The following is a 230686-nucleotide window of genomic DNA, read 5'->3' on the forward strand; positions in this document are numbered from 1 at the left end:
TGCTCCACCCGCGCCAATCGGCGTAAAACCCACTCGGACTCTAAACGCCGCTGGATGAAACTTCAGTGGCAGGTCACGGTGGGCTTGCTCCGGCTCGTCGTCTCCGGGTGCGCGTGCCGGCGCGACGCGGCGTCCGCGTCTGAGATAGCTCTTGACGTGTTGGCGAAGCTTCTCCGCGGTCTCTTTTTCGAGACGGACTTTTCTTCAATCGCTCCATCTTCTCGCGTTTGGAGTCGAGACGGCGCGGCAAGAACAGAGTGTGTGCGGGGTGGTGGGCACGCGCCGTCTGATGGCGGCGCTTCGCCCACCCTACGCAGCTTTCAGTTTTGCGCGATCGGGTCGCGCGTCGTAGGGAGCCGCGGCCGGCCTGCACCGGCGACTCCGGTCATTCCAGTTCGATCGGCTGATAGGTGCCGGTCCCGTCGAGCACCGTGCCCCAGATCTTGTGCGAGGCCTGGTGTTCGGCCGTGCCGAAACTGAGCCGGGCGCCGAGACCGAGATCGATGTTGCGCATCGATTCGAGCGTATCGATCAACCGCTCGGTGTTGAGCTCTTGACCGGCGTTCTTCAGGGCTTGAATCAGGATGCTCGCCTCGATGTAACCCTCGAGCGAGGTGTAGTCTGCCGGCTCGCCGGGGAAATGTTTCGCCAGCGCGGCCTTGTAGTCGAGCACAAGGCTCGAATAGCCGGAGACGGCGGGCACGGCCTGGGTCACGATGACCCCCGTTGCGTATTGCGGACCGAGCAGCGTGAGTTCGTTGGCCAATGCCGAGGCGCCGACGGCAGACACGTTGACGAAGACCGCGCCGGGAAGCGCGTCATGGGCCTTTTCGATGAACTTCGCTGCCGCGCGGGAGGTCGCGACCATGATGACGGCGCGGACGGGCACCTTCTGCGCCTTGAGCTGGTTGATCGCGGGCTCCACATCCACCGTGTTGCGGGTGTAGTTGACGCGCAGGATCGCGGCGTCGTTGAGGCCAAGGGCGCGATACGCCTTGGCCACGCCGGCAAACCCGGCATCGCCGAAGGAATCGTCCTGCGCGAACAGCGCAATCTGGCGCGGCGGCACCCGGCGCAGCTTCACCAGGTAGCGCACCAGCGCATCGGCCTCTTCCGCATAGCTCGGACGATAGTTGAAGACATAGCGGTCCGGCGGATCGTGGCGCGTGACGTTGGCCCCGGTGTAGGGGCTGAAGAACAGCACCCGGCGCTCGAGTGAATAGGGGATCGCGACGGCCGCCGTAGCGGTCCCGAAATTACCGATGAAGCCGAACACCTGCTCCTTCTCGTAGAGCTGTTTCATGGCGTCGAGCGTGCGGTTCGGATCATAGTCGTCGTTGGCGACGGCGAGCTTGAGCATGCGCCCATTGACGCCGCCGGCCTCGTTGGCGCGGTTGAAGGCGGCTTCGATGCCGACTTTGAGCAGGCGACCGGATTCCTTGTTGGCGCCTGACAGTGGCACGACGCTCCCGAACGTGATCTCGCGGTCCGTGACGCCGCGAACCGCCTGAGCAGGGTTCGCGCTCGTCGCGCCGGCTGCAGCGGCGGAGCGCGGTCCGGTCGCGGCGTCCGGCAACGCGCCGGCGGTCGCGATCGGCGCCCCAATCGATCGTTCGAGGTCTGCGAGCTGCAGCTCGGCGCGCCGGCAGTCCTGACGCCCGTTCGCCACCGCCTGGCGACCGTCAGCGATGGAGCGATCGAACAGCCGCGTGGTCTCATCGCGATCGGCCTGGCTGTTCGACGCGTCGCGAATGACGGCCTGGAACTTGCCAATGACGGCTTGGATACGGGGACGGGAGATGTCGCTGCAGGCGAGGGCCGACCCGACGACGGGACCGACCTTGCCGCTGAGGTCACGCACCGCGGCGAGATTGTCACCGGGCGCGGCATGGAGCGGGGTGGCGACCAAGAGGGCGAGCGTGATCGCAGAACGATGTGCAAACCATCTGGTGTGGTTCACGAGCGCGTTGCGGGGCCGGAAGTCGAGGAAGGTCATCATGACAGGGATTCAAACTCGTTGAGATTTGTTGGTCTTGGCAATTCGTTGAGTAGGCTTTGTTGCGGGCCTGTCAGGCCGCGCGGACCGATTGCAGGAAGCGGCTCACCTCGCGCTTCAGCCGGTTGCTGTCTGTCGACAGGCCCTGGGCCGCTTCCAGCACCTGGGTCGAGGCCGAGCCGGTCTCGGTGGCGCCGCGCTGGACGTCGGTGATGTTGACGGAGACCTGCTGGGTGCCGTGCGCAGCCTGCTGGACGTTGCGCGAAATCTCCTTGGTCGCGGCATTCTGCTCCTCGACCGCGGCGGCAATGGTGGAAGAGACTTCCGACAGCCGCTCGATGCTGCCGGAGATCAGCCTGATCGCCTGCACCGACTCCTGCGTCGCGGTCTGGATGCCGGCCACCTGCTGGCCGATCTCGTCGGTGGCCTTGGCCGTCTGCTCGGCCAGCGCCTTCACCTCGGCGGCCACCACGGCGAAGCCGCGTCCGGCCTCGCCGGCGCGCGCGGCCTCGATGGTGGCGTTCAGCGCCAGCAGATTGGTCTGTCCGGCGATGCTGTTGATCAGCTCGACGACGTCACCGATGCGGCTCGCCGCGCGCGAGAGTTCGCCCACCCGCTCGTTGGTCCGCTTCGCCTGCTCGACGGCTTCATTGGCCATGCGCGCCGATTCATGCACCTGACGGCCGATCTCGGTGACCGAGGAGGTCATCTCCTCGGTGGCGGAGGCGACGGACTGCACGTTGGTGGAGGCTTCCTCGGAGGCGGCCGCGACCGCGGTCGCGAGCTCGCCGGCGCGCACCGCCGTCTTGCTCAGCGTGTCCGCCGACACTTCCAGCTTGGACGAGGCCGACGAGACCGTCTCGACGATCTCGCCGATGGCGCCCTCGAAGTCGTCGGCCAACTTGTACATATCGGCCTTGCGGCGGGCCAGCGCGCGCTGCTCGGCTTCCTTCTGCTCCGCCTCCAGCGCGTGACGTGCGACCGCATTGCTCTTGAACACCTCGACGGCGCCGGCCATCTCGCCGACTTCATCGCCGCGTCCGACCCCGGGCACCTCGACGTCGAGATCGCCGCCGGCGAGGCTCTTCATCACCGCAGTCATCCGATGCAACGGTCCGGTGATGCCGCGTCCGACCAGTGTCGACACCACCAGCAGGATCAGAAGCACAAGGCCGGCCGCCATCAAGGACTGCCGGGTCGAAGCCCAGGTCTGTGCCGAGAGATCGTCGATGTAGACGCCGGTGCCGACCAGCCAATTCCAGGGCGCGAAGCCCGCGACATGAGTGAGTTTGGGCTGCGGCGCCTCGGAGCCCGGCTTCGGCCAGTCGTAATTGACGAAGCCGCGGCCATGCTGCCGCACCACATCGATCATCTCCATGAACAGCTTCTTGCCGTTCGGATCCTTCATGTCAGAGACGTCCTGGCCGACCAGCTTGGTCGAGATCGGATGCATCAGCATCCGCGCGCTCATGTCGGTGACGAAGAAGTACTCGTTGCCGCCGTAGCGTAGCTGCGAGGCGCGCTCCAGCGCCCGCTTCTGCGCATCGGCGACCGAGATCGTCCCCCTTTGCGCGGCGTCATACTCCTCGGCAAAAATGCCGAGGGCAAGCTCGGTGAGATGCTGAAGCTCAAGCTGCTTCTGCTGCTTGAGGCTGGCTGCGAGCTCGCTGGAATTGAAGGCGGCAAGGCCGATCAGGCCGATGAAGCTCAGGCCGATCAACGCGTAGAGCTTGATGCCGATCGTCAGTTTGAGGCGGACGGGTAGTGCAGATGACATAGCAGTCTCCACGGGCGCATCGGTGAGGCGCTGGGAGAGCGGTCGCACGGGGATACCCTGGTGCACACGCAAGCAGCCCAACAGCCATTGCGTGGAACCCTATGGAACCAGATGCTAATTGTTATTAATGCGAGGCCCGTGCAAATACGGAGCGACAGTCGGAAGGCGACCGTTACTCAGTCAAATCGGTAACCTGCTCTGGCTGGGACATGCGACATGTCGTCCCATGCCCTGCAAACCGAACCAGGAAGCGTCCATTGCCCGTGGAGGTCAGCCTTGTGTCAGTTGCTCGCAAGCGTGACCCTAGCTCCAAGTTCTTTAACATAAGTTACGTGCTGGCGCGGACCATCGGGCGCGATCCCACGGGCTGCTGTGAATGAAACTCAGGGGCAGAACAGGGGCAGGCCGGTCGCGCGGTGGACGGTCAATAGCGACCGCCACTGCGTTCCTGTTGCTTGATCCAGTCCGACAATGTCCTGGGTGGTGATCCCCGCTCCTGACGCGATGGTTTCGAGTTTGCAGTGAGTTTGCTCCGGCTCGTTGTTTCCGCGTGCGCGCGCCGGCGCGTCGCAGCGTCCGCGTCTGAGACAGCTCTTGACGTGTTGGCGAGCTTCTCTGCGGCCTCTTTTTCGAGTCGGAGTTTTTTCAGTCGCTCCATCTTCTCGCGTTCGGGATCGATGGGTGCAGGCGGGAGGTCTCTCTGGCGGGCCGCCTCGGCTGAGATCAGCTGTCCGATGATCGCACCTTCGCCGAGCGCCTTGCAGGCTTCCAGCCGATGCAGGCCCTCGACCAGAACGAAGTGGTCCTTTTCACGGCGGACGAGAATGGCCTCGCGTTGTCCGACCTCCAGAATGCTCTCGGCCAGTTCTTCAACGATCTCGGGTTTGAGCGCGTGCCGCATCTTCTCGGGAACGCGAATCTTATCGATGGGGAAGCTTTGCGATTCGGACACAGGTGATGCTCCCTCAATCTATGCTGCGCGGTGATCGCGCCCGACCCAATGGACCGGCCGAATGTGCAACGGATCCCAAATCCGGAACGAGGCCTCGCGGAGGATGAAGACACGGGTCATGCGCGTCTACAATAGGGACATGACGCGCCGGACCGCAAGCGTGTCTTGCGGCGGATCACGCTGCGCTGATTCGTCCTGCGGGCTCAGCGGTCTATGTCATCGTCTCTCTTGTGTGGATAATACTTCTTCTTCCCCAAAAGCTCGTAAAACACTGTCCCGTGGATTCCAATCACGTGCGGCTTCTCGAGCCGGCGCGCCCAGACGTTTCGCATCATCGCGCCAAGCTGATCATCTCCGACCCGTTCGATAGCGTCTTCAATAAACTCGATATCCTGACCCGGGACAGGAAACAAAACCCTGAACTCCTCGTCTGTCACCGCGAAGACGTCGTATGCGCAGTTGTCCGCTCCATCGATGACTTGTATGTTTTTCATTTCGAAAGCTCCGAACTCTTATGTTGGCGCCGTCAGGGGCAATGGCCCTGCACTCGTGTTTTATAACTGATGATCTTAATGACCGATAAGCGCACAAGGTCCCGCCGGGACAGCCATCCACCGCCGTCCGACCAGCGCGAACGCATCGCACGGGCGGCGCTGGCGCTGTTCACGACGCAAGGGTTTCACGGCTCCAACACCCGCGAGATTGCCGACCGGGCCGGCGTTTCCTCCGCCGCGATCTACACTTTTTATCCCAGCAAGGAAGCGATCTTTGGCGAGCTCGCGCAGCAGTACCGCGCACGGCTCGACCACTTCATCGACGCCACGGTCAGACGGCTCAAGGACCCTCTCTCGAAACGCGATTTGCGGGCGTTCGCGTCGGCGATCTGGACCAAGATGCAGGACGAGCCGGAGATTCTGCTGCTGGTCCTGATCGACGTGATCGAATTCAAATTCCAGCATTTCCAGGGCGCATTCGACAATCTCCCGGCGCGGATGCGGGCGATGGTCGGGACGGCTTTGACGGCGGCGGAGCGCCGGCCGGGATGGCGCGGACACGATCCGGCGTTCGTGCTGGCGGCCGTCTATCACTACTTCTTCCACTTCGCCCTGATCGAAAAGCATATGCGCGGCAACCAGCATCTGGGCGTCAGCAACGAGCTGGCGATCAAGCGCTTTGTCGATCTGCTGTACGGCGGGTTGTGGTCGCGGCTCGCCGGCATCGATGGCGCTGTGTCGCGCCAGGCTGGAGACACGCGCGTGCAGCCGCAACTGCTCGAGGAGGCGGCGCGGGATCGGATCGAGTTCATCCGGCTGCTCTGCGGCCGGCTATGGCATTCGCCGCCGACCATGTCCGCCCAATCGGGCCGCAAAGGCAAGGACGACGCCAAGCACAAGGGCAGGGACCGGATCAAGGTGCCGATGCTGTTCCTGCCACAGATCGCTCCCGACCGGCCCGATGACAATCAGCTGGCGATCGAGGCCGCGGCGCTCGCGCTCTTCACCACCCAGGGCTTCCACGGCACCAACATTCGCGACATCGCCGACAGAGCCGGCGTCTCGCAGGGGGCGATCTACACTTATTATCCCAAGAAGGAGAAGATCTTCGAGAGCCTGGTCCGCAACTACCAGGCCTGCATGCTCGCCTTCACGCGTCAGGTCATCACGCTGATCGAGGATCCGTTCTCGCGCAGTGACCTGCGGCTGCTCGCCACCGCAGTGCGATCCATCGTCTATGACGAGGCCGCGTTCCTTTTGCTGATGTTCATCGACGTCATCGAGTTCAAGAACCGGCATTTCGCCGCGCTGTTTCATGACATCCCGGCCCAGTTCCGCTATCTGCTGGGTCCCGTGCTCGACCGCGCGAAGCGCCGCCCTGGATGGTGCGGACAGGACCCGGCCTTCGTGCTGGCGACGATCTATCTGTTCTTCTACAATTATTTCGTGATCGAGCGGCACATGCTGGGCAACCAGCATCTCGGCCTGCCGGAGCCGGAGGCGATCGAGCGCCTCATCGACGTGCTGTCGACCGGACTGTGGAGCCATGATCCTGATGCCGCGTAGATTTTCCGCATAGTTCGCCGCGTCGCCTGCCGCATCGACGGCACCTATTCGTTGCAGCGCCGCAAAGCCGCGAACCCGCCTGCATGATGAATTTATGAAGGCCGCCGGTGTTCGCGCCTGCGAGTCAAAAACCAAGTGATCATTTTTGTGAGTGACTGATCAAACTCGGCCTGCTATGTCTGGTTGTGGGGCGGAAACTTGCTTCAACATCATCGAGACCAGGGTCCTGCCCCGAAACAAAAAAATGGGTGAGGGAGATCAAGGTCATGACACAGTCTTTGCGGCCGCTGATCGGCGCGACGCGACGGGCCCTTGCGCTGGCGATCGCAACATCGAGCGTGCTGCTGGGGGCGCCGTTGTTGGTGAGTTCCGCCGGCGCCGCGTCACCGCCGAATTTCATCACATTCGAAAGCGGGCAGGTCCGGCCACTGGCGACATCGCCCGATGGCAGCACGCTGTTCGCGGTCAATACGCCGAACGGGACCCTGGAGGCGTACCAGATCGGCGTGGGCGCACTGACACAGACCGCTCATGTCCCGGTCGGCCTGGAGCCGGTCGCGGTCGCCGCCCGCAGCGACACCGAGGTCTGGGTCGTGAACCATTTGTCGGACAGCATCAGCATCGTCTCGCTGCAAGGCACTCCCCACGTGGTGCGCACCTTGCTCGTCGGCGACGAGCCGCGTGACATCGTCTTTGCCGGGCGCAAAGGCCTGGCCTTCATCACCACCGCGCACCGCGGCCAGCAGCGGACCGATCCGTCGATCGCCAGCGTTCCCGGGGCCGGCGACCCGCAGCTCACCACGCCGGGCGTCCCTCGTGCCGACGTCTGGGTGTTTGATCCCAACAATCTCGGCGCCACGATGGGAGGAACGCCGGTCCGGATCATGAGCTTCTTCACCGACACGCCGCGCGCGCTCGCGGTCAGTCCGGACGGCAATACGGTCTATGTCGCGGGTTTCGAGACCGGCAACCAGACCACGGCGATCAATGAGGGGCGCATCTGCGACGGCTTCAATCCCAGGCAGGGCTGTCTGCTGATCGACCTCTCGATCAGCCCCGGCGGCAACCTCGGCCCGGCGGCGGACACGTCAGGCGAGCCGGCGCCAAAAGTGTCGGAGATCGTCAAGTTCAACAACACGACCGGTCATTGGCAGGACGAGCTCAACCGGGTCTGGGACAACTCGGTGCGTTTCAGCCTGCCGGACACCGACGTGTTTGCCATCGATGCCAATGCGCTGACCCAGACCGGCGCCGTGGCCCATGTCGGCACCACTCTGTTCAACATGGTCGCCAATCCGGTCAGCGGTCATCTCTATGTCTCGAACACCGAATCAGAGAACCAGGTTCGCTTCGAAGATCCGACGCGGAGCGCCGGACACGCCGTGACCGGTCACCTCGCGGAGTCCCGCATCACCGTGGTCTCCGGTCAGTCGGTTACACCAGTTCATCTCAACAGCCACATCAACTACGGCCTGCTGCCGGGAGATTCGGGCTTTGACCCCAGTCAGGCACAGCACAGCCTGGCGACGCCGACCGGCATGACGGTCTCGGCCGATGGACGCACGCTCTACGTGGCCGCGTTCGGCTCCAGCAAGATCGGCGTGCTCGACACCGCCGCACTGGAGAGCAACAGCCTTGACCCGACGATCGCGAGCGCCAGCTACATCTCGCTGAGCGGCGGCGGACCGAGCGGCGTCGTGCTGGACCAGAGCCGCAACCAGCTCTACGCCCTGACCCGCTTCGACAACGCGGTGAAGATCGTCAATCTCGGGTCGCGCGGCGAGGTCGCGAGCGTTGCCATGACCAATCCCGAGCCGGCCTCGGTGGTCCAGGGCCGGCCGATGCTGTACGATGCCCGCCCGTTCGGAAGCAACGGCGAGGCGTCGTGCTCGAGCTGTCATACCTTCGGCGACAAGGACGAACTCGCCTGGGATCTCGGCAATCCCAGCGGCAAGGTGACGTCGAACCCGATCCCGGTCAATCTCGGCGACCAGCTCTCGATCGACCTCGGCAAGCTGCTATTCGGCGTGACCACGCCGCTCAACGGCACCAACGCCGTCAACGTGTTCCATCCGATGAAGGGGCCGATGACCACGCAGACCCTGCGTGGGCTTGCGCACGCGGGGGCGATGCATTGGCGTGGCGACCGCGCCAATGGTGTGTTTGGCGTCAATGCGACCGATGAGAACCTGTCCTTCAACAACTTCCAGGTCGCATTCCAGGGACTGCTGGGGACGGCCAATGCGCCGACCGCGGCGCAGATGCAGGCCTTCACCAACTTCGCGCTGCAGGTCCAATTGCCGCCCAATCCGGTGCGCAATCTGGACAATTCGCTGACAGCAGCGCAAAGCCGCGGGGCGGCTTTCTACAGCGGCCAGCGTCCCGCCGACGGCCTCGACGTGCCTGGCCTCGGCAAGGTGCTGGGCCTGTCCGCCTTCACCTGCAACGGCTGCCACGCGCTCGATCCGTCGAAAGGCCAGTTCGGCACCAGCACCAATGCGAGCTTCGAAGGCATCGACCAGATCTTCAAGATCCCGCACCTGCGCAACATGTACACCAAGGTCGGCATGTTCGGCATGCCGGCGGTCTACTTCTTCAACGGACGCGACACCGGCAATATGGGGCCGCAGATCCGCGGCTTCGGCTTCACCAATGAGGGCTCGGTCGACACCATCTTCAGCTTCTTCAATGCGCTGGTGTTCAATCCGACGCTCAACAGCGGCTTTCCGCTGGTCAATCCCGACGCCACGCGGCGCGATGTGGAGCAATATGTGCTGGCGTTCGACAGCGATCTCGCTCCCATCGTCGGACAGCAGGTGACGCTGAACAACGTCAACCTCGCCACCGCCGCGGCCCGCGTCACCTTGCTCGAGCAGCGCGCCGGGGCACAGTTCACCTCGCTGGCGCTGGGCGGCCAGGTGACCGAGTGCGACCTGGTGGCGAGCGTCGTCGCGAACGGAGCCGTCGTGAACTATCTGTATGCCCCGGCGTCACAGACCTTCACGACAGCCAGTGGGAGTTCATTGACAGACGCCGCGCTGCGCGCGGCGGCCGCCACGCCGGGCAGGGAAGTGACCTTCACCTGCCTGCCGCCCGGCTCCGGCCCCCGCGTCGTTGCCACTCAGGTCACTCAGTAGTCGCTCCCACGATCCGGCCTCACGCGCTTATGCAGCGCGTGAGGCACGGGGCCCGCCGAATGATCGGTGACCCTGCTCATGAGGCGCCCGAGAGTTGCGCAGACGAAAGTCGCTCATGTCGCCGAGCTGTCGTGCTATGTTGGGCACTGGTGACAGGAGGAGCTCCTCATGCCGAATTGCAAAATGACGAATTGCAAAGTCGTTGCCGCGCTGGTGGGGTTTGGCTTGGCCTTGCCCGGCATTGCACTGGCACAGGATGCGCCGCTCGAGGAACAGCTCGTCAACCAGATGAACAAGGTATTCGGGGTCCATGCCGGGTTCCGCGCCAATCATGCCAAGGGCGTTGTGGTCGAGGGACATTTCAAGGCATCTCCGGACGCCGCCGGCTTGAGCCGGGCGGTCTTGTTCGGCGGCACTGAGGTTCCGGTGACGGTGCGCTTTTCGGACTCCACGGGCGTGCCGAATTTGCCTGACGGCTCCGACGACGCCAATCCGCACGGCATGGCGGTGAAGTTTCATCTGCCCGACGGCAGCGACACGGACATCGTGATCAATTCGCTCAAGTTCTTCCCGGTGTCGACCGGCGAGGAGTTTCGCGACCTGCTGGTGGCGATTGCGGAGAGCCCGCCTGATGCGGCCAAGCCGACGAAAGTCGAGCAGTTCTTTGCGAGCCACCCCACCGTCCCGGCCGCCCTCGGCACCGTCGCCACGCCGGACAGCTTTGCCGACGAGGCCTATTTCGGCATCAATGCGTTCGTCTTCGTCAATAAGGCGGGCGAGCGGCAGGCCATCCGTTATCAGATGGTGCCCGACAAGGTGGTGCATCTGGACAAGGCTGAGGCTGCGAAGCGGGCACCGGACTTCCTGATGCAGGAGCTGCCGGCACGGTTGAAGCAGGGGCCGGTGACGTTTCACTTCAAGGCCCAGCTCGCTGCGGCCGGCGACTCCACCAAGGATCCGGCCAAGCCCTGGCCCGACGACCGCAAGCTGGTCGAGCTCGGCGTGCTGACGATCGACAAGGCCTTGCCTGATAGCGACGAGGCGCAGAAGAAGCTCTTGTTCCTGCCGGGGCAGCTCACCGACGGGATCGAGGAGTCCGATGATCCGATGATCGACGTCCGGAACGGCGCTTACGCCGTGTCGTTTTCCCGGCGCAATCCCTGATCATCGCCGCATTTTGCGCACCTGCCGCCTGGGCGAAGCGCACTGATGAACCGCATTAATAAAGTGCGCGAATGGAACCCGTCGTGTGACATATTGGTCGCACTTGCCGGCGGTGTCACGCCACGAACTCGCGATTGCCCCACTCTCGACGCATTCCGCCGTGCATGGTCACGGTATCGGGGAGGGGCTGGGGCCATGTCCAACCTCGAGGAGATGTTGCGTGAAGACATTCGTGATTGCCGCGGGCGCCCTGCTCGCGCTGGCAACCGTGGCGCATGCTGCGGACCTGCCGCACCCTCAGCCGGTTTATGAGCAAGCCGCCGTCGGCAAGATGCCGATCGGGAAAGCTCCGATTGGCAAGTCCCCCATCGGCAAAGCGCCGATCGGCAAAGGCCCGGTTGTCGCCGGCCCCGTGGTTCGCCGCGCTTACTGAGCCCGGCCAGTCTTCTGGCCCACTATCATCTATCTTGGGGCGTGCTTGCCATGCAGCGTTCGTGCTTGGTCGGAATATCCATTGCAGCACTGCTGCTGTCTTGCGGCGTGCAGACAGCGTCTGCACGGCCTGTGCACGCCCCAAGCCGACATGAGGCCAAAGCGGGTGCGCCTGAACGGCGCGCGCGCGAGGCCAAAGGACCTTATTATGTCGACTTCAGAGCGCGCACTGCCGCGAGCTGGGGCCACGCCTTCGTCTGGTACGGCAAGACCAGCGAGCGGGCGGTCGATGTGGCGGGGCTCACGCCGGCCGGCGACACGCTAGCCTACATGATCGGCTATTTCACCTTCGTGCCGTCCGAGACCGGCGCCAGCTATGGCGATCTCGACCCGGACTATCTGACCGCGAGCTACCGTGTCTACCTGAACGAAGCCGACGCCAAGAGAGTGTTCGCCTACATCAAGAAACTGCAGGCGGACTCGCCGGTGTGGAACGCCGAGACGGCGAATTGCACGTCGTTCATCGGCAGCATCGCGGAATTCATGGGTCTGAAGACCCCGGTCCGCTGGACACGTCCCGAGGACTACGTCAACCAGCTTCGCGACATGAATGGCGGCCGCCAGATCGTCCGCCTGGCGGCGGAGCAATAGCCCGTCGTAACGGTGCCGCTCGTCGCCTGGACCATGATCCGGAAAGGTGCGCAGCGGTTCTCCCTCGCCACAAACGCGGAACGCGTTTGCGCGGAGATCGTGCTTAAGACAAGAACTTGTAGCGTTATGGTGATCAAACCTGATCCCATCGTGCTGTAGGTGACTGGGGCAAGCCAAAGCCGCCGACGCCAGGCGCGGGCCGGCTAGAGCAAGCCAATCTCGACCGCATCCATACCTTCTACTAAGGCCGACGCGTCCAGCCCGTGCTCATCGAGAGCAGGGCGGGCGAGTCGCAGGCGCTTGTGGAGTCCTCGCCGTCGCTGGGCCCTCGTGCTCCATAGCGGCGAGGATGCGCGACAGCGTGCGACGCGCCGCGGACGCCGGCAGACAACCTGACAGCTCGCGCGCTTGAGCCGCTCTCCAACATGCTGCTGCGCTGGACGTCGAAGGCGCTGGCCGCGGGTGCGCCAACCGCCGTCGAGAACTTGCCTGATTGCGACGGAGCAGGACTCCGCCGCAGACCCGCGCGATGTTTGTCATCGTGAAGCAGCTCGGCCAAACGAATGCACCATCTTCGCCGTACTCTGATCACAAGCCGCGCGACCGCGCGGCGAGGGTGCGTCGCGATCACGGCATAATGCAGTTGGAGAGGCTCGCTGGCGCGAGCTTACGCTGGCCGCGGCCCGATGCGTCAGCCGCGACTCATCCTTCGCATTCTTGCCGGATGAATGCCGAGGCGGGCCGTCGTCAGCGCGCAGCGAGATGGTTCGTGTCGTCGATGTCTATGTGCGTCGCAACGCGTTGAGCAAGTCACAAAGACCTCGCATCGAGATCTCAACTCAGACAGCCCTCGGCGTACCTGACTCGCGACACCGGTTTACATCTCCGATCTGTCGCAGTCGATATGTCTTCTACCTGAAGATGTATGGCTCGCGTGCGAGCCGGTCGTCGCATCCGGTGTTGGCCTTTTTTTGAAGCCTCCAACGTCGCACTACTTTCAGGATACGTCTGCGAAAGTTACGCGTTAGCTGACGGATGCGTCGTCAACGTCCATTGCAGCAGAGAGTGCGAACTACTTCCTTCCGTCAGGACTCTGCAGCTCCAATGCAACACTCACAACCGAATGTTGTTGCGTCAGCCTCGTCAAATCGCATCCCACGCGTTTGACATTTTTCGAATTAGTTCGCGACATAATCTGACGCTCCTGATGCGTTCGTCGTTTCGTGCGGCACGTGTTCAGGAGTTGTGAGTTCGATGCGTCGCGTAGTTTGCGTGTGCCTGTGCCTATCTTCTTTCGCTGCGAGTACCAACCAAGTATGGGCGACCGATCTCGCCCTGCCTCCCCCACTTCCCCCGCCGTCGACCAGCGTCTTCGCCTACAGGTGGAGCGGCTGTCATGCCGGCGTCAACGTCGGCTATGGATGGTCACGCCAGCAGCAGACATTGAGTCAAAGCGGCAATACCAATGTTGCGTCGGCTCAGCAGCCGGCCACCACCAACGCGGCTGGCGGGTCGACCCAGCAAACCACGCCGCCGCCGACCAATCAGAACGGGAACGGTGGTGGATGGAAGCCGCCCTATCACCACCATGGTCACGGCCAGCCCGGTGATCATGACGGGTGGAACGACGGCAAGCATCACGACCACGACAAATACCCGGACCATAAGTGGTCGCACTACGATCAGCACGATGGCCACGACCATGATGCTGGCTACGGTTGGCCACAGGTGGGTTCAAACTACGACCACAACAAGCACGCCGACCATGACTGGCCGTGGCATGGTCAGCAACACGCCTACGACAAGGACTCGTACAAGGACTTGGGCTACGGCTGGCCACACATCGGGCAATACGGCGACCATGACAAGTCAGGCGGTCACGACTGGCAGCAGCAGCACGCGGATGGCGCGTATGACAGGTCGACGTGGCTGCGGCAGGACGGGCACGACGCACATGGCGGCTACGGCTGGCCGCAAACGCGACAATATGCCGACTACGACAAGTCGGGCAGCTCCAGCTGGCAACAGCAGCCGGCCTATGACAAGCACGACAGGGACGACTGGCAGAAGGACGGCTGGCAGAAAGACAAGTGGCCCAAAGACGAATGGGCAAAAGATCAGTGGCCGAAGCACGATCACGGCGGACACGCCTGGCAGCCTGTTCCTCCGAACAAGCCCGGATGGCCGCAGAACAATCCTCCGCCGAACAACAATGGCGGAGGGCAGGCGCAGCAGCCGAACCCGCCTCCCGCCCAGGGCAACGCTGTTGGCGCGGCGGCGGTCCAGCCGTTGCTGCTGCAAACACCGGTGACGACCTCCAGCGATGGCGATGACGTGATCGGCGGCTTGCAACTCGGCTGCGACTACCAGATGGATCGCTTCGTCGTCGGCATCCAGGCGATGGCGGATTTTGCCAAGATCAACTCGTTCAGCTCCATCCCCCAGGTGCCGCAGCTCGCGACCAGCACGACGGCGAACAACCTCTACACGGCCACGGTGCGGGCGGGCTATCTCGTGACTCCCGCGATCCTGGCCTATCTCAAGGGCGGTGCGGCATGGACGCGAACGAGCGTCGCGGTCGTCAACAACGGCTCCGGCCAATCGGCGACTGCGTCGTTTGATCGTACCGGGTGGACGGTCGGAGCCGGCGTCGAATGGATGTTCGACCGGCACTGGTCGGCATTCGCCGAATATGACTATGCGGATTTCGGCCGTGTGACGGGTCCGCTGACGGGCGCGGCCGCGCTCGCCGGAGGTCCGAACGTCGTCAGCCTGAAATCGCAGATGCATACGGTTCTGGTGGGCGTCAACTACAAGTTCGATCTGCTCGCGTTATCCGGCAGGTAGGGGGCGGACGGCTTCAAACTCTTGCCAGCAACACGAGGCCGCCTGGTTGACCCAGGCGGCCATCGCTGTCTGATGCGTCCATGTGCCGATGGGTCGACGAGTTCCTAGAGCAGCGTATTCGGAATGCCGATCGACTCGGCGGTGGAGCCGTGCGGTGATAGAGTGGCGACGTTGTCCCCTGTTTCGATCCGGATCACCATGCCCCTCTGGACCTGTTCCCAATGCGGCGCGCAGTTCCCCGATACGGCCGCGCCACCCGACGCCTGCCTGATCTGCGAGGACGAGCGGCAATTCGTGAACTGGAGTGGTCAGAGCTTCCTCAGTCGTGAGGAGATGTTGCGGAGTCACCGGCTGATCTGGCGCGACGATCTCGGCGTCCCCGGCTTGCAGATCGAGCCCCGTTTCGCGATCGGCCAGCGCGCATTGCTGCTGTGCGAGAGCGACGGCTGCGTGATGTGGGATTGCGTGCCGCTCGCGACCGACGCGGCGATCGCCCATGTGCGCTCGCTCGGCGGATTGAAGGCGATCGCGGTCTCGCATCCGCATTTCTATGGCGCGGTCGCCGATTGGAGCGAGGCCTTTGCCGGCGCGCCGATCTATCTTCATGGTGACGATCGTGCCTTTGTCACCCGGCCGTCCCCCTCGATCGTGGCGTGGTCGGGCGACTGCATTCAGCTCTCCCCCGACATTGTCCTGTACCGTACCGGCGGTCATTTCCCGGGAGCCACGGTGCTGCACTGGAAGACCGGCGCCGATGGACGAGGCGCGTTGTTCGTCGGGGACATCGCGATGGTGGCGATGGATCGGCGCCACGTCAGCTTCATGTATTCCTATCCGAACTATGTCCCGCTGGGGACCGCCGCGGTCCGCCGCATCGCCGACGTGGTTGCTCCGCTCGCCTTCGATCGCATCTACGGCGCGTGGTGGGACCGCAATATCGCCGCGGCCGCGAAGCCCAAGTTCGATCACTCGGTGCGGCGCCATTTCGCTGCCATCGCCTGACGTCCAAGCGGGTGTTAGTTCGTATCGTGGCCTCGGCCGCTCACGCGCGTTCGATCGTGTTCAAATGAATTTGCCGGTTTTTCCCGAAGTCTGGAACTGCTGACAGCTTGGCCTGTTTGTGCTGAGACCTGAGCAAAGGAAGTCTCCAGATGGGCGTCATGCATCAACTGGCCAATGCGTCGCTCGCAGCGATCTTTGCGATCGGGATGATCGTCGCCGCACAGCGTTTCATTGAATACCGCTCTGCGCGTGCATTCGAGTTGGCCCCGATCACGACGGTTGCCCTTACGCCGCCTTGAGCGGCGCACGATAAAAAAAGCTCCGGCGCATGTGGGTCTGCGCCGGAGCAACGGGAACGTGATTGTGTCTTGAAGCGAATGGATAACGCGGCACCCGGCCTGTGGTTCCTGTTCTTCCCGAATCTATTGCCAGCTTTTCCCGACTTTTTCCCTTCGCGTCGGAACGCGTCCCGGCACAGTCGCGAAGGTGTTGCAGCCGCGCCTTGGAGCGATCGCCGGCAGTTTGCGCGGCTTTCATGGGATCTCAAGGAATCCTTGACCCGCATCCGACGCGTTGCTCGCGACAAGAAAGCGTTAGCTGCAACCTGAGGGCTTTTGTGGAGCACTTGCGATCGAAGGAAGAATGATATCAGCGTGGGCGCGAGCCGGCTTTGGCCCCGGCGACCTGCTGTTGGCTTGAGCGGGCACGCGCTCGTCGCTGTCATCACCGTCGCCCTGTGTCCAGCGCCGTGATCGGCGTCGCGCGATCGCGCATGACGCGGTTGCACTGATGATGGAGCGCATTTCCTTGCCGCGCTCATCAGGTCGCGTCATGAAGTCGGCAGGACCGGATGGGTGGTGCAACGGATGCGGACATGATGCTCGCCATCAAGCTTGCGGTGACCCCGCTGATGATGTTGGCGATTTCGCTCGCCGCACGGCAATGGGGGACGTTCATCGGCGGCCTGCTGTCGGGCTTGCCGCTGACCTCCGGGCCGATCTCGGTGTATCTCGCGGTCGAGCAGGGAACGGATTTCGCACAGCGTGCGGCGATCGCCTCACTGGCGGGGTTGGCGGCCGTGCTGAGCGGCTATGTTGCTTACGCGGTGCTGACGCGCGTCAGCAGCCTCGCATCGGCCTGCGTGCTCAGCCTTGTCGTGTTCTGTGCTGCGGCCTGGGTCTTGCTCGAGCTGCAGTCGCCGGCCCTGGCGGTCGCCGTCGTCCTGGTCATGGTCGCCATTCTGCTGCGGCTCACCAAGGAGGAGGTCGGGGCGCCGCGGGCCGCGGATGGAGGTCCGGCGATCAGCCTGTCGGTGCGGCTTCTCACCGCGGCCGCGATGGTGCTGTTGACGACGAGCTTCGCGCGCATCCTCGGGCCCGACATCTCGGGTGTCGTGTCGCTGATTCCGGTGATCGCCTGGCCGCTCACTTTGTTCGCGCATCTCGAGGGCGGCCGCGACAATGCGCTGCGGGTGGTCAGGGGCAATGCCATCGGCGCGGTCGGCGTCGTCTCGTTCTATCTGGTCGTGGCGCAGCTGATCCTCCCCTATGGTCCGCTCGCCGCCTTCTCGGCCGCAACCGTTGCGGCCGTGCTGGCCGCCTTCGGCGTCGTGCTTCTGTTGCGGCCGCGCAGAGTCCGCGTGCTGTGATAGGTTGGCGGGATCGCCGCCGCAACCCTCTCAGTCGTTGGGCGTGCGCAGCGGAAGCGTTGCGGGCACGGGCGTCTCCACGACGATCTCCCGCGGATCGCCGCGCATGGCGATCACGGCGATGAGCCCGAGGCCGACCCCGATCATGACGTAGAAGATCGGCGCCAGCGGCGAGCCGGTCAGCGCGATCAGCCATGTCACGAAGAACTGCGCGAAGCCGCCGAAGATCAGCACCGCCACGTTGTTGACGATGGAGAGCGAGGTGGAGCGGATGCGCACCGGGAACAGCTCGACCAGCGTGGTGCAATAGACGCCGAGGAAGAAGGCGCCGAAGCATCCGATCACGATCTGGCAGACCAGCAGCTTGCCGATCGAGGGCGCCGCGATCACCCAGGCATAGAGTGGGTAGAGCAGCACGAAATAACCGATCAGCGACACCAGGAGCAGCGGCTTGCGCGGATAGCGGTCGGACACGGCGCCGGCGAGTGGCACGACGACGATCATCACCACCGCGGCGATCAGCTGTACCAGATAGCTCTGCATCAAGGGCAGCTTCAGCACCTCCTTGGCGTAGGTCACCGTGTAGCCGAAGGTGATGTAGAACGAGACGGCGCTCGCGACCACCATGCCCATGCCGATGAGATAATTGCGCCCCGGATATCTCAGCGCGGCCGCAAATCCCTCTCGGTGTGTTGCGGCCCTGATGCGGGACGACGCCTCCGGCTCGATGATCTTGGCGCGCATCACGAACAGGATCGGCACGATGGCGAGGCCGACGATGAAAGGAATGCGCCAGGCGCCGGCATTGAGCTGCTCCGGCGTGAACACCAGGGTGATGCCGGCGCCGAGTGTGGCGCCGAGCGCGTTGGCGATCAGCTGGCCGCCGATCTGCCAGGAGCCGAACAGACCGGTGCGGCCGGGCGGCGCGGCCTCGATCAAATAGGCGGTCGAGGTGCCGAACTCGCCGCCGACCGAGAAGCCCTGCAGCAGCCGCGCGATCAGCACGATGAACGGCGCGGCGAGGCCGGCCGTGGCATAGGTCGGTGTCAGCGCCAACAGCGCAACCGACAGCGCCATCAGCGCCATGCCGAGCGTCATCGCGGCCTTGCGTCCCTTGATATCGCCGAAATAGCCGAGCACCAGTCCGCCGACCGGCCGCATGAAGAAGCCGGTGCCGAACAGCGCGGTGGTCAACAGCAGCGCGTTGATCTCGCTGCCGGGCACCTTGGGATCGACCGGGAAGAACAGGGTCTTGATCACAGGCGTCATCAGCGCGAACACCGTGAAGTCGTACCATTCCATCGCATTGCCGGCGATGGCCGCAACGATGGCCGTTTTGTTGGTCGTCTGCATGGGCGCGTGCCTGTTCGGTTCGGGGTCAGGTTGAAGCGTCGAGCGCGGCCGGCTGCGGCGCGGACGGGGCATCGGCATCGCGCCATTCGTGGCCGAGGATCTCCGGCGTTGCGAAGGCCTTCAGGTTCTCGAAATGCCGCTCGCGATCATCAACAAACAGCCGCCGCACGATGCCGCGGGCCAGCCGGTCGGCGCCTTCGCTGATGGCGGGAATGTCGCCGGAGAGCTTGCCGTGGCTGAGCGTTGCCGGATAGTTGAAACAGTGCAGGCGCGACAGCGCGGGGCAGGCGCCGGGCACTTTCTCCAGGAATTCGAAAGCCTCGCCGAGATCGGGCGAGGTCTCGAGCTCTGCGTTCTCCATCCCCTTCGGGCTCGGAAAGCGGTCGCGCCAGAAGCGGATGTGAGGCGCGAATTCGGCGAGCTCAGGCCGCAGCGCAAGGTCGACCTTGAAGCCGGTGCCGAAGATGAGGAAGTCGATCTCGTAGCGCCCCTTCGGCGTGGTGACCACGACATGATCATCGATTTCGGTGAGATCGGTGATCGGGCTCGCCAGGTGAAAATGCGCCTGCGGAAACGCCGATACACGCAGCACCGAGGGGCGTGGCGGCGGTGTCTGCGCGTTCAATGTGTGATCGAGGAAACGCCATTTCCATTCGTCGGGCAGGCCGGCAAAGCCGTGCACCACGCCCTGGCTGCCGATGCCGGTGAACTTGTTGATGCGCGGAATGTCGCCCCGGCGGATGAACAGATCGAGCCGCGCAGCACCGGCCTCGAGCGCCACTGCCGCATTGTCCATCGCGGAGGCGCCGGCGCCGACCACGGCGACGCGCTTGCCTGCAAGCCGCGCGAAATCGATCATGTCGGCAGTGTGGGCCCAGAAACGGGGATCGATCCGCGCAGCGATTTCCGGCACGTAGGGACCGCCGAGACCGTCGCGCCCGGTGGCGAGCACGATGTGACGGGCAAGGATCTGCCGCGTCGCACCGGCCTCGCTGATGTCGAGCGCCAGCAGGTCATCGCCGCGCGGCTGAATTCCCGCAACGGCAACCTCGTTGCGGACCGGCAGATTGAGCACCTTGCGGTACCAGGTCAGATAATCCATCCACAGCGTGCGCCGCGCGCGGTCGAGCGTCCGCCAGGCTTCGCGCCCGTATTGCGCCTCGTAGAAGGCGCGGAAGGTGAGCGCCGGCAGGCCCATCGCCGGGCCGGTCAGTTCCTTCGGCGACCGCAGTGTGAGCATGCGGGCATAGGTGACCCACGGTCCTTCCTGGCCGGCCTTGGCACGGTCCAGCACGACATGATTGTCGACGCCGAGACGCGTGAGCATCGCAGAGGCCACGAGGCCGGCCATGCCGCCGCCGACGATCACGACGTCGGTCACGTCCTGCCCATCGACCACGCGACGCGGCACCCATGATTTGGCGGGCCACTCGAGCCAGGCGAGGTCCTGGCGCAGGCGGGCTTCCAGTGCGGCGAGGCCCGCGGCGTCGGGGGACATCATCGTCATCGGTCGGCTCTCTCGAATTGATCGGTGTCGTCGGTCGCCTCGGTGAAGGCGACGCTGCCCTCGTGCAGCCGCGCGCCGGGCATCAAGCTCACGGCCGCGCGTAGCGCGGCGTTGAGCGCGGTAAGGGTCGGGGTGAGTTCGCGTCCGGCCGGCGAAATCGCCGCGAACAGGAACGGGATCTCGACGTCGAGCCGCCGCGTCACGACGCCGGCCATCTCGAGGCTTGCGGTCGCAACCGGCTCGACGATGGCGACGCCGAGCGACTGCTTGGCCATGGCGACCGCGGTCAGCGAGGCGTTGGTCTCGATCATTTCCTGCGGCCTGACGCCGGCGCGCTCCAGCGCGTCCTCGACCCGACGCCGCAGCCGATAGGGATTGGCCATGGTCAGGAGCCTGCGGCCGGCGAGATCCTTGAGCCGGATCACCTTCTTCTTGGCGAGCGGGTGATCGGCGGCCAGACACGCCACGCACGGCACTTCGCAGACCCACTGCACGTCGAGGCCAGGATGCTGGATCGGCAGGCTGGCCAAGCCGAAATCGACCGACTGCGACAGCACGGACTGCGCGACATTCTCCGCCGAGAGCGACTGCACGTGGACATGGCCCGGCAGTAGGTCGCCATTGATGGCGGCGAGCGCGACCGGGACGATTCCTGCAGCGAGTGCCGGGATCGCGGCCAGACTGAGCACGGGCAGGGCGCCGGCGCCGATCGCTGCGGCGCGTTCGCGGACATGCTTCAGCCCAAGCAGGAGCCGCTCGACCTCGGCATGGAACAGCACGCCCTTCTGCGTCGGCGTGATCCGCGGGCCGTTGCGCGAGAACAAGAGATAGCCGACATCGGCCTCCAAATCCTGGATCTGCCGCGTCACCACGGGCTGCGAGCGTCCCAGCAGCTTCGCGGCGGCCGTGATGCTGCCGGCGGACATTACCGCGGCAAAGGCTTCGAGCAGCCGGATGTCGATCACGTCATCATGCATTCCAGGCATTATGCACCCGCATTGATTTGCTTGAAGCATAAAGTTTAGCCGGCCCCTGCCGGATCATTCATCAGAAGAATGACAGATAAGTCTTGATGCGAAAATTGTATTATGGTCCCTTGCGGCTCATGTCGACACCCCTTTCCGCCTTGCACCAAGCTGCCGCCGGACCGAGCTTCCGCCGCGGCTGGGCCGACGATGCGGTAGCTGCGATCGAAGCCGACCAGTGCCGCACCGCGGACACGCATCTGATCCGGCTGATCGTGCCGGCGCTTAAGGGCATCGACATCTATCTGAAGGACGAGTCGACCCATCCGACCGGCAGCCTGAAGCATCGGTTGGCGCGCTCGCTGTTTCTCTATGCGCTCTGCAACGGCCATATCCGCGAGGGGGCGCCGGTGGTCGAGGCGTCGTCCGGCTCGACCGCGGTGTCGGAGGCTTATTTCGCGCAGATGATCGGGGTGCCGTTCTACGCGGTGATGCCGCGCACCACCTCGGCCGAGAAGATCGCCGCGATCGCGCATTATGGCGGCAACTGCCACCTGATCGACGATGGGCGCGCGCTCTACGCCGAGGCCGCCGCGCTCGCCGACCGCCTCGGCGGCCACTACATGGACCAGTTCACCTTCGCCGAGCGCGCGACCGACTGGCGCGGCAACAACAACATCGCCGAATCGATCTTCAACCAGCTCGCCGGCGAGCGACACCCGGTGCCGGAGTGGATCGTGATGGGCGCCGGCACCGGCGGCACCTCGGCAACAATCGGGCGCTATCTGCGCTACCGCCGCTATCCGACCCGGCTGTGTGTCGCCGATGTCGAGCATTCGGCCTTCTTCGATGCCTTCTGCAGCGGCGACTGCGCACGGGTGTGCGAGCGGCCGTCGCTGATCGAAGGTGTGGGGCGGCCGCGCTGCGAACCGTCCTTCGTGCCGGGCGTGGTCGATCGCATGATGAAGGTGCCGGATGCGGCCTCGATCGCGGCGATGAACGTGCTGACGCGGCGGCTGCCGCGCGCGGTCGGCGGCTCGACCGGGACCAACTTCCTGCCGCTATGCCGGCTTGCGGCGGAGATGCACCGCGCCGGCCAGACCGGATCACTGGTGACGCTGATCTGCGATTCCGGCGAGCGCTATCGCCAGAGCTACTACGAGCCGGGTTGGCTGGCGGGGCGCGGGCTGGATCCCGCGCCTTACGAAGCTGCGCTGACAGCCTTTCTGCAGACGGGCGCGCCGCTGACCATCTCGGTGCAGGATGCGGACAATCCCTGTCATTCGCGAGGAGACGTATGACCACGCTGATCGAAAAGCTTGCCGGCGTGCCGCCGGATTCCAAGCTCGGGGCGGCGCTCAAGGTGCGCGCCGAGGTGCTGCGCCTGAGCGAGGCGGCGCATGATGCCGTGCTGGTGCCGCGCGAGCCCGGTGGTCTGAGCCACGCGCTGCGGGCGGCGCTGGCGTCGCGGATGTGCCGTCATCTGGGCAATGCTGCGCTGGTTGCGCATTACGACGGCTACCTCGCGCATGGCGGGGATGCCGAGGTCGCGCCGCTCGCGCTTCCCGGCGGCTCAATCGGCGATCCGCGGCAGGACGCGATGGCCCGTCACGCCGACATGCTGACGCTGGCACCGCGCGAGGCGACGCGCGGCGACATCGAGGCGTTGAAAGCCGCCGGCGTGAGCGAGCCAGATATCGTCCGGCTCTCCGAACTCGCCGCTTTCGTGAACTACCAGCTGCGCGTGATCGCCGGCTTGATGCTGTTGAAGGAGGTCGAGGGGCGATGAAAAAGCCGGTTCACGAATTCACGGCTGACGTTCCCGAATGGTCGCCTTACGTGACCCCGGTCGATTTCGAGACGGCCACGCCGGAGCAGCGCGCGGCCATGAAGATCACGCCGTCCAACAAGGGCGTCTCGGCCTACGTTCTGACGCTGGCGCACGATCCGGAATCGCTCGATGTTCGTTCGCCGCTGTTCAACCTGATCATGTACGGCAAGGACGGCCTTGTCTCCGCGGAGCGCGAGCTCGGCGCGACCGCCGCGTCCGTCGTCAACCGCTGCATCTATTGCACGGCGGTGCACACCTCGCGCTTCCTCAATCTGACCAAGCGCACCGACGTGGTCGACGCGATCTTTGCCGACGAGCGCAACGCCAGGCTCGAGCCGCGCCACCAGGCGCTGTTCGACTTCGCCGCCAAGCTGTCGACGACGCCGATCGAGGCCGGCGCCGACGATGCCGCCAAGTTGAAGGAGGTCGGGCTCGGCGAGCTGGAACAGCTCGATCTCGTGCTGTCGGCCGCGATCTTCGGCTGGGCCAACCGGCTGATGCACACGCTCGGCGAACCGCTGGCCTGACCGGGCCGGTGTCCTGATGCGAACCGCACTGCGCTGTCGCGGCAATTTGCGCCGCACGGCTTGCCGCCCGGTTCTGGCCGGCGCGGGCTATTTCTTCCAGAGCGAGACCGCAGCCTTCAGGATCGTGTCGCCATAGCCGTCGGCGAAGTCGCGCACCGCGAGCCGGATGCCTTCCACCGAAAAGCCGCTGCGCCACAGTGCGGGATCCTCGACGATCTTCTGTTTCCAGAACAGGAAGGCGTGATCGAAACTGTCCTGGCTGTTGTAACGCGACATATCGACGACCAGCACCAGCTTGTCCGGAACGCCACGCGTGTTCGACGGCGACCAGCCGATCAGGAACGGGCCCTCTTCGCCGAAGGTCGCGCCCTGCTTCCCGGCATCGGCGATCGCGGAGTCGCCGCCAAACAGGTCGTAATGGTCGATCGCGAAATTGCAGTCATCTTTGACGGCCTCCGCCGCGGCCGGGTTGTCCAGCGGCCAGATCGTCAGCATCTGGTCGCTGACGGCAACGCTGCTCGGGATCAACGCTTGCGGTGGGATCGAGGCGACGAAGGAGGTGCAGGCCATCAGCAGGCGGCTGCGGGTCGCGGGCGTCGGCCGTGCGCGGAACGCGACCACGCCATAGGCTCCGATCGACGGCGGCGGAATATCGGCGCTGCGCAGATAGGCGCGCACCGGGACCAGGTGCCCAACGTCGGTCAGCGTGCCCGTGCTATGTGATGCACCGCCCCCGGCGTCGAACGGCAGCAGATGGCCGATCGCGCCGCCGGTTGTTGCTTGTGGCAATGGCGGAGGGCGATACTCGTGCTCGAAACGCGACCTCAACTCTGAGTCCCGCTTCGCCCTGTCTGCGGGGCTTGAGGGAGAGACGCGCTTCACACATGTGCCGGAGATCTCCTCCTCGTCGGGCGCGCAGGTCAGCGCCTGGCCGGGGCGCGGCACCGCCAGAAGCAGCAGAAGCGCGCAGCCGAGGACCGATGGTGCGATTCTGCCCATTAGCCGCGCCCTTTGGTTTTGCGGCGGCCGGCGTCAAGCTGTCCGGCGCGCGGCGCCGGTCCCGAAGCAAGCAATGCGGCAAGCCGGATGAACAGGGCGCCGAACGCGTTGACGACCAGAACCACGCAGACCACGACGAAGGTGGTGCCGCCTGCGGTGACCGGCTGTAACCAGGCGACCGCCGCGATCGCAAAGGCAATTCCGACTACCGAAAGAATGGTATGCTGCTGCAAGACACCCATTGCACTTGTCCGGCAATTGTCGCGCGCGGCCGCCACGAAGGCACGCGACGTGACATCGAAAGGGCGCCGGCGATGCAGCATTCGCGCCGCATCGGGCTCAATAAATCGCTGAAATCGAAAGGATACTAAACCGAGGGATGTGGTGAAGACAAGACAGCAGCACGCCGTCCGCCGGCCTGCGCGCTGAAGCAGATCGAGCTGCTTCAGCGGAGCTCGCGCGGTCGGTCGCGATTCGTCTGCAGGGCCAGCCGGCCGAAGCAGGCGTCGCGACGAGCCGCTGCTCTGATGCCGCTCCTGTCGAGAAACAATGCTCTCACACCACAAGCGCGGCAGCGAGCACGAGTCCGCAAAAATAAGTGAAGAACGCGCCCGCGAAGCGCAGCGGGTTGGCCCGGTTGAGCGGGCCACCCCACAACAGCCCTGCCACGATCAGGAAGCGTGCGGCGGTGGCGATCACGATCACGGTGTTGATCCAGGCCGGCGCGCCATGCGCGGCGTACCACAGGAACATTGCCGCGAAGAACGGCGCATATTCCGCGGTATTGCCATGCGCCCGTACGGCGCGGTGGATCGGGTCGGTCGGCCCGGTGTCGTGGCCGATGCCCTTGGCGTGGCGCCGCCGTGCGATCGAAACGTTGAGGCCCAGTCCGAACAGCAGCAGGCCGAGCAATGCGGTGCAGGTCGTGGCGATGGTCACGGTCAAATCCCCCAATCTGACAGATAAGTCTGACAGACAACGGGAGAGATAGCAGGATCGCACGCAGACTCGCTAGCGGCCGCTCAATCCACGAACCTGATACCGCGCGCCTCGCGCCCCAGTGCGGTGAGCACCGCAATCACGATCGCGACCACAGCGGCCACGCCGGCGAGTGCGAACGCATAGTTGCCGCCGTAGTGCGCCGCGATACCGGCCTGCAGCGGCGCGTTCACCGAGGCGATGAGATTGCCGAGCTGATAGACGAAGCCGGGGAAGGTGCCGCGGGCGTCAGATGGCGACAGCTCGTTCAGATGCACCGGGATCACGCCCCAGGCGCCTTGCACCATGAACTGCATCAGGAAGGCGCCGGTCGCGAGCAGCGCGATGCTGCCGCCATAGGCCCAGAGCGGAATGACGGGCAGCGACAGGATGGCCGCGATGACGATGCAGCGGCGCCGGCCATACCGCTCAGACAGTACGCCGAACAGCAATCCGCCGCAGATGGCGCCGAGATTGTAGATGATCGCGACCAGGCTGACCTCATGCGCCGAAAGCTTGTGCTGCAGCTCGAGGAAGGTCGGGTAGATGTCCTGGGTGCCGTGGCTGAAGAAATTGAACGCGGTCATCAGCACCACGGCATAGAGGCCGAGGCGCCAGTGCTGGCGCAGCAGCTGCAGCATATCCGGGCGCTTCGCGGCGCGGCTTCGCTCGAAAACGGGGGATTCCGGAACGTTGCGACGGATGTAGAACACGAGCAGCGCCGGAATCACGCCGACCATGAACATGCCGCGCCAGCCGATCACGGAGAAGAGGAGGCCGTAGACGATCGAGGCCAGAAAGTAGCCAGTCGGATAGCCGGACTGCAAAAGGCCGGACACGAACCCCCGTGCGTGCGGCGGGATCGATTCCATCGCGAGCGAGGCGCCCACGCCCCATTCGCCGCCCATTGCGATGCCGTAGAGCGCCCGCAGCACGAGCAGCGCGGTCAGGCTTGGCGCGAAGCCGGAGGCAAATTCGAGGATCGAATAGAGCAGCACGTTGACCATCAAGGCCGGCCGGCGACCCCAGCGGTCGGCGGCGCGGCCGAACAGCAGCGCTCCGATCGGCCGCATCGCGAGCGTCAGCAGGATGGCAAAGCTGACGTCGGCGACCTCGGTGTGAAATTCGGCCGCAATGTCCTTGAGCACGAAGACGAGCAGAAAGAAGTCGAACGCGTCGAGCGTCCAGCCCAGAAAGCTGGCCGCGACGACGTGCTTCTGTTCGCCGGTCCAGCCGGCCAGCGGCCCAGCGACGTCGGATGCGGGAACGTTGTCGGCGATCGTCCGCATTCGGCGGCAGTCCTTGTCGTCGTGGCGCGACAATCATTTTGCGGCGCTGCGGCGCCCACGGGCCGCGTGCCAGGCGCCGCCATCATTGGCGCGCGCCTGACGCCTGTGCGCCGTCATTGGCATTCAAGGCTGCGTCGCACGCAGCTCGATCGTCACCGGCGCGGCGGTGCGCTTGGTGGCCGGCTCGGCCGGCAGCTGCAGCACGCGGGCGCGCTGGCCGGTGGCGAGATCGGTGACCTTGACGATCCGGCCGTTGGCGAATTCCAGCGCGTCGTGATGTTCGGTCGGCTTGTTGGTGTCGACCTTGCGGAAACGGGCCAGCTGCGCGCCGACCTTGCGGCGGAAGAACAGGCCCTTGATGCGGACGTCGTCCTCGAAGGCGAGCTCGGTACCCGGACGCAGGCACACCGCGGTCAAAGGATCTTCTTTGCTGCAGAAGCCGCGGGTCTCGGTGCCTGGGAAGCGGCAGGAGACCAGCACGTCCGAAATTTCGGCATCGCGGGACGAAACGGTATGCAAGCTGTAGTCACACATGGGGAGAAGCTCCTAATGCCACCAGCACTAAAGGCCGCAACGGCAGACATTGAGAGTTGTTCCATGTAGAGTGATGCTTTCAGGCTGGCCACCACTCCCGCCGCCGGCGGCGGCGGAAGCGGTATGGATGCGCCCTCAGGTCAGGTGCGCCGCTTCCTCGGCGTCGACCTCGTCATCGGCCGCGCCCCAGTGCGAGGCGTCCTTGATGGTCGGATCGATCAACTCGCCGCGGGCGAGCGCCAAGGGGGACTTCCAATAGAGCGCGATGTTGTGGAACGGGTCGCTCAGCACCTTGAGCGCCCAGATCAGCCCGGTCGCGGCGTCCTTGATCGCGAACAGCTGGATCACCCGGAACAGGCCACCGCCGATCCCGACGGCGAGCCAGAGCAGGCCGACATGACGGACGAAGTCCATCCGGCTGGTGGGCTCGGCGAACAGGCCGAACAGGGTCGGGAAGACGAACAGCATGACCGGGACCATGCCCCACACCAGCAGCAGCACGATCTTGCGCTTCTGGTTGTAGCCGACCTTGACGGCTTCCTTGTACTCGTTGGTCACGTCGTTGACCGCGTCGTAGCCGTTCGGCTCGAAGAAGAAATGACCGGTCTGCCGTGTCAGCATCGCGAGCCATCCGAGCAGTCCGGCCATCGCCGGATCCTTGAACAGGAGCGCGTAGGTGACCAGGAAGATCACGGCGCTGATCAGGTGCAGCGTCTGATTGATCCGGCTCTGATGATAGTAGCGGTAGTCGTCGAAGCGTTGCGTCTGCAGGGTCTTGTTGAAGCTCGCCATGCGAATCCCCGTGCCGTTGTGGAGTGCGGCGCGAGGCGTAAGCCGCTTCAGTGAAGCTTGCGTGACATTATGATGTTGTCACAATGAAACCGGCGGCATGAAGTTATTTGTTGCATATGCAACGAATTGGCGCGTAGGGCAGGGGCGGGCCATCGGATAAAATGCCCGGAGGCGCTGAGATCAGTCATTGATCCATGTCAAAGAGCTGCGAGAAATCGGGCTGCCCCTCTCGAAAATCGGCTGCGGCTTGCGGGGCCGGCTTCCGACTGAGCGGACAGGGTGATTGTGTGGGCGGATCAGATCGGGCCTGAGGTTCTTCCCGCGATGCGAAGCATCGTCCGCAGACGCGCAAGTTCCTTCTGCACTGTTCGCGGCCCGCCTCGCTGTCGCTCAGCTGGTTGGGGGCGGGGCCATCGCTAATGGCTGAAAACAGGCTGGCGCAGTTTTCTTCACGGCCATCGTTCGAGACGCCCGTCTACCGCGGGCTCCTCGGGATCACGGCATTTTCGCAGTCAGATCGAAGGCCCGCATGGTGAGGACGCGGCGAAGCCGCGCGTCTCCGGACGATGCTCCGCATCGCTGGGAGGCCCGGCCTCCTTGAGGCCATATGCGATCGGCCTGGGCTGTGCGGGAGACATCGTCCCGCCTGCATGGGTGGGGTCCCAAGGCTTGATCTCGATGGTTGTCGCGCTATATCGACGGCACCTTCCAATCCATGGGCAGACGCATGACGATGACCGACACCGCCGCCGTGTCCCACCGCTTTCAAGCCGAGGTTTCCGAGCTGCTGCACCTGATGGTGCACTCGGTCTATTCCGAGACCGAGATCTTTCTGCGCGAGCTGATTTCCAACGCCTCCGACGCCTGCGACAAGCTGCGCTACGAGGGAATCGCGAAGCCCGAGCTGATCGGCGACGGCGAGGCCCCGAAGATCCGCATCATCCCGAACAAGGCCGCCGACACCCTGACCGTCGCCGACACCGGCATCGGCATGGACAAGGAGGAGCTGGTCGAGCATCTCGGCACCATCGCCCGCTCCGGAACCAAGGCATTCGTCTCACGGCTCGCCGAGGCCAAGGACGGCGCCGGGCTGATCGGACAGTTCGGCGTCGGCTTCTATTCGGCCTTCATGGTTGCAGACCGCATCGTCGTGATCAGCCGTCGCGCCGGAACCGACGAGGTGTGGACCTGGACGTCGTCGGGGGGCGCCGGGTTCGAGATCGCGCCGGCCTCCGAGGAGGATGCCAAGCGCGTGACCCGCGGCACCGAGATCGTGCTGCATCTCAAGGAGGACGCGAAGAAATATCTCGAGGCCCATGAGATCGAGCGGATCGTCACCGCCTATTCCGATAACATCCAGTTTCCCATTCTGCTCGTGCCCGAGGAGGGCGAGCCGCGCCAGATCAATTCGGCCAGCGCGCTCTGGCAGCGCTCGAAATCCGAGCTGACCGCCGAGGACTACAAGCAGGCCTACAAGTCGATCGCGAACGCGTTCGACGAGCCCGCGATGACCTTGCATTATCGCGCCGAAGGCCGCTATTCCTACGCCGTTCTGCTGTTTGCGCCCTCGACCAAGCCGTTCGACCTGTTCGAGCCGGCGCGCAAGGGCAAGGTGAAACTGTATGTGCGGCGCGTCTTCATCACCGACGATGCCGATCTGCTGCCGGCCTACCTGCGCTTCATCCGCGGCGTGATCGACAGCGAGGATCTGCCGCTCAACATCTCCCGCGAGATGCTGCAGAACAACCCGCAGCTGGCGCAGATCCGCAAGGCCGTGACAGGGCGGGTGATCAGCGAGCTGGAGCAACTTGCTGAGAAGGACGCCGACAATTTCGACAAGATCTGGGACGCGTTCGGCGCCGTCATCAAGGAAGGGCTCTATGAGGACTACGAGCGTCGCGACAAGCTGCTGGCGCTGTCACGCTTCACGACCACCACGGGCGAGCGGCGTTCGCTGAAGCAATATGTCGCCGACTTCAAGCCGAACCAGACCGAGATCTATTTCCTGGTCGGCGACAGCGTCGAGCGGCTGAAGTCCAATCCCCGGCTGGAGGCAGCCAACGCGCGCGGCATCGAGGTGCTGCTGTTGACCGACCCGGTCGATGCCTTCTGGACCTCGTCGCGGCTCGACTATGACGGCAAGCCGCTGAAGTCGCTGAGCCAGGGCGACATCGATTTCGACCTGATTCCGGTCACGGAGGAGAAGGCCGAGGACGAGGCCAAGCCTGCCGCTAATGAGGCCGAGACCATCGCGCTGATCAAGGCGAGCCTCGGCGATCGCGTCACCGATGTGAAGGTCTCGACCCGGCTGACCACGAGCGCCTCGTGCCTCGTTGCCGGCAGTCATGGCCCGGACCGCGAGCTGGAGCGCATCCTGTCGCAGCAGGCGCGCGGCGCGCGGTCGAAGCCGATCCTCGAGATCAATCTGCGCCATCCGCTGGTGGTGGCGCTTGCCAACGCTGCCGCCGACAAGGCCAAGGTCGACGACATGGCGTTCCTGCTGCTGGAGCAGGCCCAGATTCTCGACGGCGAATTGCCGGAGGACCCTGCGGCGTTTGCAGCGCGGCTCAACCGGCTGGTGGTCCAGGGAGTGGCCGGCTAATCGGTCTTGTGGACATCCAGCAGCGCGACGATGTCGCGCCAGCGGGCGATCTCCGCGGTGAACAATGCGCCGTATTCCTGGGCGTTGCCCGAAAGCGGAATCGCCCCGAGCTCGGCATAGTGCCGGCGGATGGCAGGATCGGCCAGCGCCGCGTTGATCTCGCCGTTCAGGAGGTCGACGATCGGCTGTGCCGTGCCGCGCGGGACAGCCACGCCGTAGAAGCCGGACACATCGAAGCCCGGCAACACGTCGGCGATCGGCGGCAGGTCGGGCGTCGCGCTTGATCGGTCCTGGGTGGTCACCGCCAGGGCGCGGACCTGGCGAGCTTGCAGCATCTCCAGGGCGGAGGCCGTGTTGTCGAAGGCGGCGTGAACATGGCCCGAGGCGACGTCGACCAAAGCGGGAGTCGAGCCGCGATAGTGGACCACGGTCCACTTGATACCAGCCTTGCTGCGAAACAGTTCGGCCGCCAGGTGCTGGACGGTGCCGGCGCCTGCGGTCGTCACGCTGAGCTTGCCTGGGTTGGCCCTGGCATAGGCCAGAAACTCCGCCATGTTGTGCACGGGCAGGTCGTTGTTGACCAGCAGCAACAGGGGCATCCGGGCCATGCCGGCGACCGGCGTGAGATCTTTGGTCACGTCGAACGGCAGCGACGGATCGAACGAGGCCCCGATGACATTGGCGGTCGACGTTGCCAGGATCGTGTAGCCGTCCGGCGCGGCCTCGATCACACTGCGGGTCGCGACGTTGCCGCCGGCGCCCGGCCGGTGTTGCAGCGCGAACGGCTGGCCGAGCCGCGCCGTCAGCCGCTCGCAAAGTCCCGTCGACAATTGGTCGGTCGCGCCACCCGGCGCGAAGGGGATGACCCAGGTGACCGGTCGGGACGGATAGGATTGCGCCCATGCCGCGACCGTGCGCGCGAGTGGACTCGCGGCCAATGCGGACCAGGCTGCAGAGCGCAGCCAGGCGCGTCTGGTCAGTGTAACATCCTTGACGGCTTCCGTTACCGATCCCTTGGGCATGCCAGCCTTCACATTGGCAGGTTTCGCCGATCTACATCCTACATGCGATTTTCCCTCAACTTCGTAAAAGACCCATATCGGATCATGAGTGGTGGACTCGGTCCGGATTAATCTTACTGAGTCACAACCGCGAGACGTAGCGTGCGTCACCTCCGTGCCGGGGCGATGCGACAGCATCGAGCGGTCGCGCGCATGGCGCACCTGAGAATCTCGAGATTCCGGGTTCAGCCCTCCGCACAAAATGGCTTTGCCATGTTGTCGCGCGGGCTGCCCGGGAATGACGGCGCGCGACCCGGTCAGATTAACCCTGCCGGTTAACGGCTACGCAGGCCGGACCGCTTATATGGAGCCGAGACAGGCGGTGGTCGGCAATGAATTCTGGGCTCTTGGATCGGTCGGCAGAGCGGCCGCGGCCGGGCGGAAAGCCCTCGGCGGCCAAGGTCTGGCTGAACGCGATCGAGCTGACTGCGCGCATCGAAGCGGAACCGGCCCGGCTGTTCGCCGACGTCATCGACGATTGGGCGCTCGCGGCGCCGGAGCGGCCGGCGCTGATCTCCGCGTGCGAGAGCTTCAGTTATCGCGAGCTTGCGACCCGCATTAACCAATATGCACGCTGGGCGCTCGCTGTCAGCATCGGGCCGGGCGAGACGGTCTGCCTGATGATGCCCAGCCGCCCGGACTACCTGGCGGCGTGGCTCGGCATCAGCCGCATCGGCGGCGTGGTCGCGTTGATCAATACCAACCTGGTCGGAGCATCGCTCGCGCATTGCATCGATGTGGCGAGCCCTAAGCATGTGATCGTCGCGGACGCGTTCGCCGCAGCCTATCAGGAGGCCGCACCGCTGCTCCGGGCCGCGCCAGACGTCTGGACCCATGGCAGCCGGCAGGATGCGACCGATATCACTGCTGCGCTCGCCCGGATCGAGGGCGGCGCGCTGTCTCCGGCCGAGCGGCGCGAGGTTACCATCAACGACCGCGCGCTCTTGATCTACACCTCCGGCACGACCGGCCTGCCGAAGGCCGCCAGCATCAGCCATCGCCGCATCCTCAATTGGGGCGGCTGGTTCGCCGGGTTGACCGGCGCGACGGCGGACGACCGGCTCTATGATTGCCTGCCGGTCTATCATTCCGTCGGCGGCATCGTCGCCCCCTGCAGCATGTTGCGCGCCGGGGCCAGTGCCGTGCTGGTCGAGAAGTTCTCGGCGCGAAACTTCTGGCCCGACATCGTTCGGCACGATTGCACGTTGTTCCAATATATCGGCGAGCTCTGCCGCTATCTGTTGAGGGCAGAGCCGTCGGAGCTCGATCGCGCGCATCGTCTGCGGCTCGCCTGCGGCAACGGGCTGCGCGGCGATGTCTGGGAGGCGTTTCAGGCACGCTTTGCGATCCCGCAGATCCTCGAATTCTACGCCGCGACCGAAGGCAATTTCTCGCTCTACAATGTCGAGGGCAAAGCGGGATCGATCGGCCGCGTGCCATCGCTGCTCGCGCATCGTTTCCCGGCTGCGATCGTCCGGATCGATCAACAGGCAGGCGGCGTCATGCGCGGCGCGGACGGGCATTGCGTGGCTTGTGCGCGCGGCGAAGTCGGCGAGGCGATCGGGCGCATCGGCACCGCCGATTCCGGCGGCGGCCGTTTCGAAGGCTACACCGACGCAGGCGAGACCGAGAACAAGATCCTGCGCAACGTCTTCGCGCACGGCGACGCCTGGTTTCGCACCGGCGACCTGATGCGGCAGGACGAGCAGGGCTTCTTCTATTTCGTCGACCGCGTCGGCGATACCTTCCGCTGGAAGGGCGAGAATGTCGCGACCGGCGAAGTCAATGCCGCGATCCTGCAATGTCCCGGCGTCGTCGAAGCTGCCACCTATGGCGTGGCCGTGCCGGGCGCGGATGGCCGCGCTGGAATGGCCGCGCTGGTGATCGATCAGCGGTTCGATCTCGCGGTCTTCGCGATCGAGCTGGCGCGCCGCCTGCCGGCCTACGCCCAGCCGGTCGCGTTGCGCATCACGACTTCGCTCGACGCGACCGAAACCTTCAAGCAGAAGAAGCAGCAATTGATGCAGGACGGGTTCGATCCCGGCATCGTGCGCGATCCGCTGTTTGTCAGAGACGCTGCGGCGGGAATTTACCATCCGCTCGACGCGCTCCTCTATGCGCGGATCGCTTCCGGCGCGATCCGGCTGTAGGCGAGCGGAATTTTACTCATACTGACCGCAATGCATTTACCAATGCGAGGAAAGATCGCGTCGGGCTCCGCCTTCTTTCACCTTTTCGTTTTATCATCCGCTGCAGCAATTTTAGTGAAAAGGCGGGTTCGTTCATGTCGGTACGGTTAAGGATCATCGCGGCGATGAAGCAGATTGCCGAGGAGCAGAAGGTCAAGCTGCCGCCGCTCGCCGATGATCTGACGCTCAACGAAATCGGCTTCGATTCGCTCGCCTTCGCGATCCTGGTGGCGCGCCTGGAGGACGATCTCGGCGTGGACCCGTTCACGCTCGCCGAAGATGCGGTGTTCCCGCATACCGTGGGCGATTTCATCAGGGCCTATGAGAATGTCCCCGCGTGAGGTCTTCGCGCTCCGCGACCATCTCGGTTCCGAACTGACGGGGCGCACGATCTCCGATCCGCGGCATCTGTTGCGGCTTTCCGATCTCACCGTTCAGAGTTGCCTCGCCGGCCGAAGCAATGAGCTTGATGGGCGTGCGGTGCTGCTCGCCACCGCCGGCCAGCTGCTCGCAGGCCTTGCGATGATCGAGATCGATGGCGTCGCACGGCGCATGCTGCTGTGCCCGTCCGACCTCAAGCCGGAGCACCTGGGAAGCGTGATCGCCGACGCCGAGATCGATACTGTCGTGACCGACCAGCCGGAGCGCTTTGCGGATTGCGGCGTTGACCGCGTGCTTGCAGTCGGGCTGCCGCGAAAGGTGGAGAGCCGCGGGCAAACGGCGCGCGCGACCGAATGGCTGATGCTGACCTCGGGCACGTCGGGCGTGCCGAAGATTGTCCGCCACACCCTCGAAGGCCTGTGCGGGGCGATCATCGGGGACAGTCCGGCGCCCGGCGCATCGCCGGTCTGGGCCACGTTCTACGATATCCGCCGCTATGGCGGCCTGCAGATCTTCTTGCGCGCGATCGTCGGCGGCGGCTCCATGGTGCTGTCCGATCCGGACGAGGTGCTGGCCGATCACGTGGCGCGGCTGAAGGCGCGCGGTGTCACCCACATGTCCGGCACGCCGTCGCATTGGCGCAAGCTGTTGATGAGCGGCGCGGCCAGCGGCTTTGCGCCGCGCTATGTGCGGCTGTCAGGCGAGATCGCCGACCAGGCCGTGCTCGATGGTCTCGCCCAAGCGTTTCCAAGCGCCACCATCGGCCACGCCTATGCCTCGACGGAAGCCGGCGTTGGCTTCGCCGTCAACGACGGCCGCGAAGGTTTTCCGGCTGATCTCCTCGGTGCAGGCGAAGGCATAGGGCGCGATGGGGTCGACATGAAGGTCGTCGACGGCTCGTTGCGCATCCGCTCCAAGCGTGCCGCGCATGCTTATGTCGGCCGCGACACCGCGGCTCTCACCGACGCGGGCGGCTTCGTCGATACCGGCGATATGGTCGAGCTGCGCGGTGACCGCTACTACTTCGTCGGCCGCCGCAACGGCATCATCAATGTCGGCGGCCTCAAGGTTCACCCCGAGGAGATCGAGGCGGTCATCAACCGCCATCCGGAGGTGCGGATGGCGCGGGCCAAATCGCGCAAGAGCCCGATCACCGGCGGCATTGTCGTCGCCGACGTGGTTCTGATCGAAGGCAGCGACGTCGCTCGCGCCAATGCGATTCGCGACGAGATCGTGGCCGCGTGCCGTGCCAGCCTGGCGCAGCACAAGGTGCCGGCGATGATCCGCTTCGTGCCGGCGCTCGATGTGACGGCGGCCGGCAAGCTGGCGCGTACCGATGCGTAATGTCCTGGTCACCGGCGGCAGTCGCGGCATCGGGCTTGCGATCGCGCGCCGCCTGGCGGGCGCCGGCTATGACGTCATCGCGGTGGCGCGCCGCGACAGCGCCGAGCTCAACGCCGCGATCGCCGAGTTCTGCGCCAGCAGTGGCGGCATTCATTTCCGCGCCTGCGATCTGAGCGCGGTCGAGGCGATCCCGGCCTTCGTCAAATCGGTCCGCGATGAGTTCGGTCCGATCCATGGCCTCGTCAACAATGCCGGTCTCGGGACCGAGGGCCTGCTGGCGACCATGCACAATTCCGAGATCGAGGCGCTGGTGCGGCTCAACGTGCTGGCTCCGATGATCCTGACGAAATATGTCGTGCGTCACATGATGGCGGCGGGCGAGGGGCGCATCGTCAATATCTCCTCGATCATCGCCGGCACCGGCTACAATGGCCTTTCGGTCTACGGGGCGACCAAGGCGGCCGCCAACGGCTTCACCCGCTCGCTGGCGCGCGAGGTCGGCAAGCTCGGCATCAACGTGAACGCGGTCGCGCCCGGCTTCATCGCAACTGAGTTGACGCAGAGCATGGACGACGAGCAGCGTGAGCGCATCGCCGGCCGCAGCGCGCTGCGTCGGCTTGCCGACGCCGAAGATGTCGCCGCGATGGTCGAATATCTGCTCGGTGAGGGCGGCCGTAACATCACCGGCACGGTGCTCACGGTCGACGCCGGCAATACCGCCTGACACAGCTGCGTCCGGTTCGCAGAAACCGCGTCTCAACCGTTGATTTCGGTCAAGCCTGAGGCGGCCTTCCGCGGCGATAGTCCCGGTATCTTTCATGGAACCTGCCGGTCATGGTCGAGCGCCTTCTGCGGTGGACACTCGTTGCAATCGCGGTCGCTGGGCTGGCCGCGGGCGGCATCGCTCACGCGTTGGGCCGCCCTGAGCTGGCCGATCTCGCATTCACGCTCGCAACGGTGCCGGTCATCGCGGGCCTGATCATATCGATCATCAAGGATGTTCTTGCCGGCCGGGTCGGCGTCGACGCCATCGCCCTGGTGTCGATGACTGCGGCGATCGTGCTGCGACAGCCGCTGGCCGGGGCCGTGGTGGCGTTGATGTATGCCGGCGGCAATGTGCTGGAGGACATTGCGGTCGCGCGCGCCGAACATGATCTGCGCGCGCTGGTCGACCGCGCCCCCCACGAGGCGCATCGCCGGACCGACGATCACATCGAGGATGTGCCGGTCGGCGATGTCGCAATCGGTGATCGCCTGATGGTGCGCGCCGGTGAGATCGTGCCGGTGGACGGCATCATCGAATCGGCCGCCGCCATCGTCGACGAATCGGCGCTCACCGGGGAGCCGATCCCGGTGACCAAGCCGCGCGGTACGGCGATCCTGTCCGGCTCATTGAACGCCGGCGAGACCTTCGACCTGTCGGTGACCGCGACCGCCGGCGAAAGCACCTATGCCGGCATCGTCAAGCTGGTGACAGCGGCACAGACCGCGAAGGCGCCGTTCGTGCGGATGGCGGATCGTTATGCGCTGATCTTCCTGCCCGTGAGCCTCGCGATTGCCGCCTTGGCCTGGTTCGCCTCGGGCGATCTGACCCGCAGCCTCGCGGTGCTTGTCGCAGCTACGCCATGCCCGTTGATTCTCGCGGCGCCCGTCGCTTTCATCGCCGGAGTGGCCCAGGCCGCGCGCCGCGGCATCCTGGTCAAGGGCGGCGGCAAGCTGGAGGCGCTCGCGCGTGCGCACACCGTGCTGTTCGACAAGACCGGGACGCTGACGGTCGGCGGCGCGCGCTTGTTGTCGGTCGAAGCCGCGCCCGGCGAAGATGCCGATGCCGTGCTATTGCTCGGCGCCTCGCTCGAGCAGGCCTCGCATCACGTGGTGGCGCATGCCATCGTGCAGGCAGGCCTCGCCCGCGGCTTCAGGCTGAAGGTGCCGGACCAGGTGCGGGAGACGCTGGGCTCGGGGCTCGACGGGCTCATCGAGGGCCGGCGCATCGGCGCGGGCTCCCGCGACCTGATCCTCGCCGGCGGAAGCGCTCCACCGTGGGCGGCCCGCGCGATCCGCCGCGCCTCCTGGCGTTCGGCGCTGATCGTCTTTGTCGCGGTCGAGCATCGGCCGGTCGGCGCGCTATTGCTCGCTGACGAACTGCGTGCCGATACACCACGCGCCATTCGCCTACTGCGCGAGGCCGGCGTCGCGCGGATGGTGATGGTGACCGGTGACCGCGCTGCTGCAGCGCAGGCGATCGGCGCGGCGCTCGACCTCGATGCCGTGCTCGCCGACCGCGTGCCGGCAGACAAGGTCGAGGCCGTCAGGACCGAACAGCGGCTGCATCCGACCATCATGGTCGGCGACGGCATCAATGATGCGCCGGCGCTCGCGGCCGCCGATGTCGGTATTGCGCTCGGCGCGCGCGGGGCCAGCGCTTCGTCGGAAGCCGCCGACGTCGTGATTCTCGCCGACCGGCTCGACCGGGTCGGCGAGGCGATCCTGATCGCCCAGCGCGCACGGCGCATCGCGCTGCAAAGCATCGTCATCGGGATGAGCCTGTCGTTGCTCGCGATGGGCGCGGCGGCGCTCGGCTGGCTGCGGCCGGTGCCGGCCGCGCTGATCCAGGAGGCGATCGACGTGGCCGTCATCCTCAATGCACTGCGAGCATTGTGGCCGGCCTATCGCGGTCGCACCTCGCATATCACGTTCGAGGTCGGGCGCGAGCTTCGCCACGACCACCAGGCGCTGATCCGCGGCCTCGACAGGTTGAGATCGATCGTCGATGCCCTTGACGACGCAACTGCCGAAGCGGCCGCGGTCCTGATCACCGAGGCCAATCGGCTGGTGCAGGACCAGGTGGTCGCGCACGAACGTGACGACGAAGGCGCAATCTATCCCAAGCTCGCGAGGTTGCTGCAGGAGAGCCATGGGCTTTCTGCCATGAGCCGCGCCCACCGTGAGATCCTGCATCTGGCCCGGCTTCTGGCGCGCATCGCCGACGACCTGCCGACCGAGAAGATCGACCGCTATCTGATCCGCGATGCCCAGCGCGTCGTCGAGGCGATCGAGACCCTGGTACGCATGCATACCGCGCAGGAGGACGACATCTACGAAGCGGTGGCCGAGCGCAGCGCGGCTTGAGGCCTGTATTGATCTAACGCAATACTGGCCGGCCGTTTGATGTCAAAATTTTTCTAGGAAAGCGCCGGAGAAAAGCTGAAGCTTGAGAAGCAAGAGTTTGGTGTTGGATATTTCGGTGGCTGCATGTCGTGGCCTGATAAAAACCTGACTCACGAGATTGATGCCAGAGCTTTCCTCGAAAGGACGAGCACCGGCGTCACGCTGGAGACTTATCTCAAGAATGAGAGGATATTCACGCAGGGCGACCCAGGCGATTCCATCGGGTACGTCCGGCGAGGCATGGTGAAGGCAACGATCCTGTCCGCAGTCGGCAAGGAGGCCATCGTCGGGATTTTTCAGCAGGGCCAATTCTTTGGCGAGGCTTGTCTAGCTGGAGCGAATGTCAGGACCGCGAATATCGTCGCGCTTGAGGACTGCGCGGTGACTTTGATCGCGCGTGACACGATGCTGTCACTGCTGCATATGGAGTCGGCATTTTCGGCGTTCTTCCTGTCTCATTTGATTTCCCGCAATGATCGCCTCGAAGGCGACCTGATCGACCAACTGTTGCATTCGACCGAGGAGAGGCTGGCACGGTTGCTCCTGCGACTGGCCGATCTTCGTGAGGGCAACGATAAGCCCGTCCCGGTGTCCCTGAGCCAGGAGACGCTAGCTGAGATGATCGGCACGACGCGATCGCGGGTCAGCACCTTCATGAACAAGTTTCGTGAGCGCGGCTTCATCAGCTACGACAGCCGCGGCCGGATCCAAGTCTATGCGACGCTCTTACTGTCGGTGCTGGGCAGCTGACCTGAAGTCAGTCGGCGTCGCCGCCAGCAGCTGCCGGCATTCGTTGATCGGTTCCCAAGAGCATACGAACGTCGGCGCGGGCCGTTAGTCGTCGCGCCGCATGACGAGTGTGGATGTGAGCACCGACTTCAGTCCAGGTCACTAAGGTAGGCGGCAACCGCCTTGATTTGCGCCTGCGTGAGATTGTGCGCGATCGGCGCCATGATGTCCGAATTGTCGGGCTTCGCCTTGTCCTGGCCGCGCTCTTTGCTCCAGTTTGTGAGTTTACTGATGATGTAATCATGAAGCTGGCCGGCGAGCCGCGGAAAGGCTTCGGCGCCTTTCGCATCTGCGCCATGGCAAGATGCGCAGGGCGGTACTTCCGCCGATGGGATTCCTTGTTCGTAGATGCGCTGTCCTTCTCCCGCGAGCTCTTTCGAGCCGCCGCCAAGCGGCTTCGGGTTGAGAGTCTGGAAACGTTCGGCGAGCGCCTTTTCCATCCCCGGGCTCAGTACATGCGCGACATTGAACATCACCGGATTGGTGCGACGGCGCTCGATGAAAGCTTGCAGCTGGTTGATCAAGTAGTCGGGCTGCTGCCCGGCCAGGCGGGGCATTGGAAACGCTCCGCGAAAGCCCTGTCCCGACAAGCCGTGGCAGGTTTTGCAGTAGCTGAGCTTGGCCTCTAACTCCGCCTTTGGAATCGCTCCTCTGCCACTATCCTCGGTGCGAGCGGAGGTGGCGAAACTGCCGATGACGATCGCCGCCAGCAATGCGCGTCCTAATGATCTCAAACTCATTCCAGGCCCCGGGAGCTGTCGTGATGAGCAAAGCGGAAGTCCGACAGCAGGCCTCCCAACCGGAGCCGTGCGGCCGTCTTGTTGCAGAAAGACATCACACGAAAGCATTTCTGTTCGCTGTTCTCTTTTGAACAGTCGCATTCAGTACCTCGCGGTTAGCTCACGGGAGGGGACATGTTTCGGTGCGTGCACGTGGAGCGTGTAGGATGGGGAGCGCGGCGCGAGTCTTACGGGGCCGAAGCGGGCGATATCGTCGGGCTTGCAGATGGCTTGCTGTCGGCGCAGCCGCGCTCGTTGCCGGACTGTTCATTATCGCCTTTGCGTCGCCGGTCCACGCGTTACCGAGCTTTGCGCGACAGACCGGTCAGCCCTGTGGCGCCTGCCATACCGATTTCCCGGCGTTGACGCCGTATGGTCGAAGGTTCAAGCTACTTGGCTACACGGCGGGCGGCGGACCGTTTAAGACCACACCTTTCTCCTCGAATGAGGCGCAGAGCGTCCGAGCGGAATACGACAGGCTGCGCGGCTACGCTGCGACGGCAACGCCGCAGCCTGCGCACGACGACAGCCAGACCTATGTTCCGCCGCTCTCCATGATGGCCATCGTTGGCTTCACCCACACGCAGGCGCCGCTTCCGCCGCCCACCGATCCGTACAGCCCGAACGACAACACCGTGTTGTCGCCCTTCAGCGTTTTCTGGGGCGGCGCCATTACCAGGGACATTGGGGCCTTCGCGCAGGTCACCTACAACGCCGTGCCGGCCGGCGGCTTTGGTGATCCTTTCGGGCACACATGGACGTGGGACAACACTGACGTGCGGTTTGCCCGCACGGCAAGCTTCGGGCCGCTCGATCTGGTTTACGGTATCACCGCTAACAACAATCCGACGGTCCAGGATCTCTGGAATACGACGCCGGCCTGGGGCTTTCCCTACGCGGCATCGACGCTTGCGAACACGCCGGCGACCAAGACCATGATTGAGGGCGCCTTCGCCGCGCATGTTGGCGGCGTCGGCGCTTACACGATGATCAACGACCTGCTCTATCTGGAGCTTACCGGCTATAAGACCCTTAGCTTCAGCCAGCAGAACGCGCTCGGCACCGACCCGTTCGGGGTCGGACAGATCGGTGGTATTGCGCCATATTGGCGCGTGGCGCTCGAGCCGCATTGGGGCCGGCATTCACTGATGGTCGGCACGTTCGGCATGTATTCCGAAGTCCATCCGTGGGTCGACACCAGCTTCGCGACCTGGTCGACTGCCGTGCAGCCGCTCACCGACAGGTTCACCGATCTCGGCTTCGATACCCAGTATCAGTATCAAGGCGACGACTACTGGCTGACCTTGCGTGGCAGCTATATCCGGGAATTCCAGCGGCTTGATGCAAGCTTTGCTTCGCTCGCGGCCGCCAATCCGACGAATCTCGTCAATAGTCTGAAGCTCCAGGCCTCGGTGGCGTTCGGCGGCGACAATCGGATCGTGCTGACCGGGCAATATTTCAACATCTGGGGCACGGCCGACCCCACGCTTTACGGGATCGATGCAACCACCGGCCTGGCACTGACACCGAACAGTGATGGCTGGACCGCCGAGATCGCCTACATCCCCTTCGGGCTCAGCAAGTCGCCGCTGTGGCCTTGGTTCAACGCCAGGATCGGACTGCAATACAACTACTACAACAAGTTCAACGGCACCACGGTCGGAGCCCACGACAACAATTCGCTATTCCTGCACGCCTGGTTTGCGATGTAAGGGGCCCGCAGTTCAAGGAGAACGTCCGATGAAAAGAGCCAGTCTCCCCAGCATCGCGGCGCTCGCCGCCGTTCTCGCAGGGCCCGCCGTCGCAGCCGATCTGCCGCTGAAAGAACCCGCGAGCTTCGCCGCGCGTTTCAACTGGACGAGCTGCTATCTCGGCGGGCATCTCGGTGGTGCTTTCGCCACCAAAGACATCACCGATCCTGTTCAGCTCGTGCAGGATCAGTTCGCGGGCGCGCCGGTCACGACGGGCGTTACAACGGTCAGCCCGACGCCAAGCGGCGTCCTGATCGGCGGCCAGATCGGCTGCGACTATCAGTTCAGCTCGTCGCTGGTCGTGGGAATCGAGGGCGCGGCCTCAGGGTCGACGATGAAGAGCACCTCGTCCGTTACTCTGCCGCTCGGCAATCCCGATACGGCCAGCGTGAAGGCGACGACCGACTTTCTGACGAGCTTGACGGCGCGTTTCGGCTATGCCGCGGACAATCTGTTATTCTATACCAAGGGCGGCGGGGCATTGGCCGGCGACAAATACGACGTCACGGGTTCGTTCGTCGGGGTTCCGTTCGCCTTCAGAGGCACCGAAAACCGCGTCGGCTGGACTGTCGGCGGTGGCGTGGATTGGGGCTTTGCGGACCATTGGTCGGCCAACGTCGAATACGACTACTATCGCTTCGGCCACGGCACGGTGACGATGTCGGATCCCGTGAACGTTCTGTCGGGACCTGTCGACGTCAAGCAGACGATCCACGTCGTCAAGGTGGGGCTGAATTTCCACATCTGGGGCGCGGGGCTGTGAGCTGCAGGGGCGAGCCAATCCGGCGTGCTGACGCAGAGGCGGATCAATGAGGGGCATTCGTCTGGGGCTGATCGGGGGAGCCACGATGCTGGTCGCGGCGGCCGTGGCCGCGGATCGCACGCAGGAGTCAGTTGCGCGCGGCGGCTTCGAAGCCAAGCTGCAATATTGCAAAACCTGCCATGGACTATCTGGCCAAGGCTATTACGGCTATTTTCCGATGCCGCGCCTCGCCGGCCAGCAGCCGCAATATATCGAGAACCAGCTTCGCGCCTTCCTCGAACGACGACGAACCAATCCGATCATGGCCAACGTGGCCCACGCGCTGAGCCCGTCGATGATATCGGCCTTGGCCGCGCACTTCCAGGCTCTCGACCCGAAGCCGCTCGGTGGCGCGCCGCGCGCATTGTCTGGCCTCGGCAAGCGGATCTATGAGGACGGGTTGCCGGAGAGCAACGTGCCGGCCTGCGCGGCCTGCCATGGCCTCGACGGCAGGGGGCACAGCGAGATTCCGCGCCTGGCCGGTCAGCTCTACGCCTATACGGTTGGCCAATTGTCCGGTTGGAGCAAAGCACGCGGACAAGGCACCGCGGTGGACACCTCGGCGGTTATGGCACCGACTGCGCACAATCTGACGCGGGCTCAGGTCGAAGCGGTGGCTGCTTATGTCAGTGAACTGCGATGAGGTTGCCATCACCACCGACGGCCCTGGCCGGCGACGTGAGGTGCAGACCTCAGGAGCGATCTGCGATGCGCGAAGGTACCGCACCATGAAACAGTCGAATCTTTGGCTCGCTCTGTTTCTGTTTGCGCTGTTTGCTCCGAGCGGTCCGGTGCGGGCCGGCGACAACGACGAGGTTCGCAATTGCACGTGGTGCCACGGTACATCAGGACAAGGCTATATGGTCGCGCCGAGGCTGGCCGGCCAGCGGCCACAATACATCGAAAGCCAGATCAGGGACTTCCACGATCATATTCGCGATGCGCCGTTCTCGAAGCAGTACATGTGGGGCGCCACAGCCGCGCTCCAGCCGGATCGGGCTCGCGCGCTGGCGCAATATTTTGCGACGATTGAGCCGAAGCCCGCCAATGACGGCAACCGCGCCTCCGCAGCGAGAGGACGAACGGTCTATATGGAAGGCATTCCGGAGGCCAATATCGTCGCCTGCTATGCCTGCCACGGGCCAAACGCGGAGGGCGTGCGCGATATTCCTCGGCTGGGTGGGCTTTCCTATGCCTATCTGAGATCGCGGCTCGAGCAGTGGGGGCAAGGCTACCATTCCACGCCAGGTTCACCGATGCCGGTGGTCGCGAGCCAATTGGGACCGGAGGAGATCGAGGCGCTGGCTTCCTACCTCAGCTTCGTCCGATAGGCCCGACTTGCGTGCCTTCGCCTGAGCGCAATCCGTCATGCGGATGATTACTTGATGGGCTTCGGCAGGTCGATCCGCTCCCTGGAGAATTCCGGGGGCCCTTCGATCAGGCGCCGAATCCGGCGTTCCCGCTCGTCTGCAGGCAGATCAGGATCGAGCATCCGGTCGACCTGCGCGACGGCGATCCGCTCGATCGCGTCGATCGCGTGTGGGTCGGGTATGGTCTCGTGTGGAGCGGTTGCTGGCGCAGCCGCCCGCAGGCCGATCTCCAGCAGCTGACGGATGGCATCGGCGCGCGTGATCTGATGCGCTTCGGCCCAGGCATCGATATCGGCGGTGAGCTCCTGCGACAGCCTCACCGCGCTGACGGCATCATGTCCCACCCGGACGGCAGGGCTGAGATCCTTTCTGGTATCGGACACGGGCGTCATCTGTCTGTTGCTCATGGCAGCCTAAATGGAGTTGATGGGGCAGGATTTGATTCCGATCAATGATGTCTGGCGGTCGCCATCGATGTCCGCCGCCTGCCGGGGCGAAGAGGTTGATCACGGTGGCCGGCGCGGCTAGGGAGTTGCCGCATCATCAAGAGTGAGACGGCAACAGGCCCCGCATGCGCTTCCTGCAAACCTTCCAGCTGTACGACTTCCTCGACACCCTGGTCAGCCTGTTCACGGCCTTCGTGCTCGGCACCTTGATCGGTGCGGAGCGGCAATATCGGCAGCGCAGCGCGGGCCTGCGCACCAACGTGCTGGTGGCGGTCGGGGCCGCGGCCTTTGTCGATATCGGCAACCGTCTCACCGGTGCGGAAGGCGCGGTGCGCGTCATCGCCTATGTGGTGTCCGGCATCGGTTTTCTCGGCGCCGGCGCGATCATGAAAGAGGGCCAGAATATCCGCGGCCTCAACACTGCGGCGACCTTGTGGGCCTCCGCCGCGGTCGGGGCCTGTGCCGGCGCGGACCTGATTGCGCAATCGGCGGCGCTGACGCTGTTCGTGTTGTCCGGCAACACGCTGCTGCGGCCACTGGTCAATGCCATCGATCGGATTCCGCTCACCGAAAAGCACTCGGAAGCCAATTACGAGATCGTTGTGAGCACCGACGCGTTGAGCGCAGCGGAAATCCGCGAGGCGCTCGAGGACCGGCTGGAGACCGCGAAATATCCGGTGCGGGAGACCGAGGTGGCCTATCGCTCCGAGGACAATGTCGAAATCACGGCGCTGCTGGTGCCGCTTGCGGTCGAACCGGGCGATCTCGACCGCGTCATCGCCGAGCTCGCCAAACTGCCGGGTGTGCGTCATGCGACCTGGAATGTCAGCGCGCTGGAATGACTGAGCGGTTGGATCGGGAATCAAATGCTGCTGCTATCGGGCAGCGGATTGCCGAGCTCGTCGGTCGGCACCAGCTGCTGGTTGAAGGCGGCGAAATAGGCCGCCCATTCCGGCTCGCCGACATCGACCAGGACCGCGCCATCCTGCCAGATGTCGTTGTGGTCGTTGGCATCGTTGCCGGCATGGTGGATATAGCCTCCGGTCGAGCCCTGGTTCATATGGACGTCGTGGATGCCGTTGCCATCGATGTAGAAGCGACCGAACACATAGACGTCGCGATTGTCCTGCTGTGCGCGTGACAGCAGCCGTTTCAACGAGGCCACCGGCTCGACGACGTCGGAGCCGTCCATCACATCGCTGTCGCGCCAGCGCCCGGTGTTGGTCAGGAGATCGCTGCGCAGGAAGTCGAGGGCGGGCAGGGCGCTCTGGCCGGTGAGATCATGGACGCCGCTTTCGCCGGCGGCGAGCGTCTGGATGATCGGGTGACGGAAGTCGAAGACCAGCTTGTATTTCAGGAGGTCGTCGGCGTCATTGGTGCCGACATTGATGGCGAAATCCCATTCCTCATCATCGATCAGCATGCCGACATGCAGGTGATACTGGATTTCGTGATGCTGCCGGCTGGATGTGAGGCGCGGCTCGGACGTGATCCTGGCCTTGGCAAATCCGTAAGCGAGCGTCACGACGCGATCCTCCGCCTTTGTCCGGCCCGGCGCGTCCTATTTGATGCAGCGGCCGACATCGCCGGACGCCGTCGGCGTCTCGTAGCCGCCCGGCGAAACCGGCTGGCCGTCGAACAAGACCGCCAGCTGGTTGGCAATGCCGAAGTCCGCGGCGCCTCGCCGCCGGTCATTGATCAGGCGCGCAATGTTCCATTCGTCGTGTGAACCATAGCTGAATGCGACCGACGCACGCAGGCCATAATAGTTGCGGAAGCCGGCCTTGGTCAGGCTGCCATTGGCGATCGCATCCTTGTATTTCGGGTTGGTCGCGATCTTGTCGTCGAACCACGCTTCCAGTCTTTCGAGGTCGGCGGTGCCGGTCAGCTCGAAATAGCGGGCAAAGTCGGTCGGGCCGGAGAAGTAGAAGAAGTCGAAGTCCTCGCCGAGGCCTTTCTGGCCTTCGAGGATCTGCGTCCACATGTACATGTAGTCGGCGCCGCTGGCGCCCTGCATGGCGTCGCTGCCTTCTTCGCCGGGATTGAGCAGATAGACGGTGCGCGCGCCGAAACGCTTGCCGACGTGCTCGGCGGTCGCTTTCGCCATGTCGGAATTGACGAGATAGGCGCCGCCGCCGGCCGGCGACAGCGGGACGCTGAGATAGCCGATGGCTTTGCCCTGGGCCCGGTTGTCCGCGATCAGCTGTCGTACCCGTGCCACATTGACAGTGATTGCATCGCGGTAGTCAGGATTGACGCAGTAGCAGATATCGAGCGCGGTACAGAGCGTCACGGGGGACGAGGCCGCGCGGGCCGGCGCGGGGTTCAGCAGCAGGATGGTGCCGGCGAGCACGAGCGCCGGGACGGCCCCCAACCTTTGTGCGCGGCGATAAGCCTTGACGAGACCGTTCATATTGCCACCTGGTTCGCCGTTGAGACGATCTCTGATGATACGTGCGGCGTATGACAATACAACCAAGGATTTTGCCAGGGCAGAGACCGAGATCGTCAATGCCCGCCGCGGGCATAAGCCTCGTAGATGGTGATGATGATCTCGAAGGCGATCAGGATCACGACGATGATCTCGAGCCGGAGCGAACGCTTGGTGTCGATGATGTCCGCGAGCGTGGTCGCGGTCTCCGCGATGACCGACAGCTTGCGGTTCAGTGACTCGGCGCGCTCGCTCAACTCATACTCGTCCTCGAGCCGCGCGTAGAGCCGCTCCAGGTCCGGACGGTCCCACAATACGTCGGGCTTCTCGCCGACAGCGACGCGTCCCGAGACGCGATGCTGCACCAGCAGCGCCTCGCCGAGCAGCTTCAGCATCGCCTTGCCGCCGCGCGAGCTGCGCCCCTGCACGGCGAGCTCGCGGGCAAACGGCTCGATCGTATCGAACACGTTGGCGACCTCGCGCTCGCCGCGGCCGAGCACCACGCTCTTGGCGAGCGCATCGGCGACGATCAGCAGCCGCTCCACGGAAAACTCCTTGACCACGATCGGGCCGCCCACCGATATCGGCTCGTCCGCCTCGCGCGCGACCTGGACCTTGGCGGTCTCCTCCTCGGGCGGATTGATCAGCCCGAACAGCCGCGAGCGCAAGCGCTCGAGAAACTCGGTCTCCTCTACCGCCGACATGCCGATGAAGACGACCACGCCATAGCGAAACACCACCGCAATGCCGTTCTCCCCGACGCGGACGGCGAGCGGCGTCGCATTCAGCACCTGCCCCTCGAAGCCCGCGGTGTTGATGCGGTCGGCGATCTGCAGCGCGCGGGCGGAGAGTTGCGGGACGGGCGGGGTCTGTGTCATCGCGTCAGCCTAGCAGGGCCGGGGGAGGATTTCGATGACGAGCACCCGCGACGAGGACCTGCGCAGTGTTCGGATCTGCTGTCGGGTGGTTTTGATTCAAATCCCCGTGCCTTGAACCCGCTTGACAGCGTCCGCCGTAGTTCCTCTTTGAGGACGCAATGGAGACGGATCATCCATCCATGTCGAACAAGAGCGCCGCCGATTTCTACGGCTCCATTCCGGTCTTCCGCGGCTTTGCCCGGTTGATGGAGCCGGCGCTGTACCGGTCGTTGCCGGACGATTGGACCGTCGGCGTGGCTGACATCGTCGATTCGACCACGGCGATCGCGGACAGGCGCTACAAGGCGGTCAACATGGCCGGGGCAGCGGTCATCGCGGCCGTGACCAACGGCCTGGAGGGGCGGGAATTCCCGTTCGTGTTCGGCGGCGACGGCGCGAGCTTCGCGGTGGGGCCGGACGATGTCGAGCGGGCGCGCGGCGCGCTGGCGGCGACCGCGAGCTGGGTACGCGAAGACCTGGGATTGGCCATGCGTGTGGCGCTGGTCCCGGTCGCAGCGATCCGCGCCCACGGCCTGGATGTGCGGGTGGCGCGTTACGGTCCTTCGGCGAATCTGTCCTACGCCATGTTCTCCGGCGGCGGCCTCGGCTGGGCGGAGACCGCGATGAAGCGCGGCGAATTCGCGGTGCAGGCCGCCCCGCCGGGCATCGAGCCTGATCTCTCCGGCCTGTCCTGCCGCTTCGAGGAGATCCCGTCTGCGCGCGGGCTCATCCTGTCGGTGCTGGTGCTGCCGGCGCAGGACGCCGATCCGCGCGAGTATCGCAAGGTGATCGAGGACATCATCACGCTGGTCGAGCACAGCCCCGATTCGGGCCGGCCGGTGCCGGCGGGCGGGCCGGCCTTGAAATGGCCGCCGCAGGGGCTGGATTATGAGGTCCGCGCATCGCGTGGCGGTCCGCTTTTCGCACGTCGCGTTCGCATCCTCGGGCGGACGCTGTTCGTCTATTTGATCATGCGCTTCGGCATCCGCATCGGCGGTTTCGAGCCGGCGCTCTATACGCAGCAGGTGGTGGAGAACTCCGACTTCCGCAAATATGACGACGCGTTGCGCATGATCCTCGACTGCACCGAGGAGCTGGCGCGGGCATTGAGCGCGCGGCTCACTGACGCCGCCTCACGCGGCATCGTGCGCCACGGGTTGCACCGGCAGGACGCCGCAATGATGACCTGCTTCACGCCCTCGGCGCTGCGTCCTGACCATGTGCATTTCATCGATGGCGCCCGCGGCGGCTATGCCTCGGCCGCGACCGCGCTGAAGGCAGCCACCGGCTGAGCGCGCCGATGGCGTGTGGGCTCATTTCGCCTTGCGTTTCGAACGGGGGACGATCAATCGGCCCCGCGCGCCCTTGCGATGCTCGCTGCGATGGCCGACGCGATCCTCCTGCGCGAACCGACGCTCTTTCGCCGGTGAACTGAACTGCTCCGTTACCTTGCCGTTCTTCCTGACGATGAGGTAGCCGCCCTTGGACATGCTGAACGGCTTCTTGAGCCGGCCGAGGTGATCGAACTTGGTGCCAGGCGGGTGTTTGCGCGGCTCGAACCAGGCCGGGTAGAGGAAGTTCGACATCTCGATGCCGTCGACCTTGAAGCGATCCTCCTCGACGGCATCGCTCAGCTCGTAGGCGTATTCGATCCCGTCAGCGCCATCGGCCCATATGTTGGCGAGCGGATCAATGACCATCTCGAACAGCTCATGGCATGCCGTCACGCTGACGGACTCGCTGGCGGCGAGCACCGTCCTGACGAAGATTTTCGACACGGGTTGACCGCCCTTGGTCAGCTTGTGATAGCCGAGCCTGCCGGCATCGTCGGTATCGTCGAGGAACACCAACTGCCAGTCGGAGGGCTTGGCCTTCTTGGTCGTGTAGAGCCTGACCGGAAAGCCCCATACGGGCAGGAAATGCGTATCATAGCATTTTTGCAGAGCCCGCGTGAGGGTGTCGAGCTCGACACCCAGGTCGGTCTTGGCCATGTTCATGCAGGCGACGGTCAACAGCCCGCTACGTCCTGTCCTGCCGGTCCGTGCTCCCTTCATTGCGGCCCCCTTCTAAAGCCCCATGATCATTGCTGCGGCGGCAGCGTAGTCGCGCTGTGCCTTGCCGTCATCCTCCTATTTCGCCCGCGTCCAGGTTTCGCCGCCGCAGAGCGCGCCGACGCAGCCTTCGACCTTGAGCGCGTCGGGATCAGCAACCGAGATGTGGCTGTCATAGCTTTGGCCGTCATCGGCATTGTAGATCTTGCCGGACCATCTGTTGGCGCCGTCCGGATGCATGCCGATGAAGAGCTGCAGGCCCATGATCGGTCGCCTGGCGAGTTCGCGATCCGGATTTTTGTCGTCGACCGCGGGCTTGGCGGTGCCGGGATCGATCGGCTGCTTCAGCCACACCACATTCCCGCACAGATTGGCGCCGCATTTGCCGACCTTGATCTTGGCGTCGCCTGCCTGCGTCAGCCAGGTCCCGGTCGGATCGTCTGCAGCCAGGGCCGGTTGCGCAACAATCATCAGCGCAGCGATCGAAAGACCCAGAACATTCAACTTGCCGGTCATGATACCCCCTGGAATTGAGACGGGTTCCATAACAGTAAATTGCGGCCATGCAACCGGCTGCGACTGTTTGTCCAAAGCCGCCTCATCACGATGAGGTGCGCGTCAACCTCACCGTGTCCAGGTCATTCGTCCGTCATGTCTCACCACGGCAGACCGCAGAGATCGAGCATGCCGCGCGTCGGCGCGTTGCGCTTGACGTCGTGAACGTAAGGTCCAATCGCGTCGAATCGCACGCGCCCCTTGTCTGGTTGCTCGGCATAGACGTCGCCGTCGAACGGCTTGAAGCCGCGCGCCATGTAGAACGGTGCACGATACGGCTCGCAGAACAGGATTGCGAAATTGACCGAGTCCTCGTGTCTGAAGGTCTGGATCGCGGCGTTGAGCGCGAGCGTCGCGAGCCCGCGATTGCGGACGTCCTCGCGCGTGATGACTCCGCCGATGCCGCCGGCATTCATCTTCTGGCCGTTCCAGGTGATCACGCGGCGGTAGAGCCCGACATGGCAGACGACATCGCCGGCCTCGTCCTGCACCACGACGCGGAGATCGGCATGGGCAAATTTGATACCGGCCCAGGGTAATGTTGCCACCACCTCAGGTGGCCAGACCGCGTTGTAAAGCGGCTCGACCAGCTTCCAGGAGGCGTCGCCATTGAGGACTTCGATCTCAATGCTCATCAAAGCGGCTCGTTTTTTCCAAAATCACAGTGTTTTACACTCTTGGAACCTTCTATAAGGAGGTCCCGTTAAATCCCGTCTTCCCACAAGTTGCGGAAACCACCCCCATGACCTTTACCCTTCCCCCGCTCCCTTACGACTATGAAGCCCTGGCGCCCTATATGTCGAAGGAGACGCTCGAATATCACCACGACAAGCATCACCAAGCCTATGTGACCAATGGCAACAATGCGATCAAGGGGACTGAATTCGAAGGGAAGTCCCTCGAGGAGATTGTGAAGGGCTCGTACGGCAAGAATGCCGCAGTCTTCAACAATGCTGGCCAGCACTACAACCACATCCACTTCTGGCAGTGGATGAAGAAGGATGGCGGCGGCAGCAAAGTGCCGGGTCGTCTGGAGAAGAAGATCAACGAGGATCTCGGCGGCTTCGAGAAATTCAAGGCCGATTTCGCCGCCGCCGGCGTCGGCCAGTTCGGCTCCGGCTGGTGCTGGCTCCAGGTCAAGAACGGCAAGCTCGAAATTTCCAAGACCCCGAACGGCGAGAATCCGCTGGTGCACGGCGCCACCCCGATCCTCGGCTGCGACGTCTGGGAGCACTCCTATTACATCGACTATCGCAACCGCCGTCCGGACTACCTGAAGGCGTTCGTCGAAAATCTCATCAACTGGGATTATGTCGACGAGCTGTTCGGCAAGACGGTCTGATCGGCGCACAGCGAACGAGTTGGAAAAGGGCGGCAGTCTTGCCGCCCTTTTTGCTGACAGAGAATTCCCGAAGAGAACAGTCCTTGTCACTGACGCGTGCGCGCGGCAAATTTTTTCTCGGTAGATCGCCTTTGATGGAGAAATTCGGCGTGGCCGGCGACGTGATGGAAATGAGGTTCAGGTGAAGCAGCTCATCGGATATGTGCTGGTGTTTCTCGGCGGTGGCGCAGGCGCCTCGTTGCGGCATGCGGTGAACATGGCAAGCGCCAAAGCGTTCGGCACCGCTTTTCCGTTCGGCACCTTCATCATCAACATCACGGGATCGATCGTGATGGGCCTGATCGCCGGTTATCTCGCGTTCAAGGGCGACGCCAGCCAGCACTGGCGATTGTTTTTGATGACCGGCATCCTTGGCGGCTACACCACGTTTTCTGCGTTTTCGCTCGACACGGCACTGCTCTATGAGCGCGGGGCGGTCGGCTTGGCGTCCCTCTATGTGGTCGGGTCCGTCGGTCTGTCGATCGCAGGCCTGTTCGCCGCGCTTGCCCTGGTCAGGTATCTCACCTGACGGCCGGCGTTTTTCCGGCCGCGCCGTCAGCTCCCGTGGACAGCGGCAATGTTATAATATAACATCCGCTAATGGTTTCACGCGATCTTCACGCCCACCCGCATCCGCACAGCCACGGGCCGGCAGCACCGCATCCGGCGCAGGCTGCGCCGTGGTCGATCCTGCGGATGCCGGTCGCAGCGCGCCTGGCCGCCGCCATGGCGGCCAGTGCCGGGCTATGGGTGATCGTCTGGCTGGCAATGCGCTGATGCCGATGACCGCGCCGCTGAAATTCCAGGATGTGACGCTCGGCTACGACCGCCATCCGGCCGTCCACCACCTCACGGGCGAGGTCGCTCCGGGCAGCCTGCTGGCCGTGGTCGGTCCCAACGGTGCCGGCAAGTCGACGCTGTTCCGCGGCCTCGTCGGCCTGCTCAAGCCGCTGGCCGGCAGCATCAGCACCGGCGGCCTGGACCGCCGCGGCATCGCCTATCTGCCGCAGGTCGCCGATATCGACCGCTCCTTCCCGATCTCCGTGTTCGATTTCGCCAGCACCGGGCTGTGGCGAACCGTTGGTCCGTTCGGCGGCATCGGCAAGGCGGCACGGAAGCTGATCGCGCAGGCCATCGCAGCCGTCGGCCTGACCGGCTTCGAGAACCGTAGCATCGGGACGCTCTCCGGCGGCCAGATGCAGCGCATGCTGTTCGCGCGCGTGCTGCTGCAGGATGCGCGCGTGATCGTGCTGGACGAGCCGTTCAACGCGATGGACGCCAGCACCTCCGCCGACCTGTTGCGGCTGGTCGAGCACTGGCACCAGGAGGGGCGCACGGTGGTGGCGGCGCTGCACGACCTCGACATGGTACGCGGGCATTTTCCGCAGACGCTGCTGCTGGCGCGGGAGCCGGTGGCCTGGGGCGCGACGGCCGAGGTGCTGAGCGCCGACAATCTCGCGCAGGCGCGACGGATGTGCGAGGCTTTCGACGAGACGGCCCGGACCTGCGTGCCCGACCAGCTTCCGTCGCGGGCGGCATGATGATTACGGACGTGCTGATCGCACCGTTTTCCGATTTCGCGTTCATGCGCCGCGCGCTTGCTGCTGTGATCGCGCTGTCGCTCGGCGCTGGCCCGATCGGCGTATTCCTGATGCTGCGCCGGATGAGCCTGATGGGCGACGCCATGGCGCATGCGATTCTGCCCGGTGCTGCGATCGGCTTTCTGCTCTCCGGCCTGAACCTGTTCGCGCTGACGGCCGGCGGCCTGGTGGCGGGCTTTGCGGTGGCGCTGCTCTCGGGGCTGGTGTCGCGCTCGACCGGGCTGAAGGAGGATGCCTCGCTGGCGACCTTCTATCTCGCTTCGCTCGCGATCGGCGTCACCATCGTCTCGGTGAAGGGCACCAACATCGACCTGCTGCACGTGCTGTTCGGCAACATCCTGGCCATGGACGATCCGACGCTGCTGATGGTGGCGACCAACGCGACGCTGACGCTCGTCGTGCTCGCGGTGATCTACCGCCCGCTGGTGATCGAGAGCGTCGATCCGCTGTTCCTGCGCACGGTGAGCCGGGCCGGCGCGCCGGCCCACCTGATCTTTCTCGGGCTGATCGTGGTCAATCTCGTCAACGGCTTCCAGGCGCTCGGCACCTTGCTCGCGGTCGGGCTGATGATCCTGCCTGCCGGCATCGCCCGGTTCTGGTCGCGCGACATCACGCCCATGATCTGCATCGCGGTGGCGGCCGCGATTTTGTCCGGCTATATCGGGTTGGTGCTGTCGTTCCAGACGCGCATTCCATCTGGCCCCGCGATCATCCTGGTCGCGGCGCTCATCTATCTCGGCTCGGTGCTGTTCGGACGCGTCGGCGGCGTGCTGCCGCAGCTGTTCCCGGGCCGCCACCTCGAGGCGTGATGCCGTCATGCGGAATGTCCACCTTATCCTGATTTTCGCGCTGCTTGGCCTTTGCTCGACGCCAGCGCGTGCGCAGACGCGCCTCAATGTGGTCGCGAGCTTCTCGATCCTCGGCGACTTCGTTCGTCAGGTCGGCGGCAATAAGGTCAATGTCATCACGCTGGTCGGGCCCGACAGCGACGTGCATGTCTATACGCCGACGCCGCATGATGCGAAGGATGTCGGCGAAGCCAAGCTGCTCGTCGTCAATGGGCTCGGGCTCGAGGGCTGGCTGCCGCGCCTCTTGCAGGCCTCCGCAGCCAAGGCCAAGATCGTCACCGCCACTGATGGCATCGCGGTGCGCAAGCGTGGCGCGGATGCCGATCCGCATGCCTGGCAGTCGGTCAAGAACGCGATGATCTATGTCAGGAACATCCGCGAGGCGCTCGTCGTCGCTGATCCTGCCGATGCGCCGATCTTCAAGGCCAATGCCGACCGTTACCTGACCGAGCTCGACGCCTTGGATCGCGAGGTGCGCGCGGAGGTCGACAAGATTCCGCCGGAGCGGCGCAAGGTGATCGCGACCCATGATGCGTTCGGCTATTTGGCCGACGCGTACGGGGTGCAATTCATCGCGCTGCTTGGGGTCTCCACCGAGACCGAGCCGAGCGCCCGCGACATGGCCGGGATCGTCGAGACCATCAAGCGCAACCGGATTCCGGCGGTGTTCCTGGAGAACTTCAATGATGACCGGTTGATCGATCGGATCGCCGCCGAGGCCGGGGCCACGATCGGCGGGACGCTGTATTCCGATGCTCTGAGCGAGGAAAACGGCCCCGCACCCACTTACATTGCCTTGGTCAGGCACAATATAAGGGCCCTGACCGGCGCGCTCGGCCGCGAGGCCCGATGAGTCAAGCCATCCCTATTGAATGCGAGCACTTTGCGGAGTGAGTATGTCTGACGTGACCTCCCAGAAAGTCCCCGTGACGGTGTTGACCGGCTATCTCGGCGCCGGCAAGACCACGCTTCTCAACCGCATCCTCTCCGAAGATCATGGCAAGAAGTACGCCGTCATCGTCAACGAGTTCGGCGAGATCGGCATCGACAACGACCTGATCGTCGGCGCCGACGAAGAAGTGTTCGAGATGAACAATGGCTGCATCTGCTGCACGGTGCGCGGCGACCTCGTGCGCATCATCGACGGCCTGATGCGCCGCAAGGGCAAGTTCGACGCCATCATCGTCGAGACCACGGGGCTTGCCGATCCGGCGCCGGTGGCGCAGACCTTCTTTGTCGACGAGGACGTGCAGAAGAATGCGCGGCTCGATGCCGTGGTCACGGTCGCCGACGCGAAATGGCTGGCCGACCGCCTGAAGGATGCGCCGGAAGCCAAGAACCAGATCGCGTTCGCCGATGTCATCGTGCTCAACAAGACCGATCTGGTGTCGAAGCCGGAGCTTGCCGAGGTCGAAGCGCGGATTCGCGGCATCAATCCCTACGCCCAGCTGCATCGCACCGAGCGTTGCCAGGTGGCGATTGCCGACGTGCTCGAGCGCGGCGCCTTCGATCTCGATCGCATTCTGGAGATCGAGCCTGATTTCCTCGAGGTGGACGATCACGACCACGATCATCACCACCATGATCATGACCACGGCCACCACCATCATCATGATCACGGGCTGAAGCACTATCACGACGAGGACATGCAGTCCCTGTCGCTGCGCACCGACAAGCCGCTCGATCCGACCAAGTTCATGCCGTGGCTGCAGCAGCTGGTGCAGACGGAAGGACCGAAGATCCTGCGCTCCAAGGGCATCCTGGCGTTCCAGGATGATGAGGATCGCTACGTCTTCCAGGGCGTCCATATGATGCTGGAGGGCGACCATCAGCGGAAGTGGAAGGAGGGCGAGCCGCGCGAGAGCCGGGTCGTCTTCATCGGTCGCGAACTGCCGGAAGCGGCCATTCGCGAGGGTTTTGAGCGCTGCATCGTGACCTGATGAGTTCGTTCGAGCCAGGCGGCGAGGCCGCATCCATTGTCTCCGTCACCGACCGGGTGAAGCCGGTCGCGCTCGGCATGGCCGTGAGCGCCGTGCATTATCTCGGCGACCGCGCCGTCTTTGTCGGCACCGAGGAGAGCGTCGCCTTCGTCGATCTCGAAGGCGCGGTCACCAAGGTCGAGGCAGTCGGCGGCGGGATCCTCTCCGCCGTTTCCGACGGCGCACGCATCGTCATCGGCAGCGACGACGGCAAGGTCGTTGGGGTCGACGGCAAGGGCGAGGTGGCTGTGCTGGCGACCGATCCGAAGCGGCGCTGGATCGACAATGTCGCCGTGCACGGTGAGGGCAGCGTGGCCTGGTCGGTCGGCAAGACCGCCTTCGTCCGCTCGCCCAAGGGCGAGGAGAAGTCGCTGGAGGTCCCCTCCACGGTCGGCGGCCTCGCCTTCGCGCCCAAGGGCCTGCGGCTCGCGATCGCCCATTACAACGGCGCGACCTTGTGGTTTCCCAATATGGCGGGCACGCCGGAGTTCCTGGCCTGGGCGGGCTCGCATCTCGCCGTCAGTTTCAGCCCGGACAACAAGTTCCTGGTCACCGCGATGCATGAGCCGGCGCTGCATGGCTGGCGTCTCGCCGACGGCAAGCACATGCGCATGACCGGATATCCGTCGCGGGTGAAGTCGATGGCCTGGGGCGGCGGCGGCAAGTTTCTCGCGACCTCCGGGGCCGACATGGTGATCATGTGGCCCTTCGTCGGCAAGGATGGCCCGATGGGCAAGGAGCCGGCGATGCTGGCGCCGCTGCAGGCCAAGGTGACGGCGGTGGCCTGCCATCCCAAGCAGGACATGCTCGCGGCCGGCTATGAGGACGGCACGGTGCTGATGGTGCGGATGCATGACGGAGCCGAGATCCTGGTGCGCCGCAACGGTACCCCACCGATCGTGGCGCTGGCCTGGAACGTCAACGGCACATGGCTCGCTTTCTCCGACGAAACCGGCGCAGCCGGGCTGTTGAAGGTCTGAGGCATCACGGCGCGGCTTCCATTGGGAACCGCGCCGACCGTCATTCGTTGGTTCCCGCAAGCAACTTGTGGGTGACCCATGGCCTCAGTGAACAGCAAACAGAGATTGCGCAGGGAGCTGCTGCTGGGTGTCGGCCTGCTTGTTGCCGGCGCCATCATGGCGGCCCTGTCGCTGACCCAGATCCACGCCAATCATCTCGATCAGATGGCGCAGGCGACGCCTTCAGCCTCGCCCGAGCCCTCCCCGACGCCGGCCGAATCGAAGCCGGGCGGCACACGGCCGACCACGCCGGCGCCCGAGCCTGCGCGGCCCGATCCTGCCGCCGTGAAGGAGGGCGCCAAGCCGGCCCTGCCGCCGGCCCCGGCCGAAAAGGTCGCCCCGCCAATCGAGAAGAAGTAGCTCCGATTTTCACCGTCATCCCCCGCGCAGGCGGGGGATCCAGTAAACACCAGCATCTCGATTCCCATGACCGCCGCGGCGTACTGGGTGCCCCGCCTTCGCGAAGGCGGGGCACGACGGCGAAGGGAATTTACCGCACCAGAATATTCCGAAACTGCCACGGATCGTTGGTGTCGATGTCCTCCGGGAACAGGCCGGGGCGGTCGGTGAGCGGGGTCCAGTCGGTGTAGAAGCCCTTCACCGGGCCGAGATACGGCGTCTGGATTTCGAGGCAGCGGCGGAAGTCCACCTCGTCGGCCTCGACGATGCCGGCGTTCGGGTTCTCCAGCGCCCACACCATGCCGGCGAGCACCGCTGACGACACCTGCAGGCCGGTCGCGTTCTGATAGGGCGCGAGCTTGCGCGTCTCCTCGATCGAGAGCTGCGAGCCGTACCAATAGGCATTCTTGGCATGGCCGTAGACCAGCACGCCGAGTTCGTCGATGCCGTCGACGATCTCGTGCTCGTCCAGGATGTGCCACTTCTCCTGCATCTTGCCGGTGGCGCCGAAGATCTCGTGCAGCGACAGCACCGCGTCATTGGCCGGGTGATAGGCGTAGTGGCAGGTCGGGCGGTACACCACCTTGTCGCCGTCGCGCACGGAGAAATAGTCGGCGATCGAGATCGACTCGTTGTGGGTCACCAGGAAGCCGTATTGCGCGCCGGGCGTCGGGCACCAGGAGCGCACGCGGGTGTTGGCGCCGGGCTGCAGCAAATAGATCGCTGCGCCGCAGCCGTCGGGATGGCAGCGGCCATTGTCCGGCATCCACTTTTCGTTGGTGCCCCAGCCGAGCTCCGCGGGCTGCATGCCTTCGGACACGAAGCCTTCGACCGACCAGGTGTTGACGAACACGTCCATCGGCTTCGGGTTCTTGGAGCGCTGGGTGTCGCGCTCGGCGATGTGGACGCCCTTGACGCCGAGCTTCTGCATCAGCTGGGCCCAGCCTTCGCGGCTCTTCGGCTCGTTGATCTCGGTGCCGGTATCGCGCGCGATGTTGAGCAGCGCCTGCTTGACGAACCAGGACACCATGCCGGGATTGGCGCCGCAGGTGGAGACCGCGGTGGTGCCGCCCGGGCTCTTGCGGCGTGCCGCCAGCAGGGTCTCGCGCAGCGCGTAGTTGGAGCGCTTCTCGACGTCCATCTTCTTGTCGAAATAGAAGCCGGCCCAGGGCTCGACCACGGTGTCGATATAGAGCGCGCCGACCTCGCGGCACATCGTCATGATATCGACCGAGGAGGTGTCGACCGACAGGTTGACGCAGAAGCCCTGGCCGCCGCCCTCGGTGAGCAGCGGCACCAGCAGCTCGCGGTAATTGTCGCGGGTCACGGCCTGCTGGATGAAGCGCACGCCGTGCTGCTTGGCGAGCTCGCCATTGTCATGCGGATCGATGATCACGAAGCGCTTCTTGTCATAATCGAAGTGCCGCTCGATCAAGGGCAGGGTGCCCTTGCCGATCGAGCCGAAGCCGATCATGACGATGGGGCCGGTGATCTTCGCGTGGATCTGCGAGCTCATGGGATGTGTTTCTCCGCGAAAGGTGCGTTGGATGGATAGATTCAGGCGGCGCGCCGCTTGGCCGTGACCTCGATCTCGACCTTCATCTCCGGCTTGAGCAGCGCCGAAACCACCACCAGCGTGGCGGCCGGGCGGATCTCACCCAGCACCTCGCCACAGACGGCGAAATGCGCATCCGCGTCAGCGACGTCGGTGAGGTAATAGGTCGCGCGGACGACGTCGGCCATGTCGAAGCCGGCCTCCTTCAGGGCCGCTGCGATGGTCTTGAAACAGTTGCGTGACTGGCTCGTGACATCGGCCGGCATCGTCATCGTGGTGTAATCATAGCCGGTGGTGCCCGCGACGAAGGCGAAGTCACCATCGACGACGGCGCGGCTGTAGCCCGCGGTCTTCTCGAACGGCGAGCCGGTGGAAATCAGGCGTCTGGCCATGAGGAACCTCTCGATCAATTTTGGCGGGGTTTAAGGGCTTTTGCTGCACCTGCGCAACCCCTCGGGCGGAGGTGGCGGAGTGCGGGCGGGATGATCGCTCAGTGGGCCCGCGTGACGTCGGGCGGGGCCGTTCCTGTCCCACTCCAGCGCCGGATGACGATGTCGCGGACGATCATCAGCGCAAGCAGGATCAGGACCAGCGTGGGCACCAGGGTCCGCCGCCGCTTCGGCTCCGCACTCGGCTGGCCTTCGACGCTCACGCCGCGCATGATATCAACGCCGCCTTGCGGCTGCGCCGCGTCTTGCGCTCTTCGGCCTTGCGCTCCCGCGCTCCGGTGGCGACGATCATGCCCCAGGCGCCGTCGAGTGCACCGGCGACGAGCTCGCAGCCGAGCAGCCGCGTCCGCTCGAACGGTCCCGGCAGCTCGAGCGCGGCGGTCTTCTCGGCCGAGAAGCCGAAGCGGGTATAATAGGGCGCATCGCCGAGCAGGATCACCGCGGCATGGCCGCGCGCGCTCGCAAGACCAAGCGCGGCCTCCATCAACGCGGCGCCGATGCCGAGGCCACGCGCGTCGTAATCGACGGCCAGTGGCCCCAGCATCAGCGCATCGCGCCCACCGGCGCTGACGTGCCACAACCGCACGGTCCCCACGAGGCGCCCGTCGCGAACCGCCGACAGGGCAAGGCCTGTGGCGGGCGCGCGTCCGTCGCGCAGGCGCTGGCAGGTGCGCTCATGGCGGTTGTCGCCAAAACAGGCATCCAGCAGGGCCTCGCGCGCCGGCACGTCGGAAGCGCGTTCCGCACGGATCGCGAACGGAGCGGCAGTCCGAACAGGCGCAGTCGGGTTGGACCGAAAAGCAGTCATGGCACGTCAGTCTCCGGCTTGCCGCGGCAGGCGATCGCCCGCGCGGAAGCGCGTCAGGTCAGGTCGGGAGTGTCGGGTTATCGCTCCCTCTCCCGCTTGCGGGGGAGGGTCGGGGTGGGAGTTCATCCCACCCGGCGCTCGGAACTGCGGGCGCTCAGATGTGGTAGGTCTTGAGCGGCGGGATGCCGTTGAAGGCCACCGACGAATAGGTCGACGTGTAGGCCCCGGTCCCTTCGATCATCACCTTGTCGCCGATCGAGAGCGTCACCGGCAGCGGATATGGCAGCTTCTCGTAGAGCACGTCGGCCGAATCGCAGGTCGGGCCGGCGAGCACGCAAGGCGTCATGTCCGCGCCGTCATGCGGCGTGCGGATCGCGTAGCGGATCGACTCGTCCATAGTCTCGGCGAGGCCGCCGAACTTGCCGATGTCGAGATAGACCCAGCGCAGCTCGTCCTCGTCGCTCTTCTTCGAGATCAGCACCACTTCCGACTCGATCACCCCCGCATTGCCGACCATGCCGCGGCCGGGCTCGATGATCGTCTCCGGAATCTGATTGCCGAAGTGCTTGCGCAGCGCACGGAAGATCGAGCGGCCGTACTGCACGACCGGCGGCACGTCCTTCAGGTACTTGGTCGGGAAGCCGCCGCCCATGTTGACCATGGTCAGGTTGATGCCGCGCTCGGCGCAGTCGCGGAACACGGTGGACGCCATGGCGAGCGCGCGGTCCCACGCCTTCACCTTGCGCTGCTGCGAGCCGACATGGAACGAAATGCCGCAGGGCTCCAGGCCCAGCCGCTTGGCGAGATCCAGCACCTCGACCGCCATTTCCGGGTCGCAGCCGAACTTGCGCGACAGCGGCCACTCGGCGCCGGCGCAATCATAGAGGATGCGGCAGAACACCTTGGCGCCGGGCGCGGCACGCGAGATTTTTTCGACTTCGGCAGCGCAGTCGACCGCGAACAGGCGAATGCCGAGCGCGTAGGCGCGCGCGATGTCGCGCTCCTTCTTGATCGTGTTGCCGTAGGAGATGCGGTCCGGTGTCGCACCGGCGGCCAGCGCCATCTCGATCTCGGCGACGGTCGCCGTGTCGAACGAGGAGCCGAGCGAGGCCAGCAGCGACAGCACTTCGGGCGCAGGGTTGGCCTTCACCGCATAGAACACGCGGCTGTCGGGCAGCGCCTTGGCGAAGCTGATGTAGTTGTCGCGCACGATCTCGAGGTCGACAACGAGACAGGGCTCGGTGTCCAGACCTTCCTCGCGGCGGTTGCGCAGGAATTCCCGAATACGTTCGGTCATAGCACCCTCCAAACGGCCTCCAGCGACGAGGCCCGTTCAAACGTTCTCGACGGCGGTGCTTTGGCGTTGCCACCCGATGGAAAGGCGACAAAACCTTGAACCGAAGCCGAATTGTGCTGCCGTGGATTGGTTGGGAGGGTTCCCGCCCGCACACCTGGCAATGAAGGACAAGCCTTTTCAGTAGCCCGCGCCGGCGTTGGACTGCCGGTAGAGACCAAAAAAGCCCGCTCCGTCGTTGCTTTAAGTCGCGTCCCCCGTTGAGAGCGGGGTGCGCCGGTTCGCCTCCGGCTGCCAGTCACGGTTGCAAGAGGTGAGGTCACCTTCAGCGGCATCTCTTGAGAGAGATGCTGGGCTTTCGGTTTGTGCTGATCTCGATCGGATGATCGCGATCCTAACAAAGCCGAGGGCCCCTCGATTCCTCATCCCTTGGCGGCTGTCCGGCCTCTTGTCCGGATACCTACCGACTGACACACGACCACAGGCACGTGCGAAATTGGGCAAGTTGGGAAATAAGCGTTTTGATTTTCGATCGCAAGATTTTTTTCAAACTTGCGCGCAATTTCCCTAACCATGTGCTTACGAGCACACATGGCGAGCTGAATGGGCGCGACAATCTGAACGGACGTTAAGCCAATCGAAAGATGTGTCGCGCGCGACGCCTTATGCAGCAGTGTTTTCGCTGCAGCTCAGGCGCGCTTCACGAACGGCTCGACGCGCTGCGCGCCGCGAATGAACGCCGCCATCACGAAGACGCCGAGCGCGAACAGCAAGGCCTGCAGCACGTGGGTGCCGGTGTCGCCGAGCCCGAACAGAATCGAAAGCGCCCAGCCGCCTGCGAAGGCTGCACCGAACACTTCGGCGCCGATCAGGATCGCAGCCGAGATCACGGTGATCACGCTGGTCCAGACGATCTGGCGGGAGGCGGTGGGCTGATTCTCTGCGCTCATGACGGGGTCCTTGTGAAGGGCGCAATCTCTCCGAAAAGCCACGTCGCATCAAGGGGAAATGACCGCAAAAATGCCGCCCGGCGTGGTAAGAAAGCGGGATTTGAGATCTCGGGAGAGGACGGATTTTGCCGATGTCAGACAGCACCGACGCCACTGCGACCAACCCGCTCCTGAACGCATGGGAGACGCCGCACCAGACGCCGCCGTTCCACGAGATCAAGCCGGAGCATTTCCTCCCCGCCTTCGAGCGCGCCTTCGCCGATCATGCCGCTGAGATCGTGGCGATCACCCATGATCCGGCCGAGCCCGACTTCGCCAACACGATCACGGCGCTGGAGCGGTCGGGCAAGCTGCTCTCCAAGGTCGCGGCCGTCTTCTACGACCTGGTCTCGGCGAATTCCAATCCGGAGATCCTGGAGCTCGACAAGGATGTCTCCCTGCGGATGGCGCGGCACTGGAACCCGATCCAGATGAACGCGGTGCTGTTCGGGCGCGTCGCGCAGCTGCACGAGAAGCGTAAGAGCCTGGAGCTGACGCCTGAGGAACTGCGGCTGCTGGAGCGCACCTATACGCGTTTCCGCCGCGCCGGCGCGGGCCTCTCCGAGGACGCCAAGACGCGGATGGCCGAGATCAACGAGCGGCTCGCCCAACTCGGCACCACCTTCAGCCATCATTTGCTCGGGGACGAGCAGGACTGGTTCCTGGAGCTTTCCGAGGACGACCGCGCCGGGCTGTCCGAGCAGTTCGTCGCGGCGGCCAAGACGGCGGCCGAGGAGCGCGGCATGCCCGGCAAGGCGATCGTGACGCTGTCGCGCTCGGCCGTCGAGCCGTTCCTGCAGAGTTCGGCCCGGCGCGACCTGCGCGAGAAGGTGTACAAAGCCTTCACCGCGCGCGGCGACAATGGCAACGCCAACGACAACAAGATGGTGATCGGCGAGATCCTCGCGCTTCGCGAGGAGGCGGCCAAGATCATGGATTTCCCGACCTACGCGGCCTATCGCCTGGAGGACTCCATGGCGAAGACGCCCGAGGCCGTGCGCGGCCTGTTGGAACGGGTCTGGAAGCCGGCGCGCGCCAAGGCGCTGGCCGACCGCGATGAGCTGCAGAAGCTGATCGCGGCGGAGGGCGGAAATTTCAAGCTCGAGGCCTGGGACTGGCGCTACTACGCCGAAAAGCTCCGGCAGGCCAAGGCCAATTTCGACGACGCTGCGATCAAGCCCTATCTGGCGCTCGACAACATGATCGCCGCGGCATTCGACGTGGCCACGCACCTGTTCGGCATCACCTTCGTCGAGCGCACCGACATTCCGGTCTGGCATCCGGACGTCCGGGTCTGGGAGGTCAGGGATGCCGCGGGCAAGCACAAGGCGCTGTTCTATGGCGACTACTTCGCCCGGTCCTCGAAGCGCTCCGGCGCCTGGATGACCTCGCTGCGCGACCAGCAGAAGCTTGACGGCGCGGTGGCGCCGTTGGTCATCAATGTCTGCAATTTTGCCAAGGGAGCGGACGGGCAACCGGCGCTGCTGTCGCCGATGGATGCGCGGACCCTGTTCCACGAGTTCGGCCACGGCCTGCATGGCATGCTGTCGAACGTGACCTATCCCTCGCTCTCGGGAACGGCCGTGTTCACCGATTTCGTCGAGCTGCCCTCGCAGCTCTATGAGCATTGGCAGGAGCGGCCCGAGGTGCTGCAGAAGTTCGCCCGTCATTACCAGACCGGGGAGCCGCTGCCCGAGGACCTGCTCAACCGCTTCATCGCGGCGCGCAAGTTCGGCCAGAGCTTCGCCACGGTCGAATTCGTCGCCTCGGCGCTGGTCGATCTCGAATTCCACACCCAGCCGGCCGCGGCAGCCCAGGATGTCGGCGCTTTCGAGCGTGCCGAGCTTGCCAAGATCGGCATGCCCGCGGAGATCGCGATGCGCCATCGGCCGACCCAGTTCGGCCATATCTTCTCCGGCGATCACTACGCCTCGGGCTACTACAGCTACATGTGGTCGGAGGTGATGGATGCCGACGCATTCGGCGCCTTCGAGGAGGCCGGGGACATTTTCGATCCGGCGGTCGCCAAGCGGCTCCACGATAACGTCTACGCCTCGGGCGGCTCGGTCGATCCGGAAGCTGCCTATGTCGCCTTCCGCGGCCGCGAGCCCGAGCCGGACGCGCTGCTGCGGCGCCGTGGCCTGCTCGAGGTGCCGAAGGCGGCGTGAGAGAGTGCGGACTGCTCGGCAGTGGCTCCGCTTAGCGGGTGCCGCGTGAACCGCTATCATCGCCCGGCTTGACCGGGCGATCCAGTATTCCAGAGACGGCAGTGATCAATCGAGAAGCCGCGGCGTACTGGATGCCCCGCCTGCGCGGGGCATGACACCGAATATGAGCTCGAACTTCAAATTACGGCGTTAGCCGCGGGGGTGCTCCGAGGCCTTGCCATGCGCCTGCGGCCGCAGCGTGCGTCCCAGTGCCATCAGCGGGAAATAGTGGCAATACATGCCATAGCGCAGCATGAAGGCGCGGGAGAGCTCCGGTCCCTGCATCAGCCGCTGTTGCAGCGACGGATCGGTGAGCTTGATGGTCTGGCCCACGCCATAGCCGGGGAAGCCGGTGCCGGTGAATTCCGGCTCGGCCCAGGTGCCGGCGGACTGATGCTCGATCAGCCACAGGCAGCCGCGCTCGATCGCCTCGCGATCCCCAGGGCGGTTGGCGGCGAGCAGCGCCATCAGCGCCCATGCGGTCTGTGAGGCCGTCGCGGTGCCGCGGCCGACCGCGCTGATGTCCATATAGGACGCACAGCTCTCGCCCCAGCCGCCATTGTCCTGCTGATGCGCGACCAGCCAGTCGCAGGCGCGCTGGATGTAGGGCTGGCTCATGTCTTCGCCGATGGCGGCGAGCGCCGGCAGCACGGCGCCGGTGCCGTAGACGTAGTTCACGCCCCAGCGGCCGAACCACGGCCCGCTCGGCTCCTGCTCGCGACGGATGTAGTCCAGCGCGCGGACCATGGTCGGATGGTTGCGTGACAGCCCGAGCTTGCCGAACGCCTCGATGACGTGAGCCGTGACGTCGACCGAGGGTGGATCGAGCGCCTCACCGAAGTCGCAGAACGGGATCTTGGTCAGGATCTGCTGGTTGTTGTCCTTGTCGAAGGCGCCCCAGCCGCCGCTTTGGCTCTGCATGCCGATCAGCCAGTCGACGCCAAGCTGGATCGCTTCGTCGATGCCCTTGGCCTGCCATTTCGGATCGTGGCGCAGCGGCGCCAGCGCGATCAGCGCCACCGCCGTGTCGTCCGTGTCCGGGTAATAATTGTTGGCATATTCGAAAGCCCAGCCACCCGGCTTGACATGCGGCAGCTTCACCGACCAGTCGCCGGGCACGCGCACCTGCCGCGCCAGCACCCAATTGACGGCCTTCTCGACGGCTTCCGGATAGTCGCCGATCACGCCGGCATCGTCGAACGCGAGCAAGGTCAGGATCGTGTCCCAGACCGGGCTGTTGGTGGCCTGGATGTAGGTCGCCTCTCCGATATCCACCCGCCAGCCCGGATCGTTGAGGGCGTCGAGACCCTTGGCGACGACCGGATGATTGATCGGATAGCCTTCGACGTAGAGCGCCATCAGCCCGTAGATCCAGGGCGGCTGGATACCGCCCCAGGCGCCGTCGAAATCCTGGTGGCGGATCATCCACTCCAGCACGCGGCTCATCGCCGCCGGACGCCACAGGCCGAGATTGAGCCGGTTGCCGAGGTTTTGCAGCGCATGCAGCACCTTGTCGGCGCCGCGGAAGAACTTGTCCCAGCCGCCGGCATCGGCCTTGACCGGCAGCTCGTAATCGAAGGCGCCGCGACCTTTCGGAAACAGCGCGTCCAGCCGGTTCTCCGCCGGCAGTGGCCGGCTTGGCCGTCGCGCCGAGAGGATCGCGATCGGCATCAGCGTGGCGCGCGCCCATTGCGCGAAATTGTAGATCGAGAACGGAAACCAAACCGGGAACCAGATCACCTCGGGTGGGATGTTCGGCACCTTCTCCCACGGCCACTCGCCGAGCAGTGCAAGCCAGTAGCGGGTGAAGACACGGACATTGCGCAAGCCACCCTTGGCCTCGATCCATTGGCGGGCGCGCTGCAGCGCCGGCTCGTCGTCGCTGTGGCCCAGCGAGCGGAGCGCCGCATAGGCCTCCACCGTCGCGTTGATGTCGCCGTTGGGCGCATTGAAATAGATCTGCCAGGAGCCGTCGGCGCGCTGCGTCTGCAGCAGCGCCTGGCCCATGCGCGGGCGCAGCGGATGGTCTTCCAGTCCCATGAACCACAGCGCGAGACACCATTGGGCTTCCATGCAGGCGTTGGATTCCGCCCGCCCGACCCAGTGCCCGTCCGGCTTCTGATGAGCGATCAGCCAGTCGGCGGCGGCCCGCACGGTCGAGTGCAGGGCGGTCTGGAAGTTATCGGGGGCGCTGGCTGTGGCGGCCAGCGTCTTGCCGTTCAACGTCATCACGAGTCCTTTGGCGTCCTTTCAGGGCGCGCCTGTCGCGGGTCCAAAATCCCGTTGCCGTATAGAAAATTTCGGCGGTGAATCCAATCAACTGACCGTGGCGGCGCGGATCAAAGCCGGAACGAAAATGGGCTGCCCGTGCGGCCAACCCCTCGCAGGCTGTGCGCGTCATTAACCGTGTTGGCAGCCGCTCGGTGTGATCCGCATCGCCGCGCTGAAATTCATGGCTCAGATCGGCAGATAGTTGCGCAGGAGCGGCAGGAAGAAGATCGCGACCGTGATCAGGAAGCCGAGTGCCCAGAGGATCGAGCGCAGCGCCGGACGGTTGCCGATATAGGTGAGCACATAGGCCGTGCGCACGATCAGAAACAGCATCGAGAGCTCGTTGATCAGATTCTGGGGTGCGGCGCGGAACTCGGCGAGCAGCACGGCGACGGCGAAGAATGGGAACGCCTCGATCCCGTTCTGGTGCGCGCCCAGTGCGCGCTCGCGGATGCCGCCCTGGTAAAACGCCGGGTCGCGCGGCCGTGCATTGTCATACCGGCCGGCGCTGATCCATTTCACCGGGGCGAGCGTTAATAGGTATAATATCACGCTGGCGAAAATGCAGAGTTCAGCAATCGTCATGGCTCCTCCGGCCTGATGACATCGTCACAATAGCCATTATCTAGACGGGGTTACCGCACCCCGCCAAGCCATCCGTCCAAGCCATCCGTCGTCCCGCCCGGATACCATGACTGCCGCCATCTCTCTCGACAAAGCAACACCGCTGTCTATCGCCAATCCGTCGCGCGTCGGCGTACTCCTGGTCAATCTCGGCACGCCCGATACCGCTGATGCCGCGGGCGTGCGGGTTTACTTGAAGGAATTCCTGTCCGATCCGCGTGTGATCGAGAACCAGGGCCTGTTGTGGAAGCTCATTCTCAACGGCATCATCCTCAACACGCGGCCGCGCCAGAAGGCGCGCGATTACCAGACGATCTGGAACACCGAGAAGAACGAATCGCCACTGAAGACGATCACCCGCGCCCAGAGCGAGAAGCTCGCCGCCAGCATCGCCGACAACGGCGGCCAGGTCGTGGTCGACTGGGCGATGCGCTACGGCAATCCGTCGATCAAGGGAGGCATCGATGCGCTGATGGAAAAGGGCTGCGACCGCATCCTGGTGGTGCCGCTCTATCCGCAATACTCAGCCGCGACCTCGGCCACCGTCTGCGACGAGGTTTTCCGCGTGCTGGCGAGCTTGCGCGCGCAGCCGACCCTGCGGGTGACGCCGCCTTACTACGACGACGATTTCTACATCGAGGCACTGGCGAGCGGAATCGAGAGCCACCTTGCCACCCTGCTGTTCAAGCCCGAGCTGATCGTGGCCTCCTTCCACGGCATGCCGAAGGAGTATGTCGACAAGGGCGATCCCTATCGCGAGCAGTCCGTCGCCACCACCGAGCTGCTGCGCAAGCGGCTCGGCCTGGACGAGCGCAGGCTCCTGCTGACCTTCCAGTCGCGCTTCGGCCGCGCCGAATGGCTGCAGCCCTATACCGACAAGACCATCGCGCAGCTCGCCAAGGATGGCGTGAAGCGCATTGCCGTGGTGATGCCGGGCTTCGCCGCCGACTGCCTGGAGACCCTGGAGGAGATCGCCGGCGAGAATGCCGAGATTTTCAAGCACAACGGCGGCGAAGCCTTTACTGCCGTTCCCTGCTTGAACGATAGCGAGCCGGGCATGGACGTGATCCGCCAACTGGTGCTGCGCGAGCTGCAGGGCTGGATTTAAAGGCCGGATCTGAAGAGGGCGGCGCTTGCAATTTGAAGCAAAGGTTTGTTGACGCGCCGCAGCCTTGATTGTGCGCCGCTTGTTAGGAACGCTCCTGCGTCCCGCAAGACCTTTTACCATACCACGCGACAAAAATAGTTCGCTGAACCGGCCTCGCCGCCACCAAGACAAATTCACGCGGCAATCCCTATCTCTTGGATGGCTGCGGAATCGTGCGAAAGCCCAAGCCTGCTGATCGGGTGTTTCGCCTTGGAGGGGTTATGAGTGGTTTCGACATTTTTGCGATTGCGCTGGTGCTGCTGGTCGTCCTCACGCTGTTTGCTGGCGTGAAGACGGTGCCGCAGGGTTATGACTGGACGGTCGAGCGGTTCGGCAAATACACCCGCACGCTGTCGCCGGGATTGAATATCATTGTGCCCTATTTCGACCGGATCGGGCGCAAGATGAACGTAATGGAGCAGGTGATCGAGATCCCCGAGCAGGAGGTGATCACCAAGGACAACGCCACTGTGACGGTGGATGGCGTCGCCTTCTTCCAGGTGTTCGATGCGGCGAAGGCGAGCTACGAGGTCGCCAGCCTCTCGCAATCCATCATCGTGCTGACCATGACCAACATCCGTTCGGTGATGGGCGCTATGGACCTCGACCAGGTGCTGTCGCATCGCGACGAGATCAACGAGCGGCTGTTGCGCGTGGTCGATGCTGCGGTCTCGCCCTGGGGCGTCAAGGTCAACCGCATCGAGATCAAGGATATCGTGCCGCCGGCCGACCTGGTCGAGGCGATGGGCCGGCAGATGAAGGCCGAGCGCGTCAAGCGCGCCGACATTCTGCAAGCGGAAGGCCAACGCCAGTCGGAGATCCTGCGCGCCGAAGGCGCCAAGCAGAGCCAGATCCTGCAGGCCGAGGGCCGTCGACAGTCTGCCTTCCTCGATGCGGAAGCGCGCGAGCGCGCCGCGCAGGCCGAGGCCAAGGCAACGCAGGTGGTGTCGGAAGCGATTGCCAAAGGCGACGTCGCCGCGCTCAACTACTTCATCGCCGACAAATACATCAAGGCGTTCGGCCAGCTCGCCGATGCCCCGAACCAGAAGGTGATCATGCTGCCGGTGGAGGCGATGGGCATGCTCGGCTCGCTTGCCGGCATCGGCGAGATCGCGAAGGCGACGTTCGGCGAAAGCGCGGCGTCGGCTACGGCGGCTGCGCGGCGAGGAGGCTCGGTGCCGCCGGCAGGCAGCACGCCGCCTTCGCCGCCGGTCCCGCCGCGGACGTGATGACAACGGAGGTCATGTCATGACCGAGATGTTTGTGACGCTGGGCACCTGGAACTGGCTGATCTTCGGCGTCATCCTGATGGCGCTGGAGCTGTTCGCACCAGGCGTCTTCCTGTTCTGGCTGGGCCTGGCTGCGCTGCTGGTCGGGCTGGCATCGTTCGCATTCACCCCAAGCTGGCAGCTGCAGATCCTGATGTTCGCGCTGTTTGCCGCCGCGGCCGTGCCGGTGTGGCGGCGGCTCGCCCGCAGCGCGGCGCGGCCGGCCGGCGACAATCCCTATCTCAACCGGCGCGCGGCCGCGCTAGTCGGCCGGGTGTTTACGTTGGAGAAGCCGATCGTCGACGGCTCCGGCACGGTGCGCATCGATGACACGGTGTGGCGGGTGGCCGGTCCTGATATCCCGGCCGGCAGCCGGGTGCGGATCGTGCAGGCCGATGGTGCCAACCTCACGGTGACCGCGGCGTAGACGCGAGGCGGCTTTGTAGGGTGGGCAAAGGCGCGTGTGTAACCTGTATCCGCCTTTGCTGCTGTGTGAGCTTCCGCGGATCAACCGTATGGCGCGACGCGCCGTGCCCACCATCCGAAGAAGATGTGCGATGGTGGGCACGCTTCGCTTTGCCACCCTACGGTCCTGAGTTCTAATTCTGCAGCCGCACGCCGAGCATCACCACCGTGCCGGATGAGCTTGCGCCGGCGACGTTGGAATCCAGCACGTCGTAGCGCAATGTGCCCCTGAGCCAGAGATTGCGCGTCATCTTGAAGACCAGGTTGCCCTCCGCCGAGTAGGTTTTGTCGCTGCGGCCAAAACCCTGATAGTCGAGCGTGCCGAAGGTGAACTTGCCGATTCCCGTCAGCCAGCGGCGGAAGTCGTGGTCGACCTCGACCGTGTAGGTCCGTACCAGCACTCCCGACGCGCCGGCGACCGTGGTCTCGGCCAACTGCGTATCAGAGAAGAATTTTGCCGTTGTGAGCGGCGTCGCCGACCACACCAGCGAGGCCGTCGTCAAAAAGCCCTCCAGCCGGTTCAGCCTGGGATCGACATAGTTGCGCGCGGCGTAGCCAATCGAGACCTCGCCTGTCAGCAGCCGGGTCAGCTCGAACGAGGTGCCGGCCTTGGCATAGCCGCCGGAGGAGTCGCGCTGATAGAAGGCGCGGTCATATCGCGTGTCATGGACGCGGTTGTCGCCTTCGACTTCCGCGAACGGCTTCACGCCCGGCGAGACTTCGTAGGAGACGCGACCGACCCCGCCATATTGGTTGAAGTTGCGATCGTCGTTCGATGTCATGCTGCCGTCGGTGAGCTTGCTCTGCTCGTAGCTGGTGCGATCGACCGTGGCGCCGGCCGAGAGTTGCAGGCGATTGAAGCGCTGGTCGACGCCGACCGTGGTGCCGAGCGTGGTGTAGACCGGATAGCGGGCGAGCCCGGCCTGGATGTTGGGGCTGCCGGGATTGTCGGTCGCGGCCCGCAGCCGCAGCTGCGCGCCGACCGAGGTGTCCCTGGTGACATCGAGCCGGCCATCGATATGGCCGGTGAAGTCCGGCCGGTCGAGATTGGTCGGCGCCGGGTTGACGCCGCCGTCGATGCTGGCCGGCAGCGAGCCGCCATAGCCGGTGAAGGATCCCCTGAGATCGGCGACCACGGCATGGCGGTCCCAGTCGGAGACGGCGAGAAACTCCGGCGCGACCACCCAGAACGGCATGCCGCGCGCATTTGCCAGCCGCGCGGGGTTGGTGTCATAGCCCGCGGAGATTTCCACGGCCGATTTGACCAGGAACGGCCCCACATAGTCGCCGACCGCGCCGAACGGATCATCCTCGATCTTCAGCCGCCTGCGCGGCGGCTGGCCTGGCACGCTGCCAGCCATCGCCGGCGGCAGCGGCGGCCTGTTGGCGGCCGCTGAGGGCGGCAGCGACGGGCGGAGCTCGCCCACGAGCTCGCCGGGGGGCGGCGTGCCCGGGCCCGGCGGCGGTTTGGGCCGCCGTTGCGCGGGATAGTATTTCGGCCTCTTGCGGGTGCGGTTCAGCGAATCATAGCCCGAGTCCGCCGCGCCGCTCGCCGCCGGCAGGCCGGCCAACGGCCCCTGGCTGACCCGTGATGCGGAGCCGCCGCCGGGGGGCGGCACGGCGCGCGCTGGATCCGGCGGGGCGGGCAGCTCCGTCGCGGCGGTGCGGCGGAGCGGGGAATCCTGCGGCAGCAGGAAGCCGTCAGGGACCGGACGAAGCACGTCCATGGTCTGGGCGGCAGCCGGCGAGGCCATGCTGGCGATAAGCAACAGGCCGGCGCCGGGGGCGCCGCGCCAGACCAAGCGCCTCCTGCGGCCGCTGTCAGGCCCCCAGCCCACGATCAAAATACCCCAACAAAACCATGTATTTGGCCGCGCAGCCCCACGCCGCCGGCAAACCCCGCAGTTAAGGGAGTAAAAACAAATATGGTTAATGGGCTGTTGATGGCGCTCCTGCCGCGCGACCCGTGGTAAAGACGTCAGCCTCATCTGTCTGTCGTGGAACGTGTGAATGCCGACATCGAAACCGCTGATCGAACCTGCCGCTGCCGCCGAGCACGCCGACATCCAGTCCGCGCTCCGTACCCTGGAAACCGGCAGCAACGGCATCGCCGCGATCTCAGCCGCATTGCGCGGCACGCTGGGGCCGGCGTTCACCGCGGCCACCACGCTGATCCGGCAGGCCAAGGGCCGCGCCATCCTGACCGGGCTCGGCAAGTCCGGCCATGTGGCGCGCAAGATCGCCGCCACCCTGGCTTCCACCGGCACGCCGGCGTTTTTCGTTCATGCCGCGGAAGCCGGCCACGGCGATCTCGGCATGATCACCCCCGACGACGTGATCATCGCGCTGTCCTGGTCCGGCGAGCAGCCGGAGATGAAGAACCTCGTCAACTATTCGAAGCGGTTCGCGATCCCGATGATCGCGGTGACATCCAATGCGGCCTCTTCGCTGGGGCAGGCGGCGCGGATCGTGCTGGAGCTGCCGAAGGTGCGCGAGGCCTGTCCGCACAATCTGGCGCCGACCACCTCGACCCTGATGCAGGCGGCGGTCGGCGACGCGCTCGCGATCGCGCTGCTGGAGGGACGCGGTTTCACGGCGCTCGAGTTCGCCAATTTCCATCCCGGCGGCAAGCTCGGGGCGATGCTCAAGCACATCTCCGACCTGATGCGTTCGGGCGACGCGGTGCCGTTGAAGCCGCTCGGCACGGTGATGACGGAGGCGCTGGTGGAGATGTCGGCCAAGGGGCTCGGCTGCGTCATCATCACCGATGCCGGCGGTCATGTCGTCGGCATCATCACCGACGGCGATCTCCGGCGGAAGATGCGGCCCGATTTGATGACATCGCTGGTCGACGACATCATGACGGCCTCGCCGCGCACCGTCCGCAGCGATGCGCTGGCCTCGGAAGCGCTGGAGATCCTCAACTCCGCCAAGATCACGACCCTGATCGTCACCGACGCCAACAAGCCGGTCGGAATCCTGCACATGCACGACCTGCTGCGCGCGGGGGTGGCTTGATCATTTCTCGCTCTCTTTTTCGAAGAGCGGAGTTCAAGACGATCAGTGAGGGAACCGCACCGCGTTTTCCTCCAGCGGCAGGTCGAGCGCCCTCGCGAGATACGACACCGTCCGATAGAACCCGCATAACAGGATGATCTCGAGGATCTGGTCCTCATCATAGTGACTTCTCAGCGCCGCGAACTCGGCTTCGCCGAGCGTTGACCGCTGGTGCAGCGCCTCGACAGCGGCGAGCAGTGCCCGCTCGGCTACCGACCAGCAGGCCGCCTTGCTGCCTTCGACGACGGTCGCGCGGATCTGCTCAGGCGAGAGCTTGGCGGCCGTGGCGAAGGTGCTGATGTGCACGCCCCATTCATATTCGCACCCGTTCAGGGCGCAGGTGCGGTCGATCACGATCTCGCGGTCGCGCAAGGGCAGGGGGCCACGGTCGAGCAGGCTGCCGCCGCGGAATTTGTCCCAGGCGCGGCTGTGGCCGGCCATGACGCGAAACAGCATCAAGGGCGGGGCGCCGCGCATGATCTGGTCGAACTGCATCTGGATGTCGGGCGGATAGGGTGACTGCAGCGGGGTGACGCGGGGCATGGCTTCGGCTCCTGCATTTTGCTACATTTATTGTAGCGATACGCTACGCTTTTTGTAGCACTTGGCAAGAACCGTTTCTGGAGCGAAAGGGAGAACATATGCCGGCGTCGCCGAAGTCGGGACCAGTCAAGTCAGTGGCCGCCAAGCCGGATCCGATGAGGCCGGAGCGAGCCAAGTCACCCGCGGTGCGCGGCTCGCGCTCGGGCCGGCCGATCATGGCGCTGCTCGACCTCTTGGGTCGACGCTGGTCGTTGCGCATCCTGTGGGAATTGCGTGAGGTGGCGCTGACCTCGCGCGCTCTGCGCGCAGCTTGCGACGAGGCTTCACCGACCGTCCTGCAGACCCGCCTTACCGAGCTGCGCAGCGCCGGCTTCATCGCGCTTGCTGATAACGGCTATGCGCTGACGCCGCTCGGCCGGGAGCTGTTGGAAAATTTCCTGCCGCTGCATCGCTTTGCGGAGCGCTGGAGCAGGAGGGCAGGGACATAAGCCTGCAGCTGAGGTGTGGGCAATGCGCACGCGAGGGAGCCAGAACGCGATGCCGCACGATCTGGAACCAGCCATCGCAGCGTGCTATGCGCCTTGAGGCAGAGACAAAGGGACGGCGATGTCCGAAGAATTCCACCTCGACAACTATCTCGCCCGCATTGGCTATCGCGGGCCGCTGAAGCCGGATCTGGCGACGCTTGCGGACCTGAAGGCGGCGCATCTGGACGCGATCGCCTTCGAGGCGCTTGATCCGCTGCTCGGCCGCCCCGTTCATCTCGACCTCGCCTCGGTGCAGCAGAAGCTCGTCGACGGCCGCCGCGGCGGCTATTGCTTCGAGCAGAATGCGCTGCTGCGGGCTGCGCTCGAAGCGATCGGTTTTGCGGTCACCAGCCTGTCCGGGCGCGTGCGCTGGCGGCTCGAGCCCGATGCTCCGCTCGGACCACGCACGCATATGCTGCTCAAGGTCAATCTCGCCGACGGTCCCTATCTGGTCGATGTCGGCTTCGGCTCCTGCCTGGTCGATACGCCGCTGAAGCTGCAGCCTGATATCGTGCAGCCGACCGCGATGGGCACGTTCAGGCTGACGCAGTCCGATGACGGCCTGTTCTGGCTGGCCGCGAAACAGCCCGCGGGCTGGCGCATGATGTATGTGTTCGATCTGCAGCCGCAGCTGCCGTCCGATTACGCGCTCGGCAACTGGTACACCTCGACCCATCCCAGCATGCCCTTCACGTCGATGGTGGTGATGGAGCGGTTGACGCGCGATCGGCGTTACAAGCTCGTCAACCGGCGGCTGGTCACCGAGGCACGCGACGGCGAGATGGTCTCGGAGCAGATGATCCAAACGCCGGACGAGCTCCGCGCTGTGATTGATGACACCTTTGGGGTGACGCTCCCGGCCTCGGCGGATGAGATCTGGCGGCGGATCGACGGGGAGCGGTGAGTTCGTGCCTGAGCGTGTGATGCCGCCACACACGCCCGTCATCTCCTCGTCGTATCCGCCGGGATTGAGCGCCGGCGCGCAGATTGCGATTCAACCATCTGTCGCGGCGCTGACCGGCACACGCATGCGTGTCGCGATGAACGCCCCCATGGCGTTGCGCTTGCGCAGTCGGCTGGAACCTGAATGATCTGTTCCACTCTTCCGACGACTCGGCGCGCGGACTTGCCGCGGCGCCGGAATGGCGATTGCCTGGAGATGGTTTGGAGATGTCGACCTTTGTCTCGCAGGCGACCGGCCTGCAGCCGGGATTATTGTGGTTGAATGTGATTTCCGAGACCGTGCTCGGCTGCGCGTCTTTTGCCATGGCGCTTGCAGTCACGATCTTCCTTTCGCGCCGGCACGGCGACATGTTGCGAATCTTTGTCAGCCTGTTGGGAGCCCTCGGCGTTTTCGCTGCGGTCGGCGCCGTGAGCTGCCTGCTTTCGATCGTCACGTTATGGGTGCCGGTAGATCATCTCGAAACAGCCGTCAGGATGGTGATGGCGCTCATTTCCCTCCCGATCGGGGCCGGGCTGCTGCTCGGATTGCCGCGGCTCCTGGTGATGTCAACGCGGGTCCAGTTGCAGCAGGCTTATGCGGCGCTGGAAGAGGAGACCCGGCAGCGCCGCAAGGCCGAGGCGATGGTGCAGCGTTTCCAGGAGATGGAGGCGAACGAGGCCCAGGTGCGCCAGGCGCAGAAGATGGAGGCGATCGGCCAGCTCACCGGCGGCGTCGCGCACGACTTCAACAACATCCTGACCGTGATCACCGGCTCGATCGAAATGCTCAGCGACGGCGTCAAGGATCGGCCGCTGCTCGCCCAGATCGCATCCATGATCGGTGCCGCCGCGGCGCGGGGCGCTGACCTCACCCGGCGCCTCCTGGCCTTCGCCCGTCAGCAGCCGCTGCAGCCGCGCAGCACGGATGTCAACGCCCTGATTGTCGACGTCGCGCGGCTGCTGCGTCCAACGCTCGGCGTGCAGATCGAGATCGAGGCGATGCTGGTGCACGATGTCGCCCCGGTGCTGATCGATGCGAGCCAGCTCTCGACCGCGATCCTCAATCTGGCGCTGAACGCGCGCGACGCGATGCCCAATGGCGGCAAGCTGACCCTGGAGACCAAGAACGTCGTGCTCGACAACGACTATGCTCGCCTGAACAACAATGAGGTCCAGCCCGGCAACTACGTCATGATCGCGGTCAGCGATACCGGAGAGGGCATCCCGGGCCCCTTGCTCGACAAGGTGTTCGAACCCTTCTTCACCACCAAGGGCCTCGGAAAGGGATCAGGGCTTGGCCTCAGCATGGTCTATGGCTTCGTCAAGCAGTCGAACGGGCACATCAAGATCTACAGCGAGGAGGGCCACGGCACGTCTGTGAAGCTCTATTTGCCGCAGGCCACCAGCGCGCCGGAGAGCGATGCGGATATGTCGGCAGCCGAATCGGGCGTTCGCGAGGACGACCATCACGAGGAGGTCATTCTGATCGTCGAGGATGACGTGCTGGTCCGCGAATATGTGATCAGGCAGATCGAGCGTTTTGGCTACCGCACGCTCACCGCCGGCAACGCCGCCGAGGCGCTCGCCATCATCGACGGTGGCGAGCCGATCGACCTCCTGTTCACCGACGTGATCATGCCCGGTGGCATGAACGGCCGTCAGCTCGCGACCGAAGCCCAGAAGCGGCGTTCGGGGCTCAAGGTGCTCTACACCTCCGGCTACACCGAGAATGCCATCGTGCATCACGGCCGGCTCGATGCGGGCGTGATGCTGTTGCCGAAGCCGTATCTCAGCTCCGATCTCGCCCGCGCCATCAGCGCGGCGCTGGCGGCGTGAGTGGAAGGGTGATCCGTAGGATGGGTAGAGCGAAGCGAAACCCATCGGACGTTCTGGGCGCGATGATGGGTATCGCTTCGCTCCACCCATCCTACGAGCTAGCTGAGCACAAATTCAGCCACACGATACGCGGTCATCACCCGCCCCCGGGTCTCGCCTTCGGCGAGCCCGAGGACGGGCTCCGGCGGGGTATCCAGTACGCCGTGGCCTCTCGATCCTGACCGCTGGCAGCTCGGAATACTCGATCACCCGCCTGCGCGGGTGATGACAGTTTGAGTTGCGGTGTGAGCGCGAACTATATCGCGAAAGGTCAGCGAAACAGTAGCTGCTAGCCTCGCCTCACCTCACCGCGGCAGATCGGTTTCGCCCATCAGGAACTTGTCGATCGCTTGCGCGCAGAGCCGGCCCTCGCGGATCGCCCATACCACCAGCGACTGGCCGCGGCGCATGTCGCCGGCCGAGAACACCTTCTGCACCGAGGTTTGATAGTCGGTCAGGTTGGCCTTGACGTTGCCGCGCGGATCGAGATCGACGCCGAGGCTCTTGAGCAGGCCCTCATGCACCGGATGGACGAAGCCCATCGCCAGCAGCACGAGGTCGGCTGACAGCTCGAACTCGGTGCCGGGGAGCGGCTTGAACTGGCCGTCGACGCGGACGCAGGTGAGCTTCTTCAGCGCGCCGTTCTCGCCCTCGAACTTCTGGGTCAGCACGGCGAATTCGCGCGCGGCGCCTTCGGCCTGGCTCGACGAGGTCCGCATCTTCAAGGGCCAGTTCGGCCAGGTGAGCGCCTTGTTCTCGCGCTCGGGCGGGGCGGGCATGATCTCGAGCTGGGTCACCGACAGCGCGCCCTGACGCAGCGAGGTGCCGATGCAATCGCTGCCGGTGTCGCCGCCGCCGATCACCACCACATGCTTGCCGCCCGCAAGAATGTCGGTCGCATTGACCGGCTCTTCGCTCACACGGCGGTTCTGCTGCGGCAGGAAGTCCATCGCGAAATGGATGCCGGACAGATCACGGCCGGGGATCGGCAAATCGCGCGGCGCCTCGGCGCCGCCGGTCAGCGCGACCGCGTCATGGTCCTTCAACAGCGTCTTGGCATCGAGGCCGCCATTGCTGCCGACATGAACGCCATAATGGAAGGTGATGCCTTCACCTTCCATCTGCGCGATGCGGCGGTCGATGATGCCCTTCTCCATCTTGAAGTCGGGAATGCCGTAACGCAGCAGGCCGCCGGCCTTGGCGTGCTTCTCATAGACGTGGACGTCGTGCCCGGCGCGCGCCAGCTGCTGCGCGCAGGCGAGCCCGGCCGGGCCAGCGCCTACGACCGCAACTTTCTTGCCGGTCTTGACCGCCGGCGGCTCGGGCTTGATCCAGCCCTGCTCGAAGGCCTTGTCGACGATGGCGCACTCGATCGTCTTGATGGTCACCGGGTTGTCGTCGATATTGAGCGTGCACGACGCTTCGCACGGCGCGGGACAGATGCGCCCGGTGAACTCGGGGAAATTGTTGGTCGAGTGCAGGTTGCGCGCGGCCTCTTCCCAATTGCCGTTGTAGACGAGGTCGTTCCAGTCCGGGATCTGGTTGTTGACCGGGCAGCCGGGCGCTCCCGGCGCGGCCGAGCCAGTGCCGTGGCAATAGGGGATGCCGCAATTCATGCAGCGCGCCGCCTGGTCGCGCAGCTCCCTCTCGGACAGCGGCACCACGAATTCCTGGAAGTGCTTCAGGCGGTCGGCAACCGGCGTGTACTTGCGATCGTGCCGCTCGATTTCGAGAAAACCTGTGACCTTGCCCATGAACCTACGACGTCCCTTTGTATCTGCGCATGGTCTGGTCCGAAAACCGGTCGCCACTTTTCGGGACCATGCGGTCTATCTCGGCCTCATGGTTCGAGACGGCGCTTTCGCGCCTCCTCACCATGAGGAATTAGCTCCGTGTTTCCCTTCATCCCCGGGGAGCGGCGCCTTCGCCGCGTCTCGGAGGGATGAGGCCCATCCATTTCCGTCCGTCATTCCGGGACGGCGCGTCAGTGCCGGACCCGGAATCTCGAAATTGTGGCGCGAGATTCCGGGTTCAGCCCTGCGGGCTGCCCCGGAATGACGCCAAGACATTAAGCCCCGATCGCGATCTTCGGCTCGGCGTCGGCGTTGGCCGCGAGCTCCTTCAGCGCGCGGCGGTATTCCACCGGCATCACCTTGCGGAACTTCGGCGCATAGTCCTTCCAGTTCGCCAGGATGTCAGCCGCGCGCGCCGAGCCCGTCGCCTTGGCGTGGCGCGAGATCAGGACATGCAGCCGCTCGACATCGGAGGCGAGCAGGTTCTTGAACACGTCGACCCGGCCATGCGCTTCGAGATCGCCCATCTGGTGATAGGTGTCCTCGGCGATCATCTCCTCCGACAGCACCGGCTCGAGATCGACCATCGCCATGTTGCAGAGCTTGTCGAAATCGCCGGCCTCGTCGAGCACATAGGCGACGCCGCCGGACATGCCGGCTGCGAAGTTGCGCCCGGTCTTGCCGAGCACGACCACGATGCCGCCGGTCATGTATTCGCAGCAATGGTCGCCCGCACCTTCGACGACGGCGAGCGCGCCGGAATTGCGCACAGCGAAGCGCTCGCCGGCGATGCCGCGGAAATAGCACTCGCCGGAGATCGCGCCATACATCACGGTGTTGCCGACGATGATCGATTCCTCCGGCACGATGCCGGAGACGCGCGGCGGCTTGACGATGATGCGGCCGCCGGACAGGCCCTTGCCGACATAGTCGTTGCCTTCGCCTTCGAGCTCGAAGGTGACGCCATGCGCAAGCCATGCGCCGAAGGCCTGGCCCGCGGTACCCATCAGGCTGACATGGATGGTGTCATGCGGCAGGCCGGCATGGCCGTAGATCTTGGCGACTGCACCGGAGAGCATGGCACCGGCCGAGCGGTCAGTGTTGTTGATCTCGGCCTCGATCTTCACCGGCGCGCCGCGGTCGAGGGCAGGGCCCGCTTGCGCGATCAGCTTGCGGTCGAGCACGGCTTCCAGATGATGGTTCTGCGCCTCGGAGCGGTAGATCTTCTGGCCCGGCTCCTCCTTCTGCTTCACGAACAGCTTGGAGAAGTCGAGACCCTTGGCCTTCCAATGCGCCACCAGCCGGGACTGGTCCAGCATCTGCACCTGACCGATCATCTCGTTGAAGCTGCGATAGCCGAGGCTGGCCATGATCTCGCGGACCTCTTCGGCCACGAAGAAGAAGTAGTTGATGACGTGCTCGGGCTGGCCGGTGAAGCGCTTGCGCAGCACCGGGTCCTGCGTGGCAACGCCGACCGGACAGGTGTTGAGGTGGCACTTGCGCATCATGATGCAGCCGGCCGCGATCAAGGGCGCCGTGGCGAAGCCGAACTCGTCGGCCCCGAGCAGCGCGCCGATGACGACGTCACGCCCGGTGCGGAAGCCGCCATCGACCTGGACCACGATGCGGCTGCGCAGCCGCTCGCGCACCAGGGTCTGGTGGGTTTCAGCGAGGCCGATCTCCCACGGCGAACCGGCATGCTTGATCGAGGTCAGCGGCGAGGCACCGGTGCCGCCCTCGAAGCCCGCGATGGTCACATGGTCGGCGCGCGCCTTGGCAACGCCGGCAGCGACCGTGCCGACGCCCACTTCTGAGACCAGCTTCACCGAGACCTGGCCGTCGGGATTGACGTTCTTCAGGTCGTAGATCAGCTGCGCCAAGTCTTCGATCGAATAGATGTCGTGATGCGGCGGCGGCGAGATCAGGCCGACGCCCGGCGTCGAATGCCGCACCTTGGCGATGGTGGCATCGACCTTGTGGCCGGGCAGCTGGCCGCCTTCGCCGGGCTTGGCACCCTGCGCCATCTTGATCTGCATCATGTCGGAGTTGACGAGATATTCCGTCGTCACGCCGAAGCGGCCGGAGGCCACCTGCTTGATCGCCGAGCGCATCGAATCGCCATTCGGCAGCGGCTTGAAGCGATCGGCTTCCTCGCCGCCTTCGCCGGTGTTCGATTTGCCGCCGATCCGGTTCATCGCGATCGCCAATGTCGTGTGCGCCTCGCGCGAGATCGAGCCGAACGACATCGCACCTGTGGCAAAGCGCCTGACGATGTCCTTGGCCGGCTCGACCTCGTCGAGCGGGACAGGCTTGCGCTTGTCGTCCTCGGCCGACTTGATCCGGAACAGGCCGCGCAGGGTGACGAGCCGCTCGGACTGCTCGTTGAGAATCTTGGCGAACGCCTGGTAACGCTCCCTGGAATTGCCGCGCACCGCATGCTGCAGGGTCGAGACCGACTCCGCGGTCCAGGCGTGGTCCTCGCCGCGGCTACGGAAGGCGTATTCGCCGCCGACATCGAGCGCGCTCTTGTAGACCAGCGCATCGCCGAACGCGTCGGTGTGACGCCGCGCAGTTTCCTCGGCGATTTCAGGCAGGCCGACGCCTTCGATACGGCTGTGCGTGCCGGCGAAGAACTTCTGCACGAACTCGCCCCGAAGGCCGACCGCGTCGAAGATCTGCGCGCCGCAATAGGACTGATAGGTCGAGATGCCCATCTTGGACATCACCTTGAGCAGGCCCTTGCCGATCGACTTGATGTAGCGCTTGACGACTTCGTAGTCGCTGAGCGCGCCGGGCAGGCGGTCCTTCAGCGCGACGATGGTCTCGAAGGCGAGATAGGGGTTGATCGCCTCGGCGCCGTAGCCGGCGAGGCACGCGAAGTGATGCACCTCGCGCGGCTCGCCCGATTCGACCACGAGGCCGACCGAGGTGCGCAGGCCGGTGCGGATCAGATGATGATGCACGGCGGCGCAGGCGAGCAGCGAGGGGATCGGAATCCGCTCGGCCGACACCATGCGGTCGGACAGGATGATGATGTTGACGCCCTCGCGGACGGCGGCTTCGGCGCGGCCGCAGAGATCGTCGAGCATCTGCTCGAAGCCGGCCGCGCCCAGGCTCGCATCGAAGGTGGTGTCGAGCGTGCGCGAGACGAAATGGCTGTCGGAGACTTCCGAGATCGAGCGGATCTTCTCGAGGTCGGCATCGGTCAGGATCGGCTGATGCACCTCGAGCCGCTTGGTCGAGGCGACGCCCTCGAGGTCAAACAGGTTCGGCCGGGGTCCGATGATCGAGACCAGGCTCATCACCAGCTCCTCGCGGATCGGGTCGATCGGCGGGTTGGTGACCTGGGCGAAGTTCTGCTTGAAATAGGTGAAGAGCAGCTTCGTCTTGTCCGACAGCGCCGAGATCGGCGTGTCGTTGCCCATCGAGCCCGTGGCCTCCTCGCCGGTCGCGGCCATCGGCGTCATCAGGATGTTGATGTCTTCCTGGGTGTAGCCGAACGCCTGCTGCCGATCCAAGAGCGGCAGGTTGGTGCGTGCGCCCTTGGTCGGCGCATCCGGCAGTTCCTCGACCTGGATCTGCGTGCGCGCCAACCACTCCTTATAGGGATGGCTCGCCGCGAGCTGCGCCTTGATCTCGTCGTCGGGAATGAGGCGGCCCTGTTCGAGGTCCACGAGCAGCATCTTGCCCGGCTGCAGCCGCCACTTGGTGACGATCTGGTCCTCCGGGATCTTCAAGACGCCCATCTCGGACGCCATCACGATGCGGTCGTCCTTGGTGACGAGATAGCGCGCCGGCCGCAAGCCGTTGCGGTCGAGCGTGGCGCCGATCTGGCGGCCGTCGGTGAAGGCGATCGCGGCCGGGCCGTCCCACGGCTCCATCAGCGCGGCGTGATACTCATAGAAGGCGCGGCGCTGTTCGCTCATCAGCGGATTGCCCGCCCACGCCTCGGGGATCATCATCATCACCGCGTGCGGCAGCGAGTAGCCGCCCTGCACCAGGAATTCCAGCGCGTTATCGAAGCAGGCGGTGTCGCTCTGGCCTTCATAGGAGATCGGCCAGAGCCGGCTGATGTCCTTGCCGAACAGCTCCGAGCTCACCGAGGCCTGGCGGGCGGCCATCCAGTTGACGTTGCCGCGCAGCGTGTTGATCTCGCCGTTATGGGCGATCATCCGGTAAGGATGCGCCAGCGACCAGGTCGGGAAGGTGTTGGTGGAGAAGCGCTGATGCACCAGCGCCAGCGCGCTCTCGAAGTCCGGCTCGTGCAGGTCAGCGTAGTACTTGCCGAGCTGGTCGGCCAGGAACATGCCCTTGTAGATCACGGTCCGGCATGACATCGAGCAGGTGTAGTAGCCCGACATGCCGCGGTCGCGGCGCTGATAGATCGCCTGCGAGATCGACTTGCGCAGGATGTAGAGCCGGCGCTCGAATTCGTCGTCGGTCTTGGCGGCGCCGTTGTGGCCGATGAACACCTGCATGTGCGTCGGCTCGGTCGGCTTCACGGTGACGCCGAGCGAGGAATTGTCGGTCGGCACCTCGCGCCAGCCGAGCAGCACCATGCCCTCGTCCTCGATCTGGTCGGCGATGATGCTCTTGATGACGTTGCGCCACGCGGTCTCGCGCGGCATGAACAGTGCGCCGATGGCGTATTCGCCCGGTGCGGGCAGCGTGAAGCCGAGCTCGGCCGCCTTGCGGGCGAAGAAGCCGTGCGGGATCTGGACCAGGATGCCGGCGCCGTCGCCGAAGCGCGGGTCGGCGCCGACGGCGCCGCGATGCTCGAGATTGCAGAGGATGCTGAGCGCGTCCGCCACGATCTGATGCGACTTCTGGCCCTTGATGTTGGCAATGAAGCCGACGCCGCAGGAATCCTTCTCCTGGGCGGGATCGTACAGGCCTTCGGCCTGCGGGCGCCAAGAATGGAGTTCCCTATGAAGTTCCCGCGCGGTATCGGCCGTTTTCACGCGGGATTCCGTCGCCAGCACTGCGCCTTCACTCTTCTCGTGCTCGAACATCGACCCGCTCATCATCCATCCCCTTTTTTTCGGTCAGGGCCCTGCCACCACCGTCCGGCGCACCTCGGGCGTCGCGCGGTCCCTCTCCGGAACCATCGCTCGTCCTCATCAGCGAGCCGCATTTTCAGAATTCAGGCGCGTGTCCGGGTGAAACGTCCCAGCGGACGGCCCGCACCTGTCATGTCACAGCGCCCTTCGGCGCCGCAATATCATTGCAAAGGTCATGGGCTCTTTGCAACGAAATTTGAGACAGCCATTCTGTCCTACCGCCGCACCATGTCAAATCTTAATTTATCATACAAGGGCCGCACTGTCCCGGGCGCTTGTGCTGGCCGGGTCCCCGCAGCGCGGCTTTTTCGCGGCTCGAACCGCAAATCTACTTTACCTTTTTGCGATCGGCCGCCCCGATCCCGCCCAAGCTCTGACCAAGGACCGCCAGAATCGAGGCCGAACGTTTGCGCCCCACACGTCAGGGAGCGCAAGGCTCCAGCCATGCGGGGGCATTCAGGAGCGTAAAGCCATGAAATTATTTGTTGGTGCCGTCTCGGCCGCCTTGATCGCGGCGGCGGCCGCGCAGGCCGAGCCGCTGGCGCCGTCCTACCGCGCGGTGTCAGATTTCGACGGCCCCTATGCGGACCAGCCGCTCCCGCCAGCGCCGGTTCCGCCGCCCGCGCCACGCTATGGCTATGGACCGGGCCCGGACTACGGCTACCAGCCCGAGGATCGTTATCCACCGCCGCGCCAATATCGGCCCGAGGGATATGCCCCCGATTATGGCTATGCCCCGGCGTTCCTGCCGGTGCATGAGGTCTACGCGATCCTGCGCGACCACGGCTTCTCGCCGTTGGGTGCGCCGCGACAGCGCGGCAATGTCTATGTCATCGCGGTGCTGGATCGCGACGGTGAGGACGGCAAGATCGTCATCGACGCGGTATCCGGGCGCATCGTTCGCTTCGTGCCAGCGTTCCAATGGGGCAATGAATATGAGCGGATGCGCTATGCGCCGCCACGAGGCCAGATCGACAATCTGCCACCGCCGACGGTGATCCGGGCCGACCCGCGGATTGTCCCGCCGGCGCCAGTTGAGCCGCGTCTGGCGAGCCGCGCCGCGCCTGCCCCGCTGCCGAGAGTGGCCGCCCCCGCGGTCCGGCCGGCCGCGCCGGCGCAGACTGCGGCGCTCAATCCGAGGCCTGCCGAGGCCAAGCCGGTCGAGAGCCGACCCGCGCCGCAGACCACCGCCACCATCGCCCAGCCGCAGCCGCCCGCAGCTGAGCAGAAGCCGGCGCCGCAGACCACGGCATCGGTCACGTCACAGAGGCCCGTCATCGAGCAGAAGCCTGCGCCGCAGGTCCTGCCGACGCAGGCCATGCCGCCGGTGCAGGCGCTGGAGTAGGGGGGCCGCCGGAGCTTCTGCCCTGCCTCTCACGCACAACACTGTCATCGCCCGGCTCGACCGGGCGATCCAGTATTGCAGAGACGTCAGAACTAAGATCGAGGGGCCTCGGCGTACTGGATGCCCCGCCCTCGCCTTCGCGGGGCATGACGATCTTATTGTTTGAGGCGATCCGAACACCTCGCAGGCTTGCGTATAGCTACTCCGCCCGCCCTGCCGCTTTCAGGATCAGGTCCGCGACCTCCTTCGGATGCGACACCAGCGACAGGTGGCCGGCATCGAGCTCGACTGTGGTTGCGTTGATGCGCTTGGCCAGGAAGCGCTCGAAATCCGGATCGATCGTCTTGTCCTGTTTCGACACTGCGTAGAAGGACGGCTTGTCGTGCCAGGCCGCGGCGGTGGTGCGGCTGGCGAAGATCGAAGCCGCCGTCGGCCATTGCACCGCATAGAGCTCCTTGGCCGTGGTCGCATCGACGCCGTTGGCGAAGTACTTCAGGAAAGCGTCCTCCGACAGCTTGGTCTCGCCGTCATGATTGACGATGCCGGCGCGCGCCGGCGGATTGGGATACTTGCCCGCCAGCGCCACGAAATCCTCGCCCGCATCCGGCGCCCGCGCGGCGATATAGACCAGCGCGCTGACTTTCGGATCGGTGCCGACCTCGCTGACGACAGTGCCGCCCCAGGAATGGCCGACCAGCACGGTCGGGCCGTCCTGCAAAGCCAGCGCACGGCGGGTGGCGGCGGCGGAGTCGTCCAGCGACGTCAGCGGATTTTGCACGGCGGTGACCTTCAGCCCCGCCGCCTGCAGATAGGGAATGACCTTGGCCCAGCTCGAGCCGTCGGCCCAGGCGCCGTGCACCAGCACGACATTGCTGGCTTTGACCGGCTCGGCGGGGGCGGCCGAGGCAGCAGTGCCGGCTGCGATCAGCGCCGCGGCGGCGAACGTGAGAGTGCGAACGAGGTTCATCGGTTTGCTCCGTGAGGGGATGAGAGAGGGACGGCTTGATCGCGATCACTCTCGTCATCGCCATGGAGCGGTGTGTCGTTACGGTGTCTCACGGCGACTTGATCGCAGTGCAGCAAATCCGACGCTGAGACCAAGGCAAACAAAAACGCCCCGGAGATCCGGGGCGTTTCGTATTCGAACGATGCGGTTCGCGTTGGCCTTACGCGGCGGCCTTGGCGGCGGAGCCCTCGATCACCGGCTGCTGCTGCGAGCCCTGCGCGCTGGTCGCGATCGGAATGCTGCGGGGCTTCTTGGCCTCCGGAATCTCGCGCTCGAGGTCGACATGGAGCAGGCCGTTCTCAAGGCTGGCGTTCTTGACCACCACATGGTCGGCGAGCTGGAAGGAGCGCTCGAAGGCGCGCGCGGCGATGCCGCGATAAAGCACTTCGCTCTTGGCCTTGCCGTTCTCGTTGGCGGCCTTGTCGCCCTTGATCGTCAGCGTGTTCTCCTTGGCGACGATCGCAAGATCATCCTTGCCGAAACCGGAGACGGCAACCGTAATGCGGTAGGCATTCTCGCCGGTGCGCTCGATGTTGTAGGGCGGATAGCCGGGGCTGCCGTCGGAGGTGGCCTGATCGAGCAGGCTGAAGAGACGGTCGAAGCCGACGGTGGAGCGATAGAAGGGGGTGAGATCGTAGGTACGCATGAAAGTCCTCCATTGAGCGACTGGTTCAATGACCCGCCCGCCATAGGGCCGGGCCGTTCGTGCAGCCTGATGTTTCGGAGGTCATCCGAAAGCACTGGTAGCGGCCTGCACGCTGCTGATATGGGTGGAACGCCGCGCCGTTCAAGCCGGCGCGATGTCCCTCTTTTTGCTGCTTCCCACTCTTGATTCCCTCCGGCTCTTACCTATTCGATCGCGCCTCATGACGCTCGTCTCGATTCCCGCCAACCCCGTCCCCGAAAACGTCGTCACCGGCACCATCAAGACTCCCGATGGCGCCGAGCTGCGCTTTGCGCGCTGGGCGCCATCGTCGGGCCGCAAGGGCACGGTCTGCATCTTCACCGGCCGCAGCGAGATGATCGAAAAGTACTTCGAGACGGTGCGGGATCTGCGCGACCGCGGCTTCGCGGTGGCGATCATCGACTGGCGGGGCCAAGGGCATTCGTCGCGACGCTTACGCGATCCGCGCAAGGGCTATGTGCGCTCCTTCACCGACTACGAGGTCGACGTCGAGACCTTCGTGCAGCAGGTGGTGCTGCCCGATTGTCCGCCGCCGCATTTTGCGCTGGCGCATTCGATGGGCGGCACGGTGCTGCTTAGGCTTGCGCATGCCGGCAAGCGCTGGTTCGACCGCGTGGTGCTGTCAGCGCCGATGATCGACCTGCCGGGACGGCGCACGTCGTTGCCGGCGCGGCTGTTGTTGAAGACGCTGCGCTTCGCCGGCCAGGGCGGCAGCTATGTGCCGGGCGGCGGCGACGCGATCGCAGGGCTGGAGCCGTTCGTCAGCAATCCCGTCACCTCCGATCCCGTGCGTTACGCCCGTAACGCGGCGATCCTGGAGGAGGACCCGACGCTCGGTATCGGATCGCCGACGGTGGCCTGGGCGGACGCCGCCTTCTCGGCCATGGTCACCTTCCGCGGCATGAATTACCCGTCCCAGATCCGTCAGCCGATCCTGATGCTCGCCGCCTCCAACGACACCGTGGTGTCGACCTCGGCGATCGAGGAGTTCGCCTATCATGTGCGCGCCGGCTCGCACCTCGTGATCGCGGGCGCCAAACATGAGATCCTGCAGGAGCAGGATCGCTATCGCAGCCAGTTCTGGGCCGCGTTCGATGCGTTCGTGCCGGGCACGCCGCTGTTTGGGTGAGGAGGCGTCACCGCTCTCTCGTCAGTGGACGCGAGCCCGCGCCCAGATCATGCCCCGCCGACGCCGCGGATGATGGTGCCGCGACCGGCACAGGTCGGGCATGGGGCATCGCCGATCCGGCCGCGGCCGTGGCAGTCGGGGCAGAGATCCTCGCCGGTGCCGGGCGTTCCCCGCGGCGCTTCGTCGCCGGGGTTGAGCTTGGCCTCGGAGGGTTGCACACGCGTCGTGTCTGCATTGTTCCCGGTCATGGCGTTTCTCCTTGTCGCAGACGTCAACGCCGCAGGCTTGCAGTGGTGCCAGGGGTTCGAGACCCCCGAACCATGGTTTCGGACAGCAAACAACAAAGCCGCCGGCGAGGCGGCGTGTGCGCCTCGCCAATGTTACAGTTCGTGGGGCGGGTCTGTTCCCGCCCTCATCGCGTCAGATGCGCTTCGGCAACGGCATGATTGAACATCGTGTTCAGCGCGGCCGTGATGTCGGCGGGCGTGTTCGCGGTGTAGAAGAATCCAGGTGAGGCGCAGTTCTGCAAGCTCGTGGGGATGTTGGGGATGTTGTTGTTGGCGTAGTCGTCCTCGTCGCCGGCGAAGGATGCATTCACGGGATTGATCTTCTGATACGGAATGTACAGCACCGAAATGATGATGCCGCGCTTCTTCAAGGGCGTGCAGGACGTGGCGGGATCGATGACGGTGGCGTGGTTGCTGCCCGACCAGGAGCCGTTAGGAACGCCCTTCACCTGCGGGTCCTGCGCGCCATCAGTCACCAGGAAGACGTAAGGTAGGGTATTGTTCGTCGCAGTGCCGTCGCCGACGCTGACGATGAGGTCGTTGATGCTGGACAATGCGGTGTCGATATGCGTGCCGCCCGACCCGAGATTGGCGTTGGTATTGGTGTCGAGCAGCGAGGCAAGATTGGCCGCAGCGTAGTTGATGCTGGAGGGATCGGTGGTCGATCCGTTGATGCTGCTGGTCAGGGGAAAATAGGAATAGAGATAGCGGATGAACGGATAAAGACCGATCCTGAACTGGTTGGAGATCTTCTGCGTGTTGTTCGCCGTCAGGAACAACTGATTGACCGCATAGCCCACCGCGTCGAGTCGCAGCTGGATGCACGCATCGGTGCCGTCGGTCGGGCAGTTCGCGACCGTCGACAGCTTGCTGTACAGTGAGTCGGGAAGGCCTGAAACGACCGAGGACGGCAGCTGCACCCCCATGGGATTGCTGCGATTGGTGGTGAGGAGCGCCTTGTAGCCGCTCTGGCTGACGCGTGAGATCGCGTAACCCAGGCAGTAGTTGTTGGTGGGATAGCCCTGGGTCCCCGAATCGGTGCACGCGCTGTTCTGCGGCGAGAAATGGCACGCGAGGGTGCAGCCGGTCGGATATTGCCGATAGTTGTCGGGGCTGATGGCCTGCATGCGCTGGGCTTCCTTGTCGGTGGAAGGCAGGCCCATCGATCCCGAGACATCCAGTGTCAGATAGAAGTCGAGATAGAGCGGCAAGGTGGTGGAGGATGACGAGCTGCCGCTCACGGTGAGGGTCTTATACCCGATCACGCTCAGGAAGGTCGTGGGCACGTTGGCCGTGAACGGCACCTGCGACGAGAGAGTGGCTCCGGTCTTGGTGACCGTGCTCTTTTTCGATACCAGGGTGAAGCCGGTCCCCGTGGCGGCGTTGCCGTTGAAGATGTTGTCCGCCTCGGTGGCGCCGGCGGAAACCGGGCCGTCTGACGTCATCGACATCGCGGCCAGGTAGCCTGCGGAATTGACGGCGATCGAGGCGATGCTCGCGGCATCCGCCGCCGATTGCAGCTTGATCTTGATGCGCATGGCCATCGAGTAGTCGGTCGCGCATCCGATCGCGATGAGGATCGGCAACAGCGCCATTGCGAAGATGACGGCAATATTGCCATTGGAATCGCGCCGGAAGCGAGCGATCAGCGCCATCGGGCGGTTCAGGGTTCGGCTGAAGCTCATGAAGCGACGCCCTCCAGGCGTTGATGCGCGATGTGCCGCATGGACGAATTTCGATATTTCGCGCAATGGTTGCGTCGCGCGCGAGTTCGCGACTGTTGACGATGAGGCATGGCTGGCAGGTCGATGCGATCGGCTTGTTATTTGATTGTTTGATCCGCTCCTGAGGCAGAGCGCAGTTCGTCAGCTCTCGTGCCGGTTCCGATGGGGCGCGCTTCGCAGCGAGTGGGCGCGGATCGAGACCAATGCGCGATCATCTGCACAGGAAGGGACCATCGCATTACCGCTCTTGAGAAACTGTTGATGCGAGCGTGCAGTCTCTATCTATCCCCCGCGTTCAAGTTGGCACATCAGGGACGCGGAGAGTGATAGTGCGGAGTCGCAATTGTGAGTTGTAATTAGTTCGATGGTCGGACGATCCGCGTGTCCCAGCGAGCGAAGTAGAAACGAATCCGGAATTTCATCCTACCCTATTGTGATGCACGTGAGGGTTGTGCGTTGTATTCTGCAACTTGCAAGCGCGCCGGTCAGGCCGTTTTGGTTCGGGACCGCCGCATCGCCGGCGAATGGCTCTTGGCGTGATCGACGAAGGCGCGGAGCTTCGGCATGATCTCGCGGTGCGCCGGATAATACAGGAAGACGCCCGGCGCGGTCGGCGCGAACGGCGCCAGCACCTGAACGAGCTTGCCCGCCCGCAACGGGTCGGCGGCAATCGGCTCGGGAAGCTGCGCCAACCCCACGCCTTCGATGGCTGCGCCAAGCACGGTGGAAAAATCGTTGGCGATGAGCGGCCCGGCGACGGCAATTTCGATCGCGCGGCCGTTGTCATTGAGCGTCCATGATCCGACTGCGCCGCTGGAGCGCCGCAGCCTGATGCAGCGGTGGTGACGCAAATCATCCGGGCGCTGGGGCCGTCGGTTGGCGCCGAAATAGGCCGGGCTGCCGGCCGTCACCAGGCGAAACGGCGGGGTGAGCCGCACGGCGACCATGTCAGCCGCGATGAACTGACCCATTCGGATGCCGGCGTCAAATCCCGCGGCCGCGAGATCGATCAGCTCCTCGCTCGTGGCAATCTCGACTTCGACCTCCGGATAGGCCTTGCAGAAGGACGCGATCAACGGCTGCAGCAGGACCGGTAGAACCGCGCGCGGCACCGACAGGCGCAACAGTCCGGCCGGCCGCCGTCCCAGGTCGCGCGCGGTCTCGCCGGCGGCGATGAGCTCTTCGAACGCCGGCTTGGCGCGGGACAGGAAACCTGCGCCGGCTTCGGTCAGCCCGACACTGCGGGTGGTGCGAATGAAGAGTGTTGCGCCGAGACGCGCCTCGAGCGCCCGGATGGCTTGGCTGATCGCCGATGGCGTGACCCCGAGCTCCGCCGCCGCTCTGCGAAAGTTGCGGTGTTTGGCCACGCCGAGGAACGCCTCGATGCCGTCGAGCGCACCCTGCCGGACTGTGAAGCTCTGCTTCATAACCCATCGACATTATCGCGGATAGTTGTCGAGGAAAAGCGAGCCTATGTCATGAGCTCTCACCGGCATCCGTGCCGAACTGGAGGACCGCCATGAACGATGCACTTGAGGGTGTCCGCAACCATTACCGGGCGACCGGCCTGACCGAGCGGCTGAAGGCGGCGCTCACCGCATTCGGCCCGGAGGACCAGCGTCTCGATCCCCGACAGCTCGCCGCGCTCGACCAGTTTCACACCATCGGGCTCGCCGCGACCGACGAACTCACCAAATTAGTTGGGATCACCGCCGACATGTCGGTTCTGGACGTCGGCTCGGGCGTCGGCGGCCCGGCCCGCTTCGTGGCCGCGACCCGCGGCTGCAAGGTGACCGGCGTCGACCTTAGTGAGCCGTTCGTGGAGGCCGCGCGCTACCTGACCGAGCGCACCGGACAGAGCGGTCAGGTGTCATTCCAGGTCGCAAGCGCCCTGGAGCTGCCCTTTGGCGACGGCGCGTTCGACGCCGTTCTCATGCAGCACGTCGCGATGAATATCGAAGACCGTGGACGGCTGTATCGCGAGATCCGGCGTGTGCTGAAGGCTGGCGGCAGGTTCGCCGTCTTCGACGTCGTGTCAAACGGCGCCGAGCCGCATTACCCCGTTCCCTGGGCGCGAACCGCGGCGACGAGCTTCCTGCTGACCGCTGCTGCGACGCGCGAGGCGATCGAACCGGCAGGCTTTCGAACGCTGGTCTGGCGCGACGATACCGAGACGGCAAAAGCCTGGGTCGCGCGACTGCGCGCCTCCGGCCCGCCGCCATCGCCCAATCTCGGCGTGGTGATGGGGCCGGATTTCGCCGAGCTTGCCGCCAATCTGGGACGAAATCTGCTGGAAGGCCGGCTCGGCATTCTGACCGCCGTGTTCGAAGCCGCGCCAGCGAGCGCATAAGAGGAGGGGACCATGTCACCGGAAGCCATTTTCCGCACCCACCTCGTTTTCGGTTATGTCGCGTGGCTGCTTTGCTTTGCCGCCTACATCTGGCCGCGCCTCAGATCGATGGACCATGTCGAGGCCCATCGTGCGATCGCGACATTGCACAGCTTCCGCTTTTTCGGGCTGGTCTTCATCCTGCCCGGCTATGTCGGGCCGCATCTTCCGACCGGCTTCGCGAGCTTCGCCGCGTACTGGGATTTCGCGACCGGGATCCTCGCCATGCTGGCGCTGCTCGCCGTCAGGATCCGTCCCTTGTTCTGGCTCTTGGTCGCGGCCTTCAACGTGGTCGGCATCATCGATCTCGTGGTCGACTACGCGCAGGCTGTCAGCATCGACCTTCCATCGATTGCGGGCGAACTGGGCGCCGCCTACGTGATCCCGGTCATCTACGTGCCGCTGCTGATGATCACGCACGTCACCGCCTTCTACCTGCTGTTCCGGCAGCTCAGGGCGACCCGGCTGGTTGCTCGCGGAGCGTCTGCATAACGGTCCGTCTCGGCACTCGGAACGTTGCAACCTGCTTGGTTTCGAGTGCACGAGACGAGTTGGCACGGGCGTAGGATTGCCCGTAGCTGATCACACCCAGCGTCGGACTCGCGCGAGATAGTCGTCATAGGTCGCGCCGAATTGGCGCCGCATCTTGGCTTCCTCGAAGGGGATGTGGACCCAATTGACAGTCAGGAAGACGGCAATCGGCGCAATAAACATCGGCCAGGAGCCGATCCATACGGCAATGCCGAGCGCAAGCGTGACGAGGCCCAGATACATCGGGTTGCGGGTGAACCGGTAGGGGCCGCGTGTGACGAGCGTGCGATTGGTCGGCGATGTCGGCTCGATCTCCGTGCCTTCACGCTGGAACAGGACGAAGGCCCAGACGGGCGGGATGAACGCCAGCGCCACCAGAGCCATTCCGAGCGGCGGAACGGGCATGCCGGGCACCATCGGCCAACCCAGCAGCCAACTCAGCGCCACACACAGAATGATAAAGATCAACGCCCAGATGGGCGGAGGGAGCTTGAGCATGGGCAAGCCAACCTCCATGAACGATCGTTTGATAGTAGCATTAAGCGAGCGGGCTGCCAGGCCGGGCGGAGCGAAATGCAGTGAACGATTTGGAGCTCGCCGAACTGTTTAAAAGACCGGGAGCGTAGAAGCAGCGGTTGCTGGCTGAATCGGGTGCTTTGCCCGACAGGCGAGCTCCGCTAAACCCTGTCCAGCCCTGCCGCGAAAAATATTCTTCTTTCGTATTTTCAGAAATCGTGTATTGATCGACGCCGTCCCGCTTCCTCCAGGAGGGGCGTATCGCGGTCGTCACGAACGTGGGCGGTGGGATGCGATGGGCGTATTGGGGTGTCGCGTGATCTCATCATGCGGACGAACAACCTTGATGCGCACGGTCAAGTCGTGTGGTTCCGACACCCCGACGCTGGTGTCACGCTGCGCGATGATGCCTTTGCATCACGCGGGTCATGGTGGCCAGAAAGCCCGGCGCACCAGGAAGAGCACGAAGCAGCCGTCAAACATCGCGCAGGGAATGCCGGATGTCTCGGCTGACCTGTGGTGACTGCCGCCTGCTTTCTTTGATGCAGGCGGGCCATGGGCTCGGCCAGAGTCCGGCATTCCCTGCGCCCTCCGACTTGGTCGAGGGCGGTGCATCAGCAAAGCTCGGGTGGATCATGCCGCGAGAGCGCGGACCTATGTTCCAAGGGCTGTTTGATAGTTGAATCGGACGTGAGCCGCGATACGTCATTGCGAGCGCGAGCGACTTGTCCGCCGAAGCCCAAGGGGCGAAGGCGGCAGCGATCCAGAACCTTGGCTGAGCTCTGGATTGCTTCGGCGCTGACGCGCCTCGCAATGACGGGATGCACAGTGGGCGTGGCAGGCGGGCTCCTACAGCGTCTTCAGATACTCGATCAGCTGCCAGCGCTCCTCCTCGCTGAAGCCGCGGCCGATCACCCCTTGGGGATAGTCGTGCGGGTCGCGCTCGGGTCCCTCGAAGGAATGGCCCAACACGCTGTTGCCCTTGATCGGTCCGTTGCCGTCGGCCGTCATGAACCGGGTCTGGCCGGTCTTGCACGAGGCCTCGCCGCCAGCGGGCACAGCAAAGCCGACCGTGACCGGATCGTAGTCGCGCGCGCCCTGGCAGAACGAGGTCGGCCGGTCGGCGGCCGGGCTCAGCATCCAATAGAGCGAGGGCACCGAACCGTTGTGCAGGTAAGGCGCGGTGGCCCAGACGCCGTTCAGCGGACGGGCGCGATAGACCGGCACCGGCGATGGATTTGGGCAGTTCTTGCGCGTGCCCCAGACGAGGCTCTGATCGACGCCGGGATGCTCCTCCATCCATTTGTCGCTGGCGCGCTGCACGACATCCATCAGGGCGAGCGCGTAGGATATGTCGGTGGTGGATGCGCCCGGCGGCAGGCCGCAGCCCTTCAGGTCCTTGGCCGGATCAAGCCCGAGGAAGCCCGGCACCTTCACCGTCCGCGTCCTCAGCACGCTGGCCTGGCCCGAGTCGGTCTTCATGTCGGCGACCGGCTTCTGCACCAGATGCACCACGCTGCCGGCCGTGTCCCAGGGACCGCCGTCGCGCCGCCAGAAGCTGAGCGCCTTGGTGTCGTCGTCGGTGTCGAAGCTGCGATCGTCGACCGGGCCGAGATGGCATTCGACGCAGATCTTGCCGTAGAGCCTGCGGCCGGCATCGACCTTGGCCTGATCGATCGTCCACGCCTTGTCGCCCGGGAACAGCTGGCCCGGCCATTTCGGCGAGGTCAAGCCGCGGAAGCGCGGCGGGTCGGTCGCGAACGGATCAGGCCCGTGCAGCATGTCCTCGATCTGAATCAGATTCTCGATCGCGATCGCGGAGCGGAACACCCGGTTCGACGGCTTGTCGGGCGAGAAATTGATCGCAGCAAATACGCCGAGCGCCTCGCCGGCGTTGCGGATCAAGGGCTGCGAGATCGAGGCATCATACTGCGCCCAGGAGAACCACGGCACGGTCCAGATCGGCGGGTAGCTGACCGGCGCGCTGATGGCCTCTTGATTGTCGAGATAGCCGGGCAGGCCGCTGACCGCCATGTCGAGATAGAACACCTGGTTGCCGATCCGGTTCAGCGCGTCGAGCCGGCCAAATCCTTCCTGCGTCTCGCTCTGGCCCTTGCTCTTGATCGTGTTCTGGTAGTTCTTGGCCTGCATGGTCAGCGCGAAATCGGTCGCGGCTTTCAGCCCTTTCTTCAGGGCATCGCGCTCGGAGGAGCTGGCGCCGGGACCGAGCACGCGCTCGGCGAAGCGGGAGAAGCGGCCGGGGACCCATTGCGTGAAGATCATCGCAAAGCCCATCGCCTCTTCGAGCTTGCGCAAGTCGACCGTGGCCGGGCCGCCGTCGAAGCGGATGCTGGTGCCCTTGTAGCGGATGCTGCCGGTGTGACAGGCCGCGCAGGTGAGGCCGATCTTGTCGGGCTCGGCGGCGCCGGTGGCCGGATCGACCGCGCCGCTCAGCCGTGCGAAGCCGACCGGCAGACCGTCGCGATTATCGGCCGGCGTCGGGGTCAAGCCCGGCTGGGGAGCAGGAGCCGGCGCGGCATTGGCGTCGGCCGCGGCGTCGAAGCCGTAAGCTTTCAGCGCGGCGGCGTCGCTGTCGGTCGTCTTCGGGCTGGAGATGAAGCCGAAGCGTTCGAGATAAGCGCTGTCGGACATCAGGCCGGGCGCGCCGGCGACGGACAAATAAGGCTGCTCCAGCGCCATGAACCATTTGTAGGGAACGGGGAATGTCGAAGTTCCCTGGGTAACGTGGTGAAACCATTGCCGGTCCTTGACAGTCCAGCCCTGATCGAGCCAGTGCGCCGCCTTTGGCGGCTCATAGGCCGGCAGCGCCGGCGGGACGAGTTGCGCGATCGGCTTCGGCAGGCTGTCGGCCAGCATCTGATCGACTTGGTCGGGAATCGCCAGCCAGGCCACGCCGAGCAGGAGAAGCAGCAGGACCAGCGCGGCGACGGTGGCGCGACCGAGCCGCCACAGCACGCCCGCAGGCCTCGGCTTGGTGATCAGCCGGGTCACGATCCGCTCCGGCAGCCGGCGCTCGACGAACAGCGTGCGGACCTCGGCGACGCTGAGGTAGCGCTTGTCGCCCTCACCCTTGCCCATCACACGGAGCAGCACCGGCCACTCGCCCTGCATCAGTATGGGGAAGTACCAGCGGGCATCAGCGCCGTCGCGGTCGACATTGGCGCGCATGAAGGTCTTGATCTGCGCCGCATTCAGCCCGCGCTCGGTGCCGCCGCAAGGATTGGGATAGTCGCTACCGAAGCAGGCGAAGCGGTCGATCTCATCCGGATGGACCTGGGCCGCGGCATCGAGAATGCGCGAGCCGCCACCATGCTTGTCGAGGGGGCCATTGCGCAGCTGATCGAGATCGGCGCCCGACCACAGGCTGCGCAACAGCCGCACGGGGCCAAGCCCGTTGGCGATCAGCGCAACGCCAAAGGTCTGCGCCCAGACGATTCGCCGGCGCAGGCCGGTCTCGCCGCTCGCCGCCTGGATCGTGCTGCAGATCTTCGGCAGCGGCACGGCGTGCCCGCCGACGAAGCCGCCGGTGACCAGCGCGCGCAGGAAGGGGCAGGGATTGTCGGGCGAAACGGGATTCTGTTCAGGCAGCGCGTCGTCGGCGGGGGCGCGGTCTGTGGGCATGCAGTCGCATCCTCAGGCAAAGTGGCGAGTGATGAAACGAATAGCGTGGACCGGAATGCGCGCGCGTGAACCATCCCACACGCGCAGAGGAATTCTCACAGCCTATGTCGATGATGGTGTAATCCGACTTCGTGTCAACCAAAAGTCGCAGGCCCGCGGACCTTCCGGATCAGGATTCCGCCAGGCGTTGCGTGACCGTCTCGACCAAGGTCAGCCTCACCGAGGGAATGCGCGCCTTCACCAGACCCTCGCGGTAGTGCGCAATGTCATCTGGATTTTTCCAGCGGATATTGCCCGCCAGCCGCTCCACCGTCAGCCACGGGTAGAGACCGAGCATGGCTGTGACGACCTCTTTGGCTTCGATCAACCGCCCGAGTTGCGCAAGGCTGGCGGCCCGGATCGCGAGACCCTGCAGGTGATTGGGGTTCTCGTAATAGGACTCGCGCCCCCAGGAGAGCGCTGCGTCATAATGCCCGAGCAGATAGTGGGTGAACGCGCTCAGCACGTTCCATTGGTAGCGCGGATCGCTGTTGCCGCGCTGGGCCGCGATCGAGAACTGCTCGACCGCGCGCTGATGCTCGCCGCTGACCATGTAGCAGGCGCCGAGCACGCCGCGGGCCCCCATGTCGTAGGGATTGAGCTCAACCGCCTTGTGCGCCGCCTCCATTCCGGTGTCATACCGGCCCTCCATCGCGTTGACGTAAGCCAGCAGCGAATAGGCGAAGGAGGAACGCGGGGCGAGCCGCACGCTGGTTTCGGCGAGCCGCAGCGCCTCGTCCCACAATTCGCGGGTGCTCCTGATCCAGCCGAAATGCACGCCCTGCAGCAGGATGGTGCCGAGATAGGTATGGGCGATCGCCAGTCCCGGGTCGAGCGCGATTGCTTCCCGGAACAGCGCGATCGACCGCTCGTAATCGGCTTTGGTCGGCTGATAGTAATGCGACAATCCGCGCAGGAAGCGGTCCCAGGCGGTGAGGTCGGTGCTCAGCGAACGGGTCGGGACCGCAGCCTCGGCGCGATAGATCTCGGGGATCAGCGCGGCGCACAGATTGGTGGTGATGTCGTCCTGCACGACGAAGACGTCGCCGATGTCCCGGTCATAGCGGCCGGCCCAGAGCTGCTCGCCGCTCTCGGGCGCAACCAGCTCGGCCGTCACCCGGATCTTGGCACCGGCGCGTCGCACGGTGCCCTGGATCAGGTAGGTTGCATCAGTTTCGCGCGCGATCAGGCGAGCGTTGAGACCGCCATTCTTGAAGCCGAAGGTCGAATTCCGGCTCAGGACCCGGAAGAACGATTGCAGCGACAGCGCGTGAATCAGGTCCTCGGCCAGGCCGTCCGAGAAGTAATCGTCGGCGGCGTCGCTCAGATTGACGAAGGGCAGCACGCCGACGATCGCGGTCCGGTACTGGGGTGGCAGCGCCGAGCCGGTTCGTGGCGCGTGGGACCTGTCGGAGTGGCCCGGCTCCCAGGCCCAGACATTGATGGTATCTTCGATGTTCTTGAAGCGGAAATTGCCGGCGTCCGCGAAGTTGACCGACAAATGCCGGCTCGCTTCCTGATAGACCTTGGCCGAGATGGCCACGCCGCCCGGGCGGGCGGCCGCTTCCAGCCGGACCGCAAGGTTAACGCCGTCGCCGAATACCTCGTCCTCATCGGCGATGATATCGCCCATATGGACGCCGAGGCGAAACAGCATGATCCGTTCCGCCGGCAGATGCGCGTTTCGTTCGGCCATCAGCCTCTGCAGCGCGACCGCTGCCTCGACGGCGCCGACCACGCTGGGGAATTCCAGCAGGAAACCGTCGCCGGTCTTCTTGATGATCCGGCCGCCGTGATTGAGGATGATGGGATGAATCGCGCCGCAATGCGCCTTGAACGCGGCATGCGTGCCGGCTTCGTCGGCCCCCATCATCCGCGAGTAGCCGGCTACGTCAGCGCAGACAATGGCAGCCAGCCGCCTTTCCATCGCACTCCTGCTCCCGCAACTGCCGATACCATGGCAGCGGCCGTTGAATCCAATCCTTTTGCAACTCACAATTCGTCTGAAATCTGCGCGATTGGTTCGCTACCTCCATGCCTTGAAGGAACCCGACATGCTGGGAATTCACGATTTTGGGCTGTTCATCCTGTCCGGCCTGCTGCTCAACGTCACGCCAGGTCCGGACACGGCCTATATCGTCGGCCGCAGCATGCAGATGGGCTGGCGGGGTGGGGCGCTGGCGGCGCTCGGCATCTGCACTGGCTGTCTGGTGCATGTCTTCGCCGCAGCGGTCGGGCTGTCGGCGCTGCTCGCGGCCTCCGCCACGGCGTTCCTGGCCGTGAAATGGCTGGGAGCGGCCTATTTGGCCTATATCGGAATCAGGCTGCTGCTCACACACCGGCAATCATCTGCGGAGGGCGTGAAGGTGGTCAGACCGGTGGTCCCGCTTCGGACGGTATTTCTACAGGGCGCGCTCACCAATGTGCTGAACCCCAAGGTGGCGCTGTTCTTCCTGGCCTTCCTGCCTCAATTCGTCGCAGCCGATGCCCCGCAAAAACCATTGGCCTTTCTGCTGCTCGGCGGAATTTTCATCGCCAACAGCACGATCTGGTGCCTCGGTGTCGCTGTCGTCGCGGCAAGGACGGCCAGGCGCGTCCAGAGCTCCTCGCAGGCGGTGGCTTGGCTCAACCGGGCGATCGGGGGACTGTTCGTCTATCTCGGCATTCGGATCGCGCTCTTGGAAGCACGATAGGACTACCAGGAGAGTTCCACGATCGCGCTGCCGGCGAGATAGAGCCCGAGCAGGACCATCGCGACCAGGAAGACGCGGCGGAAGGTTTCCGCCGGCATTTTCGATCGCGCGGCCTGGCCGACGAACATGCCGACGAAGGCGCAGGCCATCGCGACAGCGCCGGGCAGGGCGGTTGCGGTCGAGAGCAGGCCCGAGCTGGTCAAGTTGAAGGCGAGCGTAATGGTGGCGACCGTGAAGAACACGCCGAGCGCTTGCACCAGTTCGTCCTTCTGCAGCCCGATTGCCTGCATGTAGGGCACCGACGGAACCACCTGCACGCCGGTGGCGGCCGAGATCAGGCCGGTGACGAGGCCGACGATGCCGCCGACCCACTTCTCGTGGCGCGGCGCCACGCTGAAGGCGACCTTGAACAGGCCGAGCAGGGCGTAAATGACCAGCAAGGTGCCCAGGGCGATGTTGCCATAATGGGTCGAGGCATGGCTCAGCGCCGAGGCGTTCAGGCTGATGCCGACCGCGGTGCCCAGCATCAGCGGCCACAGACGTCGGGCGATGTCGCGCAGATAAGGGCCGACGAAGGTCTGCCAGATGTTGGTGATCACGGCCGGCACGATCACGATGGCAAGCGCACGTCCCGGCGGCATCGCGACCGCAAGCAGCCCGACCGAGACGGTCGGCAGGCCGAGCCCGAGCGCGCCCTTCACGAAGCCGGCGAGCGTTAGAGCGAATGCGATGAAGATCAGGATGGGATCGATCATGGCACTGAGATTGACCGATCGCGTTCGGCGGCACAATCTGGAGGTTACGGAGCAAGCCTTCGGCTGCTACGAAGGCTCTGGGAGCATGACAGGTGCGGTTTGATCTGGTTGATCTCAGGCTGTTCATCGCGGTGGCCGACGCGCACAGCATCACCGGCGGCGCCGATCGCGCGCATCTGGCGCTGGCCTCGGCCAGCGCGCGGATCAAGGGCCTGGAGGATTCGTTCGGCGTGCCGCTGTTCAAGCGTGGCCGCCGCGGGGTGGCGCTGACCACAGCCGGCGAGAGCCTGCTCGATCACGCCCGCATCATCATGCACAATGTCGAGACCATGCAGGGCGAGATGGTCCGCTTCGCCTCGGGGCTGCGCGCCAATGTCGAGCTGCTCGCCAACACGGTCGGCCTGGCCGAGCACTTGCCGCGGGCGCTGGCCGCCTTCCTGCGCGATCATCCCGATATCAGCGTCGACGTCGAGGAGCGCGAGAGCACCGATATCGCGGCTGCGATCGCGGCCGGCAGCGCCGATCTCGGCTTTGCCGCCGAACACGCGCTCCCAGACAATGTCGAGCGCTTCGTGTTCGGCGAGGACCGGCTGACCCTGGTCGCCGGCCGCCGCGGGCCGTTTGCAGGCCGGCGCCAGATCGACTTCGTCGAGACCGCGGGGCAGGATTTCGTCGGCCTGACCCAGGCCACCGCGCTGCAGGTCCATATCGGCAAGCATGCCGCGCGGCTCGGCATTCGCCAGCACTTTCGCGCACGCCTGCGCGATTTCGACGCGATCTGCCAGATGGTGGCCGCCGGCGTCGGCATCGCGGTGGTGCCGGAGGCCGCGGCCCGGCGCTGCGCGCGCACGATGCCGATCTCGGTGATGACGCTCCGGGACGGCTGGGCCAATCGCCGGCTCGTCATCTGCGCCCGCAGCTTCAAGGCGCTGCCGCGCCCTGCCAAGCTCCTGGTCGATCACCTGCGCAAGGCGGTGGGCTGATGGCTATGCGGCCTGGACGGTTGTCAGGAACTTGCCGACTTCGAGCTTCAGCCGGCTGCTTTCGTTGGCCAGCGATTGCGCGGCCGAGAGCACCTGGGTGGAGGCCGAGCCGGTCTCGGCGGCGCCGTGCTGCACCTCGGTGATGTTCGAGGAGACGCGATGGGTCCCTTCAGCGGTCTGCTGCACGTTGCGGGAGATCTCCTGGGTCGCAGCACCCTGTTGTTCGACGGCCGACGCGATCGTTGCGGCGATCTCCGAGAGCCGGCCGATGGTGCCGGAGATTTCCCTGATGACGTCGACCGATTCCTCGGTGGCGGCCTGGATGCCAGAAATCTGCCGGCCGATCTCCTCGGTAGCTTTCGCGGTCTGGTCCGCCAACGCCTTGACCTCCGAGGCGACCACCGCAAAGCCGCGGCCGGCTTCGCCGGCACGTGCCGCCTCGATCGTGGCGTTCAACGCCAACAGGTTCGTCTGGCCGGCAATGCTGCTGATGAGTTCGACGACATCGCCGATCCGGCTTGCCGCCTTCGACAATTCGCCGACGCGCTCGTTGGTGCGCTGGGCCTGGCCGACGGCATCGCCTGCGATCCGCGCCGATTCCTGCACCTGCCGACTGATCTCATTGACCGAAGAGGACAGCTGCTCGGTCGCCGAGGCCACCGACTGTGCGCTGGCGGCCGCTTCTTCCGAAGCCGACGCCACCGTCGTGGCGAGCGTCTGGCCGCGTTGCGCGGTTTGCGTGAGGGTCGCTGCGGAAGCTTCCAGCTCGGTGGAAGCCGAGGACACGGTCTCGACGATCTGCCCGATCGCCGCCTCGAAATCCTGGGCGAGCCGGTTCATGTCGGTTTTCCGCTGCTCGGCCTGGCGCTGTTCCAAGAGCGCCTGTTCGGCCCGCATCCGCTCGGTCTCGATCATGTTGGTCTTGAAGACTTCGACCGCGTCGGCCATGTCACCGACCTCGTCGCGCCGGCCGACGCCGGGAATGCGGATCGAGGCGTCACCTCGGGCAAGACGCGTCATTGCGCCGGCCATTGCCCGAATGGCCCTCGAGATGCCGCTGCCGATCAGGAAAGACACACCGCTGACGACGACGAGCGCAACGCCGAGCGTGATCAGCATCCAGCGTTTCACCGCTTCACCGGTCGCCACCTCGGCCGCCTGAGCGGCCGCATAGCGCTGGCCAACCGTCTCGCCGATCTCGGCAAGGATGGGCTCGATGTCCGCATAGGCCTGAGACATTGCCGCCGCATGGCGTGCCGTCTCCTGGGCGCCGTCAGCCCAGGCCAGGAAGTCGACCTGGTATTTGTCCAGCTTCTGGTCGATATCGGCCTTGACCGCAGGCGCGAGGTTGGCATTCGCCACGGCCTTGGAGAATTCGGCGGCCGCTTTCTTCAGCTCGCCGATGTATTTCGGGTCGCGCCGGAGCATGAAGTCCTTTTCATGACGGCGCAGCATCAGCATGCCGCTGGTCAGCCGCGGTTCGTCGGCTTCCTTCAGCTTGCTTTCGATGGCATGCACGGCGTTGCGCAGCGATCCGGACAACCCAAGCGTCTCGTTCAGGCCGAGCCGCACTTCCGCCTGTTCGACCGCTGCAAATTCTTGGTCGTAGTTTGCAAATCCCCTGGCAACTGCATCGACGTTTCCAACGAGCGTCGCATAGCCATTGGCGAGCATGACGCTTCGCAATTGCGCAAGCTCGCGCGTGATCGTCGCGCTCAGCTCCGCGTGACGCTTCGCGTAGCGCTCGTCACGACGAAGCTGGAAGTCCTTCTCAGCCCGGCGGGTCTGGAGCAGCTCATTGGCGAGCTTTTGGTTGATGTCGGCGATGGCGCGGGCGTGTTCGGCGGAGGCGCGCGAGTCTCGCTGCGAAGCCTCGCCAAGGAAGTAGATGGTACCGAAGGCGACTAATCCGAGCAGGCCGACCAAGGCGACGGCCATGACCTTATGGGTCAGGCGAAAAGCGAATGGGAGCATCTGTACGTTCCAAAAACGCCCTGGGGCAGGCGATTGCGCAAACAAAGACGAGAATGAATTTGCTTGCGCAAAGCCTAGGCAGCGCGCGGTCAATGCTCCGTTAACCGCACGCCACCGGGCATAGGTAGAACTTCGGAGTTCAATCGACTTTAAAAGTTCATCGGCAGGCGCCGGGTAAGAAAGTAGCGCGTCAGGCGGCCAGGATCTTCATTGCCGCCTCGTGCACGCGCTTGTCGCCGGCGGCGATGATGCGCCCGCCGGTCTGCGCTGGGCCCCCCTCCCAATTGGTGACGATACCACCAGCACCGTTGACGATCGGGATCAGGGCGGCAATGTCGTAGGGCTTGAGTTCGGTCTCAATCACGAGGTCGAGGTGCCCGGCCGCCAACATGCAGTAGGAGTAGCAGTCGCCGCCATAGCGCGACAGCCGGACCTGAGATTGGACCTGCTCGAAGCTGCCGCGGTCGGCATCGTTCATCAGCAAGGGGCTCGTCGTGTAGCAGACGGCTTCGCTCAGCGAGGCGCAGCGCCGCACCGACAGCCGGCGCTCGCCGATCGAATTCCGATAGGTCGCCGAGGCGTTGTCGCCCGAGAAGCGCTCGCCGATGAACGGCTGATGCATCATGCCGAACACCGGCATGCCCTTGTGCAACAGCGCGATCAGCGTGCCCCAGATCGGAAATCCGGCGATGAAGGATTTGGTCCCATCGATCGGGTCCAGCACCCAGACGTAGTCAGCCTCTTCCCGCTCATTGCCGAATTCCTCGCCGACGATGCCGTGCTGCGGGAAGTTGGCCTTGATCAGCCGTCGCATCACCGCCTCCGCCGCGCGATCGGCCTCGGTCACCGGATCGAAGTCGTGCCGGCTGCTCTTGTTGTCGATCGACAGCGAGGTGCGGAAGAACGGCAGGATGGTTTCGCCCGAGGCGGTGGCCAGGCGGCCGATAAAGGCGGAGAAATCGATGACCGTCACGACAGGTCCTTCAATGAGGGAATCGGCGGAACCAGTATCGCGATTTACAGCCTGGCGTCATTTGCCGCGAACCTTGAATCCAAAGCGATCCGCGAGTTCATGGGTCGGCACGCCAGAGTGCCTGCAGGTCTGAACAGGATTCGGTGCCCGAACGCGATCGTATCCCGGCATGGGTAGCCCAAATGCGGCGGTTGTGCACGGCTTACGGAACCCCGCTGGCACTCTGGACATGTCCTCTGCGCCAGCAGGCCAATCGCGCGCGATTTATTGGCGATCTGCCGCCTCACGAAACTGCGACCGAAAGCCGGTAGCGCTTTGGAGCTCATTCGGATTCTCTAATCAAGCAATTGAAATTACTGATAAATTGAGCTTTCTGAGGCCGCAGATGGCGCAACCCGGCCACTCATTTTTGCATGGGAAATGCCAGAAAAACCCTTGCGCTTTGTGCAGCGCGGCCGCATATTGTTGCGGTGCGGTAGCGCTTCGCGTTACCGCTGCCCTCCTTGGGCGTTTCCTCCCTAGACTTGGGCCGCTTGTCATCACAAGCGGCCCTTTTTTTGCGGCTGATGGTTTGGCGAGGCGGGGGGGCGCCTGCAGGCCAAACCAGCACGCGGGCGGCTTATTCCGCGGCGGCCGGAAAAGGTCCGAGATCGTCGAGCGGCACGGTCGCCAGGACGTCGGCGAGGACCGCGAGGTCCGAGGCGACCTGCGCGAAGCGGGGTCCGCGTTCGCGCCGCCGCTCATCCATATAGATGGCGCGGTTGAGCTCGATCTGCACCGCGTGCAGGCCGCTGGCCGGATTGCCGTAATGCTCGGTAATGAACCCGCCGGCATAGGGTTTGTTGCGGCCGACGGAGTAGCCGAGCCGGCCCAACACATCCTCGATCAGGTCGGGCAGCAGCGGCGCACAGCTGGTGCCGTAGCGGTCGCCGATCACCATGTCCGGCCGGCGCGGCTCATCGCGCGAAACGCCCACCGACGGCATCGAATGGCAATCGACGACGATGGCCGTGCCGAAATGCTGGTGCACGCGGTTGATCAGCCGTCGCAGCGCCCGATGATAGGGCTTGTACAGGGTCTCGATCCGCTGCAGGGCGTCATCGACGCTGAGCCGGTCGCGATAGATCTCCTGGCCGTCGCCGACCACGCGCGGGATGGTGCCGAGGCCTCCGGCGACCCGCATCGAGCGGGTGTTGGCAAAGCTCGGCAGCCTTCCAGCGAACATCCGCGGGTCGAGCTCATAGGGCTCGCGGTTCACATCGACGTAGCAGCGCGGGAAATGCACCCGCACGACCGGAAAGCCGCGGGCGACCAGATCCGCGATCAATTCGTCCATGAACGAATCTTCGGAGCGGCGCAATGTCGGCAGGTCGATCCGCGAGGCCCTCAGGAATTCGTCTGGATAGGCCGAGCCGGAGTGCGGCGAATTGAAGATGATCGGGGCCCGCCACATCGGCGGCTCCACGATCTCAAACGGCGGCAGTTCGCCAGTCAACTCCGTCATCCCTTAAGCGCCGTCTCTTGGAGCCGTCCCTTGGAGCAGTCCTTGATCATGTCACCGCCGCCGGACCTGCGCGGCCAACAGCCAGGCCCGGACAACGCGGACTCGCTCTTATGCGCAGACATTGTCGGTAATCCCAGCCGTTCTGCCAAGCCAAAAGCAAGGAAAAAGTTCAACGGCAGCTTGGAACAACTCCGAGATTGCGGCAAAACGTGTAGGCCGTAGATGTCACGATGCGGACGGCCCTGAAATTGCCTTGCCGATGTCGGATCAACGTTGGCAATCTTTCACCCGAAATTTACCGCAGCTCAGGCTTAGTGAGCCAAGCCGCTCCGTTTTCCACCGGGACCCCACGATCCTTCGCCATGCACAAGATTCTCCTCGCCGAAGACGATAACGACATGCGCCGCTTCTTGGTTAAGGCCTTGGAAAATGCCGGTTTCCAGGTCTCGCCGCATGACAACGGCATGTCGGCCTATCAGCGGCTGCGCGAGGAGCCGTTCGAGATGCTGCTCACCGACATCGTGATGCCGGAGATGGACGGCATCGAGCTCGCCCGCCGGGCCTCCGAGCTCGATCCCGACATCAAGATCATGTTCATCACCGGCTTTGCCGCGGTGGCGCTGAACTCCGATTCGGAGGCGCCGAAGAACGCCAAGGTGCTCTCCAAGCCGGTGCACCTCCGCGAGCTGGTGAGCGAAGTCAACAAGATGCTGGCGGCCTAGCCCGGAACTGGGGCCGCCCAAAACGGCGCTTATTTCCATTTTCGACACTCTGCGTCCTTGCCTGCCTGCGTGGGAGCCGATATAGGGACCCCCACCCGATTTGACGTTTTTGGTTCTAGGGCACGTAGCTCAGCGGGAGAGCACTACCTTGACATGGTAGGGGTCACAGGTTCGATCCCTGTCGTGCCCACCATCGGCAGCTTCTGCCGATGACCCAGCCTCGACGCATCCCATAGACTTCGAGATTGCTGACTTCGAGATCGCAGGCGCCGGTCGACGAGACGGCAGCTTGCGTTGTGCAGGCCTCCAGGCAGGCGGTCTCGGCGCGCTGTCCTCGCGTCGCGACCGCGAACAGGCGCCGGGATGACACCTGCGCTGCGGTGCGTCGATGTTCGGCCGCGGATTGGCCTGACGTCGCTGGCATGATCGGCGGACATGATTTAGCGGACGTGATTTAGCAGACCTGGGCTCGCTATCTCCCGGCGCGCCTGGCGCGTCCGAGCTGTGCTGAAGGACCGCCCTCGAAACACAGAGGGCACGGGGAATGCCGGGCGCTGGCCGCACCCATGGCCCGCCTGCAACGAAAAAAGCAGGCGGCAGTCACCACGGGCTCAGCCGGGACACCCGGCATTCCCCGCGCGATGGTTTTCACGGCTGCTTCGCGTTCTCCCCGGTGCGCCGGGCTTGTTGGCCACCGTATTGCGCATGATGCTTGCGCATCAGCGCGGCATCAGCGTCGGGATGCCAGGACCACGCGACTTGACCGTGCGCATCGCTGCTGTTCGTCGGCGTGAGGCAACCCACGCTGCAACATCGACACGCCCACCGCATCCCGCCTCAGCGTTCGTGACGACCGCGAAGCGCCCCTCTTAATCGAGACGGGACGGCGATAGACAAACATGATTTCGGAAAAAGAGAAACGGAAATTTTTCTGCTGGAAGGGCTGGACAGCGGGATGTGTTCGAACCGGCGCACGAAATGAGTTTTTCGGCGCATGCGGTTGGGGATGCCAATCATCCCGGCTTGCGCGCGACGAGCCTGCGCATCGCGCAACGACGCCGGCGATTTGCGCGGGAGCGATTTGCCCGTCGGGTCGCACGGGCTGATATCTGCGCTGGCGGCGCAGACGAGTTCTTGGCGCCCGGTTGTGACCCTTCAGCCGAAGTCTTCCGCACGACCGAAGTCGAGCGCCATATGTGATTCATCGAAGTATCGATCGCCGTATTTCGAGGCTTTCGGCTCCCTGCCAAATTCCAGGAAACCGACGCTCTCATAGAGCCTCCGGGTCGCTTGGTTGTCGCTGACGACGGTCAGCTGAATCAGTCCGACTTGCCCGCGCGCGACGTCCAGCAGCGCATTCACCAACAGCCGCGCGATCCCGAGCTGTCTCGCGCTTGGTCGAACGTACATGCCGAACATCCGGCCCTTGTGGACATTCTTCGGTCCTTGCTGGATAGCGAAGCCCACAGTCCCGACAAGCGCGCCGTCCTGAAACGCGCCCAGGACGTGTGTGTCCTCGAGCCGGGCCGCGAACCATGTCACGTCCAGGCTGTCCTCCAACTCGAACGTGCTCCCGATCAATTCCGGATTTGCTTTCAGCGCCTCCAAGCGAATGGCTTTGAAGGCCGCCGCATCGTCTGCCCTCAGGCGTCGGATTGTCGCATCAGTTGAGCTCGTCTCGGCCACCGCGACGTGAGCGGCCGGTGGACCGCGCTCGGGATGTTTATCTGGTCCTGGAGCGTAGTTTGATGATCGGGCGGTCGACAGCGAACGATCCGAAGCCTCGGTGATGAAGGGTTTTGGGATTCTTCTGGGTCGGGTCTCTCCAGGCCTTCAGGACCTCCAAAATAGAAAGATTGTAGTGCTTCACGAGCCGCATGTCCTTCACCGCGCATTCGAGGTTGCAAAAGCATTCCTTGATCAGGGGAGCGCTGACCTGGTCGGCGGGCAGGGGCGTCAATCCGAAGCACCGGAATTTATCGGCGTTCCGGCCGGAGCAGTTGCCCACTTTCACGACCTTATCCGCCGAGCCAATGGCCGGAATCGCGATGACGGCTTCACTTGTGGAACGAAGAGCGGCGAAACTGAAATTGGCTTCGCTGACGACGTAGGCGACCAGCGGAGGCTCAAATTCCATCATCATGTGCCATGACATGGTCATGACGTTTGGCCGGCCCTTGCTGGCCGTCGTCAGCAGGACGACGGGCGCAGGCTCCAGCATCTGGTAGACCTTGGAGAGATCGTCCGGCCGTACTGCCGTCGTGGGACGCGCACCTATCCGATGTGCTTCGGATAGCCAACCGTCTGAGCGAAAGTCACAAACTGGTCAGCGCCAAGGGTGCATGGCCTGAGCCGACGCTATTTGATTCACCGCTTGGCTCTCTCGCTTTGGCTCTCTCAAGGATGTTTTATTGAAAGACGCGCGGACTGCGCGCGGTGCTGCGCGGCTCCAGGTGCGCACTGGGTCGACCTCGACCCGGAAGCCCGGGCGACCCGCAAGGCCGAGAAGGCGGGATCTTCAAGGAATGTGCGCGGGCATAAGACCGCTGACCGGGTCCACGGCCGAATAGAAACAATCATCGTAAGGAATGTCGACGACAAAGACGTCGTTAGTTGACCAAAACTGCATCTTGTCGCGGCTGTTCCACAGCCTGCTGGGTCATCGAGAGATCCCTGAGCCAGGTCTCACCTCGGAACTTGCAGTACTGTTCCGCCCGCAGGCGATCCGCCAAGCGTCCCGCCGGAAGCACGACGTCGTCATATGTAACAACGGTGTCCTTGGTGATGCTCCGCTTCAACCGACATCCCCGCACCAGACCTTCCGGCAAATAACGACCCGCGCTCATCTCGTCAGCGTTTACGGCTTCCCCGTACGTCATGTACATGCCGTAATCGTCGAGCACTTCGCCAGCCCTGAGATCCTGCTTGGCGACGGCGCAGACTTCGACCACCGGACCCTCGAGCGGCCTGGTTGTGGGATCGCGAAACAGCACCGCGCGCGCAATCGCGTTCGGCGCTTCAAAATGCACGAGGTGATAGGGAATGAAGAACGAATAGAGTGGCCCCGGTCCCATTTTATAGAGATTTAGATAATGTTGCTGCCGGGGGTCGGGATGCTCGGCCAGGCAATACACCTTCGTCAGCGGCGTGCCCACCACGTAGTCGATGGCGCCGCCAAGGCTGCGCAATTCCTCGACATCATACAATTCGCCGATCTTGAGAACGTCCCCTTCGTACTTTAGGCCGCGCGACATGCCGCGCGCGCGCACCTTGAAGCCCGTCGCATTGGCAACGACGCTCTGCTCGAAGCTGATCTTGGTGCCGTCGGCAAAGCTGGTCACCATTGCGGCGTTCTGCCCCCAGCGCTCGGCAAAGCCCTGTTGCGTGGTGGGGGTGCGATAGGGGTCCTGCAGGCCCTTCACATTCCCCATCAGGCGCGGCGTAAGTCCGAGACCTTTGACCCAGCGGTAAAGGTTCATCTGTACGCCGGGCTCATCGCCCTCACAGCCAGTCAGGATCACGCCATGCTGGTCGGCATAGGTCTGAAGGATGGGGCCGATGGTGCCATCGAGCTCGGCATTCATCAACACGACGTCCTTCCCATGCCTGAAGGCCTCAAGCACGACATGGGCACCGTACTCGACGGAACCTGTGACGTCGACGAGCACGTCGACATACGGCGAGCGCGCGAGCAGCATCGGATCTGCGGTTGCCACGGGCCGAGCGCGCGCGCCGGCATTGTCGAACTTCAGCTGCGCGTCGGCCACGACAATGTCCTCGCAGCCGGCATATTTGAGCACCTCGACGGCTCTCTCGGGCCGCCGGTTCGATATGCCGACTACGCGCATGCCTGGTACGCTGTTGACAATCTGATTGGTAAGGCCTTGGCTCATGAAGCCGGCGCCGACGATGCCGACGCGGATCGGCCGATTCTGATCTGCACGCGCCTTCAGCGCCGTATCGACGATCCACATATCCGTCCTCCGCCGCCACACACCTCACCCGCAACCGAAAGCCTTCATCGGCAAAATCGTCATGCAGCTGCAGCGATATCGAGAGACATCCTGCGCTTCACGTCGTCTTCGACGTCATGCAACGGGCGAAACGCCCGATCTTTCGATGAGATCACCGAAACCGGCAGGGGCCATGTGAGACCTAACCGCGGGTCGTCGTGCAGGAGCCCGCCCTCGGCGCTGGGAGTATAGAACTCGCCGACCTGGTAGCTCGTATCCGTATCGTCGCGTAGCACTTGATAGCCGTGCGCAAAACGCTCCGGCACGTATAGCGCTGTCATGTTGTCCTCGTTGAGCTCGACGGAGATGTGCTCGAGGTAGGTCGGGCTCTCGGGCCGCAAGTCAACGATAATGTCGAAAATGGCTCCGCGCGTGCATCGCACCAGCTTGCTCTCGGCAGCCGGCGGATACTGGAAATGCATGCCGCGTAGTGTGCCCTTCTTCGTATTCGAAGCGATGTTGGCCTGCGCAATCACAGACCTTAGCCCATGATCGCGGAATTCGTTCTGGCAGAAGGCGCGCGAGAAGAACCCCCGTTCGTCCACCTTGCGGTCGAGATCGATGATGAAGGCGCCTTTGAGCTTTGTCTCGGTAAAGATCATTATTCGCCCTCGGCTTAACCATTGACAACAGCAAGCTCGTGATCGGCTTCACGCTCGGCCGCGGGCCGCCGCCGCAGATCGTCGGCGATGACGCCATCGGCAACCAATTTCCGGATCTGACCTATGCGCTGGTAACGTGCCCCCTCGAACTCCTCCAGCGTCAGCTTCGATTGTCGGAAAGCGTTGTAGAGCTGCGCGGCGCCCCGTCGAGCATCCCATTGCGGCTTGAAGCCGGGCAGGACGCGCGCGATCTTGTCAAAGTTCACACGGTAAGAGCGCGTGTCCGGGCTTGCGTCCGGAGCGAATTGAAGCTTGCAGCCGGGAACGGTGTCGGCGACGATCGCAGCGATATCGCGAATGCGGTAATTGTGTGCGGTCTGGCCGACATTGAACGCTTGATTTATGACCAGGTTCGCCGGCGCCTCCAGCGCTGCCACGAAAGCGCGCGAAATGTCTTCGATATGGACGATCGGCCGCCAGGGCGTTCCATCCGACTTCAAATAGATCAGACCCTTGGTGACCGCCCATGCCACCAAATTGTTGAGCACGATGTCGAAACGGATGCGTGGCGAGACGCCGTAGGCGGTTGCCGGACGCAGGTAGACCGGGCAGAACTCGTCATCGGCGAGCGGAGCGATATCGCGCTCCGACAGGACCTTGGATTCGCCATACGCGGTGACCGGGTTCAGCGCCCCGGTTTCATCGAGCATGGCCTCGCCGGCCTGTCCATAATTGCTGCACGACGACGCCATCAAGAACCGCCCGACGCCCGCCTCCTTGGCGAGTACGGCGAGGCGCACGCTGGCACGGTGATTTATCTCGTATGTCAGCTTGCGACGAAAAGTTCCCAGTGGGTCGTTCGACAAAGCGGCCAGATGGACAATGGCGTCGAGCCCTTCGAGATCATTGCGCGTGACGTCGCGGATATCTTTGCGGATAGTCGGCACCTTCAAGATGCTGCCCCCCGCCTCGAATGTACAATTCTCATAAAGATCGCTGTCGAGTCCGATCACGTCGTGGCCGGACGCCAGTAGCTTCGGGACCATAGCGGTCCCGATATAACCCAAATGTCCTGTGACCATTACACGCATGAGCCACCATCCTGTTCACTGCAGCACGAGCTTGCGCATGTGGAATGCTTCCGCGAATCCGTCCGGTGCCCGGCACTCCGCGCCCCGCAGCCGCGCCAAGCCGAGAAATGTCTGTGCGTCGAACCAGTCCTTCGAGCGTTGCGTTCCGAAATGCTCGCGAAGCAACGTCGCCTTCCGCTCTATGAGCACCTTGCTTGCCGGAATGAAGATGTTCGGCTGGCCTAGGTCCCCGTCCCATTTCGGGATCTCGTATTCCAGGATCATATGGTCGCGAAACGTGTTCCACGTCAGCATCGACACCTCGCGATGATCCTGATGCGCGTCATTGCGCGAGTGGCATAGGATCACATCCGGCGATACGCGCCGTTTCAGCCCCTCGAACCAAATCTTGATTTCGGCTCCCTGGTACGGGAAGAACCCGTCCTTGAACTCTGCCACCTCGATGACCGATTGGGCGGCGCCGGCCAGAAATGCCTTGGCCGATGCAAGCGCCTCGCCGGCACGTAGACCGCTGGCACTGAGCACCGCCCAATGCACGTCCAACCGCACGCCGTGCTCGATCCAGCCGAGGACCGTCGCACCCGCGCCGATCTCGATGTCGTCCGAATGAGCTCCGATACAAAGGACGGACAGACGCTCGCCCGAACCAGCAAGTTCGATGAGCTTCATCCTATCTTCCTTTTTGCATCAGCTGCAGCGCGGGAAGCCAAATTCCAATAGCGGAGCCAAGGCATCTTGCCTTTCTCGACGAGGTCCTCAAGGACCTGCTTGTCCTTCAGCGTATCCATCGGTCGCCAAAAGCCGTCGTGCCGGAAAGCCATGAGCTGGTCGGCTTCAATCAGGCGCCGAAATGGAGCCTCGACGAGTTCTTCGCCGTCACGCATGTAGTCGAATATTTCCTTGCGGAAAATGAAGAACCCCCCATTGATCCAGAGATTGGCATCCTGGCTGGCGCGGATGCGCTCGACTTTCCCGCTTGGCTGCATGTCGACCAGGTGCAGACTGAAGGACGGCCGTACCGCAATGAAGCAGGCGACCTTTCCGCTTGCACGAAACTCCTTGGTCATCTCGGTGAGATCGAGGTCGGAGAGGCCGTCGCTGTAGTTGGCAAGGAACATATCCTCGCCCGCAAGATGCTCTCGGACGGCCCACAGCCGTTCGCCTATATTGCGCCACATGCCCGTATCGATCATGGCGATGCGCCAGTCCTGCTGCCGGTCGCCAAGGATCTCGACCTGATTCCCGAAACCCGTGACGACGCAGTCGGCGTAGGTCTGCGGCTTGTAGTTCAGGAAATATTCCTTGATAACGTTTGCCTTGTAGCCAAGGCACAGGATGAAGTCGTTATGACCGAACTGGCCGTAGTAGTGCATCAGATGCCAAAGGATCGGTTTATCCCCGATCGGAATCATTGGCTTAGGAATGCTTTCGGACACGTCCCGAATACGCGTGCCGAGACCGCCACAGAATAGAACTGTCTTCATCTCCACGGCCTTTGTTTTGTTTGTCTGTCGGTTTTCGGATCGGCCTCCAATTGAACGTCATATTCCGGACCTGGTGCGCGTGAATTTGCAGCACGCGGTCGTCCTTGTCTCGCCGGAACACGCAAACTTGCTGGCTTCTGAAACTCGGACCCCCGTTAATGTCGTCCCATTCTTCAACTGAGCCGACGCAGGATAAAGACGCAGGATAGAGGTGAAGCCTGTTGGTGAGAGCGCACAGAGTCAACGACACGTATGGAGTACCCCTTGGAGGCCATCAAATCCTGCCGAGGGAAATGACGGGGCTTGGCGATTTATCCTGAAGTAGCCCCTTTGCCGCGCAGGCCTCGTCAAAAAGCGCTCCCCGCGGCCGTCTCCAATCAGATATTGGATCGACGATGAACACACCTCTCAAGTTCGATCAGGATAAGCGGCCCGATTTCCAGTTCGAGCGCTCGGACCATCGAGCCCACTATGACGATTTGACCGCCCAAGCACTGGCATCGATTGCACGGCACAAGGGGCTGATCATATCGATGGTCGCGTTCGTGCTCGCGCTCGCGTGCTTCATCATACCGATATTGCCGCGAAAGTATTCGGCGGAAGGTCTCATCTATCCAAATCTGTTCTCGCGTGAGCAAGGAAAACGTGATCAGGAGAAATTGGTGGCTCTGGCAAGCGTCGATGCCGCGGCCATCGTCACCGGCGAGGCACGTCTGATCCGTTCCGACGCCTTCCTGCGGGCGGTCGCAAAGCGTCTCGGACCGGAGGCGACCAAGTCCCCCTCATGGACGACGCAGAACCTGGATTGGGTTCGGGCCACGCTGCTGCCGGAAACCCGTAACCATTCGCCGTTCGACCGGAGGGTTGCGATGCTGCGCAACAAGGTCGCCGTGATGAATGATACGCGGTCATACCTCATCTCGATTTCGTTCACGGCCACGTCGCCTGACGAAGCTGCGCGGGTGGTCAACGCCTTCCTCGTCCAGTACCTCCGCGACAAGGCGATCCAGCGCGGGCTGGACCGGGTGGCCGGTGCCGACGCTGAGCTGCAGCAGCAACTGGCGGTCTACGGCGACAAGCATCCGAAGGCTTTGCATGCCGCGGCGGAACTTGATGCCGCGCGCGCCGCACTGGAGACGATGTTGAAGCCGCAAGAGGGTGATCAGAGCGAAATCGCCGGCGACCAAAGCGTCAGGCTGGCCGTGCCAAATCAAACACCGACAAGTCCCAACGGGTTTGCGATCCTTGGACTGTCGTTTTTCTCGGCCTTGCTGGCTGGCATTGCTTTGGCCATTCGACTCGACCGCAGGGAAGCTAGACGCACGACGGTCGTCTACCAGACGCAACCACAATAGCGCGGCCGTACTGATCCCGCGCGAGAGAGACTGTCGACAGCATTCCATGGGCGGCACCAAACTTCTCATCGAGAGAGCATCATGGACGCTCGTGGACCAGGGCGTGGTGAGCCTCGGCAATTTTCTGCTCAACGTGCTGCTCGCGCGCACGCTCAGCCAAGAGGAGTACGGGGAATTCGCACTGTTCCTCGGCGCCATCTTCATCCTGCGGAACATTGATTACTCGCTCATCTCCTATCCGCTGTCTGTACGCCTCTGTGTCGCCAGCGACGAGGAGCGCGCCAGCCTGCTGGGAAACACGATCCTGCTCGCCGCCACTCTGGCGGTGGTGCTGGTCGTGGTCATGGTGCTTGGAACCACGCTGCTAAAAGTCGACAATATCGTGTTGCCCGCTTGCCTCTGCTATTTGTGCTGGCAGGCGCAAGAGACATCGCGGCGATGCCTACTTGCCGACTTCCTCTATCGCGCCGCGGTAGCCGGAGACGGTATCGCCTTTGTTGGGCAGTCCGTGTTGATCGGGCTGCTGGCTTGGCTCGATGCCATCAGCCTTCCGGTGACGCTCTACATCATGTCGTTGACGTTCGGCGTCGGTGCCATCGTGCATGCGTCGAAGCTGCGATTTGCTTGGCCGGATGTTGCTGAAGCCCGGCGGTTGGCGCGCGACTATCTTTCGATCGGCAAGTGGTCTCTCATCAACTACTGGCTGGTGCTTGCCCGCTTTCAGCTCTTTCCCTGGGTGCTGGCCGCCGTTGCAGGCACCGCAGCCACCGCATCGCTTCAGGCCGGCCTGAACATCGCCAACATGATGAACCCCATCATCATGGGGATAGGCAATGCCATACCGCAAGTTGCCGCCCACGCGTACCGGACTGGAGGTGCGATCGGCGCTTCGCGCGCAGCCCTTGGCTACGTCCTCTTCGGCCTGGGCCCGATGCTGCTCATTTCTGCCGTGGCCGTTCTAATGCCTGAGCTGCTTCTGCGGATGGCCTATGGTTCGTCATCGCCGTATCTTGCCGTGGCCCCAGCCTTGCAACTCCTCGCTGTTGCCGGTGTGCTCGACTACGTCGCGGAAATGATCAGCAAGACGCTGCTCGGCGTTGAAGCCGGCAAGCTCGCCTCCTTGGTCAATGTCCTGGCCGTCGGCGCCGCTGCGGTGCTGGCCCTTGTGTTCATCGGCCAGCTCGGCGTGTTCGGGGCATGCCTCGCTCTCTTGATCGCCAATCTGGTGCGTGCGACCGGAGCCGTGATCGCAATCGTCTGGCTGATCGCCGACGAAAGATCACGTGCGCCGTCGCGCTCTGCCGTGGCGGTCAGTCCAGCTCCGATCGACAAGTCTCTCGGTGCTCCCGTAGAACAATGAACGATTGCAGCAATGCGCGACACGCAAGAAACATTGACGGACACATTCAAGACAGAATCCCGAAGCTCCCTGATCAACGGCGATCGATACCTCGCGTTCCTTGCGATCGTGTTGCTTGGCTACGCGGTGATGGGGAAAGGCTTCGCCTATCTCGGCTTCCCGCCGCTCTACGTAGGCGAGATCACGTTTCTCAGCGGAATCATCGTCTTTCTCAGGAGTGGCGCTTTTGTCGGCGCGGTGTCGACGTTGCCGGCCACCCTGCTGATCGCGCTGATGGCCTTGGTCCTTGTGCGCACGCTCCCGTTCGTTGGCCGGTACGGTTTCGATGCCCTGCGTGACAGCGCCATCGTCATTTACGGCGGTTTTGCCTTCATCACCATTGGTCTGTTGCTTGAGGATGCGCGCCGGATCAACGTCGTGCTGCGCTATTATGGGACCATGCTCACGAGCCTGCCTGCCATGTTCGTGGGGTTACTGCTCGCCAAATACTGGGGGGACGAGATTCCGATGCTGTACGGTCCGGTGCCGATCGTGGATATAGGTCCGAGCGCTGTCGGGACGCACTTGGCGGGCACCATGGTTTTCGTTTTGATCGGCTATCGCAGAGTCTCAGTCCTCTGGGCTGTTCTGTGGTTCGCCACGCTGGCCTTGGTCTGCGCGACCAATCGCGGCGCAACGCTTGCTGTCATCGTGCCGATTGCCATTGCGATGCTTGCACTCGGGCGGTACCGGCAGATGCTCGTGACCGTGGTGATGTCGATAGGCATATTCGCCGCTCTTCTCGCGCTCGAATCGACCTTCGGCGATTTCGAGGAAGCCAGGGATTCGATGGATCGTCCGGTCAGCGCGCACCAGATCGTCGAAAACGCCAAGAGCATCATCGGACAATCAGGCGAGCAAGCGGAAGGCACCAAACAATGGCGACTGAATTGGTGGGACGTCATCATCAATGATACTATCTACGGCCCCAATTTCTGGACCGGCCGAGGCTTCGGGATCAATCTCGCCGATGCCGACGGATTCTACGCAGGCGACCCACGCAATCCTCGTCCGCCAACGCGCAGCCCGCACAGCGCGCACATGACTCTGTTGGCCCGAGCCGGGATTCCCGGCCTGATGCTGTGGGCGCTCGTTCTCGTATCCTGGTTCGCGCTGATGATACGGGCAATACTATCGGCCCGTGCCCGCGGACAGGAGCGGTGGGTCGAACTGTTCATATTCATCGCCTGCTACACGCTAGCGATCCTCATCAATGCGTCGTTCGACGTCGTGCTGGAAGGTCCGATGCAGGGCATCTGGTTCTGGTGCCTTTTTGGCTTCGGCGTCGGCTCTGTGATGGTCTATCGCGCTCAGCCCTTCGCGGATTTTCGCCGATAGATGTGCGATGAACTTTAGACCACGGCGTCCGCTCTAGGCGACCTTCGGTCGCCCGTCACGCGTAGCCGTTAGCTGCCCGGCGCTTTCTGCTCAACCGATCCTCGGTTCGCCGGCGACGGCTGCAAGCCGCCGCCAAGTCATCATGCGTTCTGTCTGCTGGGTAAGATCGCGGCCGAACGGCGGCGGAGACTGCCCACAAATTTCGATTGGGATGGGCGCAATTGGGCGGCCGGTAGCCAATTGCAGCATGCGTTGGTGGTACCCCAAATGTTCGCCGCTAGATCACCAAAGGCCGTAGTGCAGTCAGAGCCGAACTGCCTCATCCTTCATCCAGGAGGCGTTCCGATGCACCGGGCCGTATCAGACTTGGCGGCCCAGAGTCGGCGGCACCCCTGAAGGCGCCGTGCTTATCGGTGATGTCGGTGACGGTACCTCTCAACAACACGGAAGACGTCCGCGCTGCTCTCCACCAGGGTAGCTCTAAGCAGCGGTCCGGATTTCGTGTTGATGGTGCTAGCCGGCGTGCGAATGGAACGGTGGATCATCGACAATCAAGACCGGAAGGCTCCTCGTGTGCGGCATCGCAGGCTTCCTTGATCCCGGCAGACAGCGCAGTCCCGAAGCGATGCGCCGAGATATCGTCGGCATGACGAACACCCTTGTGCACCGTGGACCCGACGACGGGGGGGCCTGGGTCGACCCGATCGCAGGAGTAGCGCTCGGAAATAGAAGGCTGGCGATTATCGACTTGTCACCCGAAGGCCATCAGCCCATGCACTCTGCATCGGGTCGGTTCGTGATCGCCTACAACGGTGAGATCTATAACTCCGTGGCGATCGCTCGCGGGCTGGAGTCGGCAGGTCTGGCGCCAGGCTGGCGCGGTCACTCGGACACCGAGGTGATGCTTGCGGCCATTGAAGCCTGGGGCCTCGACCGAGCGCTCGAGTCATTCAACGGAATGTTCGCGTTCGCGCTCTGGGATGCGCGCGAGCGGACGCTGTGCCTGGTGCGAGATCGACTGGGCGTTAAGCCTCTCTACTACGGCCGCCTCAACGGCGCACTCGTATTTGGTTCGGAATTGAAGGCGATCTCCGCCTATCCAGACGCAATGCTAACGATCGACCGCGACTGGCTGGATCGGTACTTGCGTGAGATACATCGGCGATCCGAGGACACCATCTACCACGGAGTTCGCGCTGTCTGCCCAGGAACGTATGTGACGTTCGACCAGAAATTGCAGGCGCATGAGCGCGTGTACTGGTCGGCAACCGACCAGGCCGAGATCGGATATCACGATCGCTTCTCCGGAAGCGAGGCCGAGGCCACCGAGAGATTGGACAACTTGTTGAGGGACGCGGTCCGTTTGCGCACTGTCAGCGATGTTCCGCTGGGAGTTCTGCTATCGGGCGGGATCGATTCCTCGACGATACTCGCGCTTCTCCAGCAGGAGAGCCCGAGGACGATCCGAAGCTTCTCGATCGGCTTCCCCGATCAGGGCCTCGATGAGGCGCCTGCCGCGCGCAAAATTGCCGCTCACATTGGCTCGGATCACACCGAACTCTACATGGCGCCGAACGACATCATCGAGCTCATCCCGTCGCTCGCTCGGCTGTCCGACCAACCACAATCCGATCCGTCCTATGTGTCCAATCACGTCGCCTACCGGCTTGCTGGACAGAGCGTGACCGTCACATTGTGCGGCGACGGAGGCGACGAGCTGTTCGCGGGCTACCACCGCCATCGATGGCTGCCAAGGGTGTGCCGGCAGCTCGGTTGGGTGCCAGTCGGGATTCGTAAGCAGATGGCGCAAGCGCTAACGGCGATCCCGCCGGCGACGTGGGACAAGGTCTTTGGCATGGTCGAGCCGGCGGTCCCCTCCCGGCTACGGGAGCGCACCCCCGGCGCCAAGCTCCACCGACTGGCACGTTGGATGGGCTCTGCCTCCGACGAAGAGATGTACCGCGTACTATCCACGCGCTGGGATCCCGGTGACCGCCTAGTCGTCGGCCACGATCTCGAACAACGGCGAACCGATGCTGCATTCGTTCAGCTGAACGGCAAATTCGGGATCTTGGAGCGGATGCTCGCTCATGAGCTGGTCACGACCTTCGTAGACACGCAGCTCAAGAAGGTCGATCGCGCGAGCATGGCCGTGAGCGTAGAGGCACGCGCGCCATTCATGGATTACCGCGTCGTCGAATTCGCGTTCACTCTGTCACCAGACCTGAAGGTGCGCGGCGAGACGGGCAAGTATATCCTTCGCCGAGTCCTCCATCGATACGTTCCCGAAGCATTGTATCAGCGACCTAAGATGGGTTTCCATCTGCCGTTGAGCACGTGGCTCAGAGGCCCTCTCAGAGATTGGGCAGAGGACCTATTACACCCAAGTTCCATTCGCCAGGAAGGGCTCCTGAACCCAGATCCGATCCGGGTGAAGTGGCAGGAACATCTCTCCGGCCAGCGGGATCGCGCTGACCATCTTTGGCCGGTGCTTATGCTCAGGTCTTGGCTTAAGCATCATCGCCCTGACGTCTCCACGATGCTTGAGGATCGGAGGCTGCTGGGTGTTTACTGACGCGAGATCCATCGCTGCGGACTCGATCCTGCGTGCCGACATCTGCATCATCGGCGCAGGGATTGCAGGGATCACGATCGCACGGGAATTCATCGGTCGGCCCGAGAGCGTCGTGGTTATCGAGGGAGGTGGCCTCGAATTCACAAAGTCCCTTCGCGACCTACCGACGGTGTTGCGACGACATACGCTAGGTGACCAAGCACTGGCTGGCGGGCGCAACGCTGGACAACCCTACTATCCACTCCGCTTCACAAGGGTACGCGCGTTTGGCGGCTCGTCGCGGGCATGGCACGAACATCGCGGCGTGCACGCTAGGCCGCTCGACGCGATCGATTTCGGGACACGCGACGGCTTGCCGGAGCATGGCTGGCCAATCGACAGGGAGGAGCTCGACCCCTTCTACGAACGGGCCCAACAGGTGTGCGCGTTGGGCCCGTTCGCCTATGACGCGAAGACATGGGAAGCGCAGGGTTACGGCGCTCCGCTTCCTCTGGACCCCAAGCTCGTCGAGTCGGTGATCTTCCAGTTTGGCAAGCGCAGCAGATTCGATCGATACGAGCATGACTTCGCACGGGCTGAGAACGTCAGCATCTTGCTCCACGCAGCCGCCGTGCACCTCGCCGACAGTGGCGGGCGCTTGGTCCGGGCGGACTGCGCGACCTTGTCAGGCAACCGATTCGGCGTCCGCGCGCGGACGTTCGTCGTCGCTGTGGGGGCGATCGAGACCGCTCGTCTGCTGCTGGTCTCAAGAGACAGCCAGCCTGCTGGCATCGGCAACGGCCGCGACCTGGTGGGCCGTTCGTTCATGGAACATCCGGATGTCGCGGTCGGATACCTTATTCCAGATCCAGAACTCGATCGAAGCGCGTTCCGGCTGTACGAGCACCAGCGCATTGGGGAGCACGTCATGGTCGAAGCGATGTTTCGCTTGAGTGACTGCACCTTGAGAACGGAGCGACTGCTCAATTCCGTGCTGCGGCTGCGACCCACCTATCGCTCCGGCATGACGGAAGCCGTGCGATCGGCACAGGTCGTCCGTAGATCGGTGCACCACGGGGTTGCAACACCGGGGTTGGCCAAGCATGCGCTGCGGGCCATCTTTGGCGCACCGCAGGTCCTCCGCCATTACGCGACCTGGCGCTCTGGGCGCCCATCGGAGGTCTTCGGCATCGACGTGATGGCCGAGCAGGCGCCGACAATGGTCTCTCGGGTGACCTTGGGGCGACGCCGAGATCGACTCGGCGTCCCCATGACAATCCTCGATTGGCGGCTGACGAGCGTCGACTGGGACTCGATCCGGCGGACCATGGAGATCTTCGGCGAGGCCGTCCGTAAGGCGGGCGTGGGCACGGTGATCTCGACCGTTGGGAAGCATTCGCCGGCGGTCTTCGGCAACTGGCACCATCTCGGTACGACACGGATGCACCGCGATCCCGCGCGCGGAGTCGTGGATGAAAACTGTCGCGTACACGAGATGACGAACCTCTACATCGCCGGAGGCTCAGTCTTCCCCACCGGTGGCTATGCCAACCCGTCGCTGACCATCGTCGCGCTCTCGCTTCGGCTCGCCGATCACCTCAGATCGGCGCCGAACTAGGATCGACTGTGTCGAATGGGTTTCAGCAAGAATGACTTTCGGATTTGGAGTGCCGCCCACAATCGATCTGACCTGTGAATGCTGGCTGGCGCGGTGGTCAAGGGTACGCAGTCGTGTCGCCCTCGAGAACGCGAGAGGTGCAGGATGGGCACAATGACAGGATGGCTTCGCAGTTCGGCGGCACGACGGACATTCATCGGAACGCTGGCGTTCTGCAGCGTGTTGGTCGCTGCCGCCGCCGCCTTCGTCGACGTCAACAGTTCATCTTGTCCATCTGATGCGATAGCCATTGAGCCCGGCCGTTCGATCCAGGCCGCGGTCGATTTGGCCGGCGAGGGCGCCGTGTTCTGCTTGAAAAAGGGCATTCACAGAGCGCAAGCCGTTCGGCCGCGGTCGGGCCAGATCTTCTATGGGGAAAGCGGAGCCGTTCTGAACGGCAGCAGGTTGCTGGACGGCTTCAGGCGTGAGAACAATTATTGGGTGGCAAACAGTCAGCTGCAGCGCATTCCCCGACACGGCGAATGCCTGCCGAGTGCCCCGGCCTGCGACCAGCCCGAAGCGGTTTTCATCGACGACAAGCCGCTGACCAAGGTGCCAAGCAAGGGGGCGCTTGCACACAATTCCGTTTACATCGACTACGCTGGTGGCCAAGTCTATTTGGCCGACGACCCGACGAACCACCAGGTCGAAGCAACAATTGCCGCGTTTGCGTTCGAAAGCAATGCGCCCGACGTGGTGATCAGCAACCTCACGATCGAGAAGTATGGGAGTGCGGCGCAAAAAGGCGCCATCCACGCGAATGCTGCCGCCAGATGGACAATGGAAAATTGCGTGGTGCGCCTCAACAGCGGGGGCGGAATCAATGTCGGGACCGGCGGTCACGTGCACAATTGCGACATTCATCACAATGGGCAGATCGGTATCAGCGGCAACGGCAATGATATCATGATCGAGGATAATCACGTCTGGTCGAACAACGTCTATGGCTTCGACCCGGAATGGGAGGCAGGCGGAGCCAAGATTGCCCAGAGCAGTGGCGTCACGTTCCGCCATAATCACGTTCACGACAACAATGGCGTCGGCTTATGGTGCGACATCGAGTGCCGCAACGTCATCTACGAAGACAATCTCGTCGAAAACAATCAGTACAACGGCATCTTCCACGAGATTTCGTTCAATGCGGTGATTCGCAGGAACGTGGTGCGGCACAATGGAAGTGGAAGAAGATGGTTCTGGCATTCCGATATCGGCATTGCCGCGTCTCAGGATGTGGAGGTGACCGACAATGTCGTGACGGTCGAACCCGGGGGGTGCGGCATCATGCTGATCGATCAAGGACGCCGGAGCGAGGAAGGTGCGATATACAAAACGCGCAACATCACCGTTCACGGTAACGAAATGACATTCGAAGGACCCCCGTGCACCGGGGGCGCGTCCGACACCGCGCCAGGGGACGAAAACTTTGCCATCATCACCGAGGGCAACAACCGGTTCGACGCCAACACGTACCGTGTTCGCAGCACGAGTGGTCCGGCTCGCTTCGTTTGGGGCCGGGACGTTACCGACTGGGATGGTTTTCGCCGCAACGGCCTTGAGCGAAGCGGTCGCCTGATCCCATCCGACAAATGATGCTGAGGGGGTGGCAGCATCGCGAGGGGTACCCGAGTTCTTGTGTCTCGGGAGCGGATCGATTGGGCGTGTCGAGGTGAGCGACGTTCGACATGCTCAGCGGTTCAGTTGATCGTTCCGACGGATTACCTCCAAAGTCGATGCAGCTACTACGCAGGCGTCCGTTGATCTGAGCTGTTGTGACCGACATGATCCGGACGGCGTCAAGATACGGAGCTCCAGCTAGATGCCCAAGCTCTCGATCGGAATTCCGGTATTCAATGGAGAGGAATTTTTGCCCGAGCTGCTCGAAAGCTTGCTGGCGCAGACCTTTGAAGACTTCGAGATCCTGATTTGCGACAACGCTTCGATCGATCACACCCAGCAGATTTGTCGCGAATATGAGCGCTGGGACGCTCGCGTTCGTTATATTCGCAACCAGCGGAATCTCGGCGCTGTTGCAAACTTCAATCGAGTGTTCGAGCTCTCGACGGCGCCCTTGTTCAAATGGGCGGCCCACGATGATGTGCACCACAAGGCCTACCTGGAAACGTGCGTCCGCTTGCTTGAAGATAATCCGGAGATCGTTCTGGCCCACAGCGCTACCGCCTTCATCGACGAAAAGAGTCAACTCCTGCCTTTCGACCAGGAGACAGGAAGCTTTGTCGATCCAGGAACAGGAAGGCGCTACTGGGCGGACGTCCCGAGCATCGGCGATGATCCGGCTGCCATCAATCGATTTTGGCAAATACTCACGCGCGCCCGCTGGGGGACTCATATGTTCGGCGTCGTCCGTCGAGAGATCCTGCACCGCACGTCGCTCCTGCCCAATTTCGCCGGCAGTGATCGTGCGATGCTGGCAGAGCTGGCTCTGCTTGGCCGTTTCCGGTGCGCAAACGAACGATTGTTCCTAAAGCGATTCCATGCCAACGTCTCGGCCGCTCTTGACCTCAAGGAGTTGAGAGGCTTCCTCAGCACTGACGGCAAGCGCTATTCACGACGACTGCGGCAGACGAAGGCTTTCTTCGGTGCGCCCATGGGCAAGCCGATCGGCACCATGAGCAAGTTGGCATGCCTCATGCTAGTGGCCGCACATAGCGCCAAGATCACTGTCCAGTCGGTCGGCCAGAATGACCCGCGGATGGCGGCCGATGGCTATGGGTGGCAGGGAGCGCTTACCGCGAGGGCACGTCGAAGGCTGCGTGGCTAGACGCCGCTTCGCTCGGCATTCAGCGCGCCGGCTTGGTCGGCCTTAGATGAACCCAGAGATGCCAGCCGAGGAGACGGCCGAGCGGCAGCCAGGATACGGGCAGCGGCGGTCCATGCATCCAGCGCTTATAGGCGCGGACCACCTGGAATGAAGGGAAATCCTCACGCACTTCCCGCAAGCCATAGACCTTCGAGTAGGGGTTGTCTGGCCCATCGGTGTTGCAGTTGATGAAGTTTCTCATCTTCAAATAGTTCGTCAGTCCCATTCGGCGGGCGTTCGCAACATGATCGCCATAGACGCCACCGGGATCGAGATTGAGGCCACAGAGGACCAGCAGGCCGAGGCGGCGCAGCAGACTGATCGCGACCAGATAGTTGAAAGACCATTTGGCATAGACCATCATGATCAGTTCGCCATCGGGCTTGAGGACGCGGGCGATCTCGCGCTCGGCGAGCCGAATGTCGGGAATATGATGCAGCACGCCGTGACTGAACACCTTGTCAAAGGTGTTGTCAGGATAGGGGATGGCCAGCGCGCTGCCTTGCTTTAGTTCATCATAGGGCAGCTGGCGCAGCTGCAGCCGGGTGCGCAGCCGGGCCACGGACTCCGCGGTGAGGTCCAGCCCGGACCAGCGCGCTCCCCGGCGGATGATCTGCTCCGAATCTGCCCCCTGGCCGAGGCCGATCTCGAGCAGCTTCGCGCCGCGAAAGTCGATGTCGTCGAGACAGCCCAGGATGTGCGCCTCGTGGCCATAGCGGAAGGCGTCGTACTGCCGGAAGAACCCGTCGTAGTCGCCGTGGAAGGCATGATCGAGGCCGCCGACCTGCTGGTCACCGCAAGGATGAGCCTGCCAGAACGCTTGGACCTGTGCTTCGTTCATGGGTTCGCTTCCTCCGAGGCTATCCTGGTATTTGCGGCCCGAAGTGAGAGCTGAGAGCGCCTAGCCCGTTTCAATCAGGCGCTCACTTGCCTGTGGCCGCTGCTTCTAAGCCCGCCCGCGCAAGGCATCCCATAGCCAATAAGAGACAAAGATAGAATGATATCGCAGGTATCGCGGGCCCAGTCGAAGCGGCTCCTTGCTCAAGCGGTAAGCCCAGGTCAGCCCCATCCGTTGCATCCACGACGGAGCGAAAGAGCGGCGACCGCTCAGCAGCGTAAATGCATCTCCAACGGCAAGGAATACACCTCGCCGGTAGCGCGGCTGATTGTCGATGATCCACTGTTCCATCCGCACGCCAGGCAACGCGACCCACACGAAATCCGGATTGGCGCGATTGATGATATCGGCGAACAACACCTCGTCGGCCTCCGTGAAGGGCCGGAACGGCGGGCTAAGCATGCCGACGATGTCGATATCCGGTTGCAGCTGGACCAGCGCTCGTCGCAGTTCGACCAGGCAGTCCTCGGAATCACCGAAAAAAAAATGGCGCCAGGGGCGCGGCGTGTGCTGCAACGCGTGTCGCATGAAATAAGGACCATATACCCGGTCCTTCAGGCCGGCGCCACGCAGGTTCAGCGCCCAAACCACCGGCATTCCGTCTGGCAAGACCAGGTCGAACCGGGAGAGGACCTTGGCGAATGCGGAGTTGTGCCGGGCCTCTCCAAGTATGTGGGTGTTGGAGGGGCAGACCGCGGTCGCCCGCGGTTCACGAGCGAGCGCCTCGATGCGTTCCAGAGCTGAATCGTAAGTGGCACAAGCGACCGACGTTCCCAAAAGCCTGATGGCTTCCAGTGATCCATTGGTCGCATACGCGGCATCGGCTCGCACGGAGCGGGAGCGACCGGAATCAATCGGATTTCCATTCACAAATGCCATGGCGTGAATACCCTCGTTCCCGCCGTGGGGGCCAACTCCTGATACTGGGGCCACGGACAGCAGATAACCGCGAGCCTCACACCGGGATCATTCCTGAATTTATCCCAGTCGGGTATCAGTTCGAACTCGTGGAGGCTCGGAGAATTGGCCGGTGTTGCAGCGAAGTCATGGATGAGAACGCGGTAGCCGCGCCGTTTGAGCTGCTGCGCCAGAAAAAGTCCTGCCGCTTCTTCGGTAATATGCGTGTTCGGTTTGTAAGAGACGCCGAGAACCGCAACGGCTTCGCCGGGCCTTGCCATTTGCTGGACCTTTTCGACAAGCTCTTGCTTGGTTCGCTCGTTTATGCGGTCGGACGCCTCGGCCAGCGGCGCTTCCAGTCCGACCTGCCGAGCGGTGTAGGCCAGAAGACGGTTGTCGCGCGGGAAACAGGGGCCTCCATAGCTCAAACCGGCGCGCAGGTATTTTTTTCCAATTCGGCTGTCGCTGCCGAGAGCGTCGAGTATGGCATGGATATCGGCCCGTGGATGACGCGCTGCAATCAGCCGCAATTGATTGGTAAAGCTGATCTTCATCGTGATGTAGCTGTTCAGCGAGATCTTTGTTAGCTCCGCACTGACGATGGACATGCGCGCGATGCGCGGCGAATTGCGGTTATACTGGGTGTAAAGTTGTTCGAGGGCCGCGCCGCTTTGGGGATCCGATTCGCCAATCAGCACCAGATCCGGGTCCAACAAGCCATTGATGACGTCGCCGAGCGCGATGAACTCGGGATTGTAACAGACGCCGAAATCCTGGCCGCAAACGCCGCCGAGTTCGCGTTCCAGCATAGGAATCAAGACCGCGTCGACGGCACCAGGCGTGGTCGTTGAGCTACAGACAAACAGATGATCTCTTTTGCCGGCGTCCTTCATCGCCTTGGCAATCGGCTGCATGGCTTTCAGCAAGAATTCGTTGGAAAAGCTTCCGTCCGCCAGACTCGGCGATGGCGGAATAAAGAAGGTTGCATCCGTAGCCACGGTCTCCCGGGGATCGAGCGTGGCGCGGAGCCGGGGCTGTCCTGCTCGGATCGTTTCTGCGAGCAGCGGCTCGTCAAGCGGCGCCAAGCCTTCATTGATCTTTTTGATTTTCTCGCGGTCAATATCCACGCCGACAACGTGGAATCCGCGAGCCGCCATCGTCGCTGCTATGCACGCGCCCAGTTTTCCCAGACCGCAAACCGAAACTGTCTTGATTGAGTTCATGCTGAGTGAACATGTTCGGCCGCAGCGCGCGCAGCGGCTTGGTGAGAGGAGAGAGCGGCTCGAGGGCACGCGTCAATGGAGACGCGTTCGAGCCAGATTTCGCGCCACCACGAGTGGATGCTGCGAGTGCAGAACATCCGCCGACCGCTATAAAGCGCTTTGCAGCTGGTACCTTCCAAGATCACGGCCGGCGTATTCATCCGCCTCATCTGTCCGGTCTTTTCGTCCACGAAGCGTTCAACGCGGGTACTGACGCGAAAGACCTTGCCGCAGAAGGGCACGAGTTCGGCATCAAACGACATGCCTCTGTTCGAAAGCCTGCCGTCCAGCGTCGCAAGGATGTCTCCATAGGATTTGACCCGCACCAGATCGCCCGGCTGAAGGCCGAGATCGCATCTGGGCGTGGATTGACCTGCGGGGATCGTGCCCTTCATTCGGGGGAACGGAATACCCCCGGTGATCGCCTGAAATCGATTGTAGAGCCAACGGGCGGGGCGACCCCATCGGTCGCTGAAGGCCAGCGTTCCATAATAGTAGGCCAAATACCAAAAGCCGCGGGCGAGCTGCTGCAGCGTCTGGTTGCCGGCTCTATAGGCCTCGACATATTGTCGGGCATCCCACCAACCGAGCGGCTGTGTGTAGTTGAGTAGTTCCGTCGCCTGACACGAATATCTGACATCGCCGCCAACGCCTTGGTGCTTTGTGGCGCCAAGCACATCGCGCTCCGTGCAGCGATTGGGGGGCTCCACTTCCCTCGACAAATGGAGCCGCCTTGGCATGTACTGGACCTGCACCGGTCCATCCACCGGCTTCAGCCAGGCCACCTTCCAGAAAATGAGGCAGCCGGCCTGACATCCATCGTAGGCATCACCATCGCAACGGAGGCTGAGATGGTATCCATCCAGCAGGCGTCGCCCTGAATAGTTCCCGCTGACCGTATCGCAGGTTTTGTAAGCGGTTTTGTAGATCCGAAAGCGCTGGCCGCAATATTTGAACATCTGCGGCATAAACGGTAGCCCGTCGAGGCGCCCATTCTTGTCGAGCGTTCTGAGGATCTCCTCCTTGCTCAGAACCTCCACCCAATCATCTGCACGCGCCCGCATGTTCAACACCTTACGGTCGGGAAACGCGAGCTGAACTCTTGGGGTCTTGCCCATAGGGGTCACCACGTTCCAATGAACTCTCGTCTCTGCGTGGCCTAGTTAAACCAATATCTTTGACGGGCCAGCGCTCTAAAGAAGCGCAATGGCAGCTCTTAGGAGGTAACCACCAGGAACGATCGACAACCATCTGTGTACGACGAGTGCCGGCTGCAGACAGAGTAGATCTCGGCGGAGGCTTCGCAGACGACCGTCTTGGGACGAACACTCTGGGACGAACACGAAGATGCCGACGGAGCGTGCCACCCGCCTCCTGCCGGCGGCTGCCAATGCGCTGGCCGACCTTTTTGGCGAATTGTGTTGGCACCTTTCCGCCCAGTGTCGTAAGCCACGCGACTTCGCGTGCTTCGTCAGAGGCTCGCTATATATGAAGGTAAATGGACACATCGTCAGGTTGCAAACGTCTGAGATCGAGGCCTCAATGCGCACGAGGCAGGTGCGCGACTGCACCGCGTAAGTGCGGCGAGCATACACGAACGATCCACGAAGGGTTACCTACGAAGACGCCGTCGTGCCGACGGGCATTCTTGATGATTGTGCCGTACAATGCGGCCTGGTGCGAGGTCCATGAGACAGTACCGAAATGATGTCAGTTCTTGGAAAACCGAAGCATAGTCGTGGAGGAGGAAGCTCCCTGAATTTCCAGGCCTTTGCATTGGTGATATTTGCGCTCCTTTTTGCATGGCCGATTTCTACCGCGAAGGCACAATCACCAGCTCCGCAAGCATACCGGATCGGCGCCGGCGACAAGATTGGAATAACCGTATTCGGCCAACCCGACCTATCCGGTGAAGCGACCGTTGATCAGGGCGGCAACATCCGAGTGCCCATGATCGGTGACATTTCCGCAGTCAATCTTACGCTGGGCGAACTCGAGGGCCGTATTGGTCAGGCGCTGATGCAGGGATATCTGCGTGATCCCATGGTCACCATCAAAATAGTGGAGTTTAATCCGATCTACGTGGTCGGCATGGTGCGAACACCGGGTATCTATCCTTACCGCGAAGGCCTGTCGGTGCTCGGAGCCATCGCGCGTGCGGGCGGCATCGGCTTGGCCGAAGGTCAGCAGAGCGGCATGCTCGGTGCCGTGTTGCAAGCGGAAGAGCGCGTTCGCCTGCTTGAAGTCAATCGCGCGTCTCTCCTTGCAAAGCGGGCGAGATTAGTCGCACTACAGAATGGCAACAACCGCATCGAGTTCCCTGACATGTCCGGCCTGGCCGTCGATCCCGCCCGCATGGCTCAGATCAACGACGGCGAACAGCTTGCGTTCACAGCAGAGCGAGACGCCCTCAAACAGGAGACGGAGGCGCTTCAGAAGCAACTTCCGCGTCTGGAGGCCGAGATTGCTTCACTCAATCACCAGGTGGAGCTTGAACAGCAGCAGCGCAGTCTCAATCATGAACTTATCGCGGAATACGACCAGTTGAACAAGAGCGGCCTCGCGCGCAAGTCAACATACATCGAGGTGAGGCGCGAAGAAGCACGCATAGACGGCAACATAGGACGTCTTCAATCCGACGCGCTGAAGGCCGAGCTATCGATCGGCGACCTGCAGTTCAAGATCACGGAATTGCGTGACAGCTATCTGCGGCGTGTGACGACGGAACTGCGGGAGACGGACCGATCGCTTCTGGAACTGACAATTACGCTTCCCGCCGCTCAGCGCACCCGCATAGCTCTTGCGCGTCAGATCGGATTGTTGACTACAGCGCAGGCGCAGGAGCCGGCCATAACCGTGGTCCGCGCCAAAGCCTCCATGAATGTTGGATATAATGCGACTGCCGACTTCCCGCTGCAGCCTGGGGACATTGTGCAAGTCGGTTCGCTTTTTCCATCCAGACCGGAGCAGTTCCGGGACCAACTTGGGGCATCCGCAGTAAACGCGGTACAGAGCGAGACGTCATCGCAGATGGGACTCGTCACTCCGACGCAAGAGAGGGCGGCTGAATCGACCCAAAAAGTCAACTGAGCCTGAGCCACTTCAGTTACCCGCGACGGCGCTACGCGAGCAGCAGTCCGACTACCCTGCTTCGGGGCGATTGCCGGGACTGGCGTTTGCCTGGCGTCTGTCCAAGCTCTAACACTCTAACATTTGCCTGACGACCTTCAGTGTGCCGCCTTGAGATTGGCGTAATGGATCGTGCGGTCGTCGCCATCAGCGGTGCCACCGCTGATCAAGGTCGTTCAATCAGAGCGCATGTATTTCCATTCGCCTCGTCGGCGCTGCGCGACTGCGCCGGCTCCGTCGTTGCGAATGAAACGATTGACAATTGGGCTACTCCCTCTGCGCGCTTGAGAGCGCGACCGTTCGCCGTAACGTGCCCTTATCGGAACGATCGTCAGCGGCGGAGGCAATGAATCAAATGAACCAAATTCATATGTCGAATGCATTGAAGCCTTGGGCGTTGGTCACAGGAGCGGGCGGCTTCATCGGGCATCACCTGGTGTCGTACCTGAAGGCAGAAGGCTATCGCGTGCGCGGCGTGGATATCAAGCTTCCCGAGTACGGCCGCACCGATGCGGACGAGTTCTTGCTGCTTGACCTCCGAGAACTGAAGAATTGCCAGGCCTGCACGGCCGGGATGGACCTCGTCTACCATCTGGCGGCCGACATGGGCGGAATCGGATATATCACCGCGTCGCATGCTGGGATCGCTCATAACAACTCGCTGATGAATCTCTATATGCTTGAGGCCGCACGCGGCCACGATGTCGGGCGCTTCTTGTTCTCTTCCTCGGCCTGCGTCTATCCGCATGGCCTGCAAACGTCCCCAGACGTCACACCGCTGCGCGAAGAGGACGCGTTTCCCGCAGAGCCTGAAGAAGGCTACGGCCTTGAGAAGCTCTACGCGGAGAAGCTCTGCCAATACTATATGGAGGACTATTGTCTCCGTACGCGTGTCGTACGCTTCCACAATGTCTATGGACCGCTCGGCACCTACGACGGTGGTCGAGAAAAGGCACCAGCCGCGATGTGCCGCAAGGTCGCGTGCGCTCACAGCCCAGGTACGATCGAGGTCTGGGGAGACGGCAGGCAGAGCCGCTCCTTCATGTACATCGACGATTGCGTCGAAGGTATTCATCGCATCATGCAATCTGACTATGAGAAGCCGCTCAACCTCGGTACAGACGAACTGGTCAATATCGATGAGCTTGCCGAGATCGTGATCGCGGCATCAGGAAAGACGATCACGCTGGTGCACGATCTTACCAAGCCGCAAGGAGTGCGTGGCCGGAATAGTGACAACACGCGGCTGCGTACGGTGTTGCATTGGGAGCCGAAACTGGCGTTGCGGCAGGGAATTGTTCCTACCTACCACTGGATCGCTTCGCAAACGGCGCATACGGCTCCCGGCGCGATGGTCGCGGCCGAATAGTGTCCCCAAACTCCGGTTAGCTCATTCATCGACGGATCCTTTTATGTCTACCGCAGAGGCGCGCGTAGGCCGCCCACTATCACCGCCCGGTGGCAAGCCATTCGGGCTTGGCGGTGGAGCCCACCGCCGGGGTACGGCCAGGAGAGGCAGACGGCGACGACAAGTTGCCGCGAGGCTTTTTGCAGGGGACATCGTGTCAGGCGGTATGGCCATCGTTGGCGTTGCCGTGCTTGTCGAGGTGGCACGGTCAACCGACCAGATCGTCCGGATGCAGATGCAATTCTGCATCCTGTTGTTGCTGTTGCTTGGCGTCAACGGCGCGCTTGGACTCTATCGGTCCAATATCGTAAGCCCAATGGAGCGCTTCCGGCTTCGCGCAATGGCAATGCTACTCTTCGTCTTCACGGGCGAGTTGATGTGGATTCGTGGGGGGCCATCGATCGAACTGGCAATCGTGCCATTGGTTGGCGTAGTCGCTTTGGTATTCGGCTTATGGGTGGAGCATTTGATCCACGCGCGACTGGGAGGAGCGGATGTCTATTGTGCTCCGGCCGTGATTGTTGGTACCGGCGCAAAGAGCCGCGCGCTCGCCCGCCTATTGCTGACCCACGCTGCCTGTGGTTTGCGACCCATAGGCTTTATCAACGATAGCTCATGCTCTGGGGACCTCGATGAACCGTTGCCGCAGCATGAGGCGAACGGAGCCGGTGTAACCCTGCCCGTGTTCGGTACGATTGATGAATGGCGCGCGGGCGGCAGCGCGGAAGTCGTGGTCGTTCCGGATCGTGAGCTCCTGCCCCAAAACCCCGCTGACCTCTATAGGTTGGATGTTCGGCATCTCCTACTGATCACCAGCCTCGGTGAATTTCCAACGTTCGGCCTTCATATTCGCAACGCGGACGGCTTCGTTGCCGTCGAGCTGAGCGGAAATACCCATTATCCCCGCGAGGAGTTGAAGCGTGGGATCGATCTCGCCGTGGCGGTGCCGCTCTTGATTCTCGCCGCGCCAATCATCGGAATGCTTGCACTCGCGATCAAGCTCACCGATCACGGCCCCGCCTTCTATGGCCAGTGGCGCGTTGGCCGAAATGGAAAGCCGATCCGGGTTCTGAAGCTACGCACAATGTATAGGGATGCCGAAGGGAGGCTCGAGAGGGTGTTGGCCAGCAATCCCGATCTGCGCGAACATTGGCAGCGCTATTTCAAGTTGGCGAAGGATCCTCGCATTTTGCCGCACGTCGGCAGCCTGATGCGCCGCACCAGCCTTGATGAGCTTCCCCAGCTTTGGAATGTGATCCGCGGCGACATGAGCCTGGTGGGACCGCGACCATTTCCCACGTACCATCTCGATGCTTTCGATCTAGAGTTCCGCGAGTTGCGGGCAACAGTCCCACCCGGATTGACCGGCTTGTGGCAGATCTCATCGCGCAGCAATGGCGATCTCGATGTCCAACGCGCGGCCGACTGTTTCTATATCAAAAACCGTTCTCTCTGGCTCGACCTATATATCCTTATCGCAACACTGCCGGCAGTGATCGCTGCGCAGGGAGCAAAATAACTACCGAAACAGCGAGGACCTATTTAATATCTGAATTAGCAGGGGGAGTTATCTCCACGAACTGACCCTCGCGCGCGGATTATCCTCGAGCTTTGTCATATAGTGATCGAAAAACAGCGTTGTCCGTATATTCTTATCAGGCGCAAGAGCTATCGTGTAAATACCGGTGTCTTGCTCAGGGACGCGAGAGAACGGAGCCCGACCGATGCGCCTGTTCATCTTGTCAGGGATGATGATGTCTCCTCCGGCTTTGTTTGTCGCCCTCGTGATCTCCGAGAGACAGGGTGAGATTGTCATTTTGAGAAATGGCGAGCGCCGCGAGCGCTGTTCGGTTGCCGATATCAAGTTTCTGAAAGATGTGATGAAGGTGCACTTTGATGGTGCCGTCCGTTATACTTAATCGCCGCCCGATTTCCTTGTTCGATAGTCCTTCGGATACCATACGAGCAATCTGACGCTCGCGGTCTGTCAGCGCCGTCAAAGCCTTTTCGGAAATCGCGCTTCGTTGCCCAAGTGTCGTCTTGCCCGCCAAGGGCAGCTGCAAAAACCTTTGGCCATTAGCCACATGCCGCAAAATCTGCACCAAAGTATCGAGCTCCGCATCTTTGGAAATGACAGCGTGAGCGCCCGCTGCAGCAAAGTCGCCCTCCTGGACCGATGAGACAAAAAAGACCAATCGCGTAGAAATACCGGCGGCGCGTGCGACGGCGAGTGTCTGTAGACCTGCCACATCCGGCATTGAGATATCTACAATGGCTATATCCGGCATGAAAACCTGTATTGCCCGAGCGCAGCTCGCACCGTCGCGGCAAAGCGCGACAATCTTGAAGTCGCGCTGCGCTCTCAGCACGCTGCTCAAACCTTCCAGAGTCACCGGATGCCGGTCTGCGATAACAACGCGAGTGCGGCGCATGCGGTCTTCGCCCCTCTTGCGAAAAAGCAAGCACAAAGGCTTTCACGAACCTCTGTTGCAACCACCAATAAATGAGATATTTTGTCGCAACTTTTCTATACCCAACGGTATATAGGGATATCGGGGGTTTGGTTCTAGAATATAACCTAAATTAAACTACGGCCATTTTCACGTCCAAGCAACTCGCCCCCAACCACAAGGTGTTCCGAGGTGGGACCTCGCCTGCATGTCCCCCTCAAAGGAACGTTCATCGAGCCGCTGGTCGGAATTCGAAACCCGTCGACCGCTTTAGCGTTGGAGTGTCATCATGAGACGTCGATACGTTTTCGAGACCACCCTCGTTGGTAAGACCAGTTTACTCAAAGAAGGCATTGCGGAGATCTTACGATCAGCAAATTTTCGTATTCTGACCTCGGTATCCTGCGTGAATGAATTGCCCTCCAGCAAAGCCCAGCCATGCCAACAGTTGTTTCTTGTCGTCCATACGGGCGGCGATTTTGGCTCCACCATCGAACAGGTCGAACTCATTCGGCGCCAGCGGCCGGGCGGGCGAATTGCAATCGTATCTGATCGCTACCGTCTAGATGAATTGGCTTCAGCATTTCGCGCCGGCGTCAACGGCTATTTCGTCGATGTCATGACCAGCCACATATTCATCAAATCCTTGGAGCTGGTCATGATGGGTGAAACGGTTTTCCCTCCGGCATTTCTGTCGTTTGTTCTTGATCCCGAAAGCGACCATGCGCAAGAGGAAGTCGTCCGAGACGACGATCATGCACTTCTCGTCCCAGCAGAAGACGGCCTCGCGCCTCGGCTTTCGCCGCGGGAGAAATCAATTCTACACCACCTGGTCGAGGGAGAGTCCAACAAGTCCATCGCGAGAAAGATCGACATTGCTGAGGCGACCGTCAAGGTTCATGTCAAGGCGATTCTTCGAAAGATCCGCGCCCACAACCGGACGCAGGCAGCGATCTGGGGGCTGAACAATGGATGGACCAAGCAAACGACAAACCATTTAACCACCAACAATCCTTGGCCCGACCGAGCAGATCCCATTTCCGGGCGCGGCGGAGCTGAGATCAAGCAAGCTACGGACCAGTCGCACGGAGCTTGATGCTCCGGCGTGGCTCCTTGCATTTTGCGGCTCTTGAGCTGAGGCATGGTCCGGCATCGGAAGGAGACGTCACAGTCCGAGGCCTTGTCATCGCCGCCGTTGAATGATGTCCCGGAACTCGTCATGCGGCGGAATGGTGCGAGCCATCAAGCAAGAGGAAATCCGACTCGTGGCCAGCATGGCTGACGAGCACGCGATCTCGCGCGCAATGATAAAGCAGATCAATCGCTTTTGCGAACAAGACGAAGCTGGTCAGGCATTGTGATCTGGCTCACTTCGGTGAGCGCGAGCTTCGCCAATGACCCCGATCCGTTCGCATATCCTTCAGATAGGACATGCGTAACCTGCAAATCGGGTGATCGTTCAAAGGGCAGTTCTTCTGAAGGCGCCGTCAACTCGTTCTTTGTTGGGATCACCGAGTGATTGCTCATCGCCCAGATTGCAGCCTGTGTCCGGTTGCGGACCCGAATTTTGCGAAGAATCGCCTTGACGTGGACCTTCACCGTGGCTTCAGCCATCGCTATCTTGCGTGCAATGGTTTTGTTAGAATCCCCTTCGGCCAGGCCGCGCAGAATCGCCAGCTGTCGCGCCGACAGCCGGGGAGTATGGTCGCTGTCGTCTCCAAGTGGCCGTCTTTGTGCATCAACATCGATTCCAGCGCGTCTGTTCTCGCCGCCATCATCGTCGTGAGCGTGTTCATTATCTGCGATCTCGATTGTGTCGTCGCTGCGCCCCCCGACTTGCCTATCGGAGATGAGATTCAAAATCTCAGGAGGCAATAATGTCACGCCGAGCATGACCAGCTCGAGATACTTAACAAACGTCTCGCACGTCGCGACCTTGACCAGATACGCGTTAGCGCCCGCTCGAAATGCAGACACCATTTCGGTCAACCGGTGCTGATTGGCGAGAACGACGACGCGTCCGACTGGATGCCGTTGCTTGAAGCAGCTGATCTGCCTCAGTCCCGTATCAAAATCATCACACAAGTCGATGATGAGCAAGATGGATTGGTCTTGCCGAATTGTGCTCAGCACGCGATCGTCTGCGCATGACGCCGAAGCAATGATCCGAAAGCCAGCTCCTGCCACAATCCGGGTCAGACCTTCTCTCAGCAGCACATTGCCGCCGACAAGAATAGCTCCCTTTGGCGCGCTCCAAACAGACCCTCGCTCTGTTGCAGCCAACGTGGACCTGCGACGGCCTGACGACTGCGCAATCCGGGAGTCCTGCCTTGTTCTTTCGTCGAATTGTTGCGTAAGCAATGGTTTAGGTTGTTGTAAATCAGGAGAAACTGCGCGCTCCGGTGCATGACCTTCATTTTTCACAACGCACTCCTGCCCTTGCTCGGAAATTCAGGGCCTACTCGTTGTTCTTTGTCTGGCTTTCAGCCTGCTGACATCTTCGCAAGGGACACCTGCAGTCAACAATGGCGCACGTGGATGGCAACCAGGCTCATGCGAGTTATCTGACGCAGCAACATGAGTACTTCGGCAGGAGTACCTCTCGCATCCGCCCAGTTCTGGCCACCCATGTTGTCTTGTTCCCCGCATACTCTCTCGGCCGCAATGGCAAGACTCAGAAGCACAAAGGCATGCAACGGGCAGAACGAATTGCCGTGACCGATCTTGCGAGGACGTTCACGCGCGGCAAGCGGACCGAGCGGCTCGCGATCGTCGCTGGTGGAGCGACCTCTGCCGCCGCCAATCCTGCGCACTGGGGCGCTTGGATCATCCAGCCAATCGCGCTATCCGAAAGTCATCGAGCTTTTTGCCGGATCGAAGCTCCGCCCTTAACCAACGAGGTTGCTTTCCTCGACCTGCCCACGTCTCCGCAGGATTCTTCGGATTTCGATATTTTGGGAGAACCTTTGGGTAGGCGTGCCGCTCGTGTTTCTCCTCAACCGGGCACAGTTTGTGTAAGCGCTCGTCCAGCCTGACTTTCTCATCTGCAATTTTTCGATTCAGCTCAACGACCAACGCTTCGTGAAGGTTCCACAGCTGGTCCGCCGACATCGACTTCAGCTCGCGCCTTTGCATCTTCGTATCTTCCGACCAGATGGTTTGTCGTCCAGCAGTAATAGTTTGCGAAATTAGACACCTTTTCAATCGGTTCAACGGCCAAAAATGGGGTACTTCCTCCTTTGAGCCCGGCGCCGCGGGCTGGCGATCTGCGTTCGACGCAGCCTGTCGATCAGGCGCGAGCAGATCCAGCAGGCGGCCGCCGCGTCCGTCAGGCCAGTCCTAGGACCAGACCCTTCTGGTGCCAAGACCTCGCAGCTTCACGTAGGTCTATCCCTCCTGTTCCTGGTCTGTCACGCGCATAGCTTGAGTTTTCGCATGCGCATCGTTGAGATGCTCATTCGAAGAGGCTCCAAGGTATCGCAGACGGCGGAATTCATCGGGATCCCGGCGCAACTCCCAACGGCAATAGGCGCGAGATCGGAAACCGTCTTCCGTTCGAACAAATTGGTGCTTGGCTCAGAGCCGAGGGCGACACAGCCTGCATCGAAACCTGCGAGCGAGTTGTGGCGTTCGAAGCCAGTCAGCCACCTTCTATTCGACGTTTTCTCGGTTGTTCCGCTGGCTGGGGATCCATTGCGTTGCCAAGCCAGCGCATGACCTCTTCGGCGAAGACACCAACTTTGACTGGCTTGTCGTTGACGATGATGTCGTACCTCATGGCTATGCCTCTCTTTTCAGGCGCAAACTGCACTCTGACACGCCTGCCACAGTACTGGACATCAATGATCGGTTTGATAATCATCGTGAACTGCTGGTTTTCTTATGGACGCAGGGGTAAATCCACCTCACGCTCGAACTCAACCGAGCGGAGTAGCCAATGGTCGAGCGCGTGCGGGGGTGGTGCCTGTAAGATCTTGCGATGTGTGGAACACGCGGGCTCGTGCCTCATCTACGGGTTCCGTGGGTCTTGTCGGCTGTTCGCTCGGGCGTGAGCGATAGGCAGAAGCTGCACGCCGCTGCATCGCCGCGGATGTTGCCAGAGGGGCTCACGATGCAGATCATGTCACGGCGCGCAGACCCCGCGGCGAGATCGATGCTCTCGCTCCTGGATGACACCATTACCTGGACCATTTTGATCTTCGGCCTGTGCTCGCGCTTCCCCCCGTAGTGAATACACAGGTCGGGGGGTACATATTCCTCTTGAGGTCGAAAGAATAGTCTTCGTCACACCGTCTACCCCGCGAACGTCTCGGTTCTCGAGTGAACGGGAGGCAAGCAGCCGCTATCAGGGTGACAGACGATGGTATTGCAGGCGGTTGTCTTGCCCGCGGCTCCGTCGCGCCCACACTGATGGAGTCGAAAGAATGTCCGGCTCGTTCAGGTGACGCGATCGAGCATCCAAGCTCGACGGGGCGGATGGTCGCGAAAGTCAATATCGGGCGATAGTGCCTAAAATCGTGAGCTCGGAGGTGAAGAAGACCGAGCGCGAGCTCAGATATGCTGCTCAACCTGAATCCGAGGGGCCAGCGAATATGATCAGCGCCCCAGCTCAAGGTCCAAAGGCGAAACTTGAGCGGGAACTCACCCGTACCAGGAGCCCGCTCACCAGTCCCGAGAGGGCGACGTGCGACCAAGTCAACGCTCTCCCCGAGGCATTCAAGGACGGTACTGGGCAACTTGAGGTCGGCGAGATCCTGCTCTCCGGGCGAAGGAAACCGTTCCCATTTCAGAGGCGGGTGAGCTGAAACTGACGTGCCGGCGCGATCTCGTCTGAGCGAAACCCGACCCAGGGGACCGGCGGCAAGTTGAGTTGGTGCAGGTCTGGGCAGCCAATATCCCCAATCCCCGCGGCGCAGGCCCAAGCCACGGTCGCTCGGTTGGTCCGTTGGTTGAGCCGTAAATATTGGCGTCCGAGCAGCAAATTTTTCAATGTGGCTTGACTGACACTCTCTTCGCCAACGGCTATTCCAAAGCTGAGACATCGAAGGTGATTGAGGCCGATCTTGGCGAGGAGGACCGCAAGCCGGAAACCATCTTCGACTTCGTGCAGGGCATTGCGAGCGTTGCGTGCACGGCAAGGTGCATTTGGGCGCAAGCCTTGAGCTCGAAGGGAAGCCAGGCGCCTGATGGAGCGCGTCATCTGAATAACAGCCGCGCAACCGGGAATATCGGCTGCGCGGGCCGTCTGAACCTCTGATCTGCAGGGCTGCCGTTCCGGGCCGGTCGGAGCGGCGCGCGGCTGCGCGCAAACGGCCGGAGCTCGTCCAATCTCCGGCGGCTCACGGCTCAAGGCCTGCGCATGAGACATACAACAGGTTTGCAAATCAACGACACGACAACTGCGATCGTTTGAACACCGAGCTCTGCGACAGCGGAAGAGACCTGGTGCAGATCAACGACAACGGAAGGCACGCTATCCTGCCTGTGGCTGCGCGCCTCGCCTGCAAGCTGGCATCAGCGGAGTCTGATGCGTGTGTTGTTCGAATTCCCTGATGCCGACAACGTAATTTGAAGTGCCGCAGGGAATCGTGTCATTCAATCCGGTAATCTGGATGGCAGCGACGCAGGAGGAAACGATGGGCAACCCGCTATTCCGCAAGGCGGCTTTCGCCGTCGCCCTTACGATGACGGTTTGTTCTCCTCCGCTCGCATTTGGCGCGACGCCCGAAGCCGTTGTGGCTGCGCCTGACAGATCCGAAGCGGACCGTCAAAGTGACAGCACACGCGAACCGGTGAAATTGCTGCAGTTCATCGGCGCCACGCCGGGATGGCATGTGCTCGATATGGCGGCCGGCGCTGGCTACAGCACGGAGCTGATGGCGCGCGCGGTCGCGCCGGCAGGCAAGGTGTTCGCGCAATCGGGACGGCTGTCGGATAAGCTCGCCGAACGCCTGAAGACCTCAGCGATGACGAATGTCGAATTGATCGTGACGCCCGCCGACAATCTATCGAGCCCGTCGCTGAAGAACCTCGATCTGGTCACGTTCCTGTTCGGATATCATGACACCACGTTCCTGCCAGTCGATCGCGCTAAGATGAACAAGGCAATTTTGGATGCCCTCAAGCCCGGCGGGCTACTGATCATCGCCGATCATTCCGCCAAGCCGGAAGACGGCGCGAATGTCGGAAAGACGCTCCATCGTATCGCCGAAACGACTCTTCGCTCCGAAATCGAAGAGGCCGGCTTCGTCTTCGTGGCCGAAGGAGATTTTCTGCGCCATCCTGAAGACGAACGCACAACTCCGAGTTCGCAGAATCCAGCCTCGGTCGATAATTTTATTCTGAAGTTCCGGAAGCCGTAAGGTCGGGATCGCGCGGCGACGCGCGTGAACGGCTGTCCGATGTCTCAGATTGCAGCGGGTGCCAACTTCTGACCCGGCGTTTGCGGCGGGAGGGACGAAAAGAAGATCCGCGGACTTGACGGCGACCACGACCGCTTGTGGCTCATTTGCGAAGTGGTACCCCTCGCTTTGAGGTCTGCTCCAGCCGAAGCAGACCTCGCCTGGCTCAGGTCGATGTACCCACAAGAGCCCTGTAGCGCTTGCCCGTACGGAAGAAATTGAGGAGGGCAAATTGCCCGATCATCAGGCGAGTGGCGGCCAAGAACAAACGGCCCTTACGATGATCGACTTGAATTACTCGGCCAAGCCCATGAAGCCGATACATGTGTACTTTTCGAATGTCCGTCATGACGAACGCATCGTCCGACCCTCTGACGTTCAGGCCGGAGGCATCAATCCAAGCCTCTCCCTTTGAGGCGCGTTTTATGACCTACAATATCTGATCAATCTCACGCTTGAACGGAGATTTTGTTGTCCATCCTGTTGCCAATTTGCTTTTTTGTCGGAGCGTTGGCTTTTGTACGGGCTGCCCGCAAGTTGATCGGAGAGGAGAACCAGATATCCAATCCGGACCGTTCTTTTTAACGGCGCAATGACGGAAACCTCTTAAGACTGATCTTCTATTTTATCCTTTGGTGTTCGACCGGGACCCTATTGTGCGGCCTGTGGCTCCATATCACCGGGCAGTTGGCGATCAAGCTCTGAGCCGTCTGAAATTTCAAACTAAGACATCCACCGCTGACGTCTGCTTCTCGAATTGAAAGTTCCTATAGAGCCAGCGCGCCAGAAGCTGATACAAACGTCGCGTTCACGCACCAGCAAGGACAAGAAAACACATGACAGGCAAGCGCGTGGTGTTCACCGGGGGAACCGGCAAGGCCGGCAGGCATGTTCTGCCGCATCTCAAGAGCAGGGGCTATGAGCTGCTCAACGTCGATCTCAAGCCGTTCGATCACCCCGGGATCAACACCCTGATCGCCGATCTGACGGATAGCGGCCAGGCCTTCAACGCTTTGACCACGCATTTCGGCTTCGGCGGCTTCAACGCCGGCAGGCCGCCGTCGGCGCCGGACGCCATGGTGCACTTTGCGGCGATCCCGCGCGTCCTCATTGAGCCCGACAATGAGACCTTTCGCGTCAACACCGTCAGCACCTATAACGTGATCGAGGCCGCCGCGAAGCTCGGCGTCCGCAAGATCGTGATCGCCTCCAGCGAAACCACCTACGGCGTTTGCTTCGCCGAGGGCGACAAGGACTTCAAGAGCTTCCCGCTCGAGGAGGACTACGACACCGACCCGATGGACTCCTACGGATTGTCCAAGGTGGTGAACGAGAAGACCGCGCGCGCCTTCGCCATGCGCTATGGCATCGACATCTATGCGCTGCGCATCGGCAATGTCATCGAGCCGCATGAATACGACATGTTCCCCGGCTTCCTGGCCAATCCGCCGTCGCGCAAGCGCAATGCCTGGTCCTATATCGACGCCCGCGACCTCGGCGAGATCGTGCACCTCGCAATCCAGAAGGACGGGCTCGGTTATCAGGTCTTCAACGCCGTCAACGACACCGTCACCGCCACCATCCCGACGCGCGAGCTGCTGCGCCGCTATTGCCCCGATGTGCCGCTGACCCGCGACCTCGGCGAGAACGAGGCGCCGCTGTCGAACCGCAAGACACGCGAGGTGCTGGGATTCAAGGAAGCGCACAACTGGCGGAGCTACGTGAAGGCCGGGTAGGGCAGGGCGAACGCATCTGACGAGAACAGACCTTCGCGACGAGAGGCATTTGGGTGCTCGTCATGCCCGGGCTTGACCCGGGCATCCATGTCTCTCTTTCCAAGTCTTCCGGCATAGATGGCCGGGTCAAATCCGGCCATGACGGAGCGGAAAGAGCCGACAGTTGCGTTTGAACCGGAATCTCGAAATCGTTCAGAACAGACGCAAGACAATATCGAGATTCCGGGCTCAAGGCCTGCGGTCTTGCCCCGGAATGACGGTGGGTTGTGGCGCGGTAAGAAGGACGCATTGCGGCACGATCGCCTGCACCGGCCGGCGTGGCGCGCTCAGGACATGCGGTGGCGGATGGCGGTCATCGCCAGCGCCAGCACGATCGTGCCGACGATGAAGACGGCGGCCGCGGCCACGATGGCCGGACTGATGTTCTCCCGGATCGTGGCGAACATCTGCCGCGCCAAGGTTCGTTGATTAGGTCCCGCCACGAACAGGGTGAGCACGACTTCGTCGAGCGAGGTTGCAAACGCAAACAGCGCGCCCGAGACGATGCCGGGCAGCGCGATCGGCAGCGTCACCGAAAACAGCACGGTGCGCGGTGATGCGCCCAGGCTCGCCGCCGCATGTTCCAGCCTGGCGTCGACGCCCTGCAGGGCGGACGATACGTTGACGAGCACGAACGGCACCGCGACCACGGTATGCGCGATGATGACGCCGAGATAGGTGTTGACCAGCTCGTAGCGCGCGAACATCAGCTGCATGCCGACCCCGAGCACCACCGCCGGGACGACCATCGGCAGCAGGAACAGCGTCCGGACGCTCGAGAACAGCAGCGAGGACCGGCGTTCCCGCAATCCGAGCCCGGCCAAGGTGCCGAGCACGGTCGCGAGCACGGTGGTGCCGCTCCCGATGATGACGCTGTTGACGATCGACAGGCGCCAGGATTCGGTCTCGATCAGCTCGCGGAACCAGCGGGTTGAGTAGGCCGGAATCGGATAGTTGAGAAAAACGCTGTCGGTGAACGACAGCGGCAGGATCGCGATCAACGGGCCCAGCAGGAAGACGACGACCAGGCTCGCAAAGATGAACTTCGCAACGTCGAGCGTCTTCATGCCCGCTGCTCCTCGTCGGACGCGAGCCGGATATAGACCGCATAGAGCAGGATGGTCATGGCCAGCAGCACCAGGCCGAGCGCGCCCGCCATGCTCCAATTGGCCGCTGCCGTGGCGTAGTAGGCGATGACGGAGGAGATCATCTGGTCATTGGCGCCGCCGATCAGGGCCGGCGTGATGTAGTAGCCGAGCGCAGCCATGAACACGAGCAGGCCGCCGGAGACCACCCCGCGCATCGAGAGCGGCAGCAGCACGTGAAGGAAGGCCCGCAGCGGAGGCGCCCCCAGCGACGCCGCCGCCGGCATCAGGCTTTTCGGGATCGCGATCAGCACGCTGAAGATCGGCAGCACCATGAAGGGCAGCAGCACGTGCGTCATCGCGATGACGACGCCGAGCCGGTTGAACATCAGCGGAATCGGAGCGGAGATGATGCCGAGGCTCTTGAGCGTTGCGTTGATCAGGCCGTTGTCCTGCAACACGATGTACCAGGCCGCGGTGCGGACCAGGAGCGAGGTCCAGAGCGGCAGCAGCACGGCGCCGAGCAGGAGTTGCCGGCGCCAGCCCTGCACCGATGCGGCCACCATCGCAAAGGGCAGGCCGATCGCGATGCAGGCGATGGTGACGATCGCCGCGGTCACGAATGTGCGGATCAGGATCAGGCGATTGGCCGAGGCGCCCTCCGGCATCGCGGTGATCGCTCCCGCCGCGTTGCGCTCCAGGTCGACGGCTGCGAGCAGGTTCTTGTCGGTCCAGCTCGAGGCCACCGCATCCGCTATCGTCGCCCAGTAGGAGATCTCGACCCACCGCGCATCGACCGCCGCCAGATCCACCTCGCCGGAGGCACCGAGCGCGCGGCGGGTCTTGCCGAGCAGGCTGCGGAAACCTGACTGGGCGCTGTTGAGCCGCCGCACCAGATCGCCGAATTGCTCGTCATTGGTCAGCGCCCGTAGATCAGCCACCAAGGCCGCCTGCTGTGCTGTGGTCGGAAGTGCGGCGCGGTCCCAGCGGGCCAGCGCCCGCGCCGTGCGCGGCAGCGCGTTGGTCGCCACCGGATCCGACACCGCCGAGGTCATCATGGTCGCCAGCGGTGCGACGAAAAAGACCAGCATGAAGGCCAGCAGCGGCGCCAGCAGCAGCTGCGATTTCAGGCGTTGGAGGACGTCTGGCCGCCGCATGATCCCACCACCCACACGTCCGACGGCGCAAAGGAGATCGCGACCTCGTCTCCGATCTCGGCAAGCTGCCGCGCACGCTCGCTCTTGATGATCAGGCGCTGCGCGCCAACGGTCGCAATCAGCCGGATATGGTCGCCGAAATAGACGGCATCGACGATGCGCGCCGTCAGGCCGTTGGCGCCGATCGCCGGGTCGTTGATCCTGATGGCCTCGGGCCGGATCGAGATCTGGACCCGGCCGTCCTCAACGGCAGCGGAGCCGGCCTGCGCGGACAGTGTCAGGCCGGACTCGGAGGTCAGGCGGAGCGTGTCACCCGATCGCGCCTCGATCATGCAGGGCAGCAGGTTGGTCTCGCCGATGAATTCCGCCACGAACGGCGTCCGCGGCAGATCGTAGATCTCCGCCGGCGTGCCGATCTGCTCGATCCTGCCGTGATTGAAGACGGCGATCCGGTCCGACATCGTCAACGCCTCGTCCTGGTCGTGGGTGACGAACACGATGGTCAGGCCGAGCCGGCGATGCAGGTCGCGGATGTCGAGCTGCATCTGCTCCCGCAGCTTCTTGTCGAGCGCGCCGAGCGGCTCGTCCATCAAGATGACCTGCGGCTCGAACACCAGCGCCCGCGCCAGCGCCACGCGCTGCTGCTGGCCGCCAGAGAGCTGCGCGGGCTTCCGATCCGCCATCGCGCCGAGCTTGACCATATCCAACACGCGGGCGACGCGCTCCGCGATCTCAGCCTTCAGCGTACCACGCATCTTGAGCGGAAAGGCGATGTTGTCGGCCACGCTCATGTGCGGGAACAGCGCGTAGCTCTGGAACACGACGCCCATGTTGCGCTTGTAGGGCGGCAGCTCGTCGATGCGGCGGCCGTCGACATGGATGGTGCCGCTGGTCGGCTGCTCGAAGCCCGCGAGCATCATCAAAAGCGTGGTCTTCCCGGAGCCGGACGGCCCGAGCAGGCTGACGAATTCGCCGCGTGCGATGTCCAGATCGAGTTGATCGACAACCGTCAGGGCGTGAAAGCGTTTGGTGACCTGTCTGAACGAGATGAACGGTGTCAACGCGCGAGCCAGGCATTGAAACGCTTGGAGAGCTCTTCCGAATTGTCGGTCCAGAAGCCGACATCCAGCGGGATCGCCCGCTTGAGATTGTCAGGCGTGGTCGGCAGCTCGGCTGCGTATTTCTCTGGCACGAGCTTGGCCGCAGCGATGTTGGGCAGGCCGTAGGCGATGTATTCGGGAAGCTTGGCCTGGTTCTCGGTCTGGCTGGCGAAGGCGATGAAATTCATCGCGGCATCCTTGTTGGGCGAGTTCTTCAGGATGACCCAGCTGTCGACCGCGTAGATGCTGTCCGGAAACACGAAGCCGAAATGCTTGCCCTCGGAGCGGTTGATGGCGCTGATGCGGCCATTATAGGCCGACGTCATCACGACCTGACCGGATGACAAGAGCTGCAGCGGCTGCGCGCCGGCCTCCCACCAGACGATGTCACCCTTGAGCGCGTCGAGCTTCTTGAAGGCGCGCTCCACGCCCTCGGGCGTCTTCAGGACCTTGTAGACGTCCGCCGCCGGCACGCCGTCGGCCATCAGCGCGAATTCGAGCGTGTATTTGGCGCCCTTGCGAAGGGATCGCTTGCCCGGATATTTCGCCGTGTCCCAGAAGTCAGCCCACGATTTCGGGCCATCCTTGAGCTTGTCGCCGTCATAGGCAATGCCGGTCGACCAGACGATCGCCCCGACGCCGCAGTCGTTGACCCCGGCGGGAATGAAGGCGTGCCTGCCGCCCATCTTCTGCCAGTCGATCTTCTCATAGATGCCGTCGCTGCAGCCGAGCTCGAGCTCCTCGGCCTCGACCTGAACCGCATCCCAGTTCGGGGTGCCGGCCTTGACCTTCGCCTGCAACACGCCGTAGCCGCCGTCCCAGCTCTCGTCGAGCACGGTGGCGCCGATCTTGGCGGCAAATGGCTGGAAGTAGATCTTGCGCTGGGCCTCCTGGTAATTGCCACCCCAGGAGACGACGGTGAGATCGCGGGCATGGGCCGGGAGCGAAACGCTCATCAAGGCGGCCGCGCTCGCCAGTGCCGCCAGCAAAACCTTCATCGATGCCCCCTTGACCGAACCGTGAACGATCAAATCTTCGCGCGCGAGCATCGGAAGTCAAGGCTAACGTGGGTCCGGCGGGCATTCCGCCGGGGTCACAACTCGGAGGCCGTTATCGCGCGCGGGCGGGCGCCGTCGGCTGGGCCATCTCGGGCAGGTCCGCGGCGAGATCGGCGGCCGGCAAAGTGGGATCGAGCGGCCGTGGCAACCGTGGCGTCGTCGCATCATGTCGGCCGACGCGCTCGAAAAGCTGCGTGTCCTTCATGAGACGGGCAGCGACCAGGTGATTCAAAAGTTCCATGGTAAACTCCTCAACTGCAATGACCCGGTGGCCGGGCGCGGGTCCGGCCACCGGGTCGGCACGGCGCAACGGAGGTGGCGTCCTCCATTTCGCCGCGCGGTTCTATGAATGAACTCACATTCGCCGCGTTTATTCCGCCGCCTGCGCGATGTGACCGATGGTGCCGTGATCCCCGTGCTGGGTGAGCGGCTTCATGCCGGTGACCGTCCGCAGCAGCACATAGAACACGGGCGTCAGGAACAGGCCGAACACGGTGACGCCGATCATGCCTGAGAACACCGCGACGCCCATGGCGCGGCGCATCTCCGAGCCTGCGCCGGTCGAGAGCACCAGCGGCAGCACGCCCATGATGAACGCCATCGACGTCATCAGGATCGGCCGCAGCCGCAACCGGCTGGCCTCGATCGCGGCGCGGATCGGCGAGCGTCCCGCGAATTCGAGCTCGCGCGCGAACTCCACGATCAGGATCGCGTTCTTCGCGGAGAGGCCGACGAGAACGATGAGGCCGATCTGGGTGAAGATGTTGTTGTCGCCCTTCGAGATGTAGACGCCGAACATCGCGGCGAGCAGCGCCATCGGCACGATCAGGAGAATCGCGAGCGGCAGAGCGAGGCTCTCATAGAGCGCGGCGAGCACCAGGAACACCAGCAGGATCGCGAGCGGAAACACCCAGAGGCCGGAATTGCCGGCGATGAACTCCTGATAGGTCAGGTCGGTCCATTCGAACGCAAAGCCGGGGGGCAGGGTTTCCGCGGCGACACGCTCGGCCGCCGCCTGCGCCTGGCCGGACGAATAGCCTGGCGCCGCCGCGGCATTGATGTCCGACGACAGGAAGCCGTTGTAGCGGATCGCGCGCTCAGGCCCGGCGCTCTGGCGAACGTGGAGCAGCGCGGAGAGCGGCACCATGTCGCCGGAGGCGGCGCGCACCTTCAGCTGCCGGATGTCGTCGGCCCGGGCCCGGAACGGCGCATCGGCTTGCACATAGACCGAATAGGTGCGGCCGAACTTGTTGAAGTCGTTCACGTAGTAGGAGCCGAGGTAGATCTGCAGGGTGTTGAAGACCTCCGTGACGGGCACCCCGAGCTGCAGCGCCTTGGTGCGGTCGATATCGGCGAACAGCTGGGGCACGTTGACCTGGAAGCTCGAGAACACGCCCGCTATTTCAGGCGCCTTCTGCAAGCCCGCGAGGAACGCCTTGGTGGCCTCGTTCAGCGCGTCATAGCCAAGGCCGGCGCGGTCCTCGATCTGCAGCTTGAAGCCGCCGATCGTGCCGAGGCCATTGACCGGCGGCGGCGGGAACATGGCGATGAAGGCATCCTGGATTCCGGCATATTTCTTGTTGAGCGCCATCGCCAGCGCGGGCCCCGACAGCGACGGGTCCTTGCGCTCGTCGAACGGTTTCAACGTCGAGAACACGATGCCGGCGTTGGAGGAGTTGGTGAAGCCGGAAATCGACAGGCCCGGAAACTGCACCGAACTCTCGACACCGGGCTGCGTCAACGCGATGTCGCCCATCTTGCGGATCACCTCTTCGGTGCGATCCAGCGTGGCGCCATCCGGCAGGCGGGCGAAGCCGACCAGATATTGCTTGTCCTGGCCCGGGACGAAGCCGCTCGGGACCTGCTTGAACAGCACCGCGGTCGCGCCGATCAGGAGCACGTAGAGCCCCAGTATGGCAGCTTTGCCGAAGATCACCTTGCTGACGGTGCCGCTGTAATTGTCCGAGGCCTTCACGAACACGCGGTTGAAGCCGCGGAAGAACCAGCCCAGCGCCTTGTCGAGAAAACGCGTCAGCCGGTCCTTCGGATCATGATGGCCCTTCAGCAGCAGCGCCGACAGCGCCGGCGACAAGGTCAGCGAGTTGACGGCCGAGATCACGGTCGAAATCGCGATTGTCAGCGCGAACTGCTTGTAGAACTGCCCGGTCAGCCCCGAGATGAAGGCGAGCGGCACGAACACGGCAATCAGGACCAGCGCAATCGCAATGATCGGTCCCGACACCTCGCGCATCGCCTGGTAGGTGGCGTCGCGCGGCGTCAGCCCCGACTCGATATTGCGCTCGACATTCTCGACCACGACGATGGCGTCGTCGACGACGATGCCGATCGCGAGCACCAGGCCGAACAGGCTGAGCGCATTGATGGAGAAGCCGAACAGATGCATCACCGCAAAGGTGCCGATGATCGAGACCGGCACCGCGAGCAGCGGGATGATCGAGGCGCGCCAGGTCTGCAGGAACAGGATCACGACCAGCACGACGAGCACGATGGCCTCGAGCAGGGTGTGCACCACGGCTTCGATCGAGGAGCGCACGAACTGGGTGGGGTCGTAGACGATCTGGTAGTCGACCCCCTCCGGCATGTTCTTCTTGATCTCTGCCATGGTCGCGCGGACGTTGTCGGAGATCTGCAGGGCGTTCGAGCCCGGCGCCTGGAAGATCGGTATTGCGACCGCCTGCTTGTTGTCGAGCAGCGAGCGCAAGCCATATTCGGAGGCGCCGAGTTCGATACGGGCGACGTCGCGCAACCGCGTGACCTCGCCGCGCCCGCCGGTCTTGACGACGATGTCGCCGAACTGCTCCTCGGTCGACAGCCGTCCCTCGGCGTTGACCGAGAGCTGCAAGTCGAGGCCCTTGACGCTCGGCGAGCCGCCGACCACGCCGGCCGCGGCCTCGACATTCTGCGCCTGGATCGCCTTGACAATGTCGCTCGCGGTCAGCCCATGCTCGGCCGCCTGCTGCGGATCGACCCAGACCCGCATCGAATAGTCGCCGGCGCCATAGAGCTGCACGTCGCCGACGCCGTCGATCCGCGCCAGGCGGTCCTTGACGTTGAGGACCGCGTAGTTGCGTAGATAGGTCATGTCATAGCGGCCGTTCGGCGAGTTCAGGTGCACCACCATGGTGAGATCGGGCGAGCTCTTCTTGGTGATGATGCCGAGCTGACGAACCACGTTGGGCAGGCGCGGCTCGGCCTGCTGCACCCGGTTCTGCACCAGCTGCTGGGCCTTGTCGGGATCGGTGCCGAGGCGGAACGTCACCGTCAGCGTCATCGCGCCGTCGGTGGTCGCCTGGCTGCTCATATAGAGCATGTTCTCGACGCCGTTGATCTGCTCCTCGATCGGGGTCGCCACGGTCTCGGCGATCACCTTCGGGTTGGCGCCGGGATAGGTGGCGCGCACCACGACCGAGGGTGGCACCACGTCCGGATATTCCGAGATCGGCATCGCAAACAGCGCGATCAGGCCGGCGAGGAAGATCAGGATCGACAGCACGCCAGCAAAGATCGGCCGGTCGATGAAGAATTTGGAGAGGTTCATGGGTGGACCTGTGGTCGGGAGATGTCAGCGCGTGACGTGAAATCCGGGTGAGCGAGTGTGCTCGACGCATCCGCATACAAGCTGTCGTCCCGGCGAACGCCGGGACCCAGACCGCGGACGGCCAATTGGTAGAGAAAGGCTTCGGGTCATCGTCCGTTGTTGACAAAGGGCGCCGGTGGCTATGGGTCCCCGCTTTCGCGGGGACGACAGTTGGGGCTGACGCAGGCGATCGTGATCAACGCTGCGCCAGTTGTTTGGAGGCGGGCGATGCGGCGCCCCCGTCGCGCTCGCCCATTGCGGCGACCTGCGTCTTCAACAAGGCGCCGGGACGCACGCGCTGCAGGCCGTTGACGACGACGCGGTCGCCGGGCTTGAGGCCGGTCTGCACGATGCGAAGCCCCTCGACGGTGCCGCCGATCGTGATGGGACGGTAGAGCGCGCGCTCGTCGTCGCCGACCACCATCACGAATTTCTTGTCCTGGTCGGTGCCGATGGCGCGCTCGTCGAGCAGCACAAGCGTCTGCTGCTGCGGCTGGCCCATGCGGACGCGGGCAAATTGGCCCGGAATCAGCCGGCCCTCGTCGTTCTTGAACACGGCGCGCACGCGGATCGTGCCGCTCTGCCCGTTGACCTGATTGTCGATGAGCTGGATATGGCCCTTGGCGGAGAAGCCGCCGGAGGTCGTCATCTCGACCGGGATGCGGTCGAGATTGCCACGCTTGCCGGAGGCATCAGCGACCGCATTCAGCGCGCGCAGCACCACCTCTTCGTCGGCATCGAAGCTCGCATAGATCGGGTTGACCGAGACCAGCGTGGTCAGCACCGGCGAAGCCGACCCCGCGGCGACGAGATTGCCGACGGTGACCTCGATCTTGCCGACCCGACCGTCCACCGGCGCGCGCACCTCAGTGTAGTCGAGATTGAGCTTGGCGGTCTGCAAGGTCGCTTCCGCGGCTTTGACGTTAGCAATGGCCTCGCGATTGCCATTGTCGCGCTGGTCGTAGTCGCGCCGGGTCACGACCGCGTTGCCGACCAGTTGCGCGCCGCGCTCCAGCTCGTTGGCGGCAAAGGCCGCACGCGCCTTGGCGGCTTCGAGCTGGGCCTGGGCCTTGTCCACTTCGGCGGCGTAAGGCGCGGGGTCGATCTTGAACAGCACGTCGCCGGCTTTCACCAGTGCGCCCTCGGTGAAATTGGTCGAAAGAATAGCGCCGGCCACCCGCGGCCGGACCTCGACCCGCTCGACAGCCTCGAGCCGCCCGGAGAATTCATCCCAGAGCGTGGCCTGGCGTGGCTCGACCACCGAGACGGTCACAGGCACGGCCTGCTCTGGAGCCGCGGCCTTGGCCGCATTCGGGGCGGTATTGAAATAACGATTGCCGGCCACCGAAGCGCCGGCAAGGAGGACAGCGGCGACCGCGACGGTGCCGAGCAGCCGCTTGAGACGGCCGAAAGGGGGATTCTTGTGCGAGGGCATTCGCGCGCTCCATATTGTAGTGCTCACTACAGATGTAGCGCTGGCAAGCCTTTCGCAAGACACTTATGTATCGGATACTACGAAAATGGTAGCCCCCTGTGGGGAAACTGCGCCAGATCAAAGAAAGCCCTCGAAAGAACAATAAGATAGCCGAACGCCGGCAAGCGCCGGAACGTTGCAGAAGCGGGCAGCAGGGGCAGGAGAGAGGCCAATGGGCATGGGACGACCCCGAACATTCGATTGCGACGCCGCGCTGGACCAGGCGATGGAGGTGTTCTGGCGTCATGGTTACGAGGGCGCCACCATCGCCCAGCTGACCGACGCGATGGGCATCAATCCGCCGAGCCTCTACGCCGCGTTCGGCAGCAAGGAAGGTCTCCTCAAGGCCGCGCTCGACCGCTACACCGAACGTCGCGCCGCCTGGATGGAGGAGGTGCTGAGCGCACCTACCGCCCGCGACGTTGCCGAGCGGATGCTGATGGGCGTGGCGGAGAAGCAGACCGATCCCGCCAATCCGCCCGGCTGCCTGCTGGTCCAGGGTGGAATCGCCTGCGGCACCGGTTCGGCCAGCGTGCCGTTCGAACTCGCCGCCCGGCGCGCCCAGACCGAGGAGCAGCTGCGCGACCGCTTCGCGCGGGCCAAGGAGGATGGCGACCTGAAGCCGTCCGCCGACCCGGCAGCGCTCGCGCGCTACGTTTCCGCGGTCAGCGTTGGCATGGGCGTGATGGCCTCCTCAGGCGCCGACCGCGACGCTTTGGCCCAGGTCGCGGCCGTCGCGGTGAAGGCGGTCGAGGAGCAGTCGTCAGGCAGACCAGAGACATGACGTGGCGTTCTCGCGACGCCTGTCGCGTCCGCGGGCCCTTCCTAGCGGCCAGCCTGAGGTGATCAGGTCGCAAATGCACGCGCAGCGACACATGATCCTCATTTGAGTCTTCTCGAATTGGACCCAAAGCAGAGATTCACTTGCAGCCTCGCGCCCACGCGCGCCGATCCGCGACATCATGCCGCTTAGCAGGGATCCCTGCGTGCAAACCGAAGGTTGCGCGGCGAATCGCCAAAACGAGCTCGGAACAGGCGATTGAAATGCGAAACATCGGAAAAGCCGACCTGCAGCGCGATATCGGAGATTCGCTGCGCGCCGCCATTCGATTCGGTCAGAAGCTTCAGCGCTTGTTGGAGACGCAACTCGTTCACGTATCCGGTGAACGATGATCCCGATGACGCGATCAGGCGCTGCAGATAGCGCGGCGAGATGCCTTGGCAGCGAGCGACCGTCTGGACGCTGAGTCCTGGCTCCTGAAAGTGTGCTGCGATGTAATCGAGGACGGCAGTATGGCGCGCGGCGACGACTGCGCTCGTACTGCTTTCGCCAAAGGGGACGCATGCGCTGATTGCGATTGCCACGAGATCATGGATATGCGCCACGACCGCATCACGCAGGTTGGGAGCGGCCAAGACATTTTCGTTAAATGTCGACTTCAGATAAGCCATGAGAAGTCGGAGCGCTTCAGTTCGGTGCGAAACAGGCCGCATCGTGAGCCTTTCGACATTCGTCACGCGCTCTGCAAGCTCTTCGCGCGGTACGGCCAGGCCGAACAACAATCCATCGACATAGGTGACGGTGGCGATTTCGGAATGCAGAATTGCGATCGCATCGCCGGTGCGAAGGTCAATTTCGCGGCCACGCTGCGACAGCTGACATTTGCCGAGAGAGCAGACGACAATTCCAATCGAGTCATCACCATCAGCGAGGTTCGCGCGCAAACGCCTGAAGCGCATCGAGGAGCCTCTCAATGCGAGCTTGCGCAAACCCCGGATTGCTTGCAACGTTGCGTCGGCCTGAAATGGAGCCTTCGATAGCGGCTCGATCTCGGCGTGAACTAAGCCCCGCCCAAAGTAGTCGCGCCACAACGGGAGTCGCATCCGCTCCGGAAGCTCGCGCGTGGAGAAATGATGCGAGACAAATTCGGCTGCGTCCTTACACACGGGGGACCTCCAGCCTTTGAACCAGACGTCGGGATGAAATGCCGCGACAATCTACGGTCGCTATTCGAAGTTTGCAGTCCGCGCACCAGCCTTCTCTAGAGCCGTACGCATGAGTCCAAGACGCTACACCATTGGTCTGATAGTCTCATTCACCTGTGATCGATGCGTATGTGAACTGGCTTACGTCGCGGACATTAAATCAGCACTATAATGATTTGAGAAAAAATCTCCTTTAAGAAGAGAAGATCATGATGGCTCTATTTCTAATTGCTGCTGTCGACTCCAATTCAGACGACTCTATCAACATGCAAGCGCAAATCACAGCTTTACGACATCCTTCGCGATTGATCGAACTCAACGATCCGCGTGCAGATGACAACGCACGGCTGGCTGTCCTCTGATACCAATTTCGTGTCGTGGACCGGCAGCCACATCGCTCGGTTTGTCGGACACAACTTTTTTTGGCGCTGCTGGTTTGGAGCTGCCGGTTGAAATGAAATCTGTTGCGGGTGACGTCGACGGTCATGATCAAGCGGGGTTTGATGATGTCCATCATAATCGAGATGTTTTACCGTGAATATTGCCGTGCTCGCCTCGCCGAAATGCGGAAGCAGCTTTTCATCCCGATGGTCGGCGGAGTTCAGCAAGGGCCTCCGGCGGACCTCGACGCGTGCGACCCAGATGATCAGGGTAGCAACCGGGTAGGGAAAGAAAATCCAACCATCAGGTAGCCCGAGGGCTCGTAACCGCATCGATCGGTCGGGCATTCGCTCGGTGCGCGGAGCTCCTGAAGTATCCGGGTATCTCGTCGACGTAGATCCGATGACGGCATGCGCGCTCGCCAGGCAGATCAACAAATGCACGATAGAACTCAAACCGCGACGCGATTGATCGATCAAACTCCGCCGGAGTTGGGGGGATCTGGCCGCGACCTCCGCATCGATGTCTGTCGCGGCCTCGCCCTGTGGTGGATCTTTCTTGACCATGTTCCCAATAACATCGCAAGCTGGCTGACACCGCGCAGCTACGGCTTCTGTGATGCCGCCGAGATCTTCATGTTCATCTCGGGCGTGACCTGCGCGTTGGCTTATGGCAGGGCACAGCAGCGCGAGGGCTGGAGCGGCATGATCGGCCGTTCGCTGCGGCGGGGATGGGACATCTATGCGGCGTTTCTGCTGCTCACGGTCGCTTGCACCATCCTCGTCCACCTCGCGGGCATCGACCATCTTGCCGACGAGAGCAACACGCGGGTTCTGTTCGAAAGTCCGGGCGCCGCGCTCGAGCAAGCCGCCATCTTGCAATACCGCCCGGTCAACACCGACGTGCTGCCCGTTTTTGTGGTCTATCATGTGTTGTTCGCTCCGCTGTTGTGGTTGCTGCTGCGAGCACCCAACGTGACGCTCGGCCTTTCATTGTTGCTGTATGCGCTCGTGCAGATCTTCGGCTGGAGCGTTCCAGCCTGGCCCAACAGCGTCTGGTACTTCAATCCGCTGGCTTGGCAGCTTCTGGTCGTTCTTGGCGCCTGGTGCGTCATCGAGGGAGAGAAGATCCGGCCGTGGGTGGCGTGGCGCCCGGTGCTTGTTCTTGCGGTTCTCTACCTGGCTCTAGCCCTGATCCTTGCGCTGAGTTGGGATATCAAGCCGCCGGTGCCCCGGTCATTGGCGAGTGGCTTCTCGCCCTTGGACAAATCCAATCTCGGTCCGTTGCGGTTGCTGCATTTCCTGGCCCTTGCAATTGTGGCATGTCGGCTCATTCCTCGGGATTGGCGAGGGCTATCGACAGCGGTGATGCGCTGCGCGAGGCGCTGTGGCGAGAATTCGCTGCCGATATACTGTCTCGGCGTTCTGCTGGCGCTTGCCGGTCACCTGACGTTGGTTGAGATTTCCGACCGGCTCGCAATGCAGATCGGTCTCAGCCTTACTGGAATCCTGGTCATGATCGTCGTCGCGACCCTGCTGAACGCGATCGGCAACAAGCGCGGGCGTCAGCCCCAGTGGACGCAGTCGAGGTAAGGCGCACGAAGCCCGGACCTCTCGGGCGCGAGTGGAGAACGATAAGGACGCCGAGCATACCGTGTGGTCCGCCCATGCGCTGCGCGGCGGTCGCTCTTCGCGTGAGTCTCTTGCGCTTCTTGATCCGGTTGGTTTCTCTGTAGTGGCGTCGTCGGCCGGGACGATGCGCGCCTGCCTTCCCTCGCGACCGATCGGGTTCAGCCTCCATGCGTGTCTTCTCCGCCGCTCTTGCCACCGAGACCAACACTTTCGCGCCGATGCCCACTGGGCTCGCCACCTTTCATGAGCGGGCCTACTTTCCCGCCGGCACCCATCCCGACAAGATGCAGATGCATGGTGGGCCGTTATGGGCGGCGCGGCAGGTCGGGCCGTCCAAGGGCTGGACCCTGATCGAGGGGCTGGTTGCGGCCGCCGTGCCCAATGGCATCGTCACCCGTGCCACTTTCGAGACCTTGCGCGACCAGATCCTTGCCGATCTCAAGGCGGCGCTGCCGGTGGATGTGGTGCTGCTCGGTCTGCACGGTGCGATGATCGCCGATGGCTACGATGACTGCGAGGGCGAGTTGATCACGCGCGTCCGCGAGATCGTCGGGCCCGATGTCGTGATCGGCGGCACGCTCGATCCGCACTGTCATATGAGCGACGCGATGGTCGCAGGCGCGGATCTCCTGATCTGCTGGAAGGAATATCCGCACACCGACATTTTTGAGCGCGCGCAGGAGCTGGTCGCGTTCTGCACCGCGCTGGCCGAGAAGCGCCTGAAGCTCCGCCATGCGCTGGTCGACACCGATATGATCATCACGCTGCATACGACGCGTGAGCCGGTGCGCAGCTTCGTCGATCGCGTCAGCGCGCTGGAGGGCAGGGACGGCATCGTCTCGGCTTCGATCGTGCACGGCTTCGGCTGGGGCGATACGCCTGACATGGGTACCAAGGTCCTGGTCTATAGCGATGCGGCCGCGGACCCGGATGGTATCAGCGCCAAAGCGTTGGCGCGACGGCTCGCGGACGAGCTGATCGCGATGCGCGACGCCGTGACCGAGCGCATGCCCGGCATCGACGCGGCGCTGGATCGGGCGCTGGGCACCGAGGGGACGATCGTGCTGGCCGACGCCAGCGACAATCCCGGCGGCGGCGCGCCCGGCGATTCCACCTTCCTCCTGCGGCGGATCATCGCGCGAAAAATCAGCAATGTGTGCCTGGGGCCGATCTGGGATCCGATCGCGGTGCGCATCGCCTTCGATGCCGGCGTCGGCGCGAAGCTGCCGCTGCGGATCGGCGGCAAGATCGGGCCGCTCTCCGGTGATCCCGTCGATGCCACTTGGGAGATCAAGGCGGTGAACTCGGACATGGTGATGACGGGGCTCGCCGGCACGCCGGCCAAGCTCGGCGACTGCGCGCTGATCGCCTGCGACGGTGTCGAAGTCGTGATCACGACCTTTCGCTGCCAGGCGTTCGGCACCGATCTCTTCACCCAGCTCGGCTGCGACCCGCGCACCCGCAAGCTCGTCGTGGTCAAGTCAGCACAGCATTTCCGCGCGGCCTATGCGCCGATCGCAACCGCTGTGATCACGGTTGATGCGCCCGGCGTGGTGGCGCGCGACGTGACCACCTTGCCGTACAAAAAGATCAAGCGGCCGAAATGGCCACTCGATGAATTGCCGAAGGCGTGAGGCGCGGCGTCGATGTGCCAGAATGCGACGCCAGCGCCGGCGCTCTTAACTTTCGGAACGTGGTCGGAACGAAGCATGTCCGAATCGCTGGCGGGGCCAAGTACGTCACTTGTTCACGACTAGATGTCGGGTGCCGACAAGCGAGGCACGCCATATTCAGCTCGAGCAGATCAGCGCGGCCGTCTAGCTTCGAACTCGAAAGGTTAAGCTCGGCGCAGGCGCTGGGCTGTGCTCGAGCTGTCGAAGATGTCGGCGGTCGCGTACGTCTGATGCTTCAAAACGAGACGTCATGCGCGCTGCTCTTAAGTTCTGGAACAGGCTTCGAACGAAGCATGTCCGAATCGCTCGCGCTGTCAGGTGCGTGATCTGTTCACCGCCAGATGTGGCGACCTGTTCGGGCGGCATACAACATGCAGCTGAAGGGGGCGACGTGCGAGGTGATATCGGCTCCGAAAAGTTAAAGCCCGGCGCGAGCGCCGGGCTTTTGCTACTCAACTCGTCAGAATGTGATCGATCAGAACGCAACCTGCGTGCGCATCGCAAAGGCATCGAACGTCGAACCAGCATTGACGGTGCTGGTCGAGCTCGCCTGCTTGGAGATGTCGCCATGCAGATAGTTGAACATGAAGCGGATGTTGCTGCTGACGTACCAGTTCAGGCCCGCGGTGTAGATGTTCTGGCGTCCACCGGCGATGCCGGCAGCGGTTGCGAGCTGGTCGTTCAGGTCGATCGTGCTGAAGCGCCCGGCAATCTCCCAGGCCCCCCAATTGCCCGCCTGCCAGGAGAACGGGTGTAAAGGCGCGACGCCGCCGTAGGAGGCGCTCGCGGCGTTGTACTTGTGGCTTTCGCCGGTCAGGACATAGCTCGCCTCGACATAGCCGCCCTGGAATTTCAGGCTCGAGGCGCCGAACGGCGGCAGGCCGGTGTTGGCGGTGCGGTCGACGTTGAACCAATAATATTCGCCCTGGGCGAAGAACGACCCGTAGGTCCCGGCGGCTTCGACGCCGTAGACCTGGGCGCTGGAGACATTGGCGATCGCGCCGGTCGAAACCAGCGTGGTCGGATCGATCCGCAGCTCCGGACGGTCGCTCAGGGTCAGCGTCTGCGCCTGGGTGACGAGGTTGCGCGGCGGCTGGATCAGCCATTCCGCATCGGCGCCGAGGTGGAATGAATAGTCCGGGCCACTGACGACCTGGCCGGCGACGCGCGCCACCGCGCCATATTGCTCGCTGCTGGCTGCAGGCGTGACGCTGGAGGCCGAATGAATCTGGCCGGTCGTCGGTCCCGTGACGTAGGCGCCGGCCCAGAACGTGTCGTTCCACCAGCGCGAGCCGAAGGCCGAGCGGAAGTCGCCGGCCGCGATGTTGGTGGCGACGATGCCGGCCGAGGCGCGCTCCATGAACAGGATGTCGTTAGAGCTCGTGGCCTCATCAAGCGTCCATGGCAGGTCCATGATGCCGCCCTCGATCGCCATCTTGCCGCCGAACGGCCTGAAGCCTGTGTAGCTCAGATAGGCGTTCTCGACACCCGAGGTGCCGCCGCCTGGAAGCGAGCCGGGTGCCGTGCCGCCGAAGCCGTCGGACGAGCCGCCGAAATCATAGATCAACGCATAATTCCAATCGCCCAAGAACTTACCTAACACACCGATGCGCGCACGGCGCACGTTTTCGCCGCTGTCGAGTTTCTGCGGCGATGTCGCCGCGCTGTTGGGCCGGTAGTCATAGCCACCGACGTCGAAATGCAGCCGGCTGGTCAGCGAGATGCAGTTTTCGCCATCGATGGTGCAGATGGTCGGACGGTTGTTCGGCATGGTCACGACCACGCCGGACGCCGCCACCGGCCCCTTGGTCGGGATCGCCGCATTGGCATTGGCGACCGCGGCCTTGATGTCGGCCTTTGCCGTTTCCGCTTTCGCGCTCGCCGTCGCGGCCGCCTGTGTATTGGCCGTGGTCTGCTTCTGCAGCCTGTCGAGCTTCTGCTCCAGCATCTTGAGCTGCTGCTTCAACAGCGCGATTTCGGCCTCGCTGCTCTCGGCCGCGTGCGCCGACGATGCCGCCAGCAGCCCCGCCACGGCCACGATCGTTGCCGTCCGTATGGTCATGATAATCCCCTTTGTTGCTACAGCCACCCTGCAACCGGCTCAAATTGTAGGAAACTCGGGTGAAGGTCCTGCGACAGCCTATTCGCGATTGGGCGATTCCTGCTCTGTGAAAGCAACATGGGGGACGTCTGCTTGGATGATATCGATCATCCAATCCACGCGGAGGACGGCTGAAACGCTGAATGCGTTGAGGTCCGCATGTCGCAGATCTGCAACATACGACCATCATATGTAAGTGAAAGCGCTAAGGGGCCGCGTCAGAACGCGTTGCGTCAATCAGTCGGGGTCGGCTGCCTGTTAGTTTCAATGGCGTCGGTGAGAGCGGGCCCTGCGGCGCACGCGTGACCAGGGCGACCAAGCCGAGCGCTGCGATCGCAAGCCAGAAGCACAGCCAGAAGCCGTCGATATAGGCGAGCACATTGGCCTCGCGCTGCACCTGCGCCGCGAGCGTGCCGACCGCGCGGCCCTGGGCCTGCCCGGCACCGTAGCTCGAAAAATAGTTGAGCAGCCGCTGCAGCACCCGTGCCACATCGGGATCTCCGCTCTGGATGTTGAGCCCGAGATAGGCGGAGTGCACCTGCTCGCGCACGCGCAGCCAGGTGCCCATCAATGCGACGCCGATCTCGGCGCCGCCGAGCCGCATGATCTGGATGTAGGCGGCAAAGGCGGTCGCGCGCGACGGATCGGAGTTGGACAACGCCATGATGATGATCGGCAGCAGGGTGAAGGCCTGGCCGACCGACTGCAGCAGCACGATCGGGATGAAGTCCTCGCGGGCCCATGCATTGGTCACTTGCGTGCCGAGCAGGTTGGCCGCGGCGAAGGTCGAAAATCCGATGATCACGACGATGCGGGGATCGAAATGACGCAGCAGCCAGATCGAGAGCGGCACCAGGGCGATCATCGGAAGCGCGCCGTAGGTCAGGAGCAGCACGCCGCTCTGCTCGGGCCGCAGCTGGGTGATGGTGCCGAGGAAGTTCGGCACCAGTGACGAGTTGGAAAGGCTGGTCAGGGTGTAGAGCAGGATGACGGCGAGCGAGAGCCCGATATTGCGCGAGAACAGCACGTTCACATGCGCCCATGGTTGCCGGACCAGCACCTCGTTGATCAGGAAGATCGCAAACAGCGCGGCACCGCCGAGTAGCAGAGCCATCACCGTGCCCGACTGCAACCAGTCGAGCCGGTTGCCCTGGTCCAGGCCGGCATAGATCATCGCAACCGAGGTGCCGAGCAACAGCATGCCACCCCAATCGGCGTCCTTCACCAGCTCGCGGTTCACAGGCTCGGCCGGCGTGCCGAGATAGACCATCAGCCCCATCAGCGGCGCGATCACGACGCCCTGCCAGTACAACCATTGCCAGCCGAGATGCTCGACGTAGAAGCCGACCAGCGCGGTCGAAGAGTCCAGCGCGAAGCCGACGCGGATGGAATAGAGCGAGATCGCCGGCAGCCACCAGCGGATCGGCAGGTTGCGAAAGATGATCATCAGCGTGGCCGGCACGAAGGTGCCGAGCAGCATGCCGTGCGCGATGCTGAGCGCGATCAGCGTCGGGTAGTGACGCACGAAGGGGATGATGAGCGAGATCAACGCATAGATCAGGCTCGGAATGCCGAGCACGCGGCGGAGGCCGAACGCGGTCGCAAGCCAGGCCACGGCGGGCGCGATCAGGATCTGCGAGCCGATCGCGGCGGTGGAGAGCCAGGCGCCTTCATCAAAGCTGAGAGAGAAGGCGCCGCGCAGGTCCGGCAGACCGACCGAGGTGAGCCGGCTGTCGAAATTGGCGAGGAATGCGCCGAGCAGCACGGCGACCACCGCAAACAGCGGATAGCGCGCGACCTCGCCGCGCGAGACCGGCCCGCGATTGGCCGCGCTATTGTCCGCCATCGGCGCGGTCGATGTGAATGTGGGTCACGACCGACATCCCCGGCCGCAGCCGCGCGAGCAGCGGCTGATTGTCGTCGAGCTGGATGCGCACCGGAATGCGCTGGACGACCTTGGTGAAATTGCCGGTGGCGTTGTCGGGCGGCAGCAGCGCGAATTGCGAGCCCGATGCCGGTGCGATCCGCTCCACCCGGCCGTGCAGCCTCTCGCCGGGGAAGCTGTCGACAGTAACTTCGACGGCCTGGCCGGGCACGACATGGGTCAGCTGGGTCTCCTTGTAGTTGGCGATGACATAGACATGCGGCAGCGGCACCACCGCGATCAGGTTGCTGCCGATATTGACGTAGTCGCCGGGCTGGACCTGCCGCTCGCCGACAATGCCGTCGAACGGCGCCGTGATTCGGGTATAGCCGAGTTTCAGCCTGGCTGCGGCGAGCGCGGCCTTGGCGCCCGCGAGATCGGCCCCGCGCTGCTTCTTCGTCCCTTGCAGCACCTCGAGCTGGTGGCGTTGCGCAGCGATGACCGCGCGGCTGGCGCGCACATCGGCTTGCGCCTTGGCGTAGGCGGCGGTCGCTTGTTCCAGCTTCTGACGGGTGCCGGCCTCGCTTTGTGACAGCGATTGCTGCCGTTCCTGCTCCTCCCGCGCTTCGACCTCGGCCGCCCCCGCCGAGACCTGCTGCGCCTCGGCCTGCGCGATCGTCGCATATTGCAGCTCGATCTGGTTGCTCAGATTATCGAGCGCGGCCTGCGCGGCTTCCACCGTCGCCTCGGCCTGCGCAACCTGCGCCTCGTAATCGGCCGGGTCGATCTGGACCAGGAGATCGCCGGCCTTGACGCGCTGGAAGTCGCTGACGTCGACCTTGAGCACTTCGCCGGCGACGCGGCTGGACAGTTTCGTCAGCTCAGCCCGGACATAGGCATCGTTGGTGGTCTGCACCGCGGCGCTGCCGACCCAGGCGTCCCAGCGCAGCGTGGCAACGCCGATGAACGCAAGCGCGACGATCACGGCCAACAGCGGGATTGCAAGCCGCGCCAATGAACTGCCGGGCGTAGCCGTTGTCGCGCGAGGGGCAGCGGCGGGAGCGGAGCCAGCCGGTGGTGCGACGACACTGCCCGATTGCTCACTCACGGCGCATCTCCATTGCCTCGCGTTCCACGGCTGATGTGGTCACCGGTTCCCGACATTCGCAAAGGGATCATCGCGACATGATACGAACCTCGGAAGCCCGGCACGAGCCGCACGAGTATGACGATTCTCATACGATAGAACGGCGCGACGAGCCAACCACTATCACGGGATCAGATCTGCTCATCCAAACGTTGTCTTGGGCGCGCTGCGGTTGTCGGGCGCCGCCGGCCATGGTCGGGGGGCGAATGCTGGATACCGCTTTTTCCAACCTCGGCGCGGTCGCCGATTAACGCTATCGGAGACGCCGTTTTGTGCTTCCGGGGAGAATATCCTATCTTTGGGTCCATTTCACCTTGGCCGCGTTAACAGGCCGGGACCACGCGATTGAACAGGGAATGCATACAGATGGGACATAAGGGTGCGATCCTGATTGCCGGCGGCGCTGGCTATATCGGGGCTCATTGCAGCAAGGCGGTCGCCGAGGCCGGCTTTCTTCCCGTCTGCTATGACGATCTGACGACGGGCCATCGCAGCTTCGTGCAATGGGGCCCGCTGGTGGTCGGCGATATCGCCGACAGCATCAAGGTCGCGACCGTCATTCGTCAATACGACGTGCAGGCGGTGATGCATCTGGCGGCATCGAGCGCAGTCGGCGAATCGGTCGCCGATCCGCAGAAATATTACCTCAACAATGTCGCGGGCACGCTCGGCCTGTTGCAGGGCATGCGCGCGGCCGGCTGCAATCGGCTGGTGTTCTCCTCGACCGGCGCCGTCTATGGCAATGCCGGCCGGGAGCCGATCCCGGAGAGCGCGGCCGGTCCGACCGTCAACCCCTACGGCCGCTCGAAATACATGATCGAACAGATCCTGGCCGATTATCGCGCGGCCTATGGCTTCAGCTCGATCTGCCTGCGCTATTTCAATGCCTGCGGGGCCGATGCGTCGGCGGTGATTGGTGAATTGCGCAATCCCGAGACGCACCTGATCCCGCGTGCGCTGATGGCGATCCTGGGCCATGTGGCCGACTTTGCGATCTTCGGCACCGACTATGACACGCCCGACGGCACGGCGGTGCGCGACTATATTCACGTCGACGATCTCGGCGCCGCCCATATCGCGGCGGTCGAACTGTTGCTGCAGGGCAATCCCGGCGGTGCTTTCAACCTCGGTACGGGGACCGGCTGTTCGGTGCGCGAGATCGTCGATGCGATCCGCAGCGAGACCGGCGAATCCGTGCCGCTGGTCTATCGCGAGCGCCGCGCCGGCGATCCCGCCATCCTGGTCGCCGATCCCTCGCAGGCCGAGCGTCAACTCGGCTTCAAGGCGCGCCGCTCCGATCTCGGCACCATCATCCGCTCGGCCTGGGCCTGGCACCAGAAGGCGCATCCGCGCATCGCCTGACGCCCCGGCAAGCTGACGTCAGCGCGCCGCCTCACGCGCCTGTCCGATGTCCGCGCAAGCGGCGCCTGCCGCTCTTGGAGCAGGTCGAGCTACTCCAGGTCGACGGCGTGGTATTGGCCGGACTTGTCCAGCTGCGTGCCCCAGACCTTGTGCACCGCCTGATGGTCGGACGGATCGAAGGCAATCTTCGGGCCGAGCCCCAATTCGTAGTTGCGCATGCCTTCCAGCGTATCCACCAGCGCTTCCGTGTCGAAGGTCGGACCGACGCGCCGCAGTCCTTCGATCAGGATGTTGGCGGTGAGATAAGCCTCCAGCGACATATAGTCCGCCGGCTCGCCCGGGAAATATTTGGCGAGCGCCTTCTTGTAGTTCAGCGCGACCGAGGCATAGCTGTCCACCGGCGGCGTGACCTGGGTGCAGACAACACCGTCCGCAAAGCGGGGGCCGAGCAGCATGAGCTCGTTGGCAAGGCCGGTGCTGCCGACGCCCGAAATCGTGGTGTAGATCATGTCCGGGTAGAGATCGCGGGTCTTCTCGATGAACTTCGCTGCGGGGCGAACGGTGGCCACCAGCACGACCGCCTTGATCACAGGCCGCTGCCGGCGCAATTGCGCCACGGCGGCGTCGACGTCGACGGTGTTGCGGGGATAGGTCATGCGGAGAATGTTAGCTGAATCGCCGCCGCGCAGCGCGCGCACCGCCTTGGTCACGCCGTCCCATCCGGCATCGCCATAGGCGTCCTGCTGGGTCAGCACCCCGATCTCCTCTGGACGCAGCCGCCGCACCTTCACAAGATAATGGATGAGGGCATTCGCCTCCTCGGCATAGCCGGCGCGAAAGTTGAACACGTAGCGGTCCGGCGGATCATGCCTGAGCGAGGGCGCGCCGGTGAATGCGCCAAAATAGAGCGCATGACGTTCAAGCGCGTAGGGGACGGAGACCAGCGCGGTCGGACTGCCATAGTTCTCGACGAAGCCGAACACCTTGTCCTTCTCGTAGAGCTCTTTCATCGCGTCCAGTGTCCGCGTCGGTTCGTAGCCGTCGTCGGCGGTGACCAGCTTGAGCTGCCGGCCGTACACGCCGCCATTGTCGTTGGCCTGGTTGAAGGCGGTTTCGATGCCGAGCTTGAGCTGGCGCCCCATCTCCCTGGACGGGCCTCCGAACGGCGCGGCCATGCCGAGGCGGATTTCGCTGTCGGTGACGCCCTGAACCGTGCTTGGCGTCCGCGGTGCCGCCGCCGTCGGGTTGATGTTGGCCGTCCGCATCTCGGCTTTGGGCAGCCCGTCCTCGCGCAGCGGCATGCTCGCAGCCGGTGCCGTCCCTTGAACGGGTGCAATCGCCGGAGCCGCATTAGCCGACGTGACGCTCGGAACGAAAGCCGGCGGGGCGACCGGCGGCGCCGCGGCCGGATGCTGTGTCACCGACGCGTCGGCGCGACTGTAGGTGAAGGCGAGACCCGACCACCGAGGCAGCAGCGTGACCGCCGCGTAACTCGACACTGCCGCAACCAACACCACGGTTCCCAGCAGAAGGACGGCGTTAAACGATTTCTGCTCTACGGGAGGCGGCGGAACATCCTGAACGCCAAGCCGCGGAAAGCGATCAAGTGCCCTGATCCTTTCGTGCTCGGCTTGCCAGGCCGTGTTGGGCAATTGATCCAGCCCATCGTCGGCATCAGACACATAGCGAGGATATTCCCTGTCGTCCTGCGGATCGGACAAACGTCCCATGATTTCTTCCCTAGATCACGTGGCCGTATCCCATCTTGTTGTTGAGAGCTTTTTTTAGGATGACGGCGCAGCCGCGCATTGCGCAAAACAAAACTATCGCCCAGCCGAACGCGGCAACAGATGGCGGTTGTCCCGACGCTGCTGCGCTTCGTCGATTGTCGTCAAGTGTTCCTGAGACTGTCGTCGCGTGAATCCGATACGGTCATCCCCGACGACTTGTTAGGAGATCATATGGCATAATGCGGCGGCAGTTTGTTCGCTCGACGGCGCGCGGAGAATTCTCCCGACACGCGAGAGAGAAACAGGATCGGGTTCGCGCATCGGCGTGGTGTGCCAGGCAGTTCCGAATGCGGTATTCCAAATGCGGCAGATGTCGCATTGGAACTCATGCAGTGAGCCCGGCCATTTCTTCCGTCGGATCCCGCCTGGGACCGCAAACGCACCGGCGACCTGTAGCAGGCTGCTTCCGAGCTTAACCGTCTGGCAGGTCGATGCTCGCGAAGTATTTCCGTCTGGACTTAGTCGCGGTTTGGTTTGGCGAGCGCATCCACATAGAGACGCTCGCCTCCAGCGAACTCCTCAGGATGAAAGCTTGATTTGCGGCAAAACCCTCATGGTGAGGGCAGGACAAGGCCGCGCGTCTCCGGACGATGCTTCGCATCGGCCGGGAGGACCATGAGGCCCCGAAATGCCACAGCCATGTGCGATGGCCCTGCCTGAAGCGGGGCCTCCCGGTTCTCAGGCCGCCGCAGGCGGCGTCTGCTGGCGCGCTTCTCGAACGGCGATTTCGGCAAGCTCGTGTTTGAGCGACCAGGATCCGATCTCTTCGCCCTCGCGAAGGAAGTGCACGCTCCAGGCGACGAGGTGGCCGCCATCGTCGCGAATCATCTGCAGCAGGCTTTGTGCCAATCGCGAATGGTCGACGGGCAGGCGGAGGTCGAGAAAATCGCCGCAATAGTCGGGCAGCGCGCTGCCGTTGATATCGCGAACTTCCATGCGGATTTGTGCCATCGCCTGATTGAACGACAGCAGGTCTTTCCGGCCGGTAAATGTTGCAGCTTTTGTCAGGCGTTTTGAGCAAACCCACGAGCGGCGATACGCAGGGGCCGTATGGGTGGCAGCCGTTTCAATTCGCCGGCTCATAATTGCAGGTGGCTCCGCCACCACCCTTGTCCTTGAGAGCGGCGGGATCGAGCGTGCAGTCGAGCTTGGACAGGCTCTCGAACACCGACCCGGCCGCGCCGTCGGACGGAATGCCGGCCATGGCCAGGGTGGCGTAGATCTCGTTGGCGGCCCGGCCGGTCAGCTTCTCCGTGCTCTTGCCGAACGTCAGCTCGCAGGAGCGCGCGGTGATGTCGACATTGGAGGTGCGGCAGACGATCTTGTCGGCGGTGATCGTGATTGCATCCTTAAACGGGCTGTCGGCATGGCCGTCGAAGATGGCCTCGACTGCCTTCTTGTAGACTGCGGGAAGCAGCGGCGAGTACGGCGCCACCGCGCCGGCCACCGCCAAGGCGGCGGCGCCGTTGATCGCGCGGGCGTCAGCGGCCATCGAAGGCGACGTTCCGGCGCAGACGAGAATAGTCAGGATCAGTCGTTTCATACCCATGCTTCCTTGCCCATGCTTCCTTGCTGCTTCTGTGGGGCAGAGCTTCTCGGTCGCCCGCGCTCCATAATCCGCGCCCGTGATTGAGAATGATAAATGCATTGACGGTTACGCTGTGAATTCTGCGTGAATGCGACCAAGCTGCCACATCAGCTTCCCGCCGAGGCAGCCACCAGCCCCGTCACCATCGCCTTCACCATGGTGGTGATCTCCCGCCGCAAGAGCGCGAGCGGCACGGCGATCAGCTTCTGCTCGAGCCCGAGCGCCACCATGCCGTGCACGGCGGAAAAAAGGCTGCGCGCGGTGATGCTGATCTCCTCCGTCGCGCGGTGCGGGAACAGCAGGGCCAGCGGCTGGTGGATGTGGCGAAACAGATGCATCTGATCGCTGATCGCCCAGTCCGGCAGCAACTTGTCGGGCGCCATGCGGTGTTCGAACAGCGCCCGCCAGAGCTCGAGATTGTTGGCCGCGAAGTCGCAATAGGCGAGCGCGATCCGGACTAGTGCGGCTTCGGGCGCGGGAGGTCCATCGCTTTCGGCCGCCGATAGCTCGGCATCGAGCCGCGCCAAAGTGCGCGATCCCACCATGAGAACTAGCTCATCGACATCGGCCACCAGGTTGTAGACGGCACCGTTGGCGACACCGATTTCCTGCGCTAGCTCCCGGGTTTTCAGGCCGGCCAAGCCTTTGGCGCGAATCGCGTTTTCTGCCGCGTCGATCAGCGATTCCCGCTGTTTTGTCCGTCTTTCCAAAGTTTTAGACATTTTTAACCATTTGGCTGAGCATCGTTCAAAATTTTGTTGAGCGACGCTCAAGATTGCGCTACAAGTCTTGCATGAGCAGTGCTCATAGCAGGGAGCCAACAATGTTCAAGACCGTTTTGACGCTATTTCGGGGGAGTGTCGCCGTGGTTGAGGAGGAGGTGCAGGATCGGACGGCCCTCGTGCTCCTGGACCAACAGATGCGGGATGGCGCGGCGGCCGTCGAACGCAGCAAGCGCGCGCTCGCGATTGCCATCGCGCAGGACCAGCAGGAGGGCAAGCGGCTCGAGGCCATCACTGGCCGGATCGCCGACCTCGAAGTCCGCGCCACTGCAGCCCTCGACGGGGCCCGCGACGATCTCGCGCGGGAGGCTGCGCAGGCGATCGCCAATCTGGAAGCCGAACGCGACGCTGCCAACACTGCGCGGGCGCTGTTTGCGGCCGAGATCGCGCGGCTGAAGCGTCACGTGGCCAACGCCGAAGCGCGGATCAATGAGCTCGATCGCGGCCGGCGCATTGCGCGCGCCTCCGAGGCGGTGCGCGCCTTGCGCCGTGGCGGCATCGAGGCGGCACGACCTTACGAATGCACCTTGCCGGAAGCGGAAGCGACCTTGAAGCGGTTGCGCGAACGTCAGATCGAGGCGCAGGCCGCCGACGAGGCGCTGATGGAGCTCGATGCCGCCACCGGTCCACTGAGCGTCGCCGAGAAGCTCGCCGAGCAGGGCTTTGGCCCGCGCCTCAAGAGCACGGCCGACGACGTCTTGGCGCGGCTCAAGGCCAAACGTTCAGGTTCATCTCAAGCCTAACCGTAGTCATCAATCCAACCTGTCATCAACGAGGAGACGATCATGAACCAGACTTCTCAGATCCACAGTGCCGCCTGGGTCACTTTTACCTACCTCTCTTTCGGCGCCTCGGCCTTCATGGTCGGGCTCGGCGTCTTCCTGCTGCCGCTCGAACTGTCCGTAAAAGGCTATCTTGCGATGGGATTTTTAATGTTGGTTCAGTCCTGCATCACGATGACAAAGACGATGCGCGACGTCCAAGAGAGCAACCGCCTGATCAGCCGGCTCGAAGATGCCAAGGCCGAGCGCCTGCTGATGGAGGTTAACAAGGCGGCATAGAATGGCGGCCTGATCCCGCGAGCATAGGAGCAGGGCGGCGCATGTCATCGCATGCGCCGCCCCGCCGCCTGCCGCGACAGGGATGCGCAAGGGATCATTTACCTTGCGGAACACCGCGGAGCCCGCGTGCTGAAGGTCCTTAATGCACGCGGCGTATGGACGGTAGCAGGGCAGGGCGCAGCGAGGTAAGGCACATGGCGTCTGTTGACGGCGGTATGCCGACATCGGGCGAAGCAAAGGACGGTGCGAAAGCCGGCTCGGCGATGGCGCGCCTCGGTGGCCACGCTGCCTTCTGGCTGAAGGCGCTGACGCAACCGACCATCGACCTCACCTTGCGCACCCATGCAGGGCTGCGAACCCGGATCGTCGAGGCGCCAGGCCTGTCGCTGCCTCAGGACGAACTCACCGCACTCGTTGACCTGCTGCGCAGCGTCGCCGCCAAGACGCTGCCTAAGGAGAGCCTCAGCTACGGCATCTTCTCGGGCGAGCCCGAGCGGCTGTCGCGCGCGATTGTCACGCTGATCTGCGAGGAGAAAACGGGACGTCCGATCGCCTTCAATGCGCTGTCGGTGATGGACGTCCGGCTCGACGGCGAGCCGGTCGAAGTGACGCATCTTGGCCTCGTGATGGTCGATCCGGATGTGCGCGGGCAGGGGCTGTCCTGGGTGCTCTATGGCCTCACCGCACTGGTCCTGTTCGCGCGTGACGGTCTGCGCCCGAAATGGATTTCCAACGTCACGCAGGTGCCGGCCGTGGTCGGCATGGTCAGCGACACCTTCTCCGACGTCTATCCGTCACCGCTGCCGCAGGCACGGCAGAGCTTTGCCCATCTGCAGCTGGCACGCGGCATCATGACGCGTCATCGCGCGGTGTTCGGCGTCGGCGAGGAGGCCGGCTTCGACGAGGCGCGCTCTGTCATCACCAATGCCTATACCGGTGGTTCGGACGCGCTGAAGAAGACCTTCGAGATCGCGCCGAAGCACCGCAACGAGATCTACAATGCATTCTGCGCCCGCGAGCTGGACTACGAACGCGGCGATGATGTGCTGCAGATCGGGCGCATCGATCTCGCCGGCGCGCGCCGTTACGTGTTGAGCGAGGTGCCGCACGGCTCGTTGCCGGCGCTGCTCGCCGCATCCGTGATGCTGGCGCTGCAGCGCCTGGTGCTGCCGCTCGTCTACTGGTTGGACGACACGCGCCCCTTCGGTTCGCTGAGGCCGCGGGAGCGCGACACCGTCCAAAAGGCCGGAGGGCAGGGATGAGCTTCGACTACTGGTCCTTCACCACCCGCAATGTCGGCTTCATCGATCCGCGCGAACAGCAATTGCTGCGCGATGCCTGCGTGTTCGTCTGCGGCGTTGGCGGCATGGGCGGCTCGGCCTTCATGGCGCTGGCGCGCGCCGGCGTCGGCCATTTCGTGATCGCCGACATCGATCGTTTCGAAGTGTCCAACCTCAACCGCCAGGTGTTTGCGTTTGCCGACGAGGTCGGCCGCGAGAAGGCGGAAGTCGCTGCGGAAGCCGCACGGCGCATCAACCCGACCATCGCGATCGACGTGCTGGGCGCGAACTGGACCGACGAATTGCCCGCCATCGCGCGGCGCTGCCCGGTGATCGTCAACGGCATGGACGATATCGCGGCCGGCATTCACCTCTATCGCACGGCGCGCGATGCGGATGCGACCGTGATCGACGCCTACATGTCACCGTTGCCGTCCGTGGTCGTGGTCCGCCCTGACGATCCCCGGCCCGAACAGCGGCTCGGCTTTCCCACGCTCGCCAAGGATTGGCGCGAGATCAGCGAAGACGACCGGCGCAAGGCGATGCTCGCCGAGATCGAGCACGTGATGCTGCATTCCTCCTCGCGCAATCATGTCGATCTCGCCATCGCCGGCGAGGTCGCAGCCGGCCGCCGCAGCCGGATGTCGCTGGCGCCGATGGTGATCACCACGGGAATGCTGATGGCCTATGAGGCGATCGCGCTGATCCTGGGCAACCGATCCGGCACCGACTGTCGCGGCTGGTTCTTCAATCCCTATCGGCCGGCAGTCGAGACCCCGCGCAACCCGCTGATGGCCGCGATGCTGCGTCCGCTGGTTCGGCGCGCGATCGCGAAATTGACGAGCGGCCAATGACCCCGGGCATCACAGCCGATTCCATCGTCAATCTGTGCGGCGCGATCGGCCTCGCGGTCGCGATGATGACCTTCTATCGCCGTGATCCGCGGAGCCCGCTGACCTTCCGCCTGCTGCTGGCGCTCGGCGTGATTGCGATCCTGTTCCTGGTGCGCGGGGTGGCCTGGTGGAGCGGCAGCGCGACGCTCGACGATATCTCGGTGCTTCCGGCGGCGCTGATTCCGCTCGGTGCCCTCATCGTCACCGAGGGCATCCTGCGCCGTCATGCGCCGCGCGCGGTGAAGTTGGCTGCGCTCGTCGGCGGCCTGCTGCTCGGCCTCGGCGGCACCCTCGGGCTCGAGCGTTTCGCCATGCCCTATGCCGTCGTCCTGGCGCTGTTCCAGCTCGCCGCCTTCGTCACCTGCGGGGTTCTGCTCGCCACGCGCGACCGCGCGGCACTGATGGCGTCGGAGAACCGCAGCATCGGCCGGCTCGCGGTCGGTGCGCTGGTCGTGATCCCCTTCATCCTCACCGATTTCCGCACGCTGTTTCCGGAGATTCCGGTGCGCCTCGGCGCGCTCGGCGCATTGCTGACGGTGACGGTGATGCTGATCGCGGGCGGTGGTGCGGAGACGCGGCGCCATGGGCTGACGCTGATGGCGGTGCGCCTGGCGTCGTCGGCGCTGCTCGGCTGTGCGGCCGCCTTTATTGCATCCGACGTCGATGCGGCGCAGATCATCCGCTTCTGCGCCGTCGCGGTCGCGGGCGTGCTGACGATCGGCCTGATGACTGACGCGCTGCGCGCCTTGTTTGAATCGCAGGAACCCGGCGTGCTGAATTCGGTTGCGGCATCCCCGGCGCGGACCCGCGACCAGCTCATCGGCGAACTCGCGCGCCACCCGATCTTCGAGAGCGCGCGCCGCTATCGCGAAGGCGAGCTTGCGGCTTACGATCCGCCGCTGCTGCACGATTTCCTGTCGCGGCAGCGTGTGTTGCGCCGGTCCGACGCGCCATGGGGCCTGCCGGCCACGCATCCGGCAATCGAGCGCATGGTTTCGCTGATGACGGCCAATGCCGCCACGCATCTGATCGTGCTGTCGCATGATCCCGTCGACCTGATCGCGCTGGCGGTGCCGGTGACCTCGGCCGACCCTGCCACCGAGACCGCGCTCGCACTGGTGCGGCGGCTGCTCGCCCTGACTCCGGAGACCGCATGACGATCGAGATCCGCGAAGGAGATCGCAAGGCCGCTTTCGATGCGGCGCTCGAAGCCTATGGCCGCCAGAGTCTCTATGTGCCGCCGCTGTGGAGCGATTTCGAGCGAATGTTCGATTCCGAGCGAAATCCGTTCGTCACCGAGGGCCACGGCCGTTATGCGCTGTTCTCGGCGCATCGGGACGGCCGTCCGGTCGGGCGCATCGCGGCTTCGATCCACGATGCCGCCAACCGCAAGTTCGACACCAATGCCGGCGCATTCGGCTTCTTCGATTGCATCGACGATGCCGAGGTGGCCGACGCACTGCTGGGAGCCGCCGAACGCTGGCTCGACGCGCGCGGCGTCGGCTCGATCTCGGGCAATTTCAATCTGACGGCGATGCAGCAGATCGGCGTCGTGACCGACGGCTTCGATCATGCGCCGTTCACCGACATGACGTGGAGTCCGCCGCACATTGCTCGCCATCTCGAGCGCGCGGGCTATGCGAAGGGCTTTCCGATGACGACCTTCGAGATCGCGCTCGAGGACGTCAGCCCGGCGCAACTCATCGGCGACAAGCAGCGCCAGATCCTCGATGACGCCGAGTTCGTCTGGCAACCGATCTCGCGCTCGGCCTTTAAGGCGCGGCTGGAGGATGCGCGCCTCATCCTCAATGACGGCTTCGCCGAGAACCCGATGTTCGTGCCGCCGAGCGCGGCGGAATATCTGTTCCAGGCCGGCGACATGATGTGGATCATCGACAAGCGGATCTCGACCGTGGTCTATCACCGCGGACGGCCCGCCGGTGCGATCATCGCGATTCCCGATCTCAATCCGCTGGTGAAGGCGGTTGGTGGCCGTGTCGGGCTGTCGGCGCCGTTCCGCTTGCTGCATCATCGCCTCACCAACACCCGTGCCGTGCTGATCTATCAATCGGTGTGCCGCGACCTGCACAATCGTGGGCTCAATGGCGCCATGCTGTATCGGACCCTGCAGGCGCTGAAGCACGCCGGCTATCGGACGCTCGGCGGCACCTGGATCGCCGACGTCAACGGTGCGTCGCTACGGCAGGCCGAGAAGGTCGGAGCGAAGCCGCTGCACCGGTTGCATCTCTTCACCAAGCCGCTTGCGGCCGCCGTATGAGCATGCTGTCGCCCGAGCTGCTGCGCGAACTCGTCGCCGAGGCCAGGCTGGCGCCGAGCGTGCACAACATCCAGCCGACGCGCTGGCGTCTCGCGGCCGATGGCCGTCTCGTGCTGCTCGACGATTGCATCGTGCGGGTCCCGGTCGCGGATCCGAGCGGACACGATGTGCGGATCTCGCACGGTGCGGCGCTGGAAGGCATGAGCCTCGCGCTCGGCCGCCGCGGCCTCTCGATCGTCGACATCGCGCCAGCCCCGGAGCAGGCGCCGTCGCGTCATGCGGCCGTCTGCACGCTGACCATCGCGGGCTCAGGGCACGACGATCCGCTGGGCGATGCGGTGTCGCGGCGCATGGCATGGCGCGGGGCCTTCGTCCGCAGCCCGGATGATGACGCGGCGTTGCGCACGATTGCGACCGGGCGCGACGATGTCGTCTGCATCCGTGAGCGTGCGGCCATCGCCGAGATCGCCACCTGGGGCGACCAGGCCGAGATATCATTCCTGCGCCGCGACGCGCACCGCCGCGAGCTGCTGCATTGGATGCGGTTGTCGCGGCGCCATCCGCGCTATGCGCTCGATGGTCTCAATCGCGAGGCGCTTGCGATGAGTGCTGTAGAGGCGCTCGGCGCCGGCATCGTGCTGGGGAGCATCTTCCCGGCGCTGGACCGGTTCGGCCTTGCCGCAGCGCTGGTGTCCGAGCGGGCCAAGACCGCCTCTGCCGCCGGTCTCGTTCTGCTGTTCCGTCCGAAGCACGAGGACGCTCTGGTCTCGGGACGGCACTTCTATCGGCTCTGGCTCGCCATCGCCCGCGCCGGATTCTCCGCCTGTCCGATGTCGGCGCTCGCCGACGCGCCCGATGTCAATGCGAGGCTCAGTACGTTGGCGGGGGTCGACGACGGCCGCCGGCTCGTGAACGTGTTCCGTGTCGGCCGGCCGCAGACGACAAAAGCCGTCTCGCACGCCAGGCTGCCGATTGTCGATTTGATCGTCTAGCCGGCCGCGCGACCCGCTCAACGTCCGGGTAGGTGTCTTATCGCACCGTTGCGGTGACCTTGGACGATTCCAGTTTAGAATGGTTACGGCTGCACTCCGGCAGCTCCGGATGCCTGTTATGATCACTGGACTTGCGGCGCTGTTACGCTATAGTCAATTGTATATAACGCGCGTCCGGAGGCGACCGTCGTGGAGCTAGAGTCCAAGTCCCTGACCAGCTGCGTCGTGTCCGACGACGGCGCCGCCGTCTCGCTCGGCTTCGTCGATGCGCAGGGCCGATCGGCGACGCTGAAGCTGTCGCTTAACCAGGTCGGGGCGCTGGCGATGACCTTGCCGGGGCTGATCGACAAGGCGCTGCAGGCGCGCTTCGGCGACGCGTCGCTGCGCTATGCCTATCCGCTGGCCTCATGGGTGCTGGAGCGGTCGTCCGATCCCGCCCAGGGCATGCTGACCTTTCGCACGGTCGACGGCTTTTCGGTGTGCTTCTCGATGCCGCTGTCACAGCAGAGCGAGCTTGGCGAGGCGCTGGTTGCGCTGCCCGCGCCGGTGATGTTGCGGGCGAATTGAGCATGGCGCTCGCGTCGCAGCCTCAAACTCGATCGTCATGCCCCGCGCAGGCGGGGCATCCAGTATTCCAGCGCACATAGTTGGGCACACCTAGAGGCCGCGGCGTACTGGATCGTCCGCCTTCGCGGACGATGACAGTTATTTCGTGGTTGATGCGCTGCCTACCCTACGACTCCTGGACAATGGAGCGACTACTTCCCCTTCACGAACGCGGCGAACGCATCCGCGTAGTCCGGGTGCCAGCGCGACAGCGCTGGGCGGTTTTCCACGATGTCACCGGCCGCCCACAGGATGCGTCGCTCGTCGAGCGAACGCGGCACGTCGTTGTCCGGGCAGAGGATGTAGAAATCGCCGGCGTTGACCCGTTCCAGCATGAAGTCGACCGTCTGCTCCGGCGTCCACGCCGCAGCCGGCTTCTCGGTGCGGCCTTTGGCGGTCAGCGGCGTGAACACGAAGCCCGGGATGAACAGATGCGCGGATATCTGGCAATCTTGTTGCGCAGCTCGTGCTGTAACGCCTCGGTGAAGGCCTTCACGCCGGCCTTGGAGACATTGTAGACGGGATCGCCAGGCGGCGTGGTGATGCCCTGCTTGGAGCCGGTGTTGATAATGAGACCAGGCTTGCCGCCCGCGATCATGTTTGGCGCGAACACTTGCGAACCGTTGATGATGCCCCACAGGTTGACGCCCAGAATGCGCTGCCAGTTGTTGAGCGGGCCGAACATCTTGCTGCCGGGCTGGATGCCGGCATTGTTCATCAGCACGTGGGTCGCCCCAAAGCGCGTCCGCACCGCGGCCTCGAGTTCCTCGACGCTGTCGCGCCGGCTGACATCGACGATGGCTGTCATGATCGAGGCGGCGCCGTCCTTCGCGATCGATGACAGTTTTGCGGCGGCTTGTTCCAGGCGTCCGTCATCGACATCGGCTATGCAGACCTTCAGGCCGAGGCCGGCGAGCCGCATCGCGGCGGCAAGGCCGATGCCGGAGGCGCCCCCCGTGATGACGGCGGTGTGGTCAGGCGATAAAGCAGAGTGGGGCATGGAAAATCTCCCGGCGGTTGCGATCGTGATGCTGGCTGCGATTATGTCATAGCCATGCCGTCATCATCTACGATTGCCGCATAGGTGAGTTTCGCGGATGCGGGCGGCCGCTTGCTTTACCCGAGCCGCCGCCCGCTGTAGATTGCTGGACATAACGGCATCGCGCCGCGCCCCAACCCGAACAGCATATATATCAAGGGAGAAACACCATGGCTGTGACCGAGGCCATTCCGCTCACGCGTCATCCTTTCGCTGACGGTTCCTACAAGAAGATGCTGATCGACGGACAGTGGGTCGATGCGGCCTCCGGCAAGCGCTTCGAGACGCACAATCCTGCAACCGGTGAACTGCTGGCCAGCGTCGCCGAGGGCGATGCCGAGGACATCAACCGCGCAGTGGCGGCGGCGCGCCGCGCCTTCGAGGGACCCTGGAGCAAGGTCAAGCCATATGAGCGGCAGATGCTGCTGCTCAAGCTTGCCGAACTCGTCGAAAAGCATTTCGACGAGCTCTCCGCGCTCGACACCGTCGACATGGGCGCGCCGCTCAGCCGCACCCGCGCCTATCGCGGCCGCGCGCTCGGCATGCTCCGCTACTATGCGGGCCAAGCCACCGCCATCCATGGCGAGACCATCGAGAATTCGCTGCCGGGCGAGATCTTCTCCTACACCTTGAAGGAGCCGGTCGGCGTGGTCGGCGCCATCATTCCCTGGAACGGACCGCTGACGGCGACGATCTGGAAGATCGGGCCGGCGATTGCGACCGGTTGCACGGTGGTGCTCAAGCCGGCGGAGGAGGCGCCGCTGACCTCGTTGCGAATTGCTGAGCTGTGTCTCGAAGCCGGCATTCCCGCAGGGGTCGTCAACGTGGTGCCGGGCTATGGCGAGACTGCGGGCGCCGCGCTCGCCTCGCATCCGGATGTCGACAAGGTCGCCTTCACCGGCTCGCACATCACCGGACAGTCGATCATCCGCGCCTCGGCTGGCAACCTCAAGCGCGTCTCGCTCGAGCTCGGCGGCAAGTCGCCGGACATCGTGTTCGCCGACGCCGATCTCGATGCGGCGGTGCCGGGCGCCGCGATGGCGGTGTTCGCCAATTCCGGGCAGATCTGCAGCGCCGGCACGCGGCTGTTTGTCGAGAGCAAGATCTATGACGAGTTCGTCGGCCGTGTCGCCGAGTACGGCAAACAGCTCAAGGTCGGTAACGGCCTCGATCCCAACGTGCAGGTCGGCCCGCTGGTGTCGCAGCAGCAATATGACCGGGTCTCGGACTATCTGGCGATCGGCCAAAAGGAGGGCGCGCGGGCGCTCGCCGGCGGCGGCAAGCTCACCGAGGGCGCACTGGCCAAGGGCTATTTCGTGCAGCCTACCGTGTTCGCCAATGTCGCCGACACCATGCGCATCGCCCAGGAGGAGATCTTTGGTCCGGTCATCTCGGCGATCTCGTTCAAGGACACCGACGAGCTGATCAAGCGCGCCAATGCCACCATGTTCGGCCTCGGCTCCGGCGTGTGGACCACCAATGTCTCCAAGGCGCACGGGATCGCCAGGGCGCTGCGTGCCGGCTCGGTCTGGGTCAACTGCTACCAGGCGATGGATCCGGCGGTGCCGTTCGGCGGCTACAAGATGAGCGGCTATGGCCGCGAGTCCGGCAAGCAGCACGTCGAGGAATATCTCAACGTCAAGGCGGTGTGGGTGAAGACGGCTTGAGAGGATTGCTTGCTTCCACGGGCTCGGTCCACCCTCTCCCCTTGTGGGAGAGGGTGGATCGCCGACGCGGAACGCGGCGGCGAACCGGGTGAGGGGTCTACATCCGCGGAGACAGACCCCTCACCCGCCTTCGATGCTTCGCATCTCAGGCACCCTCTCCCACAAGGGGAGAGGGTGCACCGTTGGTGGCGCCATAGTTTCCCGAACTACCTCGCCGCGCCCTTCCGCGGCTTTTCGATCTCGCTGCGCAGCGCGGCCAGCTCCTTCCTCACTGCGCTCGCGGCCGTGCGCTCGATGCGGCGATAGCGGGCGACCAGCGCCTCCCCGAACGGGGTCAGCGCCGCGCCGCCGCCGTTCTTGCCGCCGGTCTGCCGCTCCACCACCGGCTGGCGGCAGACGCGGTTGAGTTCATCGACGAGATCCCAGGCGCGCTTGTATGACATGTCCATGGCGCGGCCCGCGGCCGAGATCGAGCCGTGGCGGCTGATATTCTCGAGCAGGGTGATCTTGCCCGGGCCGATCCGGTCTCCGGAGAGAAGATCGATGCGCAGACTGAGAGAGGGAAGGGCGCTCGATTTCGGCATGGAGGCGATGCTTTCTCAGGACGGGCTGGACATTGCCACCACACCCGTTTCCGAACAAGATGACGACATCCGGATCAACGACACAATTGGGGGAGAGATGCCGCCTTCGCTGTTTTCGCCACTGAAGATCGGGCCTTATGAGCTGAAGCACCGCGTGGTGATGGCGCCGCTGACGCGGATGCGCGCCGAGCCCGGGACGCTGGCGCCCCGCGCCCTGAATGCGGAGTATTACGCCCAGCGCGCGACGGCAGGCGGACTGATCATCGCCGAAGCCTCCTCGGTGCTGCCGACCGGCTTCGGCAATCCCAACGTGCCCGGCATCTATTCCGAGGCGCAGATCGCGGGCTGGAGGCGCGTGGTCGATGCCGTGCATGCCAAGGGCGGCATCATCTTCCTGCAGCTCTGGCATGTCGGTCGCGTCTCGCATTCCTCGTTCCAGCCCGGCGGCGCGCTCCCGGTTGCGCCGTCGGCCATTGCGATATCAGACGACTTCAAGGCGATGACAGCAGACGGCAAGGCCGTCGCCTACGAGACACCGCGCGCGCTGGGGACCGATGAGATCCCCGGCATCGTCGCCGCCTACAAGCAGGCGGCCCGCAACGCCAAGGCGGCCGGCTTCGACGGCGTCGAGATTCACGGCGCCAACGGCTATCTGATCGAGCAATTCCTGCAGTCGCGCAGCAACCAGCGCACCGATGCTTACGGCGGCTCCATCGAAAACCGCGCGCGATTCCTGATCGAGGTGACGCAGGCGGCGATCGATGTCTACGGTGCAGACCGCGTCGGGGTGCGGCTGTCGCCCTATGGCATCGCCAATGGTTCCGGCGAGCCGGACCCGATGCCGCTCTACACCTATGTCGTCGAGGCGCTCAACCCGCTCCGGCTGGCTTATCTGCACCTGCTGGAGCCGCGCTCGTCCGGCGCGGGCCGGGCCGACGTCAATTGGCAGAACGTGCCCTCGGCGATGGAGCTGTTCCGCCCGATCTGGAACGGTGTGCTGATCGCGGCCGGCGGCTTTGTTGGCGATACCGCGAATGCCGCCATCGCGGAAGGCCATGCCGATGCCGTCGCCTTTGGCCGCTATTTCATCTCCAATCCGGATCTGCCGCAGCGGCTGGCCCATGGCTTCCCGCTCACGCCCTATCACCGGCCGACCTTCTATGGCGGGGATGCGAAGGGGTATACGGATTATCCGGTGCATGACGAGATGGCGGAGGCGTGAGTCGTCGCGCACTAATAGCGGTCGTCATTTCGGGGCGCGCGTAGCGCGAACCGGGAATCCATTTGGCCGCTGGCGCATGTGGCCTGATGGATTCCGGGTTCAGCCCTGCGGGCTGCCCCGGAATGACAAGTAGATAGAGCTAGCCATGCCCAAATCCGCTCCCGCCGGAACAGCCTCCGGCCAGTGTCTGTGCGGCCGCGTCGCGTTCGAGATCGACGTGCCGGCGCGATGGGCCTGGCATGATCACTCGGTTGCCAGCCGTCGCGCGCATGGCGCGGCCTACGCGACTTATGTCGGCAGCTGGCGCAAGCGCTTCCGCATTACCGCGGGCGACGACGCGATCTCACGCTACGAGGACGACGCCACGAAGACGGTGCGCAGCTTCTGCAGCCATTGCGGCTCGCCGCTGTTCTATGAGCGCGCGCGCTCGCCGCATATGGTCAACATCCCGCGTGCGCTGTTCGTCTCGCGCACCGGCCGCGAGCCGCTCTATCACGTCGCCATCGAGGAAGCGCCGGACTGGGCCTATACTGGCGCGCCGCTGGTACCGTTGAAGGGCTATCCCGGCGTGGTGTGGCAGCGCGCACAAAGGAAGAAGCCGCGGGAGCGGGAAGGGATGTTCTGATCCCTTCTGAAGCGATCCAGAGCCCCGCATGGTCCCGGATCGCTTTGTCGCGGTGCTCCTCGCCATGAGGGGACGAAAGGCGGCGGGCTATTGCCCGGCTTGCTTGAACGGCATCTCCTCGCCTGTGGGCGGCATGACATGCGCGACGTTGAGCGTCATCGACACCAGGTCGTAGTAGCCGTTGACCGCGATCAGGTCCATGACACCCTGCTCGCCGAAGGCGTTGACCGCGCGGGTGTAGATCGCATCGTCGACGCGGTGCTCGCGCCGAAGCTGGGTGGTGAACTCCCAGATGATCGCCTCGTCGTCTTTCATCTTGTCGGGCTTTCGCCCGGCGCCGATCGCCGCCACGATCGAGGGATCGAGGCCGGCCTTCAGCGCCAGTGGCGCATGCGCGAACCACTCATATTGCGCGCCCCAATGCTGCGCGGTCGTGATGATCGCCATCTCGTTGAGGCGCTTGTCGAGCGAGGTGTTGAAGCGCAGATATTCCCCGACCTTCTGCAACCGGTCGGCGAGCTCCGGGCTGCGCAGCCAGGCGTTGAACGGTCCGCTCAGGCTCTTGCGCGGGCCGGACATGATGGCCTCGGCGACGGCTCGTTGCGCCGGCGACATCTTGTCCAGCGGAATCTCGGCCATCCGCTCGCCGGTCAGCGCCAGCGCCGCGCCGGTGAACACGACGCCGAAGGCGCAGGCGTGAAGCAGCGTCTTCATCGGTCTCATAGTTGTCCTCCCCGTTGAGCCCGATCTGCCGCGAGCCCTGGCAGCAAGCGTTGCGCATTCTGTTGGGGCCGACAAGGCCCGCTTTCGCGGTGATGACGGCGGCGTGTGGCGTCGAGCAGTTCATGCGCAGTTCCAAAATTCGGGATTCTGCCTTCAGCCCCACAGAATCCGCTGCGAGTCTCTTTCGCTCTTGCTGCGATCCCGATAAGACGCGCCGTCAATCGTGACCGGAAAAGCGCCATGACTAGGAATGATGCAATCACCCTTGCCCGCCAGTATCTGAAAACCGGCGAGTTCATCGCCGAGCTCGATCGCCGGGTGGCGTATCGGACCGAGAGCCTCAATGCCGAGCGCAAGGGCGAGCTCTACGCTTATCTCAAGGATGAGCTGACGCCGTCGCTGGCCGCGCTCGGCTTCACCTCGCGCATCGTGGATTCGCCGAGCGGCCGGTCGCCGTTCCTGATCGCGGACTACCACGAGAGCGACAGCGCGCCGACGGTGTTGAGCTATGGCCACGGCGACACCGTCGACGGCATGGTCGGCGAATGGCGCGACGGGCTTGATCCCTGGACCATCACGACCGTGGGCAACCGCGCCTATGGCCGCGGCACCGCCGACAACAAGGGCCAGCACAGCATCAACATCGCCGCGCTGCGCGCAGTCAAGGAGACCCGCGGCGGCAAGCTCGGCTTCAATGCCAAGTTCATCATTGAGATGGGCGAAGAGACCGGCTCGCCCGATCTCGCCAAGGTCTGCGATCTCCTGCGCGACGAATTGAAGGCCGATCTGTTCGTCGGCTCCGATGGGCCGCGGCTGTCGGCGGAACGGCCGACCATCTTCCTCGGCTGCCGTGGCGGCATCCGCATCCATCTCGACGTCAATTTGCGCGCGGGCGGCAATCACTCCGGCAATTGGGGTGGCGTGCTGGCCAATCCCGCGACGATCCTTGCCAATGCGATCAGCACGCTTGTCGACGGCCAGGGCCGCATCCAGCTGGACGCCTTGAAGCCGCCGCCGCTGACCAATTCGATCCGCGCAGCGCTCGCCGACGTCAAGGTCGAGCCGACCGCTGATGAGCCACAGCTGTCGGACAATTGGGGCGAGGAGGGCCTGTCGCCGGCGGAGCGGCTCTACGCCTGGAATACGCTGGAGGTACTCGCGATCTCATCCGGCAATATCGAGAAGCCTGCGAATGCGATCCCCGGCCGCGCCCGTGCCGTGCTGCAGCTGCGCTTCGTCGTCGGCACCAAGGTCGACAACATTGCCGAGGTGATCCGCGCGCATCTGGTTGCGCACGGCTTTCCGATGGTCGAGGTTTCAACGACGCAAAGCTTCATGGCCTCGCGTGCCGATCTCGACAGCCCCTGGATCAAATGGGCGGCGGACTCAGTGAAGATGACGAGCGGGAAAGCGCCCGCAGTGCTGCCCAATTTCGGCGGCTCGCTGCCGAACGATGTGTTCGCGGATGTCCTGAAGATGCCGACCATGTGGCTGCCGCATTCCTATCCCGGCTGCTCCCAGCATGCGCCGGACGAGCACATTCTGCTCGATGTGACCGAAGAGGCGCTTGGCATCATGGCCGGCCTGTTCTGGGATCTCGGCGAACTCGAGAGGCCATTGTGATCGGAACGCCGTCGATAAGGAATATCGGATGACACTTGCAGCGCCCGTCACATCAGAGCTCCCACGCGAGAAGAGCTTCGCGAAGCAAGTGATCGCGACCTCCATCGGCAATGCACTGGAATGGTTCGACATCGCCGTCTACGGCTTCTTTGCGGTCTATATCTCGAAGGCATTCTTCCCGAGCAACGATGCCACCACGTCGCTGCTGCTGACCTTCGGCACCTTCGGTCTGTCCTATCTGATCCGCCCGATCGGCGGCATCGTGCTCGGGGCCTATGCCGACCGACACGGCCGCAAGGCGTCGCTCCTGATCTCGATCGTGATGATGACGTTCGGCACGCTGACGGTTGCCCTCATGCCGACCTATCAGACGATCGGAGTGTTGGCGCCGCTGCTCGTCATCGTCGCGCGCCTGGTGCAGGGCTTTTCGGCCGGCGGCGAGTTCGGCAGCTCGACCGCCTTTTTGGTCGAGCACATGCCGGAGCGACGCGGCTTCATCGCCAGCTGGCAATTTGCCAGCCAGGGCCTGAGCGCCGTGCTTGGCGCCGGCTTCGGCGCGCTTTTGACCTCGGCGATGAGTCCGGCAGACCTGCAGGGCTGGGGCTGGCGGATCCCATTCTTTTTCGGCGTGCTGATCGGGCCGGTTGGCCTTTATATCCGCAACAACATGGAGGATGCAGGTGCGCCACCGGCGGGTAAGGATGGCTCGCCGGTCAAGGACGTGTTCCTGCGTCAGAAGCTTGCGGTGCTGCTCGGTATCGGCGCGCTCGCGGTCTCGACCGCGATCAACTACCTGATCGTCTATATGCCGACCTATGTGGTGAAAACGCTGAACCTGCCGGCGTCCGTCGGCTTCATCGCCTCACTGGTCGGCAGCATCGCGGTCATGGTGCTGACACCGATCGCGGGTGCCGTCTCCGACCGGATCGGCCGAACCACGCACATGATCACGATCAATCTGCTGCTGCTGATCACGATCTATCCGGCGTTCTACATTCTGACCAACTATCCGACGCCGGCCGTGATCATCGCCGCGGTCTTCACGGTTGCGACCTTCAAGGCGCTTTACTACGGACCGCTCGCCGCCCTCATGGCCGAGTTGTTGCCTGCGGAGAGCCGTGCGACCGGTCTGGGCCTCGGCTACAATATCGGTGTCACCATCTTCGGCGGCATGGGCCCGGCCATTATGACGGCGCTGGGCACCGTCGCTTTCATCGGCGACATGGCGCCGGGTTACTATCTGAGCCTGATCGCGCTGCTCAGCCTGGCGTCGCTGTTTACCATCCGCAAGCTTGGCGCTACGGCCTAATGCCGCAGCGCTACAGGGTCATTTGAATTCGGCCCGATTTATGCAAGCATTCGGCCATCTGCCGGACTGAGGAGATAACAAATGAAGCAGTTACGCATTTTAGGCCTTGCCTTCGCTGCCGCGCTGTGCGCGAGCGGACTGCAGGCCGAGGAGCTGACGGGCACCTTGAAGTCGATCAAGGAATCCGGTGCAATCACGCTCGGCTACCGCGATTCCTCGATTCCTTTTTCCTATCTCGACGACAGTCAGAAGCCGGTCGGCTTCGCCATGGACATCTGCTACGGCGTCGTCGATGCCATCAAGAAGGAGCTGAAGCTCGACAAGCTCGAGGTGAAGCTCAATCCGGTGACATCCTCAACGCGCATTCCGCTGCTCGCCAATGGCACCATCGATCTCGAATGCGGCTCGACCACCAATAATGCCGAGCGGCAGAAGCAGATCGCCTTCACCAACACGCACTTCCTGACCGCGAGCCGCTATGTGTTTAAGAAGGCGAGCAATCTGAAGTCGATCGACGATCTCAAGGGCAAGACTGTGGTGTCGACCGCCGGCACCACCAACATCAAGCAGCTCACCGAGGCCAATGCCGCCCGCAACCTCGGCGTCACCATCATTCCAGCCAAGGACCACGCCGAGGCCTTCCTGATGGTGGAGACCGATCGCGCCGTGGCCTTCGTGATGGACGACATTCTGCTGGCAAGTCTCGTTGCCGGCTCGAAGGATCCGAGCCTCTATGCGATCTCGACGGATGCATTCTCGAAGCCCGAGCCCTACGGCATCATGCTGCGCAAGGACGACCCGGCCTTCAAGAAGCTGGTCGATGCGGCGACCGCTGCGATCTACACCAGCGGCGAGGGCTTAAAGCTCTACGACAAGTGGTTCATGCAGAAGATCCCGCCGAAGGGTCTGAACCTGAACACGCCGATCTCGCCTGAGCTCAAGGCCGAATTCGCCAAACCCTCGGATTCGCCGGACCCGGATTCGTACAAGGCGATGTAATCCGCGGAGGCGCGTCGGTCGCGACGGAGTCGGTGCGCTCCCCTCCCCCTCGCGGGGAGGGGTTGGGGGTGGGGGTCCGCAACGGCAGTCTTGCTCGGGGCGCCGCCCATCCCAGCCCTCCCCGGAAGGGGGAGGGGGCACACTGCATACGCGGCACCAGCTTCTGAATCTGTCGGACGGAAGATATAAGCTCAGCATCCCTCTCAGGATCTCTTCGTGAACTATCACTGGAATTGGCACATCTTCCTTGAGCCAGACCCGACCGGGGCCGGCACTTATCTCGACATGCTGTTGTCGGGGCTGAAGCTCACGATCTGGACCTCGCTGTCGGCTTGGGTGATTGCGCTGATCTGCGGCTCGATTGTGGGCGTGCTCCGCACCTTGCCCTCGAAGGCCGCGGGATGGTTCGCCTTCCTGTATGTCGAATTCTTCCGCAACATGCCGCTGTTGGTGCAGCTCTTCCTCTGGTTCTTCGTGCTGCCGGAGCTGTTGCCGCATGCGGCCGGCTTGTGGCTGAAGCAGCTGCCGAATGCGCCATTCTACACGGCCGCAGTCGGCATCGGGCTGTTCATGTCGGCGCGTGTCGCCGTGCAGCTTGCGGCCGGTATCGGCTCGCTGCCGCGCGGGCAGCGGATGGCCGCCACCGCGCTCGGCCTGACCACGACGCAAGTCTACGCCTATGTGTTGCTGCCGATGGCGTTTCGGATCATCCTGCCGCCGCTGACCTCGGAGTTTCTCAACACGATCAAGAACAGCGCGGTCGCCATCACCATCGGCCTGATCGAGCTGACCGGCGCTGCCCGCTCGATGCAGGAGTTTTCGTTCCAGGTGTTCGAGGCGTTCACCGCCGCGACGCTGATGTATCTCGCCATCAATATCGTCGTCGTGTTCGTCATGCGCCTGATCGAGCGCAGCGTCGCGATCCCCGGCTACATCACGGGGAAATAGATGTTCGCCAACCTCGATTTCGACGTCATCCGCCGCTCGCTCGCTTATCTCTTCGTCGACGGCATGACCTTCACGCTGACCTTGACTGCGCTGTCTGCGGCCGGTGGACTGATCTTCGGCACTTTGATCGCGCTGATGCGGCTCTCGAGTCACCGTGTGCTCGGCTGGCTCGCCGGGCTCTATGTCGACTTCATGCGCTCGCTGCCGCTGGTGCTCGTTATCTTCTGGTTCTACTTCCTGGTCCCTTATATCGGGCAGTGGCTGACCGGTGCGTCCCGGCCGATCAAGGTCGGCGCCTTCGCGTCGTCGCTGATCACCTTCATCCTGTTCGAGGCAGCTTATTTCTCCGAGATCATGCGCGCCGGCATCCAGTCGATCTCGCGCGGCCAGCCGGCCGCCGCGTCCGCACTCGGTCTCACCTACAGCCAGACCATGCGCTATGTCGTGCTGCCGCAGGCGTTCCGCAACATGCTGCCGGTGCTGTTGACCCAGACCATCGTGCTGTTCCAGGACACCTCGCTGGTCTACGTGCTGTCGATCCCTGATTTCCTCGGTGCGGCGTCGAAAGTCGCGCAGCGCGACGGCCGCCTGGTCGAGATGTATCTGTTCGCCGCGCTGGTCTATTTCACCATCTCCTGTATCGCCTCCTTCGGCGTCCGCCGTCTGCAATCGCGCATCGCCATCATCAGATAGTTTGCTCGCATGATCGACATCAGCCACGTCAACAAATGGTACAGCCCGGCCTTCCAGGTCCTGAAGGATTGCACGACGTCCGTCGCCAAGGGCGAGGTCGTGGTGGTCTGTGGGCCATCGGGCTCCGGCAAATCCACTCTGATCAAATGCGTCAATGCGCTGGAGCCGTTCCAGGAGGGCGAGATCAAGGTCGACGGCATCAGGGTCAATGATCCCAAGACCAACCTGCCGAAGCTGCGCGCGCGGGTCGGCATGGTGTTCCAGCATTTCGAGCTGTTCCCGCACCTGAAAATCATCGACAATCTCTGCCTCGCACAGGAGAAGGTGCTGGGGCGCGGCCATGACGAGGCGGCGGCGAAGGCCATGAAGCTCCTGGAGCGCGTCGGCCTCAAGGATCATGCGCAGAAATTTCCCGCGCAGCTTTCGGGCGGCCAGCAGCAGCGCGTCGCGATCGCGCGCGCGCTCGCCATGGACCCGATCGCGATGCTGTTCGACGAGCCGACCTCGGCGCTCGATCCGGAGATGATCAGCGAGGTCCTGGACGTGATGGTCGACCTCGCACGCGAGGGCATGACGATGATGGTGGTGACCCACGAGATGGGCTTTGCCCGCAAGGTCGCTCACCGCGTGATCTTCATGGACCGCGGCGAGATCGTCGAGGACGCCAACAAGGAGGATTTCTTCGGCAAGCCGCGCAGCGAGCGGGCGCAGAAATTCCTGTCGAAGATTCTGTCGCATTGATTTCCACCGCCGTCATGCTCCGCGCAGGCGGAGCATCCAGTACGCCGCGGCCGAAGAGATCGAACCGAGACGTCACGGCGTACTGGATCGTCCGCCTTCGCGGACGATGACAGCGGGGGTAATCGTCATCACGGGGCAAGGCCGCAGTCCTTGAACCCGGAATCTCGAAGTTGAGGAGAAGAAACTTGGACCCGATCGCTTACGTCAACGGCTCGTTCGTTCCGCTGTCCGAGGCCAAGATCTCGATCCTGGATCGCGGCTTCCTGTTCGCCGACGGCATTTATGAAGTGGCGGCCGTGCTCGACGGCAAGCTGGTCGACAGCGCTTCGCATTTGGCCCGGCTGGAGCGGTCGGTCGGCGAGATCCAGCTCGCTCTGCCCGAGAGCATCGCGCGGATCGAGGAGCTGCAGAAAGAGCTAGTCGCACGCAACCAGCTCGACAACGGCATGGTCTATCTGCAGGTGACGCGCGGCGCCGACAAGAGCCGCGACTTCGCCTTTCCGAAGGGCGAAGTGCCGTCGACCCTGGTCATGTTCGTGACCGCCAAGGACATCGTCAACGCGCCCTCCGCCAAAGCCGGCATCGGTGTCATCACGGTGCCCGACATCCGCTGGGAGCGGCGCGACATCAAGAGCGTGGCGCTGCTCGCGCAGGTGCTGGCCAAGCAGGCGGCGGCCGCCGCTGGTGCGGGTGAGGCCTGGATGATCGAGGACGGCTATGTCACCGAGGGCGGCTCGTCGTCCGCTTTCATCCTGACCAAGGACGATGTCATCGTCACGCGGCCGAACTCCAACGCGATCCTGCCGGGCTGCACCCGCAAGGCGGTGGTGGCGCTGGCCGAGGAGCGTCAGCTCAAGGTCGAGGAGCGGCTATTCACAGTCGCCGAGGCGCTCGCGGCCAAGGAAGCCTTCATCACCAGCGCGAGTTCGTTCGTGCAGCCGGTGATCTCGATCGACGGTAAGCCGGTCGGCGAGGGCAGGCCGGGGCCGATGGCCATGCGGCTGCGCGAAATCTATATCGAGTTCGCCCGCGCCACTGCGGTGTGAGCAGGATTGAAGTCACGCGCGCGGAACCAATGGTTGCCTCGCGCGTTACACGGCGTTCGGCCGGCAGATCCGGCCCCGAGGTTTGATCGTTCGATGCGGATTCTGCTGCTGCTACCCTTTGTCGGTTTGCTCTGGGTGCCGTTCTACAATTTCATGGAGCCGAGCCTGTTCGGCTTCCCCTTCTTCTACTGGTATCAGCTCGCCTGGGTGCCGATCTCGTCGCTGCTGATCTGGCTGGTCTATCGCAGCCAGCCGCATGACGACGCCGACAACGAGGCGCGCCGATGAGCGATCACATCGAATGGGTTGCCGTCTCCGTCTTCGTGTTCTTCTTCGCGCTCGTCACGGTCATGGGCTTCGTCGCCGCGCGCTGGAAATCCGGGCCCGTCAGCGAGCATCTCGATGAGTGGGGGCTCGGCGGCCGCCAGTTCGGCACCTGGATCACCTGGTTCCTGGTCGGGGGCGATTTCTACACCGCCTATACCGTGATTGCCGTGCCGGCCCTGGTCTATGCGGTCGGCGCCTACGGCTTCTTCGCGCTGCCTTACACCATCATCGTCTACCCGTTCGTTTTCATGGCGATGCCGGCGCTGTGGAAGCTCGCGCATCGGAATGGCTACGTCACGGCGGCAGATGTCGTGCACGGCACCTATCAGTCGCGTGGCCTTGAGCTTGCGGTGGCGCTGACCGGCATGGTCGCCACCATGCCCTATATCGCGCTGCAGCTGGTCGGCATGGGCGCGGTCATCAAGACCATGGGCCTTCAAGGCGAGTGGCCGATCATCGCCGCCTTCATCGTCCTGGCGCTCTACACCTACAATTCCGGCCTGCGGGCGCCGGCGCTGATCGCCTTCGTCAAGGACATCATGATCTATGTCGTGGTGCTGACCGCGGTCGTGGTGGTGCCGGCCAAGCTCGGCGGGTACGGTGCCGTATTCGCAGCGGCCGACGACGCCTTCAGGGCCAAGGGCGGTGCCACGGGGCTGATCCTCAAGCCCGGACAATATCTGCCCTATGCGACACTCGCGCTCGGCTCGGCGCTCGCCGCCTTCATGTATCCGCACACCTTGACCGGCGTGTTCGCCTCCAAATCCGCCGACACCATTCGCAAGAACGCGATCCTGCTGCCGGCCTATACGTTGCTGCTCGGGCTGATTGCGCTGCTCGGCTACATGGCCCATGCCGCGCAGATCAAGGTCAGCTCGCCGAACGACGTGGTGCCGGAACTGTTCAAGACGCTGTTTCCGTCGTGGTTCGCCGGTTTCGCCTTCGCCGCGATTGCGATCGGCGCGCTGGTGCCGGCGGCCGTCATGAGCATCGGCGCGGCCAATCTGTTCACGCGCAATGTGTGGAAGGCCTATGTCAATCCCACGATCAGCCATGCCGGCGAGGCCAATGTCGCCAAGATCACCTCGCTGATCGTGAAGTTCGGCGCGCTCGCCTTCACGCTGTTTCTGCCAGTGCAATATGCGCTAGACCTGCAGCTGCTCGGCGGCTTGTGGATCCTGCAGACCTTCCCGGCGCTGGTGTTCGCCCTGGTCACACGCTGGTTTCGCGCCGAAGGACTGCTGCTTGGCTGGGCGGTTGGCATTGCTTGGGGCTCGTGGACGGCCTGGAGCAACGGCTTGAAGCCGCTCGCGAGCATTACGTTCGATGGCACGAGCTATTCGTTCTATGTTGCTCTCGGCGCGCTGCTTATCAACGTCGTGGTCGCTGTCGTCGTCAGCGCCGTCCTGAGCTGGACGTCGCCAGCCCCGGAGGTTGCAGTCCGCTCGTGACAGGCCGGCCAACAGTGCAGCTGCAGCATCGAACCCCGCTTGCATTGTGACACGCTTTGCTATTCTGCTGGCACGGTCATCAGGTGCAAAATTGCGGGAGAGTTTCGATGCGTTCTGGTCTGACCATGCTTGGGGCCGGGCTCTTGATCGGTGCCGCCGTGTTTCGGTTTGGCGCGGCGACTGCGGGCGACAATGACGGCTGGATCACGCTGCTGGACAGCTCGAACAAAGGCGACTGGACCGAGGTCGGAAAAGCCAATTGGGAGATGAAGGACGGCGTGCTGACCGCCGACAAGCTCGACGGCAAGGACCTGTCCTATCTGGTCTCCAAGAACACCTACAAGGATTTCCAGATCAGGGCCGAGTTCTGGGTCGATGACGCCGCCAACAGCGGCATCTTCATCCGCTGCGACCAGTCCGACAAGATCGACTCGAACATCTGCTACGAGGTGAACGTCTTCGACAAGCGGCCGGATCCGAAATACGGCACTGGCGCGATCGTCGACGTCTCGAAGGTCGATCCGATGCCCAAAGCGGGCGGCAAGTGGAATACTTATGAGATTACGGCGAAGGGGCCTCACCTCACTGTTGTTCTGAATGGCGAGAAGACCGCGGAGGCCGACGACACCAAGCATGCCAGCGGGCCGATTGCTCTGCAGTACGGTGCTGGCGTGGTGAAGTTCAGGAAGGTGCAGATCAAGCCGCTGTGAGGCGCGGCCACGCGGCTACGCCGCTGTGCATTCCGGGCAACGGCGTTGACCGCGGGTGGCGCGGTAGAGGCTTCTGCAATACCAGCGGCGCGCCATCACCTGCAGCGGATTGCGGGCCATTTGCGCGAACATCAACAGATCAAGCATTGCGGTCTCCTTTCCCCCGTGCCGGTCAAATGGGGCGGCGCTTCTGACGCAGAAGTGCCGCCCTTATCGCATCAGCCATGCAATCGGCCGTGGAGCTTAGCCTTTCGAGCTCAGCCGTGGAGTTCAGCCATGGAGTTTCTTGGCGGCCTCCGCGATCACGCGTCCTTGATAGCGCGCACCTTCCAGCTCGTTTTCGCTCGGCAGACGGCTGCCGTCGCCGCCGGTGATCGTTGTCGCGCCGTAGGGTGAGCCGCCGGTGACCTGATCGAGCTTCATCTGGCCGGCAAAGCCGTAGTTGAGGCCGACCACGGTCATGCCGAAATGCAGGAGGTTGGTGATGATCGAGAACAGCGTCGTTTCCTGCCCGCCGTGCTGGGTCGCCGTCGAAGTGAAGGCGCCGCCGACCTTGCCGTGCAGCGCGCCCTTGGCCCAGAGGCCGCCGGCCTGATCGAGGAAGTTCGCCATCTGCGAGGCCATGCGGCCGAAACGGGTGCCGGTGCCGACGATGATCGCGTCGTAATTGGCGAGCTCTTCGACCTTGGCGACCGGCGCGGCCTGGTCGAGCTTGTAGTGCGAGGCCTTGGCGACCTCGTCAGGCACCAGCTCCGGCACGCGTTTGATATCGACACTGGCACCGGCTTCGCGCGCGCCTTGCGCCACCGCATTGGCCATGGTTTCGATGTGGCCGTAGGCGGAGTAATAGAGGACGAGAACCTTGGTCATTTGGATGCTCCAGAGTTGAACTTTGAGCGGAAAGGGCCAGTCATGGCCGGACAGTCCGGCCATGACGACGATGGGGCGGTTTGGGTTAGGCGGCGTCGACCAGCACCAGCTCAGAATCTTCCAGCGCGGTGATCTTCAACGTGGCTTCGTCCCGGATCGCAGCGCCGTCGCGAGCATTGACGCGGACGCCGTTGACTTCGATGCTGCCGGCCGCCGGCACGAGGTAGATATGGCGGGACTTGTTCGCGGCATACTCGGCCGACTCGCCGGCCTTCAACGTCGTGCCGAGCACGCGCGCCTGGGCTCGGATCGGAAGCGCGTCATCGTCCTCATCGAAGCCGGAGGCCAGCGTCACCAGCTTGCCGGAGCGGTCCGCCTTCGGGAATGGCTTGGCGCCCCAGGTCGGCTGGCCACCGTCGGTGGTCGGCTCGATCCAGATCTGGAAGATCCGGGTCGTGGTCGGCTCCAGATTGTACTCGGAGTGCCGGATGCCGCTGCCCGCGCTCATCACCTGGACGTCGCCGGCCTCGGTGCGACCCTTGTTGCCGAGGCTGTCCTGGTGGCTGATCGCCCCCTCTCGGACGTAGGTGATGATTTCCATATTGGCATGCGGATGGGCCGGAAATCCGGTGTTGGGCGCGATCTCGTCGTCGTTCCATACCCGGAGCGAGCCGTGCCCCATGTTGCTCGGGTCGTAGTAGCTTGCGAACGAGAAATGATGCTTGGCCTTCAACCAACCATGGTCGGCGCCGCCCAACTTTGAAAATGGCCTGAGTTCGATCATTGAACTGCTCCTTGTGATCCAAACGCGGGTGCCGGAGCGAAGGTGCTTCGGGCCGCGTCGTTGGGCTTGGGATAAGCGTTCTGGTGCGGTATAGAAATAGAAACTATTGAAACGTATTGTTTCCGAAAGCGACCTTTAGTCTGATGGCAAAACTCCCCGATTTCGAAGCGATGGCGATCTTCGCCAAGGTGGTCGAGCAGCGCTCCTTCGCCTCTGCCGCGCAGGACCTTGCGCTCTCGAAAGCCACCGTTTCCAAGGCGGTGAGCCGCCTCGAGGAGCGGCTCGGTACGCGGCTGTTCAACCGCACTTCGCGCCGCCTGGCGCTGACGGATGCCGGACAGCGCTTGTCCGAGCGTGCGATCCGGCTGCTCGCCGACGGCGAGGAGGCGGAGACCGAAGCGCTCGCCCAGTCCGTCGTGCCGCGTGGGCTGGTGCGGTTCGCAGTGCCCATGACCTTCGGCGTCAAGAAGATCGCGCCGCTGCTGCCTGCCTTCCTGGAACATTATCCGGAAGTCTCGATCGATCTGCATCTGAGTGACGCGACCGTTGATCTGATCGGCGAGGGTTTTGATCTGGCGCTCCGGATTGCGCGGTTGCCGGATTCCTCGTTGATCGCGCGTCGGCTCTGTGCCATCCCGCGCTACACGGTCGCGGCGCCGTCCTATCTGAAGCGCTACGGCCGCCCCACCCATCCGATGCATCTCGCCGAGCACAAATGCTTTGGCTACGCCTACCTCGCGACAGCCGGGGTTTGGCACTACACCAACGCCGCCGGCGAGCAGGCGAGCGTGCGTCCCGCCGGGCAGTTGCGCGTCAATAACGGCGAGGCGGTGTTGCCGGCCGTGACTGCCGGGCTCGGTATCGCCGACCTGCCGGACTTCATCATCGGCGACGCGATCGCTTCCGGCCAGGTCGAGGTGATCCTGAAGGGCTGGACGCAAGCCGAAGGCGCGATGCATCTGGTGATGCCGCCCGGCGGCCCGCGTCCGGCGCGGGTCGAGGTGCTGGCGGATTTTCTGGTCCGGGAGTTGGTGAAGGGAAGAAAGGGCAGGGCGGCGCAAGCGTGATTGCTGCGCTGTTTGCGCTGCGGTCGACAGCAGTGCATGCTGACGGATGTCCGTCGTTCGGAGTAGGCTTCCCTCAAATTAACAAAAGGGGGAGGACGACCGATGAACCGACGCGATTTTCTGCGCACCGCGGCCGCTGTGCCGCTACTCGGTGAGGCGGTTGGCGGGAGTGCTCTTGCACAAGACACCTATCCCAGCCGCAATATCACGATGATCGTGCCGTTTCCGGCCGGCGGCCAGGCCGATCTCGCTGCGCGCCCGGTCGCTGTGGCGCTGCAGCGGGTTCTCGGCAAGCCTGTCATCGTCGACAATCGCGCTGGCGGAGGCGGCGGCTCGGTCGGCAATGCACAGGCCGCGCGCGCCGAGCCCGACGGCTACACGCTGTTGATGACGTTGTCGTCGCTGGCGGTGTTGCCGGAGGCCGACCGGTTGTTCAACCGGCCGGTGGCCTATGAGGTGGCGCAGTTCACGCCGATTGCGCGCGTGCTGGCCGATCCGACCCTGCTCGCGGTGCCGGCCTCCTCGCCCTGGAAGACGCTCGCCGAGTTCGTCGAAGACGCCAAAGCGCGTCCCGGCGAGATTCCGTACGGCTCATCCGGCCCGTACGGCGTGCTGCATGTCGCGATGGAGATGTTTGCTGCGAGTGCCGACATCAAATTGCTGCACGTACCGTTTCGCGGCGGCGGTCCCGCCTTGACCGCGCTGCTGGGCGGTACAGTGCAGGCGATGGCCGCCGCCCCCGGCACCGTGAAGCCGCAGGTCGATGACGGCCGCTTGCGCGTGCTCGCCAATTGGGGCGCCGAGCGCATTCCGACTTTTCCTGATACTCCGACCTTCATCGAGCTCGGCCATAAGGATGTCGAGATGTACATCTGGGCCGGACTGTTCGCGCCGCGTGCGCTCCCGCAGCCCATAATGACACGGCTGCGCGAGGCGATGGCGCAGGCCACGACCAGCCCGGAGGTGGTCAAGTCCTTCGAAGCCGCTGGCAGTGCGGTGGCCTATCTCGATGCACCGGATTTTGCGAGGTTCGTCGCAACCGACAGCGCCCGGCTGATCGCGGCAGTGAAGCGAATCGGCCGGGTGGAGTAGGGGGCCAACAGAGTTTCACGCGCACCTCAGGCGCGGCTGTTGTGGATGCCTGGGCAGATTTTCCAGTCAGCAACGTCCGGAGCCGGAAGCGGACGCGTTGAGCGCTCGTCATACCGGTCGCTGGGCTGCGCTCATATCGCGGTTCAGCGCCGAAGCGATCTTCAGACAGAGGTCCTCGCCGCGGAACGGCTTGCCGATGGTTTGTGCCTCGTTGATGCCGGCAAGCGTCGCGCGGTCGGCGTAGCCGGTCACGAACAGAATTGGCAGTCGGGGATAGCGGGTGCGGACGCGCTGCGCCACTTCGGCGCCGCTCATGCCCGGCATCGCGAAGTCGAGCAGCAACAGGTCGATATTGGTCTGCGATTGCAGCACGTCGAACGCGGCGCCGGCGCTGCCGACCTCGACGACATCGTAGGAGCGATCGCGCAAGATATCGGCGGCAATCTGGCGCACGGCGTCGTCGTCGTCGACGATCAGGATGCGGGCTGGCGTCTGTGCCGTTGCGCTGTCATACGATATGGCGGTCTCGGCCCGATCTTCCGCCAGATCCGAGCGCGGCAGGAAGATGCAGATCGAGGTGCCCTGACCCTCCGCGGTGTCGATCCGGATCCCTCCGTTGGATTGTTTGGCAAAGCCGAGCACCTGACTGAGGCCGAGCCCCGAGCCTTTGCCGATTTCCTTGGTCGTGAAGAACGGTTCGAACACGCGCGCGCGGACGCTCGGGCTCATGCCGCAGCCCGTGTCGGTGACGCAGATCTGGACGTAGTCGCCGGCGGCCGGCTCTTCGGGCGAAGCCGGCTCGTCCAGTGTTGCATTGCTGGTGGACACCGTCAGCCGCCCGCCGACGCCCATCGCGTCCCGCGCATTGATGGCCAGGTTCAGCACCGCGAGCTCCAGTTGTGTGGGATCGACCAGCGCGTGCCAGAGGCCGTCGGCGAGTGAGGTCTGAATCTCGATGCTGCCGCCGATCGTGCTATGCAGGAGATCGCGCATGCTGGCGATGGTGTGATTGAGGTCGAGCACCTTCGGCTCGAGCCGCTGACGCCGCGAGAAGGACAGGAGCTGGTCGGTCAGCTTGGCGCCGCGCTCGGCAGCTGCGCGCATGAACTGCAGGCGTTGCGACAGCTTGCCGTCGATCCCGCGTGCAGCGAAATCCCTTTCCATGAACGAGATATTGCCGAGCACGACGGTCAGCAGATTATTGAAATCATGCGCGACGCCCGAGGTCAGCTGACCGACGGCCTCGAGCCGCTGCATCTGCCGCAACGTGCCTTCGACCCGCTCGCGTTCCTCCATCTGCGCAAGCAGCTGGCGATTGGCCGCGGCAAGCTCCTTGGTGCGCTCCTGCACGCGCTCCTCAAGCTCTTCATTGAGCCTGCGGCATTCATATTGCCGCCTGCGTCCACGCAAATGGGTGCGGACCACGCTGATCAAGGTGGTCGGATGAAACGGACGCTCAAGGAAACTGACGCTGCCGAGCGCCTCGGTCAGCTGCGCGGCCGTGGGATTCCGTTCGATGCCTCCGCCATGCTCGGTCAGCACGATGAACGGAAAATCCGACCAGGCCGGCTGCCGCCTGACCCAGTCGGCAAGCGGTCGGATGTCGATGCCGCGGAATGCCTCCTCCGTGACGATCGCAAGCTCGCAGCCTTCAGCAATTCCGGCGACGAGGTCCTGAAAGGAGCCGCAGATCTGCGCGCTCAAATCCGCCTCGTGCAGGATGCTCTGCGCGAGCTTGGCGTCCCTTCCGCGTGGCGCAAGGATCAGCGTTCGCTGGTGTGTGTCGGTGCTGTCGAACTTGCTCACAGTGTTTCCAATAGCGGCGCCGCGCCGCCGACGTAGGTCGGAATGCCGCGCAGCACGCCTTGGAAGTCGACGAGCGGCTCGCCGACGACGATGCCGCGAGTGTTGATCATCAGTTCTCTGATCGTATCCTCATGCGGGCCGGTACGCTTCTTGATGACCGAAATTGCCCGCCGCACCCGGCCGCGCGCTTCGAAATAGCGCAGCATGATCACGGCATCGGCAAGGTAAGTGACATCGACCGGCTGCTTCATCTCGCCCAGCAGGCCGTGCTGGGCGACAGTGAGCAGTGTGGCGGCGCCGCGGCGGTTGAGATATTGGAGCAGTTCGTGCAGGTGCAGGATCAGGAACTGCTCCTCGGGCATTGCGGCCTGATAGCCATTGAGGCTGTCGATGGCGACCGTCTTGATGTTCTCCTGGTCGACGCTGCGGCGAACGCGATCAGTGAATTCGCCGGGTGACAGCTCAGCTGCGTCCATCTGCTCGACAATGAGGTTGCCGGCGTCGCGCATGGCCTGGATGTCGATTCCAAGGGTCTTGGCACGTGAAATCAGCAGGCCAAGCTCTTCATCGAAAACGAACAGGCCGGCGCGCTCGCCGCGCCGGACGCTGGTGGCGAGGAATTGGAGCGACAGCAGCGACTTGCCGGTGCCTGCCGGACCGAGGATCAGTGTGCTCGAGCCGGCCGTGATGCCGCCGCCCAACAAATCATCAAGTTGTGAGATGCCGCTCTGGATGGGCGAGCCGATGAAACCGTGACGGTGCTCGGCCGCAACCAGCCGAGGAAATACCTGCACGCCACCATGGCTGATGATGAAGTCGTGATAGCCGCCGCGAAAACTCTGGCCGCGGCATTTGGCGACACGCAGCCGCCTGCGCTCGGCACCGTAGGTGGGCGCAAGCTGATCGAGATGGATCACGCTATGAGCGATGCTGTGAACGGCACGGTCGGTGCTTTCGGTGGTCAGATCGTCCAGGGTGATGACGGTGGATTTGTTACGGGCGAAATAATGCTTCAGCGCCAGGATCTGGCGGCGATAGCGCAGCGAACTTTGCGCCAGCAGTCGGATTTCGGACAGGCTGTCGATGATGATCCGCTGTGGCTGAAATTTTTCGATCGCCTCGAAGATGCGCTCGACGGTCTCGCCGAGTTCGAGATCCGACGAATACAGCAGGCTCTGATGTTGGTCGGGGTCCAGGATGCTTTCCGGCGGCACCAGCTCGCAGATCCGGATGCGATCGCCGATTGTCCACCCATGCGATGCCGCCCCGTCGCGCAGTTCGTCCTCAGTCTCGGCCAGGCTCACATAGAGCCCGCTCTCACCGGCTTTGGCGCCCGCGAGCAGGAATTGCAGCGCAATCGTTGTCTTTCCCGTGCCGGGAATGCCTTCAAGCAGATGAAGACGGTTCCGCGCGAGCCCGCCTCCGAGCACATCGTCGAGACCCGATATTCCTATGTTGGCGCGCGGCAAGCGCTGGCTGGTCGTTGTCATCCGATCAAAAGGAGGGTTGGGGAACCGAAGCGTTGTGGAACAACCAACGTTGTAGGGTCGGCTAGGTTCCGCGCCCCTGCGTCGGGTAAGTGTCGCCGCTACGCCGCATGCGCGTGCAAGGTGTCCCGATCACGTCTGTTTGTCTGGACCGAACCTTTGAATGTTCCGTTCATTGCCAGGAAACCCCCGGCCGAGCCGGGCGGTTTGAGTGTGCGATTGGACGAAAGGAATTCGGCATGCGCCTGCAGCACATGATGATCGTTCTTGCCCCGATGCTCTCTGCTGGTGCGGCCCTCGCCGACGATAATCGTGGCACGATGGACCAGCAGATGGCCTGCACGCCTGACGTGTGGCGGCTGTGCAGCGCCTACATTCCCGACCGCGACAGCATCGTCGCATGTCTGAAGCAGAATACGCCGCAGCTGTCCGGGCCATGTCGCGCCGTCTTTGAGCCGAGCGCACCACCCCAAGCCCAACAGCGGCCCGCGCGGCGTGTGGCGCAGCCTCGGACCGTGCCGCCGCACAACTATTCGGCCCAGCGCCGGACCTATGACATCGATGACGACGAGTGAGCCGTTCGGGCGCTCTTGATCGATCTCCGGATCAATCGCCGGATCGATCTTGGGCTTCGCAGACGTCGACCCATTCGGCCCCGGTCAGCTCAGCGATGCGTCCAGGCGCAATCCTCACAGCGCTGTGGGTCGAGCCGGCCGCGGGCACGACGATGTCGAACGCCTTCAGCGAGACGTCGCAATAGACCGGCAGCGGCGCTTTCAGTCCAAACGGACAGACGCCGCCCACTTCGTGCCCGGTGATCTCGGCTACCTCTTCGAGCCCAAGCATTTTCGGCTTGCCGCCGAACAACGCCTTGACCTTCTTGTTGTCCATGCGCGAGGTGCCTGACGTCACGATCAGGATGACACGCTCGCTGATCCGCAAGCTCAACGTCTTGGCGATGCGCGCCGGCTCGACGCCATAGGCTTCCGCAGCGAGGACGACGGTCGCCGAGCTCACGCTGGATTCGATAACGCTGATGTCGGGGGCTTTTTCGGCGAAGTAGGCGCGGACGGATTCCAGACTCATTTGCTTGCAACGATCCCGGGCAGTTCTGAGAGCGCAGCAATACGATAGTCCGGCGCAAAACCCAACTGGTCCATTTGCGTCCGCAGCGCCTTGAACATGGTCAGCGGCGGCACGAGGTCGCTCGCGGCACAGGTCGCAGCCATGGCTTCCGGAGTGATCCGTTCGATCCACGCAACCTTCAATCCGAAAGCCTTGGCCCCGCTGACGTCCCAGGGATTGGAGGAAACGAACAGCACGTCCGCCGGACTGACGCCGAGAGCCGGCTCGATCAGCGCATAGGCCTGCGGGCTCGGCTTGAAGATCTTGGCGGCGTCGACGCTGATTGTGGCATCAAGCACGCTGTCGAGGCCGCTGTTCTGAACCAGCGCGTTCAGCATGGCCGGACTGCCGTTCGACAGGATGGCGAGCTTGCACCCCTTCATCGCGGTCAGGGCCGAGGATGCGTCCGAATAAAGCTCGAGATGCAGGTATTTGTCGATGATGCGATCGAACGTGGCTGGATCGGAGGCGAGGCCGAGTACCCGCAGCGTGTAAGCAAGCGAATCGCGCGTGACCGTCGCGAAGTCTTCGTAGCGCCCCATCAAGGACCGCAACCAGCTATATTCGAGCTGCTTGATGCGCCACAGCTGCGTGATCATGTCGCCGTGGCCTGGAAACGCCTGCTCGGTCACGGCCGCCACCGACTGGACGTCGTACAGCGTGCCATAGGCATCGAAGACAACGGCTTTGATCCGCACGGCGTTTCTCCCGACAGCATGACCGCGGCGGACCGCCGCGCTCTCAATGCTAGCATGCTGGCCCCGGGCAGGAGGTCCGGGACGGGATCACGTTCGCTTGGTCAAACCTGAAGCGGCTCAGATGCCGAGCAGCTTGCGCGCGTTCGCCTTCAGCACCTTCGGCCGGATCTCCTCCCGGATATCGAGCTTGGCGAAATCGGCCAGCCAGCGGTCCGGCGTGATCACCGGCCAGTCCGAGCCGAACAGCATCTTGTCCTGCAGAATCGAGTTGATGTAGCGCACCAGGATCGGCGGGAAGTATTTCGGCGACCAGCCGGACAGGTCGATATAGACGTTCGGCTTGTGGGTCGCGACCGACAGCGCCTCCTCCTGCCAGGGGAAGGAGGGATGGGCGAGAATGATCTTCAGGTCAGGAAAATCCGCCGCGACGTCGTCCATATACATCGGGTTCGAATATTTGAGCCGCATGCCCATGCCGCCGGGCATGCCGCTGCCGACGCCGGTCTGGCCGGTGTGGAACAGCGCGATCGCGCCGCCGTCGTTGATCGCCTCATAGAGCGGATAGGCCATGCGGTCGTTGGCATAGAAGCCCTGCATGGTCGGATGGAATTTGAAGCCGCGGACGCCATAGTCCTCGATCAGCTTGCGCGCCTCGCGCACGCCCAGCTTGCCCTTGTGCGGGTCAATGCTGACGAAGGGGATCAGAACGTCGAGATGCTTCGAGGCCACTTCGAGCATTTCGTAATTGTTATAGCGGCGAAAGCCGGTCTCGCGCTCGGCATCGACCGGGAAGATCACCGCGGCGATGTTCTTCGACCGATAATAGGCGGCCGTCTCCGGCACGGTGGGCGGATGCTTGTGCGGCGACTTGAAATACTCCGCCATCTGCGCCTGGAAATCGTCATAGCCGTCGTCGGCGTGCATGCCGCAGGGTTCCTCGGCATGGGTGTGGATGTCGATGGCGACGACGTCGTCGATCTTCGGCAAAGCGAGCTTCGGCATGGGCGTTCCCAATTTGGTTCTTGGCTTGTGCAGGCGTTAAGAAAATTGATTATAGGATATAACAAATTTCGCAATGGGCAGCACCAAGGATCTTGGCCGTTCTGCCCTTCCACGGAGGGGCGCTCGGCGCCATGCTGGGGCACGACCTTACCTACGCGTTCCGATTGACATCCGGCCGGCCGGTGGTTAATAACCGGCCGTCTCGGGCGGCAGGGCCGCTAGCGGGAAAAGAATCATTTTTGCTACTTTCGGCCTGTTCAACACGGCCTTTCAAAAGCATCAGGACGTCCCATGAAGGTCCGTAACTCGCTGAAATCGCTGCGTGGACGCCATCGCGCCAACCGCCTCGTCCGTCGTAAGGGCCGTGTCTACGTCATCAACAAGGTCCAGCGCCGCTTCAAGGCTCGCCAGGGCTGATTGAGGCTGCCTGCGCTCTCCAAGACGTGCGGCTCACAGGGCTTTGACACGCGACTTGCTTTGCAAGCTCGGCTGACTGCGTCTAGATTTCAGGGATGGCACTGAAATCGCTCCGCGCAATTCTGCTCACCGCGTTTCTCACCGCGACCCCCTTCCTCGCCCACGCGCAGGATGACCCGCACGCCGCGCCCAAGCCGAAGCCTCCGGAAGCGCCCGCGAAGCTGCCCAAGGTTGGCGTCGACAAGACACGGGGCCTCGATTTCCTGTTCGGCGCGCTGAAGGCCGCTCCCGATGACATGAGCGCGCGTCATGTCGAGGCGCGGATCTGGGCGATCTGGCTGCAGACGCCGAGCGATACGGTCGCGCTCTTGATGTCGCGGTCCAAAGCCGCAATGGACGCGCGCCAGAGCGACGTGGCCCTCAAGCTGCTGGACGCCGTGATCAAGCTCCGTCCGGATTACGTCGAAGCCTGGAACCGCCGGGCGACGTTGTACTATCTGCAGAACGACTATTCCCGCTCGCTCGCCGACATCCAGCAGGTGCTGGCGCGCGAGCCACGGCACTTTGGCGCGCTCGCCGGGCTCGGCATGATCATGCAGGATCTCGGCGACGACAAGCGCGCGCTCGACGCCTTCCGCAAGGCGCTTGAGGTCAATCCCCATCTCGAGAAGGTGCCGGAGCTGGTGAAGACCTTGAGCGAAAAGGTCGAGGGGCGCGACATCTAGCTATAGCGCGTAGGCGCGCGGTTCATGGTCGGTTAACCATGATTCATGCGCCGCCCTTGTTCCCCAGAACAGCCCTCATTAAGTCGCGCTTGGCCGCCATGAACGGCAGGAGCATCGAGATGCAACGTTGGGTGCTGGGAGCGAGCCTGACCGTCCTGTTCGCAACCACAAGCTTGGCGGAAGACCTGTTCTGGGTCGTGGGAGACCGCGCGGCCGACCGGTGCGCCATCGTGACCAGCAATCCCGTCATCGTCGGCGACATCTGGTTCGCCGACGGTCCCTACAAATCGCTTGCCGACGCCAAGCTGGCACGCTCCACCATTGGAGCGTGTCCCAACAAGCAGGACCCTGCCGACGATTGATGCGCGACGACCGATGCGGCGAAAGCAGGCCGTCGTCCGTGATCAATGCAGCGCGGTGCTGCGCCGCTCGGTCAGGCCGTATTGCGCCGCCGCCGCATAAAGCTGGACGATTTCGGCTTCCAGGTGCTCGTTGACGAGCAGCAAAGCCTTCAACGCCCCGCGCAGATCGCCATTGCAGCTTGCGACGATTTCGTCGATAGCCGCCTCGCTTGAACGGAAACTCATCGGATACCCCCTCCCAAAACCCTGCAGGACTAACTCTTTCGGCCCGATCCCGTTGCTGTGAATCACGTGGATCGATCGGGTCGCCAGCGGTGATGGCATGCGCCCACGTCCAACAAAAAGTCCGGACCATGGTTATAAAATGGCCGACGACGCGCTGATGACAGGATTCGCGCCCGCAACCGGGCGACGGGCCGGGATGATTCGCAACCTTTCCAGCCCTGCCTTCGTATCTGGCATATGACAGGCAGAAAATTATCAATGATTTCAATCGTACTTATCTGCGTTCTGGGGTTGTTGGCGGTCGTAACGCACCTCGGGGTAGTAGCGGTGGAGCGGCGCTATCCCGCTTCCGGTCAGACGATCAAAATCGAAGGCGCGAACATTAATCTTGTGGATATCGGCCCCCGCGACGGCGCGGAGCCGCCGCTTCTGCTGATTCACGGCGCGAGCTCCAACCTCGACGCCATGCGTCGACCGCTCGGCGATCTGCTTGCAAGATATCACCGGGTGCTGCTCGTGGACCGCCCCGGACACGGGTGGAGCGAGCGTGATCGTCTGGAGGACTCCACCCCCGCGATCCAGGCCCGGATGCTCGAGGACGTGCTGCAGAGGCTCGGCGTCACCAGCGTCATCCTGGTGGTCCATTCCTGGAGCGGTGCCCTCGGGACCCGGATGGCGCTCGACTTCCCGCACCGCGTGGCCGGGCTCGTGATGTTGGCCCCGGTGGCCTATCCCTGGCGTGGCGGGGTCGGTCGTTACAACGAGGCCGTCGCAACGCCGCTCATCGGGCCGCTCTTGGCCAACACGATTACGCTGCCTCTGGGCCTGTTGCTGGCGAAGCCCGCGGCACGCGGCGTGTTCCTGCCGCAGCCGATGCCTGACGATTTCCTGGATGTGACCGCCACGCCGCTGCTGCTGCGGCCCCGTGAATTCGCAGCCAATGCGCGCGATCTGGCGACGCTGAAACAGGCCGTGCGCGAGCAGGCGCCCCGCTATGGCGAGATCAAAATACCGGTCACGATCATCGCCGGCGACGCCGACCGGACCGTCTTCACCGACATCCATTCGCGGCCGTTTGCGCAAGCCGTGCCGCAGACGCGGCTGATCGTACGGCCGGATCTCGGGCACATGGTGCAGAATGCAGTCCCCGAGCTCGTGATCGAGGAGATCGATCGTATGGTCGCGGGGATCGCGCGGGCAAACGCGTTGCCAACCGGTCCGTGATCGTTCGGAATGAGAAAGCCCCGGTCCGCAGGACCGGGGCGTTCTTATCAGTCTTGCAGGATGATGCGGCGCCGCAGGGCCGCGCTGCATCACTGCTTCTGCTTGCCGTCCTTGTCGAAGGACGAGAGGTAGGCCCACAGATTGTTGATCTCGGTCTCGTTCTTGATACCGGCGAAGGTCATCTTGGTCCCGGGAATCTTCGCCTTCGGATCCTTGATGTATTCCTTGAACTGGGCTTCGTTCCAGGTGATGCCGGAGTTCTTGTTGGCGTCTGAATAGTTGTAGTCCGGGGCGGTGCCCGAGTGGCGGCCGTCGAGCCCGTTGAGCTCGGGGCCGACCTTGTTCTTCGCGCCTTCGCCGATCGAATGGCAGGGCAGGCACTTGTTGAATGAGGTCTTTCCAGCAGCCGCGTCCTGCGCCAGCGCGGCGGAGGCCAGCGACGATGCGGTCATGACAACGAACGCACTCAAAGTCAGCTTGTTCATGGATCTTGGGCTCTGTGTTTTGCGAGACGATTATGCGCACGGTTTGTGGCATGGCGCTCCGGCCGAGACAAGCTGCAACGCGCCGCCCGAACTTATCAATATGTCCGATCTGTTTGCGTAGCAGCAAAGATCGAAAGCGGATGGCTCCGCCTATCCAAACCGCTGCGGTTGTGATTGATAGGACTGGACAAATCGAAACGCGCGCTCGAGGGAGACCACGATGGCGATCAAGATGCCGGAAGCCGATCAGGCCGTGCTCGGGCGCCGGAGCGAGATCGTCGCCGCGTTGCGCGCGATCGTACCCGGCGAAGGCGTCATCGACAGTGCCGCCGAGATGCTTCCCTATGAGTCCGACGGTCTGATGGCCTATCGGCAGCCGCCGATGGTGGTGGTCCTGCCGGACACGACGGAGCAGGTCGCGAAGGTCCTGAAGTACTGTCACGAGCAGGGCATCAAGGTGGTTCCGCGCGGTTCCGGAACCTCGCTGTCGGGTGGCGCGCTGCCGCTCGCTGATGGCGTGCTGCTGGGCTTGGGCAAGTTCAAGCGCATCCGCGAGATCGATTTCGACAACCGCGTCGTCGTCACAGAGCCCGGGGTCACCAATCTCGCGATCAGTCAGGCGGTCGCGCACGCCGGCTTCTACTACGCGCCCGATCCGTCCTCGCAGATCGCCTGCTCGATCGGCGGCAATGTCGCCGAGAACTCCGGCGGCGTGCACTGTCTGAAATACGGCATGACCACCAACAACGTGCTCGGCTGCGAGCTCGTGCTGATGACAGGCGAGGTTTTGCGAATCGGAGGCAAGTGCGCGGAGAACGCGGGCTATGACCTGATGGGACTGATCACCGGATCGGAAGGCCTGCTCGGCGTGGTGACGGAGGTCACCGTGCGCATCCTGCAGAAGCCCGAAACGGCGCGCGCGCTGATGGTCGGCTTCGCCGAGGTCGAGGCCGCCGGCGAATGCGTGGCCCGCATCATCGGCGCCGGCATCATCCCCGGTGGCATGGAGATGATGGACAAGCCGGCGATCCACGCGGCGGAAGCCTTCGTCCATGCCGGCTATCCGCTCGACGTCGAGGCGCTGCTGATCATCGAGCTCGACGGTCCCGCAGTCGAGGTCGACGAGCTGATCACGCGCGTCGAGGCGATTGCCAATGGCTGCGGTTCGACCTCCTGCCGGATCTCGACCTCCGAGGCAGAGCGCAACCTGTTCTGGGCCGGCCGCAAGGCGGCGTTTCCCGCCGTCGGGCGCATCTCGCCGGACTATCTCTGCATGGACGGCACCATCCCGCGCGGCGCCCTGCCGCAGGCTTTGGCGCGCATCCGCCAGCTCTCGGAAAAGTATCAGCTCGGCTGCGCCAACGTCTTCCACGCCGGCGACGGCAATCTCCATCCGCTCATTCTCTACGATGCCAACAAGCCCGGCGAGATGGAGCGGGCGGAGGCGTTCGGCGCCGACATCCTGCGCTGCTGTGTGGAGCTTGGCGGGGTGCTGACCGGCGAGCATGGCGTCGGCATCGAGAAGCGCGACCTGATGCCGGACATGTTCACCGAGATCGACCTCAATCAGCAGCAGCGCGTCAAATGCGCGTTCGATGCGCAGGGCCTGCTCAATCCGGGCAAGGTATTCCCGACGCTGCACCGCTGCGCCGAGCTCGGCCGCATGCACGTGCACGCCGGCAAGCTCGCCTTCCCGGACCTGCCGAGATTCTGAAGAGCGCTCTCTCTCCGCACCGTCATTCCGGGGCGCCCGCAGGGCGAGCCCGGAATCCATAACCACAGGCCGGCCTGCGGGGCACGTCAGTAATTCCATCTCGCTCCAACAACATCCGCCCAGGAGTATGGATTCCGGGCTCATCGCTTCGCGATGCCCCGGAATGACGGAGGAGAGAGCCTTCCTCATTTCATCCACCTTCCAATCCGCAGACACACGTCAGCATCCCGCGGCACCTTGCGCCCGGGCGATACGATCGACATGGCCCTTCGAAAACAAACGAGAGGGCGCGGAGAATGCCGGGTGAAGGCCTCACCCATGGCCCGCCTGCAAACAAAAAGCAGGCGGCAGTCACCACAGGTTCAGCCGATCAACCGGCATTCCCCGCGCGCTGGTTTTAACGCTTATACGTGCTCGCCCCGGGGACCGGCTCGATTGCCCCCGTCATCGGCAACAACGCATAAACGCTGCCGCCGGCTTGACCTCAGCACCGGGAGGCCAGGCCCACACGATTTCACGTCCGCGTCGCAGTCGTTCGTCGGCATGATCAGATCACGCTGCGACCCGACACGGCCACCGCATCCCCACCTCACGTATCGTGACGACCGCGCGTACGCCCCTCTCGGCGAGGCAGGATGCGCGGATGATTGCACGATTTCTGGAAAAACGAAAGAGAAAAATTTGCGCCCTGGACATGCTGGCCGTTCGGCGTTGAAGCTGCTCGCGAAATTGCTCTTTTTTCGCGCGAGCCGATTTTGTGCGTCGTATACGTGTAGCTAGATGGCGCGAGAAACTGCTGAGGTGATTTGCCCGTCGGCTGGAGGTTCTCTTCGAAGCATGGCGAGCGGGCTCGCAGGATGCGCGACGGATCGAGCCTTGGACCTCTCCCGTGTGGAGCAAATCTGAAGAACATTCCGATAGCGCGAGAGCGGGGCTTGGGTAAACTCGTCCTCTCTGGGAGCAGGCATGTTGGACGGTCTAAAGCACTGGTGGGCAATCAGGCAGATGCGCCGCTCAAGAGCGGCCATCCTGAAGGCTTACGGAAAGGATGTGGCTGCCGCAAGACTCGCAAAAAAGTCAGACGCCGAAATTGAGAAAATCCAAGAGAATGAGCATCACGAACTGCGGTTTGTCGATGATGAACGAGATATCGCTGAGTCCCGGAGACTAGTAAGTCGCGCGGCGCATTGTCGGGTGCCAGTTCCACAGTCGCAAGACGATTGGGAGGATTCGATCATTTCGGACGCCGTCACCTATCCAGGTCTGGAGCGTCAAAGCTGCGTATGGACATCTTCGCCTACCAAAAGGCGCGGTGGGGTCACTGGTACAGCCGCGTGCAACTCGTAAGCAGCCTAGTCGGAATTATCGGCGGTTTGGTCCGTATCGTCGGATGCACTATGGGCGCGTTGGCATACTTCAAGTTGCCGCCTCACCCTTGAAGATCATCGCGCCTGCGGAGAGGAACATATGGTTGAGCAGCCAAAGCCAAGCGAAATCTCCAATGTATTCGGGATGGATCATCCCCAGCACATGTGGACGAAGCTGGCTTGGGAATTGAACGGCCTGATGAATTCGATGTCCGTTTGGAAGGACAACGAGGCAGCGCCTGAACCCTTGTTTCACGCCTTCAACACCGCCGTGACTGCCTGGCATGTTTCAGACTGGCTCTGGCAGTACAGCCCTCAGCTTCGCACCAAACTCGCCACCAAATTCCAGATCGTGTTCGAGGAGACGCCGACCGGAGTGCGAAACGGCCTGGGGAAGTTTCAGAACGCTGTTGTTCCGCATAGTGATGCCTTGCGTATTTGCCGAGAAATCGCGACAGGCTCTAAGCATATGCGCAAAGATAAAGTAGACCATAGCATCAAGGCCCAAGCGGTTTGGACTAAGGAGATAAAAGGTGTCGGTTTCGTGAAGCCTGGGGATCTATCGATGAGCCTTCGCGTCACCTTCAACGACAGGGAAATGGATGCCGAACTGGCTTTCATCGAAGCGGCTGGTTACTGGGAAAAGCTAATGATCGAGCTTGAGGTGTTCACTAAGGATGCGCGCTTGCCGGATAAGATCGTGAAGGAGGGTTAGGCGGGCGGCTCAATCCTATTAGCTTAATTGTTGTTTCCCTGAGGGTTAGAAGCTCGTCAATCATTGTGAGACAGGAGGCGTTCGGCTTGTTGCTCGGCGCATGGGCCTGAGGGCTGAGCCGTAAGCGCGGACCCAAGCTATTATGTGCAAGTTCAAGCCGATACCGACGTGCGACGACAGGTGGTCGCGAGCGCTAGCCGATGTTGCGCGTGCAATAGCGTTGTTGAAGGTATGCGTTCTGCCTTGCTCGACGCTTGCGGCTCTTCTAGATTGAGCCATCTAGAGAGATAACATTTACGGATGCTTTATGTCTGACGCAGAAGAATCGGATTGGAATGAGGAGCTTGAAGACGAAGTATCCGTTAGCGAAGCACGCAGTCTTGTCGTGTTCTCGCGCGATTGGACTGTCGAAACTATTGTCAGGCAGATTGAGCGAGGAAACATTGATCTAAATCCAAAGTTCCAGCGGCGGAATGCATGGACAGACGAAAAGCGGAGTAAGCTCATAGAGTCACTGCTTATCGGCGTTCCAGTTCCAGAAATCGTATTGGCTGAGGACCAAAGCAGGAAGGGCGCCTTCCTGGTAATAGATGGCAAGCAGAGGCTGCTGGCTGTCGCCGGATTTCTCGAATCAAAATTTGAATTTTGGAAGGTGCCGAAGCTCCGAGGATTGAAGACGCGCGGCGAACTCAATGGGAAATCCTTCGCGGAGTTTGCTGGTCCGCAATCTAATTCAGGTGAGGTTGCTGAGAGCGAAGATCAGCGTGGATTACGAAATGCGGACATTCGCTGTACGATCATATCCAATTACAGCGATGTCGGCGTGCTTTACGATATTTTCTATCGATTGAATGCGGGATCTGTTCCGCTGTCATCCCAAGAATTGCGGCAGGTGCTCAACAGAGGGATGTTTGCCGACTTTATTATCGGCGCTACGAATCAGGTGCTTCCGCTCCACGACGTTATGAGGCTCTCCGAGCCAGATGCGCGACTGAGGGACGCAGAGATTCTCCTTCGATATATCGCGTTCTCCAAATATGGCGAGCTTTACGATGGAAATCTTACGCCGTTTCTCGATGCGACTATGGCTAGAGTCAACAAAGGTTGGGATTCGGGCTTAAAGTCCGAGGCGGAAGAGTTGTTCATTCAATTTAATAAGGGCACCGCCAGACTGTTGGAACTGTTCCCGCCTAATAAGGTGGGACGAAAGTTCGTTAAAGACTGGGAAACGAGGTTCAATCGGGCGCTATTTGAGGTCCAAGTGTATTATTTCGCACGCATTACTGATAGGAAGTTCAACGCCCACAAAGAAAAATTTGTCTCCGCCTTTCAGTCGTTCTGCTCGACTGACCGGGCATTCCAAGACAGCATCGAAACGACGACTAAGACGAAGGAGCGTTACTTTACTCGCTTCGATTTGTTTCGTCAGCTGATTAATGCGACGTTCAAGACCGCCATCAATGACGTCCCTGTGCCGAAGCCTGAATGATGCGTCATGCATTTGATGAGCGACTTAAGCGATGAGCTAAAAAGGCAGATCGAGCAAATCGAGTTAGAGTTCCTCTCGAAGTTCTTTCCTGCCGATCCCCAAGACGGGCCCGACAAGTATCATCTTCATGTCAAAGCATATTGTCTTTTAGCACACGCAGCGTTCGAGGAGTTTGTCGAAAAAATTTCTATTGAATTGATGAAGGGCTCGATTCAGCATTGGTATGACACGAGGGGTATTGCAAAGCCCCTGCTGGCTCTATGCCTCTTTTACGATGCGAGGCTGAGAATCGAAGAGAGTGAGGAAGTGGAGCAGGATCGCCATTTCGATGCTATCCGGACAGTGCTAAATGAGGTCAAACAAGCACATTCAAAGGCAATCTTAGACAATCACGGATTTTCGTTAAAGTATCTTCGCGCGATATTCACGCCGGTGGCCGTCGACGTTTCGCTTGATCTTTCTTTGGTCGACTCGCTGAGAACGTTAGCCGATGCTCGTGGTTCTTACGCGCACACCGCCGCCGAGCTAGCTCACTTCACAGATCGAAAGAGAGCTACGCACCCGATGACGCCGGAGAAAGCACGCGAGATCGTTGGTGACTGTTTGAAGCTGTGTCTGAAAATCGCGGATGACGCTCTGAAAATTCTGGAGCCTGTCCCTGCGTCGAGCTCGAAAGAAAAACCTGCTGCCGGTGCGCGATAACTGCAGTGGATTGTCTGCCTAAGCGATGCGGTTTTCGTTGGGCTGAACTTCGATTGCAGTGTTCGAAAGGTCGGCGGGTTACGCTTCGCGCTCTACGGGCTGCATTGTCACCATTGGCCGTGCGGCATTCAAAGAATCATCTGCTCTTGATCTGGCTTGCGTGACATATTGGATAGCCTAAATTCTCTTGAGGGCTGACGTTGATTCGAAAGGAAAATGCAATGGCCTACCCGCAAGAGCTAAGCGCGAAGATCAAAATCCGTAAGAATACGTTGTTTCGCGACATCGCGGACGCCGAAGGTTTTGATGAAATCGCCTCGGACAGTTCGAGTATTACGTTGATACGGAATCGGCCTGTTAACGTCAAACTCGCAGGGCACGTCGAATTTCTGGCGTCGCTTCCGCGTGATGTCATCGCGGCGGCCGTTGCCGGTGTTGAGATCGTTACTTAAGAAATCATCCCTCCAAGGTAATTCACAAGAACGTCTCGCCTGCCTCGCTCAAGAGGCGCCGCGAGGTAAGCAGCTTGGCTTCGCGAAATTACGGTGACAGTTCACCTTATTGAAGGCGCGGCGCCAGACCCGTTGCTGTCGCTGAATAGCGACGCTGACGGCGGCTTGCCCCTTCCCGCACAGGAAACGACAGGCCGCTATCCAATCAATCCCGGTCTTGGTCGTTCACGCCCTAAATCAACCCGTATTGCATCCGCTCGCGCCGCGCCAGCAGGGGCAGGGCCTGCCCGGCGATATAGGTCTTGAAATGCTCGCTCTCCTGGTGCGCCTTGAACGCGGCCTCGTCGCGGAACAGCTCGTAGAACAGGAACTGTGCCGGGTTGTCCTTGGCGCGGGAGATCAGGAACAATTGGGCGCCGGGCTCCTTCTGCGCCTCAGGGAGGAAGCGCGACAGGATCTCGGCGACGCGGTCGGCCTCGCCGTCCTTGGCCTGCCATTGCGCCACCACCAGCAGGCCGCCGCCGCTGACAGCCTCGTTCACCGTTATCGTGTCGATTGCATACTGCGCCATTGTCGTTGTTCCTCTCGTTCGGGGTCTTCACGAGGCGACCAATACGCCCGTTTTTCGCGCGGATAGTTCGATCGCGGCAGAACGATGGATGCGGACGATGCGCCCTCCAGACGCTGATGTCTCGGCGGACCGGACGTGCCGCGCGCGCGGGTGGCGTGTTCCGTCACGCCGACCCTTGTGTCCGGCCTGCATATCTCTTTAGAAAGGCTGCCAATGGCAGCGGCTGCGCTTCGCGCGTCCGCCCTATCAGTCACAATCAAGCAAGGCCCGCAGTGGTGGACGCCCTCAAAGTACGCAACGCAGCCGATGTCGAGGAGGTGGTGCGCGCCGCCATCGCCGGCGAGCAGCCGCTCGAGATTGTCGGTCATGGCTCGAAGCGGGCGATCGGCCAGCCGATGGCGACCAATGCCGTGCTGGACCTGTCGGCGCTGAACGCCGTGATCTCCTATGAGCCGAACGAGCTGATCATCACGGTGCAGGCCGGCGCGCCGCTCGCCGACGTGCTGTCGCTGATCGATTCCAAGAGCCAACAGTTTGCCTTCGAGCCGGTCGATACCGGCCCGCTCCTGGGCACCCCCGGGCGCGGCACGATCGGCGGCATGATCGCGGCAGGGCTGGCGGGTCCGCGCCGGATCAAGGCCGGCGGCGCGCGCGATCATTTGCTCGGCGCGCATGCCGTCTCGGGCTTCGGCGAGAGCTTCAAGACCGGCGGCAAGGTGGTGAAGAACGTCACCGGCTACGATCTCTGCAAGCTGCTCGCCGGCTCCTGGGGCACGCTTGCGGTCATGACCGAGGTGACGTTGAAGGTGATGCCGCGTCCCGAGGCCGAGCGGACATTGGTGCTGCGCGGCCTCGATGACGGTACGGCCAATCAGGCCATGACCGCGGCGCTCGGCTCGCCGTTCGACGTGTCGGGCGCGGCGCATCTGCCGGCCTCGATCGCGTCTGCCGAGACCGATGGGCTGAAGGCGATTGCCCGTCCACAGCAGTCGCTGACCCTGGTGCGCCTGGAGGGCATCACGGCCTCAGTGGCCCATCGTGCCGCCTCGCTGGCCAAGCAGCTGGCGCCGTTCGGAACCGCCGAAATTGTGGATGACGCCGCATCCGCGCCGATCTGGAGCGCGATCCGCGACGTCCTGCCGTTTGCCGCCGACGGGCCGCTCGGGGCCTGGCCGGTGTGGCGGATCGTCTGTCCGCCGGTCTCCGGTGGTGCGTTGGGACGATTGCTCGCGCAGGAGACGGGCGGCGAGGTGATCTATGATTGGGGCGGCGGCCTGATCTGGCTGGCGTTGCCGCCGCAGCCCGATGCCGCCGCGGCGGGCGTGCGCCGGCATGTCGGCGCCGTCGGCGGCCATGCCACACTGCTGCGCGCGTCCGAGGACGTCCGCCGCGTGGTCGACGTTTTCCAACCCCAACCGGCCGGGGTGGCCGCGCTGGAGGCGCGCGTGCGCGGCTCCTTCGATCCGAAGGCCGTTCTCAATCGCGGCCGTCTGCGGCGGAGTGTGGCGCCATGAAAACCGAATTCAGCTTGGCCCAGCTTGCCGATCCGGATATCGCGGTCGCCGACAAGATCCTGCGCGCCTGCGTCCATTGCGGCTTCTGCACCGCGACCTGTCCGACCTATGTGCTGCTCGGCGACGAGCTCGACAGTCCGCGCGGGCGCATCTACCTGATCAAGCAGATGCTGGAAAAGGACCAGCCGCCCACGGCCGAGGTCGTCAAGCATATCGACCGCTGCCTGTCGTGCCTGTCCTGCATGACGACCTGTCCCTCCGGTGTCCACTACATGCACCTGGTCGACCAGGCGCGGGTGCGAATCGAGAAGACCTACACGCGTCCGTTGGCCGATCGTCTGCTGCGCGCGGTGCTGGCGCATGTGCTGCCGCGCCCGGGCGCGTTTCGGCTTGCGACCATGCTCGCCCGGTTCGGCCGGCCGCTGGCGGGCCTGCTGCCGAAACCCTCGGCGGCGGCCGGGCCGGCACCGAGCCTGCTCCGCAGGCTGCAGGCGATGCTGGACCTGGCGCCAGGGCAACTGCCGCCTCCGGGGCCCGCCGGCGGCTCGGTGTTTCCCGCGCAGGGCGAACGGCGTGGGCGGGTGGCCTTGCTGCAGGGCTGTGCCCAGCAGGTGCTGGCGCCGAGGATCAATCAGGCTGCCATCAACCTGCTCACGCGGCACGGCGTCGAGGTCGTCCTGGTCAAGGACGAGCAATGCTGCGGCGCGCTCAATCATCACATGGGACAGGACGACGACGCGCTGGCGCGGGCCCGCGCCAACATCCGCGCCTGGAGCGCGGAGCTCGAGCGCGGCGGCCTCGACGCCATTCTGGTGACCACATCCGGCTGCGGAACCGTGATCAAGGACTACGGCCACATGCTGCGCGAGGACCCGCAATATGCTGCGGCGGCCGCCAAGATTTCGGGATTGGCGAAAGACGTCACCGAGTATCTCAGCGCAGTCGAATTGAGATCGGCCGCACCGAAAGATGACATCGTGGTGGCCTACCACTCAGCATGTTCGCTGCAACATGGGCAGAAAATCACAGCTCTTCCGAAAGAATTACTTTGCAAGACGGGATTCGTAGTGAAAGATGTGCCGGAGAGTCATTTGTGTTGCGGTTCGGCGGGGACCTACAACATTCTCCAGCCTGAGATTGCGGTGAGGCTGCGTGATCGGAAGGTCGCCAACATCGCAACCGTCAAGCCGGATGTAATAGCTGCGGGCAATATCGGCTGCATGATGCAGATCGCCAGTGGCACGTCAGTTCCCGTTGTCCACACCGTTGAGCTTCTCGACTGGGCGACGGGCGGTCCTCGGCCAGGATTGAATTGAGCGATGGGGGTCGTGCGTCACGAGCCGGCCCCATCCGGCGTCCGCTGGAACGTTCGGCGGCAACAGGAGGGTCACGATGGCGAAAGACAACAAGGACAAGAAAGACAAGAAGGATAAAAAGAAGAAGAAGCTGATGGCGCAGGCCAAGAAGGCAGCCAAGAAGACGGCAAAGAAGTCCGCCAAGAAAGCTGCGAAGAAATCCGCGAAGAAATCCGCCAAGAAGGCTCCGAAGAAAGTCGCAGCCAAGAAGGCTGCAAAGAAGGCACCAAAGAAAGCTGCGAAGGCCGCCAAGGCTCCTGCCAAGAAGGCCAAGACGGCTGCGAAGAAGGCGGCCAAATCAGCAAAGTCGGCGCCGACAAAGCCTGCGGCAGAGCAGCCTGCGGCTCCGAAGAAGGCTGCCAAGAAGCGCGCCCCAAAGGCTGCGCCAGTGATGGAGCCGATGCCCGAGATGGGTCACGCTGATACGCCCGAGACCGAATCGGCGCATGGCGAAAGCTGGGCCGGTTCAAGCTCTGAGCACGGCGGCCACGACTCGGAGGGCGACGAAGACGCGGCCGGCGCAGGTCATTAGGGCTTACCGCGCGTCCATCGGACGAGATCAGTTGACGAAGGCCGCGGCTCCGCCGCGGCCTTTTCGTTTGCGAGTTAGCGCCTGCAGCAACAACGCCGCTCGCGTGGCTCTCTTCAAGCCTCCGCCCATCTCGGTACCGCCGCGCGCAAACCGTCGCCGCCAACCGGGCTGCTCGACCGAAATGCAACGGACTGATTCGTCCTGGCTGCGCCTGACGCCTGCGGTGTGACTCGCGGGTCCCCAATGCATCTTGATGTATCTAGCGGCGGAAAAGCTTGTTGTTCAAATGCAACAGCTGCCGACAACCCGCCGCAGAAAAGCCAAAACGCCCAAAAAGTCGGCAGATGCCGCGTTTTTTTGCTTCTCCTGTCAACTACTCCTGTCACAAATTGCCAATGGTTTGACGCAGTCCGTTCGTTTGTGTCCCGGGGGGATCGGAAATCGGACTGATGTTTGGAATCTTTAGGTGATGGGGATCGTCATGAAGAAGTGGGCTTTGTTGGCAACGGCGCTGGCAATGGTATCGGGGTCGGCCTCCGCTGCTGATTTGGCTGTGAAGGCATTGAAGGCTCCGCCGCCACCGGCGTTCGAGCCCTGGGATATCGCCTTCGGCGGCGCGATCATGAATGACTACATTTTCCGCGGCGTCACCCAGTCGAACCACAAGCCGTCGGTCGCCGCCTATTTCGAGCCGCGCTACAACGTCAACAAGGACCTGCAGCTCTACCTGGGCGTCTCCGGCGAGAGCATCTCCTTCGCCAACCGCGCCGCGGCTGAGATCGACGTCTACGGCGGTATCCGCCCGACCTTCGGCGCCTTCGCCTTCGACATCGGCGTGTGGGGCTACCTGTATCCGGGCGGTACCTGCCAATTCGGCGGCAACGGCTTCGATTTCGCCGGCAATTTCCAGGGCACCGAGTGCGCCACCAACTTCCTTCTCAACGGCAACACCATGAAGAAGGACGTCAGCTTCTTCGAGGTCTACGGCAAGGGCACCTACACCATCAACGACAGCTGGGCGGTCGGCTTCACCGAGTTCTATACGCCGAGCTTCCTGAACTCCGGCGCCTGGGGCAACTACACCTCGATCACCGGCAAGTGGACCGCCCCCGGCACCATGTTCGGCACCAGCGGCGTCGGCATGTATGTCTCTGGCGAATTCGGCCGCCAGTGGTTCGGCACCACCGACAGCTTCTACGGCACCCCGGCATTCCCGAACGGCATTCACTATGCCGACTACAACACCTGGAACGTCGGTATCGGCTTCACCTGGAAGGTCTTCACGCTGGACCTGCGCTACTCCGACACCAACCTGTCCAAGGGTGATTGCAGCGTCTTCACCGGCGCCTTCAACGCGACCGTCGGAACCACGACCGTTACGCCGAACAACCCGCTCGGGACCGGTTCGAACTGGTGCGGCGCGGCCGGCATCGCCAAGCTCTCGTTCGACCTGACCGCGATGAGCAATCTGAAGTAAGCCTGTCTCAAGAACTGAGAAGCGGGGCGGCAGAGAATCTGCCGCCCTTTGCTTTTTTGCGAGCGGTGAAAGAGCCGTCGGGCAGGCGGAGCAGGGCATCTCACCCCCGGTCGCCGATCGAGAGGGTGGCGAAGTCAGGGCCTGCAGCTTATCGGCCTGACGATCCCATCAAACGCAGGGGACATCAGGACGGCGCACAGGCCCACTGGATGTCGTCCTGGCCGGGCTCCGTCGTCCCGGTTACTCGCCGCCGCCCGCGGAGAACGCCGCGGCTTCCTGGTCCTTAGTCCCAAGCGAAAAGCGATCGCCGTGACGGGTCAGTTCGACCCTGCGGTCGTGAAGATCGTGCAGGGTCGAGCGGTGACCGATGGAGACGATCGTGGTTTCCGGCAGGCGCTCGATGAGCACGCGATAGAGCTTGGCCTCGGACGGTTCATCCAGAGAGGCTGTCGCCTCGTCCAGGAACAGATATTGGGGCGCATGCAGCAATGCGCGCGCGATCCCCAGCCGCTGCTGCTCGCCGAGCGACAGCATGCGATTCCAGTGGGCGTCGTCTCCTAGGTGCTCGCTGAACTGCGGCAGCCCCACCGCCGCGAGCGCGGCCTGGACCTGGTCATCGCTGAAGGCGTCGAATGGCGCCGGATAGGTGATCGCCGCTTTCAGTGCCCCGATCGGGAAATAGGGCCGCTGCGGCAACATCATCAGCTTGGCATGGGCAGGTACGCTGATGACGCCGGCGCCAAACGGCCAGACGCCGGCAATAGCGCGGAACAAGGTCGACTTGCCTGCTCCTGATGGGCCGGTCACCAGGGTGCTTTCGTTGCTGCGAATACTGAAGCCATCCGCCGAGATCAACGGCATGCCGTTCGGAAGTTTGAGCAGCAGCTGCTCCATCTCGATCGCGTCGCGGCCGGTCGCACTCACAAGGTCGACGGTCTGCGGCTCGCTGGACAGCGATATCGCGCTGTCGATGGACATCTCGAAACCATCGAGGCGGGCGACGGTCGCGCGCCAGTCAGCAAGCGTTCTGTATGCACTGACGAAAAACGACAATGCACTTTGTACGTTCGAAAACGCGGAAGCAGTCTGCATCATGCCGCCCAGCGCAATCGTCTTGGCAAAATAGGCTGGTGCAACCACAACATAAGGAAAGATCACGACAGCCTGCGAATAGCCGGCTGTGAATGCCGTCAGCCGCTTCGTCCGGCTCATGATCTGATACCAATTGTTCACAACGCGGCCGAAGCGGGTCGACAGCTGACCCTGCTCGGCCTGTTCGCCTCTCAAGAGCGCGATCTGCTCGGAGTTTTCGCGGACACGGACCAGATTGAAGCGGAAATCGGCTTCGAGCCGCTGCTGCTCGAAATTGAGGTTGACCAGCGGAGAGCCGATCCATTGCGTGAGCGCGGTACCGAAAATCGCATACATCAAGGCGATCCAGACGAGATAGCCGGGGATTGCGACGTCGCTGCCAAACAGTTGCAGTGGAGCAGCGTTTGACAGACCCCATAGAACGACGACGAAGGAAGCCAGCGTCACGATCGAACTGAGCAGCCCGATCGAGATGCTCAATGTCTGCTCGATAAACTGCCTGACATCTTCGGCAATGCGCTGATCCGGGTTGTCGGCCGCATCGCCCTTGAGTTGCATCCGATAGTGGTTGGCTCCATCGAGCCAGCGGCGGAGATATACCTCCGTCATCCATCGTCGCCAGCGGATCTGGAGCCATTGATTGAGATAGAGCTGGTAGACCGACAGGACGATGAAGGCCGCTCCGAGGACGAGAAAGACGCCGATCAGCCAAACGAAGGTGTTCCAGTCGTATTGCTGAAGGGCGTTGTAGAACCGGTTCTGCCACTCATTGACCAGGACCTGGATTGCCACCAACGACAGCTCGATAGCGATCACGGCGGCGAGCAGAACGCGGCCAGCGATCTTGTCCTCTGAGCGGAAATACGGGATGGCGATTCGCCAGACGATGGCGATGGTCGAGCGAAGATTGTTCACAGACGGTCTGCTCCGGAAGACGGGGCCTCGGGACCCCAACGGGAAAGTTGCCGCAGCGCCGGGCGGTCGGCGGAGACTGTAGACTAAAGTCGTAAGTCGCGCGGCCGGGGCTCGCTTGTCGTTCACTTGCCCAAGACCCTAGCATGGGCCTGCGGCATGGGGTGGGAACGGCCTGCAGATTTCGCGAGAATTTGAGCACAGTTCGGCACTGCCGAATTCGTGAGCACATTCCGGACGTCCCGAGCAGCTTCGCCTTGTGACAATTCAGGCCTGACCCGCCCCGCCGGGCCGAGGCCCAAGAAGACCAATGGGGAACGCAGTCGGGGAGGAAAACCATGTGGAATCAGATCTATAACCCGCTAGGAAATGCGGCTTTGTCGACCATCGCGGCCGCGGTTCCCGTGGTCACGCTGCTGGTCTTGATCGCGAGCGGCAAGGTGAAGGCGCATATCGCCGCGATCGTCGCCGTTATCGTGACCAACCTGATCACGATCTTCATCTTCACGATGCCGCCCAACATGTCGATCCGCGCCACGGTGCTCGGCATCGTCACTGGCTTCTTCCCGATCGGCTGGATCGTGCTGAACGTCATCTTCCTCTACCAGGTGACGGTCTCGACCGGGCGCTTCGAGTTGTTGAAGCGTGCGGTCGGCGGCGTAACCGAGGACCGGCGATTGCAGCTGCTGCTGGTCGCGTTTTCCTTCGGGGCGTTTTTCGAAGGCGCCTCCGGCTTCGGAACGCCGGTGGCGATCACCGGCGCCGTGCTGATCGGCCTCGGCTTCTCGCCGCTCGCGGCCTCCGGCCTGTCGCTGATTGCCAACACCGCGCCTGTTGCCTATGGCGCGCTGGGCACGCCGATCCAGGGTCTTGCTTCGGTGACCGGGCTTGACCCCTACATTCTCGGCGCGATGGTCGGCCGCCAGCTGCCAGTGTTCTCGCTGATCGTCCCGTTCTGGGTGGTGTGGGCGTTTGCCGGCTGGAAGGGCATGAAGGACGTCTGGCCGGCGGTTCTCGTCACCGGCGTCTCCTTCGCGGTCCCGCAATTCCTGATCTCGAACTTCGTCAATCCGTGGATCGTCGACATCGGCGCTTCACTGATCTCGATGGGCGCCCTGATCCTGTTCCTGCGGGTGTGGCAGCCGAAGCAGCTCTGGCTGTCGCCGGCGCTGCGCAGTCGGGACGAGTCGGCTGCAACCATGGCGACGGCGAAACCGCTCGATCGCACGCCGCTGACGCAAGCCGAGCTGTGGAGCGCGCTGCTGCCATGGATCATCGTTTGCATCATCATGCTGATCTGGGGCAACGGAAGCTTCAAGACCTGGGCGAACTCCATCTTCACCTGGAACTATCCGGTCCCCGAGTTGGACAAGATGATCAACAAGATGCCACCGGTGGCTGCGAAGCCGACACCGGAAGGCGCGGTGTTCTCCTTCACCTATCTCACCTTCACCGGCACCGGCATGCTGATCGCAGCGATCATCTCCGGCTTCCTGATGGGCGTGGGGCCGGGCAAGCTCATCGCCGAATATGGCCGCACCATCCGGCTGTGCTCGATCTCGCTGATTACGATCTCCGCCATGCTTGCGATCGGCACGCTGACGCGCCTCTCCGGCGTCGATGCTACGCTTGGGCTCGCTTTCGCCGCGACCGGCGTGCTCTATCCCTTCTTCGGCACCTTGCTCGGCTGGCTGGGCGTCGCGCTGACGGGATCGGACACCGCTTCCAACGTGCTGTTCGGCAACCTGCAGAGAATCACCTCGGAGCAGCTCGGCCTGTCGCCGATCCTGATGGCCGCGGCGAACTCGTCAGGTGGCGTGATGGGCAAGATGATCGACGCGCAATCCATCGTGGTCGCCTCCACCGCGACCAATTGGTACGGGCATGAAAGCTCGATCCTGCGCTATGTCTTCCTGCATTCGATCGTGCTGGCCTGCCTGGTCGGCATCTTCGTCACGCTGCAGGCCTATGTGTATCCGTTCACGGCGATGGTGCTGAAGTAGCATCGCCACGAATCGCAAAAAATCCCCGCGCAAGGTGAGCTCGCGCGGGGATTGCTATTTTTGGGTCACAATTATGCGGGAGCCGTGCCGCCGGCGTGATCGCCGCTATGAAGAGGCGGCGTCGAAAGGTCGAGAGGGGCTATGGGGTCAATGAAGCGAATCGTTGCCGGCGTTGCGGCAGCTCTTGTGATGTCGGGCGCAGTTTGCAGTCTCGCGCGGGCCGATACCGGGTTTCCCTTTGGCATGGAGATGACTCTCGACGCACTGCCGCAGCCCGGCTCGAAGCGGGTGCCCGATCTCGACATCGGCGATCATGGGGAGACCGTGCTGGAGCTGTGGTGCAAGGGCGCGAAAGGGCAGTTCTCCGTCGCTGGCGACAGCGTGATCTTCATCGCCGGCGCGGTCGAGGACCGCAACTGCCCGGCCTCGCGCGCGCAGGCCGATGACGAGTTGATTGCAGCACTGAGCGCAGCCACGAACTGGAAGCGTCAGGGCGATTCGATCTTCTTTATCGGGCCGAAGACGCTGCACTTTCGACTGAATACGAACTGAATCCGTCCCCGCGGGCAAACGCGCGATCGCTGGCACAGCCGCGATCGCGCTGGTGTCGCGCGCCTATTTCCAGACGGAGTTGTCGGCGTCCCAGCGTTTGGCCTTCAGCGCCTTGGCCAGCTCGTCGATGGCCGCGCCATCATCGCGCTGATCGCCTTCTTCGTCGCCTGAGGACTCCTCGGACAACGCCAGCTTTGCGCCGGCGGATTCGTCGACCGTGGTGGTGACGGGGCTGCCGACCCACAACATCAGCGCATCCGAACCGCCGGGCTTATCCGGAGCGACCAGCCCGGCGACCTCGATCACCTCGGTGAGATCGAGGCCCGGCATCAGCTGGCTCGGCCGCTTGAATGTCAGCTTCATTTTGCCGGTGACGGAGTTCCAGCTCGCGGCGGTGGCTTTGGCCCCGTAGCTCTTGGCGAGCACGTCGGAGACTGCGGCCGCCAGCTTGTCCTTGTTGATCTTGTCACCATCGCGCCAGTCAGCAGCCGTAAAACGCAGGGCGCGGTCCATTTCGACGGCCCCGGCCGTCCAGCCGGCCGAGACGACGCCGTTCATGGTTCGCGCCTTGGCGATCAGCGCCGCGGCGTGGTCGGGATCGACCGTCATGCTGATGGTCTGCTCGCCCGCGCGCAAGGCGTCGCAGCCAACGGTCAGGCTGGACAGCCCGACCTCGACCTCCTGACCTCTGAGGCTTTTCAGGAAATCGAGCGCCGCATCGAGCTTGACGCGCACGGCAACGGCTTCCGGCGAGACCTCGGTGAAATCCTTGGGCTGCGCGACGATGCCGTCATCGGTCGACTGGCTTTCCAGGAATTCCTTTTCGCTGATGTCGGAGTTGTCCGTCGATGCGACCTCAGACACGGTCTTGCCGATCGCGATCTGGCCGCGGAATTCGAAGCTCTCGCCGCTGGCCTTCTGTGTCAGCTTGACGGAGACTGGGTCCTTGGTGCCGTTGCTCTGCGCGGTGCCGGTCAGCGTCTGGCCGTTCACCGTCAGATTGGCCACGAAGCGATCCTTGCGATCGGAACTCTTGTCCACGGGATAGCAGACGTCGATCACCGCGGCGGTGACGGTCTTGCCCTGCCGGGTTTCCTTCAGGATCACATCGGCGTTGCCGTCCATGAGTCCGTCGATCGCGGTGAAGTATCTGGTCTCGCTCGTGCTCGGAGCGGCCTTGGTTCCAGTCTTGGTCTGGGCCCAACCGAGTTCCGGCACAGCCGCCACGACAACGGCCACAGCAAGCAAAATCGCGCGCATTATCAAAATCCTCGTGACGGACAGAAGAGAAAGGTTCGAGGGAGCTTGAATCCAAACTTCGTGAGTGACCCGCGGCGCTCTTCCTTAAGCGAAGTTCCGACTGGCGTCGACGCGAAACGCGTGAGACAGGCGGTCGGCAAGACGCTTGCGAGGTAGGGTTGCGCATGAAAAAGGCCGCCCGGAGGCGGCCTTCGTCATCAGTCTTTGAGCGAGGGTGGGCTTAGAAGCCCATGCCGCCCATCCCACCCATGCCGCCTCCGGCGGGCATGGCGGGGGCCGACTCCTTCGGCAGCTCGGCGACCATGGCTTCGGTGGTGACCAGCAGACCCGCCACCGACGATGCGTCCTGCAGCGCTGTGCGGACCACCTTGGCCGGGTCGATGATGCCCTTGCCGACCATATCGACATAGTCCTCGCTTTGGGCGTCGAAGCCGAAAGTCTCCGACTTCTCTTCGAGGATCCTGCCGACCACCAGCGAGCCCTCGACACCGGCGTTTTCGGAGATCTGGCGGACCGGGGCCTCCAGCGCCTTCAGCACGATGTTGATGCCGGCCTGCACGTCCGGATTGGCGTTCTGAATGCGGCCGACCGCCTTCTTGGCGCGCAGCAGGGCCACGCCGCCACCGGGGACGATGCCTTCCTGCACCGCGGCGCGGGTCGCGTTGAGGGCGTCCTCGACGCGGTCCTTCTTCTCCTTGACCTCGACCTCGGTGGCGCCGCCGACGCGGATCACCGCGACGCCGCCAGCGAGCTTGGCGAGACGCTCCTGCAGCTTCTCACGGTCGTAGTCCGAGGTGGTCTCCTCGATCTGCGCCTTGATCTGGCCGACGCGCGCCTCGATGTCGGCCTTCTTGCCGGCGCCGTTGACGATCGTGGTGTTCTCCTTGTCGATCACGACCTTCTTGGCGCGGCCGAGCATCTTCACCGTGACGTTCTCGAGCTTCATGCCGAGATCTTCCGAGATCAGCTGACCGCCGGTCAGGATCGCGATGTCCTCGAGCATGGCCTTGCGGCGGTCACCGAAGCCCGGCGCCTTGACGGCTGCGACCTTGAGGCCGCCACGGAGGCGGTTGACGACCAGGGTGGCCAGCGCCTCGCCCTCGACGTCCTCGGCGATGATCAAGAGCGGACGGCCCGACTGCACCACGGCTTCGAGCACCGGCAGCATGGCCTGCAGGCCCGACAGCTTCTTCTCGTGCAGGAGCACGTAGACGTCGTCGAGCTCGGCGGTCATCTTCTCGGCATTGGTCACGAAGTAGGGCGAGAGATAGCCGCGGTCGAACTTCATGCCTTCGACGATGTCGACCTCGGTCTCGAGCGACTTGTTCTCCTCGACCGTGATCACGCCCTCATTGCCGACCTTCTGCATCGCCTGGGCGATCATCTTGCCGATCGCGGCATCGCCGTTGGCGGAGATGGTTCCGACCTGAGCCACCTCGGACGAGGAGGCGACCGGCTTGGCGCGCTTTTCGAGATCCTTGACCACGGCGGCCACCGCGATGTCGATGCCGCGCTTGAGGTCCATCGGGTTCATGCCGGCGGCGACCGCCTTGCCGCCCTCGCGCACAATGGCCTGGGCCAGCACGGTCGCGGTGGTGGTGCCGTCGCCCGCCGTGTCATTGGTCTTGGAGGCAACTTCGCGCAGCATCTGCGCGCCCATGTTCTCGAACTTGTCTTCGAGCTCGATCTCCTTGGCGACGGTGACGCCGTCCTTGGTGATGCGGGGGGCGCCGAAGCTCTTCTCGATCACGACGTTGCGGCCCTTTGGACCGAGCGTGACCTTGACGGCGTTGGCGAGAATGTCGACGCCGCGCAGCATGCGCTCGCGCGCGTCGCCGGCGAATTTGACGTCCTTGGCTGCCATGTTCAAATGCTCCTGGGGGTGTGACCTCATCGGCGAGGGCGAAGTCCGCCCGTCAGTCGCCCGGATGAGGTTTGCAAAATCGGTTCCCCGGGTCGCACCGGGGAAAAGGGGGATCAGGCCAGCACGCCCATGATGTCGGACTCCTTCATGATCAGGAGTTCCTCGCCGTCCAGCTTGACTTCGGTGCCGGACCACTTGCCGAACAGCACGCGGTCGCCGACCTTGAGGTCGATCGGGATCAGCTTGCCGCTCTCGTCGCGGCCGCCAGGACCAACGGCGACCACTTCGCCCTGCGACGGCTTTTCCTTGGCGGTGTCGGGAATGATGATGCCGCCCTTGGTCTTCTCCTCGGCGCCGATACGTTTGACCACGACGCGGTCATGCAGCGGACGAAATTTCGATTTAGCCATGACGTTTCCCTTTGCGGGTGCTTCGAACGGGGTTGCTGTCGGAAGAGAATCTGAATGCGGCCACATCTGACGCCAGGTTAGCGCCGACTGACACGCCCCTTTGGCAATCGTGCCCTCCGAGTGCTAAAGGTCGCTCGGGAAATATGGCTTGCCGCTGATCCTGTCAAGCAAAGTGGTTAAGTCGTTCTTGGGGCTGTTATAAGATGCTGCCTTCGGTAAACCATGCTGGCAACGCGACGTCGGCATGCGACGTCATTGCCCTGACGTCCGATTTGCGCTTGGTTGCCGGACGGGGCGGCCACGATCTTGTTTCTAAGGGGATGCCATGAAGAGTTCACGGTGCGCGCGAGCGGTTGCCAATCTGGGAATCGCCTCAGTGCTCACGGTCTTTCTCGGGGCGTGCAGCAGCTTCAGCCTGTCGCCCTCGAGCCCGGTCGCGACCGAGCCAGGCGTCGAGCCGGAGGTGCCGGCGACGATCCGCCCTGACGAGCTCGTCGGCAAATGGGGGCTGGCCTCGTATCAGAACCCGGCAGACCGCCCCCGCACCGAGAAGATGGCCGTGGCCCAATGCAAGCAGCCTTATACGATCGGTGCCGGCACCGCGGGCGGTGTGGTGATGCATCTGGCTGACCAGGCGACGCCGCAGGAGCTCCGGCTGAAGGGCTCGTCGGGCGGCAAGAACTATATCGGTCCTTCGGGACCGCCAGGCGGCGAGCAGGATCGCGAAGTGCTCTCCTTCGACGGGCGTGTCCTGGTGACCCGCTTCGTCGACAAGGACGCCGCAACCCGCTACGGCAACATGGTCTATGTCCGCTGCGGGCCGCGGGCCTGATCGCAGCGTGCATCCGCTGAAATAAAAAACGCCGGCAATGTGCCGGCGTTTCCGTATTTCGCGATGTGCCGCCGCCCGCTCAGTTGAACATGGCGTCGATATCGTCCTGCGAGGCATGGCCGACGTCGCCGTCCGTCTTCGGTCCGTTCAACAGCCTGGCATCGCCCTCACGGGTGTCGACGATCGGCGGTGCATGGGCCTTGATCGCATCGACCCCGCCCCAGATCTCCATCATCACCACGATGTGGTGCTCGATGAATTTCATCGTGGTCATCACCTTGTTGATGCGCTGGCCGGTCAGATCCTGGAAGTTGCAAGCCTCGAAGATCGAGACCACGCGCTCCTGGATGTCCTCGCTCAGGATCCGCTGCTGGTCCGCGGAGTCGACCTTGGCGAGCGCGCTGGCCGCCTGGTCGATTGCCTCGGCCGCCTCAAGGATCTGCTGAGTGGCCTGTTCGGTGCCGCCGACCACGGCGCCGAGTTCGCCGTTGACCCTGGCCATTTCCTGCCCGTCGAAGCTCTTGGCGTGGAGCACGGCGATCTCGCCTTTGGTGCGGTTGATCGCGTCATGGATCAGGTCGAGCTCGACCTTGAGCTTCTCGCACTGTTCGATCTGCGCACGATAGGTCTCGAGCAGCGCGCGTGCTTCGGCGACCTCGCGGGCGGCGGATTCCTCGATTGCTGCGTTTGAAGAGTTGTTGCCGGCGCGCGTGGCATTTGCCATCTGCGCGCGGATTGCGCGGAGCTCGTCCATGATTTCCTTGTGCTGAGGCCCGATTTCGCCGCCCATGAATTGGGGCTCCGGCATATGGCCGATAATTCCTTCTTCGATACGAAAACGCTTGCGAACCGACATGAGATGATCCCTGTCCTTAACGTCCGTCTGTTCTAAGCGGAGGCTATTTAACATCGCGTTCACGGCCGGAACTGATAGATGCGCGCTTTTGCCGGCGCCGATATCCACTGGTTAACCATGCGGCCGGGACCTTCATTGAAAATAAACGCTAGCAGCCGAATCCGCCCCGACCTGGCGCGATGGTGAATCCGAAGCCGGTTCCCGTTTACCAAACCAATCGGGTTTTGATCTTAATTGGCGGTAGGCGAGGGCGCGTTCTCTCCTCGCGCGCGATGAACGGTCTTCAAGACGAAACAGTACAGAGTACGTCGATGTTCAGGTCCATCCTCTCAGCGCTGCTCGCCGGCGCATGTCTTTCTTGTGCAGCGATCGATTATGCAGCGGCCATCGATGCCGCAGGATTTCAGCAGCCGACGGTGATCTATGGCGGGCCGCCGCAGCAGAGCGCACCAGTTCGCTCTGCTTATGTCGAGCGGTCGCGCATGGGCGGCGGCTTCATCGAATTCCTGTTCGGCGACCCGCAAGGGCGCGGCTATCGCAACGACGCGGAGCGGCCGATCTATCAGCAGCAGCCGTCGTACTATGAGCCGCAGCGCCCGATGGAGCCAGGCGCAGCGCTTCCCGAACAGGAGGAGGCCTATGACCCGCAGCAGCGGCCATTCGACCCGAAATACGAGAAACAACTCGTTGACTATGATGGCAAAGAGCATGCGGGCACGATCGTGATCGATACGCCCAACAAGTTCCTCTATCTGGTCCAGGGCGATGGCAAGGCGTTGCGATATGGGATCGGGGTCGGCCGTCCGGGCTTCACCTGGGCGGGCGTGAAGACCATCACCAACAAGCGCGAGTGGCCGGATTGGACCCCGCCTGCGGAGATGCTGGCGCGCCGGCCGGACCTGCCGCGGCACATGGAGGGCGGCCCGCAGAACCCGCTTGGCGCGCGCGCGATGTATCTCGGTTCATCGCTCTACCGCATTCACGGTTCCAACGAGCCCTGGACGATCGGCACCAATGTGTCGTCCGGTTGTATCCGGATGCGCAATGAGGACGTGATCGACCTCTATGGCCGGGTCAACGTCGGCACCAGGGTCATCGTGCTCTGAGCCTCGACCGGGCATGAAGCGCAAAAAGGCCGCCCGCGCGGGCGGCCTTTTCTTATCTCAGCTCTGATCTCGACGGCCAGGCAGGCGGGACTACGCGTAATCGCTGCCGTCGCCGCCGTCATTGCCGTAGTCGTCGGAATCCATATCCATGTCGTCGCGGTCGTTGCCGCTGTCGTCATTAGAGGCCTGGTCGAACAGGCCGGAGCGGCCGCTGTCGCCGGAGCGGCCGATATCATCGATGCCGGCATCGCGCGCCAGCGAACTGCCCGATTGATCGCTCCAGGGCGAGGTGGTCTCCGGGCGTTCCTCGATGATGGTGGTGTCGCCGAAGGCCTGATGCTGGCCGCCGCCCATCATGTTGCGGATGCTGCCCAAGAGCAGCGAACCGCCGACCATGCCGGCAGCTGCCGCCGCCGCGGTGCCGAGGAACGAGCCACCGCCGCCGCCCAAGACGCCGCCGCGCGGCTGGCCATAGCCGCCGCCCTGGTCATAATAGTTGGGCTGGCCTTGATAGTTCGGCTGGCCTTGCGGCATCACCTGGCCGCTGTTCCACACCGGACGGCTCGGCGCATTCGGAGGCGGCACGTTCGGGACCGAACCGCGGGATTGGCCTGAGCCGAAGATCGTGTCCCGCATCGAGTCCAGGAAGCCGCCCGACTGGCTCTGCTGCGGCGCCTGCGCCTGCTGTTCCAGCTCTTCGATACGGGCGTTGGCGCGCTTCAATGCTTCGTCCTGCACCAGCACGGTCTGCACCAGCGGATAGACTGCGTGCGGCGCGCGTTGCAAGCCTTGGGAGATAACGGCGGCAGCCTCCGGATCACGCGGCGCACTCTCCAGCTTGGCGAGCCGGTCGAACAGATCGTCGATCAGTTGGCGTTCTTGCGGGGTCATCAGATCCTCCTGCCGCTTGCCTTGAACCGCTGTGGCAAGGCGCGAGCGGAATCTATGGGTGCTTTGTGTCGGGGCCAGTGGGGGGCGGATTAATTTTCTGTATGCGACGATGTGACCGGACGCCCGCTCGTGGCAGCTAGTCCAGCCGGACCGCGTGCGCGGCGAGCAGCTTCGGAAAATCTTCGCCGGAGAGATAAGCGTGTTCACGTTCGCGCTGCACGGTCAGCGGGTCGAGCTCGACCAGAACGTCATCAACAAAGCCGGGATGGCACATGACCAAGCCGTGCTCGGGCAGGCCATCGAGAAACCCATTCATCAGCGTGCCGAAGTCGGAGGTCCGGTTGAAATCATAGGCGCCCGCAAAGGCCGGATTGAACGTGAGGTCGGCGCGTCTGGCGCAGCTCCGGAATTGCGCACTGAGCAGGTCGAGCAGTAGCGCCTTGGGCGCGGT

The 230686-nt window shown here is 63.4% G+C and carries 204 protein-coding genes, 1 tRNA gene and 1 pseudogene (1 of these 206 cut by a window edge); 109 read left to right on the top strand and 97 right to left on the bottom strand.

Annotated elements, in window-relative coordinates; genetic code table 11:
• Positions 1-385: 385 nt before the first annotated feature.
• The 4 genes from ACQR1W_RS13010 to ACQR1W_RS13025 all read right to left on the bottom strand — a co-directional run bounded on the left by ACQR1W_RS13010 (position 386) and on the right by ACQR1W_RS13025 (position 5219).
• Positions 386-1999, bottom strand: coding sequence for an ABC transporter substrate-binding protein (locus tag ACQR1W_RS13010; protein ID WP_434851162.1), 1614 nt, complete (start codon positions 1997-1999; stop codon positions 386-388).
• 70 nt (positions 2000-2069) lie between these two features.
• Positions 2070-3773, bottom strand: coding sequence for a methyl-accepting chemotaxis protein (locus ACQR1W_RS13015; protein WP_434851163.1), 1704 nt, complete (start codon positions 3771-3773; stop codon positions 2070-2072).
• A 424-nt stretch (positions 3774-4197) separates the two neighbouring features.
• Entirely contained in the window at positions 4198-4725 is a 528-nt protein-coding gene (locus ACQR1W_RS13020) for a ParB N-terminal domain-containing protein (protein ID WP_434851164.1), read from the bottom strand.
• A gap of 203 nt (positions 4726-4928) precedes the next feature.
• Positions 4929-5219, bottom strand: a complete 291-nt coding sequence (locus ACQR1W_RS13025) for a hypothetical protein (RefSeq protein ID WP_434851165.1) — start codon at positions 5217-5219, stop codon at positions 4929-4931.
• Positions 5220-5297: 78 nt separating this feature from the next.
• Between ACQR1W_RS13025 and ACQR1W_RS13030 the strand changes: the two genes are divergently transcribed.
• The 9 genes from ACQR1W_RS13030 to ACQR1W_RS13070 all read left to right on the top strand — a co-directional run bounded on the left by ACQR1W_RS13030 (position 5298) and on the right by ACQR1W_RS13070 (position 17666).
• A complete protein-coding gene (locus ACQR1W_RS13030) occupies positions 5298-6785 on the top strand; it encodes a TetR/AcrR family transcriptional regulator (RefSeq protein WP_434851166.1) in 1488 nt (495 codons plus the stop codon).
• Positions 6786-7051: 266 nt separating this feature from the next.
• Positions 7052-9922, top strand: coding sequence for a YncE family protein (locus ACQR1W_RS13035; RefSeq protein ID WP_434851167.1), 2871 nt, complete (start codon positions 7052-7054; stop codon positions 9920-9922).
• Between the two features lie 183 nt (positions 9923-10105).
• Positions 10106-11086 carry a catalase family peroxidase gene (locus tag ACQR1W_RS13040; protein ID WP_434851168.1) on the top strand — a complete coding sequence of 327 codons (981 nt, stop codon included), beginning with the start codon at positions 10106-10108 and terminating at the stop codon, positions 11084-11086.
• Between the two features lie 220 nt (positions 11087-11306).
• Positions 11307-11519 (top strand): hypothetical protein, encoded by a 213-nt coding sequence (locus ACQR1W_RS13045; RefSeq protein ID WP_008967414.1) that lies wholly within the window; start codon positions 11307-11309, stop codon positions 11517-11519.
• 50 nt (positions 11520-11569) lie between these two features.
• Positions 11570-12169 carry a hypothetical protein gene (locus ACQR1W_RS13050; protein ID WP_434851169.1) on the top strand — a complete coding sequence of 200 codons (600 nt, stop codon included), beginning with the start codon at positions 11570-11572 and terminating at the stop codon, positions 12167-12169.
• Between the two features lie 1254 nt (positions 12170-13423).
• Positions 13424-15016 (top strand): outer membrane protein, encoded by a 1593-nt coding sequence (locus ACQR1W_RS13055; RefSeq protein ID WP_434851824.1) that lies wholly within the window; start codon positions 13424-13426, stop codon positions 15014-15016.
• Between the two features lie 198 nt (positions 15017-15214).
• The gene (locus ACQR1W_RS13060) at positions 15215-16018 is read left to right on the top strand and encodes an MBL fold metallo-hydrolase (protein ID WP_434851825.1); all 804 of its coding nucleotides are present in this window, start codon (positions 15215-15217) and stop codon (positions 16016-16018) included.
• 149 nt (positions 16019-16167) lie between these two features.
• Positions 16168-16317 (top strand): hypothetical protein, encoded by a 150-nt coding sequence (locus ACQR1W_RS13065; protein ID WP_175361080.1) that lies wholly within the window; start codon positions 16168-16170, stop codon positions 16315-16317.
• 575 nt (positions 16318-16892) lie between these two features.
• A complete protein-coding gene (locus tag ACQR1W_RS13070; protein WP_434851170.1) occupies positions 16893-17666 on the top strand; it encodes a hypothetical protein in 774 nt (257 codons plus the stop codon).
• A 30-nt stretch (positions 17667-17696) separates the two neighbouring features.
• On the opposite strand, the gene ACQR1W_RS13075 is transcribed toward ACQR1W_RS13070, so the two are convergent.
• The 3 genes from ACQR1W_RS13075 to ACQR1W_RS13085 are packed head-to-tail and all read right to left on the bottom strand — an operon-like array spanning position 17697 to position 21503.
• Positions 17697-19019, bottom strand: a complete 1323-nt coding sequence (locus tag ACQR1W_RS13075; protein WP_434851171.1) for an MFS transporter — start codon at positions 19017-19019, stop codon at positions 17697-17699.
• Positions 19020-19044: 25 nt separating this feature from the next.
• The gene (locus ACQR1W_RS13080; protein WP_434851172.1) at positions 19045-20526 is read right to left on the bottom strand and encodes an NAD(P)-binding domain-containing protein; all 1482 of its coding nucleotides are present in this window, start codon (positions 20524-20526) and stop codon (positions 19045-19047) included.
• A complete protein-coding gene (locus ACQR1W_RS13085) occupies positions 20523-21503 on the bottom strand; it encodes a LysR family transcriptional regulator (RefSeq protein ID WP_434851173.1) in 981 nt (326 codons plus the stop codon). The genes ACQR1W_RS13080 and ACQR1W_RS13085 overlap by 4 nt, the downstream gene beginning before the upstream one ends.
• Positions 21504-21631: 128 nt before the next feature.
• Between ACQR1W_RS13085 and ACQR1W_RS13090 the strand changes: the two genes are divergently transcribed.
• The 3 genes from ACQR1W_RS13090 to ACQR1W_RS13100 are packed head-to-tail and all read left to right on the top strand — an operon-like array spanning position 21632 to position 23849.
• On the top strand, positions 21632-22792 hold the full coding sequence (locus ACQR1W_RS13090; RefSeq protein ID WP_434851826.1) for a PLP-dependent cysteine synthase family protein: 1161 nt from the start codon (positions 21632-21634) through the stop codon (positions 22790-22792).
• A complete protein-coding gene (locus ACQR1W_RS13095) occupies positions 22789-23280 on the top strand; it encodes a CMD domain-containing protein (RefSeq protein ID WP_434851174.1) in 492 nt (163 codons plus the stop codon). The genes ACQR1W_RS13090 and ACQR1W_RS13095 overlap by 4 nt, the downstream gene beginning before the upstream one ends.
• Complete coding sequence (locus tag ACQR1W_RS13100; protein WP_434851175.1) at positions 23277-23849, top strand: peroxidase-related enzyme; 573 nt, start codon at positions 23277-23279, stop codon at positions 23847-23849. Before ACQR1W_RS13095 ends, ACQR1W_RS13100 begins: the two co-directional genes overlap by 4 nt.
• A gap of 87 nt (positions 23850-23936) precedes the next feature.
• Here ACQR1W_RS13100 and ACQR1W_RS13105 read toward each other — a convergent pair whose 3' ends face one another.
• From ACQR1W_RS13105 to ACQR1W_RS13130, 6 genes are all read right to left on the bottom strand, one after another.
• Positions 23937-24638, bottom strand: coding sequence for a hypothetical protein (locus ACQR1W_RS13105; protein ID WP_434851176.1), 702 nt, complete (start codon positions 24636-24638; stop codon positions 23937-23939).
• Positions 24639-24847: 209 nt separating this feature from the next.
• Entirely contained in the window at positions 24848-25090 is a 243-nt protein-coding gene (locus tag ACQR1W_RS13110) for a hypothetical protein (protein ID WP_434851177.1), read from the bottom strand.
• 313 nt (positions 25091-25403) lie between these two features.
• Positions 25404-25787, bottom strand: coding sequence for an MAPEG family protein (locus tag ACQR1W_RS13115; protein ID WP_434851178.1), 384 nt, complete (start codon positions 25785-25787; stop codon positions 25404-25406).
• 83 nt (positions 25788-25870) lie between these two features.
• Positions 25871-27115 carry an MFS transporter gene (locus ACQR1W_RS13120; protein ID WP_434851179.1) on the bottom strand — a complete coding sequence of 415 codons (1245 nt, stop codon included), beginning with the start codon at positions 27113-27115 and terminating at the stop codon, positions 25871-25873.
• 123 nt (positions 27116-27238) lie between these two features.
• The gene (locus tag ACQR1W_RS13125) at positions 27239-27649 is read right to left on the bottom strand and encodes a hypothetical protein (protein ID WP_434851180.1); all 411 of its coding nucleotides are present in this window, start codon (positions 27647-27649) and stop codon (positions 27239-27241) included.
• A gap of 135 nt (positions 27650-27784) precedes the next feature.
• Complete coding sequence (locus ACQR1W_RS13130; protein WP_434851181.1) at positions 27785-28441, bottom strand: hypothetical protein; 657 nt, start codon at positions 28439-28441, stop codon at positions 27785-27787.
• A gap of 727 nt (positions 28442-29168) precedes the next feature.
• Between ACQR1W_RS13130 and htpG the strand changes: the two genes are divergently transcribed.
• Positions 29169-31043, top strand: a complete 1875-nt coding sequence (htpG, locus tag ACQR1W_RS13135; RefSeq protein ID WP_434851182.1) for a molecular chaperone HtpG — start codon at positions 29169-29171, stop codon at positions 31041-31043.
• Here htpG and ACQR1W_RS13140 read toward each other — a convergent pair.
• Positions 31040-32065, bottom strand: coding sequence for a Bug family tripartite tricarboxylate transporter substrate binding protein (locus tag ACQR1W_RS13140; protein WP_434851183.1), 1026 nt, complete (start codon positions 32063-32065; stop codon positions 31040-31042). The two genes, htpG and ACQR1W_RS13140, sit on opposite strands and share 4 nt — an antisense overlap.
• A 371-nt stretch (positions 32066-32436) precedes the next feature.
• Here ACQR1W_RS13140 and ACQR1W_RS13145 point away from each other — a divergent pair, with 371 nt between their 5' ends.
• The 6 genes from ACQR1W_RS13145 (at position 32437) to ACQR1W_RS13170 (ending at position 39936) form a co-directional block, all read left to right on the top strand.
• Positions 32437-34254 carry a long-chain-acyl-CoA synthetase gene (locus ACQR1W_RS13145; RefSeq protein ID WP_434851184.1) on the top strand — a complete coding sequence of 606 codons (1818 nt, stop codon included), beginning with the start codon at positions 32437-32439 and terminating at the stop codon, positions 34252-34254.
• Between the two features lie 134 nt (positions 34255-34388).
• Positions 34389-34634 carry an acyl carrier protein gene (locus tag ACQR1W_RS13150; protein ID WP_434851185.1) on the top strand — a complete coding sequence of 82 codons (246 nt, stop codon included), beginning with the start codon at positions 34389-34391 and terminating at the stop codon, positions 34632-34634.
• Entirely contained in the window at positions 34621-36018 is a 1398-nt protein-coding gene (locus tag ACQR1W_RS13155) for a class I adenylate-forming enzyme family protein (RefSeq protein ID WP_434851186.1), read from the top strand. Before ACQR1W_RS13150 ends, ACQR1W_RS13155 begins: the two co-directional genes overlap by 14 nt.
• Positions 36011-36742, top strand: coding sequence for an SDR family NAD(P)-dependent oxidoreductase (locus ACQR1W_RS13160; RefSeq protein ID WP_434851187.1), 732 nt, complete (start codon positions 36011-36013; stop codon positions 36740-36742). The genes ACQR1W_RS13155 and ACQR1W_RS13160 overlap by 8 nt, the downstream gene beginning before the upstream one ends.
• Before the next feature lie 110 nt (positions 36743-36852).
• The gene (locus tag ACQR1W_RS13165) at positions 36853-39147 is read left to right on the top strand and encodes a heavy metal translocating P-type ATPase (RefSeq protein ID WP_434851188.1); all 2295 of its coding nucleotides are present in this window, start codon (positions 36853-36855) and stop codon (positions 39145-39147) included.
• A 123-nt stretch (positions 39148-39270) separates the two neighbouring features.
• Positions 39271-39936: a Crp/Fnr family transcriptional regulator gene (locus ACQR1W_RS13170; protein WP_008967449.1), complete on the top strand. Its 666-nt coding sequence runs from the start codon at positions 39271-39273 to the stop codon at positions 39934-39936.
• A 128-nt stretch (positions 39937-40064) separates the two neighbouring features.
• On the opposite strand, the gene ACQR1W_RS13175 is transcribed toward ACQR1W_RS13170, so the two are convergent.
• Positions 40065-40688: a c-type cytochrome gene (locus tag ACQR1W_RS13175; protein WP_434851189.1), complete on the bottom strand. Its 624-nt coding sequence runs from the start codon at positions 40686-40688 to the stop codon at positions 40065-40067.
• Between the two features lie 428 nt (positions 40689-41116).
• Here ACQR1W_RS13175 and ACQR1W_RS13180 point away from each other — a divergent pair, with 428 nt between their 5' ends.
• From ACQR1W_RS13180 to ACQR1W_RS13195, 4 genes are all read left to right on the top strand, one after another.
• A complete protein-coding gene (locus tag ACQR1W_RS13180; RefSeq protein ID WP_434851190.1) occupies positions 41117-42466 on the top strand; it encodes a cytochrome C in 1350 nt (449 codons plus the stop codon).
• Between the two features lie 28 nt (positions 42467-42494).
• Complete coding sequence (locus ACQR1W_RS13185) at positions 42495-43268, top strand: outer membrane protein (RefSeq protein ID WP_434851191.1); 774 nt, start codon at positions 42495-42497, stop codon at positions 43266-43268.
• 46 nt (positions 43269-43314) lie between these two features.
• A complete protein-coding gene (locus tag ACQR1W_RS13190; protein WP_434851192.1) occupies positions 43315-43950 on the top strand; it encodes a c-type cytochrome in 636 nt (211 codons plus the stop codon).
• An 85-nt stretch (positions 43951-44035) separates the two neighbouring features.
• A complete protein-coding gene (locus tag ACQR1W_RS13195) occupies positions 44036-44638 on the top strand; it encodes a c-type cytochrome (protein WP_434851193.1) in 603 nt (200 codons plus the stop codon).
• 47 nt (positions 44639-44685) lie between these two features.
• On the opposite strand, the gene ACQR1W_RS13200 is transcribed toward ACQR1W_RS13195, so the two are convergent.
• Entirely contained in the window at positions 44686-45069 is a 384-nt protein-coding gene (locus ACQR1W_RS13200) for a hypothetical protein (protein WP_434851194.1), read from the bottom strand.
• A gap of 179 nt (positions 45070-45248) precedes the next feature.
• On the opposite strand from ACQR1W_RS13200, the gene ACQR1W_RS13205 reads away from it, so the two are divergent.
• Entirely contained in the window at positions 45249-45965 is a 717-nt protein-coding gene (locus tag ACQR1W_RS13205; protein WP_008967456.1) for an MgtC/SapB family protein, read from the top strand.
• 20 nt (positions 45966-45985) lie between these two features.
• Here ACQR1W_RS13205 and ACQR1W_RS13210 read toward each other — a convergent pair whose 3' ends face one another.
• From ACQR1W_RS13210 to ACQR1W_RS13220, 3 genes are all read right to left on the bottom strand, one after another.
• A complete protein-coding gene (locus ACQR1W_RS13210) occupies positions 45986-46648 on the bottom strand; it encodes a DUF2278 family protein (RefSeq protein WP_434851195.1) in 663 nt (220 codons plus the stop codon).
• Positions 46649-46684: 36 nt separating this feature from the next.
• The gene (locus ACQR1W_RS13215; RefSeq protein WP_434851196.1) at positions 46685-47536 is read right to left on the bottom strand and encodes a hypothetical protein; all 852 of its coding nucleotides are present in this window, start codon (positions 47534-47536) and stop codon (positions 46685-46687) included.
• Positions 47537-47631: 95 nt separating this feature from the next.
• On the bottom strand, positions 47632-48432 hold the full coding sequence (locus tag ACQR1W_RS13220; protein WP_434851197.1) for an RMD1 family protein: 801 nt from the start codon (positions 48430-48432) through the stop codon (positions 47632-47634).
• A 179-nt stretch (positions 48433-48611) separates the two neighbouring features.
• Between ACQR1W_RS13220 and ACQR1W_RS13225 the strand changes: the two genes are divergently transcribed.
• The gene (locus tag ACQR1W_RS13225) at positions 48612-49763 is read left to right on the top strand and encodes a DUF3095 domain-containing protein (RefSeq protein ID WP_434851198.1); all 1152 of its coding nucleotides are present in this window, start codon (positions 48612-48614) and stop codon (positions 49761-49763) included.
• Between the two features lie 21 nt (positions 49764-49784).
• On the opposite strand, the gene ACQR1W_RS13230 is transcribed toward ACQR1W_RS13225, so the two are convergent.
• The 3 genes from ACQR1W_RS13230 to ACQR1W_RS13240 form a co-directional block, all read right to left on the bottom strand.
• Positions 49785-50525, bottom strand: coding sequence for a hypothetical protein (locus tag ACQR1W_RS13230; RefSeq protein ID WP_434851199.1), 741 nt, complete (start codon positions 50523-50525; stop codon positions 49785-49787).
• A gap of 75 nt (positions 50526-50600) precedes the next feature.
• The gene (locus tag ACQR1W_RS13235) at positions 50601-51038 is read right to left on the bottom strand and encodes a DUF2147 domain-containing protein (protein WP_434851200.1); all 438 of its coding nucleotides are present in this window, start codon (positions 51036-51038) and stop codon (positions 50601-50603) included.
• Positions 51039-51178: 140 nt separating this feature from the next.
• Positions 51179-51712: a GNAT family N-acetyltransferase gene (locus ACQR1W_RS13240; RefSeq protein ID WP_434851201.1), complete on the bottom strand. Its 534-nt coding sequence runs from the start codon at positions 51710-51712 to the stop codon at positions 51179-51181.
• A gap of 107 nt (positions 51713-51819) precedes the next feature.
• On the opposite strand from ACQR1W_RS13240, the gene ACQR1W_RS13245 reads away from it, so the two are divergent.
• From ACQR1W_RS13245 to ACQR1W_RS13285, 9 genes are all read left to right on the top strand, one after another.
• Entirely contained in the window at positions 51820-52419 is a 600-nt protein-coding gene (locus ACQR1W_RS13245) for a superoxide dismutase (RefSeq protein WP_434851202.1), read from the top strand.
• A 181-nt stretch (positions 52420-52600) separates the two neighbouring features.
• On the top strand, positions 52601-52987 hold the full coding sequence (crcB, locus tag ACQR1W_RS13250; protein ID WP_434851203.1) for a fluoride efflux transporter CrcB: 387 nt from the start codon (positions 52601-52603) through the stop codon (positions 52985-52987).
• Positions 52988-53058: 71 nt separating this feature from the next.
• The gene (locus tag ACQR1W_RS13255; RefSeq protein WP_434851204.1) at positions 53059-53235 is read left to right on the top strand and encodes a hypothetical protein; all 177 of its coding nucleotides are present in this window, start codon (positions 53059-53061) and stop codon (positions 53233-53235) included.
• A gap of 5 nt (positions 53236-53240) precedes the next feature.
• A complete protein-coding gene (locus ACQR1W_RS13260; protein ID WP_434851827.1) occupies positions 53241-53999 on the top strand; it encodes a metal ABC transporter ATP-binding protein in 759 nt (252 codons plus the stop codon).
• The gene (locus ACQR1W_RS13265; protein ID WP_434851828.1) at positions 53999-54868 is read left to right on the top strand and encodes a metal ABC transporter permease; all 870 of its coding nucleotides are present in this window, start codon (positions 53999-54001) and stop codon (positions 54866-54868) included. The genes ACQR1W_RS13260 and ACQR1W_RS13265 overlap by 1 nt, the downstream gene beginning before the upstream one ends.
• Before the next feature lie 7 nt (positions 54869-54875).
• Positions 54876-55760: a metal ABC transporter substrate-binding protein gene (locus ACQR1W_RS13270; RefSeq protein WP_434851205.1), complete on the top strand. Its 885-nt coding sequence runs from the start codon at positions 54876-54878 to the stop codon at positions 55758-55760.
• 43 nt (positions 55761-55803) lie between these two features.
• The gene (locus ACQR1W_RS13275) at positions 55804-56847 is read left to right on the top strand and encodes a CobW family GTP-binding protein (RefSeq protein WP_035980768.1); all 1044 of its coding nucleotides are present in this window, start codon (positions 55804-55806) and stop codon (positions 56845-56847) included.
• Complete coding sequence (locus ACQR1W_RS13280) at positions 56847-57866, top strand: WD40 repeat domain-containing protein (RefSeq protein ID WP_434851206.1); 1020 nt, start codon at positions 56847-56849, stop codon at positions 57864-57866. Before ACQR1W_RS13275 ends, ACQR1W_RS13280 begins: the two co-directional genes overlap by 1 nt.
• A gap of 78 nt (positions 57867-57944) precedes the next feature.
• Positions 57945-58265 (top strand): hypothetical protein, encoded by a 321-nt coding sequence (locus ACQR1W_RS13285; protein ID WP_008967472.1) that lies wholly within the window; start codon positions 57945-57947, stop codon positions 58263-58265.
• A 130-nt stretch (positions 58266-58395) separates the two neighbouring features.
• Here ACQR1W_RS13285 and ACQR1W_RS13290 read toward each other — a convergent pair whose 3' ends face one another.
• The 6 genes from ACQR1W_RS13290 to ACQR1W_RS13315 all read right to left on the bottom strand — a co-directional run bounded on the left by ACQR1W_RS13290 (position 58396) and on the right by ACQR1W_RS13315 (position 63360).
• Positions 58396-59820: a homospermidine synthase gene (locus ACQR1W_RS13290; RefSeq protein WP_008967473.1), complete on the bottom strand. Its 1425-nt coding sequence runs from the start codon at positions 59818-59820 to the stop codon at positions 58396-58398.
• 41 nt (positions 59821-59861) lie between these two features.
• Positions 59862-60251 carry a RidA family protein gene (locus ACQR1W_RS13295; protein ID WP_434851207.1) on the bottom strand — a complete coding sequence of 130 codons (390 nt, stop codon included), beginning with the start codon at positions 60249-60251 and terminating at the stop codon, positions 59862-59864.
• 98 nt (positions 60252-60349) lie between these two features.
• On the bottom strand, positions 60350-60520 hold the full coding sequence (locus ACQR1W_RS13300; RefSeq protein ID WP_434851208.1) for a hypothetical protein: 171 nt from the start codon (positions 60518-60520) through the stop codon (positions 60350-60352).
• Positions 60508-61116, bottom strand: coding sequence for a GNAT family N-acetyltransferase (locus ACQR1W_RS13305; RefSeq protein ID WP_434851209.1), 609 nt, complete (start codon positions 61114-61116; stop codon positions 60508-60510). Before ACQR1W_RS13305 ends, ACQR1W_RS13300 begins: the two co-directional genes overlap by 13 nt.
• A gap of 154 nt (positions 61117-61270) precedes the next feature.
• On the bottom strand, positions 61271-62413 hold the full coding sequence (locus ACQR1W_RS13310; protein ID WP_008967477.1) for a type III PLP-dependent enzyme: 1143 nt from the start codon (positions 62411-62413) through the stop codon (positions 61271-61273).
• A gap of 686 nt (positions 62414-63099) precedes the next feature.
• A complete protein-coding gene (locus tag ACQR1W_RS13315) occupies positions 63100-63360 on the bottom strand; it encodes a hypothetical protein (protein ID WP_008967478.1) in 261 nt (86 codons plus the stop codon).
• Positions 63361-63491: 131 nt separating this feature from the next.
• Here ACQR1W_RS13315 and ACQR1W_RS13320 point away from each other — a divergent pair, with 131 nt between their 5' ends.
• On the top strand, positions 63492-65567 hold the full coding sequence (locus ACQR1W_RS13320; RefSeq protein ID WP_434851210.1) for a M3 family metallopeptidase: 2076 nt from the start codon (positions 63492-63494) through the stop codon (positions 65565-65567).
• A 189-nt stretch (positions 65568-65756) separates the two neighbouring features.
• Here the strand turns inward: ACQR1W_RS13320 and shc are convergent, their stop codons facing one another.
• Positions 65757-67835: a squalene--hopene cyclase gene (gene shc / locus ACQR1W_RS13325; protein WP_434851211.1), complete on the bottom strand. Its 2079-nt coding sequence runs from the start codon at positions 67833-67835 to the stop codon at positions 65757-65759.
• Positions 67836-68063: 228 nt separating this feature from the next.
• Positions 68064-68462 carry an MAPEG family protein gene (locus ACQR1W_RS13330; RefSeq protein WP_008967481.1) on the bottom strand — a complete coding sequence of 133 codons (399 nt, stop codon included), beginning with the start codon at positions 68460-68462 and terminating at the stop codon, positions 68064-68066.
• A 106-nt stretch (positions 68463-68568) separates the two neighbouring features.
• Between ACQR1W_RS13330 and hemH the strand changes: the two genes are divergently transcribed.
• The 3 genes from hemH to ACQR1W_RS13345 all read left to right on the top strand — a co-directional run bounded on the left by hemH (position 68569) and on the right by ACQR1W_RS13345 (position 71343).
• Positions 68569-69609 (top strand): ferrochelatase, encoded by a 1041-nt coding sequence (hemH, locus tag ACQR1W_RS13335; RefSeq protein ID WP_434851212.1) that lies wholly within the window; start codon positions 68569-68571, stop codon positions 69607-69609.
• Between the two features lie 260 nt (positions 69610-69869).
• Positions 69870-70877, top strand: a complete 1008-nt coding sequence (locus ACQR1W_RS13340; protein WP_434851213.1) for an SPFH domain-containing protein — start codon at positions 69870-69872, stop codon at positions 70875-70877.
• Between the two features lie 19 nt (positions 70878-70896).
• Positions 70897-71343 carry an NfeD family protein gene (locus ACQR1W_RS13345; protein ID WP_434851214.1) on the top strand — a complete coding sequence of 149 codons (447 nt, stop codon included), beginning with the start codon at positions 70897-70899 and terminating at the stop codon, positions 71341-71343.
• A gap of 172 nt (positions 71344-71515) precedes the next feature.
• Here the strand turns inward: ACQR1W_RS13345 and ACQR1W_RS13350 are convergent, their stop codons facing one another.
• Complete coding sequence (locus tag ACQR1W_RS13350; protein ID WP_434851215.1) at positions 71516-73219, bottom strand: outer membrane beta-barrel protein; 1704 nt, start codon at positions 73217-73219, stop codon at positions 71516-71518.
• A 172-nt stretch (positions 73220-73391) separates the two neighbouring features.
• Between ACQR1W_RS13350 and ACQR1W_RS13355 the strand changes: the two genes are divergently transcribed.
• Positions 73392-74399: a KpsF/GutQ family sugar-phosphate isomerase gene (locus ACQR1W_RS13355; protein ID WP_434851216.1), complete on the top strand. Its 1008-nt coding sequence runs from the start codon at positions 73392-73394 to the stop codon at positions 74397-74399.
• Between the two features lie 42 nt (positions 74400-74441).
• Here ACQR1W_RS13355 and ACQR1W_RS13360 read toward each other — a convergent pair whose 3' ends face one another.
• On the bottom strand, positions 74442-74981 hold the full coding sequence (locus ACQR1W_RS13360; protein ID WP_434851217.1) for a carboxymuconolactone decarboxylase family protein: 540 nt from the start codon (positions 74979-74981) through the stop codon (positions 74442-74444).
• Between the two features lie 155 nt (positions 74982-75136).
• Here ACQR1W_RS13360 and ACQR1W_RS13365 point away from each other — a divergent pair, with 155 nt between their 5' ends.
• The 3 genes from ACQR1W_RS13365 (at position 75137) to ACQR1W_RS13375 (ending at position 78286) form a co-directional block, all read left to right on the top strand.
• Positions 75137-75469 (top strand): winged helix-turn-helix transcriptional regulator, encoded by a 333-nt coding sequence (locus ACQR1W_RS13365; protein WP_434851829.1) that lies wholly within the window; start codon positions 75137-75139, stop codon positions 75467-75469.
• A gap of 118 nt (positions 75470-75587) precedes the next feature.
• Positions 75588-76412 carry an arylamine N-acetyltransferase family protein gene (locus ACQR1W_RS13370; RefSeq protein ID WP_434851218.1) on the top strand — a complete coding sequence of 275 codons (825 nt, stop codon included), beginning with the start codon at positions 75588-75590 and terminating at the stop codon, positions 76410-76412.
• A 266-nt stretch (positions 76413-76678) separates the two neighbouring features.
• Positions 76679-78286 carry an ATP-binding protein gene (locus ACQR1W_RS13375; protein ID WP_434851219.1) on the top strand — a complete coding sequence of 536 codons (1608 nt, stop codon included), beginning with the start codon at positions 76679-76681 and terminating at the stop codon, positions 78284-78286.
• A gap of 344 nt (positions 78287-78630) precedes the next feature.
• Here the strand turns inward: ACQR1W_RS13375 and ACQR1W_RS13380 are convergent, their stop codons facing one another.
• Entirely contained in the window at positions 78631-80079 is a 1449-nt protein-coding gene (locus ACQR1W_RS13380; protein ID WP_434851220.1) for a glutamate synthase subunit beta, read from the bottom strand.
• A gap of 314 nt (positions 80080-80393) precedes the next feature.
• A complete protein-coding gene (gene gltB / locus ACQR1W_RS13385; RefSeq protein ID WP_434851221.1) occupies positions 80394-85142 on the bottom strand; it encodes a glutamate synthase large subunit in 4749 nt (1582 codons plus the stop codon).
• 508 nt (positions 85143-85650) lie between these two features.
• Between gltB and ACQR1W_RS13390 the strand changes: the two genes are divergently transcribed.
• A complete protein-coding gene (locus ACQR1W_RS13390) occupies positions 85651-86523 on the top strand; it encodes a hypothetical protein (RefSeq protein ID WP_434851222.1) in 873 nt (290 codons plus the stop codon).
• A 199-nt stretch (positions 86524-86722) separates the two neighbouring features.
• On the opposite strand, the gene ACQR1W_RS13395 is transcribed toward ACQR1W_RS13390, so the two are convergent.
• On the bottom strand, positions 86723-87490 hold the full coding sequence (locus tag ACQR1W_RS13395; protein ID WP_434851223.1) for an alpha/beta fold hydrolase: 768 nt from the start codon (positions 87488-87490) through the stop codon (positions 86723-86725).
• 199 nt (positions 87491-87689) lie between these two features.
• Complete coding sequence (locus ACQR1W_RS13400) at positions 87690-88175, bottom strand: Hsp20 family protein (protein ID WP_434851224.1); 486 nt, start codon at positions 88173-88175, stop codon at positions 87690-87692.
• A gap of 220 nt (positions 88176-88395) precedes the next feature.
• Here ACQR1W_RS13400 and ACQR1W_RS13405 point away from each other — a divergent pair, with 220 nt between their 5' ends.
• Positions 88396-89343 (top strand): alpha/beta fold hydrolase, encoded by a 948-nt coding sequence (locus tag ACQR1W_RS13405; RefSeq protein ID WP_434851225.1) that lies wholly within the window; start codon positions 88396-88398, stop codon positions 89341-89343.
• Between the two features lie 47 nt (positions 89344-89390).
• Here ACQR1W_RS13405 and ACQR1W_RS13410 read toward each other — a convergent pair whose 3' ends face one another.
• From ACQR1W_RS13410 to ACQR1W_RS13420, 3 genes are all read right to left on the bottom strand, one after another.
• Positions 89391-89591, bottom strand: coding sequence for a hypothetical protein (locus tag ACQR1W_RS13410; protein ID WP_434851226.1), 201 nt, complete (start codon positions 89589-89591; stop codon positions 89391-89393).
• Positions 89592-89755: 164 nt separating this feature from the next.
• Positions 89756-91315 carry a TadE/TadG family type IV pilus assembly protein gene (locus ACQR1W_RS13415; RefSeq protein WP_434851227.1) on the bottom strand — a complete coding sequence of 520 codons (1560 nt, stop codon included), beginning with the start codon at positions 91313-91315 and terminating at the stop codon, positions 89756-89758.
• Positions 91316-91839: 524 nt separating this feature from the next.
• The gene (locus tag ACQR1W_RS13420; RefSeq protein ID WP_434851228.1) at positions 91840-92781 is read right to left on the bottom strand and encodes a LysR family transcriptional regulator; all 942 of its coding nucleotides are present in this window, start codon (positions 92779-92781) and stop codon (positions 91840-91842) included.
• A 92-nt stretch (positions 92782-92873) separates the two neighbouring features.
• On the opposite strand from ACQR1W_RS13420, the gene ACQR1W_RS13425 reads away from it, so the two are divergent.
• Positions 92874-93704, top strand: coding sequence for a class I SAM-dependent methyltransferase (locus tag ACQR1W_RS13425; RefSeq protein WP_434851229.1), 831 nt, complete (start codon positions 92874-92876; stop codon positions 93702-93704).
• A 12-nt stretch (positions 93705-93716) separates the two neighbouring features.
• The gene (locus ACQR1W_RS13430) at positions 93717-94235 is read left to right on the top strand and encodes a hypothetical protein (RefSeq protein WP_434851230.1); all 519 of its coding nucleotides are present in this window, start codon (positions 93717-93719) and stop codon (positions 94233-94235) included.
• Positions 94236-94325: 90 nt separating this feature from the next.
• Here the strand turns inward: ACQR1W_RS13430 and ACQR1W_RS13435 are convergent, their stop codons facing one another.
• From ACQR1W_RS13435 to ACQR1W_RS13445, 3 genes are all read right to left on the bottom strand, one after another.
• Complete coding sequence (locus ACQR1W_RS13435; RefSeq protein ID WP_434851231.1) at positions 94326-94772, bottom strand: methyltransferase family protein; 447 nt, start codon at positions 94770-94772, stop codon at positions 94326-94328.
• Between the two features lie 867 nt (positions 94773-95639).
• On the bottom strand, positions 95640-98432 hold the full coding sequence (locus tag ACQR1W_RS13440; RefSeq protein WP_434851232.1) for a di-heme-cytochrome C peroxidase: 2793 nt from the start codon (positions 98430-98432) through the stop codon (positions 95640-95642).
• A 169-nt stretch (positions 98433-98601) separates the two neighbouring features.
• Positions 98602-100398: an adenylate/guanylate cyclase domain-containing protein gene (locus ACQR1W_RS13445; protein ID WP_434851233.1), complete on the bottom strand. Its 1797-nt coding sequence runs from the start codon at positions 100396-100398 to the stop codon at positions 98602-98604.
• A gap of 127 nt (positions 100399-100525) precedes the next feature.
• On the opposite strand from ACQR1W_RS13445, the gene ACQR1W_RS13450 reads away from it, so the two are divergent.
• Positions 100526-101164 (top strand): LysE family translocator, encoded by a 639-nt coding sequence (locus tag ACQR1W_RS13450; RefSeq protein ID WP_434851234.1) that lies wholly within the window; start codon positions 100526-100528, stop codon positions 101162-101164.
• Positions 101165-101166: 2 nt separating this feature from the next.
• Here the strand turns inward: ACQR1W_RS13450 and ACQR1W_RS13455 are convergent, their stop codons facing one another.
• Positions 101167-101919 carry a sulfite exporter TauE/SafE family protein gene (locus ACQR1W_RS13455; RefSeq protein WP_434851235.1) on the bottom strand — a complete coding sequence of 251 codons (753 nt, stop codon included), beginning with the start codon at positions 101917-101919 and terminating at the stop codon, positions 101167-101169.
• Between the two features lie 92 nt (positions 101920-102011).
• Here ACQR1W_RS13455 and ACQR1W_RS13460 point away from each other — a divergent pair, with 92 nt between their 5' ends.
• Entirely contained in the window at positions 102012-102902 is an 891-nt protein-coding gene (locus ACQR1W_RS13460) for a LysR substrate-binding domain-containing protein (protein ID WP_434851236.1), read from the top strand.
• 3 nt (positions 102903-102905) lie between these two features.
• Here ACQR1W_RS13460 and ACQR1W_RS13465 read toward each other — a convergent pair whose 3' ends face one another.
• From ACQR1W_RS13465 to ACQR1W_RS13475, 3 genes are all read right to left on the bottom strand, one after another.
• On the bottom strand, positions 102906-104876 hold the full coding sequence (locus tag ACQR1W_RS13465; RefSeq protein WP_434851237.1) for a methyl-accepting chemotaxis protein: 1971 nt from the start codon (positions 104874-104876) through the stop codon (positions 102906-102908).
• 190 nt (positions 104877-105066) lie between these two features.
• Positions 105067-105849: a histidinol-phosphatase gene (gene hisN, locus ACQR1W_RS13470; RefSeq protein WP_434851238.1), complete on the bottom strand. Its 783-nt coding sequence runs from the start codon at positions 105847-105849 to the stop codon at positions 105067-105069.
• A 619-nt stretch (positions 105850-106468) separates the two neighbouring features.
• A complete protein-coding gene (locus ACQR1W_RS13475; RefSeq protein WP_434851239.1) occupies positions 106469-107353 on the bottom strand; it encodes an N-formylglutamate amidohydrolase in 885 nt (294 codons plus the stop codon).
• 362 nt (positions 107354-107715) lie between these two features.
• Between ACQR1W_RS13475 and cpdR the strand changes: the two genes are divergently transcribed.
• Positions 107716-108075: a cell cycle two-component system response regulator CpdR gene (gene cpdR / locus ACQR1W_RS13480; protein ID WP_006610087.1), complete on the top strand. Its 360-nt coding sequence runs from the start codon at positions 107716-107718 to the stop codon at positions 108073-108075.
• A gap of 118 nt (positions 108076-108193) precedes the next feature.
• Positions 108194-108268, top strand: a tRNA-Val gene (locus ACQR1W_RS13485).
• A 962-nt stretch (positions 108269-109230) separates the two neighbouring features.
• Here the strand turns inward: ACQR1W_RS13485 and ACQR1W_RS13490 are convergent.
• From ACQR1W_RS13490 to ACQR1W_RS13520, 7 genes are all read right to left on the bottom strand, one after another.
• Positions 109231-109761, bottom strand: a complete 531-nt coding sequence (locus ACQR1W_RS13490; RefSeq protein ID WP_434851240.1) for a GNAT family N-acetyltransferase — start codon at positions 109759-109761, stop codon at positions 109231-109233.
• 37 nt (positions 109762-109798) lie between these two features.
• A complete protein-coding gene (locus ACQR1W_RS13495; RefSeq protein ID WP_434851241.1) occupies positions 109799-110296 on the bottom strand; it encodes a flavin reductase family protein in 498 nt (165 codons plus the stop codon).
• Between the two features lie 388 nt (positions 110297-110684).
• Complete coding sequence (locus ACQR1W_RS13500) at positions 110685-112049, bottom strand: NAD(P)H-dependent oxidoreductase (RefSeq protein ID WP_434851242.1); 1365 nt, start codon at positions 112047-112049, stop codon at positions 110685-110687.
• Between the two features lie 59 nt (positions 112050-112108).
• Positions 112109-112690, bottom strand: a complete 582-nt coding sequence (rfbC, locus tag ACQR1W_RS13505; protein ID WP_434851243.1) for a dTDP-4-dehydrorhamnose 3,5-epimerase — start codon at positions 112688-112690, stop codon at positions 112109-112111.
• Positions 112691-112704: 14 nt separating this feature from the next.
• Positions 112705-113781, bottom strand: coding sequence for an NAD-dependent epimerase/dehydratase family protein (locus ACQR1W_RS13510; protein WP_434851244.1), 1077 nt, complete (start codon positions 113779-113781; stop codon positions 112705-112707).
• Positions 113782-113796: 15 nt separating this feature from the next.
• On the bottom strand, positions 113797-114450 hold the full coding sequence (locus ACQR1W_RS13515) for a PIG-L deacetylase family protein (RefSeq protein WP_434851245.1): 654 nt from the start codon (positions 114448-114450) through the stop codon (positions 113797-113799).
• Entirely contained in the window at positions 114447-115265 is an 819-nt protein-coding gene (locus tag ACQR1W_RS13520; RefSeq protein WP_434851246.1) for a sugar phosphate nucleotidyltransferase, read from the bottom strand. Before ACQR1W_RS13520 ends, ACQR1W_RS13515 begins: the two co-directional genes overlap by 4 nt.
• Before the next feature lie 395 nt (positions 115266-115660).
• On the opposite strand from ACQR1W_RS13520, the gene ACQR1W_RS13525 reads away from it, so the two are divergent.
• From ACQR1W_RS13525 to ACQR1W_RS13555, 7 genes are all read left to right on the top strand, one after another.
• Positions 115661-116620 carry a hypothetical protein gene (locus tag ACQR1W_RS13525; protein ID WP_434851247.1) on the top strand — a complete coding sequence of 320 codons (960 nt, stop codon included), beginning with the start codon at positions 115661-115663 and terminating at the stop codon, positions 116618-116620.
• A 46-nt stretch (positions 116621-116666) separates the two neighbouring features.
• Positions 116667-117980: a hypothetical protein gene (locus ACQR1W_RS13530; RefSeq protein ID WP_434851248.1), complete on the top strand. Its 1314-nt coding sequence runs from the start codon at positions 116667-116669 to the stop codon at positions 117978-117980.
• A gap of 12 nt (positions 117981-117992) precedes the next feature.
• Positions 117993-119357 (top strand): O-antigen ligase family protein, encoded by a 1365-nt coding sequence (locus tag ACQR1W_RS13535; RefSeq protein ID WP_434851249.1) that lies wholly within the window; start codon positions 117993-117995, stop codon positions 119355-119357.
• Between the two features lie 571 nt (positions 119358-119928).
• A complete protein-coding gene (gene asnB / locus ACQR1W_RS13540; protein WP_434851250.1) occupies positions 119929-121932 on the top strand; it encodes an asparagine synthase (glutamine-hydrolyzing) in 2004 nt (667 codons plus the stop codon).
• Complete coding sequence (locus ACQR1W_RS13545) at positions 121922-123529, top strand: GMC oxidoreductase (RefSeq protein ID WP_434851251.1); 1608 nt, start codon at positions 121922-121924, stop codon at positions 123527-123529. Before asnB ends, ACQR1W_RS13545 begins: the two co-directional genes overlap by 11 nt.
• A 153-nt stretch (positions 123530-123682) precedes the next feature.
• A complete protein-coding gene (locus ACQR1W_RS13550) occupies positions 123683-125158 on the top strand; it encodes a right-handed parallel beta-helix repeat-containing protein (protein WP_434851252.1) in 1476 nt (491 codons plus the stop codon).
• A 226-nt stretch (positions 125159-125384) separates the two neighbouring features.
• A complete protein-coding gene (locus ACQR1W_RS13555; RefSeq protein ID WP_434851253.1) occupies positions 125385-126347 on the top strand; it encodes a glycosyltransferase family 2 protein in 963 nt (320 codons plus the stop codon).
• Between the two features lie 19 nt (positions 126348-126366).
• Here ACQR1W_RS13555 and ACQR1W_RS13560 read toward each other — a convergent pair whose 3' ends face one another.
• From ACQR1W_RS13560 to ACQR1W_RS13575, 4 genes are all read right to left on the bottom strand, one after another.
• The gene (locus tag ACQR1W_RS13560; protein ID WP_434851254.1) at positions 126367-127227 is read right to left on the bottom strand and encodes a class I SAM-dependent methyltransferase; all 861 of its coding nucleotides are present in this window, start codon (positions 127225-127227) and stop codon (positions 126367-126369) included.
• A 105-nt stretch (positions 127228-127332) separates the two neighbouring features.
• On the bottom strand, positions 127333-128163 hold the full coding sequence (locus ACQR1W_RS13565; protein ID WP_434851255.1) for a WecB/TagA/CpsF family glycosyltransferase: 831 nt from the start codon (positions 128161-128163) through the stop codon (positions 127333-127335).
• Entirely contained in the window at positions 128151-129404 is a 1254-nt protein-coding gene (locus ACQR1W_RS13570) for a nucleotide sugar dehydrogenase (RefSeq protein ID WP_434851256.1), read from the bottom strand. The genes ACQR1W_RS13565 and ACQR1W_RS13570 overlap by 13 nt, the downstream gene beginning before the upstream one ends.
• Positions 129401-130561 carry a hypothetical protein gene (locus ACQR1W_RS13575; protein ID WP_434851257.1) on the bottom strand — a complete coding sequence of 387 codons (1161 nt, stop codon included), beginning with the start codon at positions 130559-130561 and terminating at the stop codon, positions 129401-129403. The genes ACQR1W_RS13570 and ACQR1W_RS13575 overlap by 4 nt, the downstream gene beginning before the upstream one ends.
• 586 nt (positions 130562-131147) lie before the next feature.
• On the opposite strand from ACQR1W_RS13575, the gene ACQR1W_RS13580 reads away from it, so the two are divergent.
• From ACQR1W_RS13580 to ACQR1W_RS13590, 3 genes are all read left to right on the top strand, one after another.
• Entirely contained in the window at positions 131148-132533 is a 1386-nt protein-coding gene (locus ACQR1W_RS13580; protein ID WP_434851258.1) for a polysaccharide biosynthesis/export family protein, read from the top strand.
• A 394-nt stretch (positions 132534-132927) separates the two neighbouring features.
• Entirely contained in the window at positions 132928-133941 is a 1014-nt protein-coding gene (locus ACQR1W_RS13585; RefSeq protein WP_434851259.1) for an NAD-dependent epimerase/dehydratase family protein, read from the top strand.
• Between the two features lie 205 nt (positions 133942-134146).
• Positions 134147-135499, top strand: a complete 1353-nt coding sequence (locus tag ACQR1W_RS13590; protein WP_434851260.1) for a sugar transferase — start codon at positions 134147-134149, stop codon at positions 135497-135499.
• A 223-nt stretch (positions 135500-135722) separates the two neighbouring features.
• Here ACQR1W_RS13590 and ACQR1W_RS13595 read toward each other — a convergent pair whose 3' ends face one another.
• Positions 135723-136412, bottom strand: a complete 690-nt coding sequence (locus tag ACQR1W_RS13595; protein ID WP_434851261.1) for a LuxR C-terminal-related transcriptional regulator — start codon at positions 136410-136412, stop codon at positions 135723-135725.
• A gap of 307 nt (positions 136413-136719) precedes the next feature.
• Here ACQR1W_RS13595 and ACQR1W_RS13600 point away from each other — a divergent pair, with 307 nt between their 5' ends.
• Entirely contained in the window at positions 136720-137526 is an 807-nt protein-coding gene (locus ACQR1W_RS13600) for a LuxR C-terminal-related transcriptional regulator (protein WP_434851262.1), read from the top strand.
• 221 nt (positions 137527-137747) lie between these two features.
• Here ACQR1W_RS13600 and ACQR1W_RS13605 read toward each other — a convergent pair whose 3' ends face one another.
• The 3 genes from ACQR1W_RS13605 to ACQR1W_RS13615 form a co-directional block, all read right to left on the bottom strand.
• The gene (locus ACQR1W_RS13605; RefSeq protein WP_434851263.1) at positions 137748-138854 is read right to left on the bottom strand and encodes a LuxR C-terminal-related transcriptional regulator; all 1107 of its coding nucleotides are present in this window, start codon (positions 138852-138854) and stop codon (positions 137748-137750) included.
• Between the two features lie 402 nt (positions 138855-139256).
• A complete protein-coding gene (locus ACQR1W_RS13610; RefSeq protein ID WP_434851264.1) occupies positions 139257-139565 on the bottom strand; it encodes an H-NS family nucleoid-associated regulatory protein in 309 nt (102 codons plus the stop codon).
• A gap of 505 nt (positions 139566-140070) precedes the next feature.
• Positions 140071-140292 (bottom strand): hypothetical protein, encoded by a 222-nt coding sequence (locus ACQR1W_RS13615; RefSeq protein WP_434851265.1) that lies wholly within the window; start codon positions 140290-140292, stop codon positions 140071-140073.
• Positions 140293-141393: 1101 nt separating this feature from the next.
• Here ACQR1W_RS13615 and ACQR1W_RS13620 point away from each other — a divergent pair.
• From ACQR1W_RS13620 to ACQR1W_RS13630, 3 genes are all read left to right on the top strand, one after another.
• Complete coding sequence (locus ACQR1W_RS13620; RefSeq protein WP_434851266.1) at positions 141394-141687, top strand: hypothetical protein; 294 nt, start codon at positions 141394-141396, stop codon at positions 141685-141687.
• Positions 141688-142018: 331 nt separating this feature from the next.
• The gene (locus tag ACQR1W_RS13625) at positions 142019-142792 is read left to right on the top strand and encodes a class I SAM-dependent methyltransferase (protein WP_434851267.1); all 774 of its coding nucleotides are present in this window, start codon (positions 142019-142021) and stop codon (positions 142790-142792) included.
• An 875-nt stretch (positions 142793-143667) separates the two neighbouring features.
• Positions 143668-144567 (top strand): NAD-dependent epimerase/dehydratase family protein, encoded by a 900-nt coding sequence (locus tag ACQR1W_RS13630; RefSeq protein ID WP_434851268.1) that lies wholly within the window; start codon positions 143668-143670, stop codon positions 144565-144567.
• 326 nt (positions 144568-144893) lie between these two features.
• Here ACQR1W_RS13630 and ACQR1W_RS13635 read toward each other — a convergent pair whose 3' ends face one another.
• The 7 genes from ACQR1W_RS13635 to ACQR1W_RS13665 all read right to left on the bottom strand — a co-directional run bounded on the left by ACQR1W_RS13635 (position 144894) and on the right by ACQR1W_RS13665 (position 154039).
• On the bottom strand, positions 144894-145673 hold the full coding sequence (locus ACQR1W_RS13635) for an ABC transporter permease (protein ID WP_434851269.1): 780 nt from the start codon (positions 145671-145673) through the stop codon (positions 144894-144896).
• On the bottom strand, positions 145670-146782 hold the full coding sequence (locus ACQR1W_RS13640) for an ABC transporter permease (RefSeq protein WP_434851830.1): 1113 nt from the start codon (positions 146780-146782) through the stop codon (positions 145670-145672). Before ACQR1W_RS13640 ends, ACQR1W_RS13635 begins: the two co-directional genes overlap by 4 nt.
• A gap of 35 nt (positions 146783-146817) precedes the next feature.
• On the bottom strand, positions 146818-147909 hold the full coding sequence (locus ACQR1W_RS13645; RefSeq protein WP_434851270.1) for an ABC transporter ATP-binding protein: 1092 nt from the start codon (positions 147907-147909) through the stop codon (positions 146818-146820).
• Entirely contained in the window at positions 147906-148946 is a 1041-nt protein-coding gene (locus ACQR1W_RS13650) for an ABC transporter substrate-binding protein (RefSeq protein WP_434851271.1), read from the bottom strand. Before ACQR1W_RS13650 ends, ACQR1W_RS13645 begins: the two co-directional genes overlap by 4 nt.
• Before the next feature lie 112 nt (positions 148947-149058).
• Positions 149059-149247 (bottom strand): hypothetical protein, encoded by a 189-nt coding sequence (locus tag ACQR1W_RS13655; RefSeq protein WP_008974719.1) that lies wholly within the window; start codon positions 149245-149247, stop codon positions 149059-149061.
• A gap of 129 nt (positions 149248-149376) precedes the next feature.
• Positions 149377-152565 (bottom strand): efflux RND transporter permease subunit, encoded by a 3189-nt coding sequence (locus tag ACQR1W_RS13660; protein ID WP_008974720.1) that lies wholly within the window; start codon positions 152563-152565, stop codon positions 149377-149379.
• A 235-nt stretch (positions 152566-152800) separates the two neighbouring features.
• Entirely contained in the window at positions 152801-154039 is a 1239-nt protein-coding gene (locus ACQR1W_RS13665; RefSeq protein WP_434851272.1) for an efflux RND transporter periplasmic adaptor subunit, read from the bottom strand.
• Between the two features lie 211 nt (positions 154040-154250).
• On the opposite strand from ACQR1W_RS13665, the gene ACQR1W_RS13670 reads away from it, so the two are divergent.
• Positions 154251-154862, top strand: a complete 612-nt coding sequence (locus tag ACQR1W_RS13670) for a TetR/AcrR family transcriptional regulator (RefSeq protein ID WP_434851273.1) — start codon at positions 154251-154253, stop codon at positions 154860-154862.
• A gap of 185 nt (positions 154863-155047) precedes the next feature.
• Here the strand turns inward: ACQR1W_RS13670 and ACQR1W_RS13675 are convergent, their stop codons facing one another.
• Positions 155048-156025: an AraC family transcriptional regulator gene (locus ACQR1W_RS13675; RefSeq protein WP_434851274.1), complete on the bottom strand. Its 978-nt coding sequence runs from the start codon at positions 156023-156025 to the stop codon at positions 155048-155050.
• 857 nt (positions 156026-156882) lie between these two features.
• Here ACQR1W_RS13675 and ACQR1W_RS13680 point away from each other — a divergent pair.
• Both ACQR1W_RS13680 and ACQR1W_RS13685 read left to right on the top strand, forming a co-directional pair.
• Positions 156883-158037 carry an OpgC family protein gene (locus ACQR1W_RS13680; RefSeq protein WP_434851831.1) on the top strand — a complete coding sequence of 385 codons (1155 nt, stop codon included), beginning with the start codon at positions 156883-156885 and terminating at the stop codon, positions 158035-158037.
• 206 nt (positions 158038-158243) lie between these two features.
• Positions 158244-159710, top strand: coding sequence for a M81 family metallopeptidase (locus ACQR1W_RS13685; protein WP_434851275.1), 1467 nt, complete (start codon positions 158244-158246; stop codon positions 159708-159710).
• Positions 159711-160224: 514 nt separating this feature from the next.
• Here the strand turns inward: ACQR1W_RS13685 and ACQR1W_RS13690 are convergent.
• From ACQR1W_RS13690 to ACQR1W_RS13700, 3 genes are all read right to left on the bottom strand, one after another.
• The gene (locus ACQR1W_RS13690; RefSeq protein ID WP_434851276.1) at positions 160225-161811 is read right to left on the bottom strand and encodes an OprO/OprP family phosphate-selective porin; all 1587 of its coding nucleotides are present in this window, start codon (positions 161809-161811) and stop codon (positions 160225-160227) included.
• A 244-nt stretch (positions 161812-162055) separates the two neighbouring features.
• Positions 162056-163696 (bottom strand): MFS transporter, encoded by a 1641-nt coding sequence (locus ACQR1W_RS13695; RefSeq protein ID WP_434851277.1) that lies wholly within the window; start codon positions 163694-163696, stop codon positions 162056-162058.
• Positions 163683-164822: an HlyD family secretion protein gene (locus tag ACQR1W_RS13700; RefSeq protein ID WP_434851278.1), complete on the bottom strand. Its 1140-nt coding sequence runs from the start codon at positions 164820-164822 to the stop codon at positions 163683-163685. Before ACQR1W_RS13700 ends, ACQR1W_RS13695 begins: the two co-directional genes overlap by 14 nt.
• A gap of 405 nt (positions 164823-165227) precedes the next feature.
• Between ACQR1W_RS13700 and galE the strand changes: the two genes are divergently transcribed.
• The gene (gene galE, locus ACQR1W_RS13705) at positions 165228-166223 is read left to right on the top strand and encodes a UDP-glucose 4-epimerase GalE (RefSeq protein WP_434851279.1); all 996 of its coding nucleotides are present in this window, start codon (positions 165228-165230) and stop codon (positions 166221-166223) included.
• Positions 166224-166312: 89 nt separating this feature from the next.
• On the opposite strand, the gene ACQR1W_RS13710 is transcribed toward galE, so the two are convergent.
• From ACQR1W_RS13710 to ACQR1W_RS13725, 4 genes are all read right to left on the bottom strand, one after another.
• Entirely contained in the window at positions 166313-167953 is a 1641-nt protein-coding gene (locus tag ACQR1W_RS13710) for an ABC transporter substrate-binding protein (protein WP_434851280.1), read from the bottom strand.
• 738 nt (positions 167954-168691) lie between these two features.
• Complete coding sequence (locus tag ACQR1W_RS13715) at positions 168692-169096, bottom strand: hypothetical protein (protein ID WP_434851281.1); 405 nt, start codon at positions 169094-169096, stop codon at positions 168692-168694.
• Complete coding sequence (locus tag ACQR1W_RS13720; RefSeq protein WP_434851282.1) at positions 169080-169556, bottom strand: hypothetical protein; 477 nt, start codon at positions 169554-169556, stop codon at positions 169080-169082. Before ACQR1W_RS13720 ends, ACQR1W_RS13715 begins: the two co-directional genes overlap by 17 nt.
• A 152-nt stretch (positions 169557-169708) precedes the next feature.
• Positions 169709-170323 carry a TetR/AcrR family transcriptional regulator gene (locus tag ACQR1W_RS13725; protein ID WP_434851832.1) on the bottom strand — a complete coding sequence of 205 codons (615 nt, stop codon included), beginning with the start codon at positions 170321-170323 and terminating at the stop codon, positions 169709-169711.
• Positions 170324-170424: 101 nt separating this feature from the next.
• Here ACQR1W_RS13725 and ACQR1W_RS13730 point away from each other — a divergent pair, with 101 nt between their 5' ends.
• The 8 genes from ACQR1W_RS13730 (at position 170425) to ACQR1W_RS13765 (ending at position 177454) form a co-directional block, all read left to right on the top strand.
• On the top strand, positions 170425-171126 hold the full coding sequence (locus ACQR1W_RS13730) for a PspA/IM30 family protein (RefSeq protein WP_434851283.1): 702 nt from the start codon (positions 170425-170427) through the stop codon (positions 171124-171126).
• A 42-nt stretch (positions 171127-171168) separates the two neighbouring features.
• Positions 171169-171444, top strand: a complete 276-nt coding sequence (locus tag ACQR1W_RS13735) for a YiaA/YiaB family inner membrane protein (RefSeq protein ID WP_434851284.1) — start codon at positions 171169-171171, stop codon at positions 171442-171444.
• 194 nt (positions 171445-171638) lie between these two features.
• Complete coding sequence (locus ACQR1W_RS13740; protein ID WP_434851285.1) at positions 171639-172706, top strand: hypothetical protein; 1068 nt, start codon at positions 171639-171641, stop codon at positions 172704-172706.
• Positions 172703-173578: a HesA/MoeB/ThiF family protein gene (locus ACQR1W_RS13745; RefSeq protein WP_434851286.1), complete on the top strand. Its 876-nt coding sequence runs from the start codon at positions 172703-172705 to the stop codon at positions 173576-173578. The genes ACQR1W_RS13740 and ACQR1W_RS13745 overlap by 4 nt, the downstream gene beginning before the upstream one ends.
• Entirely contained in the window at positions 173575-174774 is a 1200-nt protein-coding gene (locus tag ACQR1W_RS13750; RefSeq protein WP_434851287.1) for a hypothetical protein, read from the top strand. The genes ACQR1W_RS13745 and ACQR1W_RS13750 overlap by 4 nt, the downstream gene beginning before the upstream one ends.
• Positions 174771-175895 carry a GNAT family N-acetyltransferase gene (locus ACQR1W_RS13755; RefSeq protein ID WP_434851288.1) on the top strand — a complete coding sequence of 375 codons (1125 nt, stop codon included), beginning with the start codon at positions 174771-174773 and terminating at the stop codon, positions 175893-175895. The genes ACQR1W_RS13750 and ACQR1W_RS13755 overlap by 4 nt, the downstream gene beginning before the upstream one ends.
• On the top strand, positions 175892-176887 hold the full coding sequence (locus tag ACQR1W_RS13760; protein ID WP_434851289.1) for a hypothetical protein: 996 nt from the start codon (positions 175892-175894) through the stop codon (positions 176885-176887). The genes ACQR1W_RS13755 and ACQR1W_RS13760 overlap by 4 nt, the downstream gene beginning before the upstream one ends.
• A 189-nt stretch (positions 176888-177076) precedes the next feature.
• Positions 177077-177454 carry a hypothetical protein gene (locus ACQR1W_RS13765; RefSeq protein ID WP_434851290.1) on the top strand — a complete coding sequence of 126 codons (378 nt, stop codon included), beginning with the start codon at positions 177077-177079 and terminating at the stop codon, positions 177452-177454.
• Between the two features lie 191 nt (positions 177455-177645).
• Here ACQR1W_RS13765 and ACQR1W_RS13770 read toward each other — a convergent pair.
• A pseudogene (locus tag ACQR1W_RS13770) lies at positions 177646-178493 on the bottom strand (SDR family NAD(P)-dependent oxidoreductase).
• 209 nt (positions 178494-178702) lie between these two features.
• Here ACQR1W_RS13770 and ACQR1W_RS13775 point away from each other — a divergent pair.
• Positions 178703-180199, top strand: coding sequence for an aldehyde dehydrogenase family protein (locus ACQR1W_RS13775; RefSeq protein WP_434851291.1), 1497 nt, complete (start codon positions 178703-178705; stop codon positions 180197-180199).
• 206 nt (positions 180200-180405) lie between these two features.
• Here the strand turns inward: ACQR1W_RS13775 and ACQR1W_RS13780 are convergent, their stop codons facing one another.
• Positions 180406-180783, bottom strand: coding sequence for a winged helix-turn-helix domain-containing protein (locus ACQR1W_RS13780; RefSeq protein ID WP_434851292.1), 378 nt, complete (start codon positions 180781-180783; stop codon positions 180406-180408).
• 97 nt (positions 180784-180880) lie between these two features.
• On the opposite strand from ACQR1W_RS13780, the gene ACQR1W_RS13785 reads away from it, so the two are divergent.
• Both ACQR1W_RS13785 and ACQR1W_RS13790 read left to right on the top strand, forming a co-directional pair.
• Positions 180881-182005: an alkene reductase gene (locus tag ACQR1W_RS13785; protein ID WP_434851833.1), complete on the top strand. Its 1125-nt coding sequence runs from the start codon at positions 180881-180883 to the stop codon at positions 182003-182005.
• 145 nt (positions 182006-182150) lie between these two features.
• Positions 182151-182630 (top strand): GFA family protein, encoded by a 480-nt coding sequence (locus ACQR1W_RS13790; RefSeq protein ID WP_434851293.1) that lies wholly within the window; start codon positions 182151-182153, stop codon positions 182628-182630.
• Between the two features lie 87 nt (positions 182631-182717).
• Here ACQR1W_RS13790 and ACQR1W_RS13795 read toward each other — a convergent pair whose 3' ends face one another.
• Positions 182718-183353, bottom strand: a complete 636-nt coding sequence (locus ACQR1W_RS13795) for a carboxymuconolactone decarboxylase family protein (RefSeq protein ID WP_434851294.1) — start codon at positions 183351-183353, stop codon at positions 182718-182720.
• 240 nt (positions 183354-183593) lie between these two features.
• On the opposite strand from ACQR1W_RS13795, the gene ACQR1W_RS13800 reads away from it, so the two are divergent.
• From ACQR1W_RS13800 to ACQR1W_RS13845, 10 genes are all read left to right on the top strand, one after another.
• On the top strand, positions 183594-184976 hold the full coding sequence (locus ACQR1W_RS13800; RefSeq protein ID WP_434851295.1) for a M20 family metallopeptidase: 1383 nt from the start codon (positions 183594-183596) through the stop codon (positions 184974-184976).
• A gap of 28 nt (positions 184977-185004) precedes the next feature.
• Positions 185005-186285 (top strand): MFS transporter, encoded by a 1281-nt coding sequence (locus tag ACQR1W_RS13805; RefSeq protein WP_434851296.1) that lies wholly within the window; start codon positions 185005-185007, stop codon positions 186283-186285.
• 81 nt (positions 186286-186366) lie between these two features.
• The gene (locus ACQR1W_RS13810) at positions 186367-187284 is read left to right on the top strand and encodes an amino acid ABC transporter substrate-binding protein (protein ID WP_434851297.1); all 918 of its coding nucleotides are present in this window, start codon (positions 186367-186369) and stop codon (positions 187282-187284) included.
• A gap of 216 nt (positions 187285-187500) precedes the next feature.
• Positions 187501-188232, top strand: coding sequence for an amino acid ABC transporter permease (locus tag ACQR1W_RS13815; RefSeq protein WP_434851298.1), 732 nt, complete (start codon positions 187501-187503; stop codon positions 188230-188232).
• Positions 188233-188925 carry an amino acid ABC transporter permease gene (locus ACQR1W_RS13820; RefSeq protein ID WP_434851299.1) on the top strand — a complete coding sequence of 231 codons (693 nt, stop codon included), beginning with the start codon at positions 188233-188235 and terminating at the stop codon, positions 188923-188925.
• A 9-nt stretch (positions 188926-188934) separates the two neighbouring features.
• Positions 188935-189666 (top strand): amino acid ABC transporter ATP-binding protein, encoded by a 732-nt coding sequence (locus ACQR1W_RS13825; RefSeq protein ID WP_434851300.1) that lies wholly within the window; start codon positions 188935-188937, stop codon positions 189664-189666.
• Between the two features lie 185 nt (positions 189667-189851).
• Complete coding sequence (locus tag ACQR1W_RS13830; RefSeq protein WP_434851301.1) at positions 189852-190712, top strand: D-amino-acid transaminase; 861 nt, start codon at positions 189852-189854, stop codon at positions 190710-190712.
• 93 nt (positions 190713-190805) lie between these two features.
• Positions 190806-191000, top strand: a complete 195-nt coding sequence (locus tag ACQR1W_RS13835; RefSeq protein ID WP_434851302.1) for a DUF3311 domain-containing protein — start codon at positions 190806-190808, stop codon at positions 190998-191000.
• A complete protein-coding gene (mctP, locus tag ACQR1W_RS13840; protein ID WP_434851303.1) occupies positions 190997-192490 on the top strand; it encodes a monocarboxylate uptake permease MctP in 1494 nt (497 codons plus the stop codon). Before ACQR1W_RS13835 ends, mctP begins: the two co-directional genes overlap by 4 nt.
• Before the next feature lie 107 nt (positions 192491-192597).
• Positions 192598-193200 (top strand): 3-keto-disaccharide hydrolase, encoded by a 603-nt coding sequence (locus ACQR1W_RS13845; protein ID WP_434851304.1) that lies wholly within the window; start codon positions 192598-192600, stop codon positions 193198-193200.
• Positions 193201-193215: 15 nt separating this feature from the next.
• Here ACQR1W_RS13845 and ACQR1W_RS13850 read toward each other — a convergent pair whose 3' ends face one another.
• From ACQR1W_RS13850 to ACQR1W_RS13860, 3 genes are all read right to left on the bottom strand, one after another.
• The gene (locus tag ACQR1W_RS13850; protein ID WP_277996482.1) at positions 193216-193347 is read right to left on the bottom strand and encodes a hypothetical protein; all 132 of its coding nucleotides are present in this window, start codon (positions 193345-193347) and stop codon (positions 193216-193218) included.
• A 123-nt stretch (positions 193348-193470) separates the two neighbouring features.
• Positions 193471-194070, bottom strand: coding sequence for an NAD(P)H:quinone oxidoreductase (gene wrbA / locus ACQR1W_RS13855; protein WP_434851305.1), 600 nt, complete (start codon positions 194068-194070; stop codon positions 193471-193473).
• Between the two features lie 85 nt (positions 194071-194155).
• Positions 194156-194854, bottom strand: a complete 699-nt coding sequence (locus ACQR1W_RS13860) for a pirin family protein (RefSeq protein ID WP_434851306.1) — start codon at positions 194852-194854, stop codon at positions 194156-194158.
• A 143-nt stretch (positions 194855-194997) separates the two neighbouring features.
• Here ACQR1W_RS13860 and ACQR1W_RS13865 point away from each other — a divergent pair, with 143 nt between their 5' ends.
• A complete protein-coding gene (locus tag ACQR1W_RS13865) occupies positions 194998-195921 on the top strand; it encodes a LysR family transcriptional regulator (RefSeq protein WP_434851307.1) in 924 nt (307 codons plus the stop codon).
• Between the two features lie 102 nt (positions 195922-196023).
• Positions 196024-197013, top strand: a complete 990-nt coding sequence (locus ACQR1W_RS13870) for a Bug family tripartite tricarboxylate transporter substrate binding protein (RefSeq protein ID WP_434851308.1) — start codon at positions 196024-196026, stop codon at positions 197011-197013.
• A 108-nt stretch (positions 197014-197121) separates the two neighbouring features.
• On the opposite strand, the gene ACQR1W_RS13875 is transcribed toward ACQR1W_RS13870, so the two are convergent.
• Both ACQR1W_RS13875 and ACQR1W_RS13880 read right to left on the bottom strand, forming a co-directional pair.
• A complete protein-coding gene (locus ACQR1W_RS13875) occupies positions 197122-198819 on the bottom strand; it encodes a response regulator (protein WP_434851309.1) in 1698 nt (565 codons plus the stop codon).
• A complete protein-coding gene (locus ACQR1W_RS13880; RefSeq protein ID WP_434851310.1) occupies positions 198816-200309 on the bottom strand; it encodes an ATPase domain-containing protein in 1494 nt (497 codons plus the stop codon). Before ACQR1W_RS13880 ends, ACQR1W_RS13875 begins: the two co-directional genes overlap by 4 nt.
• 236 nt (positions 200310-200545) lie before the next feature.
• On the opposite strand from ACQR1W_RS13880, the gene ACQR1W_RS13885 reads away from it, so the two are divergent.
• Positions 200546-200881 carry a hypothetical protein gene (locus ACQR1W_RS13885; protein WP_434851311.1) on the top strand — a complete coding sequence of 112 codons (336 nt, stop codon included), beginning with the start codon at positions 200546-200548 and terminating at the stop codon, positions 200879-200881.
• Positions 200882-200912: 31 nt separating this feature from the next.
• Here ACQR1W_RS13885 and ACQR1W_RS13890 read toward each other — a convergent pair whose 3' ends face one another.
• The 3 genes from ACQR1W_RS13890 to ACQR1W_RS13900 form a co-directional block, all read right to left on the bottom strand.
• Positions 200913-201392: a YbaK/EbsC family protein gene (locus tag ACQR1W_RS13890; protein WP_434851312.1), complete on the bottom strand. Its 480-nt coding sequence runs from the start codon at positions 201390-201392 to the stop codon at positions 200913-200915.
• Positions 201389-202129 carry a haloacid dehalogenase type II gene (locus ACQR1W_RS13895; protein ID WP_434851313.1) on the bottom strand — a complete coding sequence of 247 codons (741 nt, stop codon included), beginning with the start codon at positions 202127-202129 and terminating at the stop codon, positions 201389-201391. Before ACQR1W_RS13895 ends, ACQR1W_RS13890 begins: the two co-directional genes overlap by 4 nt.
• Before the next feature lie 117 nt (positions 202130-202246).
• Positions 202247-203131: an amidohydrolase family protein gene (locus tag ACQR1W_RS13900; protein ID WP_434851314.1), complete on the bottom strand. Its 885-nt coding sequence runs from the start codon at positions 203129-203131 to the stop codon at positions 202247-202249.
• 291 nt (positions 203132-203422) lie between these two features.
• On the opposite strand from ACQR1W_RS13900, the gene ykgO reads away from it, so the two are divergent.
• From ykgO to ACQR1W_RS13915, 3 genes are all read left to right on the top strand, one after another.
• The gene (ykgO, locus tag ACQR1W_RS13905) at positions 203423-203548 is read left to right on the top strand and encodes a type B 50S ribosomal protein L36 (RefSeq protein ID WP_006611362.1); all 126 of its coding nucleotides are present in this window, start codon (positions 203423-203425) and stop codon (positions 203546-203548) included.
• 95 nt (positions 203549-203643) lie between these two features.
• Complete coding sequence (locus ACQR1W_RS13910) at positions 203644-204273, top strand: tetratricopeptide repeat protein (RefSeq protein WP_434851315.1); 630 nt, start codon at positions 203644-203646, stop codon at positions 204271-204273.
• 119 nt (positions 204274-204392) lie between these two features.
• Positions 204393-204635, top strand: a complete 243-nt coding sequence (locus tag ACQR1W_RS13915; RefSeq protein WP_434851316.1) for a hypothetical protein — start codon at positions 204393-204395, stop codon at positions 204633-204635.
• Between the two features lie 42 nt (positions 204636-204677).
• On the opposite strand, the gene ACQR1W_RS13920 is transcribed toward ACQR1W_RS13915, so the two are convergent.
• Positions 204678-204860, bottom strand: a complete 183-nt coding sequence (locus tag ACQR1W_RS13920; RefSeq protein WP_008969039.1) for a hypothetical protein — start codon at positions 204858-204860, stop codon at positions 204678-204680.
• A gap of 258 nt (positions 204861-205118) precedes the next feature.
• Here ACQR1W_RS13920 and ACQR1W_RS13925 point away from each other — a divergent pair, with 258 nt between their 5' ends.
• Positions 205119-206084: an alpha/beta fold hydrolase gene (locus ACQR1W_RS13925; protein WP_434851834.1), complete on the top strand. Its 966-nt coding sequence runs from the start codon at positions 205119-205121 to the stop codon at positions 206082-206084.
• Between the two features lie 89 nt (positions 206085-206173).
• Here the strand turns inward: ACQR1W_RS13925 and cycA are convergent, their stop codons facing one another.
• Positions 206174-206569, bottom strand: coding sequence for a cytochrome c-550 CycA (gene cycA / locus ACQR1W_RS13930; protein ID WP_434851317.1), 396 nt, complete (start codon positions 206567-206569; stop codon positions 206174-206176).
• Between the two features lie 220 nt (positions 206570-206789).
• On the opposite strand from cycA, the gene ACQR1W_RS13935 reads away from it, so the two are divergent.
• The 5 genes from ACQR1W_RS13935 to ACQR1W_RS13955 all read left to right on the top strand — a co-directional run bounded on the left by ACQR1W_RS13935 (position 206790) and on the right by ACQR1W_RS13955 (position 213008).
• Positions 206790-208283: an FAD-linked oxidase C-terminal domain-containing protein gene (locus tag ACQR1W_RS13935; protein WP_434851318.1), complete on the top strand. Its 1494-nt coding sequence runs from the start codon at positions 206790-206792 to the stop codon at positions 208281-208283.
• Between the two features lie 1467 nt (positions 208284-209750).
• Positions 209751-210365, top strand: a complete 615-nt coding sequence (locus tag ACQR1W_RS13940) for a hypothetical protein (RefSeq protein WP_434851319.1) — start codon at positions 209751-209753, stop codon at positions 210363-210365.
• 307 nt (positions 210366-210672) lie between these two features.
• Positions 210673-211854, top strand: a complete 1182-nt coding sequence (locus tag ACQR1W_RS13945; RefSeq protein WP_434851320.1) for a DUF262 domain-containing protein — start codon at positions 210673-210675, stop codon at positions 211852-211854.
• Between the two features lie 6 nt (positions 211855-211860).
• A complete protein-coding gene (locus tag ACQR1W_RS13950) occupies positions 211861-212556 on the top strand; it encodes a HEPN domain-containing protein (protein ID WP_434851321.1) in 696 nt (231 codons plus the stop codon).
• A gap of 221 nt (positions 212557-212777) precedes the next feature.
• Positions 212778-213008 (top strand): hypothetical protein, encoded by a 231-nt coding sequence (locus ACQR1W_RS13955; RefSeq protein ID WP_434851322.1) that lies wholly within the window; start codon positions 212778-212780, stop codon positions 213006-213008.
• Between the two features lie 232 nt (positions 213009-213240).
• Here ACQR1W_RS13955 and ACQR1W_RS13960 read toward each other — a convergent pair whose 3' ends face one another.
• Complete coding sequence (locus ACQR1W_RS13960; protein ID WP_434851323.1) at positions 213241-213579, bottom strand: putative quinol monooxygenase; 339 nt, start codon at positions 213577-213579, stop codon at positions 213241-213243.
• Between the two features lie 275 nt (positions 213580-213854).
• Here ACQR1W_RS13960 and ACQR1W_RS13965 point away from each other — a divergent pair, with 275 nt between their 5' ends.
• The 4 genes from ACQR1W_RS13965 (at position 213855) to ACQR1W_RS13980 (ending at position 218457) form a co-directional block, all read left to right on the top strand.
• Positions 213855-215093, top strand: coding sequence for an FAD-binding protein (locus ACQR1W_RS13965; protein ID WP_434851835.1), 1239 nt, complete (start codon positions 213855-213857; stop codon positions 215091-215093).
• Positions 215090-216409 (top strand): glycolate oxidase subunit GlcF, encoded by a 1320-nt coding sequence (glcF, locus tag ACQR1W_RS13970; protein ID WP_434851324.1) that lies wholly within the window; start codon positions 215090-215092, stop codon positions 216407-216409. The genes ACQR1W_RS13965 and glcF overlap by 4 nt, the downstream gene beginning before the upstream one ends.
• 76 nt (positions 216410-216485) lie before the next feature.
• Positions 216486-216980 carry a hypothetical protein gene (locus ACQR1W_RS13975; RefSeq protein WP_434851325.1) on the top strand — a complete coding sequence of 165 codons (495 nt, stop codon included), beginning with the start codon at positions 216486-216488 and terminating at the stop codon, positions 216978-216980.
• Positions 216981-217461: 481 nt separating this feature from the next.
• Entirely contained in the window at positions 217462-218457 is a 996-nt protein-coding gene (locus ACQR1W_RS13980; RefSeq protein ID WP_434851836.1) for a TorF family putative porin, read from the top strand.
• Between the two features lie 240 nt (positions 218458-218697).
• On the opposite strand, the gene ACQR1W_RS13985 is transcribed toward ACQR1W_RS13980, so the two are convergent.
• Positions 218698-220464, bottom strand: a complete 1767-nt coding sequence (locus ACQR1W_RS13985) for an ABC transporter ATP-binding protein/permease (protein ID WP_434851326.1) — start codon at positions 220462-220464, stop codon at positions 218698-218700.
• A 335-nt stretch (positions 220465-220799) separates the two neighbouring features.
• On the opposite strand from ACQR1W_RS13985, the gene ACQR1W_RS13990 reads away from it, so the two are divergent.
• Together ACQR1W_RS13990 and ACQR1W_RS13995 are read left to right on the top strand one after the other, a co-directional pair.
• Positions 220800-222464 (top strand): L-lactate permease, encoded by a 1665-nt coding sequence (locus tag ACQR1W_RS13990; RefSeq protein WP_434851327.1) that lies wholly within the window; start codon positions 220800-220802, stop codon positions 222462-222464.
• Positions 222465-222605: 141 nt separating this feature from the next.
• Complete coding sequence (locus ACQR1W_RS13995; RefSeq protein WP_008969752.1) at positions 222606-223016, top strand: META domain-containing protein; 411 nt, start codon at positions 222606-222608, stop codon at positions 223014-223016.
• Positions 223017-223079: 63 nt separating this feature from the next.
• Here ACQR1W_RS13995 and ACQR1W_RS14000 read toward each other — a convergent pair whose 3' ends face one another.
• The 3 genes from ACQR1W_RS14000 to ACQR1W_RS14010 all read right to left on the bottom strand — a co-directional run bounded on the left by ACQR1W_RS14000 (position 223080) and on the right by ACQR1W_RS14010 (position 226550).
• The gene (locus tag ACQR1W_RS14000; RefSeq protein ID WP_434851328.1) at positions 223080-224276 is read right to left on the bottom strand and encodes a hypothetical protein; all 1197 of its coding nucleotides are present in this window, start codon (positions 224274-224276) and stop codon (positions 223080-223082) included.
• A 220-nt stretch (positions 224277-224496) separates the two neighbouring features.
• Complete coding sequence (groL, locus tag ACQR1W_RS14005) at positions 224497-226140, bottom strand: chaperonin GroEL (RefSeq protein ID WP_434851329.1); 1644 nt, start codon at positions 226138-226140, stop codon at positions 224497-224499.
• Between the two features lie 113 nt (positions 226141-226253).
• Complete coding sequence (locus tag ACQR1W_RS14010; protein WP_008969749.1) at positions 226254-226550, bottom strand: co-chaperone GroES; 297 nt, start codon at positions 226548-226550, stop codon at positions 226254-226256.
• 325 nt (positions 226551-226875) lie between these two features.
• Between ACQR1W_RS14010 and ACQR1W_RS14015 the strand changes: the two genes are divergently transcribed.
• On the top strand, positions 226876-227382 hold the full coding sequence (locus ACQR1W_RS14015; RefSeq protein WP_434851330.1) for a hypothetical protein: 507 nt from the start codon (positions 226876-226878) through the stop codon (positions 227380-227382).
• 79 nt (positions 227383-227461) lie between these two features.
• Here the strand turns inward: ACQR1W_RS14015 and ACQR1W_RS14020 are convergent, their stop codons facing one another.
• Positions 227462-228238 (bottom strand): protein phosphatase CheZ, encoded by a 777-nt coding sequence (locus tag ACQR1W_RS14020; protein ID WP_008966858.1) that lies wholly within the window; start codon positions 228236-228238, stop codon positions 227462-227464.
• Between the two features lie 311 nt (positions 228239-228549).
• Between ACQR1W_RS14020 and ACQR1W_RS14025 the strand changes: the two genes are divergently transcribed.
• Positions 228550-229344: a L,D-transpeptidase gene (locus ACQR1W_RS14025; RefSeq protein ID WP_434851331.1), complete on the top strand. Its 795-nt coding sequence runs from the start codon at positions 228550-228552 to the stop codon at positions 229342-229344.
• 90 nt (positions 229345-229434) lie between these two features.
• Here the strand turns inward: ACQR1W_RS14025 and ACQR1W_RS14030 are convergent, their stop codons facing one another.
• A complete protein-coding gene (locus ACQR1W_RS14030) occupies positions 229435-230235 on the bottom strand; it encodes a DUF2076 domain-containing protein (protein ID WP_434851332.1) in 801 nt (266 codons plus the stop codon).
• Between the two features lie 136 nt (positions 230236-230371).
• Positions 230372-230686, bottom strand: the end of a protein-coding gene (locus tag ACQR1W_RS14035; RefSeq protein WP_434851333.1) for a ChbG/HpnK family deacetylase. It continues 525 nt past the right edge of the window; only the last 315 of its 840 coding nucleotides appear in the window; its start codon lies beyond the right edge, outside the window — the gene reads right to left on this strand; it ends in the stop codon at positions 230372-230374.

Source organism: Bradyrhizobium sp. HKCCYLS1011, assembly GCF_051167795.1.
In the GTDB taxonomy this organism is placed as follows: Bacteria; Pseudomonadota; Alphaproteobacteria; order Rhizobiales; family Xanthobacteraceae; genus Bradyrhizobium.

Coding starts and splice junctions, on each gene's coding strand:
- ACQR1W_RS13010 (WP_434851162.1), bottom strand. CDS start 1,999: ATGATGACCTTCCTCGACTTCCGGCCCCGCAACGCGCTCGTGAACCAC.
- ACQR1W_RS13015 (WP_434851163.1), bottom strand. CDS start 3,773: ATGTCATCTGCACTACCCGTCCGCCTCAAACTGACGATCGGCATCAAG.
- ACQR1W_RS13025 (WP_434851165.1), bottom strand. CDS start 5,219: ATGAAAAACATACAAGTCATCGATGGAGCGGACAACTGCGCATACGAC.
- ACQR1W_RS13030 (WP_434851166.1), top strand. CDS start 5,298: ATGACCGATAAGCGCACAAGGTCCCGCCGGGACAGCCATCCACCGCCG.
- ACQR1W_RS13035 (WP_434851167.1), top strand. CDS start 7,052: ATGACACAGTCTTTGCGGCCGCTGATCGGCGCGACGCGACGGGCCCTT.
- ACQR1W_RS13040 (WP_434851168.1), top strand. CDS start 10,106: ATGACGAATTGCAAAGTCGTTGCCGCGCTGGTGGGGTTTGGCTTGGCC.
- ACQR1W_RS13050 (WP_434851169.1), top strand. CDS start 11,570: ATGCAGCGTTCGTGCTTGGTCGGAATATCCATTGCAGCACTGCTGCTG.
- ACQR1W_RS13055 (WP_434851824.1), top strand. CDS start 13,424: ATGCGTCGCGTAGTTTGCGTGTGCCTGTGCCTATCTTCTTTCGCTGCG.
- ACQR1W_RS13060 (WP_434851825.1), top strand. CDS start 15,215: ATGCCCCTCTGGACCTGTTCCCAATGCGGCGCGCAGTTCCCCGATACG.
- ACQR1W_RS13065 (WP_175361080.1), top strand. CDS start 16,168: ATGGGCGTCATGCATCAACTGGCCAATGCGTCGCTCGCAGCGATCTTT.
- ACQR1W_RS13070 (WP_434851170.1), top strand. CDS start 16,893: ATGATGCTCGCCATCAAGCTTGCGGTGACCCCGCTGATGATGTTGGCG.
- ACQR1W_RS13075 (WP_434851171.1), bottom strand. CDS start 19,019: ATGCAGACGACCAACAAAACGGCCATCGTTGCGGCCATCGCCGGCAAT.
- ACQR1W_RS13080 (WP_434851172.1), bottom strand. CDS start 20,526: ATGACGATGATGTCCCCCGACGCCGCGGGCCTCGCCGCACTGGAAGCC.
- ACQR1W_RS13085 (WP_434851173.1), bottom strand. CDS start 21,503: ATGCATGATGACGTGATCGACATCCGGCTGCTCGAAGCCTTTGCCGCG.
- ACQR1W_RS13090 (WP_434851826.1), top strand. CDS start 21,632: ATGTCGACACCCCTTTCCGCCTTGCACCAAGCTGCCGCCGGACCGAGC.
- ACQR1W_RS13095 (WP_434851174.1), top strand. CDS start 22,789: ATGACCACGCTGATCGAAAAGCTTGCCGGCGTGCCGCCGGATTCCAAG.
- ACQR1W_RS13100 (WP_434851175.1), top strand. CDS start 23,277: ATGAAAAAGCCGGTTCACGAATTCACGGCTGACGTTCCCGAATGGTCG.
- ACQR1W_RS13110 (WP_434851177.1), bottom strand. CDS start 25,090: ATGGGTGTCTTGCAGCAGCATACCATTCTTTCGGTAGTCGGAATTGCC.
- ACQR1W_RS13120 (WP_434851179.1), bottom strand. CDS start 27,115: ATGCGGACGATCGCCGACAACGTTCCCGCATCCGACGTCGCTGGGCCG.
- ACQR1W_RS13125 (WP_434851180.1), bottom strand. CDS start 27,649: ATGTGTGACTACAGCTTGCATACCGTTTCGTCCCGCGATGCCGAAATT.
- ACQR1W_RS13130 (WP_434851181.1), bottom strand. CDS start 28,441: ATGGCGAGCTTCAACAAGACCCTGCAGACGCAACGCTTCGACGACTAC.
- htpG (WP_434851182.1), top strand. CDS start 29,169: ATGACGATGACCGACACCGCCGCCGTGTCCCACCGCTTTCAAGCCGAG.
- ACQR1W_RS13140 (WP_434851183.1), bottom strand. CDS start 32,065: ATGCCCAAGGGATCGGTAACGGAAGCCGTCAAGGATGTTACACTGACC.
- ACQR1W_RS13145 (WP_434851184.1), top strand. CDS start 32,437: ATGAATTCTGGGCTCTTGGATCGGTCGGCAGAGCGGCCGCGGCCGGGC.
- ACQR1W_RS13150 (WP_434851185.1), top strand. CDS start 34,389: ATGTCGGTACGGTTAAGGATCATCGCGGCGATGAAGCAGATTGCCGAG.
- ACQR1W_RS13155 (WP_434851186.1), top strand. CDS start 34,621: ATGTCCCCGCGTGAGGTCTTCGCGCTCCGCGACCATCTCGGTTCCGAA.
- ACQR1W_RS13160 (WP_434851187.1), top strand. CDS start 36,011: ATGCGTAATGTCCTGGTCACCGGCGGCAGTCGCGGCATCGGGCTTGCG.
- ACQR1W_RS13165 (WP_434851188.1), top strand. CDS start 36,853: ATGGTCGAGCGCCTTCTGCGGTGGACACTCGTTGCAATCGCGGTCGCT.
- ACQR1W_RS13170 (WP_008967449.1), top strand. CDS start 39,271: ATGTCGTGGCCTGATAAAAACCTGACTCACGAGATTGATGCCAGAGCT.
- ACQR1W_RS13185 (WP_434851191.1), top strand. CDS start 42,495: ATGAAAAGAGCCAGTCTCCCCAGCATCGCGGCGCTCGCCGCCGTTCTC.
- ACQR1W_RS13190 (WP_434851192.1), top strand. CDS start 43,315: ATGAGGGGCATTCGTCTGGGGCTGATCGGGGGAGCCACGATGCTGGTC.
- ACQR1W_RS13195 (WP_434851193.1), top strand. CDS start 44,036: ATGAAACAGTCGAATCTTTGGCTCGCTCTGTTTCTGTTTGCGCTGTTT.
- ACQR1W_RS13200 (WP_434851194.1), bottom strand. CDS start 45,069: ATGACGCCCGTGTCCGATACCAGAAAGGATCTCAGCCCTGCCGTCCGG.
- ACQR1W_RS13205 (WP_008967456.1), top strand. CDS start 45,249: ATGCGCTTCCTGCAAACCTTCCAGCTGTACGACTTCCTCGACACCCTG.
- ACQR1W_RS13215 (WP_434851196.1), bottom strand. CDS start 47,536: ATGAACGGTCTCGTCAAGGCTTATCGCCGCGCACAAAGGTTGGGGGCC.
- ACQR1W_RS13220 (WP_434851197.1), bottom strand. CDS start 48,432: ATGACACAGACCCCGCCCGTCCCGCAACTCTCCGCCCGCGCGCTGCAG.
- ACQR1W_RS13225 (WP_434851198.1), top strand. CDS start 48,612: ATGTCGAACAAGAGCGCCGCCGATTTCTACGGCTCCATTCCGGTCTTC.
- ACQR1W_RS13230 (WP_434851199.1), bottom strand. CDS start 50,525: ATGAAGGGAGCACGGACCGGCAGGACAGGACGTAGCGGGCTGTTGACC.
- ACQR1W_RS13235 (WP_434851200.1), bottom strand. CDS start 51,038: ATGACCGGCAAGTTGAATGTTCTGGGTCTTTCGATCGCTGCGCTGATG.
- ACQR1W_RS13240 (WP_434851201.1), bottom strand. CDS start 51,712: ATGAGCATTGAGATCGAAGTCCTCAATGGCGACGCCTCCTGGAAGCTG.
- ACQR1W_RS13245 (WP_434851202.1), top strand. CDS start 51,820: ATGACCTTTACCCTTCCCCCGCTCCCTTACGACTATGAAGCCCTGGCG.
- ACQR1W_RS13255 (WP_434851204.1), top strand. CDS start 53,059: ATGGTTTCACGCGATCTTCACGCCCACCCGCATCCGCACAGCCACGGG.
- ACQR1W_RS13260 (WP_434851827.1), top strand. CDS start 53,241: ATGACCGCGCCGCTGAAATTCCAGGATGTGACGCTCGGCTACGACCGC.
- ACQR1W_RS13265 (WP_434851828.1), top strand. CDS start 53,999: ATGATTACGGACGTGCTGATCGCACCGTTTTCCGATTTCGCGTTCATG.
- ACQR1W_RS13270 (WP_434851205.1), top strand. CDS start 54,876: ATGCGGAATGTCCACCTTATCCTGATTTTCGCGCTGCTTGGCCTTTGC.
- ACQR1W_RS13275 (WP_035980768.1), top strand. CDS start 55,804: ATGTCTGACGTGACCTCCCAGAAAGTCCCCGTGACGGTGTTGACCGGC.
- ACQR1W_RS13280 (WP_434851206.1), top strand. CDS start 56,847: ATGAGTTCGTTCGAGCCAGGCGGCGAGGCCGCATCCATTGTCTCCGTC.
- ACQR1W_RS13285 (WP_008967472.1), top strand. CDS start 57,945: ATGGCCTCAGTGAACAGCAAACAGAGATTGCGCAGGGAGCTGCTGCTG.
- ACQR1W_RS13290 (WP_008967473.1), bottom strand. CDS start 59,820: ATGAGCTCGCAGATCCACGCGAAGATCACCGGCCCCATCGTCATGATC.
- ACQR1W_RS13295 (WP_434851207.1), bottom strand. CDS start 60,251: ATGGCCAGACGCCTGATTTCCACCGGCTCGCCGTTCGAGAAGACCGCG.
- ACQR1W_RS13300 (WP_434851208.1), bottom strand. CDS start 60,520: ATGCGCGGCGTGAGCGTCGAAGGCCAGCCGAGTGCGGAGCCGAAGCGG.
- ACQR1W_RS13305 (WP_434851209.1), bottom strand. CDS start 61,116: ATGACTGCTTTTCGGTCCAACCCGACTGCGCCTGTTCGGACTGCCGCT.
- ACQR1W_RS13310 (WP_008967477.1), bottom strand. CDS start 62,413: ATGACCGAACGTATTCGGGAATTCCTGCGCAACCGCCGCGAGGAAGGT.
- ACQR1W_RS13315 (WP_008967478.1), bottom strand. CDS start 63,360: ATGAGCGCAGAGAATCAGCCCACCGCCTCCCGCCAGATCGTCTGGACC.
- ACQR1W_RS13320 (WP_434851210.1), top strand. CDS start 63,492: ATGTCAGACAGCACCGACGCCACTGCGACCAACCCGCTCCTGAACGCA.
- shc (WP_434851211.1), bottom strand. CDS start 67,835: ATGACGTTGAACGGCAAGACGCTGGCCGCCACAGCCAGCGCCCCCGAT.
- ACQR1W_RS13330 (WP_008967481.1), bottom strand. CDS start 68,462: ATGACGATTGCTGAACTCTGCATTTTCGCCAGCGTGATATTATACCTA.
- hemH (WP_434851212.1), top strand. CDS start 68,569: ATGACTGCCGCCATCTCTCTCGACAAAGCAACACCGCTGTCTATCGCC.
- ACQR1W_RS13340 (WP_434851213.1), top strand. CDS start 69,870: ATGAGTGGTTTCGACATTTTTGCGATTGCGCTGGTGCTGCTGGTCGTC.
- ACQR1W_RS13345 (WP_434851214.1), top strand. CDS start 70,897: ATGACCGAGATGTTTGTGACGCTGGGCACCTGGAACTGGCTGATCTTC.
- ACQR1W_RS13355 (WP_434851216.1), top strand. CDS start 73,392: ATGCCGACATCGAAACCGCTGATCGAACCTGCCGCTGCCGCCGAGCAC.
- ACQR1W_RS13360 (WP_434851217.1), bottom strand. CDS start 74,981: ATGCCCCGCGTCACCCCGCTGCAGTCACCCTATCCGCCCGACATCCAG.
- ACQR1W_RS13365 (WP_434851829.1), top strand. CDS start 75,137: ATGAGGCCGGAGCGAGCCAAGTCACCCGCGGTGCGCGGCTCGCGCTCG.
- ACQR1W_RS13370 (WP_434851218.1), top strand. CDS start 75,588: ATGTCCGAAGAATTCCACCTCGACAACTATCTCGCCCGCATTGGCTAT.
- ACQR1W_RS13375 (WP_434851219.1), top strand. CDS start 76,679: ATGTCGACCTTTGTCTCGCAGGCGACCGGCCTGCAGCCGGGATTATTG.
- ACQR1W_RS13380 (WP_434851220.1), bottom strand. CDS start 80,079: ATGGGCAAGGTCACAGGTTTTCTCGAAATCGAGCGGCACGATCGCAAG.
- gltB (WP_434851221.1), bottom strand. CDS start 85,142: ATGAGCGGGTCGATGTTCGAGCACGAGAAGAGTGAAGGCGCAGTGCTG.
- ACQR1W_RS13390 (WP_434851222.1), top strand. CDS start 85,651: ATGAAATTATTTGTTGGTGCCGTCTCGGCCGCCTTGATCGCGGCGGCG.
- ACQR1W_RS13395 (WP_434851223.1), bottom strand. CDS start 87,490: ATGAACCTCGTTCGCACTCTCACGTTCGCCGCCGCGGCGCTGATCGCA.
- ACQR1W_RS13400 (WP_434851224.1), bottom strand. CDS start 88,175: ATGCGTACCTACGATCTCACCCCCTTCTATCGCTCCACCGTCGGCTTC.
- ACQR1W_RS13405 (WP_434851225.1), top strand. CDS start 88,396: ATGACGCTCGTCTCGATTCCCGCCAACCCCGTCCCCGAAAACGTCGTC.
- ACQR1W_RS13410 (WP_434851226.1), bottom strand. CDS start 89,591: ATGACCGGGAACAATGCAGACACGACGCGTGTGCAACCCTCCGAGGCC.
- ACQR1W_RS13415 (WP_434851227.1), bottom strand. CDS start 91,315: ATGAGCTTCAGCCGAACCCTGAACCGCCCGATGGCGCTGATCGCTCGC.
- ACQR1W_RS13420 (WP_434851228.1), bottom strand. CDS start 92,781: ATGAAGCAGAGCTTCACAGTCCGGCAGGGTGCGCTCGACGGCATCGAG.
- ACQR1W_RS13425 (WP_434851229.1), top strand. CDS start 92,874: ATGAACGATGCACTTGAGGGTGTCCGCAACCATTACCGGGCGACCGGC.
- ACQR1W_RS13430 (WP_434851230.1), top strand. CDS start 93,717: ATGTCACCGGAAGCCATTTTCCGCACCCACCTCGTTTTCGGTTATGTC.
- ACQR1W_RS13435 (WP_434851231.1), bottom strand. CDS start 94,772: ATGCTCAAGCTCCCTCCGCCCATCTGGGCGTTGATCTTTATCATTCTG.
- ACQR1W_RS13440 (WP_434851232.1), bottom strand. CDS start 98,432: ATGCCCACAGACCGCGCCCCCGCCGACGACGCGCTGCCTGAACAGAAT.
- ACQR1W_RS13445 (WP_434851233.1), bottom strand. CDS start 100,398: ATGGAAAGGCGGCTGGCTGCCATTGTCTGCGCTGACGTAGCCGGCTAC.
- ACQR1W_RS13450 (WP_434851234.1), top strand. CDS start 100,526: ATGCTGGGAATTCACGATTTTGGGCTGTTCATCCTGTCCGGCCTGCTG.
- ACQR1W_RS13455 (WP_434851235.1), bottom strand. CDS start 101,919: ATGATCGATCCCATCCTGATCTTCATCGCATTCGCTCTAACGCTCGCC.
- ACQR1W_RS13465 (WP_434851237.1), bottom strand. CDS start 104,876: ATGCTCCCATTCGCTTTTCGCCTGACCCATAAGGTCATGGCCGTCGCC.
- ACQR1W_RS13475 (WP_434851239.1), bottom strand. CDS start 107,353: ATGACGGAGTTGACTGGCGAACTGCCGCCGTTTGAGATCGTGGAGCCG.
- cpdR (WP_006610087.1), top strand. CDS start 107,716: ATGCACAAGATTCTCCTCGCCGAAGACGATAACGACATGCGCCGCTTC.
- ACQR1W_RS13495 (WP_434851241.1), bottom strand. CDS start 110,296: ATGCTGGAGCCTGCGCCCGTCGTCCTGCTGACGACGGCCAGCAAGGGC.
- ACQR1W_RS13500 (WP_434851242.1), bottom strand. CDS start 112,049: ATGTGGATCGTCGATACGGCGCTGAAGGCGCGTGCAGATCAGAATCGG.
- rfbC (WP_434851243.1), bottom strand. CDS start 112,690: ATGATCTTTACCGAGACAAAGCTCAAAGGCGCCTTCATCATCGATCTC.
- ACQR1W_RS13510 (WP_434851244.1), bottom strand. CDS start 113,781: ATGCGTGTAATGGTCACAGGACATTTGGGTTATATCGGGACCGCTATG.
- ACQR1W_RS13515 (WP_434851245.1), bottom strand. CDS start 114,450: ATGAAGCTCATCGAACTTGCTGGTTCGGGCGAGCGTCTGTCCGTCCTT.
- ACQR1W_RS13520 (WP_434851246.1), bottom strand. CDS start 115,265: ATGAAGACAGTTCTATTCTGTGGCGGTCTCGGCACGCGTATTCGGGAC.
- ACQR1W_RS13525 (WP_434851247.1), top strand. CDS start 115,661: ATGAACACACCTCTCAAGTTCGATCAGGATAAGCGGCCCGATTTCCAG.
- ACQR1W_RS13530 (WP_434851248.1), top strand. CDS start 116,667: ATGGGCGGCACCAAACTTCTCATCGAGAGAGCATCATGGACGCTCGTG.
- ACQR1W_RS13535 (WP_434851249.1), top strand. CDS start 117,993: ATGCGCGACACGCAAGAAACATTGACGGACACATTCAAGACAGAATCC.
- ACQR1W_RS13550 (WP_434851252.1), top strand. CDS start 123,683: ATGACAGGATGGCTTCGCAGTTCGGCGGCACGACGGACATTCATCGGA.
- ACQR1W_RS13555 (WP_434851253.1), top strand. CDS start 125,385: ATGCCCAAGCTCTCGATCGGAATTCCGGTATTCAATGGAGAGGAATTT.
- ACQR1W_RS13560 (WP_434851254.1), bottom strand. CDS start 127,227: ATGAACGAAGCACAGGTCCAAGCGTTCTGGCAGGCTCATCCTTGCGGT.
- ACQR1W_RS13565 (WP_434851255.1), bottom strand. CDS start 128,163: ATGGCATTTGTGAATGGAAATCCGATTGATTCCGGTCGCTCCCGCTCC.
- ACQR1W_RS13570 (WP_434851256.1), bottom strand. CDS start 129,404: ATGAACTCAATCAAGACAGTTTCGGTTTGCGGTCTGGGAAAACTGGGC.
- ACQR1W_RS13575 (WP_434851257.1), bottom strand. CDS start 130,561: ATGGGCAAGACCCCAAGAGTTCAGCTCGCGTTTCCCGACCGTAAGGTG.
- ACQR1W_RS13580 (WP_434851258.1), top strand. CDS start 131,148: ATGATGTCAGTTCTTGGAAAACCGAAGCATAGTCGTGGAGGAGGAAGC.
- ACQR1W_RS13585 (WP_434851259.1), top strand. CDS start 132,928: ATGAACCAAATTCATATGTCGAATGCATTGAAGCCTTGGGCGTTGGTC.
- ACQR1W_RS13590 (WP_434851260.1), top strand. CDS start 134,147: ATGGCCATCGTTGGCGTTGCCGTGCTTGTCGAGGTGGCACGGTCAACC.
- ACQR1W_RS13595 (WP_434851261.1), bottom strand. CDS start 136,412: ATGCGCCGCACTCGCGTTGTTATCGCAGACCGGCATCCGGTGACTCTG.
- ACQR1W_RS13600 (WP_434851262.1), top strand. CDS start 136,720: ATGAGACGTCGATACGTTTTCGAGACCACCCTCGTTGGTAAGACCAGT.
- ACQR1W_RS13610 (WP_434851264.1), bottom strand. CDS start 139,565: ATGCAAAGGCGCGAGCTGAAGTCGATGTCGGCGGACCAGCTGTGGAAC.
- ACQR1W_RS13615 (WP_434851265.1), bottom strand. CDS start 140,292: ATGATTATCAAACCGATCATTGATGTCCAGTACTGTGGCAGGCGTGTC.
- ACQR1W_RS13630 (WP_434851268.1), top strand. CDS start 143,668: ATGACAGGCAAGCGCGTGGTGTTCACCGGGGGAACCGGCAAGGCCGGC.
- ACQR1W_RS13635 (WP_434851269.1), bottom strand. CDS start 145,673: ATGAAGACGCTCGACGTTGCGAAGTTCATCTTTGCGAGCCTGGTCGTC.
- ACQR1W_RS13640 (WP_434851830.1), bottom strand. CDS start 146,782: ATGCTGGTCTTTTTCGTCGCACCGCTGGCGACCATGATGACCTCGGCG.
- ACQR1W_RS13650 (WP_434851271.1), bottom strand. CDS start 148,946: ATGAAGGTTTTGCTGGCGGCACTGGCGAGCGCGGCCGCCTTGATGAGC.
- ACQR1W_RS13655 (WP_008974719.1), bottom strand. CDS start 149,247: ATGGAACTTTTGAATCACCTGGTCGCTGCCCGTCTCATGAAGGACACG.
- ACQR1W_RS13660 (WP_008974720.1), bottom strand. CDS start 152,565: ATGAACCTCTCCAAATTCTTCATCGACCGGCCGATCTTTGCTGGCGTG.
- ACQR1W_RS13665 (WP_434851272.1), bottom strand. CDS start 154,039: ATGCCCTCGCACAAGAATCCCCCTTTCGGCCGTCTCAAGCGGCTGCTC.
- ACQR1W_RS13670 (WP_434851273.1), top strand. CDS start 154,251: ATGGGCATGGGACGACCCCGAACATTCGATTGCGACGCCGCGCTGGAC.
- ACQR1W_RS13680 (WP_434851831.1), top strand. CDS start 156,883: ATGCACGATAGAACTCAAACCGCGACGCGATTGATCGATCAAACTCCG.
- ACQR1W_RS13685 (WP_434851275.1), top strand. CDS start 158,244: ATGCGTGTCTTCTCCGCCGCTCTTGCCACCGAGACCAACACTTTCGCG.
- ACQR1W_RS13690 (WP_434851276.1), bottom strand. CDS start 161,811: ATGACCATACGGACGGCAACGATCGTGGCCGTGGCGGGGCTGCTGGCG.
- ACQR1W_RS13695 (WP_434851277.1), bottom strand. CDS start 163,696: ATGGCGGACAATAGCGCGGCCAATCGCGGGCCGGTCTCGCGCGGCGAG.
- galE (WP_434851279.1), top strand. CDS start 165,228: ATGGGACATAAGGGTGCGATCCTGATTGCCGGCGGCGCTGGCTATATC.
- ACQR1W_RS13710 (WP_434851280.1), bottom strand. CDS start 167,953: ATGGGACGTTTGTCCGATCCGCAGGACGACAGGGAATATCCTCGCTAT.
- ACQR1W_RS13715 (WP_434851281.1), bottom strand. CDS start 169,096: ATGAGCCGGCGAATTGAAACGGCTGCCACCCATACGGCCCCTGCGTAT.
- ACQR1W_RS13720 (WP_434851282.1), bottom strand. CDS start 169,556: ATGAAACGACTGATCCTGACTATTCTCGTCTGCGCCGGAACGTCGCCT.
- ACQR1W_RS13725 (WP_434851832.1), bottom strand. CDS start 170,323: ATGTCTAAAACTTTGGAAAGACGGACAAAACAGCGGGAATCGCTGATC.
- ACQR1W_RS13730 (WP_434851283.1), top strand. CDS start 170,425: ATGTTCAAGACCGTTTTGACGCTATTTCGGGGGAGTGTCGCCGTGGTT.
- ACQR1W_RS13735 (WP_434851284.1), top strand. CDS start 171,169: ATGAACCAGACTTCTCAGATCCACAGTGCCGCCTGGGTCACTTTTACC.
- ACQR1W_RS13740 (WP_434851285.1), top strand. CDS start 171,639: ATGGCGTCTGTTGACGGCGGTATGCCGACATCGGGCGAAGCAAAGGAC.
- ACQR1W_RS13745 (WP_434851286.1), top strand. CDS start 172,703: ATGAGCTTCGACTACTGGTCCTTCACCACCCGCAATGTCGGCTTCATC.
- ACQR1W_RS13750 (WP_434851287.1), top strand. CDS start 173,575: ATGACCCCGGGCATCACAGCCGATTCCATCGTCAATCTGTGCGGCGCG.
- ACQR1W_RS13755 (WP_434851288.1), top strand. CDS start 174,771: ATGACGATCGAGATCCGCGAAGGAGATCGCAAGGCCGCTTTCGATGCG.
- ACQR1W_RS13760 (WP_434851289.1), top strand. CDS start 175,892: ATGAGCATGCTGTCGCCCGAGCTGCTGCGCGAACTCGTCGCCGAGGCC.
- ACQR1W_RS13775 (WP_434851291.1), top strand. CDS start 178,703: ATGGCTGTGACCGAGGCCATTCCGCTCACGCGTCATCCTTTCGCTGAC.
- ACQR1W_RS13780 (WP_434851292.1), bottom strand. CDS start 180,783: ATGCCGAAATCGAGCGCCCTTCCCTCTCTCAGTCTGCGCATCGATCTT.
- ACQR1W_RS13785 (WP_434851833.1), top strand. CDS start 180,881: ATGCCGCCTTCGCTGTTTTCGCCACTGAAGATCGGGCCTTATGAGCTG.
- ACQR1W_RS13790 (WP_434851293.1), top strand. CDS start 182,151: ATGCCCAAATCCGCTCCCGCCGGAACAGCCTCCGGCCAGTGTCTGTGC.
- ACQR1W_RS13795 (WP_434851294.1), bottom strand. CDS start 183,353: ATGAGACCGATGAAGACGCTGCTTCACGCCTGCGCCTTCGGCGTCGTG.
- ACQR1W_RS13800 (WP_434851295.1), top strand. CDS start 183,594: ATGACTAGGAATGATGCAATCACCCTTGCCCGCCAGTATCTGAAAACC.
- ACQR1W_RS13805 (WP_434851296.1), top strand. CDS start 185,005: ATGACACTTGCAGCGCCCGTCACATCAGAGCTCCCACGCGAGAAGAGC.
- ACQR1W_RS13810 (WP_434851297.1), top strand. CDS start 186,367: ATGAAGCAGTTACGCATTTTAGGCCTTGCCTTCGCTGCCGCGCTGTGC.
- ACQR1W_RS13820 (WP_434851299.1), top strand. CDS start 188,233: ATGTTCGCCAACCTCGATTTCGACGTCATCCGCCGCTCGCTCGCTTAT.
- ACQR1W_RS13825 (WP_434851300.1), top strand. CDS start 188,935: ATGATCGACATCAGCCACGTCAACAAATGGTACAGCCCGGCCTTCCAG.
- ACQR1W_RS13835 (WP_434851302.1), top strand. CDS start 190,806: ATGCGGATTCTGCTGCTGCTACCCTTTGTCGGTTTGCTCTGGGTGCCG.
- mctP (WP_434851303.1), top strand. CDS start 190,997: ATGAGCGATCACATCGAATGGGTTGCCGTCTCCGTCTTCGTGTTCTTC.
- ACQR1W_RS13845 (WP_434851304.1), top strand. CDS start 192,598: ATGCGTTCTGGTCTGACCATGCTTGGGGCCGGGCTCTTGATCGGTGCC.
- ACQR1W_RS13850 (WP_277996482.1), bottom strand. CDS start 193,347: ATGCTTGATCTGTTGATGTTCGCGCAAATGGCCCGCAATCCGCTGCAG.
- wrbA (WP_434851305.1), bottom strand. CDS start 194,070: ATGACCAAGGTTCTCGTCCTCTATTACTCCGCCTACGGCCACATCGAA.
- ACQR1W_RS13860 (WP_434851306.1), bottom strand. CDS start 194,854: ATGATCGAACTCAGGCCATTTTCAAAGTTGGGCGGCGCCGACCATGGT.
- ACQR1W_RS13865 (WP_434851307.1), top strand. CDS start 194,998: ATGGCAAAACTCCCCGATTTCGAAGCGATGGCGATCTTCGCCAAGGTG.
- ACQR1W_RS13870 (WP_434851308.1), top strand. CDS start 196,024: ATGAACCGACGCGATTTTCTGCGCACCGCGGCCGCTGTGCCGCTACTC.
- ACQR1W_RS13880 (WP_434851310.1), bottom strand. CDS start 200,309: ATGACAACGACCAGCCAGCGCTTGCCGCGCGCCAACATAGGAATATCG.
- ACQR1W_RS13885 (WP_434851311.1), top strand. CDS start 200,546: ATGCGCCTGCAGCACATGATGATCGTTCTTGCCCCGATGCTCTCTGCT.
- ACQR1W_RS13890 (WP_434851312.1), bottom strand. CDS start 201,392: ATGAGTCTGGAATCCGTCCGCGCCTACTTCGCCGAAAAAGCCCCCGAC.
- ACQR1W_RS13900 (WP_434851314.1), bottom strand. CDS start 203,131: ATGCCGAAGCTCGCTTTGCCGAAGATCGACGACGTCGTCGCCATCGAC.
- ykgO (WP_006611362.1), top strand. CDS start 203,423: ATGAAGGTCCGTAACTCGCTGAAATCGCTGCGTGGACGCCATCGCGCC.
- ACQR1W_RS13910 (WP_434851315.1), top strand. CDS start 203,644: ATGGCACTGAAATCGCTCCGCGCAATTCTGCTCACCGCGTTTCTCACC.
- ACQR1W_RS13915 (WP_434851316.1), top strand. CDS start 204,393: ATGCAACGTTGGGTGCTGGGAGCGAGCCTGACCGTCCTGTTCGCAACC.
- ACQR1W_RS13920 (WP_008969039.1), bottom strand. CDS start 204,860: ATGAGTTTCCGTTCAAGCGAGGCGGCTATCGACGAAATCGTCGCAAGC.
- ACQR1W_RS13925 (WP_434851834.1), top strand. CDS start 205,119: ATGATTTCAATCGTACTTATCTGCGTTCTGGGGTTGTTGGCGGTCGTA.
- cycA (WP_434851317.1), bottom strand. CDS start 206,569: ATGAACAAGCTGACTTTGAGTGCGTTCGTTGTCATGACCGCATCGTCG.
- ACQR1W_RS13935 (WP_434851318.1), top strand. CDS start 206,790: ATGGCGATCAAGATGCCGGAAGCCGATCAGGCCGTGCTCGGGCGCCGG.
- ACQR1W_RS13940 (WP_434851319.1), top strand. CDS start 209,751: ATGGTTGAGCAGCCAAAGCCAAGCGAAATCTCCAATGTATTCGGGATG.
- ACQR1W_RS13945 (WP_434851320.1), top strand. CDS start 210,673: ATGTCTGACGCAGAAGAATCGGATTGGAATGAGGAGCTTGAAGACGAA.
- ACQR1W_RS13950 (WP_434851321.1), top strand. CDS start 211,861: ATGCATTTGATGAGCGACTTAAGCGATGAGCTAAAAAGGCAGATCGAG.
- ACQR1W_RS13955 (WP_434851322.1), top strand. CDS start 212,778: ATGGCCTACCCGCAAGAGCTAAGCGCGAAGATCAAAATCCGTAAGAAT.
- ACQR1W_RS13960 (WP_434851323.1), bottom strand. CDS start 213,579: ATGGCGCAGTATGCAATCGACACGATAACGGTGAACGAGGCTGTCAGC.
- glcF (WP_434851324.1), top strand. CDS start 215,090: ATGAAAACCGAATTCAGCTTGGCCCAGCTTGCCGATCCGGATATCGCG.
- ACQR1W_RS13975 (WP_434851325.1), top strand. CDS start 216,486: ATGGCGAAAGACAACAAGGACAAGAAAGACAAGAAGGATAAAAAGAAG.
- ACQR1W_RS13980 (WP_434851836.1), top strand. CDS start 217,462: ATGAAGAAGTGGGCTTTGTTGGCAACGGCGCTGGCAATGGTATCGGGG.
- ACQR1W_RS13990 (WP_434851327.1), top strand. CDS start 220,800: ATGTGGAATCAGATCTATAACCCGCTAGGAAATGCGGCTTTGTCGACC.
- ACQR1W_RS13995 (WP_008969752.1), top strand. CDS start 222,606: ATGGGGTCAATGAAGCGAATCGTTGCCGGCGTTGCGGCAGCTCTTGTG.
- ACQR1W_RS14000 (WP_434851328.1), bottom strand. CDS start 224,276: ATGCGCGCGATTTTGCTTGCTGTGGCCGTTGTCGTGGCGGCTGTGCCG.
- groL (WP_434851329.1), bottom strand. CDS start 226,140: ATGGCAGCCAAGGACGTCAAATTCGCCGGCGACGCGCGCGAGCGCATG.
- ACQR1W_RS14010 (WP_008969749.1), bottom strand. CDS start 226,550: ATGGCTAAATCGAAATTTCGTCCGCTGCATGACCGCGTCGTGGTCAAA.
- ACQR1W_RS14015 (WP_434851330.1), top strand. CDS start 226,876: ATGAAGAGTTCACGGTGCGCGCGAGCGGTTGCCAATCTGGGAATCGCC.
- ACQR1W_RS14020 (WP_008966858.1), bottom strand. CDS start 228,238: ATGTCGGTTCGCAAGCGTTTTCGTATCGAAGAAGGAATTATCGGCCAT.
- ACQR1W_RS14025 (WP_434851331.1), top strand. CDS start 228,550: ATGTTCAGGTCCATCCTCTCAGCGCTGCTCGCCGGCGCATGTCTTTCT.
- ACQR1W_RS14030 (WP_434851332.1), bottom strand. CDS start 230,235: ATGACCCCGCAAGAACGCCAACTGATCGACGATCTGTTCGACCGGCTC.